The organism is Salinibacterium sp. SWN139 (assembly GCF_015864625.1).
Classification (GTDB): Bacteria; Actinomycetota; Actinomycetes; order Actinomycetales; family Microbacteriaceae; genus Rhodoglobus.
In genome coordinates, this window is sequence record NZ_JADYWV010000003.1 from 1 (window position 1) to 230,686 (window position 230,686).

The window sequence follows — 230,686 nt, forward strand, 5'->3', positions numbered from 1 at the left end:
TACACCTTCACCGGCTGGACCTCCAACGGCACCACCTACAACTTCACCACCCCCGTGACCGAACCAATCACACTCACCGCAACCTGGACCGAAGTGGCCGCGGTCACCGGAGAGCTCGCAGCGACCGGCATCGACCTAATGCCCAGTTTGGGCGCCACAGCGCTACTGCTGCTGATGGGAATCGCTCTCGTTGCATTCCATCGCCGCGGCAACGCTCCTCAGCGGTAACGATCTCCGACGCCCACGCCGCCGCCGGGCGCGCGTTCGCGTATGGGTTTAACCCCTGCAACCCTTACTGCGCGAAGGGATCGCTGAGCTACCTCGGCCAGGGCGACGCGACGATCACGAGTCTCTCGCAGGTCTCCGCAACGAGTTGGGCCAAGACGGCGAACTGCGGCTAGCCGTTTGACAACTCAGCAACCCGAACGTGGCAGCCAGAGATCACGTCGACGTCGGGGTTAGCCAGTAGCTCGGCATAGTCGCCGTACGCTTTCTCGATGCCCCAGGTCTTCGCAAAGTCTTGGGCACGGTCGAGGCTGCGGGATGCCACAGCCACAAGTTTCTGTTCGGTGTGCGACTGCACCGCGGCGGCGAAGGTCGCGGCGATTCCACCGGGAGCCATGATGCCCCAGCGCAGAGCGGGTACGGAGTCGGCGGCAGGAATGATCGGGGCCGGGAATGCGGTGGGGAACACAAACATCCTTCTCGTCGGGGAGGACTGCGGCGGCGCAGGCCACGACGATTCTAGGAGCCGCCCCCAGCGTCATCGCAGTACCTGTGGAAAACATGAGACATGATTCAGGTTTCAGAGTAGGTTGATCTAGACGGACTGACACGTCACCGTGGCAGCCGTTAGCGTCGCGATATTCTCGCGGCGCGCAGTCCGTTCGGGACATCCGCGCAATGACGCTCGGAGCGAAGACCGGATTGCGACGTGCGGAGGTATTCCGAATGTCCACTGTTAAACGCCGGCTCACCATCCCGGCAGTACTCGCCTCTCTCGCCCTGGTCAGCGCCACGTTGGCAGGAGCGCCCCTCGCGGCCCACGCGATCACGTGCCCGCCCGGTTTCGAGATGCTGCCCGGGTGCAGCAACTCGTCGGATCCCGGCGGTTCGGCCGCCGTTCCGGGAACCTGGGCTACCGAAACGGTTGCAGGGATGAGCACTCGCATCTACACACCATCCACTGCCGCCGAACTCCCTGCCGGGCGTGCGCTCATGATCAGCCTTCACGGCTGCGCCCAGAAGGCTAGCGACTTTCAAGCGAACGCCAACTGGGTAGCGGCTGCCGAAGACTATGGAATGGTCGTCGCGCTCCCCGATGCCCCGAACGGTGGCGTCGTCTTCGGATGCTGGGATTACTACGACTCCAATCACTCCCGCAGCAATCCGGCCCGGCACGACGACAACCTGCTGAACCTCGCCACGACCCTAACCGCGCGCGCCAGTCTGGGTATCGACGCCGATCAGGTTTATATCTCCGGGTTGTCATCTGGCGGTGGAGAAACCATGGTGATGGGATGCCTCGCCCCCGACATCTTTGCGGGAATGGGCATCAATGCCGGCCCCACGGTGGGCACCACTTCTGGCCAGATTTCGAGTGTCGCGGTGTCGAAATCGCAGGGAACGAACACCTGCACCAGCTTCGGCAGCGCTAACTCTGCGGCGTTCTCGACCCAGCTCACCTCGGTCATTTATGGCAGCAACGACAGCACCGTGTCGACGGGATACAACACTCTCAACGGCCAAATCATGGCGGGCATTTACGGGGCATCCAGCACGTCAACGTTTAGCTTGAGCGGCTTGGCCGGCAACAACACTGCCGGCTCGGGTACTCTTTACTCGGATGCCACGGGGCCGCGGGTATCGGTAATTCAGAACTCGAACCTCGGCCACAACTGGCCAGCAGGAGCGGGAACCGGAGGAACGTATATCAATGCGAACAGCGTTGACTACCCGGCGTATGTGACGGGGTTCTTCTTCGACAACAACCGCCGCGTTGATCGGACCGGCACCCCCGGACCTGACCCGACTCCGACGCCGACGCCCACCTCTACCCCGACTCCGACGCCGACGCCCGATCCTGTGACGTGCTTCACTGCCACCAACGCGCAGCATGCCGCCGCTGGGCGCGCGTTCGCGTACGGGTTCAACCCCTACAACCCTTACTACGCGAAGGGATCGCTGAGCTACCTCGGTCAGGGCGACGCGACGATCACGAGTCTCTCGCAGGTCTCCGCAACGAGTTGGGCCAAGACGGCGAGCTGCGGCTAACAGTCGGCACGGCACACTAGCGCTCTCGAAGGGCGTCTCCGGGACTCCTGCTGTTCCGGAGACGCTCGACAGCGGCACGCACAGTGAGAAGGCTTGGCGGAGTGGCGCCGCCCCGGCATGCTCGGTTCCTAATTACCACCCTGCGGCGACGCGAAACCACACACACCATAAGTGGGGTCACTCGAGCGCCCAGAGGTGAGCATCGACCTGCTAGCTTCTAGATAACCATTGCGGGATGAACGATGTTCCGAACGATCACCCGGAGATCACTCATGCTGGCACGCCCATTTGTCAAGTCCGCTGCGCTCGCAACCGCGCTGGCCATCCCCTTGGCTCTCGCCGTCGCGGTGCCCGCGACCGCTGCGAGCGTCACCGTAGACAGCTGGAGTGCACTCAAGACTGCGTTCGCAGTCGACGGCGACACCGTCGTGCTCGACGCCGATATCGACTCTGACGGCGGAGACTCGCTTGCGATCGACGATGGTGAGGCAATCACCCTCGACCTGAATGGGTACACGCTCAACATCACCAGCCCAAGTGGCCCTCTGGCCGCAATCGGCGTGCCGAGCACCTCCACACTCATCATCAATGCCACCGGCGGAGGCACCCTCAACGTGACCGGCGGAGACAGCGCTTCCGGGATCGGAGGCCGTGCCGCAGCCGGCGCCCTCGTCGATGCCAGCGATGCCGGAACCATCATCATTAACGCCGGCACCATCACCGCAACCGGCGGCTTATCCGGAGCAGGCATCGGTGGTGTCTCCTTGGGCAGCGGCGGCACCACCACCATCAACGGAGGCACCATCACCGCAACCGGCGGCTACTTCGGAGCCGGCATCGGCGGAGGCCTCTACGGCAGCGGCGGCACCACCACCATCAACGGCGGCACCACAACCGCAACCGGCGGCTATGGCAGCGCCGGCATCGGCGGGGGCTACTACGGCAGCGGCGGCACCACCACCACCAACGGCGGCACCACCACCGCAAACGGCGGCTATGGCAGCGCCGGCATCGGCGGAGGCGAATTCGCTAACGGCGGCATCACCACGATCAACGGAGGCAGCGTCGCCGCAAACGGCGGCTCCGCCGGCGCCGGTATCGGCGGAGGCGATGGCGCCGGTGGCGGCATCACCATGATCAACGGAGGCACCGTCGCCGCAAACGGCGGCGAGCGCGGTGCTGGCATCGGGGGCGGCCCGTTTAGCTCTGGCGCCGAAACGACCACCATCACCGGCGGCACCACGACCGCAACCGGAGGAAGCAACGCCGCTGGCATCGGCGGCGGCGACGACGGGAACCCGGGCACCCTGGATATTCACGGCACCCCGAATACTGGTGCCTCACTCGATGGCGGAGGCCCTAGAGCATCCCTGATAACCAACACGGTCACTCCGACCGGGGTCGGCTACTCGGCTGCAACTTCCTTAGTCGGTGAAGGCGGAAGCATCGCCATCGGGTTCAATTACCTCGTCAGCTTCGATGCGGCCGGCGGCATCAGCGCCCCCGCTGCAGCGATCGTCGCTGGCGACACTGTCACCGCCCCCACCGCCCCCACCCGCGACGGATACACCTTCTCCGGCTGGACCGTCAACGGCACCAGCTACAACTTCGGCTCTCCCGTCACCGCTCCCATCACGCTTGTCGCGACCTGGGCCGCCGTAGTAGCGGCCACCACGGTTACCGCAACTGCAGAACTCGCGGCCACCGGAATCGATCCGACACCTGCCCTGGGCGCCACGGCGTTGCTGCTGTTGTCCGGCCTCGCTCTCATCGCGCTCCGTCGACGCACCAGCGCCCGCCAAGGATAACGATGGCGCGGTGGCCCCAACGGTGGGCACCTCCGCGCGACACCGGCACGCCACGGAGTCTGAGAACGCCGCCGCTGTGTACAACAAAAGTTAGCGAACTGGCCGTGCACCCGGCATGCTTAAGGCGTGACCGATAACAGTGCGCCCGCGATCCTCTCGCTTGAGCGCCTGCGGGCCTCTCTGGCGGATGCCGGGCTGACCCTCGACCTCGACGGCGTTGTAACGCAGCGCGAGGCTGCCGCAGCCGCCGTGCGACAGATCGACGACTACATCCGACCCCGCTTGGCAGACCTCGATGCACCGCTCCTCGCGGTGGTCGGTGGCTCCACCGGCTCAGGCAAGTCGACAATCGTCAATGCTCTGCTCGGTGTCGCGACGACCCGCGCCGGCGTTATTCGCCCCACGACTCGGCAGCCGATTCTGGTGCACGCTCCCGTCGATGCGGGATGGTTCGCGAGCGACCGCATTCTTCCCGGTCTTGCGCGTGTGCGCGGCCGCATCAGCGCTCCCGGAACGCCCGCGTCGAGCGCGGGCGATACGCCTGAAGAATCACGCATCGGTGAACTCATGCTTCTCGAGCACGACAGTGTTCCCCGTTCGCTCGCGATCATCGACGCCCCGGATATTGACTCGGTTGCCGACGAGAACCGGGCGCTTGCCACCCAACTGCTGGCCGCCGCCGACCTGTGGCTGTTCGTCACGACCGCGAATCGCTATGCGGATGCCGTGCCGTGGCGCCTCCTCGAAAGCGCTGCCGCCCGCTCCATCACCGTCGGCATTGTGCTCAACCGGGTGCCGCCGGGCGCTCTTGATGAGATCCTTCCCGACCTCCAGACCATGCTCGCAGACCGCGGCCTCAGCGACGCTCCCGTTTTCTCCATCGAAGAACAGCGTCTTGACGACTTGGGCATGCTGCCCGCCAGCGCCGTCGAACAGCCGCGCGAGTGGCTCTCCGGAATCGCGGGCGACCGGGCCGAACGTTCGCGCATCGCCGCCCGCACTCTCAGCGGCGCCATCAGCGAGCTCGACCGTCAGGTTCTCGTGATTGCGGATGCTCGGCAGCAGCAACTCGACTGGCTCGACGCTGCGCGCGCTGCCGCCGTTGCGCACTACGACGCCGCGCTCGACGCGGTGGACGCCGCCACGCAGAACGGCGCACTCATGCGCGGCGAAGTGCTGGCCCGCTGGCAAGACTTCGTCGGCACCTCCGACTTCTTCAGAAAAGTTGACTCGTGGTTTTCGGCGGCACGCGACCGCGCAACGGCGTGGATCACCGGAGCCCCCAACCCCGTGGTTGAAGTCGAAACCCAGATCGAAACCGGGCTGCAGACCGTGATCGTTGATCAGGCGGGGCGCGCTGCTGCGGCAGCGTGGGCCGGGCTCGAACGCAGCGTGGCCGGCAAGGCCATCGCTGAACGGCATCCGGAACTGGCCAGCGAAAGCCCCGAACTACCCCAGGCCACGACCGCGATGATTCGCGAATGGCAGGGCGCACTCATGCAGCTCATTCACGACAATGCGGGTGATAAGCGCATCCGGGCTCGCATTCTCTCGCTCGGTTTGAACGTCGTGACGGTTGCCCTCATGGTGGTCGTATTCGCTTCGACCGGTGGTCTTACCGGCGGCGAGATTGCGATTGCGGGTGGGTCAGCGGTGCTCGGCCAGAAGCTGCTTGAGACGATCTTTGGTGAGGATGCCGTGCGTCAACTGGCGAGCGAAGCCCGCGAGGATCTGCACGCGCGGGTTCGCGTGTTGTTCGACGCGGAGCTCGCGCGCTTGAGTGTCGCGTTGGAGCCGCTGAGGTTCGGCGCAACACCTGATTCACTGCGGCGCGAATCGCAGGCACTGCTCACCGATGTCGCGCGTGCTGCGGAGGACAACTCGTGAGCGTCGCTAAGCCGAACCTTGACGAGAGAATTGTCGCGCTGCGCACCGTTACTGAGGCGGGCGCCGGACGTATTCCCGCCGACGTACTCGACGATGCCCGTGCCCTGCTGACGCAGACCGAAGCACGCCGCTCCCGCTCCCCCGAACACACCGTGGTCGGCGTCTTTGGCGCTACCGGGTCGGGCAAGTCGAGTCTCGTGAATGCCCTCGTGGGTGACGAGGTGGCGGTCGCGCACGTGCGCCGCCCCACCACATCCGAAGCGCTCGCGGTGACGTGGGAGGCTGCCGGCGCGAGCGAACTGCTCGACTGGCTTGAGGTTCGCGAACGTGTCGAGCGGCCGACGCCCTTTGACGCTCGCGCGAGCAAACTCGTGCTTGTCGACCTGCCCGACGTGGATTCCGTTGAGGCCAGCAACCGTGCTGTTGCCGAGCGTCTTGCCGGGCAAGTGGATGCTCTGATCTGGGTCGTTGACCCGCAAAAGTATGCCGACGATGTGTTGCACGCGCAGTTCATCGCGCCGCACGCCAAGCACGCCGCTGTGACTCTGGTGGTGCTCAATCAGGTTGATCTGTTGAGTGAGGATGATCGTGCCGCCGTGGTGACGTCGCTCCAGACGATCGTTGAACGTGATGGCATTCCCCGCGCCCGAGTGCTGCCCGTGAGTGCCCGCACGGGTGAGGGTATCGACGCGTTGCGCAAGGCGATTGGCGATCTTGCGGCGTCGAAGGCGGTGCGGGATGCGCGGCTCAGCGCTGACGTGCAGACCCTTGCCGCCCGCATCGAGGATCCGGGTTCGCCGCAGAGGGTCAGCCCGAAGAGCGCCGGCCGGCTGCGCGATGAGGTCGGGACCGCTGCGGGCGTCGACATCGTGGCATCCGCTGTTGCTCGTTCGTATCGCAAGCGTTCCGGCCAGGCCACCGGGTGGCCGCTCGTGTCGTGGATTGGTCGTTTGCGCGCTGACCCGCTCACTCGCTTGGGTCTTGGCCCAAAGCGTCGTGGCGATGACCCCGATGTTCACCGGACGAGCATGCCGCTCTTGAGCGCTGGCGCGCAGGCCCGGATGTCGATGGCCGTACGCACGTTCACTGACGACGCCGGGGCCGGAGTTTCTGCCCCGTGGCGAGCTGCCGCGCGCACCACGGCGGAGCACGCCCTCGACGCTCTGCCGGCCACTCTCGATCTTGCTATTGCCCGCACTCCTTTGCCCGCGAAAGGTTCGTGGTGGTGGGTGCTCGTGGGCATCGTGCAGTGGATCGCCACGATCGCCGGATTGGGTGGAGCGCTCTGGTTGGTAGGCACCGCGCTGCTGCCGACCTTCGGCTTGCCGGCGTTCCCGCTCCCCGCGGTGGAGGAAGGTCCGCTCACTGGATGGGCGATACCGACACTGCTGCTGATTGCGGCAGTGCTCGTCGGCATTGTGCTGGGCCTGTTGTCGGCGGCGCTCAGCGCGGTCGCTGCTGGCGGTCGTCGGCGTCGCACCCGCCGCCGTCTTCTCGCCGCGGTCGACGAGGTCGTGCAGCGGGATGTTGTGGCTCCCGTCGCGACGGCGCTCGAGCAGGCGCGGGCGGTGTCGGCCGCGCTGCAGGTTGCGCGGCGCTAGAACCCCACCTGCAGCACGAGTGCCGACTGAGCTAGGCCGCGCTCTCAAGGAAGGTCGCGGAACCGCATTCCGATGTTGTCTCGAGGGCGGCGTTGAGTTCAAAAGTGTCTTCGAGCGCAACGACGAGCCCGGTCCGTTAGCCTGCCGTCGGCAGCGTGTTGAGAATTGTGGTTTCGCCGCTGCGGGTTGTGCCCGACACGACCCCGTCCTACAGGCGTGCTAAATCGCTTTGGGCCAAAGCTGGATCTTCTGTCTGGCACTGATCTCGTTGGCAGACGCAGGGAGGCTTTGACAGAGGTAACAGTCGTCGTGGAATCCGATAGAAACGTTTGTCAGGTCGTCCGAAGGGACGCCGGAAATGTCCTCGCCGATGGCGACGCCGATAACGCGACGACTAACGCGACAGTTCGCGCGAGGTCCTCAAACCAAAAGATATGAGTGAGTAGTGATGCGCGAGCCGATACGTTTCAAGGCTGAGATCGCCGTCGTAGTCCGGTCAGTGCACGGGCCGAGTAATTCAGCTGAGTCCGAGCATAGGAAGACCTCAACGGCAGAAATGCAGCTGGGTTTTGTTCCTCTCCGAAGGGTGGGGTCAGAAGGTCATCCTTGATTGGAGCCCCCGATTGAAGGCGGGATGACCCTTCTTGAAAATGCCCAAGTAGATGTCGTTTAGGGCCCCGATGATTGCAGCGAGGAACCGTTCAACATCGGCCGGCTCTAACGCAACAACCTCGCGAGGATGAACAAGCGAATTACGTGCTCTTATCCCCTCGCGTAAAACGGACCACCAGCCGTAGCTTGAGGGGGTGCTCTTGGAGTATTCGGCGGTCAGAAACGCAATTCTATCTTCGAGGCGATAGAATTTCTCTCTTCCGAGCTCCCATACGCCGCTCTCAATCTTGACGTCCTTTTCAAGCAGGATCGCGTTATGCAGGAGACTAGCCGTGGGGCGGGCAGATAACTCATCAGCAATCCCATTCAGGTGGGATTCAAGGGCGCTGAACCCGACCATCAGAGCCGCGTGAAGATAAGCATCCCGTTCTTCGTCGCTTGCCGCTTGGGCCTTTTCCAGAAAGCGTTTTGCCTCGTCCAGAAGCTGAATGGAGAAACTATCTACCTCGGTGCTCATGACGGCTTCACCTTTTCCGAGGCTCTCGAAACCTCAAGTAACGCCTCTTTCGCGAAAGCTTTTTTAATTGCTAGATCGATCTTCGCACCCGTGATCTGGGAGCCATCCACTGCCTGCAAGTAGAACAGCTCGACGAGGCGGCCGCGCTCCTTCGCATCGGTGCGATACCCGAGGCCACGGTAGTTATCTTGGTCCGTCTTGTGTCGGCCTCTCGCGAGAGCTGGTGCGTTGAGCGGATCCTTGCCCTGGACCGTCCTCAATTCGAAGTGACGCTTCTGGCGCGCCTTGTTTTTACTGAGCACGCCAGCAACGTAAGCCCACGCACTCAGCACTGCATAGTTCATCGCCTTATCAGCCGAATCCGCGGCCCCCGGCTTCAGCTTGCCTGCAGCGGTCAGAAAGCGCGAGCGTTGGGCGTCTATAAGAAGAGCAAACTCCTTCCCTGCAAGAGCCAAGTTTTTGTCCTCCCATATCGTGGGGTTTTGCACCTTGAGAGCGGCCCATTCGTCGACTTCCACACCAGACTTGAGCAGCACCGGGGTGGTTGCTGTCGAATCAAATTTCTTGGGATCCACCTCGCGGCCGCGGAAATAATTCACGATGAAAGTTCGGGCGGCACGAACAGTGATCGGGTTTCCGCGAACCCGTCGATCCGCGAAGTCTTCGCCGGAGTTGAGAAGGCCTGCTTTCTGACACCACTCGCGCAGTTCCGGCCCGGCGAGGGTCTCGGTCATGCGATCAAACAAGTCGGTCGAAACCGCAATGTTCGTATTAGAAATCAACTGGACGTCAAGACGCTGCTCGGTGTCCAGCGCGAAGTAGAGCTTCACCCCATGGTGTTCGTTTACGCCATCTTTGAGGGCCTCTAGAATCGCAGTAAATCGATGTTGGCCGCCGATGATCTTCAGCGGGTGGCCTTCGTCGTACGCTCTCGTGAATTCGCAGACTAAGTTACTGAAGGCGCGGGCACCCTTCGCATCCTCTTTCATCTTGGCAAACGCCACATGATCTTCGACCACGTCGCGGTTCGCGCGGTACTCGGCAGAATCGTCGGGATCCAGGGCGACATCGACAGTGGCAGCAGGAGCCAGCGTGTCGGCCAGAAGATGCACCTCGACAAAGTAAGCCCCGGTAGCGTTGTCCTGCATCACAAGTATCGGCAGCGACTCGACCGGTTTGCACACCTGGACAAAATCCGCGATCAGCGCCTCCACGCCGGGGGCGAGATCTCCCACCAGTCGCGTATCAAGAGTCCCAACTCCGTCGGTCATGTTGCACCTTTGCTCGATCACGCCCGGCCGCAGTCGCAAACCGAGTCCTGAAAGCATATTGGCAGACGAACCGCCTAAAATTGGCAGGCCGGTCGTTATTCGTGGCTACTTTTCAACCAGCGCAAACACGTCCTGCAAATTGTCGCGAGCACGTACAACTCTTAGTCTCCGCTGCCTTCATCGCCAGTGGGGTACAGCACGGAGCCGATCAAGCCCTCGACCGAGATTGCGCTGGGATCTGGTGCGGGCTCGCCCTCCGCAATGTTAAATCGCTCTGCAGCCTTGTAAGCAAGCCGAACTGCCTGAATCACGAGTACTCGTCTGAGACCGGCAGAAACTTCGCCCCGCTCATGAGCGACTGCGGCGAGTCTGGCGAGCGTTTCCGCCCGGCGAGCGATCCGCACATCAGGGTGCCCTCGCTCCTTGCGCGTCTGGTCCGAGATGAGTGTGAATTTAAAGGACTCAGGCAGGTCGATCGGCGGATTCTGAGGGGGGATCTTTTCGTTGAGGATCGCCCCGAACTTGCTATTCTCGATCGCTCGGAGATAAGCCGAGTATTCGTGCGTGTCAAGCATTGTTTGGGCAGCCTCAAATGCAGCCTTGTCGACCCGCTTAGCGGGCGTGCCTTCCAACTGCCAGAGTGGCCAGACCTCGAGCTCGGCTACTTCAAACACATCGAGGATACGCATTGCAACTGCGTCGGTTCTCTGGTTTGTCAAGTGACGATTGAGCCTCTTTGCGAGACTCTCCTTGGTCTGCCCGACGTAGATCGGTTCTCCGTCGTAGTCGTAGAACGCGTAAACACCCCACTTAGCCGATGCAACTCTTCGGCCGCTGTCGTCTACGAACTTCTTTGCGACGTCGAACAGACTCCTAAACTCCCGCACGACTCCAGCAGGCAGCTCCTTCTTCTTTGGCTTTTTCGACGCAGCAGCAGTGCGCGGACGGCTTGTACTCGCCACTAGACAGCCTTAACCGAAAGCGTGGATTGAGCTTTCATCTCACCATTGACCAGCGGCAGCAGGTAATTCTCCGCCAACCAGGCGACCGCGGGCACGGCAACTGCGTCGCCGAAACCGAAGAGTGCTTGGTTATTGCGTGCTGCAGTCAAGTCGTAGTCGCCGGCCCCCATCAGGCGCGCATACTCCCGAGGTGTCATCCAGCGCACCTGCAGGCGTTTGTTTCCCATCCGGACGACGGCTTGCTTGGAGGAACCGCCACGTGCAGTTCGGAGACACCCTGAGATGTCGTCGGCGCGTACTTCCCAGACGGGAACACCATTGCGGGTACGCCTATAAGCAGTCCGGTACTTCACACCGGTACCGCGCTTCATCGTTGCGACGCGGTCAAGCTGGGTTGGCGAGAGCGAAGCCACGAACGACTCGGTGCGATCGGCATCCCACCAGCGCTCGTCATCAAGAGGCATCTGTTCGACCTCATTACCAAAACCCTCAGTCTTGGGTGCCGGCGGCGCGGGAAGTGCAGCTCGGTGTGTTCGAAGGGTCTCGTCGCCGTAAACCCACTGAAGCCAGTCGGGGCGCAGTTCGGAGTTCGGCACTGGCGCGTCGTTGGGCGGGTTTTGCGCGCCGACAAGGAACAGTCGGGGCCGAGACTGAGGAACGAACCGACGAGCATCGATAGATAGCACGTCCACGGAGTAGCCGAGATTATTGAACGCTCGGATGGCAGCGGCAAGATCGTCACCACCATGAGAAGTTGCGAGACCAATCACATTCTCCAGGACTACGACCTCAGGCCGGTCGTCTTTCAACTCGTCGAGCAGTCGAATGAAGTGCCAAAACGTCCCCGATTGTGCGCCAGCTAGCCCAGCCCGGTTGCCCGCCAAAGAGAGATCCGTGCATGGGGAAGAGGCCCACGCGAGAGAAACGTCACGTGGGAGGTCATCGACCACGACCTTACCCACGTCGCCAAGCGCGAAATGCTGAGCATCCGATTCACCGAACTGAGCGTCGTACATCGCCTTTTTGTCAGGCTCGTAGTCGTTGGCCCACGCGACTCGGAATCCTGCGGATTCCAGTCCCATCCTTGCAAGACCAATACCAGCAAAGAACTCCAGCGCCCGCGGCCGGGAAGCATCGATCGACGTTACATTTCCCATGCCCACAAGACTAGCTGTGACCGCTGTCACCTCTTGCCTGCCTCACCGTGCCGAAGTGATTCCCGCGGCACAATGAGCAAAACAAAAGACGTCGGTTCCAACGCCTCAAACGGGCCGCTAAGACACGTGCAGACGCTAGGCAATCGCGGTCCACGTGTTTCAGCGCGCTAGTTCAGAATGCGTCGACGGTGTCGCCAGCGAAGAACGGTTGGAGCGAACCGCACCCGGCCAACGCCGCCACCGCCTCGCGGGCGGTCTGGGCTTCGTCTGTAAGTAGCGGCACCGAACCGCCCAGCGCACGTTCGCTGTAGAGGCGCACCTCGTCGCGCACATACCGCGACGCCAACTCTCTGTCGCGCGACAGGTCAGCTCCGTCACGGCGACCCCTTTGGCGAACCCGATCGGCAATGGTCGTCACGGCCTTAGGAATGCTCATATTGTGCGGAGTCGGTGCCCAGCGCTGCGGTTGTTGCCCACAGCCGTAGCCTCGCTGACGATCGCATCACGCAACTCAGAGCACAACCTGCACACCAATGACAACGCCACAGAGACTGTCTGCGTGCGCACGTGCGCAAAGGGCGCTGGCGCCGCTCGCACACACAGCTTTATGTAATTGCGGTTTTGCGACGCCGCGAGAGCGGGTGCTCATTGATGTGAACGGCACAATCGGCTTTCCGATGCTGGCCGGGACGTGCGTCGCAAGTCTGCCTTCAGCCGGAAGCCGATGGAACAGATAGGCAGGAGCCGAGAGTCACATTCTTCGCTTTGCTACGGCCGCGGGATCGTGGATAGGCACGAGCGCAGGAGGAAGCGCATAGACGGCATCAAGGCCCATGTCTTCAACCTCCTGCGAAATTACAGGACGGATCTTTCGGATGCGACTGTTTAGATCGCCAAGGAGCTTGCCGCTAAGGGCACTTACTGCTCGTACTTCCTCTTCTGACGGGAAAAGATCGACGTGGACGTGGCCTACTCGATCCACACTTCGTCTAGCAAACGACGAGTCGGTTATAAATGCGAGGACAAACGCCTGCTCGTAACCGTTCACGGCATGCGCGGCATGTTTGTCTCGAAGATTGACTAAGTAGTTGTGCCACTCGGAATCACTAGTGTCGAATATCTCCGCGTTCGGCTTTACAGTGCGAACGCTTGATTTAAAGGCTCGCCCGTAGCTAGTGAGCGCTGCGATCCATAAGGCAAGAGAGGGTTCACGCGCATTTTCGACGGATTCGACCCCCATTTGGATGAACGCATTGGCAAACGCCTTCGCCAACTCAACATCCCGACGGCAACTTATTAAGTCACGAAACTCCCTACTCGAGGGTGTATCCACCACCACGGCGCGATAACCGCTTCCCGCATCGATCAAGCCGCCTTGATCGGATGTCTTGTATCCATTCCTGCTGTAGGAAGCATTCTCGCGCTCAGCCACGAGGTAGCCGTCTGGTTTTGCTTGGCGAGCGGGAAACGTCCGGACCGCACCTCGAAGAAGCGCAATGTAGGCATCGCTCGACTGAAGTCAACTCACCAGCAAGAAAGGGCATGCTTGCCAGAAGCCCAAAAAATCTCATTTCGAACACGCCCCGCCCTAACTCTGCTGATTCGGAAGCAAAAGCGCCGTACCGGGCACCGCCCGGCGTCGAACAATTAGCTGCCTATTGATTCTAAGTAAGTGAGCACATTCTGCCCACGCGACGTCACCTTGCTACTAAATAGCCTATTTCGCCCGACTTCACCGCGATCCCACAAACCGACCAGCGCCATCTCTTGAAGTGAGTCGTTCGCTGAGTAGACCGCCACGATCTCGGACCTTTCGCCTCTTGCAACACGCGATTCAAGAAATTCCGCGAACGTTCCAGAAAAATCCCATTCGTACGACGCAAATGCTTCAGGGTCGGCGTTTCGCAGCCATACCCCTGGGCCCGCGAGGATCTTCAACAAACCTACTTCCCGTGTCGTGAGATCAGCAATGACTCTCTCCATTCGTTCACGCTCATCGCGAGGAAGCTGACACCATGGGCCAGCGTTTGCGAGCGCGGCAGCTAGACGCGTTCGTTTACCGTCGTCAGAAGTCTCTTGAGCCACACGAAACAGCCGGTGCGCGCTGGCAAGGAATTCCGGATCAGTAAGATCCGCCACGCCCTCTGTCCACGCTTCCAAGGATGAGATTCGCGCGACCACCATCGCCCAAAAGTTCTCATCGCGCGCCCTTGCTGCCGCTTGAATCGAACCTTGTATCGTCCCGGCCAGTCCCCCGAGTCCCGGAATACCCCCCAACCCACCCAGCGCGGCTGAGACTGCAATCGTTCTTGCGGGACTTTCTTCGTGGAGTGGCATTCACTAAATCTAGGCGACGGGACAATGCAGATGCAGAAAGCTGAAATACCAAAACTCGGGATTGTGCAGAGCCGGCGAGGCAAACGGACTTTAAAGCATCTGGTCGGCCGATCGCCCGACTCGAGGGGGGGGGGGGGGGGGGGGGGATGATGCCGCAAAACAGTCATCACACGGTGGGCCGCCAATGACACTCGGAACAATAAAATAGCATTCCGGGGCGCGCGTAGTTCCTGGCAAGGCCCTATGCCCTACGGCTGATCCGACGCTGTGGTCATCAGCACTTCGGATTATATTCACGCTCGCGTTCAAGCACCCACTTCGCCGGCTCATGGCTTTGGCCTCTGTCGCAATGTTTCGTTCTTCGCTGAACTCAAATAACTACCGCCCAACGGCTACTTTCGCCAAAGTAAGCGGATACCGCTGCCAATTGAGACGCTCGGCCGCGAGGCGCACTGAGTAAGGCTCGTTGAGCGTTACTATCGTCTCCTATGGCCGGAATTCGCTTGACATTGCGTATCGTGGCTGCCGTGCTCGGGTTCGGTGCAATTGTGCTAGGAGCCTTATCGAAGGGCTCAGTTCTACCCGAAGACTCAAAGTTCGAGCCTATTCTTCTAATCGCGGCCGGATCCGCCGCCTTCATCGACGCGATTTCAGGCATTGCTGCATCACGCGCACGCCGAACTGGTCTAGAACTCGAAATCAGCATAGAAAAGACAGTCATAGCTTCCCTAATATCAATCTCCCGAGTGACCGGCACAGACATCATCCTTCTCGGCGGTTGTGTTTTCGAGATACGTCGCAGGCGATGGTGGTCGCGAACAAAAATGCTGAAGCGCCTCGTCCGGAGCCGGCTGTCTGATTCCCCACAGGAAAGTGCCATCACTTGGCGTGCCGGCAAGGGCGCGATTGGCGAGGCGTGGCAGCGAAAGAAGGCCGTTCACCGATCTTGGCTTGCGATCGCCCGAAAACACGGCGAGGGTCAACTTTCACGCGCTGCATTTGATCGACTCCCCGCAAAAACACAGGATGGATTCGAATATGAGGATTTCCAAACTATTGTCGGGAAGTACTCCGAAATCCTCGCTGTCCCGATCCTCAAAAATGGCAGGTGTATCGGAGTTCTGGCGATCGATATCCCTTACGAACCGACCGAGACTCGCCAGCATTTGGACACCAAGGACGTCAAGGAAATTGCTGAGACTTGCGCAAGCGTCCTGTCAAATGTCCTGCGTTGAGTCTAGTCTCAGGCCAAGAGTTGAATGGAGTAAATGATGAGCCCCAACCCTGCCCGCATGACGCCAGATCAAGCTCGCGACCTGTTCTTCGAAACGATTAGAGCCATGCACCCGGACGAAGACCTCTCGCGCGCGATCAACGATGCCGAAGACAAGAGCAAAAAGCATCGCGTAGGCTTTCAACCCAACCCTGAGCCCAAGCACGAACGTTAGTCGAACCCTCTAAGCCCGGGTGTGCCGTCGACGGTCTTCGCTTTGGGCCACGCGCTGGCAACGCCATCGAGATTCGATGTTTGATCTTGCGTCACCTACGCGCGCAGCCGAAGAGCGACTCTCTCAAAGCGGGATATCCCGGAAATTTTGACGAGTATGCAACTTTGGCCCAGCCTCGATAATCGCCGGATCCGGAATCTGGCGTCGCCTGCGCGTTGTGACGGAAACACCGCGAACCAGAAGACGATCGTCGGGCCTGCGTGTAGCGTCGAAACGTCACTTCTCGAGTGAGCGCTAAACGAACCAACATCCCAACCCGCTGATGTCATCGGTTCCATCAATTCGGCAAGGGAAACGATGTGCGTCAGTACAACCGCACCGATCAGGAGCCCAGCGATGGTCATAGCCGACGAGCGCAGGCCACTCCAAAGGTCAAGGCGAACTCGTGATCAGCCTGCCCGAGATTCCGAATGCCTTTTGAAACTCTAGGGGCGTACCCTGCTCAAGGTGACGGCTTAGAAGCGCCTAATCGTGGACGTTACTTTTTCGGGCTGGTCCTCGTACGACCACTGGAGTTCGACTGAATTTCCAGAGTTCGATGCTGCCCCGGCGATAATAGCGGAGAATTTGACCACGTCTCCGTGATCGACCCGCATCGGCAGATCCGGGGGCACGAAAGCATAGACGTTTCCACCCGGTAAGGATTCCAAACCGTTCAAGATCACCGTACGCCCGGAGTTATTCCGGATCAAGTACGAACTTTGCCCACCTTTTCGCTCGGGACTTCCCCATGTAGGTGGAAGCGCTAGACGCTGCGCGTCGAGTGCCTCTTGCGCGATCGAGTTCGCGAGGGAAAGAGAGGCGGCGGCTCCCTGCTGAGCCTCGACCGCCGCGTCGCGCGCCTCTTCGGCAGCCAGCTTACCGCGACCCGCGGCTATGGCCATCGCCCAGGCGACAGCCGCTGCTCCGAGCGTTGCCACTAACAGCGCCGCGTTGACGATAAGGCTTATCGTTTCGAAAGTCGTCATGCAGTCACCGTAGTGGACCGATAGTCTGTGCGTCAGAGGTCGCCCTGTTTCAAAAGTAAGGTCGCCCCCCCTCGCCCTATCCGTTCGAGCCTTGGAGATGACAGTGTTTGGAAACATCCTGAGTGACGCCGAGATCATCCGGTTGCGCGATTCGCACCTGCTCACGCTCGAGCCGTTCGACGTCAAGCGGCTGAAGATTGCCCACTATAAATTGGCACCACGCACCGTGTGGACGCCAGTGACTACGATCGATGGGAAGCCTAGCAAACGTCAAGAACACAACTTCGAAGACGAAGCCCAGTTCGTTTTCCAGCCAAACGCGTACCACCTCTTCGAGGTAGAGGAAACTGTTCTCCTACCTGATGGAGTCGTGGCAAACTTTGTGCCCGTCTCCGAATTTGCTCTTCGTGGGTTCTCGCTCGTTGCTGGCATGCTGGACGCGGGCTATGGAAAGCTCGCGGGGCGCACGCAGAAACTGTTTTTCGGGGTCAAGAATCTTCTCGATGAGAAGAATATGTTCGACCGAAATTTCGGGCTGGCACATATGTCTATCGTCAGCCTGACCGGAGCTTCTCTGCTTCGACAGGAATTGAGTAAAGCCGAATTGGGCCGACTCGCAGGACGAGACCCAGAACGCTGGAGGCGCGCTAATGACGACGGCGTCTTCTACCCGCAGTAGAGCCATCCGCGTCACCGACCTCTGCAACACCGGATAAAAAGATTGCCGAGCGGCTTGCGGCACCTCTGGAACCGGTAGTTGGCTCGCGACCGCAGTGCCAAAGATGCAATATTGAATCTTTCTGCGGCCCGCACAACTGCTGACTTTTGCGAGCGTGGACCTCAATGCGGAGTTCGGAGCCGGCCCACAGAGTTGTGAAACGACGCGCTCGATGTTGGAAATTGCCATCTCAATAGACCTGCAGGAACAGTTGCTCGCCAAACAGCCTAAATTGGGCCGTCAGCGTCAAACTATCGAATCTTGGGGGCCGCCCGCGAACGATAATGTCTTTGCGAAATTCTCGGCTGAAAAATCTATTCTCCTAATGCCCACCACAGAATAGGCGCGCCGACCTTTGCCACCCTGCGATCACTGACCCTGGTTAACCTCGGCAACCGAAACACTGATTTCTTGGCGCCCGACCGCTTGATATGATGGTTACATCAATTCATTAATCTGTGGTGGCTATGCCGCCGAAACCTGAGCGCGACTAAAGCGCCCGCACCGATCAGGAGCACAGCAATGGCCGTTCTCGATGAGCGCAGGCCGCTCTACGAAATCAAGGCGAACCTCTTCAAGGGGCTCGCGCATCCTCACCGCATCCGGGTGCTCGAAATCTTGTCGGCGGCCGACGAAGCCTCTGTCACAGAGATGCTGACCGCGACCGGCCTCGAAGCCTCCCACCTCTCGCAACACCTCGCCGTGCTGCGCCGCTACGGGCTCGTCGTCTCCGAACGTCGCGCCAGCGTCGTCTACTACCGCCTCGCTCACCCCCAAATTTCTGAACTCCTCCGTGTCGCGCGCGTGCTGCTCGGCGAAATCCTTGCCGACACCGACAGCCAACGCGATCTCGTTGCCGGACTACCCACGATTCCGGATGCCCGATGAAACGTTCCTGGAAGGCGCTCCTGCCCAGCGTCAAGGACTACCGTCTCCTCCGCACCAGCTGGCGCGGAGACCTCATCGCCGGCGTGACCGTCGGTATTGTCGCCCTGCCCCTCGCCCTCGCCTTTGGCGTTAGTTCCGGAGTCGGCGCCGAAGCTGGGCTCATCACCGCCATCGTCGCGGGCATCGTTGCCGCAGTCTTCGGTGGCTCCAACGTGCAGGTCTCCGGCCCCACCGGCGCGATGGTCGTCGTGCTCGCTCCCATCGTCGTCAGTCACGGCGTCGAGGCCGTCGCGATCGTCACCCTGCTCGCGGGCATCATCGTCGTCGTCGCGGGCGTGCTGCGCCTCGGCCGCACCGTCAGCTACATCCCCTGGCCCGTCATCGAAGGCTTCACGGTCGGCATCGGCATCATCATCTTCCTGCAACAAGTGCCCTCGGCGCTCGGCACGGAAGGAACTGAACACCCCACCAACTCCGTGCTCGCGGCAGGGGCCTTCATCGCTGCCGCCCAGTGGCCGGCTGCTCTGCTCCCCCTCGGCGTCACTGCGGCTGTGATCGCGATCATGTTGCTACTCACCCGCATCAGCGGTCGCCTTCCCGCCTCCTTCATCGCCATCGTCGTCGTCACGATCGCAGCTCAAGCCCTCAACTTGCCGCTCGCCACCATCGGCGAACTGCCCGCCTCGCTGCCGGCGCCCGCCGTGCCCTCGTTCGACTTCGACCTCACCACGCTGATCGGTCCGGCGTTCGCCGTCGCCGCCCTCGCCGCCATCGAATCCCTGCTCTCCGCCCGCGTCGCCGCCGGCATGGCAGACACCGGGCCCTACAACGCCGACCGCGAACTCGTCGGCCAGGGGCTGGCATCCGTCGCTTCCAGCTTCTTTGGCGGGATGCCGGCCACCGGCGCCATCGCCCGCACCGCCGTAAACGTGCGCTCGGGTGGCCGCACCCGCGTTTCCGCGATCGTGCATGCCCTCGCCCTCCTCACCGTCGTGTACCTCGCAGCGCAGGTCGTCGCAGTCATCCCACTGGCAGCACTCTCGGGCGTTCTCATGGCCACCGCCGCCCGCATGATGTCCCCCACCCTGATCAAGACGATGCTGCACACCGGCAAATCTGAAGCTGCCGTGTTCGTCATCACCGGCATCATTACGGTGAGCTTCGACCTCATCATCGCCGTGGGGATCGGTATCGCTGCCGCCGCCTTCTTCGCCCTGCGCACCATGAGTAAGGCCAGCGGTGTTCACCGCGAAGAACTCCCCGGCTCCCCCGAACCCGGCGACGAACGCATTGCGCTCTTCCGCATCGATGGCTCACTCTTCTTCGGAGCAGCCGAGCGCCTCATCGACCGCATCAACGAACACGACGGTCTCGAAGTCGTGATCGTGCGGCTGTCGCAACTGCACCTCATCGATGCCACCGGCGCCCACACTCTCACCGAGCTCATCACCGCGCTCGAACGACGCGGCGTGACCGTCATCATCAAGGGCATCCGCCCCGAACATCTGGATGTGCTCAAGCGCCTCGGAGTGATCCGATCGCTGCGGCACCCCAACCACCTGTTCGCCGAACTCGAGCCCGCGATCGAACATGCTCGCTCACACATCCGCCGCACGATGGTCGCGAACGAGGCAGCGCGCGACGTCTAGCTCAGCGCCGGCGTCACCTTGTTCTTGGCAACCTCAGAAACCCACAGCCCGCTGTCTTTCACGATGCGTTCTTGAGTGTCGTAGTCGACCCGCACAACGCCGAAGCGCTTCGAATAGCCGTAGCCCCACTCGAAGTTGTCGAGCAGCGACCACACGAGGTACCCCTGCAGGTTCACCCCGCGCTGCACCGCACGGTGCGCGGCCGTGAAGTGCCGGTTGAGGTAGTCGACCCGGTCGGCATCATGCACCCGACCATCCGTGACCTCGTCGTCGAACGCTGCACCGTTCTCGGTGATCATCAACGGCAGGTCAGGGAATCGCTCGCCCAAATCGACCAACAGTTCTTCGAGACCATCGGGCGCGATGTTCCAGTTCATGGCCGTGTACGGGCCGTCTTGCGGCAAGAACTCGACAGTACGGCTACCCGGCCACGCGGAACCGCCCATGTCTTTGTGACCGTCGTTCATCACGCGCTCGCTCACGCCATCCCACATCTTCACCGTGACGGTGGAGTAATAGTTGACGCCCAAAAAATCGAGCGGCTGATGGATGGTCGCCAGATCACCCGCGTGAACGAATGACCAGTCGGTGACCTCGCTCGTGTCGGCAATGAAGTCATCGTCGTAGCGACCGAGCAGCATCGGGCTCGTGAACGCGCGGTTCGCGAGCGCATCGATACGACGCTTGGCTTCGGCATCCTCACCCCGAATCACGTGGAAATTCAGCGTCGCCGACACCTCGGGCGAATTCGTGGCAGCGGAACGAATGCGCGGCACCGCCATTCCGTGAGCCAAATTGAGGTGGTGCACGGCGGCGAGAGCGTCAACATCCCGAGCGCGACCGGGTGCATGAGATGCCGAGCCATAGCCCAAGTATGCCGAACACCACGGCTCGTTGAGGGTCGTCCACGTGTGCACGCGATCGCCCAGGGCAGTGGCCGCGAGCTCGGCGTATTCGGCGAACCACAGAGCGGTATCGCGCTCAGGCCAACCGCCCTCATCCTCGAGTTCCTGCGGCAGATCCCAGTGATAGAGAGTGGCGATGGGGCGGATGCCGCGGCTCAGCAGCCCGTCGACCAGACGCGAGTAGAACGACACTCCCTCGGGGTTGATCGGACCCTGCCCACCCGGCTGAAATCGCGGCCACGAGATGGAGAAGCGGTAGGCGTCGAGACCCAGCTCGGCCATGAGATCGAGGTCGGATTCGAGCCGGTAGTAGTGGTCGTCGGCAACGTCACCGGTGTCGCCGTTCCAGGTCTTGCCCGGGGTGTGACTGAAAGTGTCCCAGATGGATTCGGTGCGGCCGCCATCGCGAGCCGCTCCCTCAATTTGATAGGCCGCCGTCGCAGAACCAACGATGAAGTTCGGCGGAAATACGAGACCAGAATCGCGGTAATCGGAGTTCATCTCACAACCCTAAGACCGGGAGCTTCGGTTTGGCCGAAACTATCCCGAGGTTACGGCGACGGGCGGTTAGCCGGTCAATCAACCGTGCGGCTAGAGCGCCGCTGGGTCTTCCAACAACGCCGCAAAAGCGAGCTCAGCCGCCCCGATCATGAGCAGGTCTGCACCGAGCTGAGCGGGCACGATCTGCACGCCCTCGAAGGAGGCTTCGAGAGACTGGCTGCGCACCCGCTCGATCAAGAATTCGGGATCGAACGCGAAGATGGATGCCAAAAAACCACCCAGCACAATCACTTCAGGATTCAACACATTCACTGCGTTGCGCAGCGAGGTGCCGAGGGAGAGCAACTGTCGATGTACCAGCTCGCTCACCGCAGGATCCGTGGATTCGCGGAGCGCCGCATCCAGCGTCTCGGCATCAACGTTGGTGAGGCCAAGCGTCTGCAGCAGGTCAGCACGATTCACTTCGGTCTCGAGGCTGCCCTCTTCGCGCGTGCCCTTCTCTGCCGCACCGTTTTCCACGCGAACGTGGCCGAACTCTCCCGCATAGCCGGCACGTCCGGTCAGCGGCCGCCCGCCTGCGATGATGCCGCCACCAATACCACTGGCACCACCGTTGAGATAAATGAGGTCATCGATGTCGCGCCCAGCACCGTAGATGTGCTCGCCGAGCGCACCCACGCTCGCGTCATTGGAGGTAGAGACGGGGTAGCCGGTCGCCTCGGCGAGCAGCTCCGTGATTGGTTCATCTCGCCAATGGAGGTGAGGCGCCCAGCGCACGAGGCCGTCTTCGACGCGCACAAGACCGGGCGCGGCAATGCCGATACCGACGATGCGGCCCGTCGATTCGTACTCGCCGCGCACGCTCTCGATGATCAGGCTCGAGATCTTCACGAACTCGGAAACTGTCGGGGGCGTCTCTGTTTCATAGCGGATGCGCTTCAAGAGCGAACCGTCGAGCCCCACGACCCCGACGGTGATGGCGTCGATCTCGGGGTTGACCGCAATGGCAACGGTGCGAGCATCCGCGTTCACCATCGGTGACGGGCGACCTACTTGCCGAGTGGGATCAGGCTCACTTTCGTAGGCCAAACCCAGTTCGGTGAGCTCGGCCACGAGCGCCGCGATCGTTGAGCGGTTAAGGCCCGTCTGTGCGGTCAGCTGCGAGCGGCGCTGAGCCCCACGGTGAAGCAGGGTCAGCACGCGCGACAGATTGTGCCGCCGAGTGCGATCGCCGCGACCACCCGTGCTGCCTGCGCCAGTCGGCGACGACGGCAGCGGCGACGATGGCGGGGTGTTCTGGTTCACGGGCGGTTCCACTCGATTGGCAATAAAACGGTGATGCTAAGACTAGCGACGTCCGGCGCGCCGCTTGCTCATGACGTCGAACGCCACGGCAAGAAGCAGCACGAGCCCCTTGATGGTTTGCTGCCAGGCAGCATCCACCGAGAGGATCGACAGGCCCATGTTGAGCACGCCCATGATGAGCGCACCGATCACAGCACCGATCACCGTTCCGACACCACCGGTGACAGCCGCGCCACCGATGAAGACGGCCGCAATGGCATCGAGTTCAAAGCTCTGACCGGCCGATGCTACGGCACCACCAGCGCGTGCCGTCGTGACGACACCGGCGAGCCCTGCGAGCACACCCATGTTCACGAAGACGAAGAAGTTGATCCACGAGGTCTTCACCCCACTCATCTGTGCGGCGAAAAGGTTGCCACCGATCGCGTACACGTGGCGGCCGAAGACGGTCTGGTTCAACACGAACGTGAACAGCAGAATCAGCACGGCCAAGATGATCAGGATGATCGGGGTTCCGCGGTACGCAGAAAGCTGGAACGTCAGAGCGAGAATGACTACCGCAGCGACACCGTTCTTGATCCAGAACGAAACGCTGCGCTCCACGGGAAGTTCAAGACTGCGTTGCTTGGCGCGACTGCGCACCTGCTGAGTGATCAACATTGCGACAGCCAGAACGCCCAGGACGATCGTGAGAATGTCACGGCTACCGCGACCTTCACCAATCGTGCCAAACAGCTCGGGCAGCCACCCGCCGCCGATCGCGTTGAACTCACCGGGAAGCGCGTTGATCGTTCCGCCCGTGAGGAACACGAGCGTGAGACCGCGGAACAACAGCATGCCCGCGAGCGTGACGATGAAGGCTGGGATGCCCACGAAGGCCACCCAGAACCCCTGCCACGCTCCGACCGCTGCGCCGAGCAGAATCGAAATGATGACGGCGGCCCACCAGGGCAGCCCCCACTGGCTCATGGAGATCGCGGCAACCGCGCCGACCATGGCTACGACGGAGCCCACCGAGAGGTCGATGTGTCCCGCAATAATCACGATGACCATGCCCACGGCGAGAATCAGCACATAGGCGTTCTGCTGGATGAGGTTGTTGAGGTTTCCGGGCAGCAGGAGCCGACCATCCGTCAACACTTGGAACAGGATGACGATGACGGCGAGCGCGGCGAGGATGCCGTACTGACGCAGGTCGACCCGCATCTTGGGCGGTTTACGAGTGGGGGTGGTGGTGCTCATCGGGTTAGTCCTTTCCCGCGGTCATCAAGTGCATGAGTCGTTCTTGGGTAGCGTCGGCGCGATCAATCTCGCCGGTGATGGTGCCTTCGGAGATCGCATAGATGCGGTCGCAGAGTCCGAGAAGCTCCGGTAGTTCTGAGGAAATCACGACGACCGCTTTGCCCTGGCGGGCGAGGTCGTTGATGATTCCGTAGATTTCGTATTTGGCACCGACATCGATGCCGCGGGTGGGTTCGTCGAGAATCAGGATGTCGGGGCCGGAGAACATCCATTTGCTCAAGACGACCTTCTGCTGGTTGCCTCCCGAGAGGTTGCCGGCGAGCACCGACACGTTCGGAGTTTTGATGTTCATTTGGCCGCGGTAGTCCTCGGCGACCTTGTTCTCCGCAAAGCGGTCAACGATGCCGAAGCGTGAGAGCTTCGAGAGCGCTGCCGCTGAGATATTGACGGCGATGCTGCCGATCAGGTTGAGCCCGAAGTGTTTGCGGTCTTCGGTGGCGTAGGCGATGCCGTGGCCGATCGCCTCACTCACGCTCTTGACTGAAATTTCCTTGCCCTCTTTGAAGGCCGTGCCGCTGATGTGGCTGCCATAGGAGCGACCGAAGATGCTCATCGCGAGCTCGGTGCGGCCAGCACCCATGAGTCCGGCGAAACCGACAATCTCGCCCGCCCGCACTGAGAACGAGGCATCATCGACGACCTTGCGCGTGGTGTCGACCGGATGATGCACTGTCCAGTTCTCTACCCGGAACAGCTCATCGCCAATGTCTGGCGTGTGCGGCGGGAACATGCTGTCGAGGTCGCGACCGACCATCGCGCGGATGATGCGTGCTTCGGTGGCATCCGCTTCCTTCATCTCGAAGGTCTCGATGGTCTGGCCATCGCGGATGATGGTGACGGTATCCGCAATCCGGCGAATCTCTTTGAGCTTGTGCGAGATGATGATGCACGTGATGCCCTGGCCGCGAAGGCTATTGATGAGGTCGAGCAAGTGTGCCGAGTCTTCATCGTTGAGGGCCGCGGTTGGCTCATCCAGAATCAACAACTTCACTTGCTTAGAGAGAGCCTTGGCGATCTCTACAAGCTGTTGCTTGCCGACACCGAGTTCAAGCACGGGAGTGCTGGGCAGTTCGTCGAGGCCGACGCGCGCGAGCAACATGGTGGCCTCGCGATTGGTCTTGGGCCAGTCGACGACACCGCGCGTGGCGATCTCGTTTCCGAGGAAGATGTTCTCGGCAATAGAGAGGTAGGGGCTCAACGCGAGCTCCTGGTGAATAATCACGATGCCATCGGCCTCAGAGTCGTTGATCGACTTGTAGGCAGTCTCGTGATTTTCGAAGTTAATGCTGCCGCCATAGCTGCCGACGGGATAGACCCCGCTCAGCACTTTCATGAGGGTCGATTTGCCGGCGCCGTTTTCGCCGCAAATAGCGTGGACGTGGCCGCGTTCCACCTCGAGGCTTACGCCGTCGAGGGCGCGAACGCCGCCGCTAAAGTCTTTGGTGATCTGGTTCATGCTGAGGATGGCAGTCATGAGTGTGCTCCGCTCGCAGTGACTTTCGGGGGACGGCTACTGTGCCGTCCCCCGAAGTCGAATCGTATTACTAGGATCTAGCCGGGGCTAGAGACCTACGTCTGAGGCCTGGATGAAGCCGGAGTCGATGAGCTTCGACTGCACGTCATCCTTCACAACAACCTCGGGCGCAATGAGGAACGCGGGGACAACCTTTTCACCGTTGTCATACGTCTCGGTGTCGTTGATCTCGGGCTCTTCACCGGCCATGATCGCCTCAATGAAGCCGAAGACGACGTTGCCCAGCTCGCGGGTGTCCTTCCAGACCGTCATCGACTGTTCGCCAGCGAGGATGTTGACGACGCTCGCCTTGTCGGCATCCTGACCGGTCAAGAGAGGCCAGTCGGTTCCGGCGGTGTAACCAGCGCTGCGAAGCGAAGCGGCAATACCCTGCGCAAGGCTGTCGTTGGGAGAAAGAACGACGTCGATCTTCTCGCCACCGGTGTAGAACGATCCGAGGCGGTTGTCGAGTTCGGACTGAGCCGAGTCAGACTTCCAGCCGAGGATTCCGATGCTTGCCCAGTCATCGTTGCTCGCCGGAGCCTTACCCGAGGGAACAACCAACTGGCCATTCTCTACATAAGGAAGAAGGACATCCCAGGCGCCGGAGAAGAAGAACTTGGCGTTGTTATCGTCGGGGCTGCCGGCGAACGGCTCGAGGTTGAACGGGCCGGCACCATCGGCAAGTCCGAGTTGTTCTTCGATGAACTCACCCTGAAGCTGACCAACCTTGTAGTTGTCGAACGTAGCGTAGTAGTCGACGTCGGGAGTGCCGTTGATCAGACGGTCGTAAGAAATAACCGCGATGTCTTGAGCCTTCGCGTCGGCGAGCACCGGTGCAAGAAGCTCTCCGTCGATTGCTGCGATAACCAGAACGTCGACGCCGGATGCAATCTGGTTCTGGATTTGACTGATCTGGGTGTCGGCCTTGTCGTCTGCGTACTGCAAGTCTGCTGAGTAGCCGGCATCTTCGAGCTGAGCCTTGAGGCCTTCGCCGTCGTTGATCCAGCGTTCTAGGCTGCGGGTGGGCATCGAGATTCCGACACTGCCTTCACTGCCGCCGCCAGTTCCTGCGGCGTCGCTGCTGCAGGCGGCGAGTCCGATAGTCATCACAGTCGCTGCTGCGACCGCGATTATCTTCTTCATTGACATCGTGTTGTCCCTTTCAAATGTGATTGCCGGGCAAAAGCCAGCCGCACGGGGGTATGACCGGCCGGGGCTTGGCTGCGGTCCTCACGAGAGAGACGAAGAGCACGGGCCGGATTACCAGCGCCGTGGAGCGCTACTTCGTTGTATCGCGAGGGGCAGCGGTAAGCGCCCCGTTTTGTTGATAGAGCGAACTTATATTGCTTTATACGTTGAATGCAACAACTTTCGAAAACTTTCGCCAAATCGATACGGAAAGTCAATAAATATAAGGAATTTGACCCACGGTTCGAGATTGACGTGTGTCAGTTGCCAGAGTATGTTGTTCTCAATTACTTATTGCCACTGCTGCCAACGGAGAACCACAATGTCTTTACAACCCACCCCCGCCGACAAATTTTCCTTCGGCCTGTGGACAATCGGCTGGGAGGGAGTTGACCCGTTCGGCGGAGCAACCCGCGCCCCCCTCGACATCGTTCACGGCGTTGAAAAGCTCGCCGAGCTTGGCGCCTACGGCATCACGTTCCACGACGACGACCTCTTCGCCTTCGGATCGACGGATGCCGAACGCCAGAAACAGATCGACCGCCTGAAGCAAGTACTCAGCGACACCGGCCTCATCGTGCCGATGGTCACCACCAACCTCTTCAGCGCCCCCGTCTTCAAGGACGGTGGATTCACGTCGAACGACCGCAGCGTTCGTCGCTTCGCCATGCGCAAAGCAATGCGTCAGCTCGAACTCGGCGTAGAGCTTGGCGCCAAGACCTTCGTCATGTGGGGCGGCCGTGAAGGTGCCGAGTACGACTCCGCCAAAAATGTGCGCGCAGCACTCGAGCGCTACCGCGAATCGCTCAACCTGTTTGGTGACTATGTCACCGAAAAGGGCTACGACATCCGCTTCGCTATTGAGCCCAAGCCCAACGAGCCCCGTGGTGACATCTTGCTGCCAACCGTCGGTCACGCCATGGCATTTATCGAGACCCTCGAACGCCCCGAGCTGTTCGGTGTAAACCCCGAGACAGGTCACGAACAGATGGCCGGGCTCAACTTCACCTCGGGCATTGCCCAGGCGCTGTACCAGGACAAGCTGTTCCACATTGACCTCAACGGCCAGCGTGGAATCAAGTACGACCAAGACCTCGTCTTCGGTCACGGTGACCTGCACAATGCGTTCTCGCTCGTCGACCTGCTCGAAAACGGTGGCCCCGATGGAGGCCAGACCTACACGGGCCCGCGTCACTTCGACTACAAGCCCAGCCGCACCGAAGACGAAAACGGCGTGTGGGTTTCTGCTGCCGCCAACATGCGCAACTACCTGCTGCTCAAGGAGCGCGCTGCTGCCTTCCGCGCCGACCCTGAGGTGCAAGAAGCTCTCGTCGAAGCGCGCGTCCTCGAACTCTCTGAGAACACTCTCGGCGAGAATGAAAGCTATGACGACCTGCTGGCTGACCGTGCCTCCTACGAAGACTTCGATCACGAGGCCTACTTCAGCGGCAAGGGCTTCGGCTTCGTTCGCCTCCAGCAGCTTGCTGGCGAGCACCTCATGGGCGCCCGCTAAATGACCCTCGTCGCGGGAATCGACTCCTCAACCCAGTCCTGCAAGATCGTGATTGTGGATGCCGCAACCGGTGCGCTCGTGCGCACCGGCCGCGCCTCCCATCCGACCGGCACCGAGGTTGATCCGAACGCCTGGTGGGTGGCCCTCAACGAGGCCATCACCGAGGCGGGCGGATTGGATGACGTCTCCGCGATCTCGGTCGGCGGCCAACAACACGGCATGGTCGTGTTGGATGCCGTCGGCCGGGTCATTCGCCCAGCCCTGCTGTGGAATGACACCCGCTCTGCGGCCGCGGCCGACGCCCTCAGCGCAGAGTTTCCTGACCTCGCGGAGCGCACTGGCTCGAAGCCGGTCGCCTCGTTCACCTCAACGAAGCTGCGCTGGCTGCGCGACGCTGAGCCCGAGAACGCTGCGCTGGTAGCCGCCGTGTGCTTGCCGCACGATTGGCTGACGTGGCGTTTGCGCGGCTTCGGCCCCGAGAATCCTGCGCTGAGCGAGCTGACCACAGACCGCTCGGACGCGAGCGGCACCGGCTACTTCAACGCGGTGACCAATGAGTACGACCTCGACGTTCTGGGTGCGGCGCTGGGTCGTGATGCCTCGGCGATCACACTCCCCCGCATTGTCGCGCCCGGCGAATCCGCCGGAACCGTTGCTGTCTCTACCCTTGCCGCCTCGGTGACAGCGAACGCGGCGATCTCGGTGGCGTGCGGCGCTGGTGATAACGCCGGAGCTGCGCTGGGCCTCGGCGCCCGGACAGGCGATGTCGTCGTCTCGATCGGCACCAGCGGAACCGTCTTCGCTGTTACCGAAATTCAGGTTCCTGACGCCACCGGCACCGTGGCGGGCTTCGCCGATGCGAGCGGCATCTTCCTGCCCCTCGTCGCCACCATGAATGCCGCCCGCGTGCTCGACAGCACCGCCACGCTGCTGGGCGTCACCCACGATGAGCTCGGCATTCTCGCGCTCGAAGCGACCCCCGGCGCTAGCGGACTCGTGCTGCAGCCCTACTTCGAAGGCGAACGAACCCCCAACCTTCCGGATGCCACCGCAACCCTCTTCGGAATGACACTGGCCTCTACGACCCGGCCGTCACTCGCGCGCGCCGCCATCGAGGGACTGCTGTGTGGGCTCGCGGATGGCCTCGACGCTCTCGGCCGCCAAGGAGTTTCCGCCGAGCGCATCCTCCTCATCGGTGGCGCCGCCCAGAACCCCGCCGTGTCGACCATCGCGTCGCAGGTGTTTGCGGTACCGGTCGTGGTTCCCGAGCCCGCAGAGTATGTCGCGCTGGGTGCCGCAGCCCAAGCGGCGTGGGTGCTCGACGGCACACGCCCCGATTGGGCTATCGCTACTGTGGCGGAGCCAGCATCCGACTTCCACCCGGTTATTCGGGAGCAGTACGCCCGCTACGCGGTGTGATTCGGCTCGCCTTCGTGCACGGTCAGCAGCCCACGTAACAGGCTTTCAAACTGGGATCGCTCCCTTGCGCTGAGCGACTCCAATAGGCGTTCTTCGTTCTCAAGGTGGTCGGCGAGCGCTGCTTCGATGGTGCGCGTTCCTTGCCCGGTGAGCGTAACGCGGATGGTGCGACGGTTGTCGGGATCGATATCGCGCGAGATGAGCCCTTTGGCGACGAGCCGATCAAGCCGATTGGTGATCGCTCCCGAGGTGACCATGGCGCTGGCGGAAAGCGCACCCGCGGTGAGGCCGCGTGGTCCGGCATCCGTTCGCAGCAGGGTCGCAAGGATGTCGAACTCCCCTGGTTGCAGACCGTGCGTCTCGAAGACATCACTTTGCGCGCGCTCGAGGAGTCGCGTGAGGCGGGACAGTCGCCCGAGCACGCCCATGGCCGAGACGTTGAGGTCGGGGCGCACCGCGGCCCATTGGGCGAGGATGCGATCGACGCTGTCTGTCATGGTGCCTCAGGATCTCTCAACGTTGAATTGTTTGACGAATCCAGCATAACCCGGCTAGATTCTTTAATGTTCAACTATTCAACGCTAAGGAGTTCTCATGCGGCTGCGCGACACCCTCATCACCGCCATTGCTCCTATCGCGTGGGGCACGACCTACATCGTCACCACCGAGCTGCTGCCGACCGGGCACCCCCTCTTCGCCTCCCTCGTGCGCGCTCTGCCTGCCGGCCTGATCGCCATCGCCATCGCCCGCCAGCTGCCCCGCGGCGCCTGGTGGTGGAAATCCCTCGTGCTCGGCGTTCTCAATATCGGCGCCTTCTTCCCCCTACTGTTCATCGCCGCTTACCGCCTCCCCGGCGGAGTCGCCGCCACCCTGGGTGCCGCGCAACCCCTCATCGTCGCCGTGCTCATCGTCGCCGTCTTTCGTCAAAGCGCTCCCTGGCGACTCGTGATCTGGGGCATCATTGGCGCGCTCGGCGTTGCCCTCGTTGTGTTGCGGGCGAGCGCCCAACTCGACACCCTCGGCCTCATCGCCGGACTCGGCGGCACGGCATCCATGGCGCTCGGAGTGCTTCTCTCGAAGCATTGGGGAAAACCGCCCGAGGTGTCGGCGCTCAGCTATGCCGGCTGGCTTCTCACCGCTGGCGGGCTCTTTCTCCTCCCCATCACATTGCTGGCAGAGGGCATTCCGGCGACGCTCAGCGGGGCCGCTATCACTGGCTATGCGTGGCTAGGAATCGCCGGCGGCATCGTCGCATACACGCTCTGGTTTCGGGGGGTTCGAATCGTGCCGATTTCATCGCTCGCTGTGCTCGGTTTGCTCTCCCCCCTCACAGCGGCTGCGCTCGGCGCGCTTCTCCTTGGCGAACGTTTTAGCGCACTCCAATTGCTCGGGTTTGGGCTGGCTCTTGCGGCAATTGTCGGGGCACAAATTCCCGCTCGCGCACCCGCCTCCATCCCCTCTCGCTGACCCCCGGGGCCGTCGAGACCAGTACCGAATTGGTCTAGATAATTGTCTGACTTCCCAGAAAACACGGCACGTCTTGAGGGGACAGACAGAACGTTCTGGTCAGCATTTATGGGGGCAATTGTTAACGACACCCAAACGGGGGTCTACTACCCCGCTTCGGGGGCTTGCATGCTTCAGTGAGAAAGAACCGCAGAACGAACTCCTGGGGGAGGGATCAGATGGCAGAGCACGTAATCCTGTTTGCCGGGCCAATGGGCGCCGGCAAGACCTCCGCTATTCGCGCCCTCAGCGAGATCGATGTCGTCAGCACGGAGGCCGCAAATAGCGACCGAACCGTTGCCGACAAGCCCACCACCACGGTGGCTCTCGACTACGGCGAAATCGGCATCAACGAGGCCGAGAAAGTTCGCTTGTATGGCGTTCCCGGTCAACGTCGATTCGACTTCATGTGGACGATTCTCGCCGAACGCGCCGAGGGCGTACTGCTGCTGGTGAATGCGGATGCCGACAACCCTGTCGAGACCGCGATCGAATACGTCAAAGAATTCTTCGCCCTCTACGAGCGCGGCGGAATTGTGATCGGTCTCACGCGGGCCGACCTCGTGCCCCGCGCGCTGATCGAGGAATACGCCAACGCTCTTGCCGATGAAATGCCTGACGTGATGATCCCGGTACTAACCGTGGATGCTCGCTCTCAGGAAGAGATGATGACGCTCCTCATGACGCTCATCGCCAACATCGAGCTCAAGCAAGCCGTCGCCGACAGTATCGGCGTCGGTTCCGGTGGACGGAGGGCACGATGACTCTCGCTCCCCACCTCGACTCCAAGTACATCGTCCGAGGCGAACTTGCCTTAGGCGGACTTCGTGATCTAGCACCGTCACTTCGCTACGCATCCCTTCTAACAGAAGACGGATTCAGCGTTGTTTCGGTAGCCGGTAAAGAATTTGACAGCGATCGATTCGCGAGCATGGCCAGTTCCACTCAGGCCCTCGCCGATGCTGTCGCTAGAGAATTGCAACTCGGAGATAACGAGTTTGTGATCGTCGCGGCCGCTCATGGCCACGTCGTGCAAGTGCGAGTCGACGACCACCCGCTGGTACTCGCAGCCCTCTTCACCGACAAAGAAACCATCGGCATATCGTTGACCGCCGCGCGCCGAACCGCGCGAAGGCTCAACACCTTATTGATGGCGAACTAAGAACAAACCGAAAACCCGAAGGCCCCGAACTACCTGCAGAACCCGAACTACTCGCACAACCCGCACACGCAGTACCTGAGCAAGCACTACCCGAAACACCCGCAGTAGGACCAGGAACTACGAACAGAATGCGATCACTCGTCTAACCCGCAGATCACATTCTGACTCGAGGATTTTTACCCCAAGCACGACCGCGATGCACCCTCGGCACCGCACACCAATTCACGCAGGAGGCGTGAAGATGACTACATACACAACCAACATCCCCGCCGGCTGGTACCCCGACCCGCTTGGCCTCCCCCAGCTGCGCTGGTGGGACAACCACACGTGGACTGACCAGATCTCTGGAGCACGCGCACCGCTGGTGCACCAGCTGGTCGATGTCGACTTTGCCGACCCCACCGACGACGAGCGCGAAGATTCCGTTCAGCCCGCCACCGCAACGACGCCGATCACGCGCGAAACGACACCTGAGCCGACGTTGGCCAGCACGCTCCGTCAGCTTGAGGCGCCACTGCCCGAGCAAGCAGTTGACTCCGCAGTCGCCGGCGACCCCACCGTCGGGTTCGTCGGAGAAACAGCCGAAGATGATTTCGACCAGTCAATTCTCGCTTCTGAGTGGGCGCAGGTTGCGGAAGCAATCAAGATTGCGTCCAGCAGCGCGCAGCCGACTGTTTTGTCAATCACCTCATCCAGCTTCCCGATGCTCGTGATCGATGTGAACGAGCGCGCCTACTGGTGGAAGGCTGAAATCACCGACTTCCCGACACATCCCGTGAGCATCAACGTGCGTAGTCACATTCGTGAAGAAGTGATCATGCCAACGGGTGCCGGTTTCGACCTCAACCCGCTGTTGTGGATGATCGGCACCACCGGCTACGCTCACACCCCCGCGCCGTGGCTCACCGATGGCGCGCGCTACCGCCTGCGTCGCTGGCCGAACATCACGAATCTTCCGCACGATGCCGACCAGCTGCGCATGACCTCAATCCTGAGCCACGCACCGCTCTCGGCTAAAGAACTTTCAGCAATTGCTGAAACTCTGCCCCATGAGGCACACTCGCTCCTGGCAGCGCTGAGCCTCATGAACATCCTGCGCATCCTGCCCGGTGCCAGCGAAGACGAAACTGACACTCCGGCACCAAAACCGGCACCTCAGGGCCTCTTCGCCCGCCTCCGCGGACGCCACAAGCGCTAAGAACTTCAGCCGAGAGGGTGGGCATATTGCCCGGCTCACCCCTCGGCTGAATAATCCTTGATTTCGGATGCCGCTGGCTTAGAGTGTCGGCATGACTTCGTTTTCGTCGCCCTCGTCACGTTTCGCGCGGTGGGCTGCCGCCGCCTATCTCAGCGCTGGACTTCTGGGCGCTAATCAGCTTCTCTGGGGCTTTTACGGCCTCGGGGCTCCCGCCGTGCTCGATTTCCCGGTCGCGGTTACCGTGATCGGTGCAGCGGTCGGCGCATTCGCGATCGCGCTGCTCATCTTCGGGATCGTCATGACGTGGTTTTCTATTCGTGCGCGAGCCGCCACTGCCCAGCCCGCTGAGCCACCACACGAAACAGCAACCCACGTCAACGAGACAACCACTCATGAGGTGCTCGGAAACACCACGCTGGACTTCCGAACCCGACTGTTGATCGGCGTAGCTACGGTTGTGGCGATGATTGCCATCGTTGCTATCGGCATCGTAAATATTTACGTGTGGAACCCGCTCGCGAAAGTTCCGGAACTCTCACTTGATGAAATTTATGCAGCAATGGATGCCGCGGGGGAACTCCAAGCCGACGTCTTCTCGTGGATTTGGGCCATCTTCTGGCCCCTCGCGGCAGTGGTGTTCACCGCCATCACGACGTCACGAATATTTGCCAACATTGTTACTCTGCGCGGGATGCTCGTTGCGAGCCTCGCGCTCCTGAGCGCCGCGATCTTCTTCCAGTGGTTCGCTGGCTTCTCCATGGGAATGGGGCTGGCCGACACCTTTGCGATCGGAGGTGGGGATGCGTCAAGCCCCGGCATGCTTCTGGGCATCTTCGGCCAGTTCTGCATCGTCGCCGCGCTCTTCCTCGCCATCACCCCGAAACGCACAAACGCGGGCCGCCTGCCGGAGCAGACGACCCGCGTCGTTACGAACTAGCTAGCTTTCGCTGAGCGTCTTAGCTGTGAACCGCAGCGAGGGTGCGGCGGTCTTCGAGCAGCTGTGGCCAGAGCTTGCGGCGGTCGCGCACGACGAAGCCACGCGCAATGAAGCGGTCTTTGCCATCGAAGCGCGGGGCATACATCGAACGACCGTGCATGGCGCGCAGGTTGTCGAGCATCAACAGGTCGCCCGGCTGCAGCACGTGAGCGTCGCGGTGCTCAATGTAGGTCTCGACGACCTTGCCGAGCAGACGCTGAGCTTCAGCGGTGATGCCGTGCATGAGGTCTTGGTCAACGAGGATGTACGGGTCGTCCTCTGGACCGGTGATGATTGGGAACGGGCCACGAACGGCATCCGGGCGAGGAATGTATGGCTGGAACGACTCGTCGATCGTGGTTGCCCACAGTGGCTGGCGCAGCTTGGCAACCTCTTCAGGAGTCATCTGCGCAACAAGCTTGCGACCCGAGAACGCATACGTCTTCGCGTTCTCGTCACCGCGAAGGGCACCGAGGATCACGTAGTCAGGCTTGAAGTCAGAGAAGCACTGCTCGGTGTGAGCTTCGAGCTCAACCTTCGAGCCCTGCGACTGCTGAGTTACAGCAAGCTTCGGGTTGGGGACCATGTCTTGGATAAGGTGACCATTGCCCTCAGCCTCGTAGGCAACCATGCTGCCGAGGAGGTGAGCAAGCATGCCCATTTCTTTAGCGAAGATGGTGCCGGCGCCCAGGCCGCTCTTGTTGTCGAGCGGGGTGTCCGTGAGGTCTTCGTCGACGTACAGACCACGCACAACCATGATGCCGGCTTCAGAACCGACTTCAGCAAAATTCAAAACAGCCGCACGGACCTCTTCAGGCAAACTGAACGCTGCAGCGAGAGCCTGACGACCGAAGTCATCCGGGTTCTCATTAGGGTGCGCAGTAATGCGCTCGGCAGCGGTACGGATCGCTTCGGCAGTGGCCGAGTCGAGGGTGAACAGGCTCGATTGGAGCTCGTGAACGGTAATGTCGCTCTCCTTGCTTCGTGCGATGCGCTAGCTGTGGCTCACAGGGCTCTTGGAAGGCGCAATCGCGGACGTCGTCTCCATAGGGAAGACACTTCATAAATTACACCCTCCGCCTCCATTAACACGAGGATGGCGGGGCCGACGGGGCCGTGCACAGCAAAGTTGAAGCAATCCCATAGGCGCAAACACAGTCGTCCGAGTCGCGATAAGATTATCCGGCCAGCGGGAGTGGTGAAATTGGTATACACGCAGGATTTAGGTTCCTGTGCTTTCGAGCGTGCGGGTTCAAGTCCCGCCTTCCGCACCAAATAGCGCACTCCGTGTAGTGCTCACTCAGACAGCGACTACCGTCTTGCCGATGGCTCCGCCGGTCTCGACGAGCGCGTGCGCGGCCCGCAGCTGTTCTGCGTTGAGCGGGCTGAACGTGTGCGTGAGGGTGGTGTGGATACGTCCGGCATCCACAAGGTCTGCAACTTCGCCCAGCAGTTCGTGCTGCAGCACCATGTCGGCGGTGTGCTGAGCGGAGCGGGTGAACATGAGTTCCCAGTGCCAGCTGAGGGCCTTGCCCTTGAGCGAGAGCAAGTCGAGACCAGCCTCGTCATCGATGGCGACGATCTCGCCGAACGGCTTGATGAGCTCGACGATCGCGGGCAGGTTCGTGCCGGTCTGCGAGGTGAATACCCAGTCCACGCCCTCGGGGGCAACCGCAGCAACGTTCGCTGCGAGGTCGCCGCGGTGGTCGACGACGGCATCCGCCCCCATCTCGGTCACCCATGCCCGGGTTTCGTCGCGCGATGCTGTCGCGATTACGCGCACACCGGTGAGTTGCTTGGCGAGCTGGATGAGCACCGAGCCCACTCCCCCAGCGGCTCCCAGAACGAGCAGAGTGCCCGTGCTGGCGCTCGTGAGCTTGAGCTTGTGAAAGAGCGCCTCGTAGGCCGTGATGGTCGTGAGCGGCATCGCTGCGGCTTCGGCATGGCTCAGGCTCGACGGTTTGCGGCCGACGATGCGCTCATCAACCAGGTGCATCCGCGAATAGGTTCCGGGGCGAGTGATGTCTCCCGCATACCAAACCTCATCGCCCGGCTGGAACAGTGTCACGTCGGGTCCGACAGCGGAAACAACACCGGAGGCATCCCATCCGAGAACGCGATCAGCTACTTCTCCGCCAGCCCGCACTTTGACATCAACGGGGTTGACCGAAACTGCAGCAACTTCCACGAGGATGTCGTGGCCGGTTGGTGCGTCAACGGTCAGTTCTGAGTCGACCAGGCTTCCCTCGCTCTCAATCGGTCCGCCGGTGCGAGTGATGACGGCGGGGGCTGCTGAGCAGATGCTGAAGGGGGAGAGAGCGGACGAGTTCATGGGGTCCTTTGCGTGATCGCTGGCGTGTGCCACCACGCTAAACCGCTCATAGTGGTGACCCGCAAGGGAGGCAAGTTACCCCGAGGTAAGTGTCTAGACGAGTGCGCGTGCTGCCTCAGTGCGCTGGGCGTGCTCGAGTTGTGACTCGGCCCAGACCCGCAATGCTTCGAGCGGCACTCCTGCATCCTGGCCGAGCGGGGTAAGGGTGTATTCCACGCGGAGCGGAACCTCCGCGAACACTTCGCGCTCAACGATTCCGTAATCTTCGAGTTTGCGCAGCGTGCTCGTGAGCACCTTAGGCGAAATTCCGTCGAGGTGTCGCTGAAGCTCGCCAAAGCGCATCCGTCCGCCTAACAGGGCCCCGATCACGAGGGCTGACCACTTGCTGGCGACGACATCCAACAAATCGCGGCACGGACACGTGGCCGAAAAAACATTGCCCACGTGGAGATGATCGTGATCGGTGCTGTGTTCGAGACTCATGGCGACCCTTCGATAGTTGCTTTCTTAAGGATAGCAGCAGCTCGCGGGTTTCCGCAGAAGCGGGGGTATCCCCCACAGCGAACCCTCTCCAGCACGCGTTACTCTGTGACGTACATCGCTAACGTCGCCGACTACGCGCACCTAGCCGACGATTCTGGAGAAAATCCCTTGGTAGGCACCGCCATCATCCCTTGGCTCGATCCCCAAAACCTGATTACCGGGTTTGGGGCATTCGCGCTGCTGGGCGTGGCATTCATTGTCTTCGCCGAGACCGGGCTGCTCGTCGGATTCTTTCTTCCTGGCGACACGCTGCTTCTCATCACCGGTGTTCTCACCTTTGCCGGCGTCATCGAATACGACATCTGGTGGGTCTGTTTGGCGGTGAGCCTTGCCGCCTTCCTCGGCGGTGAGGTCGGTTATCTCATTGGGCACAAAGTGGGCCCCAAGATCTTTGAACGAAAAGAAACAGGTCTCTTTAGCGTCGAAAACGTCAAACGCACCAACGCTTTCTTCACCCGCTTCGGCGGCCTCGCCGTCATCATGGCGCGCTTCGTGCCGATCGTGCGCACCTTCGCACCGGTCGCGGCGGGCGTTGGCCACATGGACTACCGCAAGTACTCGCTCTACAACGCGATCGGCGCTCTCATCTGGGGCTCCGGGCTCACCTTCGGCGGCTACTTGCTCGGCTACATTCCGTGGCTCAGCGATTTCATCGTCGAGTACATCGACCTGATCCTGCTCGCCGCTGTGACTCTCACGGTGCTACCGACGGCGTACCACTACTTCCGCTCGTCCTACAAAGCGAAAAAGGCGCGCGAAACGGGCCGCGCCGAGGCTCTCGACGATGCCGAAGCAGAAAAGCTAGCCCTGCACCCCAAAGACTTCAACCAAGACTTCGACGACTAGGCCAGCAGTCGCTATTCCTGAGGCGAACGCTTGCGGATGGCGGTCACGGCCTGCTGAGCAGCGCGGCGGACCTCAATGTCTTCGTCTTTCACGAGCTCGGAGATCGCCTCGACGACATCGAGCGAACCGACCGTTCCGAGGGCGCGAGCTGCCGACGCGCGAACGCGGGCAGTGTCGTCCGTCAGGAGCGCCAGAAGCTGCTCGCGAGCGTCGAGTCGTCGAGTAGCAACAACACGCGTTGCCATCTCACGCACCCGCCACGCTTGGTTACTGAGAGCAGCGCGTACGGCATCCGCAGCACTGTCATTCCAGGCGTGCAGTAGCGCGCGCGTTCCCCACAGCTCAGGCCAGTAGAGCACCGGAGCGCCGTCGAGGATGCCCTGAGCATGCTCACCGCCAACAATCAGCAGGAACTCTTTGCCCTCGTTGTTGCCCTCAATGAGAGAGACGGCACGTTCGACAATGACGGCTTCGCCATGGCGTTCGCTCGCGGCCGTAATGCGGGCTGCGATGGGGAGTTCAAGATCTACTGCGTGGGGATCATCATGTTCAGACACGCCTCAACCCTACGTTGTTGCGCTCCACACCGAGACCGCGGTGCAAATACTCGCCGCTGATCGGCAGGCTGCTACTAGTCGCCCAGCAGTTGACGGCGAACGATTGGCATGATCGCGGCGAATGCTTGGGCGCGGTGACTGAGCGCATCCTTCTGGTCAGAAGTAAGGTCTGCGGATGTTCCCGGCTGCCCATCCGGACAGAAAATCGGGTCGTAGCCGAAGCCCTCAGTTCCGCTCCGCTCGGTTGCCACGGTGCCCGGCCAGAGTGCAAGCTCCACGAACTCATGAGATTCGGCTTCGGAGGCACCAGCAGCGACGGCTGTGCCAGCAACACCGGTGGGAACCACAAACGCTGCCGCACAGGCAAACTGGGCGGCGCGGTCATCCCTGCCGACCATGTTTGCCAACAGCAGTTCAAGGTTGTCGACGTCGTTGCGCGTTCCCGCATACCGAGCCGAGTGGATGCCGGGGGCACCACCCAGCGCGTCAACACAGATTCCGGAATCGTCGGCCAACGCCGGCAGCCCAGTGTGGGCAGCGGCGGCCCGCGCTTTGATCAGCGCGTTGGCCTGGAACGTGTCGCCGTCTTCAACCGGTTCGGGCCCGTCGTAGGCGACGAGTTCGAGGCCGTCGAGTGCTGGCCCCAAGATGCGCCGCAGCTCAGCAACTTTGTGGGCGTTGTGGGTGGCGAGAACGATCCGCATTGCTACGCGCCGGTGTGGGTGGTGGCGGTGGTGCGGCCGAGGGTTGCGGCTTGGATCGCCGTGAGCTCTGTGCCACCCGCGAGAGCAAGGTCGAGCAGCGAGTCAAGTTCGCGGCGGTCGAAGGGTGCGCCTTCGGCGGTGCCCTGAACCTCAACGAACAATCCGCGACCGGTAACAACGACGTTCATGTCGGTCTCGGCGCGCACGTCTTCAACATAGGCGAGGTCGAGCATGGGCTCGCCATCGATGATTCCGACGCTCACGGCAGCGAGCGAATCGAAGAGTGCCTTCGAGTTCTTGCCGATGAACTTCTTCTCACGGCCCCACTCGATGGCGTCAGCAAGCGCAATGTAGGCACCAGTGATCGCTGCCGTGCGGGTTCCGCCATCGGCCTGAAGCACGTCGCAGTCGATCACGATCGTGTTTTCGCCGAGGGCCTTCATGTCGACAACAGCGCGCAAGCTGCGACCAATCAGGCGCGAGATTTCGTGGGTTCGTCCGCCTACCTTGCCCTTGACTGCTTCGCGGTCCATACGGCTGTTCGTGCTGCGCGGAAGCATCGAGTACTCGGCAGTAACCCAGCCTTTGCCCTTGCCCGCCATCCAGCGCGGAACACCATTGGTGAAGGATGCCGTGCACAGCACCTTGGTCTTACCGAAGGAAATAAGCGCCGAACCCTCAGCCTGGTCGCTCCATCCGCGCTCAATTGTTACTTCGCGCAGTTCGTTGTTTTCGCGGCCATCGTGACGGGTCATGTCTCTACTCTCTATCGGTCTATCGGTCTATCGGTCTATCGGTGAAATCTGGTGTTCGTGAGGGGGCGCTCGCTACGGGAGCTGCGGCAAGTTAATCGCGCCGGTTTCGAAGGTCTCGACGCGCACGATGTTCGGCCCCATGAAGCGGGAAGCCAGACTAGTGAAGCCCTGCTTGTCTGGGCCGGTCGCCTCGAAGGCGTGGCGCGCGGTTTCCGTGGAATCGCGCAGCAGATTGTGCGCGACCAGAGTGTTGTAGACGTCGTAGGCGGTTTCTTCCGCGCTAGAGACGAGCGTGACATCCCGCCCCATCACGTACTGAATCGCGGCAGAAATGTGCGGGTAGTGGGTGCAGCCCAGCACGAGCGTGTCGATTTCGGCGGCCTTCAGCGGCGCCAAATATTCTTCGGCGACAGCAAGAACTTCGGGCCCGGTTGTGATGCCGGCTTCCACGAACTCCACAAAACGGGGGCAGGACTGCGTGAACAATTCGATGCCGGATGCCGCAGCGAACGCATCTTCGTAAGCACGCGACTTGATGGTGCCCTCGGTGCCAATCACTCCGACGCGACCATTGCGGGTCTGACGCACTGCCGCCCTCGTGGCAGGCTGGATCACTTCGACCACTTCGATGCCGCGCGCCTCGGTGTAGCGCTCGCGGGCATCCCGCAGCATCGCAGCCGAGGCCGTGTTGCAGGCGATCACGAGCAACTTCACGCCATCGTCGACGAGGCGATCCATGATTTCGAGGGAATAGCGGCGCACATCGGCAATCGGCTTCGGGCCATAGGGCGAGTGCAGAGTGTCGCCCACATACAGAATCGATTCGTGCGGCAACTGGTCGATAATCGCTCGGGCTACGGTGAGGCCACCGACTCCGGAGTCGAAAACGCCAATAGGTGCATCAGTCACGTCTTCAATCGTAGTGGTGGATGCTCGAACCCTCCCCGACAACGGTGATGGTCTGTCGCGTACGCTGGTCGGGTGAGTACCGCTCTGCTAACAGACCAATACGAGCTGACGATGCTCGACGCCGCGATCGGCAGTGGCCGCCACGAACGCCAGTGCGTGTTCGAAGTGTTTGCCCGCCGCCTTCCCGACAGCCGCCGCTATGGCGTTGTTGCGGGAACCGGACGCCTGCTCGAACTCATCGAAGAATTCCGCTTTGGCGACGACGAGCTCGGGTTCCTAGCGCGCAATGCCATCGTGAGCCCCACGACCATCGACTGGCTCGCCAACTATCGCTTCACTGGCGATATCAGTGGGTACCGCGAGGGCGACGCGTACTTCCCCGGCTCCCCCGTGCTCACCGTTGAGGGCTCCTTCGCCGAAGCTGTGCTGCTGGAGACACTCGCGCTGAGCGTGTTGAATTACGACTCCGCTGTCGCGTCCGCTGCTGCGCGCATGGTGTCTGCCGCCGACGGGCGACCCATTGCGGAGATGGGATCACGCCGCACCGGCGAACGCTCTGCCGTGGCATCCGCTCGCGCCGCCTACATTGCGGGATTCAGCGCCACGAGCAATCTGGAAGCGGGCCGAAGCTGGGGTGTGCCCACGATGGGAACCGCAGCGCACTCGTTCACGCTGCTGCACGATTCTGAAGAAGAAGCATTCCAGGCACAGGTTGACGCGCTTGGCCCCTCGACCACGCTGCTTGTTGACACCTACGATGTCGAGAATGCGGTCGAGCTGGCCGTGAAGGTCGCCGGCACCGGGTTGGGCGCTGTGCGCATCGACTCTGGTGACCTTGCGATTCAGGTCGCGGCCGTTCGAGCCCAGTTGGATTCACTCGGGGCAACGAAAACCCGCATCACGGTCACCAACGACCTCGACGAGCACGCGATTGCTGCGCTGCGTGCCGCCCCGGTCGATTCATTCGGTGTCGGCACCTCCGTGGTCACCGGTTCAGGTTTCCCCGCCGCAGGGATGGTGTACAAGTTGGTAGCCCATCAGAACGATGCGGGCGAGTGGATTTCTGTCGCCAAGAAGTCGGCGGCGAAAGCCACCATTGGCGGCCACAAGGCGGCGGTGCGCGCGCTCGACAATGGCGTCGCATCCATGGAACTGATTTATCAAGAGTCTGAAGGCCGACCGGATATTGAGGGCCGAGATCTCAACGTTGCGCTCATGACGGGCGGCACAGCCGATCAGCAGTGGATCGGCGATGGCGGCACGCTTGCCGCGCGCGATCACTGTGAAACGGCGATGGCGGAGTTGCCGCAGACCGCGTTCCGCTTGTCGCGCGGCGAACCTGTAGTTCCCACGATTTACCGCTAATTGCGGCCGCCGGCGATCGGTTAGTCCCGAGATCTGAGCGCTGAGCGCTGAGCAATTGGCGCTCGATCGCGAAGAAAAGCGGGAGCGTTAGCCCTTCATCTTTTCGTAGACCTCTTTGCAGGTTGGGCAGATGGGGAACTTTTCGGGGTCGCGACCCGGAGTCCAGAGCTTTCCACACAGCGCACGAATCGGCTTGCCCGAGAGCGCCGATTCCATGATCTTGTTTTTGGGTGCGTAGTGAGAGAAGCGCTCGTGGTCGCCCTCTTCGACCTGCTCTTGGTTGAGCAGTTCTTCGAGTTCGCGGTCGAGAGTGTCGGTTCCGCCGCCAGTGATATCGGTGTCAGCCATGAGTCGATTCTACTTCCGTCGCTGCAAGCCGGTGTCTTTGCTTCCGCAAAGGTGGCTTGGGATGTGCTGGATCAGTTCTGTGAGGAGAGTGCGAGCAGTTCGGGGCCGCGGCGCACCATGATTCGTCCGCCCCAGTAGACGCCGATGACGAGCACGACAAGACCGACGGCCAAGCCGACGATGAAGGCTGCCCACTGTGGTTGCAGATCGGTGAAGGGGTTGAAGAAGACGACTCCCAAGACCGGCAGGCCGAATAGCACCGTGAATGCGAACGTGAACGATTGCACCGTGGCGGCGTTCGAGACGAGCGCTTGAGGTTGGATGAACGCACCGTGCCCTGGCAGTGGCGCCGCATAAGGGAAGGCGGCTGAGCTGACGCTGGAAACGCCGAGACCCGCAAAGAGTAGGCAGAGGCTGAGCCCGATGAGGCCGGGTAGCGATTCACCATTACCAACGATAAGTACCGTGAGGATACTGCCGACGACGGCGAGAGGGATGCCCACGAGCAGGTTGGGAACGATGCGCCCCCAGCGGTCGTCGGAGCCACGCGTGTGAGCCGAGACGTGGGTCCAGAGTGCGGTGTTGTCGTGAGCGACGTCGTTGTGGGCACTCCAGCCGAGGAAAAGGCACATGACGGGCACGGGAATCCACGCGATCACGTCGGCTCCGATGCCGCCGACGAGAAGAGCGGCAACCATGCCGATAGGAATGATGGGGATGGCGGCGAGTGCAACGAAGTAGCGTGCATCCCGAGCCCAGTAGCTGAGGCTTCGTGCCGCGATGGCGCCCAATGGGGTCGAGGGCATGAGACGGAACCAGCCGAGGCCCGAACGGTATGTTGCGACGGCACTGCGCTCAGGGCGAGAGAGCACGTAGCCCAGCAGGAAGTACCAGCACGCAGCGAGAACGATCAAAAAGCCGACCGCAATGGCGAGCTTGCCCAGAACGTCGCTGCTGTCTCCCGCTGCTGCGGAAGCCGGCGCGCTGAAGGCAACACCGAGGGGTGTCCATTCCATTACTGCGGCAACGCGGCGGATGGCCGGCAGGACTTGGGATTGGTAGTCGGCGAGAGCGAGCATGACGGCGATCGGCAGCGAGGCAACCACGAGCGCGATCGCGACGATGCCGAACCCTTCGCGCAAGCGTCTGGTGCTCAAGTAGCGGGCCGCGATGAGGCTGGCTAGGCGGGCTCCGACGATGGCCGTGACGAGAACGATGATTCCGGAGAGCACAGCGATAAGGGCGGATGCTGGATGCGCCGACCACGCGATTACTTGAGCGACGGCGAGCCCGGCAAGCATCACCGTGGGGATGCTTGCCGCTCCGGCGAGCAACAGCAGCAGCGCGAGGCGGATGCGAGTGACGGGCAGGTAGGAGAATCTGCGCGGGTCGAGTGGGTCATCCGCATTCCACCCGAGGGGCATCACGAGAAAGCCGAGCAGCGCTGCGGAGCCGAACACGACGAGCGTGGCGCCCGCAACTTCGGGGGTGGTGTTGCGCAGGTCGGCAACGGCGAGGATGGCCATTACGAACAGGACGGCGCTGTAGATCAGCACCAACCCCATGGCGGAGGCTACGAGCGGTCCTCGGCGAAACGCGTTCGCCAGGATGGTTAGTCTCAGTCGGAGAAACTGCTCAACCACTCGAGCCCTCCCCCACTGGAATTCTTGCCGGTCAACTGCACGAAGCGGTCTTCGAGCGACATTCCATTGCGCACTTCGTCGATGGTGCCGTCGGCGAGCAACCGTCCTTCGACAATGACGGCAACATGGCTGCAAACGCGTTGAACGAGTTCCATGCGGTGGCTGGAGAGTAGTACGGTGCCGCCGGCATCGACGTACTGCTTGAGGATGCGGGTGACCGTTGCCGCCGAAACGGGGTCAACCGATTCGAAGGGTTCGTCGAGTACGAGCAGGCGCGGCGAGTGAATCATTGCTGCGGCGAGAGCGACTTTCTTGAGCATCCCGGACGAGTAGTCGCTTACGAGGCGGCCCATGACGTCATCAAGGCCGAAGGCTGTGGCGAGGTCAGCGGAACGCTTGCGCACTTCGGTGGCGTCGAGTCCGCGCAGCACTCCCGAGTAGTAGAGCAGTTGCGAACCCGTGAGGCGGTCGAAGATGCGCAAGCGGTCGGGCAGCACACCGATGGAGCGTTTGGCGACTTCTGGTGATGCCCAGACGTCGACTCCGTTGACGGTGGCGCTTCCCGAGTCGGGGCGCAGCAGTCCGGTGATCATAGAGAGCGTTGTGGTTTTACCGGCACCGTTGGGGCCAACAATTCCGTAGAACACTCCCGCGCGCACGCTCAAGCGAATGTCATCGACAGCAACGGTGTCGCCGAAGCCCTTCGACAATCCGCTGACTTCCAAAACGACGTCCGTGGATGTCGCCTCGAGCCCGTGACCCACAGTGGCGTCGACCGCAACTAGGGCGTCGCTCGCAGCCACAGGTTCTAGCTCAGACTCTGTTGTGCCTTCGTCGGTGGGTTCCGCCTCGGCGGCTGCCGCGCGTTCCGGCGCGGGAGCCATCGGTGCCGCCACCGCGGTTTCGGACTCAGGTTCTGCGTTGTCGCCCGTGGCGCTCGTGGCTGCCGTGTCATCGGTGTCGGAGTCAGCGTCGACTTCGGCTTCGGCTTCGGCTTCGGCTTCGGCTTCGACTTTGGCTTTGGCTTGCTCAGCGTCAGCGCGATCCGCGTCCGTGATTTGGGCCTCAGGCTCGACATCAGCCTCAACGGACTTCCCTGCTTCAGCGTCCTCAGCATCGTCCGTCTCAGCGTCGCTCGCCGCAGCCTCAGTCTTGTCAAGCGCGGTCGTGACCGCTTCGGCTTCCTCGACTTCCGCCTTGTCAGCAGCGATCTGCTCCGCTTCCAGACGCCCCGCTTCAGCCTTCTCGGCTTCCGCGTTTTCGGCTTCAGCCTTTTCGGCTTCCGCGCGCTCGGCTTCTAGGCGCTCAGACTCAGCACGCTCAACCTCTGCACGTTCCGCTTCGCGTTCGTCTTCTTCGGCTTTCTCAGCCGCAGCCTTTTCGGCAGCAGCCTTCTCTGCCAGAGCCTTTTTCTCTGCTGCTTCTGCCGCGGGCGCAGCGAACTGTGAGGCAAGGGCACGCAGGCGTGCGAGCCCGGCAAGTACGGCATCCGGCTTCTCTGCAGAAACTGCTGCGGCAGGTTCGGCGTCCGCATCCGCATCCGCATCCGCATCCGCATCCGCATCTGCATCTGCATCTGCATCTGCATCAGCATCAGCATCAGCATCAGCATCAGCGGTGTCGATTACAGCATCGGCTCCGATTACAGCAGCGCCCGCAGCGGCGTCATTCTCAGCAGCGTCGCCGTCGATAGCGGCGTCCGCAACAGCCTCAACAGCGCCAATACCAGCGACTGCAGCCTCAGCAGTATCGGATTCATCGGTCGACACGGCATCGACTGCTTTTTCCGCCTCGGGCGTGGCTTCGACGGTCTCGGCGATCACAAGATCGTCAACGAGCGCCTCGACGTTGACCACTTCGACAGCATCCGAGTCGGGCGCAGTCGTCTCGGGCGCAATCGTCTCCGACGCAGTGGGCATCGGCGCAGTTGGCTTGGGTGCGGTGGGTTTTGGCGCGGTCGGCTTCGGCGCCGTCGAGCTTCGAGTCGCTTGGCTCTTCGTCGCGGGAGCCTTAGCGGCACTCGACTTCGCAGCACTGGTTTTCGACGCAGTGGTCTTCGCGGCACTCGACTTCGCGGCACTCGACTTCGCGGCACTCGACTTCGCAGCAGCGCGTTTCGGTGCGGCCGGTGTCGGCTTATCGGAAGTCGACTTGCCTGCGGCACTCTTTACCGTCGTCGGCGACGGTTTCGGAGCAATCGGCGATTCGCCAGTAGACGCATCAACGCCCGTTACAGCACTTGTAGTGCGGGCAGGCGTCTTGCGAGCAGCGGGCTTCTTGGCGGCAGGTTTACGAGTAGCAGGAGTTGCTGGCTTGGCGGTAGACGATTTTGCTTGAGAACCACGGGCCGTTGCCGGCTTCCGGGTGCTGCTCGCGGGCTTCGTTACCGGCGTTTCAACAGACTTCGTGCCCTCGTCGGGTGTTTGGGCGTTTTCCACTGTCCAAACCTACCAATCAGATGCGCAGAGAATGAGCCTGCATCACAAATAGGCAACAACCCTCCAAAATCTATGGAGTTCTCGGCCGACACAGTTAGCCTGACTATCGCACAACGGTGTGTCGTTTTTTCCAATCTCGGGTTAACAGTAGGTAAATCATGAACCTTGAACCCGAGCCCCAGAACTACTGAGGAGACCACCATGACTACACAGGTCGTAATTTTAGCTGCCGGAATGGGCAGCCGTTTGGGCCGCTCGTTGCCGAAGCCGCTTACTGAGCTCAGCGATGGCCGCACCATCATGCAGCAGCAGTTCGACAACATCCGTCACGCTTTCGGCAACAACGCCAAAGTCACGATCGTTGTTGGCTACAAGCTTGAGCACATCATCGAAGCATTCCCTGAGGCATCGTTCGTCTACAACGAGCAGTACGACCAGACCAATACCTCGAAGAGCCTCATGCGTGCACTGCAGGCATCCGCTCCTGGTGGAGTTCTCTGGATGAACGGCGACGTTGTCTTCGACCCGACCGCTCTTGAGCGTGCCGCCGCCATGGTTGCTCGCGACCAGTCGTTCGTTAGCGTCAACACCGCGAAGGTCTCTGACGAAGAAGTCAAGTACACGACCGACGCTGAGGGCTACATCAAGGAACTCTCCAAGACCGTCAAGGGCGGACTGGGCGAGGCCGTTGGCATCAACTACATTTCGCGCGACGCCAAAGCAACGCTGGTACGTCACCTCAAGAAGGTTGGCGACCAGGACTACTTCGAGCGCGGCATTGAGCTCGCTATTGAAGAGGATCGCTTGCTCATCGAACCTGTCGACATTTCTGACCTGTACGCCATCGAGGTGGACTTCGCTGAAGACCTCGAGCGTGCCAACCTCTTCGTCTAGAAAAAGTTCGGCGCTAAGCGCCCGCCACTATGCCCGTCCGCACCTCGTGCGAGGCGGGCATAGTGCGTAAAGAGAGGGAAAATTCCCTCTCAATCGATCGCATGCAGATGTTTCCCAAATTGGCACCTAATATAGGGGCGTGGCGAACACAGCATTGAAACGACCCTCTTGGTCCCCTCTTACCCGATACCGTCGCACTCTCTGGTTGCTCACCGTGCGCGACCTCCGCGTGCGTTACTCAACGTCCGCTCTTGGCTACGTGTGGTCAATTCTTGACCCTCTAGTTATGGCGGGCATCTATTGGTTTGTCTTCACAGAGATTTTTGAACGGACTGTAGGCGAGAAGCCCTACATTGTGTTCTTGCTCTCCGCGATGTTGCCGTGGATGTGGTTCAACGGAGCCGTGGCAGACTCTACGCGCGCCTATCTGCGTGAGTCCAAGCTCATCCGGTCCACCAACATCCCTCGCACCATCTGGGTCGCACGACTCGTGCTCTCAAAGGGGATCGAGTTTCTTGCCAGCATTCCAGTTATTGCCTTCTTTGCCATTGTCAACGGTGCCGAGTTGCATTGGGAAGCCGTGTACTTCGTTCTGGCCATAGTGATTCAGGCAATCCTGACGATGGGTGTCGGGCTGATTGTTGCGCCTCTAGTCGTGTTCTTCCGCGACCTCGAACGCGCGACTAAGCTTGCCCTGAGGTTCCTCTTCTATGCCTCGCCGATCATCTATGGGCTTCCCGATTTGGGGAAACTAGGGCTCGAACGCTTAGCCGCGTTCAACCCTCTCGCCGGAATCTTCTCGCTCTACCGGTCAGCGTTCTTCCCCGATCAGCTCAACTGGTACGCCGTGTTGATCGCTGCGATCATGAGCTGCATCGTCATGGTCATCGGAATACTCGTCTTTGCGCGTACCGAACGCGCCGTGCTGAAGGAAATTTAATGGGTGACAACCACGTAATCCGGGTTGACGATGCCGGCATCCGGTTTCGACTTCACCGACGTTCACGCAGCAATTTTAAGGATCTCTTCGCTGGCCGCAAACGCCGCGCTCGCTCTGACGAGTTCTGGGCGCTGCGAAACGTCAGTTTCAATGTAAAAGCCGGAGAAGCGATCGGAGTCGTTGGCCGCAATGGCCAAGGCAAATCAACACTTCTGAAGCTAGTGGCCGAAGTGATCTTGTCTGATGAAGGCAGCGTGTCCGTCGACAAAGGAGTCGCTCCACTCATCGAAATCACTGGTGGCTTCGTTGGTGATTTGACGGTGCGCGAAAACGTGTATCTGACCGCAGGTCTCCACGGTATGACGAAGCACGAGATTAACGAACGTTTCGACGAAATCATCGACTTCGCTGAAATCGAACTCTTTCTTGACACGCCCTACAAACATCTCTCGAGCGGCATGAAGGTGCGCATCGCATTCGCCGTGATTTCTCGCCTCGAAGAGCCGATCCTTTTGGTAGATGAAGTACTCGCGGTCGGAGATAAAGCCTTCCGCGAAAAATGCTATCGCCGCATTGAGGATCTCCTTGAGAGCGGACGCACGCTATTCTTCGTTTCCCATAACGAACGTGATCTGCGTCGCTTCTGTACTCGCGGTCTCTACCTCGACAAGGGTGAGTTAGTCCTCGACGGCCCCATCGATGATGTGCTCGCTCATTACAACTCGGACTACGGGATTAAAAGTAGAAAACCCTGACAGCCAACGTCACGGTTGCTCAACGGCTGCCCAGCTCCCGGGGTGCCGCCAGAGTTCCTCAGGTACGGTTAAAAGTATGGCTAAGAGCGAAGTGAGCACCTCCCACCCCATGGTGGTGCGCGGAATCGACCGGGTGCTCACCGTGCAGCGTCCCGTCGTATTGGCCCACATCCGCAGCATCCGTCGCAGCAAACTACACGCGACTCCGGATGAGATTATTGCCGTTCTGGAGCGCCGCTACCTAGCCGCCGTCACCACCGGTGGCGCCCTCGTCGGGGCGAGTGCCGCCATCCCCGCCGTCGGCACCGGAACCTCGCTCGCGCTCTCGAGTGTTGAGACCGCCGGGTTTCTTGAGGCCAGCGCGCTCTTTGCTCAATCGGTCACTGAAGTGCACGGCATCGTCGTCGATGACCCCGACCGCGCACGCGCGCTCGTCATGACAATGGTGCTCGGCACCGCCGGCAGCGACCTCGTGAAACAACTGGCCGCTCAAGCCAGCGGCACCGGCGTTGCACGCTCGGCCTATTGGGGCGAAACCCTTGCCAAAGGCCTGCCGACCACGCTCATGGGACCGATAGCGGACCGAATCAAGCACACCTTCCTCAAACGGTATGCAGCCGCCCAAGGAACCAACATCGTGGGTCGCCTCATGCCCTTCGGCATTGGAGCGGTGATCGGCGGTGGCGGGAACAACATTCTGGGCCGCCAGATTATTCGCTCAGCGCGCCAAGGCTTTGGGCCGGCACCGGCAACGCTGCCGTCGTGGCTTGAGCCCGTGATTGCGCTCCCTAAGGCAGCCAAGACGCCGAAGGTGCGCGGCGAACGTAAGAAGCTACCGACGCTACCCAAGTTGCCGCAACTGCCACAGCGACGCAAACGCCAAGGATGGGTTGAGCTCGAGAGCGACGACCAGCCCTAGATCAGCTATTCAACGGACGGAGACTCGTCGTCGTCGTCATCCTCAAAAGGATCTGCTTCGCTCGACGGTCGATCGCCAATGTGCAACTGGGCGTGCCGGTGCCACAGCGCCACCAGCGACTCAACGGCCTCGTGGAAGCGGGCAGTCGCGGCACCAGGAGTGGTGTCACCGAAGTGACGCTCAGCCCAATAGCCGAGGCGTTCCTTCGCCTCAGTGTCGAACTGCACGCGCTCGGCGATCGAGAGGATGTCACCGGCCTGGTCGGCGAGTAACCACTCGCATGCTCCGAGGTAGCCGCCCTCATCGATGTCAGCCTGCTCGGAGAGCGGACGCGTGACGATGAGCGGTTTGCCGGTCGCGAGCCGGTCATAGACCATCGCCGAGACGTCAGTGATGGCGACATCCGCTGCAACCAGCTGCCACCCCATTTCTTTGCCGTCATCGTAAATGTGCTGCACCGATGGGTCAGTCTCGTTAGCCTCGGCAATCGCAGCGATGATCGCGATATTGGCGCGCTTGTATTCAGGGTCTACAACACCACTGCGGGGGTGCGGGCGATAAATCAGGCGGTGCTTGTCGCTCGCGAGAACTGCGTTCGTCAAGGCAACGCCATGACTGGCTACGGAACCGTAGGCGGCAGCGTCGCGATCGCCCTCCCACGTCGGGGCGTAGAGCACGACGGTGCGGTCGTCTGGCGTGTAGGGCAGCTCTCCGGCGAAATGGTCGGCCTGGGGGCGCCCAATCGGGATTGCCTTCTTGGTGACGTCGAAATCCCAGAGTTTGTAGCTCAAACGATCGAGCGCGGCATCCCCGGCCACAAGGCTGAAATCATAGGCCTTGAACTGATTTGTCGTCATGTACATCTTGTCGCTCTCACCGTGGTTGATGAAAACGTGCCACATGTGGCCGTAGCGGAACATCTGGAAGTTTTTGGCGTTCTGGTTGACGTAGAAGATGATCTTCAACGGTTGCTCGGCCACAAACTGCTCAAGCTCAGAAACTCGACGCAAATACGCGGTGGGAACCGGCGCTTCATCCCACAACGCCAGCACTGAACTCGGTGACCGCGAAATAATCGCTACCGGAAAACTCTTCGAGAGCTCGGCTAGCGGGGCATACCACTGCCGCATTTGGTAAAGATTGACCTTGGTATCAGCGAAGTAGACCGCGATGCTCACTGAACCAGGAACGGGCAGCGGATGCTCGTCCATGAGGTTCGCCACACGACGCCGATTACGGCGAGAGCGCAACATTGAGCGCGCCACCTTGCGTGCTGTTATGAAGTCTTTCAGTAGCGCCATGGTCACAATCAAATCATCGGAGGGTCGATACAACGCCTCACCTGCCGCACCGTTATCGAGCCGATGCTGATCCAACGGCAGGTGGTTGGACCGCTGTTTCGATAGTACCTGCCCTCCCCTCGGAGGCTCCTACCCGGCGAGACCGCTGAGAACCGCAGGATTTTGGGGATTATAGAGGTACGATTGATAGAATGACCGATTCTGATTCAACCGCACCGTCTGATACCACCGAGACCGCGATCACTTTCTCCGACCTCGCTCTCAGCGATGCGGTATTGAAAGCGGTTCGTGACATTGGCTACGAGACGCCTTCGGCTATCCAAGCAGCCACTATTCCTACTCTTCTGGAAGGGCGCGACGTAGTCGGCCTGGCCCAGACCGGCACGGGAAAGACCGCAGCCTTCGCGCTGCCGATTCTCTCGCGCCTCGATGTATCCCAGAGCAAGCCACAAGCGCTCGTGCTCTCCCCCACTCGCGAGCTCGCGTTGCAGGTGTGTGAGGCGTTCGAGAAGTACGCCACCCACATGCGTGGCGTGCACGTGCTCCCCGTTTACGGCGGGCAGGCCTACGGCGTTCAGCTGTCGGCCCTGCGCCGCGGCGTTCACGTTGTAGTCGGTACCCCCGGCCGCATCATGGACCACCTCGCCAAGGGCACCCTCGACCTCTCCGAGCTCAAGTACCTGGTTCTCGATGAGGCCGACGAAATGCTCAAGATGGGCTTCGCCGAAGACGTTGAGACGATCCTCGCCGATACCCCTGACGACAAGCAGGTTGCGCTCTTCTCCGCGACGATGCCGGCACAGATCCGCCGCATCTCCAAGAAGTACCTGAACAACGCCGAAGAAATTACGGTCAAGTCACAGACCACCACCTCAGCAAACACGAGCCAGCGATACCTCGTCGTCTCGTACCCGCAAAAGGTCGATGCGCTCACCCGCATCCTTGAGGTCGAAAACTTCGAGGGAATGATCGTCTTCGTTCGCACCAAGAGCGAAACCGAAAACTTGGCTGAGAAGCTGCGCGCCCGTGGGTACTCGGCCGCCGCCATCAGCGGTGACGTGGCTCAGGCTCAGCGCGAGCGCACCGTCAACCAACTCAAGTCCGGCAAGCTCGACATCCTCGTAGCCACCGACGTTGCAGCTCGTGGACTCGACGTTGACCGCATCAGCCACGTCGTGAACTTCGACATCCCCGTCGACACCGAGTCGTACGTGCACCGCATTGGTCGCACGGGCCGCGCCGGTCGCAGCGGTTCGGCTATCAGCTTCGTCACTCCTCGCGAGCGTCGACTGCTGACCGCCATCGAGAAGGCCACGCGCCAGCCGCTCACTCAGATGCAGCTTCCTTCGGTTGAAGACGTCAACTCCACGCGACTCACTCGCTTTGACGACGCCATCACTGAAGCGCTCAACCAGCAGCCGCGCATTTCAGCCTTCCGCGACATCATCGCTCACTACGTTGAACACCACGATATTCCTGAAGCGGATGTTGCAGCCGCTCTTGCCGTTGTAGCCCAGGGCGAGACTCCCCTGTTGCTGTCGGCAGAAGAGGAACGCGCCCAGCGCTTCATCGAACGTGATGACCGCAAGGCACGCACCGATCGCCCCGAGCGTGGCGGAGAACGCGGCGGAGATCGTGGCGACCGCCCCGAGCGTCGCCCCCGTTCGACCAAGCCGATGGCTGCCTACCGCATTGAGGTCGGCAAGCGTCAGCGCGTTGAGCCCCGCCAGATCGTTGGCGCTCTCGCCAACGAGGGTGGTCTCAGCCGCGACGACTTCGGTCACATTCAGATTCGACCGGACTTCTCGCTCGTCGAGTTGCCCGCCGACATGTCGAAAGATGTGTTGGAACGACTGCGCGACACCCGCATCAGCGGCAAGCTGATCGAGATCGCTCCCGACCGCAAGGCAAACGGCGGCGGCGCGCGAGGCGGAGACGGCAAGTACCCCAGCCGCGATCGCTCATTCGAGGGTGGCGCCCGCGCCAACCGCGAACGTGAAGAATCACGCGGCTACAACAACCGCGATTCTGCACCCCGGAACGACGCCGGTCGCGACAACACATCGCGCGACAGTGGCAATCGCTACGAAGACCGTCCGACGCGCAAGCCTCGTACCAAGTACTAAATCCACACCGACGAACGGCGTTCTGCGAAAGCAGGGCGCCGTTCGTGCGTTAACGCGAGCGGGTTGGGTTAGATCACTGGAGGGCGTCCGGCACGCGCCATCCGCGCCACGGTCGCCCAGCCTATGCTTCGGCGGCCGCCGGGGTTCTCTCGCCAACCAGCAAACCAGCCACCCCACCAGGCACGCATGCCCACCGGGTTCTTCGCTGCACGCAGGACCTGAATTGCGGTCCAGCTGGCAACATAGATTGGCACTAACAGCACCGGCAGGTTGCGCTTGGCCAACCAGACCCGGTTGCGGGCATTGAGGCGGTAGTAGTAGCTGTGGCGCGCCGGATCGATTGCCGGATGGTTCGCCACCAAGTTTCCGGCGTACCAAGCGCGTTTACCGGCACCCCACACTCGCCAGGCGAGCTCTATGCCTTCGTGGGCATAGAAGTAGGGATCGCCCCACCCACCGATCTCGTCGAAGAGTGGACGCGGCATCAACACGGCGCCCTCCCAGACGGAAAACACATCACTCGGATGCCGCGGGTCGCCCTTGCGAATGCGCGGAATCCAGCGTCGCGGGTTCTCTTTGCCCTCAGCATCCTCTACGCGCGGCTGCAGCAACCCAATGCTCGGGTCAGCCTGCATGATCTCGACAGCGTCGCTGAGGAACGTCGGTGACGGGATGCTTGCATCGTCGTCGAGGAAGAAAATCCAGTCACCCTGCACGTGCTCGACACCGCGATTGCGGCCCGCGGGAATGCCCAGGTTGGCGTCGAGGTGAAGGCCGCGTACGGCATCCGGAAGCCCCGTTGGGTTCCAGCCATTGCCCACCACGATGATGTCGAGTTCAACGCCCTTCTGCGCCTGCAGCGAGGCAAGGCCGCGCGCGAGGTCGTCGGGGCGCTTTCCTTGAGTTAGAGAAACGACGCCGATGCGGTGAGTCATGAGCGAACGCGTTTGGACGCCATGATGGCCACAAAATGACCGCCGAGCGCGAGAAGTGCGAGCGGCAGCAGAATGAGCAGCACGGTGCGCTCTGCGGCCAATGCAGGTACGAAGAGCGCAATGATGGCCGTTGCGAACGCGATCATTGTGAGCTCAACCGAGTGGTACAAGCGGTGGAACGGAACGAAGCGAGCGAGGCGACGAAGTTTCGCCACGACGCTATGGCTCGGCACCGCCTCACCCTTGCGGTCGCTGAGCTTGTCGAGGCCGGCATTGGCTCGGGCAACGTGCACCATGTCGTTGAGCGCCTTGTTGAGCACAATGATGAGGGCAAGGGCGAAACCGGCAGTGGTCCACGCGAAATCGGCCGGAAAATCGAGGGGCCAGCCGGCGGCGCGGAGGCCCAAGGCAATCGGAATGAGCGCTTCTGTGCTGTAGTGCCCAACCTTGTCGAGGAACACCCCTGCTGGCGAACGTGTATTGCGCCAGCGAGCAACTTCACCATCGCTGCAGTCAACGAGCATCTGTAGTTGCCCCAGGATGAGGGCGAGAGCAGCACCCGTCATGCCGGGGATGAGCAACGCGGCGGCCGTGAGCCAACCGGTGAGGATCATGAGCCCGGTGACGCCGTTGGCGCTGATAGACGTTTTGAGGAGCATCCACGTGAGGTACGGGGAAATATCGCGCAGGTAGAGCGATGCCGTCCAGTGTTCCGCGTTTGCTCGCAGTCGCACCTCTGGGGGTTGCGTCACTTCGCGCAATTGGGCGATGCTTTCGGGGCGCGTAGCGGGCTGCGGTGATGTGTGAGGAGACACGGTCTTACCTTCCCGTATGCGCAGTGATGTTCTTGGTGAGTTTCAGGAATCCGAGAATGAAGCCGCTGCCCCAGCCAAAGTGGATACAGGGAAGCACGATCAGATACCAAAGACCTGATCTTAACCCGTCTTTCGCCCCAGCAACAGCAGCTGCGGCGATAACGAACAGCACATAGACGGCTGGCGCAGCGTACGCGACGGCCAACCAACCGGTGCCCGTAATGCTCGCGAGGATTCCGAGGATAAGGCCGACGACTGTGCCGAGCACCGCCAACGGTGGCACGAAGTATCGCAGCGAGTTTGCCGTGCCGAAACGGCGAGCGAGCTCACCGCGCCAGATACCGGTGGCCACGAACTGACGGATGAGCGTGCGCAGGTTCGACCGCGGCCGGTAGACAACTTCGAGTTCAGGAGTGAACCAGACTGTTCCGCCAGTCGCGCGCAGACGACGGTTCAGCTCCCAGTCCTGGCCACGCTTGATGTCTTCATCGAAGAGGCCGACCTCGACGAGGCGTTCACGCTGGAAAACGCCAAGGTAGGCGGTATCCGCGGGGCCTTCTTTGCCGCCCGTGTGGTGTTGGGTGCCGCCGAGGCCTTCAGGCGAACCGTAGGCGTGAGCGACGGCCCGTTCGAAAGGCGTGCGGCCTTGAGCTTTCATGATGCCGCCAACGTTGTCGGCACCGGTGCGCTCAAGGGTATCGACCGCGACCCGGGTGTAGTTGGTGGGCAATACAGAGTGCGCATCGACCCGAACCACAATCGGATAGGTCGAGGCGCGGATGGCGGCGTTGAGCCCGCCCGGAGTAGAACCAAGTTCGTTGGTGATGTGACGGATGCGCGGATCAACCCGCGCCATTTCGTCGATGACAGCATTGGTACCATCCACGCTCGGCCCCAGCGCGAGCACGATCTCGAAGGGTCCCTCGTAATCTTGCGCGGTGAGGCTGTCGACGGCAGCCTCGATATGTTCAACTTCGTTGAGCACGGGCATCACGTACGACACACCAGTGAGGGCTTGAGCCTTCTTTGCCATGGGTTCCAATACGTCGGGCCGAGTTGTCGATAGAGCTTATCGCGAAGGGCGCGAATTGCGGTGGTTACACACGTATGCGGCGCACGCAGGCTTGAAAGCCTGTGCACGCCGCATACGTGGTTGTTCGGTGTTACTGGAGAGCACCGAGAGTGACGTCGACGGAGTATCCCTTACCGTCACGGACGTAGGTCAAGGGAACGCTTTCACCGGCCGCGTATGCTCGCACCTGGGCGGTGAGGTCGGTCTTGTTGGTGATGGGCAGTCCATCGAAGCCGGTGACGATGTCGCCGATCTGGAGTCCGGCATCCGCTGCTGCTCCACCGTCAGAGATGCCGACGATGCTCGCGCCGACTACTTCAGCGTCGCTCTGGGCGGGGTCGTCGGTGACGTCAGCGACGGATGCTCCGAGGAGGCCGTGCGTTGCCGTTCCGGTTTCGAGGATCTCGTTAGCGACGCGGCTCGCGACGTTCGAGGGAATCGCGAAGCCAACACCGATGCTGCCCTCGTTGCCGCCGGAGGATGCGATGGCCACGTTGATGCCGATGAGTTCTCCATCGGAGTTCAACAGTGCACCACCAGAGTTGCCGGGGTTGATAGCAGCATCCGTCTGGATGACGGCGAGAGCGACCGAGGCCTGCGCTGCTGAGCTTTGGCCGTTGCCTTGACCGTTTTCGCCGAAAAGGTCGAAGTTCCAGAGGTCTTGGTCGCCGCTGTCGCCGGGGGCTTCAGGGCTCGTTTCAGGGTCTTCGGGCAGCGCCGAGGAGGCAATCGTGATACTGCGGTTGAGCGCGCTCACGATTCCGCTGGTGACGGTGCCGGAGAGTCCGAGCGGTGCACCGATCGCTACGGTGCTGTCGCCAACGTTGAGTTCACTCGAGTCGGCGATCGTGATGAAAGGCATGTCGCTGACATCATCGATGTGAATAACCGCGATGTCAGAGATGGCGTCGAAGCCGACGACCGTTGCCGAAAGGAGGCGTCCGTCGCTTGTGGTGACCGTGACGGTGGGGTCAGCAACTTCGCCGTCAAGGGTCACAACGTGAGCGTTGGTGATGACGTTGCCGTCTTCGCTGATGATCACGCCGGATCCGCTTCCGCCAGCGTTCTGCCCGGTTACGTTGATCGTGACGATCGCCGGCGCTGACTTGGCAACCACCGAGGTGACGAGCGTTGCATTACCGGGGTCGTTGACGGTGATGGATGCGGGGCTCGCGGTGCCGCTGACGGCTGACGTGGCTTGATTTCCCAAAGCCCACAGCGTGACGCCTGCACCGGATGCACCGCCGAGGAGCGCGACGATGGCGAATCCGGCGACGAGGCCGAGAGTCATGCGGGGCTTCTTTTTAGGTGCGGCAGATTCCGCGGCTGCTGCCGCTGGAACTGCTGCAGGGCCGAAGCTTGCGCCGGAGTGGGCGTCTGCCGCTACCGCTGCGGCTGCGGCTGGGGCTGCGGCTGCATCCGCCTGCATGGTGGGCACTGTGGGCGCCGATGATGTGACGGGCTCAGCAGGTGCGCTTGGAGCCGCAGCGTTTGCGGCGATCGCGGTGCCTGCAACGGGCGGGGTTTCCACCGGGGCGGCACTGGGTGCGGCTTCGGCGGAGGAAGTCTGGGTGGGCGTGCTGTCGACGCCGGCGGGAGTTTCCGCGGTGTTCGCTGCTGCGGCCGTTTCCGCAGTGTTAGCTGCGACGCGAGACGCTTCACCCTGAGGTGCTGTCTCGGGGGTGCTGGCTGGGGTGCTGTTTTGTTCGGGTGTTACATCTTCGGGTGTTACATCGGGGGTGGGTTCTTCGGGGACCTGAGTCATGGTGTGCTCCTTTCAGCGATGCAAGCTTCCATCGCTAACCTGTGCATTCTATTTAGGTCTGCTGTGGGTGGGCTGCGCGGTGGAAATGAGTTGGCCTAGCCACCGAGCTGGTAGCCCGGTTTCGTGGCGTTTTTGTTCTGCGTTGGGTTGGTGCTCGAGAGGGTTAGCAGCCGATGCCAGCGGGATTGGCGATGCAGTCTTGGTCGACGAGGACTGTGGTGGCGTGCCCCGCAGTTGCCGTCAGGGGCGGTGCGACGATGGTGAGGGTGCCGACGACGTTTTGCCAGCTGCTGCCAGCAACGCGGTATTCGGCCGCGTAGGTGACGGCGAGCGTGATCGTGTAGTTGCCTGATTCTTCGAACACGTGACTGGTGGGGGTTGGATCGAATTCTGCGATCTTGTTTTTGGCCCACGTCTTGCCGGGAGTGCCGAGGCTGGCGGTGGTGCCGTCGCCGTAGTCCCAGCCGTAGGCGATGGGGGTGAAGCGCACTTGCGCGGTGTCGCCAAAGAGAGTGCCGTCAACAGTGTGGGCGGATGTGTTGGCGTAGAAGTTGGTGTCGAGGCCGACGATCATCCACTGGTTGGGTTGCATGCCTGCGGTGGGTGGTTGTGGGCGAAAAGCAGCGATGTCGGTGATGCTGAGCGGCCCGGTGGCGTCTGTCGCCTTCGGAGGCGGCGTGCCGATGACTTTGCAACCTAGCGGCACCCCTTCGCCGCAGCGAAGGTTCACGATGGGTTCGACTGCGCTCTCGTAATACGTCCCCTCGGCGTCACCCGTTCCGCCCTCGGAGCCTCCCGAAGCAGGTTCCTCTCGCGTTGCCCCGAGCTCGACCGTGCTCTCACCGACTTCTGCCTGTGGACAGCCACCCGAGAGCTTTCCAGCAAGCGTGCAATCGGGGGCGGACGTTTGCCAGGGGCCAGCCAGTGCACCAGCAACGAGCAGGAACGCTGCTGGAAGCAACGCAAATTTGGTCAGCAACTATCGCCCCACGGGTCTCGATCCGAGACGAGCAGCGCTCCCAAAGCGACGGAGTAGTCGAAAGTGACCTGCGCAAGTTCAGTTGAAAACGCTTCGTCGGTCACGCGCGAACCGTCCTCATTCACCAGATAAACATCTGACAAGTCTTCGCACACGTACACAACAAGGATCTCGCGAAGCGATCCATCAGTTGAGTAGCGCTGGAGTTTGGTCTGGTCGAACGTCACTTCCCCTACGCTTCGTGTTCCTGCATCCGCAAGTCGAGTATGCGACTCAATCAGACTCGCGAGTTCGGCCCCGGTCGCTACCGTGGCCAGGAGATCTTCATCGACAATGCTGTCGTTGAGATGCGTGTTGATGACGCTCACGTAATCCGCATAGGCAGCCTCGGCCGCGGCGAGCGCTTCTTCGTCGGTCGCGTAGGGGGCAACGAAGGTCGCGGTGGGTTCGGGCGAGGTGATGGCATCGGAGGGCGTGCATCCGCTCAGCACAGCTAAGAGGAGCACGCCAACCGACGCACGTACGAGGTTCGGTAGCCGCATACATCGACGCTAGGCATCCGCCACGATCGGGGCACTCGACTTTCCACAGCCAAAAGCAGAAACAGCCCCCGCAAGTGGTTAGGCTTGCGGAACAATGACAGTCACCGGATCTTGGGAACGCGCCGCCAATGGCGCCATGCTGCTCGGCGCCGACGGGCAGTTGAGCCAAACAATTTTTGCCGAAATGTCGGCCCTCGCCGTCACCAGCGGCGCCATCAACCTGGGTCAAGGTTTTCCAGACGAAGACGGCCCGGCCGAAGTGTTGGATGCCGCCCGCAAAGCAATCAGCGACGGCGCCAACCAGTACCCACCAGGGAACGGCTTTCCGGTGCTGCGCAACGCGATCGCCGAACACCAGGAACGTTTCTACGGAATTGAACTGGACCCTGACACTGAAGTTCTTGCGACAGCGGGCGCCACCGAGGCGCTAGCCGCCACGATCCTTGCCCTCACCAACGAGGGCGACGAGGTCATCACTCTCGAACCGTTCTACGACGCCTACGGCGCCATGATCAACTACGCGCGCGCCACCCACGTGACGGTGCCGCTGCGCTCCCCCGACTTTCAGCCCAACCACGACGACATCCGCGCCGCCTTCAGCGGACGCACTCGCCTCATCATCCTGAACAGCCCACACAACCCCACCGGTGCTGTGCTCGACCGCGAAACCCTCGAACTGATCGTGGAGCTCGCCCACAAGTACGACGCACTCATCGTGACCGACGAAGTGTACGAACACATCACCTTCGGTTACGAACACATCCCCGTCGCAAGCCTGCCGGGTGCGTTCGACCGCACCATCAGCATCTCCAGCGGCGGCAAAACGTTCAACACCACCGGCTGGAAAATCGGGTGGATCACCGCACCCCAGCCGATCCTGCAGGCGATCATGGCGGTGAAGCAATACCTCACCTACGTCAACGGTGCTCCGCTGCAGCACGGCATCGCCGCAGGCCTTGGACTCCCCGATAGCTACTTCGACGAGCTCGCCAGCGGCCTCGCCCGCAAACGCGACACTCTCGGCGCTGGTCTCCGCAACGCAGGCTTCGACGTCAGCACGCCCCAAGCCGGCTACTTCATCATTGCGGATGCCGCACCCCTCGGAGTCACCGACGCTGCCGAGTTCTGCCGCCAGCTGCCTGAACTCGCCGGAGTCGTCGGAATCCCCGTCACCGCGTTCGTGCATCCCGCCAACCACGGCGACTACAACACTCTGATCCGCTTCGCTTACTGCAAGCAAACGGATGTGCTTGACCGGGCTGCAGCTCAGCTCTCAGGAATGAAGCTGCGGCACTAGCCCTCGAGCGGGTGCACGCCATAGCGGCGCAACGACAGCGCGGGGTTGATAGCCCGCACCTCGTCGAGGCGAGCCAGTTCGATGTGGGCGACAGCGACATCCGTGCGCTCACCGATCGTCACAAGCTCGACGCCCATGGGGTCGACGACCATGCTGTTGCCGACACCAATCGGCGGGGCATGATCGGCAGCGGCGACAAAGACCGTGTTCTCGATGGCCCGCGCCGTGAGCAGCGTGCGCCAGTGGTATTCCTTGAGCGGTCCGCGCACCCACTCGGCGGGCACAACGATGAGGTTCGCTCCGGCATCCACCAAACGGCGCGAGACCTCCGGAAAACGGATGTCGTAGCAAGTCTGCAAACCAACGGTGAAGCCCTCCCAGACGAACGTCTGCGGCGCGGCAATCGACCCGGGGATGACCCAGTCTGATTCACGCTGACCGAACGCGTCGTAGAGGTGCTGCTTGCTATAGGTCGCGACGATGGCGCCGGTGGGAGCGATCGCGACCAGCGTGTTCCAGAAACGGTTATCTTCGTCGCTCGACTGCAACATGCCCGCAGCAACATGAATGCGCAACCGTTGTGCGAGCGACGTCAAGGCCTGCACGAAAGGGCCATCGAGCGGCTCTGCGGCGGTGACCCAGTCTTCCCCCATCGTGGCGGTGAAATACGACGAGTACTCCGGAAAAATCACAAAGCTCGCACCGCGTTCGACTGCTCGCTCAGCAAGCGCGGTGATCTGCGCGATGTTCTCATCGCGATCATGGCCAGGAACGAACTGGGCGACAGCAATCGTCGAAGCGGGAGTCATAAGCCCAGCCTACGACCCCACTCCCCCAGCGCCCAGAGGCGATGGTATGAAAACGACTACGCGCCGCCCTCCGCGATCTGCTTGCGATACGGCAGCAGCGCGGCCTTCATGCCAATTCCGAGCACGCCTACGAGACGGCCGTCGCGGTAGTAGCCCACGGCAGCCTGCTCGGTGAGGTCTCCCTCAAGCACGCGGATGTCGTCATCCGACACCAAGCCCAACAGACCGTAGGCCTGCAGCTTGATCTCGAACTGGTTCGACCAGAACGACGGCATCGGAGCGAAAGGCTTAGCCACCACATCGGCGAATGAACCATCATCGGCAAGGTGCGCCGCGAGAACGGCACCCGCACGCTTGCCGGTGTCGGTCGGGATGTTCCAGTGCTCGATGCGACGCGCGACGTCGTCGAACATGGGGTTCGGGAAGCGAGCGATATCGCCCACCACATAGACGTCATCAAGAGCGATTCCATCGGTGGTGACAGCGCGCATCGCGTTGTCGGCGAGCACCCCATCCGAGACGTCGAGGTTCGTTCCCTCAAGCCACTCGATGTTGCAGTGCGAACCGACAGACTCGATCACGACATCGGCCTCAATAACGCGGCCATCGCTCAGCTCAACAGACTCGACCGCCGTCTCGCCGTTGATCGCGGCAACGTTCACACCGGAGAAAATTTCCACGCCCTCGTCGGTGAGACGACGGCGCATTTCCTTGGCAACAAGGTCGCCCAGCGGACGCATCATGGGCTCGGCACTCGGCGTCACAATCGTGACTTCGCAGCCGAGTTTGCGAGCGGTCGCGCTCAGTTCGCAGCCCAAGAAGCCTGAGCCGACAACCACGACGCGGGTGCCCTCGGTGAGCTCGGCGCGCAGAGCCATCGCGTCATCCAGCGAACGGACAACGTGACGACCGGCGATCGGAGCAAAGTCCAAGCGGCGAGCGCGCAGGCCCGTCGCGATAACCAGAGCACGCCACTCCTGCACAGACCCATCGTCGGTGGTGAGATTGTGCGCGTCAAGGTCGACCGCGGTGGCGCGTACCCCGAGCATCCACTCCACATCACCCGTCTCGGCTCGCGACGGAAACGCGACAGCTTCGTGAGTCACGTCAGTGGCCAACACCTCTTTGGAGAGAGGCGGACGGTTATAGGGAGCGTGAAGTTCTTCGCCAACCACGCGAATAGCACCGGTGTAGCCCGAACGACGGAGAGACTCCGCCGCGCGCAGCCCACCCATCGCCGCACCGACAATAACGACCGGTGCGGCGGGGTTAGCCTCAGCCACTATTCGACGATTCGAATGGCCTGCATCGGGCACACATCAACAGCGGCTTCAATGTTGTCGCGCTCCGAGTCGGGCGCTTCAGCCACGTACTCGAGCTTGTCGTCATCGTTGAGCTTGAAGTTGTCGGGTGCCTCAAACACGCACTGGCCGTAGTGCTGGCACTGGTTCATGTCGACTTCGATTTTGATCATCGCTTTTCCTCAATCTTCGATGGGTACAGATCCTTCGACGGGGTTCGAATTCCGCGGAACTCCCAGTCGCCACCCATTGCTGTCGACATTACCTCTTCGCTCTCGGTGGGTTGTGCCCCCACGTCGGTGCGGATGGCAGTCGGGCCCGTAACGATACGGTTCGTCAGCTTGCCCAGGCCTTCAACTTCAACCTCAACAACGTCGCCAGGCTGAACCGGACGCGAGAACGCGGGAGTTCCCGAGAACAGCATGTCTCCGGGGCTCAACGTAATTGTGCGAGCGATATCGGCCACGAGGTAGTTCATGTCCCACTCCATGTTGTCGGTGCTGTCGTCTTGCTTGACCTCACCGTTCACGATGGTGCGCAACTGCTTGCCGCGGAAATCCCAGTCGGTAACTAGACCGGGGCCAACCGGAGCGAGCGTGTCGCTGCCCTTCACTCGAAGCATGGAACCGGCATCCGTATCGCGGAAATCGTGCAGACCGTAGTCGTTACCGATCGAGTAGCCGGCGATGTAGTCGCTGGCCTGGTCGGGCGACACGTTGCGGCAGGTGCGGCCGATCACGATGACGATTTCGCCTTCGAAGTTCAACCACTTGCAGCCTTCGGGGCGCACGACATCACCCTTGTGGGTGTTGAGCGCGGTGACCGGCTTCTGAAAGTAGGTCGGAGCTGCGGGCAGCTTGGTCATGAATTCTTCGGTGCGGCTGGCGTAGTTCAAGTGCACGGCAATGATCTTGCTCGGCTCGGTCGGCGGCAAGTGAATTGCCTCGTCAACACCAACCTCGCGGCCATCGCCGGCGACGAGAACATCGCCGTGGCGCGTTACCTGCGTCGGGTAGCCATCAAGAAGTACTCTGCGGAACTCAGTCACGAGAAAGGACCACATCCTTTGCTGCCGGGAAGCCGCCTTCGGGCTTCGGGAACCAGACGTGCACCTGACCGGTGCCGATCGAATTTTCATACTCGCTGTACATCACGCCGGGGGCGGTGCAGGCTTCTTCGCCGATGGCACCCGCCGTCATGAGCCAGTGACCAAACATGGCCTCGGGGCGAACCTTCTGGAACGCGGGCATGGTTTCCAACACCTGAGCGTGGTCGCCAGCCTTGAACCAGTCGAGACGTTCGTAGTCTGCCTCGCGGGCAGCATCCGAGAAAATGTGGGCCGGATCGGCCATCTCGTGCTTGCGTAGATCGCGCAGCTTATAGAAGGTGTGCGAAAGTGCACCGGAGGCGAGCAGAATGACGCGGCGGTCGCTCTTGGCAATCGCTTCACCAATCGCACGCCCCGCGCGCAAGAAGTCTTCGTCAGTCGCGGTCTGACAAATGGAGACGCTGACCCACTTCTTGTCAGGCAGGCCCTTGCCGAGGTACTCCCACAGGTTGATCGTGGCGTACATGATTGGCAAGTACTCGTCGTCGATCGGGGTGATCCAGGTGCCGTTCTTTTCTGCCTGCTCCCCCATGAGCTTCGCGAGCTCGGGGTCGCCGATAAAGTCGTACGGCACACCGCTCATTCCACGAGGAAGCTCTTCTGACGTGAACTTGCCGTGGCGGCGCTCGTGCGCCGTAACGACGAATTCAACCGTGGTCGCCCAGTGGCTGTCGAGCACGACAACAGTGTCGTAATCGTCATTCTCGAAGTAATCCTTGCGGAGCCGTTCGAGACCTTCCACGAGCGTTGAATCTTTGCCCTCATTGAGTTCCATGCGGATCTCTTTGGGCAACATGATCGTAGGTACGTGGGCAATCAGCCCAGCGCCAACTACTTCTCCCATGACTATTCCTTCCATCCGTTAGGTGCGAACACCGTGTTCTTAACATCTGCGTAGAAATCGAACGACCAGGTGCCGCCCTCACGGCCAACACCTGACTTCTTGGAGCCACCGAACGGTGCGCGCAAGTCGCGCACGAAGAAGCAGTTGACCCAGATCGTGCCGGCGACAAGCTGCTTGGCGATCACGTCGGCGTGCTCGCGGTTGCCTGCGACGAGGATGGCGGCGAGACCGAATTCGGTTCCGTTGGCCATCGCGACGAGTTCTTCGTCGGTCGTGAAGGTTTGCATTGTCAGCACCGGCCCGAAGACCTCCTGAGTGACAATTTCGCTTCCAAGCGCAGGGTTCTTGACGAGCGTTGGCGTGAAGTAGAGGCCGCCGAGTTCAGCGTTTGGCCCACCGCCGAAGAGGATGTCTGCTCCGCCCTCCTTGGCGCGATCGACGAATCCCTTGATCCGCTCGAAGTGCACGCGGTGAACCTGCGGCCCAATGTCGGTCTCGAGGTCACGAGGGTCACCCTGACGCAGGGTCTCGACCTTCGCTTGGAATGCTGCGGCAAAGGCATCCGCAATATTTTCGTGAACGAGGATGCGTGTACCCGAGAGACAGACCTGACCGGCGTTGTCGTACTGCTCAACGGCGAGGGTTGCGGCGAGTTCGAGGTCGGCGTCTTCCATAACAATGCACGGGCTCTTGCCACCGAGCTCAAAGCTGCACGGGGTGAGGTTGTCGGCTGCGGCGCGAGCGATGGACTTTGCGGTCGGAACTGAACCGGTGAACGAGATGCGGCTGAGGTCGGGGTGCTCCACGAGCGAGGCACCCGCTTCTTTTCCGTAGCCCTGCACCACGTTGAAGACTCCGGCGGGAAGGCCAGCTTCAACGGTGATATCCGCGAGAAGTGATGCAGTGAGCGGCGTCCACTCGGCCGGTTTCAACACAACGGTGTCGCCCGCGGCGAGCGCCGGAGCGATCTTCCAGGTGGCGAGCATGAGGGGTGCGTTCCACGGCGTGATAAGCGCAGCAACTCCCGAGGGATCCCACGAGACGTGGTTGTTGTGGCCGCGGGTTTCGAAGTCCGGATGCCCGAGGTCGTTCACAAGGTAGTCAGCGAAGAACCTAAAGTTGTGGGCCACTCGCGGCATGACACCGCGCAGGTGACTGCGCAGGAGCGCACCGTTGTCCATCGTTTCGACGTTGGCGAGGTCACTGACGCGCTCCTCCACGAGGTCGGCGATCTTGTGCATGATTGCTGCACGATCCTGGGGACTGGTGGCAGCCCAGCCGGGGAATGCTGCGCGGGCGGCGGCGACGGCCAAGTCAACTTCGCGTTGACCTCCGCGAGAGATTTCACCGAGTGCACTGGCATCGATCGGTGACACGTTGGTGAAGGTGTCGTCTGAAGCGACGCGTTCTCCGTTGATGAAGTGCCGGGTGTCGACGGTCACTCCTGCTACTTGAACGTTGGTCATAGTGTTCCCGTCTCGAATCGCTCGCCGTTAAGTCATTCGGATGCTAATGACTTACCTTAGCGAGTGATGCGAGCCCAAACAAGCGTTAGAGGGAACCGACCACCAAAAAATCTGGGTTGGCTAGTTTTTGGGCTCCACGCCCGCGGTGATCACGCGCAGCATCTCGGCCAGCTCTTCGCGCTTGCTGGGATCGACGGGGCCAGTGACGGCCTGCTCTTGGAGGTTGAAGGCAGGAAAGAGCTCAACCATGAGCTCGCGACCACGGTCGGTGAGATTCACCACGACGAGACGACCATCGGTGACGCTCCGCTCCCGAACGAGCCAACCGCGACCCTCCAAGGTGGTGAGCACTCCCGTGAGAGTGGCTTTAGAGAAGCCGCCCTCGAGCGCGATCTGGCGCGTCTCGATTGGTTCCCAAATCCAGGTGACCCACAGCACAACAAAGGCCGTCCACGACAGGTTGTGCTCAGAAAGCACTGTGCGCTCAAAGTGATTGCGCACGGCGTTGGCGGCGCGAAAGAGGTTCGATGCTACGGCCATTGCGGAGTAGTCCAGCGGTAGGCCGCCGACTCTCGCCTGTACTTGACGTTCGGTTTCAGTGAGTGTGTGTGGTCCGGCCACGAAGGGTCCCCTTGCTCGCGTTTAGCTGCGGTTACTCTATCTAACCCCCGGCGTTCAGAAAGTTTTTAGGGACATCCCTCACAGAAACGCACCGATGTGGCATATTGTTTGTATCCAAACAACCCACGGAGGATTGAGTTGACTTCAATGGCGAACGTCACCCTGGCAGACCTAGATCTGTTCGAGAACGGCACACCCTGGAACGTGTTCGACAAGCTTCGAGCAGACGCACCCGTGCACTGGTCGGAAGAACCAGCACCCAACCACGGCTTCTGGTCACTCACCCGCTACCACGACATCGTTTCCGTGCTGCGAGACACCGAGACATTCTCCAGCGAACGCGGAACCGTCAACCTCGAAGAACTCGATGCTGACCAAATTGAGGCCCGCAAGTCGATGCTCGAGACCGATGGTGTTCGTCATCGTGCGCTTCGCCGTCTCATGCAGGGCGAATTCACGCCTCGGGCGGTCGCCGGCTACGAGACCTTCCTCCGCGGTCTCACCGCCAGCACCCTTGATGCGGCATTCGCGAACAAGGAATTCGAGTTCGTCGACCAGGTCGCAGCCGACTTCCCCATCCGTGTGCTCGCGAAAATGCTCGACGTGCCTGACACCGACATTTACAAGCTCATTGACTGGGGCAACCGGATGATCGGCAACGACGATCCGGAACACGCTGATGTTTTGGCCACCTCCGCCGAGAGCGAGCAGTACCGGCTCTTGCCCTTCCGCTCCCCTGCGGCACTCGAAGTCTTCGAATATGGCAACGCGCTGGCCAACGAGCGCCGCGGCAAAGATGGCACTGACCTTGTGTCCCGCCTCGTCAATCAGACGCCAATGGATGGCAAAGCACTCAGCGAGCGCGACTTCAACAGCTACTTCTTGCTGCTCGTGGTTGCCGGCAACGAGACAACCCGCCACACCATCACGCACTCCATGAACTACCTCATGGATAACCCCGACCAGCTGGAGCTACTGCAAGAAAAGCCCGAGCTCATCCCGTGGGCCGTCGAAGAGTTCCTGCGCATGGCTAGCCCCGTGTATCACTTCCGCCGCACGGCGACGAAGGACACCGAGATCAACGGTCAAGCCATCAAAGAGGGCCAGAAGGTCGTCACGTGGTTCGCTGCTGGCAACCGCGACCCCGAAGTGTTCGAGAATCCCTACACGATGGATGTCACCCGCAACCCCAACGAACACATGGCGTTCGGTCGCGGTGGCCCTCACATGTGCCTCGGAAACTCTCTGGCACGCCTAGAGATCCGTATTATGTTCGAGGACCTGTTGCCCCGGATCTCCGGGATGACGAAACTCGGCGAACCTGATCGTCTGCGCAGCAACTTCATCAACGGAATCAAACGACTCCCGGTAAGCGTCGAACTAGCAAAGTAGGCACATGAGCGAGGTAGTCACATGAGCGAAGTTCGGCCGCAAGGCAGACCGCACGCAGTATGGGGCGACGAGACTGAAGTAGTACAACTCGCTCTCGACTGGACCGCCAAAAGAATGGTCCGCAAAACTGACCCCCTGTCCACCGCTCGGCCCGCGGCCGAGTTGGCGGCAGAGGTTGGCGAAGCGATCCGTCCCGAAGGCATTGGCGGCGCAGAAGCACTGCGCATTTTTGACGAGATTCTTGAGCCGGCAACTCGTGCTCAAGATGACCCGTTGAACCTCGCTTACATTGCGGCCGCGCCCACTCGCGCAGCAGTCGCGTTTGACCTCGTCACCAGTTCTGCCAATATTTTTGGTGGCCTCTGGGAGTCGGGTGCTGGCGCGATCTTCGCCGAGAACCAGGCCCTGCAGTGGATCATCGGGCTGCTCGGCTGGCCAGAGACCGCCGGCGGCACCTTTGTTTCCGGCGGCACCTCGGGCAACCTCTCGGCGCTCATGACCGCGCGCGAAACTGCCAAGGCTCGTCGTGGCGGTCGCCCGGCTGGGGGTTGGCAACTCGCGTGCAGCACGAACGCGCACTCGTCGATCCAGTCGGCGGCGAAAGCACTCGACGTTGACGTGGTCGATGTTCCCATCGACGATCGTGGGCACCTGACCGGGGCAGCGCTGCGGGCTGTTCTTGAACAGTCACCGAACGTGTTTGCTGTGGTGGCATCCGCTGGCACCACCAACGAAGGCCTCGTTGACGACCTCTCCGACATCGCTGACGTCTGCGAAGAGTTCGGGGTCTGGATGCACGTCGATGGCGCCTATGGCGGTGCGGGTCTTGCCGCCCCGAGCATCCGCCACATCTTCGACGGTGTTGAACGGGCTGACAGCTTTATCGTCGACCCGCACAAGTGGCTCTTTGCCCCCTATGACTGCTGTGCGCTCGTGTATCGCGAGCCCGAGTTGGCTCGCGCCGTGCACTCCCAGCACGCCAGTTATCTGGATGCCATCGACCGCGACGAGTGGAACCCCAGCGAACTCGCGTTGCACCTTTCACGACGCGTGCGTGGACTCCCGCTCTGGTTCAGCCTCGCCACCCACGGCACCGACAAGTATCGGGACGCCATCGAAGCCTCCGTGACAACCGCCCGTGAAGTCGCCCGCGCCATAGAGGCGACCGACTATCTCGAACTCGTGCGCGAGCCAGAGCTCTCGGTGCTGCTGTTCGTGCGCACAGGGTGGACCGCCGAACAGTATTCGGCGTGGTCAAAGCAAGCGGCGCACGACGGCGTCATCCTGTGCGTTCCCACGAGCTGGCGCGGCCAAAGTGTGCTGCGGCTCGCCTTCGTGAACCCCGACACGGAGACCAGCAAGGTGATGGCAGCGCTAGAAACGCTGCGATAACGTGCGCCTGAGGTAGTTTTAGGCCACGGCAATGAAGCCGACCAGTGCACGAAAGGGGTGACGAGATGAACACAGCTGTTTCTTTGACCGAGTTGGCGGCAACAGAACTAGCGAGTGCTGTCGCGTCGGACAATGGGCGAAGCGCTCTGACGATCTGCGGTGGCCGGGACGCGAAGCTGAGGCAGACGTTGATGGCACTGCGCGCCGGCGAGGGCCTCTCCGAGCATTCCAGCCCCGGTGAGGCGACCCTGCAGGTGATCGTCGGCCATATCGCTTTGCGATCCTCGGACGAATCGTGGGAGGGCAAGCCAGGCGACCTGCTCCCCATCCCCACCGAGATTCATGCCGTGGATGCGCTCGAAGACTCCGTGATCTTACTCACAGTCGTGAAAGCGCAGTAGGCCCGCTCGCTAGCCATGTTTGGCAAGCGAATGCAGCTGGCGAGCGCTGGCTAGCCGAGCTTGGCCACGCGGTCGAGGAAGGCATCCACGAGGGCTGCCGTGCGTTCGGCAGCACGGCCCTCTTCGTCGCGGGTTTGAGCGATCATGATCTCGGGGTTCTGCCCGCTCGCGATCACTTCGTTGATGCCGCCCTGATCGAGCCAGCCTTCCAAAATTGCCGAGTTGAGTTCGGGATGAAACTGCACAGCCAAGCTGCGGCCGTAGGTGAATGCTTGAGGTGCGATCGGGTTGCGGGCGATTTCAACGGCGCCTTCGGGCATCGTCCACTGGTCATAGTGAAACTGGAACCAGGGACCGTTGGAGACCAGCGAGGTGTCATCGCTGTAGATCGTTTTCCAACCGATTTCTGATTGGGCGCCACGCGCCACCGTGCCGCCGAGAGCACGTGCGATCAACTGACCACCGAAACAAATGCCCAGCACCGGGATGTCCGCCTCGATGGTGGAGCGCACCCACTCCAGTTCTGGAGTCAACCAGTTGCCAATGCAGCCGTCATCCCACGCGCCCCACGGGGCTCCCATCGGAACGACGAGGTCGTAGCCCGAGACATCCGGAAATTCAAAATTAACGTTCGGGTTCTCGAAATTCTCTTCGGTGACAACCATGATCTCGTCGATTTCAAAGCCGCGTTCCCGCAGGCGGTCGCCCACTGGGCCACTGGCGGTGACGTGATCGTGTTGCACCAAGAGGGCTCTCATCTGTGTACCTTTCCGGTAAATTCTCGCGATGAGTGGACAGCCACACCGCTCTGTGGCTTAGTATCTCACTAATCGTTCAGTGCCGAACGATTTATTTTTCGGAGGAAGAATGACTCTCGACATAGCAGCACTTCAAGCGGACTTGCAGGCAAAAGGGATCGATGTTCTGCGCCTGATTTTCCCGGATGTGCTGGGAATCACCCGTTCAAAAGATCTCCTTGTCAGCCAATTGCACCGGGCGAAGTCTCCCCTGTTCTGCGAAGGCGTCTGGGTGACCACCACCGGCGGCGGGGTGCTCGACGGAAACAACATCATGTCATCCGGCCTCCCCGACCTGCTCACCCAGATCGATCCGAATACCCTCACGATGATGCCGTGGGAACCCGGCGTTGCCCTCGTGATCGGTGACGCGTTCAATCCCGACCACAGCGTCAGCAAGATCGCGCCACGCTCAGTGTTGCAGAACGTCATCGCTGAATACACCGCGCTCGGCCTCACTCCCGTCGTCGGCCCTGAACTCGAGTTCTACATCGCCAACTACGACGAGGAGAACGGCTGGAGCCGCAGCCTCAGCCGCACCGGTCGCGTCTACACGACCGGCGAGCACGTCGACCCCGGTGGGCAGTTCTTGAACCTCATGCGCATGCTCGACGGCATGGATATCGGCGTCTTCGCCGGCAACCACGAGTTCAGCCCGGGGCAATACGAGATCAATCTCTGGCACAGCGAAGCGCTCGATGCCGCTGACCGCACCTTCCTCTTCAAGACCGCCGTGCGTGACATCGTCGCCCGCACCGGCAAGCACGCTCTCTTCGTGGGCAAGCCCTGGGACGACGAGGGCGGCAGTGGATTCCACTTGCATTTCTCGGTCGTTGACAACGACGGCAACAACATCATGTCGGATGGCGGCTCTGGGCTCTCAGAGGTCGCCAACCACATGGTCGGCGGCATCCTCGCCCACGCGGGATCACTCGCAGCGCTCTCGAACCCCACCGTCAACGCCTACAAGCGCCTCGGCCCGGACACCCTCGCTCCCTACCGCGCCAACTGGGGCCACGACAACCGCAGCGCAATGCTGCGGGTGCCGCCTGAGCGCGGCGCGGGCACGCGACTGGAAGTCCGCCTCGGCGACCCGGCAGCGAACCCGTATCTGCTCATCGCATCCACTCTGGCTGCTGGCCTTGATGGCATCAAGCGCAAGCTCACGGCGCCCGCAGCAGTCGCAGGTTGGGCCTACGAAGACGAGTCGGCACCGATCTTGCCGATGACCCTCAGCGCCGCCCTCGACGCTCTCGACGCCGACACTGTGATGCGCGAGACCATGGGCAGCACTGTGATTGATGTCTTCAGCGTGCTCAAGCGCGATGAAGTGATGCGCTACGAAGATTCTGTCGCCGACAAGACGACGCGTGATATCAGCCAGTGGGAGATCGACGAGTACTTCGCCGACTACTAAGCCAGTAACGGTCTACGACACAGAAAAGCCCCGCCGAACGAATCGGCGGGGCTTTTCTGTGTACCGCTGTGAGCGGCGGTGTCGACTGCAGCAGCGAGCGGATGCCGGCTGCCGCAGTCGGGAACTTAGATCGCCTGTGAGCGGTCTTCTACGAGCTCGCCACCGTTGAACGTGACTCCGATCTCGCGGTAGTAACCGCCGAGAATCTCTTGCACGGGCAGGATCGAGTGCAGTTCGTCCCACTGCGAGTCTTCAAGGTGAAGTTCGGCATCGCCCTTCCAGGTCTCACCAATCTCGACGTCGGTGCCGCCCATGGTGATGAGCTGGTCGAGCGACATGCCGGCATCCTTGCTGATGGAGGGCATGAAGCGGCTGTGCAGCATCTTGTGGCCGTTGACGAAGCCGTTGCTTTCGGCGGGCTCGCGCAGCGTGACGACAGCCGAAGCGAGGCGGTGGTCGTAGGCCGCGATCGACGCGCCGAACTGGCCGCCGTTCTCGAGCTTGGGGGTGGCCTTGCCCTTGTTGAAGACTCGCGTAACGGCAATGTTGCCGAGCTTCTTGGGGTAGCCCTGGAACCAGCCACGACCGATTGCGAAGTCTTTGTTGACCCAGATGGCGACGCAGCGGCTGTAGACGATGCCCTTGTGGGAGCAGCGCACCACCATGAACGCTTCGAGGTACTGGGCGCGCACAGGGTCGAGCAGTTCGAGGCCGCCCGTGCTGCAGGACTGCCAGTCGGCCCAAACAATGGCAACGGCGCCAGGTTGCTCGGGGGCGAGGTCAATATCGTCAGGAAGGATCGCGCGTACGTTGGCTGGATCGGTCAAGTACTCGACAGTGAGTAGCGTTCCCGAGTAGTACCAGGGCATCTTCGGCACGAGCGAACTTGACCCTTGCGGAGTGAGTGGAGGAAGGAATCCATTGAGTTCGGTCATGCGCCAGAGTGTAGCCCAAAACGGTTCGTATCCGAATGAATTTCTCAAAACGCTTGACTAAGACACCCTGTCTTCGCCATTGTTGAACGCAACTCGTTCGGATACGGACGACTTGATTTAGAACTCAACGAGGAGTTTCACTATGGCGCTTGACCAAAAATCCCAGGAAAGCCCCGATCGAACCCTGCGCAAAGGGCGACTCGGCGTAATCGGAATCGTCTTCTTTGTCGTGGCTGCGGCCGCGCCACTTCTCGGAATGACCGGCGCCGTTCCCGTCGCTATCGTTCTGGGTAACGGAGCCGCCGCCCCCGGCGCCTACCTCTTCGCCGGCATTGTGCTTCTCTTGTTCAGCGTCGGCTACGCCGCGATGAGCCAACGCGTCACCAACACCGGCGCCTTCTTCGCTTACGTCGGTCGTGGGCTCGGCCGCCACGCCGGAATCGCCTCGTCGTTCGTGTCGATCCTCGCGTACCTCACTATCCAGCTCGCCATCTACGGATTCTTCGGCGGCGTCATGGCCGGGCAAGTCGGGCTCCTCCCTTGGTGGGCCTGGACTCTCCTCGCCTGGATCGCCGTCACCGCACTCTCGCTGTTGCGCGTCGACATCGGCGCCAAGGTGCTCGGTGTGCTGATGATCGCCGAACTCATCGTCCTTGTGATCGCCGCTGTTGCAATCCTTGCCGACGGTGGGCCAGAAGGACTCAACTGGGGTGCATCGTTCTCGCCCGATCTCATCCTTGCCGGTGGTCTTGCCGGTTCCGCCGGTATCGCGTTCGCCTTCGCGTTCGCCTCCTTCATCGGCTTCGAAGCAACCGCTATCTACGGCGAAGAAAGTGTCAACCCGAAGCGTGCCGTACCGCGCGCCACCTACCTCGCTGTCGGCCTCATCACTGTGCTGTTTGCCTTCACCGCTTTCGCCCTCGTTACCGGAATGGGCGCCTCGAACGTTATTGACCAGACGCTCGAACGTTCAGGCGGCCTCGAAGACCCCGCCGCTGTACTCTTCACACTCGCGAGCGAATACGTCGGCCCGTGGCTTGCGACGCTGATGAGCATCCTCGTACTCACGAGCATGTTTGCTGGACTGCTCGCTTTCCAAAACGCTGCAAGCCGCTACCTCTTCGCGCTTGGCCGCGGCGGCGTTCTGGCGAGCTCGGTGGGAACCGTGAACGGTCGCGGAGCCCCCGGTCGCGCATCCATCATCGTGTCGATCATTAGCGGTGTCGTGATTGTGCTGTTCGCTGCATTCCAGCTCGATCCCATCGGCAACATGTTCTTCTGGTTCAGTGGCCTCGCCGTGGTGGCGATCGTGCTGATCGAAGCGCTCGTCTGCGTCGCGATCATCAGCTTCTTCCTCAAGAACAAGGGCACAGAAAACATCTTCGTGACGATGATCGCGCCGGTCTTGGCATTCATCGGTCTCGTGCTCGCCGAGTACCTGCTGATGTCACGCTTCGGCCTCCTCGCCGGTGACCTCACGCTCGCTGAGGGAGTCGATCCGACCGCAACGGCGTTCGGCCTCAATGCCTTCGGCTGGTTCCTCGTACTGTCGCCCTTCATCGCCCTGGTGATCGGCTACGTCGTGTCGATGGTTCGCAAGGACCTCAACGAAGAACTGCTGCAAGATGTGATTTCGTAACACCCCTGATCGAAGGGCCCCAACACCGTGGTGATGTTGGGGCCCTTCGTATTTAAGAGGAGTGAAGCGAGATGCTCCGAGCGGATGCCCCAGCTACGGCGTCGCACCGGTGGCGACGGGACGCTCTGGCTGGTTTGCCCACGCCGACCATGAGCCGGGAAAGAGTGCCGGACGGAAGCCTGCGACAGTCAGCGCGAGAGCGTCGTGAGCCGCCGTGACACCAGAGCCGCAATACACGCCTACTGCACGATCAACATCGACACCGAGCGCCACGTACCGCTCCCGCAGCGCGTCAGAATCGAGGAAATGGCCGGCCTCATCCAAATTGCCGGAGGTCGGTGCGCTGATCGCCCCGGGGATGTGGCCGGCACGCGGATCGATCGGCTCGGTCTCGCCGCGGTAGCGCTCCCCCGCGCGCGCATCGAGCAGCACGCCACTCTCGGGAAGCGAGGCGGCATCATCGGCGTTGAGGACAGGTTCGTGCCCTGCGCTGAGGCTGATCGACCCGGGGGTGGCGTTCGTCATGTCGTCGGTTCCTTCAGTGAGCGGATGCCCGGCCGCAGTCCACGCCGGGAGCGCACCGTCGAGCACCCGCACGTCTGCAGCCCCCATGTAGCGCAGCAGCCACCACGCGCGGCAGGCGGCAAGACTGTTCCAGTTGTCGTAGACAACAACCGTGTCGCCAGCATCGAGGCCCCAGCGGCGGGCAGCGCTCTGAAAGTGCGCGGCAGCAGGCAACGGATGACGCCCCTCCTGCGGTTCGCCGTGGCCGGCAAGCTCGGTATCGAGGTCGACATACACCGCGCCCGGAATATGACCCTCGCTATAGAGAGGTAGCCCGGCGGGGCCGCCGAGGCTCCAGCGCACGTCCAAAACCTTCACCGGCGTGCCACCCGTGGCCGCATTGTCGAGTAGCGCGGCAAGTTCGCTCGCGGTAACGAGGGGGTGTGGCATCCGAGGCTCCGATCATTGGGGTGGTTCCATGATCGCATTCACCGCCGTCGGCGCACACGCACTAGCTGAGCTTCCCGCCGACCGGATGGGTGAGGGCGACGGGAAGCTCGGAGCTAATCTGTTGCGGAACTCGTCTTAGCTGCGGGGCTCGTCCCGACCGTCAGTAGCGAGAAGCTCTTCCTCGACGGCACCGCCGTACCCTTCCTTTTGAGGATCCCCGTGCAGCCCACCGGAGATCGCGTACTCCTCTTCTGGAGAGAGCACGAGGCGCTTGCGACCGTAGAGCCCGAAAATCGCAAGCATTACGATGTAGACCACAGCGATGGCGCCGATCGCCGGACGAGCGGGCTCGTTGATGAAGAAGCCGAAGAAGATCGCCAACGAAAGAACGCCGCCGATAATAGCTCCGGGAACACCCCAGGGGCTGCGGTAGGGGCGATTTGCGTTCGGGTATTTCTTGCGCAGAATCAGGAACGACACCATCTGAAGTACGTAAGCGATAACAGCGCCCCACACCGCGATGTTCAAGACGATTGCACCCGCGACGCCATCGGCGCCGCCGAGGCTGTCAACGAGAACCAACGCGACGTAGCCGATAATCGCACCCACTAGGAGTGCAACAGCGGGAGTCTGGCGCTTACCAGTGAGCGACAAGAATTTCGGATAATAGCCTGCGCGAGACAGCGAGTACATGTTGCGTCCGTAAGCAAACATGATCCCCTGCAACGACGCGAATAGCCCGATGAGTGCAAACAGTGCGAGGGCCGCCGCTGCTTGGTCTCCGACGATCGCACGGAATCCATCGAGTAGTGGCTCGCCCGACGTAGCAATCTCAGCAGCACCAACGATTCCCGTGTTAAGGAAGAGCACCAACAGACCCGTGATGATCAGCGTCGTGCGGGCGATCAAACCGGCCTTGGGGATGTCGCGGACTGGGTTGTGTGCTTCTTCCGCCGCAAGCGGCAGCTCTTCGATTCCCAAGAAGAACCACATGGCATAGGGAAGGGCAAAGAGGATCGGCACGATGCCATGAGGCAAGAAGGATGAATGCCCAGGGTCTGCCTCGATATTGAACAAGTTGTCCCAGCTGAAAAGACCAGAGAATGCTGCCATGACCGAAAAGACGAGCAGGATGGTGATCGAAACAATCGCCACGATGATCGCAAATTTAAATGAAATCGCGGCGCCGGCCGAGTTGAGCCCGATGAAAACGATGTAAAGAATCAGCCACCACACTGGCGCCGGCAGCGAGAAGCCCAACAGCTCGCTCGTAATGAAGTCGGCATAGCCAGCCGAGAAATATACGATGACGGCCGTAGTAGCCACATATTCGATCGTCTCAGCGAGCCCCGTGACGAAACCGCCCCACGGCCCCATTGCTGCGCGAGCGAACGAGTAGGCGCCGCCCGTGTGCGGCATAGCGGATGCCATTTCTCCGATGCTAAAGATCATGCCGTAATACATGAAGATCAGCAGGGCGAAGGCAATCAGCATCCCGCCAAAGCCCGCGAAGCCGATTCCAAAGTTCCAGCCAGAAAAGTCGCCAGAGATGACCGCGGCGACCGCGAGACCCCACAGTCCCCAGATTCCCGCCGTGCGTTTGAGCGTGCGTTTCTCGAAATACCCGGCCGCAGCCGTCGTGTATTTCACCCCGGAGACGTTCAGTGTGTCTTTGGACATCCTGTTTCCTTTGCAGTCTGGTTGCGTGCACCGACGGGTCGATCACACAATGCTGGGAGAATCCTTGCGATGACTATACGGTTTTCAATGGTTGTTGACTAGGCATAATCCACAGAAATTTCCCGCGGCAATGGGGAAGATTTTCGAGCAGCACCGGCGTGGGTGTGTTCTAATGGTCGGAAAGCGCACCATTTGACTTGCTTAATGAGGAGAAGTTAATGTCCCCCAGCTCAGGCAACCTCACGCTCGACGAATTGACCGACGACGTCGCAAGCGGCGCAATCGACACGGTTCTCGTGGCTTTCACCGACATGCAGGGGCGGCTGGTGGGCAAGCGTCTCTCGGCGAGACTCTTCCTTGAGGATGCCGCCGCTCACGGAGCGGAGTGCTGCAACTACCTCTTAGCCGTTGACGTCGACATGAACACCGTCGAGGGCTACGCAATGTCGAGCTGGTCGCGCGGCTACGGCGACATGGTCATGGTGCCCGATTTGGGAACCCTGCGCCGCGCCCCGTGGCTCGTGGCCACCGCGCTCGTCACCGCTGACCTGAAGTGGCACGACGAAACCCCAGTCGCGCCATCCCCTCGCCAGATCCTGAAAGCTCAACTCGAGCGTCTCGCCGAGCGCGGGCTCGACACTTTCGTTGCCACTGAACTCGAATTCATCGTCTTTGACGACAGTTACCGCGAGGCCTGGAAGAAGGGCTACCGCGAACTGTCAGCCGCCACCGACTACAACATCGACTACAACGTTCTGGCCTCTACGCGCATGGAACCGCTGCTTCGCGACATCCGTAACGGCATGGATGGCGCCGGCATGTACTGCGAAGGAGTGAAAGGCGAGTGCAATCCTGGCCAGCAAGAGATCGGCTTCCGCTACGCGTCAGCCCTTGATACGTGCGACAACCACTCGATCTACAAAAATGGTGCGAAGGAAATCGCCGATGCTCACGGCAAGAGCCTCACCTTCATGGCGAAATACAACGAGAAGGAAGGTAATAGCTGCCACATCCACATCAGCCTTCGCGGCACCGATGGCACGGCAGTCTTCGCCGACAAGGATGCCGAACACGGCATGTCAAAGATGTTCCGCCACTTCATTGCGGGCCAGCTTGCGGTGATGCGGGAGCTGACGCTCTTCTCCGCTCCCAACATCAACTCCTACAAGCGTTACGTTCCGGGGAGCTTTGCCCCGACGGCGCTGGCCTGGGGCCTCGACAACCGCACCTGCGCGCTTCGCGTCGTAGGCCAGGGACACGGAATGCGGGTCGAGAATCGCGTTCCTGGCGGCGACGTAAACCAGTATTTGGCCGTCAGTGCCCTCATCGCTGCGGGCCTCTACGGCATCGACAACGAGCTTGAACTCGACGACGCGTTCGAAGGCAATGCGTACACCAGCGATGTTCCACGGGTGCCTGCATCACTGCGGGAAGCTACGGAACTCTTCGCGGCATCCACTTTCGCCCGCGAAGCGTTCGGCGATGAAGTAGTCGACCACTACCTCAACTACGCCGCTATCGAATTGGCTGCCTTTGACTCGGCAGTGACTGACTGGGAAAAGGTGCGCGGCTTTGAGCGACTCTGATCGGCCCCTTATCGGCCTGACCACCTACCTCGAACAAGCGCAGACGGGCGTATGGGATGTTCCGGCGGCGTTTTTGCCGAAGGCCTACTTCGAGGCTGTCACTCGCGCTGGCGGTATCGCGGTGCTTCTTCCGCCGCAGCCGGTAAGCCCAGAAATTGCCCGCCGGGTGCTTCAGGGGCTCGACGGCCTCATCATCACCGGGGGCAAAGACTTCGACCCAGCACGCTATGGCCAAGAACCCCACCCGACAACCGACGAACCTCGACTCGATCGTGATGCGTGGGAAGACGAGCTCATGCACCAAGCACTCGATGCCGACCTGCCATTCCTCGGCGTTTGTCGGGGTGCTCAAGTGCTCAATGTTGCTCTCGGCGGCACCCTGCACCAACACCTCCCTGAAGTGGTCGGCCACAGTGACTATCAACTCGGCGGCGGCAACTTCAGCCACACCCCCGTCGAGATCGAGCCCAACACCCGAATCGATAAGGTGCTCGGCGGACAAACCGAACCACTCGTCGTTCCCCTCTATCACCACCAAGCGATCGATCAGCTGGCCGAGGGGCTCGTCGTCACGGCCCGCACGAGTGACGGCGTGATCGAAGCTATAGAACTGCCTACCGCGACTTTTGCGGTTGCAGTGCAGTGGCATCCCGAGGCAGCGCCAGAAGACATCCGACTATTCGAGGGCTTGGTCGACGCAGCCCGAATCAACCGAAAGGCTCTCGCGTGAGCACCTATACCGTCATCAACCCCGCAACTGAGGCCGAGATCGGCTCTGTCGATCTGCTCGATATCGAAGCGACGGATGCGGCAATCGCCCGCGCCGCCGTCGCCCAGAAGGCGTGGGCTCGCGTCTCCCCCGCCGACAAGGCGCTCCTGTTGCGTCGCTTCGCGCAGACAGTAGACGGCGACCTCGAGAATCTTGCCTCACTGGAGGTCAGCAACTCAGGGCATCCGATCTCTCAGGCTCGGTGGGAAGCCGGCCATGTGCGCGACGTTCTCAACTATTACGCTGCGGCCCCCGAGCGGATGTTCGGCCAGCAGATTCCCGTCGCTGGCGGTATCAACCTCACCTTTCACGAGCCGCTCGGCGTCGTTGGCGTGATTACGCCGTGGAACTTTCCGATGACGATTGCGGCGTGGGGATTCGCTCCGGCCCTCGCTGCGGGCAATGCCGTGGTGCTGAAGCCCGCCGAGTGGACGCCACTCACGAGCATCCGGCTGGGCGAACTCGCGCTCGAAGCTGGACTGCCCGAAGGACTGTTCCAGGTGCTCCCCGGCAAGGGTTCCGTCGTCGGCGAGCGCTTCGTGACCAACCCCACGGTTCGCAAAGTTGTCTTCACCGGATCGACCGCCGTCGGCAAGCAGATCATGGCCGGCTGCGCTGACCAAGTGAAGCGCGTCACGCTCGAGCTCGGCGGCAAGAGTGCCAACATCGTGTTCGCGGATGCCGACCTAGAAAAGGCGGCCGCTGCGGCACCCTACGGAGTCTTTGAAAACGCGGGCCAGGATTGCTGCGCCCGCAGCCGCATCCTCGTCGAACGCAGCGCCTACGACCGCTTCATGGAACTTCTCGAGCCTGCCGTTGCTGGTGTGCGCGTTGGCGACCCCCATGACGAAGCAACTGAAATGGGGCCGCTGGTCTCCGCCAAGCACTTGGCTTCGGTGCAGTCCTACGTTCCGGCGGATGCGCCCGTCGCGTTCCGCGGCAGCGCGCCCGACGGCCCAGGCTTCTGGTTCGCGCCTACCGTGCTGACTCCAGAGTCACGCAGCGACCGTTGCGTGACCGACGAGATTTTCGGGCCGGTAGTGACGGTCCTGCCGTTCGATGACGAGTCCGATGCGCTGCAGTTGGCCAACGATTCTGAGTATGGGCTCTCGGGCTCCATCTGGACGCGCGATGTCAGCCGCGCTATCCGGGTTTCTCGTGGTGTCGAGGCCGGCAACCTGTCGGTCAATTCGCACTCCTCCGTGCGGTACTCGACCCCTTTCGGCGGCTTCAAGCAATCCGGTCTCGGTCGCGAACTCGGCCCGGATGCTCCACTGAACTTCACCGAAACCAAAAATGTTTTCATCGCTGTCGACTGACAAATTCACCCCTTCCTATTCAAGGAGCACCGAATGAGCATCACCCCTATTGACCTCACACAGCGCCTCGCTGGCAAGGTCGCCGTCATCACCGGCGGAGCGAGCGGTATCGGTCTTGCTACCGCACGTCGTTTCGCCGCTGAAGGTGCGACCGTCATCATCGGTGACATGGATGAGACAACGGGGCTCGCTGCCGCTGAGCTCGTGGGCGGCCACTTCATCAAGGTAAATGTGACCGATGAAGCGCAGGTTAACGAACTCTTCGACACCACCGCGAGCACCTACGGCTCGGTCGACATCGCCTTCAACAACGCCGGAATTTCGCCGCCCGAGGACGACTCGATCGTCACCACCGAATTGCCCGCGTGGGAGAAAGTGCAAGACGTCAACCTCAAATCGGTGTACCTCTGCTGCCGCGCCGCGCTTCGCCACATGGTCGCCCAGGGCAAGGGCTCGATCATTAATACGGCATCCTTCGTCGCTATCATGGGATCGGCAACCAGCCAGATTTCATACACGGCATCCAAGGGTGGCGTGCTGGCGATGAGCCGTGAGTTGGGTGTGCAGTTCGCCCGGGAGGGAATTCGAGTCAATGCACTCTGCCCCGGCCCCACGAGCACTCCCCTCCTCCAAGAGCTCTTTGCGAAGGATCCTGAACGTGCCGCTCGCCGCCTCGTCCACATCCCCATGGGACGCTTCGCGGAAGCCGACGAACTCGCCGCTGCCGTTGCATTCCTCGCCAGCGATGACTCGTCATTCATTACCGCTTCGACGTTCATCGTCGATGGCGGAATCAGCTCCGCCTACACAACACCGCTGTAATGGATGAGCCGACCGGTCTCCACGGAGAGTTGCTGCTGCGCCCGGTGCGCGGGGGCAACTCCTTCGAGGAGACCGTTCAGCGACTCCTCCAGACAGTGCGTCTCGGCTTAGTCGCTCCCGGAGAACGATTGCCTGCCGAACGAGAGCTCGCCACGATGCTCTCTGTCAGCCGCGATACGGTTCGGGACGCTATCGCTTCGCTGAGTGACGCTGGCTATCTGGTGTCTCGTCGCGGTCGCTACGGCGGCACGTTTGTCAGCGAAACGCTCCCCACACACACTCCCGGAACCGCCTCGGGCGACCCGGTTGGGGCAGCACGCCAGCTCACGCCCGAACTCATCGAAGACACGCTCACGCTGCGTGAAATCCTCGAGGTCGGTGGTGCACGCGCCGCCGCAGGCCGCGCCCTTACTCCCTCCGAGCGAGAGCTTCTCTGGGAGAGTCTCAGCAATGCCAATGCCGCGAGCGATGAAGAATATCGTCGACTCGATTCCCGCTTTCACCTCATGGTGGGCGAGCTCGCCGGTTCCGCATCCCTCACTCCGCTCATCGCCGATGTGCGGATGCGCGTGAACGAGTTGCTCGACAGCATCCCCTCGCTCGGGCCCAACATTGCGCACTCGAATACTCAACATGAGCAGATTGCGATCGCTATCCTCACTGGGCGTCCGGATGCCGCGGCGCAGGCAATGAGCGAGCACTTGGCCGGCACTGCGCTTCTGCTGCGCGGGTTCCTCGAGTAACAGTTTTCCCACCGGTTTCATTTCTCTGGCATGCCCGCTTCGCAGAAATCGGGCATACGCTGAAGTCATGCTCACTCCACCTGAAGCCGCAAAGGTTCCTACCGAACGCATCCAGCATGGCGACCACTACGTCGACAATTACGAGTGGATGCGTGACAAAGAGAGCCCAGAAACCCTCGCGCATCTCCATGCCGAGAATGCTTTCACTGCGGCGCGCACGAGCCACCTCAGCGTGTTGCAGGAGCAGATCTTTGAAGAGATCAAGGCACGCACTCAGGAGACCGATCTGAGTGTTCCGGTTCGTCGCGGCCAGTGGTGGTATTTCAGCCGCACCGAAGAGGGCAAGCAGTACGCGATCCACTGCCGCGCACCGATCGCAAGTGACGACGACTGGACTCCCCCAACGATTGGCGAGCCTGTGGCTGGTGACGCTGGCGCGGATGCGCCCACTGTCCCCACGACACTCCCCGGCGAGCAGATCCTTCTCGACGACAACGTCGAAGCAGAGGGTCACGAATTCTTCAGCCTCGGTTCGTTCTCGCTCAGCGACGACGGAACCCTGCTGCTTTATGGCGTCGACATCGAGGGCGACGAGCGGTATACGTTGCGCGTGCGCCAGCTCGGTGACGCCGCTGCGGCGAGCGCGGGTTCGAGCGATACCGCAGATGCCACCGATGCTGCCGCTGCTGTCATCCGCTTCAGCTCCGCCGATGACCTTCCTGACGAGATTCCGGGCACCGCGGGCGGCGCGCTTCTGGATGCCACGGGCAAGTACGTCTTCTATACGACGGTGGATGATGCATGGCGGCCCGATACCGTCTGGCGCTACGAGTTGGGCACGGCCGCGGCATCCGCGGTGCAGGTCTTTCATGAGCCCGATGAGAGTTTCTGGGTGGGCGTCGGTCGTTCGCGCAGTGGCAAGTATTTGGCAATCGAAGCGGGCTCGCGCCTGACGAGCGAGACGCGACTGCTCGATACGAGCGACCCGACCGGTGACTTTGAGGTCGTCTGGCCGCGCGAAGTCGGCGTCGAGTACGACGTCGAGCACGTGGTGGTGGGCACGCAAGATCGTCTGCTGATTGTGCACAACAAAGAGGCGATCAACTTCGAGCTCGTGAGTGTTGCGGCGGCGGATCCCCTCGGCGAGCGCCGCGTGATCCTCCCCCATAACGAAGCCGTGCGCCTCGAGGGCGTGGATGCCTTCAAGGACTTTGTGGCCATCGAGTACCGCCGCGAGGGTCTCACCCGCGTGGCGGTGGCGATCGTTCCCAAGCATGGCGGACGCTACGAAGACACTCCCCACGAGCTGAAATTCGACGATGAGCTTTTCACCGTGGGACTCAGCTCCAACCCTGAATGGAACCAGCCGAGCATCCGTCTCAGCTATGGCAGTTTCGTGACCCCGACGATCGTGTACGACTACCTCGTGGATGACAACGAGCTGGTCGTGCGCAAACAGCAGCCGGTGCTCGGCCGCTTTGACCCCGCGCTCTACACCCAGCGTCGGGAGTGGGCCACTGCCTCTGATGGCACTCGCGTGCCGATCTCCCTCGTGTACCGCAACGACCTCGTGGTGCCCGGAACCCCGGCCCCGACCGTGCTCTACGGCTATGGCTCGTACGAGATCAGCATTGACCCGGGCTTTACTGCTGCCCGTTTGAGCTTGCTCGACCGCGGCATGGTGTTCGCTGTCGCCCACGTGCGCGGCGGTGGCGAACTGGGCCGCACCTGGTACGAGGGCGGCAAGAAGCTACACAAGCGCAACACGTTCACCGACTTTGTGGCGTGCGCCCATCACCTTATCGACACCGAGGTCACCTCAAGCGATCGCCTGGTTGCGGAGGGCGGAAGCGCCGGCGGCCTGCTCATGGGCGCCGTCGCGAACCTGGCCCCGCAACTGTTCTCGGGCATCCTCGCGGTCGTCCCCTTCGTCGACCCGCTCACCTCGATCCTCGACCCCTCATTGCCGCTGACCGTCATCGAGTGGGATGAGTGGGGGGACCCCCTGCACAACGAGGAGGTCTACTACTACATGAAGTCGTACTCGCCGCTCGAGAACGTGCACGACACCCACTACCCGCGCATCCTCGCCGTGACCTCGCTCAACGACACTCGCGTGCTGTACGTCGAGCCCGCCAAATGGGTCGCTCGACTGCGAGAGGTGGGGGCGGATGCTCTGCTCAAGACCGAGATGGCGGCGGGCCACGGCGGCGTCTCCGGCCGCTACGACGCGTGGCGCGAGCGTGCCTTCAACTACGCCTGGATGGTGGATGTGACGCGCCCGTCAGCGCACTGATCGAGGGCGTCCACGCAGCACCTTAGCGAGCGTTCGCAAGATTGTGTCTCGCAATCGCAAGCACGATTACCGCTGCCACGGGGATCAGCGTGAGCAGCACCGGAGTACTGAGCCAACTGGTCGTCAAAGCTAGGCTCAGCACGCTCGTCAGCAGCAGTGCATCCGCCTGCCACATCATGACGAGGGCGCCCGATAAGTCGCCCGCTGGAGTCGGAATCGGCGCGAGCAGTTCGAGAGGCATCTGACCCTTGGTGGCATTCATGATGCGAATGATCACGATGAACAGCGCAAACGCCAGGGCCACGATGACGCTCGCCGGTGACGCGCCGACGGCGAGAGCGGTGAGCGCTCCGGCACCCACGAACACGAGCACGCCCACCACCGGCAGCGTTGCGTGCAATGCGATTTCTTTCGCGACGCCAAAGCCATAGAGCGGCAGTGCCACAGCGGTGTCAGCGGCATGGCGAAAGCCGTCGCTCCAGACTCCAAGCGCGAGGAACGCGATGACACCGCCGAGGAGCGCTGGCGCCCAGGCCACCGTTGCGGGAACAGCGCTGATGCTGGCGAGCAAAAATCCTGCAACGGTCAGCGACAACGCTGCCAGGAGCGCGCGTTCCGGAGTGCGCAGAGAGCCGACGATGTCGCGAACGAACATCAGAATGGGCGTTGGTACGACTTGCACCGCTCGCCATTGGCGCCCCACCGTAGGCAACGCGCGAAACTGCTCAAACGCTCCTGCTAAGTCAGCGGATGCAGTGAACGTAGCGGCACTCGTCCAGCGCTGCGCTTGAGCGTTCAGCTCGGAACCACGGATGCCGTCCAAGAGTTTTGGCACCACCAATGAAGCCGCCAAAACCGCGATCGCAAGCCCGGCGAGCGCCAGCCACGGCGCAAGCCCGGAACTCGGGTAGAGCAGCGCGACCCAGCCCCACGGTGTCAGGAGCAACCCGCCCGGGATCACGGCACCGGTGAGCGAGACTGCTGCAAGCGCGGCAGCAATCCGCTGTGACGAGCGCGGCGGCAGACTCTGCCCGCCCAGCCACGCGATCCCGGCCAGAATGCCCACGAGCACCGTCGCCGCCACAAACACGACTACAGACAGCGCTGACGCCGCTCCCGCCACCGCGAGCGCAGCGGAAAGAACAAGGGCAAGCGCAACGAGAACCCCCACGAGTTGAGTTGTCGAGACAAGAAACGGTCGAAGCAGCGTCTGGCGACGAGGCAGATGATTGCTCGCGACGACGGCACTCCGAAACGGATCCACGAGTGCTGGGCCGCGAATGCGCCCGAGCACGACGAGTGCAGCAATCAGCAGCCCCGTCACGGCCGAAAGAACGGCGGGTGCGGCTGTGCTCACCACAAAAGCCACGATCTCGGGCGACGCGAGGCCGAGAATCGCCATCCGGATCACGGGCACACCAACGATCAGCAGCACCATCAGCGCCACGTAAATCGTGTATCTAAGGTCGCTCTCGCTCTGGGCTCGCTGGTCACGACGCAGTTGTCTCAAGCGCCGAAGCGTGGGATCGGATGCCACTATGAGCGCTTCAGAGCCACAGTGCGGTCGCTCACCGCAGCGATCAATTTCGCATTGTGCGAGGCGAACAGTAGCGTCGTGCCGTTAGCCACGAGCCCCCTCAGGATGCTGGCTACTTGGGCTCGGCGTTCTTTGTCGAGTCGCTGTTCCGGCTCATCGAGCAGGAGCACGTCGAAGGGTCGTGCCACTGCGAGCACTAAGGAGAACATTTGTGTTTGGCCCGACGACAGTTCGTGGGCGAAGCGCGTTCGCAGGTGGGTCAGGCCGAAGTCATCGAGCAACGCAGAAGCCCGCTCGCGAGCGCCAGGAACCTCGGCACCCCACGAGACGCCGACCATTGTCAGTTGCTCATCGAGCGTGAGATCGCGGGCGAACGAAGTGTGGCCGATATGACCCGCCACCATTCGTCGAAAAGCCGGGTTTCGCTCATCCACTGGCAGCCCACCAACGTGCGCACTGCCCGCAGTCGGCGGCACCAGACCAGCGAGCACCCGCAGCAGCGTTGTCTTGCCCGCACCGTTCGCGCCGGTTATTGCGACCGCGGTTCCGGCGGGGATATCGAACGAGACAGGTTCGAGCAGAGCGGCACCGTCGATGCTGACAGCGAGGGAATCCACTCGAACCCCAGATGGCCGCTCGACTTCGAGCGCCGCATCCGTGTCGTGAGAATTCCCCATGAAACCTATTCTAGGCAGTCCACCACTCGTCGTACATAGAGACGGGAACGGTGCGCTTGTGACGAGTATTGAGGTACTTCTGCTCGATATCGGCAGCAGCCTCGGCGGGCACGTCGAGCCCCTCCAAGTAGTCGTCGATGTGCTCGTAGGTGACACCGAGGTTGGCTTCGTCCGCTTGGCCTGGTGTGTGGTCGAGCAGGTCTGCGGTCGGCACCTTTTCGTACAGACGCTCGGGAGCATCGAGGTGCTTGAGCAGTTGCTTACCTTGGCGCTTCGTCAGGCCCGTGAGTGGCAGCACGTCGGCACCACCGTCGCCGAATTTGGTAAAGAAGCCTGTGACGGCTTCGGCCGCATGGTCGGTTCCGACCACGAGGTAGCCAAGTTGCCCGGCGATGGCGTACTGCGCCACCATGCGCTCGCGTGCCTTCACGTTGCCCTTGTTGAAGTCAGTGATCGGCTCGCCCACGGCGTCCGCGAACTCGGTGGCAATACCGTCAACGGCCCGCTGGATGTTGAAGGTCACTTCGCGGTCGGCCTCAATAAAGTCGAGCGCCAATTGCGCATCGTCTTCGTCGTGCTGCACCCCGTGCGGCAGCCGGACGGCCACAAACTGCGCCTCGATGCCATCGGCGCGCAATTCAGTAACCGCGAGCTGGCAGACGCGCCCCGCGAGCGAGGAGTCTTGCCCACCGCTAATCCCCAATACGAGCCCCTTGGCGTGTGATGCCTTCAGGTACTCCTTGAGAAATTCGATGCGCCGACGAATCTGGCCAGCGGGATCAATCGTGGGCTGGGTGTTTAAGTCAGCAATGATGCGCGCCTGCAACGAAGTCATGCTTTAAACCTAACCCCGGCATCCGTCATTAGGATTGTTCACTTATCCCTCGCCGCAGACTCTCGGCGGGTTACCCTGAAACTGTTACGCCCACGAAACACAGGAGCCACGGATGATCGATCAACTACTTCGCCCCAAGATCGCGTTCTGGACCGGGCTCGGCCTACTCATCGTGGGATTCGTTCTGGGCAACTTTGTGATTCCGAACCTTTATTGGGCAGCGCAATCGATCGGTTTTCCGCTTGCCTCACAGTTCGCGAGCGGCCTTGCCAGTGGGGTCGAATTTCTCACTCAGATCGCCCGCCTCGTTGGGCCCGTGTTGATCGTCGGCGCACTCGTCATGCTGAAGATTGAGCGCACGTCCACGCCCAACCGCTAAGAAGGGCACCCACACATGCCGACATCCGACTCCCATTTCGATGAACTCGCCAACGAACTTGAGGGTTCGGGCGCCTCCGCTGGCTCCATGTTTGGCAAACGTTCCCTCATGATTCAGGGAAAAGGCTTCGCGTGCCTTAAGGATGATTTTCTGGCATTTCGTCTCGGCGCTGGCAGCGACGCTCACACTGCCGCTCTCGTTCTAGACGGTTCCGAGCTATTCGATCCCTCAGGCAAAGGCCGCCCGTTCAAAGATTGGGTCGCGGTGCCTTCTGCTCACGCCGAGCAGTGGTCGGAGCTCGCCGAGGCCGCGCTGCTGCACATCACCTCTGGCGCGTTCAACACGAAGTAGCAGCTTCAGCCTGCGTACAGAATGAACAGCGTGATCCTTGGGCGAGCAATAGCTAGCTGAGCTCCTGCGCGATCTCCCACGGCAGCCCCGACGGATCGAGAAACACCGCAGTGCGGCGACCCCACGGCCGATCGACGGGCCCGTTGACGAGCTCGACGCCATGCTCGCGCACGGCAGCACACGCGGCATCCACATCGGGGACATTCACTGTCAGCATCACGGATGCCGCTGCTCCCGCTTCTGCGATCGGCTCGGGCGCTATCAACGCTGGGGCTTCGCTTCGCGCTAAGACGTTGATCACAATGGCACCGATTCGCAGTGCGACCGACACCTCGTCTTCAAACAGGATGGGCGCTGCAAAGACTCTCGTGTAAAACTCTCGGGATGCCGGAACATTATCCGAGAACACGGTGATGGCTTCTACGTTGTCTAAGGAACTGGTCATCGGTCTTTCCCTCCGTTTTTCACCAACGAAGCGTCCTGAACGGCACCCGATTGTTTTGATACCGGTGGGTTCTAAATATCCACGGATGGACGTAGAGTGGGTGAATGAGCACCACGTTAACACCCACCGCTGGCCGCCCGCGAGCCTTCGACGAAGAAGCTGTGCTCAATCAACTCACTGCGCTGTTCTGGCAGCAGGGCTACGGTCACACCTCCATGAGCGACATCGTTGAAGCCAGCGGCGTACACAAACCCAGCCTGTACCGCACCTTCGGCAGCAAAGAGGAACTCTTCGCCACCGTGCTGCGGCGCTACCTCGGCGAGCGGATGACGATGCTCACCCGACTGCGGGCCGAATCTGGGCCCGGCGTTGACGGCATCCATACCTTCTTCGACAAGTTCGAAGAATTCGCAGGAACCAACGAAGGCAGCCTCGGATGCCTCATGGTGATGAGCGCGAATGAACTGCGAGGCAGCACCCCGGGCTACGAAGACTTCTCTGTCGACTACGGTCGCGAGCTTCGCCTGCAGATGAGCGCTTTGGCCGCCCACGCTCTCCCTGCAGACACCGAGAACGATTCCCTCACCGCGCAGCGGGCCGAGATCCTGTCGCTGATGTTCCTGGGGCTCCAAGTCACCATCCGCTCGCAGGCTGGCGCCGAGCACATCCGCTCAGCGTTTGCCGCTATCCATGGGCTGATCGACACCTGGCGTTACGCCGCCCACTAAAGCTGCCAGATTCCCACGCCACCCCAACTGGGTAATGAACCGCGCGACCCTTGTCCCGTAGGGTGGTGGTGTGTTGGTCGCACCCGAAGCGACTTCACGCTAAAGGATTCACTGTGAAGTACCCGATTAAGACTGCTTTCGTCGCCGCCCTCGCGACCTCTCTCGTCGCGCTCGTGGCGACTCCGGCATCCGCTGCGACGTATTCGCACGTCTCGGCAGAAGCATCGGGAAACAACATCGCCGGTCGTGCCGCCGCCACCACCCTTCGCGACGCGTGGGGCACCGCCGTTACCGCGCGTGGCGGCACAGTCCCCGCTCCCCTCGTCATTAACGGCACCCAGAACGATCCACTCTCCGGCGTGATTGCAACTACACCGGGCGGCACCACCGTGTCCGTTGAACGCACCATGTACACCCCCGGCGCCACGACCACCCTTGTCGGCGTGAGCCCTAACCCCGGAATCGCCCAGTGCACCGGCAGCGGCAACACCCTTCAAAGCAGCTCACCTCGGCCCTCGCTCCTCGATGGCAACAGCGGCTGCACCAACGGCGCCGGCTTCAGCTACGGAGCATCAGGCGGCAATTCCCAAGAAGCCAACACCCGTGACGCGTTTGAGTTCACGTTTTCGGCTGACGTACTTGCATTTGGCGGCTGGTTTGGCGATCTCGAAACACGCACCGATGGGTTGGGCGTCCCCGCCCTCGTGCGCCTCTACGACACCGACGATCTGCTGATCTCAGAAGAAGAAATTGTGCCGAGCGGCGACCAAAGTCTGTGCGGCACAGATCCCGACGGCTGCGGCAACCGCAGCACGCGCTGGATCGGTTTTACCGCCGATCTCGCCACCCCCGTCTCACGCATGGTGGTCATCGTGGGCGACGAACACGACACAGGAACTGCCGTCACGGAGGGAATGAGCTTCATCGGCCCGTCCGTTGTCGACGGCACGGCAAACCTCACGATCGCGAAGACCGCGACAGCATTGCCCGCCACGGCGAGTCAGGTCGGCGACCTCATCGACTACAGCTTTCTCCTCACCAACACCGGCACACTCGCGCTCAGCAACGTCACCGTGAACGACGCCGGAGCGCAGAACCTCTCGTGCCCCGCAAACACCCTCGCCGCAGGCGCCACCATGACCTGCACCGCCGAGCATGCTGTGACGCAAGACGATATCGACGCTGGCAGCTACACCAACTCCGCCACCGCCTCCGGAGAGACGTGGGGCGAAACCGTCACCTCAGTGGCCGCCACCGCAAGCACCGCCATCAGCCAAGCCTCTGCGCTCGACGTCGCCCAGAGCACCGACGCCACCACCTACACCGCCGTGGGCGACACCGTGACTTTCACCGTTTCGGCACACAACACGGGAAACACCACTCTCGACAACGTTGTTGTCACCAGCACCCTGCCGACGCTGGCGTTCGACTGCTCGGCAATGCCCACAAACCTCGCCCCCGGTGCTACCGGAACCTGCACCGCGATCTTGGTTGTCACGGATGTCGGAGCCGACTTCTCGAGCATCGCCACGGTCGCCTCCGACCAACTCACGCTCGCCTCCGACGCCACCACCGTTCGTTTCGCCGGCGCACTGCTGCCCGCGACCGGCTCGGATGCGACAAACGCGGCTCTAGCTGCCACCTTCCTGCTCCTTGCCGGATCGGCTTTGCTCACGGCCCGTCGCAGCTCAGCGCTGCGACCTCACCAACGCCAGCGCGCACCGCAACCTCGTCACTAAGCTGCCTTTCTCGCTCACGCGAGCAGGAGACCAGGCGACAAGCGCAACCACATTCGCTGTTACCGACGATTCCGCGTACGTTTCATACACACCGGTTTGTCTACCACGGAGGACACTGGAGCATGAGAATCGCGCAGCGCCGACTAAGTCTTCGAGTGCTGATCGTCGCTGCCTGCTCGGCCGGCGCGCTCCTGTTGGCTGTCTCGGCAGCGGTGGGGCCGAACTCCCCCGTGTACGCCGCCACGACGGCAGCGCCCGCACCCAGCACCTCTAGCGAGTTGTCCCGCGGCAGTGCACTGGCCGCTGTCGACGAAGACCCGGCAGCGATCGGCCCGAGCGCTCCGGAAACTTTCGCAGCGACGACCGCTCCTAGCCCCACACCGACGGTCGCCCCGACTCCCAACTCAACGTCGACTCCCAACTCAACGTCGACACCCACCCCAACGTCGACTCCAACTCCGGTTCCCTCCGAGACCATCGCGCCGACGCCGAGCGCCACCCCGACTCCGGTCGAGACTCCGGCAGACGAGGTCGAAGTCGTGCCGCTGCCGGCGACTCCCCCCAGTGTTGCGACATCCACGGTTTCGCTCACGTCATTACTCATCGCTGTTGCCGTCTTGGTCGCGAGCCTGATTGTGCTCTGGCTCGCACTGAGACGGCGCTCACTCACCGCGCACACCGCTGCCCCTGCGGCGCCACTACGCGATAGTGCGACCTCGGCTGGGGTTGTGCTCAATTCCATGGCGGATGTCGGCGAAGCGATGATCGATAGCGGCTACCCGGTCAGCATGGTTCGCTCTGCCGTTCAGGATGTCGCCACGGCAAATGGGTACCCTTCTGCCGAAGTAATTGTGTTTCCGACGGCAATTCTGGTGTCGCTGGATGCCGACGGTTCCGCGCAAACGAGAGCAGTGTCGGCGGGCCGTCGGTCATATCTGCTTTACGCCATTGATGTGATTGACCGCGTCGTCAAGGTGGGACGAGTTCGTGCTGGCTCGAGTGCGTGGGTCACGCGTCAGCTCGCAAAAGTGCGCGCGCTTTCTGCGCCTTTTTCAACCGTTCAACGAGTGTTTGCGTATGCACTCACGTCGGCCGCGATCGCGGTGCTTCTGGGCTCATCATGGCTCGGAGTGCTGTTAGCTGCCGCGCTTGGCCTTGGTGTCGGAACGCTGCTGTTGCTCGGCGAACGTCTGCCTTCCGGATACACCGCACTGGTGATTGTGGGAGCCGCTCTCGGCTCCTCACTGATTGTGTTGCTCGTGACCCGGATATCTGCTGACTCCGGTGTACTGCCCTCGCTCGTAGCACCGCTGGTGATCTTGTTGCCAGGTGGACTGCTCACCACTGCCGTGATCGAACTCTCGACCGGCCACATCATGTCTGGTTCTGCCCGTGCCGCTGCTGGCGCCATGCGACTGCTGCTGCTCGCGGTCGGCATCGTCTCCGCCGGCGCCCTTGTGGGAATTCCCACCATCAACCTCGATGTGTCGAGCGAACCCCTCGGCCCCATCGCGCCGTGGATCGCGGTCGCGGTATTTGGAATCGGAATATCCGTCTATCAGTGCGCACGGCCGGCATCCATTCCGTGGATCATGCTCGTGCTCTACGTTGCCTATGGCGCCCAAGTGATCGGTGATGTGTTGTTCGGCGGCGTGCTGTCGGCTCTCGTCGGTGCCATCGCGATGACTCCCGTCGCGGTGCTCGTCGCGCGACACCGCAGCGGCCCTCCCGCGATCGTCAGCTTCCTCCCTGCGTTCTGGCTGCTCGTACCGGGAGCACTGGGGCTCGTGGGCGTCACCGAGGTCTTAGGGGGCAACACAGGAGCATTCAGCAGCCTCATCACCACGGTCGGCTCGATGATCGCGATCGCCCTGGGAGTTCTCATCGGGCTCGCCGCCTCAAGTTCCCTGCGCGACCAACGGATTCCCCAACTCTTCGACTTCCTTGAGCCGGCCCCTGCGACTGAGCCGATAGCTGTGCCCACCTCTGGCGCTCAGGAGGAAGCTGGATCCTCCGCCGAAAAGTAGCGGGCGACTCGGAACGCTTCTATTCGGCTGCCAGTCTTTCCAATACGTTCCAGAGGGCGCGCTGCCCGGCCGGGTTCGTGAAATGGCCCTGGGTCGCCGCGGTGAGCTGTCCCGTCATTTTCTTCGGCGGTGACGCGAAGAAGGTGCCGGTCACGTCATCCGACATCTCGACCGCACTGAGATACCGAGCAGCGGCCGCCGGAACGCTGTGCGAGACGCCGGGAATGAGTTTCATGAGCGGCAATAGAACCCTGCGCATGATCGCGGGCATCGCCCGTGATGCTTGCGTATCCGGAGTGTTGCCGGGCGACACCGCGTTCACCGTCATCCCTGCGGGAAGTTGGGTGGCGAGCTCTTTCGCCCACCACACCGCAAAGGTCTTCGCCGTCGCATACTGACTGTTGTTGCTGTATTTCACGGGCGGCTCCGCGCGAAGAATCGCCTCAATGGCACGCTCCAGATCACCGTCGAAGGATGCCGCAGCCAGTTCAGCCACGTCAACAATAGTGAACGAGGGAACGTCTCCGCGCGCGGCTTCCGACCCGGCGATGATGATGTGAGCGTGGGCGCTCAACAGCCCACCCCGGAGCAGGTGCTGGGTAAACGCGTGGTGCCCAGTCAGCGTCGCCGCCATGATTTGCTCGATACCAGCCGAGGTGCGGCGCAACTGAGTGGTGGAGGCAACCCCCGCGTTGAGAATGAGGGCGTCGATAGCAGTGCCGTCGGCGATGAGGGCGTCAGCAACCCGGGAAATGGATCCGAAGTCGTCGAGGTCGAGAGTCACCGGCACGAACTGCGCGCCGGGAACTCGTGCGCTGAGCGAAGCCCCAGCCTCTGCGGCTTTCTCGGCAGTGCGCGCCGTGATGATAATGCCGCCGTAGCCTGCCTCGGCAAGCTGCGCTGCGGCTTCCCAACCCACCCCGGAACTTGCGCCCGTGACGAGAGCGGTCATGGTGGCGTGAGAATTCATGGGGAGTCTCTTTCTGCAGGAACACGGCTCAGGAGCTTCGCGGGGTTAACTACCGGCGTCCGGTGCCGCTAAGAATCTCACACCCGCGGGCGGATCACGCATCCAAAGGCACTGCATGAGCCCGTTAACGCAAGCCCGTTAACGCAAAAATCCCGGTCTCAATGAGACCGGGATTCTTTACGTGGTTGCGGGGACAGGATTTGAACCTGCGACCTCTGGGTTATGAGCCCAGCGAGCTACCGAACTGCTCCACCCCGCGGCGTATATAAAGCGTAACACAGGGTGAACGGCACAGAAACCGAACTCAGCGGGCTCACAGTGTGCTGCGGCCCGCTGAGTCAGATTTCACTATTCGGTGGCGGCGATTGCCCGCTCAATTGCGTCGACCATGCGCTGGTCAGCTTCCGCAGCAGCGACGAGGTCGTTGTCTGCATAGGCCGCGTTACGGTCGGCAAGCGCTGACTTGTAGTCGGCGAGTGCACTGTCGAGTGCCGAATTGTCACCGGGAGTGACAACCGGTGCATCCGGGTCTACTGGCGCATCCGGGTCAACGGGAACATCCGGCGTTACCGGAACTTCTCCGTCTCCGGCTTCGGCGCCAGAGTCTCCGCCAAACAGCGTGTCGAGTGCTTCGTCGAGAGTGTCCTCGAAGGCAATCTCGTCACCGAACGACACCAGCACCTTGCGCAGCAGCGGGTACTGGGTTCCGCTGGTCGACTGAACGTAGACCGGCTGAACGTACAGCAGCCCGCCACCGACGGGGAGCGTCAGCAAGTTACCGAGTTTCACCTCGGTGTCGCCCTGCTGGAGAAGTGCCAGCTGGTTGGCCACGATCGTGTCGGTATTGAAGCTGTTCTGCACCTGTCCGGGACCAGGAATAGTGTCCTGCTTCGGCAGCGTCAGCAACGTGAGCTTGCCATAATCAGGTCCCGCATCCGAGTTCGCCGTCAAATAACCGGTAAGAACACTTCGACTGGCGTCCGCTGTTCCCTTAGGAATGAAGGTCGAGTACAGAGTGAACGCGGGGTCTTCTGTTCCCGGAACCTGCATCGTGAGGTAATACGGGGGCTGAAGCGATCCGGTTCCCGAAACCGGATCCTCCGGGGTAACCCACTGGTCATCACTTGAGTAGAACGAGCCAGCATCAGTAACGTGGTACGACCCAAGAATCTCGCGCTGCACCTTGAACAGGTCAGCGGGGTAGCGCACGTGATCCAGCAGCTCAACGCTCATGTCGCTTTGCGGCAACAACGTGTTTGGGAAGATCTTGTCCCACGTTTGCAGAACAGGGTCTTCGTCATCCCACGCGTAGAGCGTCACCGAACCGTCGTAAGCATCAACGGTCGCCTTGACCGAGTTGCGGATGTAGTTGATGTCGTCGAGCGCAAACTGCGGCGCCGGCGTGTAGCTGTCAGCAATCGCGCTGGAGAGCTGCTCGACCTGCGAGTAAGGGTAGTTAGCGCCCGTGGTGTATCCATCGACGATCCACACAATCCGGTCGTCCACAATGGCCGGGTACACGTCACTGTCGAGGGTGAGGTACGGAGCAACCTTCGCTACGCGCTCGAGAGGCTCGCGATCGTAAAGAATTTGCGACTCGTCAGTTACGTCTGAGGAGAGGAAGATCTGCTCGGATTGGAACTTCACTGCGTAGACAAGCTTCTTGAAGATGTTGTCAAGCACAGGCCCGCCGTCACCCTCAAAAGTCGTCGTGGCGTTCTGCTCGCTGTCTTCTCCACCCGACGGGTAGTCGAGCTCAATGTCAGCGGAGCCTTCCGGGGCACCAACGATCGAGTATTCCGGAGAGTCCTCACCGAAGTAAACGCGAGGCTCGTAGTCGCCGAGATCTCCAGAGCTTGGGATGCCCGACTCGAGGAACACTGGCTGACCGTCGGCAGCACGCTGGTTACCGAAAGCGGCAACGACGCCATAGCCGTGGGTGTAGACGACAGCATTGTTGTACCAGGACTGCGCTTCGCCAAGACCGGACTGGTTGAGTTCACGAACGGCAATCACCGTGTCTTGAATCTCACCGTCGATCTCGTAGCGGTCGACATCAAGGTAACTACTGAACTGGTAGTACTGCTTGAACTGTTCGAGCTGGGAAAAGGCCGCCGGGGCGATGGCGGGGTCGAGGATGCGGATGTTCGCGGTCGTCGTGGCGTCGGCGCGCAACGCACCCGACTCAGCGTCGGTCGTTGCGCTGTAGGGAATCTCTTCGACATCGGCGACGCCATAGGCATCACGGGTCGCTTCGATACTTCGATCGATGTATTCCGCTTCGTAGGTACGCGCGTTGGGGTCAACCTGGAAGCGCTGAACGATCCACGGGTAGAGGTTTCCGACAACCAGGCCGCTGATGAGCAGCAGTGCGGTGCCGATCATCGGCAAACGCCAGCGACCGATAATTGCCGTCACGATAAAGAGGATGGCAACGATGGCAGCAATGCCGGCCAGAATGGCGCGGCCAGGAATCGTAGCGTTGGCTTCGGTGTAGCTCGCACCGGTCTGCAGGAAGCCCTGGCTGGACTCGTTCAGCGTCGTGTACTGGTCAAGCCAGATGCTCAGAGCCTGCAGAGCGAAGAAGAGCCCCGCAGTGATCGCGAGCTGAATACGTGCGGAACGCGAAATACGAACTTCGCGGCCGTGGACGCTCAGAGCGCCGTAGAGGTAGCTCGTGGCGAGCGCACCGAGGAACGAGATGATCAGTACTGCCGAAGCAAAGCCGACCACAGCCTGGTACATCGGCAGCTCATAGAAGTAGAACGAGATGTCCAAGCCGAACTGGGGGTCGGTCGTGCCGAACGAGCTGCGGTTCAACCACTGCAGAGCAACGGGCCAGGCGCTTGCCGACGAAACACCACCGAACACGCCGAGCAGAACCGGGATGCCGACCATAGCGAGCTTGCGTAGCGGTTCGACTACCTGCTGGTAGCCCTCAAGCTGTGCGTTGAGCTTGGCGTAGATCGGGCGTGCACGGAAAGCGATCAGCAGGCTGACGCCGACCGGAACCGCCATCGCGACGAAGCCGATCATGAACATCACGGCTGTAGCAATCCACTGGGTAGTGAGAACCTCCAAATACCCGGTCTGGCTATACCAGAGCACATCGGCGTAGAGGTTCGAGAACAAGAAGAAGGCGATAACAATGACGGCGAGAATTATCGCCGTAATCGTAAACGCAGACCTCGTCTTGCTCGTCGGGGCTGATTGGGTTTGGCTCGACACAGTACTTTGCTCCTGAAATTGGGGGCTTAGAGCTATCTTAAAGGTCTTTCATGGGCGCGCGGTTGGTGATCGCTCTCAGCGTTACACAAGCTCCACGCAATGTTCTTCACAGGGAGGTGCGCTTGGTAGGCGCACGGAAAGGTTCATCGCAGAAATTGAGGGGTGAAGCGGCATCCATTGGGCGCCTAGTTGGCGCTCAACGGGCACTCATTTAGCTGGCGTTGCAGGTGGGAAGTCCGGCGCCGCTCAAACCTCCGCGGATGCTGGCCAGCGCTACGAGCGCATCGTTCAAATCGTCGACGGCATAGACCGTGAGGCCCTTGGGAGTGTTCTCTGCAACCTCATCACAGTTCTCCACGGGAGCGAGGAAGAAGTCAGCACCAGCTGCCTGCGCGCCATACATCTTCTGCTGGATGCCGCCGATCGGCCCGACATCGCCGGTGGCGGTGATCGTTCCCGTGCCCGCAACTTCGGTGCCGCCGTTGATTGCACCGGGCGTGAGCTTGTCGATGATTCCGAGGGCAAACATCATTCCGGCGCTCGGACCACCAACGTTCTCCAGCTGGATCTTGACGTCGACCGGGAAATTATAGGCACTACCGACCACAACGCCGATGATCGGGATAGCGTCGTCGCCTTCGCTCATTGTGGGAGTGATCTCGACGGTCAATTCTTCGTCTTCGCGCTCGAAGACAACCTCGGCAGGAGTTGTGGTTCCGTTTGCTGCGATTTCGTCGCGCAGTCCAGCTACGTCGGCAAAAGTCTCACCGTTCACGCTCCGGATGATGTCGCCCGCTTCGAGCACGCCTTCTGACGGCCCACCGGCGGAGGTTTCAGCAACGGTCAGCGTGGCATCGAATTCGTAACCCAGATCAGAGAGCGCTGCGGCAATCGCTTCCTGCTGCGACGTCTCCATCTGGATTGCACCCGCCTCGGTGGATTCCTCGACCGTCACGCCAACGGGATAAACAGCTTCGACAGGAACGATTGCTTTACTGCGATCGAAATATGCGGCGCCGACCTCAAACCAGCTGAGCGGTGAATCGGGGTTTCCCAATACGTTAACCGTCAGCATGTCGAGCGCACCCTCGGTGGGGTAGGTCGTCTCGACCGGAATCTGAATGAGCGGCACGAGTGCGCCCTCAATCTCCACGTCACCCAAAGTGTCGTACACCGGGCCAGGTTGCTCGATGATGTACGGCGAAGGGACGAGTGTTGCCAGCAGGGTTCCTACAAGCGCGACGCTCAGAACCAACCATCCGAGCCAGCCACTGCGGGCGCGGCTCGATGAAGGTTCGGGTCGATTATCAGTAAACAGGGCCACCTAAGTCCTTACGGGGTGGGAGCGGTGTTCGCCACAGGCGCACGGTAAGAGTCACTAGCCTAGGTCAAAACTCAGCCGCGCACGGCATCGAGCGGCTAGCGTTAAAGCATGGCTGACGATGCTGAGAACAATTCCGAAGACGAGTTCCGCGACATGATGCGCGACTTTCTCTCGGGCGAGGGCGAAATCGATCCGGCGAAATTGGCTGGGGCGGCAGGGTTGCCCAACGATCCGGCGATGATTCAGCAACTGCTGAGCCAGCTCCAAAACGCGCTTGGCAAGAGCGGCGATGGCATCAACTGGGACATTGCTCTTGAGCAGGCTAAGAACCTCGCGTCGCAAAGCACCGTGGTGTCTTTACCCGCCGAACGTACCAAACTCGAGCAGGCTCTCCATGTGGCTGCGCTCTGGCTCGATGAGGTCACCGATATCTCCGAACTCACCGTGGAACCCAAGCTGCTCAGCCGCAGCGAATGGGTCACCATCACGATGCCCATCTGGACTCAGCTTGCTGAACCAGTGGCCAACTCGATCGCCAATTCCCTTACGGACGTTCTCAAGCAGAACGCGCCGGAGGAAATGGACGAGATGCTCAGCGGCGCAAGCAAAGTCATGCGCAACATCGGCGGCACCCTCTTCGCCATGCAGCTCGGCCAAGTTGTCGGTCAGTTGGCGAGCGAAGTGGTGTCGGGTGGCGACATTGGCATCCCTCTCTTCGATGAACAACAAGCTGTACTCGTTCCACAGAGCGTCTTCGCGTTCGGCAACGGTCTCGACCTGCCCGACAGCGAGATTCACCTCTACTTGGCGGTGCGCGAGCTCGCACACGCCCGACTCTTCCGCCACGCAAAGTGGCTGCGTCTGCAGTTCATGACGTCTGTTACCGCCTATGCCCACGACATCCACATTGATTCGGATGCCATTGCTGAGTTGGCGAGCGACTTTGACCCCAGCAATCCTGAAGAGCTTCGCGACGCGATGACGAACGGTTCGCTCATTCCGCCGAAGAGCGAAGAGCAGCGTGAGGCGCTTGAGCGCCTCGAGACCGTTTTGGCGCTTGTTGAAGGTTGGGTGGATGTGGTCACGGCCGCGGCCACCTCACGACTTCCTGCGCGCGGCGCCATCGCGGAGACGGTGCGACGCCGTCGCGCGTCCGGTGGCCCTGCTGAGTCGGCTTTTGCCACTCTCGTGGGTCTTGAGTTGCGCCCGCGTCGCCTGCGTGAAGCAGCAGCGATGTGGCAGCACGTCACCGACGAGCTCGGTGCCGACCAACGCGACGCGCTGTGGTCGCACCCCGACCTCATGCCGACGGCCGCCGATATCGACGACCCGGCCGCTCTGGTCGCACGATTGCGCGACGGTGGCAGCACTCTCGACGACGTTGATCAGGCCATTAATGACCTCTTGAACGACGAGTCAGGAGACCGCCCTCACGAGGGCGAGGAGTCCTAGCCCGCACTGAGGAAAGTGCTGGGCACGATGAGAGTCGCGCGCGCAACAGGTTTTTGTCGCCGATAGTTCATCTTCAGGCTGTGGAATCTTCACACTGACCAATCGGACAGTTGTGCACAATGGGCACATGATGCTGCGTGTAGACCCCCGACTACCGCTCGTGTGGCGATCCCCTACGAGTGCTCAGTTCGGCATTGACCCACCCGTCGTTGTATTGCCGCGCGTCACCGAGAACCAGGAGAAGATCCTCTCTGCTCTCGTGGCCGGCATTAGTCGTAGTGGCCTCGGAATGCTGGCGAAGTCTCATCCTGCTGAGTGCAACGACCTGCTCGATGCCCTGTCTCGAGTCTTAGTCGCGACTCCCCCACAGCCGCCAAATGCTCGGGTCGCGGTTCTCGGCTCTGGTGTGCTTGTGGAGTCCATCGCACGCATTCTCGCCGCCAGCGGAGTGAGCGTTGATGTCGCCGAAACTCCCGATGAACTTGCCCATCCCGACCCGGATCTCGCAATCGTTGTCGGCCATTTCGTCATTCCACCCTCGGTACACTCGCACTGGCTTCGCCGTGACGTGCCCCATATGCCCGTCGTCATCACCGATTCTGCTGCCGAAGTTGGCCCGGTCGTTACTCCCGGAATCACCGGATGCCTACTGTGCATTGATCTTCACCGCCGCGATGCTGACCCATCCTGGCCTGCCATCGCGACTCAGCTCATGGGGCGCACCTCGCTCGCACAAACCCCCACGCTCATCGCTGAAGCCGCCGGCGAGGCCAGCCGTATGGCCCTGCATCGTCTGGGTCGCAGCGGGTACACCGTCTTCGATCAGACACCGGCCGACGCTACTGCGTCGGTGCGCATCGACCACGCCACCGGGCGCCGCGATGAAAGCTTGCGATTTCGGCATCCTGAATGCGGCTGCCAACAAGTGACGCAGATTACAAGCTCTGCGTCCGGTCCCGAACGTCGTCAAGGAAACGGCTGGGGGCACGACGCGCACCCCGGCCTGTTTGTGCGCTAGCCGACCACGACATCCCCAGTGACCGGCGGGCACGCGTAATACCCACATACAGCAGACGACGTTCTTCGTCGATCGCTTCGGGCGTGCGGGCGTAGCTGATGGGCAGGAGGCCTTCGTTGAGGCCGATGAGGTGCACACACTCCCATTCCAGGCCCTTGGCCGAGTGCAAGGTCGCGAGGTTCACAGCGGAACGCAACGGTTCGTTGTTGCTGCTTTGGCGGTCGACAAGGTCGGCCACGAATTCGCGCAGGGTCATCTCCGCAGCGGCATCCTCGGCGAGACGCATGATCACGTTGAGCGACTCCCACCGTTCGCGAACGGCGCCGGCAGTCTCGGGTGGTTCTTGCGACCAACCAATGGAGCGAAGGATGTCGCTGACCGACTTGAACAACGGTTCGGTCGCCGTGGTGATGGAGGCACCGCGCAACAGCATGATGGCTTCTTTGACTTCGCGCTGGTCGAAGAAACGCGTCGCGCCGCGGACCAGGAAGGGCACTCCTGCAGCCGTGAGCGCGGCCTCGATGGGTTGGGACTGCGCATTGATGCGGTACAGCACCGCGATTTCCTCAGGACTGACTCCCCCGGCGATTTGGGCGGCAATTGTTGCCGCGATCGCCGTGGCCTCGGCGTTGTCGTCGTCGTAGCCGGTGACCTGCGGGGTCGGAGAGTGATCGGTTGTTGCCGCCTGCAGAGTCAGCGCGCCCTTCTGGTTCGTCATCAACTTATTTGCGGCGTGCACGATCTCCGGAGTGGATCGGTAATTGCGTTCCAAACGAAGCACCGCAGCGTTGTCGTGCTGCGAGGCGAAGCGAAGTAAAAACTCAGGGCTTGCTCCCGCGAACGAGTAAATGGTCTGGCTGACGTCGCCGACCACACAGAGGTCGTCACGATCCCCCACCCATAGCCGCAGCAGTTCGTGCTGCAGCGGTGAAACGTCCTGATACTCATCGACAACAAAGAAACGGTATTGCTCGCGAACCTGCTGCGCGATGCGGGGCTCGGCCTCGATCATGCCGGCGGCCGCCAGGAGCACATCTTCAAAGTCGATCTGGCGCCGGGCATCCTTTATCGACTCGTAGGCGGACTGAAGTTCGACCATCTTGTCGATAGTGAGTGCCGCTGGCACGGTGCGGCCAGCGTTTCCGTATTGCTCGACCGACATCCGCGACGTCTTTCGCCACTCGATTTCGGCAGCGACATCCCGCAACGTTGCGGTATCGAGCTTGAGTTTGATCGAGTCTGCGGCGTGCGCAATCATGCGCGCTTTGCCCTCCAACAAGCGCGGCATGGTGCCGCCGATTGTCTGAGGCCAAAAGGCGTTCAGCTGCGAGAGAGCCGAGGCATGGAACGTTCGTGCGGCAACACCTTCTGCGCCAAGGCTACGAAGCCGTCCGCGCAATTCACCGGCGGCGCGGTTCGTGAAGGTCAGAGCCATGACTCGGCCGGGAGGGTACACACCGGTCGCAACCCCATAGGCGATGCGATGGGTGATGGCGCGAGTCTTTCCTGTGCCGGCACCCGCGAGAAGGCACACCGGTCCGAGGAGAGTTTCAGCGGCCTGACGCTGGCCCTCGTCTAGCGCGTCGAGTAATTCGTTTGCGTCAAGCGTCACGGTTGTTCGTCAATCGGTTGGCCGTACCAGTGCTCGATGATGGCGCGAGCGATCGACGAATGGCCGGGCAGGCGGATTTCATTGAGAGAGTTTGCGAGTTCCTCGCGGCTAAACCAGCGCAGATCGAGGATCTCGGTGCCATCCGGGGTGCCGGGGCCTGTGAAGCCAGGAGCAACGGATGCCATAAAGCCGAGCATGAGCGACGCCGGAAATGGCCAGGGTTGGCTGCCCAAATAGACGGGATCGACTACGGGAACACCCGACTCTTCGAAAATTTCGCGCTGCACGGCAGACTCCAGCGACTCCCCCGGTTCCACGAACCCGGCGAGCAAGGAATAGCGATTCGACTCCCACAGCGCATTCGACCCCAGAAGCAGACGATCATCGTTGTCGGTGACCCCCACAATGATCGCGGGGTCGGTGCGAGGAAACACTTCAAGCTTGGACGCGACATCGCGGCGAACCCACCCGGCTTTCTCCACAACGGTCGGCTCCCCCGTGCGCGGCGAGAACAAGTGTGAGGAGTGCCAGTTCAAAATCGCGAGCGCTTCAGTGAAAAGCCCCGCATCCCGGTCGCTCAACTGCGGTGCAATGCTGCGCAAGTTGCCCCACTCGGCCTCGGCAAAGTGACCGGCATCCTCGAGTTCAACCGTCACGATGGGCGTGCCAACCGGTTCGGGACTCGTTGTCGACATCGAGCGCCCCAAATAGACGCTCGTGTGACCGCGCTCGATCGCATCCGGGTGCAAGAGCGCCAAAGAACCATCGGCAGCCAGCAGGGCCGAGCCATCAAAAATCGGCAGCACACGAGTTGCCGATTCGCGCCACAAGCGGTCGAGAAGACGCGGATCTTCCCGAGCTAAGTGGTCACGATCGATCTCATATCGCGACAATGGCAGTCGCGAAAGAAAAGCCTGTGACATGTATCGACCCCGTCCCAAGTGCGTGGCGTGCGGCAAATGCACGTCAGAGCAACCTACCCTGAGTGTTATGGCCAGATCACATCTCACTCTAGCCGCGCTGGCGACCTCTGCTGTCGAGGGACTCGAAGTTGCCGCAGCCGCCCCGTTCGGCACCGGCAACGGAAACGACTTCGATTCGGCGCTCATCACTGACCGCGCCGGCAAACACTGGATTATTCGGGTGCCACGAAACGCTGCGGCCGAGAACGTACAGTCCGCCGACCTCGTCGCCCTGCGCGCCTTGAGTGCCGGTGTGCGCACCCGTCTCCCCTTCAATGTCACGAGCTACGCGGGGCAAGTTCCTGTCGGCCAAACTCGCGGCATCGTCTACGAATTTGTGTATGGCAGCAAAGTTCCGATGCGCTCCTACACGACCGGTGCTGGGTCGCTCGCGGCATCCATTGGTTCCGCCATCGCCGCGATTCACGCCCTTCCCACCAGCTTCGTTGCGGATGCCGGACTCCCTGTGCAGACCGCCGGCGAGTGCCTACGCTCCTGCATTTCGATCATCGACCGTGCCGCCGCCACCAAGCTGGTGCCTGCTGCGCTGCTCGAACGCTGGCGCAAGGCAGCCGAAGACTCCAAGCTGTGGCAGTTCCAGCCCAGCGTCGTCAACGGTTCCCTCGTCTCCGATTCGTTCTTGAGCGTCGACAACGCTGTGACCGGCGTACTCGGGTGGCAAGACATCAAGGTCGGCGACCCGGCCACCGATCTGCAGTGGCTGCTTGGTCCGCGCAATGACGCGATCATCGACACAGCCTTCGGCGCCTACGCGGATGCTCGGGGAGCCGGTGACCGCCAGCTCAAACAACGCGCCACCTTCTACGCCGAGCTTTCGGTCGCGAAATGGTTGCTGCACGGTACCGAAGTGCGAAGTACCGAAATTGTGGACGACGCCGGTGAGATGCTCACCACGTTGCTCGACGACATCCGTGACGACGTCATGAACCCCATCAGCGCCAACACGATGCCCACAATGGCCGTCGATGAAGTTGAAGCGATGCTGCGCAAAGATAACCGCGCAGGTTAGTTTCCTCTGCTGACCGCGCCTGCTCGCTACTTGCGTTCCCGGCGTCTCTTCGCTGACGAGCGCAGCAAGGACGAGCGCAGCTTTCGCAATCGCATTCCGCGCGGTGCCGGTTGCATTGCTGAGGCATCCACGATGGTGATGGGCTCGGTGATCGCGCGCGACTGATGCTTCGGCACGATGGCCACCCACCGACCGGCTCGGCGCGGTGCCACTTTTACCGTGAGGCGACCGGAGCGCGCGAGCACGATGGCAATACCGATCGCTACTGCGGCGGGCACGCCACCGGCGATAACGAAGGCAAGCTTGGCGCCCCAGAGTTCCGCGATGGTTCCCATGAGCGGACCGCCGACAGCCTGACCGCCGAGAATCACCATGACCCAGAAGGCCATAACGCGGCCGCGGATCACGAGATTGGATGACAGTTGCACCATTGTTTCAGCGGCTGTCATGAGCAGGAGTCGGCTGAGGCCGATACCGATCAGCACCCCCAAGAACATGCCATAAATGGGCACGACGCCGGCGAGCATCATCATGGCACCGTAGAGCACCGCGCCAAAGATGATCGTGCGCAAGCGGAGACTCGCGCGACGAGCAGAGGCAAGGGCTCCAAGCAAGGCACCGATCGCGGCCAATGAGTTGTACAGGCCGTAGCCGCTGGCGCCGGTGTCGTAGACGGTGTTGGCCATGGCAGCGAGGAGCGTGGGCATCGGCATCCCGAACACGGCAACAACGAAGACCATCACCATCGTCCAGAACAGCGTAGGTTTAGCCCGAATGTAGCGAATCGCTTCGCGAATCTGGCCCTTCGATTCGGGTGCGCGAGGGGCGATCAGTAGTTCGTTCTTGCGCATGGACGCCAAGATGATCACGCCGATTACAACCGCAACAGCGTTGATACCGATTGCCCAGCCCGAGCCGGCGGCGACGATCAGCGCGCCGCTCAGGGCAGGCCCGAGAAACGCGCCCGAGTGGAAAATCGACGCGTTGAGGCTGATGGCATTGCGCAAATGGCGCGGTCCGACGAGTTCGTTGACGAACACCGCACGAGCGGGGTTGTCGAAGACTTGAATGATGCCCATCAGCAGCACGAGCAGATACACGAGCCAGAGCTGGGCCACTCCCATGATCGTGACGATGGCCAACGCAAGACTGAGCGTGCCGATGATGGACTGCGCGACCATCAGCGTGGCCCGCTTGTCGAAGCGGTCGGCGATAACCCCCGCATAGGCGCCGAGGATGATGGTCGGCGTGAACTGGATGGCGATCGTCAGGCCAACGAGCGCGACGTTGCCGGTGAGTTCCAGAACGAGCCAGTCGACGGCGATGCGCTGCACCCACGCCGCTGTGTACGCAATGAACTGCGCGATGACATAGAGACGGTAGTTGTGCAGCCGAAGAGAACTGAAGGTATCGCGCCAGAGCGGCCGCTGCATGACCGCCGAGATAGGCACTGTCGCCGGCGACGTCTCAGATGGCATACTCACACGCTCAAGCGTATTGTCTCGTCACTCATTTCACGGCATAATCAACGCTATAAATTCGATTACGTTTCGTAATGAGGCATTGTGTTTGATCCTGTCGTCCTGAAATCTTTCGTCGCTGTCGCAGACACCCGCAGTTTCACGGAGGCCGCCCGCACCCTTGAGCTCAGCCAGCCGACGATTAGCCAACACATCCGCAAGCTCGAAGCTGCGGCAGGCCGCATACTCGTGCTGCGCGACACTCGCACCGTCTCGCTCACCGACAACGGCGAAGCGATGCTCGGGTTTGCGCGAGCAATTCTTGCGGCAGAAGACCAAGCAGTGAAGTACTTCACCGGCTCTGCGATGCGCGGGCGGCTTCGGTTCGGATCAGCAGATGACCTTGCCCTTACCCAGTTGCCGCGCATCCTGCGTGACTTTCGGCAGCTCTACCCGCACATCAATCTCGAACTCACCGTGAGCCAGAGCGGCAATCTCGTGCGCCGCCTTCAGGCGGGCCAACTCGATCTGGTTTTCGTCAAACAAGACGCCGGTGCCGAAGGTGGGCGCTTGGTGCGCCGAGACCGGATGGTGTGGCTGGGCCATAAAAGCATGACCGTTGAATCGGGGGCGCCGGTTCCGCTCATCGCCTACCAAGCTCCGAGTCTGGGCCGCGCGTACGCGATGCGTGCGCTTGAGGCTGTCGGACGAACCTGGCGCATCACGTGCAACGTGAAGGAAGTGAATGGCGCTCTTGCCGCGGTGCGCGCAGGGATCGGTATCGCGGTGTTTCCGCAGTCGCTCATCCCGCCCGATTTGGCCCAGGTTCCCGCATCATTCGACTTGCCCGAGCTAGGCGATGTCGACTTCGTGTTGCTCGACAATCCGATGGCGGCGCGCGAACCAATCGAGGCGCTCAGCACAGCCATTCTTAGCCGGCCGGTGCAGCGGCGGGCTTAGCCACTGGCGCACTTAGACACTGACTGGCTCAGCTGGCGGCGGGCTTAGCCGCCGAAACTGGGTGCGGCACCAACGGACTTGGCCCAGACGTCGCGCAATTCGGCTTCGCTCGAGATGTGTTTCGGACGAATCACGGTGTCGTCAGCGACGAAGTAGAACGCCGCATCGATGTTCTCGGGCGGCACACCCTTCCACTGCGCATAGGCGAGCCGGTACAGGGCGAGCTGCAGTTGCTTCGCTTCGAGGTCGGCCGCATCGCGTGGGGCTCGCCCCGTTTTCCAGTCGACAATCTCGAAGCGATCGCCATCGGTATATACGGCGTCGATCTTGCAGATAACGACGCGGTCGCCGAAGGGGACGTGGATCTCGATCTCCACGTCGACGGGCTTGCGCGTGGCCCACGCCGAACGCTCGAAGGTCGCTTGCAGCTCGGCGAGCTTTTCGACATCCGCCGCATTCTCACCATCGAAGCCATCAAAGTCGGTGCCGTCGATCTCGAGGGCGAAAGCGTCAAGTGTTTCGGTGGATGACGTAGAGCCGAAACGTGATTCGACCCATTCGTGAAACTGGGTGCCGAGGCGCGTCGCTCGGTAGGGCTTCTCGGGCATCGGTCGACGGAGCGAGAGCGCGACGGCTTCGGGGTCGGCGATGTAGTCCTTGAAACGGGAGGCGGGGATGCGCTGCGGCAGTGGAGTGCGGCGGGCTTCGCTCGCGGCACGACTGCGCTCGGCGAGCAGCAGGTCGATTTCGTGTGACCAGAGACCATCAGCCCCCGGATCAGCGGTGGCAACGAGGTGGGCCGCTGTTTCAACGCTCGTGCGGCGGTTGCCGAGGGGGTCGAACGGCCAGAGCGGGTCGACGACATCGTTGAGAGTGGGGTTCTCGTCGTTGACCGGGTCAGCGGGAAGTTCTTCGATGAGCCCGCGCTCTTCAAGTTCTTGCAAGAAAATACTGGGCGCTTGGGGCTTGCTGCGGCTCGACCAGAATGAGCCGGTCAGCAATAGATTGTCGCGAGCACGAGTAATCGCCACATAGCCAAGGCGTCGTTCTTCGGCCTGGTGCCGCTCAGCGAGGGCTGTCTTGAATTCTTTGAGGGAACCATCGAACTCGGATTGATAGTGCGCGTTCTCCCATTCGAGTTCGGGGAGCTCTCCAGCATCACCGCGGAACGCGAAGGGCAGCTTGCCAAAGCTAACCCACCCTTTGCCCTCGCGTGAGGTCGCCGGCACTTCGCCGTCTACGAGGCGGGGCACCGCTACCAGATCCCATTCCAAGCCCTTGGACGCGTGAATCGTGAGCAATTGCACTGTGCCGGCTTCGGCATCGTCGCTGCGCGGGCCCATCATGTCTTGCTGCGTGGCTCGGCGCAGCCACGACAAGAAACTACCGAGGTTCGCTTGGTCATCGCTGGCCAAGAAGCCCGCAAGCTCATCGTGGAAGGCATACAGGTTCGCCATCCCGTGGGCTTGCGGACGGCTCGCCACCACTTCAATGTCGAGGAGCAGTTCTTGCTCAAGCAAGCGCACGAGGTCGCCAAGCTCAAGCCCGACTCGGGAACGGAAGAACGCCAACTGCTTGGCGGCATCCTTGAGCCGAGACAGGCCTTCTTCGCTGAAACCCTTGAGCTGCGAATGACTTGCGGGAGCCTCGCCCACGAAGTCGAGAGCATCCACAATGGATGCCGAATCGTCGACGGCGACGGAGTCTCGCATCCGCTGGCGCACTTCGGCGCTCAGCTCCTGCTGCGTGACTGAGCGGCTCAGCAACCAGCGCGAGAGTGATGCGAGCTCTTGAAGATCGCGCGGGCCGATGGACCAGCGCGCGCCCGACAGCAGCCGAATGAGTTCAGAGCCGGCGGTGGGGTCGTGGATCACGGTGAGCGCGCTCACGAGGTCAACGATTTCGGGGGTCGAGAGCAGTCCGCCGATGCCGAGCACGTGGTACGGAACGTCTTCTGCGCCGAGGGCGGTGGCGAAACGCTCCATGTCGCTGCGACGGCGGAACAGGATGGCGGCGGTCGGCGGGGTGGGAGCCTCAGCGTCAGGATCGGGGTTGTAACGGTTCCACGCCTGCGGCGCCAGGGCACGGGCAAACCACTTCGCGACGCCGTGAGCTTCTTCATCAATGTGTTCGAAATAAAACGTATCGACCGATCCAGCGGGGGCGGCGGGCCGAGCACCGAGCGATTCGACGCGCACGGGTGAGCGTGCGCTGAGCGGTTCGACGATCACGTTGGCGGCGTCGAGCACGGTCGTGGCATTGCGCCAACTCGTAGACAGCGCGAAATATTGCGCATCAGCGTTGTCGGTGAAGTCGCGGCTGAAGCGCGCGAGGTTAGCTGCGCTGGCTCCACGCCAGCCATAAATTGACTGGTGTGGGTCGCCGACCGCCATGACCGAATGGTTACCAAAGAGGCGTGCAAGCAGCCGGGTTTGAACGACACTGGTGTCTTGGTATTCGTCGAGCAGAACGACCCGGTAGCGGTCTTGATAGTGCGCGACAACATCGCTCGAGCGCTCGGCTACTTCGAGGGCGAGGGCAACTTGGTCGCTGAACTCGAGGAGCCCCTGCGCCCGCTTCTGCTGAGCATACTGAACGGCCAGAGTGAGCAACGGCGCGAGCGAACCGACCTCTTTCACCGCATCGATAACCGAGGCGTAGGGGGTTTTCTTGCGGGCGGTCTCGGCGTAGGGAAGCTCGGAAATCTGAGTGAAGCGTTGCGCGTAGGCAGCAACATCTTCGGCGCTAGCCACGTTGTCACTGAGCGCATGGCTGAGGTCGAGAACGGCTTCTGTGAGCGCGTTGATCGACTTTTCGAGGCCGATGAGCCGTTCATCCGTGCTCGACACCACAAGCTTGCGGGCCAGTTGCCACGATGATGGATCGTTGAGGAGAGTCGATTCGGGTTCGCGACCGATGAGGAGCGCGTTCTCGGTGAAGAGTGCGCTGGCAAAGGAGTTGTAGGTCGAGATGGTGGGTTGATCGAACTCGATTGATGCCGTTTCGGGGGTCGCCACAAAGCGTTCGGGATGGGCACTTTGCACGTCGCGCAGGATCGCAATTCGTTCGCTCACGCGCTTGCTGAGCGAACCCGCGGCTTTTCGTGTGAAGGTGAGCCCGAGAATTTGGTCGGGGCTCACCAAGTTGTTGGCGACGAGCCACACGACGCGGCTGGCCATCGTATCGGTCTTGCCGCTGCCCGCGCCGGCGACGACGAGGGCGGGGCTCAGCGGCGCCTCGATCACGATACGTTGCTGTTCGGTGGGAGCGTGGATGCCCATGAGACCGGCGAGGTCGACAGAAGAGATCATCGGGCACTCACCGCCGGCACAACGTGGATGCGGCAGTTGCCGAAGCTCCACGGATCGGTGCAGTGGCTGCTGACCCTGGCTACGAATACGCTGCCGGCCATTCCGCGGGCATCCTCAATTACGCGCTGTCGGAACAGTTCGAGCTCCTCGTCGTTCATCGGTTGTTGCTTGGGGGCGTCATAGTCGCGGGTCTTGGCCGACGGCGAGAGCACCACGAGCTTCGCTCCCCCATTGACGAGGCCTTCGGGCACACCCTCAATGGCGCCAGAAGCGAAGGCAAGTTGATAGGCGGCGAGCTGCGGATGATCGGCAACAGCCTTGTCGCTGGATGGCTCGTTCTTGCCGGTCTTGAGGTCGACGATCACGGCGGTGGTGCCGCCATACATTTCGACGCGGTCAATTTTTCCGCTCAGTCTGGCCTGTTCGAGGGGAAGCACGAAGCCCATCTCGTTGCTGATGAGTTCTCCCCCGTCAGCGGCGAAGTCGCGCAAGTAGGCGGCTAAGTGTTGAGTCAGTGTGCGGGCGCGCAGCTTCTCAGCCTCCGATTGCCACGAGGCCTCGAAGGTCATCTCGCCCCAGCGTTCCTCCACCGCCTTGTAGAGCGCATCGGCGCTGAAATCAGTGGCCGTTTCAGCAACACCGTGGATGAGCGAACCAAGGTTGGAAGCCACATTGGTCGTGGAGCCACCCAGCTGGTCGATCGCCCAGTGCAGGGGGCAGGTCTCGAACGATTCCATGCGCGAGGGAGATACCCGCACTTCGGCATCCGGTTCGGTGAGGTCGACAAGCGGCGCGGTGGTGCTTGGTGCGCGGAGCCCGTACCAGGAGCGCGGATCGGCACCGGGAACGCTCTCGCCGGCGAGGCGTGCCAGCGACGCTGCGGCGGCCTCCGGCTGAGCGCCCGTGGTCAGCTCGCGGCGCAGCACGCCCACGAGACCGCGCAGGCTGAGCGGCGGGCGCGAACGCACGGGCTCATCCGGCTCAGGAATGAGCGTCAAGAATGGGGACGGCATGTTGTCATCACCGGCCACGGCAGTCACAATTACTTCGCTCGTTGCCCGCGACACGGCTTGGGCGAACATCCGCAATTCGTCGTGGAGCACTTCGCGGCGACGGTCGGCAACCGCGAGCTTCTCCCCCGCCAGCACACGGGGCAGGTCGTGGGCACCGAGCAGCGAGCCGCGCACGCGGAGGTTCGGCCACACGTTCTCTTGCATACCGGCAACCACCACGACATCGAACTCTTGGCCGATGACGGATGCGGGCGTTCCGACCGTGACCGAGTCAACAATCGAGCGCGCGGCGAGGGTGTCTTCCGCGACGTCGGCCGAGAGCCATTCGTTGAGAAAAACGTTGGCGGGGGCATCCGGTCGACGTTCCACAAAACGCTTGGCCGAGGAGAACAGGGCAACCACGGCATCGAGGTGACGGTTGGCTTCCTCGGCGACAACGCCGGCTCCGAGAGCTTGCTCGAACCAGCGCTCGGCAAGCCCGCTGCGCTGCCACGCGCCCCACAGCAGTTCTTCGATGGTGTCGCCTGCGGCCCCCGCAGCAGCGGTTTCGTGAAGGTTCTTGGCGACCGCTGCGGCCTGCCGGGCGACGCGATTATCGATCGTGACGAACCCTGCCGGGGCGGCCAGCGCTTGCGCAATGAGTTCGTCGGCCGAGTCGTAAATTTCGGCACCGAGCGCTTCGTGGCGCAGCGCAGCCTTGAGGCGCCGCAGCGAGACGGTGTCGAAACCGCCAACGGAACTACACAGCAGCTCGACGGCTGCTGCGGCATCCAACGGGCGACGTTTCAACGCCAGCTCCAGCAAGACGATCAAACCGTTGACACTGAATTCGTCGCGCACTGCACTGCGCGCACTCGACACACTCGTCACAACTTCGAGGGTGCGCAACTGCCGGGCCAGCGATGGAATCAGCGAACCGGTGCGCACAATGACGGCCATGCGCGACCACGGCACCGACTCGAGCACATGCTTCTCGCGTAAATGGCGCGCAATGAACGCAACCTCTTCGGCCGGTGTCGACAGCTGAAAACTGTGGATGCTCGACGGTGCCGTAGCGACTGCCGACGACTTGCGCTGCTCGATGAGCCCCGCAACACCGATGCGCTGGGTGAGGTTGGTCACCGTCTGACGCAGCTCAGCACTGTGCCGATGCACCGACGACAAAAACAACGATTCGCAGTTCTCCAGCCCGAGCCGCGTCGCCCACTGCGACAGCACGGCAGGCTGCGCGCCCCGGAACGACCCCGTGGTGAGGTCGGGGTCGCCAAAACCGATGATCGTAATGCCGCGACTGGCGAGTGCCCGCACGAGAGAAATGGTGGCCTCGGTGAGCTCGTGGGCGTCGTCGACCACGACCAACCGCAGCCGATCGATCGCCGCATAGTGCCCACCCGCAATCAGCCCAGCGGCCTCAGCCAGCAGCTCACTCGCATCAAAATGCCGATCGCGATAGCTGGCCTTCACTTGGTCATACACCGCAATGAAGGCGGATGCCGCCACCCATTCCGGCCGATCGGTGCGTTCGCCGAGCGCCGCTAAGTCAGCGGGAGTGACCCCAAACTCGACACAGCGCATCATGAGATCTCGCAACTCCGTGCGGAACCCTCGCAGGCGGCGAACCTCCGGATCGAGGTGGGCCGGCCACGGCGCGCCCGTGCCGTCAGCGATTTCGCCCGCCAGTAGGTCAGAAATGATTTGGTCTTGCTCAGCGCCTGTGAGCAGTGTTGGCGGGCCTTCTCCGGCAACAGCAGCGGCCTCGCGGATCACTTCGAACGCAAGAGAGTTCGCGGTTCGCGCCATCGGCCCCAGCGTGGGCGCATCAATGCGTGCTGCCAAACGATCACGCAGCGCCGTCGCACTCTGACGGGTTGCCGAGAGCACCACAATCTGCTCGGGCGACCAGCCGCGGGCGTGCACACGCTCAGCCACGAGTTCCACGAGAGTTGCGGTTTTGCCCGAGCCTGGTGCTCCAACAACAACCGCGCTCATGCCGTCGGCGAGGTCGACAACAGCGCGCTGAGAATCGTCGAGCGTATGCGGTGCGTTAGCCGCGGCATCCGCACGCTCAGAGGGCAAGGTGACCATGCGTCAACGCTATCGGGATGCGCTGACAGTGAACGTGATATTCATCGCGCCCCGTTGTGTCGTAATCTTGGGTCGTGGACATTAGCATCGGTATCAACAACAGCCCCCGTGAGATCAACTTCGAGTCGGCACAGTCGTCGAGCGAGGTCGAGACCATCATCGCCGAGGCATTGAACTCGGATGCCAAGTACGTCAGCCTGCGTGACGCCAAGGGCAAGCTTTACATCGTTCCTACCGCGTCAGTCTCCTACGTCGAACTCGGCGAAGAAGAGTCGCGCCGCATCGGATTCGTGGCCTAACAGTGGAACTGCTGTTCGTCACCGTCATCGGAGCGTCGCTCGCAACCATCATCCGCTACCTGCTGCCGTCGCGCGGCATGTACGGTGCGGCGCTGCTGCCCGCTGTCGGTGCTGCGGTTACCGCAACGGTGTGGGTCGCCCTCGTGTGGGTCGGTTTGACCTTTGACGGCGGCTGGATCTGGGTTGCAAGCCTGCTTGCCGGCATTGCCGTGGCTCTGGTCGTCGCCATCCGCCTGCCGCGCCACCGCGAAGCCGCCGACGTGCGTTCTTTCGAAACGCTCTCACGCGGCTAACTGAACGCAGCTCGCTAGGCGGTGAGGCCGAGCGCATCCATGCGGCGCGTGTGCGCCGCGATAAGTTCGGTGAATACCGGCTCAACCTGCGCCTCGGTGGTGCGAGTGTGGTCGGGAAAGACGAGCGCCGATCGCGCCAACAGCATCATGTCGCCCATGAGACGACGGCCCCACATGGCGAGCCGTGAATCGAGGCGAGGGTTTGCGTCGATCGCTGCCTGCAAGTACTCCGCGAGAACTTTCTCGCCGGATTCTCCGCGGAAAATCGCGACCAGGCGGGAGTGGGATTCTGACGGCAGTCCGGCCGCAAGCAGCGCATAGAAGTCGTCAAAGAATCCGGCACTCAGATAGGCCGTAATGAGTGCTTCATACCAATCGGCGCCGCGAGAGATGCGCTCGAAGTTGTCGACCGACTCAGTAAAGGGGTCCATCACTTCCGCTGGTGAGCCGCCGGCCTTGGTGATTTCGTCTACCAGCTGACGGTGCTTCGACAGCGACAGCTCTGCGGCCTTACCGATCGCGGTCTTCGCCGCCGTCGTCGGGGCGTTAGCGATGACGCGCGAAAGGTTCTCAAAGATCTTGAGCTGCACATACGCTGCGCGCCCCAAGAAGGCGAGAATGTCGGGAGTGAACTCCGCGAGGGCTACTTTTTCGGTCGCTGCAACATCAGACCGTGACCGAAGGCGAGGCACTTCGATGCGACCTGGCTTGCGCGAAAACCACTTAACCACGGAGCCAGCTTAGAGCGTGTGAGAGACCTGCGCAGGTGCAACAACCCGCCTCGCCGCCTCAATTCACGGCCTCGACCCAGCAGAACCCGCTAAACTGCGGGCATCCCCCCGACTCAGGAGGGGGTCCGGCGCCCCAGGTCAAAAAGGGCGCATCGCACCTAGACGGGCTTCATACGTGACTTTTTCAGAACTTAATATCGATCAGGACATGGTCGATGCTCTTGCCACCAAGGGCATCATCGAACCGTTCCCGATCCAAACCCAAACCATTCCTATGGGCCTCGCAGGCCAGGACATCATCGGTCAGGCTAAGACCGGTACCGGTAAAACTCTCGGCTTCGGGCTTCCCGTACTGCAGTCGCTCGGCAAAGATCCCGAGCCCGGAGTAAAGGCACTCATCGTGGTGCCGACTCGCGAACTGTGTGTTCAGGTAGCTGAAGACCTCGTGCTCGCGGCATCCAACCGCTCGACCAAGATCGCCGCTATTTACGGCGGCAAGGCGTACGAAGGTCAGGTCGAACAGATCAAGGCCGGCGCCCAAGTTATCGTCGGCACGCCCGGTCGTTTGCTCGACCTCGCCAGCCAGCGCATGCTCTCGCTCAAGGACATCAAGGTCATGGTTCTGGATGAGGCTGACAAGATGCTCGACCTCGGCTTCCTTGCCGACATCGAGAAATTGTTTGCTCAGACTCCTCCTACCCGCCACACGATGCTGTTCTCGGCAACGATGCCCGGCCCGATCGTGGCTCTCGCTCGTCGCTTCATGAACAAGCCGATCCACATCCGCGCCACTGACCCCGACGAGGGCCTGACGCAGAAGAACATCAAGCACGTCGTCTACCGCGCTCACAATCTCGACAAAGACGAAGTTATTGCGCGCATCCTGCAGTCTGAGGGTCGAGGCAAGACGGTTGTCTTCACGCGCACCAAGCGTGCCGCTGCCAAGCTCGTTGAAGAGCTGAACGACCGTGGCTTCAACGCTGCCGCCGTGCACGGTGACCTCAACCAAGAGCAGCGCGAGCGCGCCATGGCAGCGTTCAAGGCGGGCAAGAAAGACATTCTCATTGCGACGGATGTTGCGGCACGAGGCATCGACGTCAACGACGTCACGCACGTGATCAACCACACCATCCCCGACGACCACGACACGTACCTGCACCGCGCCGGCCGCACGGGCCGCGCCGGCAAGACCGGTGTTGCTGTCACATTCGTGGACTGGGCAGACATGCTCAAGTGGACGCACATCAACAAGGCGCTCGAAATGGGCATCCCCGAGCCAACCGAGACCTACTCGTCGAGCCCGCACCTTTTCACTGACCTCGACATCCCTGAGGGCACCAAGGGCCGTCTCCCCGGATCGCACGCCCCGGCAGTGCGCGCCAGCGGTGCTGCTTCAGGTTCCGGATCGGGATCGGGATCGGGCGGCGGTCGTGGATCGCAGCGTTCAACCGATTCCTCACGCCCTCCCCGCAACCGCACGCGGTCGGGATCGGGATCGGGTTCTGGCTCCACCACCAGTGCACGATCGAGCGAAGGCAGCTCGGTAGCCAGCGCCCGCGCCACCGACGACAGCAACCGCCCCGAAGGTGGCGGCACCCACGACGGAGGAGCACCCGCCCGTCGCAAGCGCACGCGTCGTCGTCGTGGCGGAAACGAAGGCGCACCGACTGCGCCTCCGACCGCATAGCGCACGCCGCTCGTCCGATTCATTAGAAAGCCCCACCTCGCGTGGGGCTTTCTTCGTTGTGCGCGGCGCCGCCTGCCGCTGCCCATAAACGCTCTCAATGCGGTGCGCGCCAGCTCTGGTTTTATCGCCAGAACAGGCGCACAATAGAAAAAATGTTCCTCAGCGCGCGGTAGCCAAGGAGGAGATCAATGCCGGTGCAACAGAAGAACTCATCACCAGATTTCATGCCCGTTCTCGCGGCTGGACGCCATCGCACTCCCCGCCGAGGCGGCTGCTTCATGGAGTTCGCCTCTTACCTCGCGGGCGAAAAGTGGAGCGACCATCCCTCGTGCACTCATCCGGCACTCGCCGTTCTGGCGCGTCTCGTCAATGACTGCACCCCCGACCAGCACCGCTCAGAGCTGGTCGAGCTCATCCCCTCCGTCATCGGGCTGACGAGCGACGACCCGCGCCTAGAACTTCGTATCGCACTGCGCGCGGCAACCGCCGCGCTACCGATCGCCAGCGAAGGACGGCAACGGGCTCTCGCTGTCGGCATCATTGCTACGCAATCACAGCTGGCGATTATCGAGCCTCACACCGACGACGATCTGGCTGATCTTGTCACTGCGGCGTTCGCTCAGGCACCAGCGTCCGAATTCTGGGCGCGCAAATTCAGTGCGGATTGCCCCGACAACGGTCGAGGTCGTCGACCTCGGGACGTGACGCGAATGACCCAGTCGATCATCCGCAGCTCAGTGATTGGTATCGCCTGCGCGTGCTCGCCCGGCGCCGACCAACGACTGAAAGCGCTGCTTCAGAGCGCTATCGACGATTGCCGGATGCTCGTCGAAAACGACACCACCGACATCCGCTCCACCTCGGCAGAAGTCGCGACAATGGCTGCGACATCGAGGCCGAAGTCGCTGCTAGCAACACTTCTACGGTCGTAACGAGTCAGCAACACCACGCAGTGTTGTCGCGGACTCGGTAAGGAGGCGGAGCTCCGTCTCGCTGAAGGTGGTTTCTTTGATCGGTACTGCGCCGGAGGCACTCACGATGCAGGGTACCGACAGCGCGACACCGCTGATTCCATGGAAGTCAGTGAGCACGGGAGCAACTGGCATAACGGAGTGCTTGTCACCGAGGATCGCCTCCACGATGTGGGCAGTCGACAACCCGATCGCATAGTTCGTCGCGCCCTTGCCCTCGATAACTTTGTAGGCGGCGTTGCGGACGCCGTCGGCGATGTCATCGAGCTCTGCTTCTGTCATGCGGGGGTGGCCGTCGCGTTGCCATTCCAGAATCGGAACCCCACCGATGGTGGCGCGTGACCACAGCGGAAACTCGGAGTCGCCGTGCTCGCCAATGATCGACGCGTGAACGCTAGAAGGTGAGACGCCGGCGCGCTCGGCAAGCTTCCAGCGCAGCCGCGAGGTATCGAGCACGGTGCCGGACGCAAAGATACGCTCGGGCGGAAGCCCCGACTGCTCGTGAGCGAGCACCGTGAGCACATCACAGGGGTTGGTCACAATGATGTAGATCGCGTCAGGCGCGACTTCCATGAGCTGCGGCATCATCGAACCGATAATGCGGGCGTTGACATCAGCAAGTTCGATGCGGGATTGGCCGGGGTTCTGCTTCGCGCCAGCCGTGATCACTACGACGTGCGATCCCTTCACGACCGAGATATCGCTACCGCCCATAATTTGGCTCGACCCCGTGAACTGAGTGCCGTGGGAAAGGTCGAGAACTTCGGCATCCACCTTTTTCGTCGCGATGTCATACAGGGCTATTTGGCGGGCCGACCCTCTGATCAGGGCAGCATAGGCGGCGCTCGCCCCCACACTTCCGGCTCCAACAATGGTCAGCTTTGAGTTCTCGACAAGGCTCATGCGATTAGTGTCCCACGGCCGTGCTTTTCTCGGCCAGAGGCGTTCTGCGTTTAGGGCGACTAGGCCGTCATCGCCGCAGCGAGCTGCGCAATGATTCGCTCCAGAATGGGGCGCGACGTTGCGAGGTTCATACGAATGTGGCCGGCCCCGACAGCGCCGTAGCCGACACCGCCATTGACTCGGATGCCCGCCTTCTCTGCCAACATCTCGGAGAGTTCTGGCTCGTCCGAGTAGGCGCGCAAGTCAAGCCAGGACAGGTAAGTGCCCTGCATCGGAGCCATGCGAGCCTCCGGCAGCAGCTCGGCGAGCGCCGCCCGCGCATACTCGATGTTGCCTTCGATGTACTCACGCACTTCGCCAAGCCACGGCTCGCCACCGAGGTACGCGGCGGTGTTGAGGCGCATGCCGGGCGTGCTGGCACCGTGGGACGCCATCCAGCCGATTGTTTCCCACAGCGTGCGGTCGGCGTCGTTGCTCAGGATAATTTGCGCACACTTGAGCCCGGGCAGGTTGAAGGCCTTCGACGTGCTGGTTGCGGTGATCGCAACGCGTGCTCCGGCATCCGAAACACTCGCCAACGGCACGTGCTTGTTGCCGAAGAGAGTGAGCGGCGAGTGGATCTCGTCACTGAAAATGCGAGCACCGTGGGCGTCAGCGACATCGGCGAGCGCCGACAACTCAGCGGCGGTGAAGACTTTGCCTGTCGGGTTGCCGGGGTTGGCGAGCACGAAGAGGTTCGCACCAGCGGCGAAGTGCTGAGCGATGTCGTCAAGGTCCAGCGAGAAGCTGCCGTCGTCGCCGCGCAGCATGGGCGACTCGATGACCTCGCGGCCAAAACTCTTCGGCAACATCAAAAACGGCATGTAAGCGGGGGTCGGCACGATTACCGGCGCACCAGGCTTACTGAACTCGAGGATGGCGAGCTCGAGCCCCTTGAGAACGTCAGGGAGCGGGTGAACGTCGGCGGCATCCACGTTCCAGCCGTACTGCTCGCGGTGCCATTTCGCTGTCGCCGCGTTCATCTCGAGGGCCACGGATTCTGCGGGGTAACCGAACTCGAGGCGCTCAGCGATCGCGGCCCACTCGTCAAGCACGGCGGGGGCGGTGCCGTAATCCATTTCGGCGACGCCAGCGCAGAGCAGTTCACCTTCGGGCGCCGTCCATTTGTTGCTTCCACGGCTGCGCAAAAGTTCGGGGGTGAGGGCGTTCCACTGTTCGGCATTGCTAGTCATGCTGTCTCCTACTCGGCGGGGTGCTGCGGGTGCGCGGCCTCTCAGGCCACGCGGTCGTTACGGTGTGGGGTTCGCGATGAACGGCTGTGAGCCGGTCGCGCGGGCGATGATTTTCTCAAGCACTTCAGGGTCCGTGGTGTTTTCGGCAAGACGGTTGGGTTTGCCTTCGCCGTGATAGTCACTCGACCCGGTAATTTCGAGCCCGAATTTCTTGACGACCGTCAGCAGCCAGGCTTTGCCCTCTTCGGTGTTGTCGCGGTGGTGAACCTCAAGCCCGAACAGGCCGTTGTCGACGAGTTCACGAATGACTGAGTCATCCATCGATCGATACTTTCCATGGGCGGCCGGATGCGCGAGCACGGGCACTCCCCCGGCAGCGACGATCATCTTCACTCCCTCGAGCGGGCTGGGCGCGTAGTACTTCTCGTAGTAGCCGCCCTGCCAGTGCAGGATGCTTTCAAACGCGGCACTGCGGTTGGCGACGTGCCCTTTGCGCACGAGCGCGTCGGCAATGTGGGGGCGCCCCAGCGTGGTGCCGTCGGACGATTCGGCGAGCACATCATCCCAGGTCAGGTCGTAGTCGAGGGCAATCTTTTCGACGATTCGTTCGGCGCGACGAAGCCGACCATCACGGATGCGCGCCGTTTCGGTCACAATGGTGCGATTGAGCGGGTCGAAGAGGTAAGCGAGCACATGAACGCTCGCTGGCCCGAAGTTGGTGCTCAATTCCATGCCCGGAATCACATTGATCCCTGACGCGGATGCCGCAGAAATGGCCTCGTGCCAGCCAGCGGTGGAGTCGTGGTCGGTGAGCGCTACCGTTCCCAATCCAGCGCGGGCGGCGGAGCGCACCAGCTGGGTAGGGGTTTCGGTACCGTCAGACACGGCACTATGAGTGTGCAGGTCGATCGGGGTGTTGAGCATTATGCAAGCCTATTGCTCTAGGCTCAGGTCGCTATGATTCAACGCTTTCTTGCGGCGATCTTTATACTCGCCACCGCTGCCGCCCTTATTGTCGCGGCCTGGCCTCAGCTGTTCTCTCTGGAACAGACGGTTGGTGCTGCCCAGGTGGTATCGATGCGCGGGCTCAGCGCTGCTGCCGCTTTCGTGGCCGTACTGGCGTTGACACTCATTGCTCTGTTATCGGCGCGGATGCACCGCTTCGCGGCATCGCTAGCGGTGGTGGCGCTCGCGTTTAGCGCGCTCACTCTCGTGGTGTTGGCCACGCGTGGTTTCGGAAGCCCAGGCTTTGAGACGAAAGCTGAGGGCGATGTAACGGTGCTGTCGTGGAACACGCTCGGCGACGCTCCCGGCGCTCAAGCGATTGCTGATCTTGCGCTCGAGAACGACGCCGACATTGTGAGCCTTCCGGAGAGCACCCGAGAGTTGGGCTTCGAAGTTGCCCAGCTGATGGCGGCAGCAGACCGACCAATGTGGGTTCACACTCTCGCCTACGACCAGATTTCGAAGTCACGATCGACAACAGTGCTCATCAGCGTTGCCCTCGGCGAATATGACGTTGACCTGCAAGCGCGAACCACCTCGACTCTGCCGAGTGTCGTAGCGATTCCTCAAGACCCCGCCAATCCCACGATTGTGGCCGTGCACGCCGTCGCCCCCGTGCGAGGTGAGATGACGAATTGGCGCACCGACCTCGATTGGTTGGCCGAACAGTGTCGCGGCAGCAATGTCATCCTCGCTGGGGATTTCAATTCGACCCTCGACCACTATGCCTCCCTCACCGATGGGGCGGATTTTGCTCTCGGCAGTTGCACGGATGCCGCGTCCGCGACCGATAACGCCGCGATCGGCACGTGGCCGACCCAGTTGCCTTCGCTCTTGGGCGCCCCCATTGACCATGTGATGTCCACAAGCGAGTGGACCACGACGGGGATGCGCGTGATCGAGTCGCACGACGGCTTCGGCAGCGACCACCGCCCGATTCTTGCGACGCTGTCACGCACTCAGTAGCCACCCAGCCTGAGCGCCGACTACCGCGCAATCAGGCGAACCCTGAGGGTCCCTCTCGATAGTGCTTTTTGCAGCCTAACGAGAGACACTAGAGGTATGGCAGATACTTCGGCACCCAGCCCCCGCGCGACCTCTAACCGTTCTACGACTCCGCAGTCTTCGGGCTTCGCTGAGTACATCTCTTCGGGGTGGGCTGAGCGCGTTGACGCCGAGGTCACTCCCCGCGAGCAGTCTGCTTTTGCCGCTGCGCGCCGTGAGCGCCTCTCACAGCTTCATGTCGGCCAGCGCCTCATCATTCCGGCAGGCGCCGCCAAGGTTCGCTCTAACGACACCGACTACCCATTCCGCGCTCACTCCACCTTTGCGCACGTCACCGGGTGGGGTTCGGATGTTGTTGCCGGCAGTGTTCTCGTAATGGAGCCCACCGCTACTGGCCACTCGGCCACCCTGTACTTCCGTCCGGCTGCCGGCCGCGATACGAGCGAGTTCTATGCCAACCCGGATGTCGGAGAATTCTGGACCGGACCGCGCCCCTCGCTGGAGAACGTTGCTACCGATCTCGGCCTGGCAACTCTGCCGCTGGTCGAGTTTGAGGCCGTGCTCGACAGCGTCGACGCCTCAACGCTGATCGTGCGCGACGCCGACCGCGATGTCACTGACCAGGTTGATGGCCGCCGCCTGCTCGTTGCCGACTCTGAGGCTCTTGAGCACGATGGCGACGACGAGCTGAGCCGCGACCTGAGCGAGCTACGCCTCGTCAAGGATTCCTACGAGATCACTGAAATGCGCGCGGCTGTTGACGCCACGCAGCTGGGCTTCAACGACGTCATCGCTGACCTGCCCAACATCGTGCAGCACACCCGCGGCGAGCGCCTCGTGGAGGGCACCTTCAACCGTCGCGCCCGCGCCGAGGGCAACACTGTCGGTTACGACACCATTGCCGCGTCAGGCCCGCACGCGTGCGTCTTGCACTGGACTCGCAACGATGGGCCGGTCAATGCCGGCGACCTCATCCTCATCGACGCCGGCATTGAGCTCGACAGCTACTACACGGCCGACATCACTCGCACCCTGCCCATCAGCGGCACCTTCACCGAGGTGCAGCGTCGCGTGTACAACGCGGTGCTGGAAGCGGCGGATGCGGCGTTCGCTATCGTGCGCCCCGGAATCAAGTTCCGCGACATCCACGCCGAAGCAATGCGTGTCATCGCTGAGAAGACCGCTGAGTGGGGTTTCCTGCCCGTCTCGGCCGAAGAGTCGTTGGAGGCTGACAAGCAGTTCCACCGCCGCTACATGGTGCACGGCACGAGCCACCACCTCGGCATTGACGTGCACGACTGCGCTGCAGCCCGTCGCGACATGTACCTTGATGGCGTGCTGGAGCCCGGCATGGTCTTCACGATCGAGCCCGGCCTCTACTTCCAGCCTGATGACCTCACTGTTCCCGAGGAATACCGCGGCATCGGCGTGCGCATCGAAGACGACATTGTCGTCACCGAAGACGGCGCTGAGAACCTGTCGGTGAACATCCCGAGAACAGCGGATGCCGTCGAAGCGTGGATCGCCCGCTCCTAGTTGTGGAGGCGCGCGTCAGCCCAGTGCGGCGCGCGCCATATCGGCACCGCTACTGAGCGGTGCTTGGCCGCTATTTGGCGGCGTCGTCTGAGCGTGCGCTGTCGGCGCTATCGGCATCCGATCCGACGGTATCGCTGCTCCCGACAGTTTCTGTCGAGGTGGGAGCTTCAGTCGGGGTAGGTACGTGCGGTGCTGAATGCACGCCCTGCGCGCTGGCAGCCGTGCCGAGGATTGTGTGAGCCTTGGCGGTGAGGCCGGGCGCGATGATGATGTCGTAGTGATCAGCCAGCAGTTGTGAGGTTGCCGCGTAGTCGCGACGCTTGCGCATGATCGAGTAGTTGACGACGCCGAAGATCATTCCGATTCCGGCACCGGCCACGATGGCGGCAAAGAAGATGCCGATCTGTTGCGTGGTGAAGGGCGAAATGATCGTCGAGATCAGTCCGAAGAAGAGTCCAAGCCAGGCACCGCTGGTGGCGCCGGAGAGTGCGGCACGGCCATAACTGAGGCGCGCGGTAACCACTTCTACCGTCGTGAGCTCGCGACCGACGATCGCGACGCCTTTGATATCGAATTCTGCTTTGGCCAGTTGGTTGATTACGGCTTGGGCGTCGGTATAGCTGGCATACCTGCCAAGCACGTCTCCGCGGGGCACGCTCGACTGAAGCGGTGCGCGGCGGGAAAATCCAGTGAAGTTACTCATCGGTTCATTCTCCCATGCAGGGGTAGGGTTTTACTTGTGAGCACCTCAAGAGTATTCGTTGCCCGGTTGGTGGGCTGCTCAATTTTCGACCCCAACGGCGACCGTGTGGGCAAGGTTCGCGACGTGCTGGTTGTTGAGCGTGGTGATGCGAGCCCTCGCGTGGTCGGAATGATCGCTGAGGTTCCCGGTAAACGCCATGTTTTCTTGTCTATTGGTCGCGTCACGAGCATTGGCTCCGGGCAGATCATCACCACGGGGCTTTTGAACTTGCGCCGCTTCGAACAGCGCGGAGGCGAGATCCGTGTCATGGCTGAGCTCTTGGGTCGGCGCGTGTCGATGCGCGATGGCTCTGGCGAAGCTCAAATCGAAGACGTGTCGATCGAAGAGGTCGACATTGGCGAGTGGGAGATCAGCCAGCTCTTCTTGCGTCGCCCGAAGGCTAGCGGTTCGCCGCTCTTCGCGAAGGGCCCCACCGACTTTGCCGAGTGGGATGAACTGAAGCACAACACGCACGAGGGCGAGGCCCAATCGGCGACTCAGCTCGTTGCGAGCTTCTCTGATCTTTTGCCTGCCGACCTCGCCAATGCGATGCTCGAACTTCCCGAGCAGCGCATGATGGAAGTGGCTGAAGAACTTTCTGACGACCGCCTCGCTGATGTGCTCGAAGAGATGCCCGAAAACGAACAGGTCGCGCTGCTCAATAAGCTCGACGATGATCGTGCCGCCGACGTGCTCGACGAGATGCAGCCGGATGACGCTGCCGACCTCATCGCCCACCTCAGCGATGAGCGCGGCGAGATACTGCTCGACCTCATGGAGCCCGAAGAAGCCGAAGATGTGCGCTTCTTGCTCAGCTACGCTCCCGACACGGCAGGTGGACTCATGACCACCGAGCCCATCATTGTGTCTGCCGACGCCACTGTTGCTGAGGGTCTGGCCCTCATTCGTCGTCACGACCTTGCCCCGGCACTCGGTGCCGCCATTTGCGTCACGCTGCCGCCGTATGAGCCGCCGACCGGCCGCCTGCTCGGCATGGTGCACTTTCAACGGATGCTGCGCTACCCACCCAATGAACGCCTGGGTGCCCTGATCGACCAATCGCTTGAACCGGTACGCTCGTCCACGACTGCCGCAGAAGTGTCGCGCATTCTGGCGAGTTATGACCTCGTGTCAGTGCCCGTGGTCGATGACAACCATCGTTTGCTCGGGGTGGTGACCATTGACGACGTGCTTGACCATCTGCTTCCCGATGACTGGCGAAGTACCACCGACGAGTCGGCGAGCTTCGACGACACCTCTACGAGACCTCTAACCATCGTTCAGCAGAAAGAAATTCGCGCAGGGAGGGCACCCCGTGGCACTAGCTAAGCGGTCACTTCGATCACAGCGCAATGACATGCGCCTCGACACCCCCAAGGGTTTGCGCAGCGGGTTCGGCATGTTCCAGAGTCGCGACCGTATGGGCCGCTACTCAGAGGCTTTCGCTCGCGGCATGGGAACCCCGTGGTTCCTGGTCGGTCTTTCCGCCTTCGTGGGCGTCTGGTTGATCTACAACACAAGCGCGCCTCTGGATGCACAGTTTGACCCGCGCTCCACCAACTTCACCCTGCTCACGCTCATCCTGTCGTTGCAGGCCTCCTACGCTGCGCCCATGATTCTGCTCGCCCAGAACCGTCAAGATGACCGCGACCGCGTGCAGATTGAACAAGACCGGCAGCGCGCAGAACGCAACCTCAACGACACCGAGTACTTGGCCCGCGAGGTCGTGGCACTGCGCCTCGCCATGACTGACCTCGCCAGCAAGGACTTCATCCGCGCGGAGCTTCGTGGCCTGCTCGAAGAGCTTGAGAAAGACGCCGAAGCCGACACGGAGAACCGTGAACGCTGAGCTCGAAGCCGCGGTACTCTCCTCCCTCGCCTCGGTGATTGACCCCGAGATTCGGCGACCAGTGACAGAGCTCGACATGATCTCTGGGGTATCTGTCGATGACGCGGGTGCGGCATCCGTGGGCCTAACTTTGACGATTGTCGGATGCCCGGCCGCAACCTCGATCGAACGCGACGTGCGCGAGGCTACCGAGCGTGTGGCCGGCATCACGGCGGTGACCGTCGACGTGTCGATCATGTCGCCGGCGCAGCGCACTGCTCTCACCGAAAAGCTGCGCAAGGGCAAGCCCAAGACGATGCAATTCGGGCCGGAGTCGCTGACCCAGATCGTGGCCGTGACAAGTGGCAAGGGCGGGGTCGGCAAGTCGACACTCACCGCGAACCTCGCGGTCTCACTTGCTCAGAGCGGTCTGCGCGTCGGCGTAATCGATGCCGATGTGTTCGGCTTCTCGATTCCCGGCCTGCTCGGTTTGCATGGCGCCAAGCCCACCCAGGTGGGCGAGATGATTCTGCCGCCCGTCGCCTATGACGTAAAAGTCATCTCGATTGGCATGTTCGTCGAAGACAACACTGCTGTCTCGTGGCGTGGACCGATGTTGCACCGTACGATTCAGCAATTCTTGACCGATGTCTTCTTCGGCGACCTCGACGTGCTGCTGCTCGACCTTCCGCCCGGCACGGGTGACGTCGCGATCTCCCTCGGGCAACTGCTGCCGCACTCCGATGTCGTGGTTGTCACGACTCCGCAGTCGGCCGCCGCCGATGTTGCGGAACGTAGCGGGCTTGTCGCTCGCCAAACCGGTCAGCGGGTCATCGGCGTCATCGAAAACATGGCCGGTCTCCCCCAGCCCGACGGCAGCGTGCTCGAACTTTTTGGTTCTGGTGGTGGGGCGGATGCCGCGGCCAAGCTCTCCACGCCAGACGAACCAGTCTCGGTGCTCGCGTCCATTCCGCTCAGTATCGCCCTGCGCGAAGGTGGCGATTCCGGGGTTCCCGTGGTGATCGCGGCTCCCGCGGATCCGGCAGCTCAGGCCATCACGGCTCTTGCCACGACTCTCCGTTCGCTCAAGCGCAGCGTTGCCGGCCGCAAGCTCGGCCTCAGCCCGCGCTAGCACTGCTGTTCTGCACTGCGGCATCTGGACGCCTACGCAGCACGGCATCCCGAAAGCAGGCTATTGACTTTCGATAGATATGCATCGATTATCGATGCATGGAAGTTTCTCCACCCCGGCCTTCTCTTGGCGCAGCAATAGCGACGTGGATTGCGCTCGGCCTGCTCGCGATCGCTGTATTAGCGAGTTGCATCGCCCTAGTGCCGCTATCGCAGCTGGCCGCAACCGAGTATCCAGAGTTCAACGACCTGCGGGTCCCGCTGCTCACCTTAGGGCTCGCTTTTGGGCTCTGCGTTGAGGTGATTCTCGCGTCCACAGCCGTTCTGGTCGGCTTTATTCGGCAAGACGAGATCTTCAATCCTGATGCAGCACGCTTAGTAAACCTGCTCGCCACCAGCGTTGCGGTTGCCACCGTTTTAGCGGGAGCAACGCTCGCTTTCATCCCAGGCCCACCGCTGCTGGCCTTCGCGGTTATCGCGAGCGTTCTGGTCGGTGTGACACTCTTCCTCGTTCTCCTCGTGCTGAGATCTCTGCTGCAGCGAGCGGTGCTGATGAGAACCGAACTTGATGAGGTGGTGTAATGGCGATACGCATCCTCATCGACCGTCTTCTCCTCGAGCGCGGAATGTTAGTGGGAGAGTTTGCCGAGGCCGTAGGAATAACCCCCGCCAACGTCGCCGTGCTCAAGAACGGGCGAGCTCGGGCCGTGCGGTTTTCAACTCTGGATTCGATCTGTCGAGTCCTGGATTGCCAGCCCGGCGACATCCTCGTGTGGGATGACGAAGAGCAGTAGTCGCCGCCAGCTCGTTCGCCCCGTTAACGCAAAAACACCACAGCAGTAATTGCTGTGGTGTTGCGTAAACCGGCTGGCGGTTGGCTACGGCATGGTGTTGTAGCGACGGGTGGGCACGCGACGGTATCCGTCGGTTGCAACGGCACGCAGGGTTGCGGCGATGCCGGTTGCAGCAAGTGCCGCGATGATGATTAGTTCGAAGTTCATGTCTATATTCTGACGTTCGGAAACCTTTTAGAACAAGATGATCTTTCTTAGCTAACCTTGTAGGCTAACTACATGGAGATACGGCGTCTGGAACTGCTGCGGGAGTTGGCTGACCGCGGCAGCATTACGGCAGTCGCTAAGGCAACGATGCGCACGCCCTCGGCCGTCTCTCAGCAGCTCAAAATTCTGGAACGCGAGGCCGGAATCCCTCTCACCGAGCGCGTAGGTCGCGGCATCGTCTTGACGTCGGCCGGCCGGGCGCTCGCCCACACCGCGGCCGATGTGGCTACCGCAATCGAGAAAGCCGAAGCGCTGTGGAACGACTTTCGAGAGTCCCCCCGCGGTGACGTCACCATGACCATCTTCCCCACCGGCGGCGAGATGTTGTTGCCGGGGCTCTTTCACGCCGTGAATCGCCAGCAGGGGCTCACTCTGAGCTGCCACGACCAAGACTCTGTGCTCGAAGATGTCGCCAACCTCACCGCCGACTACGACGTTGTCGTCTCCGACTCGCCGCACGTTCTGCCCGCCTGGACCGAGCGGGGGCTCGCTGTGGTTCCGCTCATGCGTGAGTCTCTGGATGTCGCTCTGCCCGAAGATCATCCGCTCGGCCGCAAGGCGGCACTGACCCCCGCTGACCTTCTCGACGAAACGTGGATCGGCGTGCCGACCGGGTTGCCCTTCGACCGCATCCTTCGCCGCATCGAGGCCGCGAATGGCGCGCCAGCCAAAGTCGCGCAACGTCTCACCGACAACAGCATCGTTGAAGCCGTCGTGGCAGCCGGCCACGGCATCGCTATCCTGCCGCGCTTCACGACCCGAGACCGCGAGAACGGCCTCATCACACGCCCCCTCAAAGGTGTGCCGTCGTCGAGGCTCATCTCGGCGCTGCTGCGCCCCGACCGCGCCGAACGTCCCTCCGTGCGCGCCGTCGTGAAAGCCCTCGTCGATGAGGCGACGCGCTTCGAACGGGAGCACACGGTCTAGCGCCGCCGCGCATCCGCCCGCTTAGAATCACGGAGTGGAATACTCGCTACGCCCCAGCACCGCGCACGACCTCGACTGGTTACTCGACCTGCGCGCTATCGAACTACGAGCCGATCTTGAACGGCACGGCCTCTTCGATCCCGTGCGGGTGCGCACCTGGATGAGCGATGCCTTCGCACCCGAGAACACCCAGATCATTCGGGTCGCTGGCAACGATGTCGGCTCGATTAGCGTGCGCCACGAACCGGATGCCCGCTGGATCGAACACTTCTACCTGCCCGCACGTCTGCAGGGGCACGGCATCGGAAGTCAGGTTCTCGCCGAAGTGCTCGCCCGGCCAGACCACCGCCCCTTTCGCCTCATGGTGCTTCAGGGCAGCGCCGCGCTGCGGCTCTACGAACGACACGGCTTCACGCCGTACGACGAAGACGACCACGACGTGTGGCTGACGCGACCCGCCTCCGTCTCGTAACGCTCGAAGCGACGGCGCCCTACTCGGTCGGCTCGATCAGTCGCGCGAGCAACTCGATAAGCAGGCGTTCGGTGAGCGGTGCGGGCATCGCGGCGATGAGGGCCAACAGTGGCGCCATCCGCTCGGGAAGGCCGTGGTCGCCAGCACCGATGCCGAGCGCGCCGAGGAGGCCCGCTGCGGTCGCGGAATCGAGGGGGGCGGCATCCAGGTTCCCCAACGCTGCGAGCGCCTCAGCCGGCAACGTGGCCAGTACAGCTTCTGCGGAGACGGCGGGCACGCCGCGCACTTCGTCAGCCGCCATCCGCAGCGCCGCGCTCAAGTCATCGAGCACGTTCGCGGTCACGGGAGTCACAGTGAGGTGGGTCGTGGCGGGCAACATCGTTCCGTCACTCTGCACGAGCGAGGGCTGCAGTTGCAGCAAGAAGCCATGCTCGCGTGTTTGGTCGGCCCAGTGGTGCGGGTCAACGCGGCGGTCAACAGCAACCGAGTCATCGGATGCGATAGCTAACAGCGGCCCGACGGGATTGCCCACAACGCGGAGGCCTTCAATCTCGCCGATGACGTCGCGCAGGGCCTGAGTGGACCGCGCACACGACTCAGAGAGCTCGGCGAGCCCACTCGTGCCGAGTGCCTGAATAATCGCCCACGCAGCCGCGAGTGGCCCTGCAGACTTCGAGCCCAAGATGGTGGGGTTGACGATCGGGTAGCCCGGCCAGCGCGTCGTCGCGAAGTATTGTGTGCGTTGGCGGTCACGACCGCGCTGCAGGAGCACCGAGGCACCCTTGGGCGAGTAGCCAAACTTGTGCAGGTCGGCGCTGATGCTCGTGACGCCCGGCACTTCAAAGTTCCAGGGGGCGACGCCCTCCCAGAACGGAAGCACCCAGCCGCCGATGCAGGCATCAACGTGACAGGCGATTCCGCGCTCGGCTGCTGCGGCCGCGACCTCGACGATGGGGTCCATTGCCGCGTGCGCATAGCTCGGAGCCGACACCACGACGAGAGCGACATCGTCGCCCATGTGTGCAATGAGATCGCTCGCGGCGACATCGCCACCCGGGCCCACCGGCACGAGATCCAGTTCGAGCCCGAAGTAGTGTGCCGCTTTCTGGAACGCCGCATGCACCGTCACGGGAGCCAGCAACCGGGGCATTCCTGTGCGCGCCGAGGCGCCGGTTCCCCGCCACACGTCGCGCGCCGTCTTGACGGCCAGTAGACAACTTTCGGTACCGCCGGTCGTGACGGTGCCGACGACATCCTCGTCGCCACCGAGCATGTCGCGGGCAAAGCCAAGAACCTCGCGTTCCATGACGGCAACCGAGGTGAAGGTGGTCGGGTCGAGGCCGTTGACGGGCTGCACGGCACGAATGGCTTGCGCTGCGAGCTCGTCGAGCTCCGCGAGGCCGGAGTCGTAGACATACGACAGCACATGGCCGCCGTGGGTGGGAGCATCCGCTTCGCGTAGCGCGTTAAGGCGCTCAAGAATGTCGGCGGGCTGGTGGTCGAACTTCATCGGGTCTCCTGATCGTTCGAAGTGGTGGTTGGGCCACTTGTGGGGTGTGGTTCAGCATCGGCATGGTCAATGTCGCTGCGGCGCAACGGGTAGCGCCTAAAGGTCAGCAGCGAGAGGCCGATGATCACGGCGGGCACGATGCTGAAGCTGATGATGATTCCGGCGATGGCCGAATCGGGTTGGGTCACGGTCTGGTTGGCCACTGATTCGAGGTAACCGGATGCCGCGAGCACGGTCGTGAGCACGGTGGCTCCGAGTGCCATGCCGGTGGTTTCCCCCGCAGTCCAGACTCCTCCGAAGGTGCCGGCCGAGGCGATGCGGTGCCGGCGGGAGTCGTGGGAGATCACGTCGGGCAGCATCGACATGGGCAGTGCTTGCATTCCGGCGTAGCCAGCTCCGGCGAGCGCCACAGGAGCGTAGATCCACGCGCCGGGGGCCCACAGTTGCGGCACGATCAGCAGGGCGCCAAGGCCATAGCAGGCGGAGGCCCACACGAAGGCGCGCTCTTTGCCGATGCGGCGGGAGATGGCAGCCCAGACCGGAGCGAAGAGCAGCGCTGGCCCGATGAGCGACACGAACAGGATCGCTACCCCGGTGCCCAGCACCCACGTCGCGACGTATTGCGCCCCCGCGAGCATGACGCCCGTGGCGAGCCCTTGCAGCAGGAAGGTCAGCAGCAGGGCGCGGAACGGCTGGCTCCGCTTGAGCGCGGCGATTCCCGACTTATAGGTGTCAACGATCGACACGGTCGGCGTCAGCGAGACGGTGCCGGTGCGAGCCGAGAACGACGAAATTACGAGCGAGACGCCCATGAGCGCGGCGGCCGAAACGGCCATCACGAGATAGCCGAGCCGTTCATCCGCAAAGGCATCACGAATTTCTGGTGCGCCAGCACCGAACAGCAGAATCGCTACCGTGAGCACGACTACGCGCACCGCGAGCAACCGAGTGCGTTCGTCATAGCTGCGGGTGAGTTCGGCAGGCAAGGCGATATACGGCACTTGGAACATACTGAACGCGGTTGCCGTGGCAACGAAGGCGATAAACACCCAGATGCCCGACGCAAGCGGGCCAATGCCGGCCGGCACCGCAAACGTGAGAACAAACAAGATCGGCAACAGGATGGCACCAAGAAGCATCACCGGTCGCCGAGTGCCATGGTGCGCCAGGCTGCGGTCGCTACGCGCACCAATCACAGGATCGATGATCACGTCCCACACTTTGGCTGCGGTCACGAGGATGCCGGCGGCAAGCGCCGCAATCCCCAGCGTGTCGGTCAGGTAGTACACGAGCACGAGCCCAGGCAGGGCACCAAAACCGCCGGTGCCAAGAGAACCGATGGCATAGGTGGCGATGGAGCTTCGGGAAAGAGCTCGCGGCGCTGCGGTCGTCATCTTCGTGAGCCTAGCGCTTTGCTCAGCCGAAATTGTGGCGCACGGTCGTAGTGTTGAGTTATGTCGCCTCACACAGTCGTTTCACTGATCGGGTCGCGTCGTCGCGACACTCTCGTCGCCCAGCTGCGGTGCACCACCTCCGACACGGCCACCGTGATTGCTCCCTTCACGGGCAAGGCCCTGCATGAGTTACCGCAGAGTTCGACCCGCGATGTTCGGGATGCCGCGACAGCCGCCCGGCGAGCGCAGCGCGCCTGGCAGTCCGCCGGCTTTGCCTACCGTCGCCGCGTGCTGCTGCGCGCCCATGATCTGCTGCTGGAACGCAAGGATGAGCTGCTCGACCTGCTGCAAACCGAGTCGGGCAAGACGCGTGGTCAAGCGTTCGAAGAGATCTTTCAGGCCGCGACGATCACGCGCTACTACGCCGTTTCTGCCGAGCGGGTGTTGGCCACCAAGCGTCGCCGGGCGGGCATTCCGCTGCTGATGTCGACGCACGTGAGCTACTCCCCCAAGCAACTCATCGGAGTCGTCACGCCGTGGAACTATCCGATCGCACTCGGGGCAATGGATATCGTTCCCGCCCTCGCTGCCGGCAGTGCCGTCATCCAGAAGATCGACAATCAGGGCGCGCTGTCGATGCTCGCCACTCGCGAGGCCTACATTGATGCGGGCGTGCCTGCTGCCGTCTGGCCAATTATGGCGGGCCCCGGCGACCAGGTCGGCAATGCCGTTGTCGATAACAGCGACTACATCTGTTTCACCGGCTCGACGCCGACGGGCACCAAAGTCGGTAAGCGCGCGGCCGGGCGTCTGATCGGCGCTTCGCTCGAGCTCGGCGGCAAGAACCCTCTGCTCGTGCTGGGCGATGCAGATCCAGTGCAGGCCGCTGAGGATGCCGTCTACGCCTGCTTCGCCTCAATGGGTCAGTTGTGCGTTTCGATCGAACGCATCTACGTGCACAAGTCGATCGCTGCGGAGTTCTCTCGCGCCTTCGCCGAACGCGTGAAGGCTCTCTCCCAGACCTCAGCCCTCGACTACTCGGGCGACGTGGGATCTCTCACGTCGAAGGCCCAACTCGAACGCGTACAAGCACATGTCGAGGATGCCGTCACCAAGGGTGCCACTGTGCTCGCTGGAGGAATCCCCCGCCCCGATCTCGGCCCCTACTTTTACGCTCCGACCGTGCTGACGGATGTCACCGCCGAGATGGAGTGCTTTGCCAACGAGACGTTTGGCCCGGTGGTCGCGATCACGAGTGTCGAGAGTGACACCGACGCGATCAACCGCGCTAACGACACCGAGTTCGGCCTCAATGCCTCCATCTTCAGCGGTTCGATCGCTCACGCTCGTCGCTTGGCCGATCGACTGGATGCGGGCAGCGTCAACATCAACGAGGGTTACCGTGGCAGCTTCTCGAGCGTCGATGCGCCGATGGGCGGCATGAAGCACTCAGGCTTAGGGCGCCGCAACGGGCCAGAAGGCATCCTGCGTTTCGTGCAATCGCGCACCGTCTCGCAGTCGAACGGAATTTTGCAGCTCCCTCGCTCGGGGGCCGAATTTGCGGCGATGGCTGGCCTCATGGTGACGCTGTTGGGTGTGCTGAAGCTGCTGCGCCGCCGCTAACCGCGGCTGGTCGTGAGGAAGATGGGGAGCTAAGTAGCTTCGTTATCGAAGGGCGCGACTTCGCCGGCCTTCAGTTCAGCTTTGAGTTGCGATTGGCGTTCAGCGAGCGCTGCTTGCCGTTCGGCATACGCGGCTGAGCGTGGAGGCCGCACCTTGACGGGCGGCGTCTCATCTTCAAGAAGAGCATCGCGGATGATGCGGCGAGGGTCGTACTGGCGCGGATCAAGCTGCTTCCAGTCGATGTCGTCGAAGTCGGGGCCCATCTCTTCACGCATGCGATCTTTAGCGCCGTTGGCCATGTCACGCAGCGAGCGGACGAGGCGTGCAAGTTGAGATGCGTAGTAGGGCAAACGGTCGGGGCCAAGCAAAAAGACAGCGATGATCCCGATGATCAGCAGTTTGTCGAATGTGAGACCGAAGGACACCCGTTTAGCTTACCGCTGCCTTCGCGCGCTGCGTCTACAGTTGACCACAGCGATAGGAGCAATGTGTCAGACAAGCAGTTGAGTTGGAAGTACGCCGAGGAGTTCGTCGTCGAACCCCCAGAGATCGCTGCGGCGCGCGTACATTCCAGCGAGCTAGGAATCGAAGCGGTGAGCCCCGCGGTCGGTGCTCAGCTGGCCCTGCTCGCTGCCGCTACGGGCGCCAAGAGCATCATCGAAGTCGGCACTGGTGTTGGCATTAGTGGGCTGTGGATGCTCGCAGGCAGCCCCGGCGCTTTGCTCACCACTATCGACTCCGAGATTGACCACCAGCAGGTGGCCCGTTCCGTGTTCGCTGAGGCTGGCATTCAAGCGAATCGCGTGCGTCAGATCGGTGGAAAAGCAGCCGAGGTTCTTCCTCGCATGAACGAGTCGAGCTACGACCTCGTCTTCATCGACGCCGACCCGCACTCTGTTATCGAGTATGTCGAACACGGCCTGCGCTTGGTTCGTCCCGGTGGTGTTGTGGCCGTCGCGCACGCTCTCTGGCGTGACCGCGTGCCGGATCCCGCGCAGCGCGATGCCACTGTCTCAAACTTCCGTTCGCTGCTCAAAGAGATTTCCCAATCGACCGCTGTGATCAGTTCGCTGATTCCCGTGGGCGACGGGCTCCTTCAACTCACCAAGCTCAGCGACTAACGCGCTCAGCGAACGCTCACCCGGCACTCAGCATCGTGTCCGTACTGTGGTTCAACTACCGCCACCCTGTACGCACACGACAGAGCGCGCGCTGCCGAGGAACTTGGAATCTCCGCACGCCGTGAGAACGGAGCATCCATGAATAGCAATGATCGTGACGGCTGGGTTCGCGTTCGAGGGGCCCGCGAAAACAACCTCGCCAACATCGACCTCGATGTGCCGCGAGATTGCATGGTGGCTTTCACTGGCATCTCCGGTTCCGGAAAGTCTTCTCTCGCCTTTGGCACCCTCTACGCCGAAGCCCAACGGCGCTACTTCGAGTCGGTCGCCCCCTACGCTCGGCGCCTGCTCAACCAGGTCGGCGCGCCCGACGTCACCGACATCACCGGCCTCCCACCCGCTGTCGCCCTCCAACAGCGTCGCGGAGCGCCAAGCTCGCGCTCGAGCGTCGGCACGATCACTACGCTCTCCAATCTGCTGCGCATGTTGTATTCCCGCGCCGGCACATACCCCGCTGGCGTCAGCCATTTGTCGGCCGAAGCCTTCTCGCCGAACACCGCGACCGGAGCTTGCCCGCGCTGTCACGGCCTCGGTGTCGTGCACGATGTGACCGAAGATCTGCTCGTTCCCGACCCCACGCTCTCGATTCGCGACGGCGCGATCGCCGCTTGGCCCGGAGCGTGGCAGGGCGCCAACCTCAAGAGCATCGTCAACGGCCTTGGGATCGATACTCGAGCACCGTGGAACACTCTCAGCCGCAAGGATCGCGACTGGCTGCTCTACACCGAAGAACAGCCTTCCGTCTTCATCCAGCCCGAAGAGGGCCGCGTCGACCACGGCTACAACGGCAAGTTCTGGAGTGCTCGCAAGCACACCATGAACGTGCTCTCGCAGTCTCAGAGCGAGCGGATGCGCGAGCGAGCGCTCCGCTTCGTGCAGAGCATGGCGTGCCCCGAGTGTGGTGGTAGCGGCCTGCAGGCAAATGCGCTGTCCGTCACCTTCGCTGGGCTCAGCATCGCCGAGCTGAATGCCGTGCCGCTGACTGATCTTGCCAACCGTCTCCGCGACGGCATGGGCTCCCGCGAAAGCGATGGTTCGGCCGATGCCTCCGACGGTAACGAGGTCGCGCGCCGGATCGGCGACGACGTTATTGCCCGCGTTGAGGTGCTCCTCGACCTCGGTCTCGGCTACCTCAGCCTCGGCCGCAACTCCACAACGCTCTCCCCCGGCGAAGCACAACGCCTGCGCATCGCCACCCAACTGCGCTCCGGCCTCTTCGGCGTCGTCTATGTGCTCGACGAGCCCTCCGCGGGATTGCACCCCGCGGATGCGGCACCGCTACTGAAAGTGCTCGACCGTTTGACGGCATCCGGCAACTCCCTGTTTGTCGTAGAGCACGATCTCGATGTGATTCGACGAGCCGACTGGATCGTCGACATCGGCCCCGGCGCTGGCGAAGGCGGCGGGCAGCTCGTCTACTCCGGCCCCGTTGACGGCCTCAAAGATGTGCCCGAATCGATCACCGCCCGCTATCTCTTTCCGCAGCAAGCGCAGCCGCTGCGCGAGGTGCGCACCCCGGAGTCGTGGGTGCGCCTCGACAAGGCATCGCTGCACAACATCCGCGATCTCACCGTCGACTTCCCGCTTGGCGTGATGACCGCCGTCACGGGCGTGTCAGGTTCGGGCAAGTCAACGCTCGTGACCCAGATACTCGCGCAGGCGGTGCGCTCTCATCTCGGTACTGCTCCGGATGACACGGCCGAAGCTGATGACCAGCCCCATGACCTGACGCTCGAAGACACCACCGGGCTCGACTCTTTCGACCGTCTCGTGCTTGTCGACCAGCGCCCCATCGGACGCACCCCACGCTCGAACCTCGCGACCTACACCGGAATGTTCGATGTCGTTCGCAAGCTCTTCGCAGCAACCGACGAAGCGCAGGCACGCGGCTACACCGCGAGCAGGTTCTCCTTCAACGTCGCCGGCGGACGCTGCGAAACCTGCCAGGGCGAAGGCTTCGTCTCAGTCGAGCTGCTGTTCCTGCCCGGAACGTACGCTCCCTGTCACACGTGCCACGGTGCCCGCTACAACGACGACACACTTGAGGTCACCTACCTCGGCAAGAACATCGCCGAAGTACTGGGCATGACCGTCAACACCGCCGCAGACTTCTTCGCCGGATCCACCTCGGCGCTGCGCAGCCTCGATACCCTGCGCGATGTTGGCCTCGGCTACCTGCGTCTCGGCCAGCCAGCCACAGAACTCAGCGGTGGAGAAGCGCAGCGCATCAAGCTCGCGACCGAGCTGCAGCGCGCGCGTCGCGGCCATGCGCTCTACCTGCTCGACGAACCTACATCGGGGCTGCATCCGTCGGATACTGAGCTCTTGCTGGCGCAGCTTCAACGACTCGTGGATGCCGGCAACACTGTCGTGCTCGTCGAGCACGACCTCGCCACGATTGCTGCCAGCGACTGGGTGATCGACTTGGGCCCCAGCGGCGGAGACAAGGGCGGCACTATCGTCGCCACAGGAACTCCCCGCGAGGTTGCCGCGGGCACCGGCGCAACAGCGCAGTATCTCAGCGAGTGGATCGATACCCGCGCAGCGGGCTAACCGCCCGTGCCGTTGGCTATCCACAAACATCGGGCGTTAACCACAAAACACCGAACACGAAGTGATCGTGTTCGGTGCTGTGTTTCGACTAGCCTTACGCGCTAAGCGTGGGCCGCCGATTAAAGCTGAGAAGAAAAGCTAAGCGGGAGTGACAACGCCCGCGAGAGCGTCGTGCAATTCTTTTGCTTCGTCGTCGTTTACAGAAACAACGAGACGACCGCCGCCTTCGAGAGGTACACGCACGACAATGAGTCGGCCCTCTTTGACAGCCTCCATCGGCCCGTCACCGGTCCTCGGCTTCATGGCTGCCATAGATAGTCCCCTTTCATCGGTACTGCACTCTATTATCCAGCAAAGACCGCCGATACTGAAACTCTGTCGATTCATTCACCCTCAGGACACCTATTTAGGGTGGAGTCCAGTCATAAGCGTCGACCCACCAGGCCAGATGGATCCATGCCCACTGTCCGGCAATGCACGCCGCGAGCAGTAAAGCGCGATACACACGCGACGGCGGTAGCGCGAGGGCGCCCGCCAGCGGGAACATCGGCATGAGCAGTCGGAACGTGCTCGACTGCGGGAAGAAAACGGCCAGCAAATACAGCGCATAGCTGGCGACCCACAAGCGCAGATCCACCCCCAGCCGTCGCGCGGGCGTGGTGAAAAGAAAAACAAAGAACGCGAGAACACCAGCGACGAGCATCACGAGCAAGAGCCACAGCGGCATCTGCCACCACTGAGCCCAAAATTCGGCCCCTTGGATCCACGCCGCGAACGGCACCAATTCGCCGTAACCGACGTAGGGCGCCCGCCACGCGAGCTCAGTGTCGGTGTAGGCGGAGAGAGACCCCGTGGCCACTGCCGCGATCAAGAGCCAGGCAAACCCCATAACAAGGCTGAACAGAGTCGCCGAGACCGCCGCAATGCGCTCCCGCAGCGGAAACTCCTCACGGCGGCGAATCCACCAGCGATAAACCACATGCAGCCCGAGCGCGAGCGCAAAGGCTAAGCCGCTCGGACGCGTCAGGGACATGACCGCGATCACCGGCAACAGCATCCAGTACTGGCGTTTCATCAGCCAGTAGAGCGACAAGGTGAGCAAGAAGAGATACATCGACTCGGCGTAGGAGACCTGCAGGATGGCCGACACTGGCGCGAAGCAGAAGATAGCGACCGAGAACAGGGCTGTGCCGGCGGGCAACACGAGGTGCATCACGCGGTAGAACAACAGCGCGGCCCCCAGCGAGAACGCGACGGAGACGATGACGCCAGCCACGGCGAAATCGAGCGTTGTCAGCGTCATGACGAACCGCACTACCGCGGGATAGCCGGGCATGAACGCCCACGCATTCTCGGCAACGTGACCGGCTTCGGTCAGCGGTAGCTCCGAGGGATACCCGGTCAGCGCGATGATGTAATACCAGTGCCCGTCCCAGATTTTGGCGAACGAGAAGTAGTCGGGCGCGGGGCCCGTCCACGGGTTTTGCCCTTGGACGGATGCGAACCACAACAGCAGAGACGTCGTCACGACCCGCGAGGCCGCAAAGATCGCGATAACGACGATCCACCAGCGCTCGGGAGCAAGAATCGCCGTTGTTGCGCGGCGCACCGTGGAGGCAAACGAGCCGGTGGGGGCTAGCGAGCCGTCAGCCACGCCCGCAGTCCCTGCTCGCACGCCACGATCTCGCTAGTGGCGACGCGCTCGTCGTCGGCGTGCGCGCGCAGCGGGTTGCCTGGGCCATAGTTCACGGCGGGAACGCCGAGTTCAGCGAAGCGTGCCACATCGGTCCAGCCATATTTGGGGGCTGCCGTGCCACCGACCGCGGCGAGGAAATTACGGGCGAGCGGAGCATCCAGTCCGGGGCGTGCGCCGCCAGCGAGGTCAGTGACTTCGAACTCGAAGCCGGCGAAGATCTCACGCAAGTGTTGGATCGCTTGCTCGGTACTGCGGTCGGGGGCGAACCTAAAGTTCACGGTCACGGTCGCGGCATCCGGAATAACGTTGCCGGCAACTCCGCCCGTGATGCCCACGGCGTTGAGACCCTCGCGGTAGACGAGGCCATCGACCTCGTGCTGCTCAGGCTCGTAGGCGGCCAGAATCGCGAGCACCGGCGCGGCAGCATGGATCGCGTTCTCGCCCATCCAAGCGCGCGCTGAGTGAGCGCGCAGCCCTGTGAGCGAGATATCGATGCGGGCGGTGCCATTGCAGCCGCCCTCCACCGTGGCGTTCGACGGCTCGCCAATGATCGCGAAATCGCCAGCCATCAGGTCAGGGCGGTTGCGAGCAATGCGACCAAGCCCGTTGAGGTCAGCGGCGACTTCTTCGTGGTCGTAGAAAATCCAGGTCACATCGACGGCGGGGTCGGTGAGTTCTGCCGCCAGTTTGAGGGCGATCGCGACGCCGCCCTTCATATCGACCGTTCCTCGGCCGACGAGGTGTTCCTCCCCCTCGATCATCTCGAGTGTCGTCGGCAGGTTCTCGTTCACCGGAACCGTATCGAGGTGGCCGGCAATCACCACGCGCTGCGCCTTGCCGCCGTTCGTGCGGGCGACAACGGCGTCCGCATCCCGAATCACCTCAAGGTGGCTAAACGCGCTCAGAGCGGTTTCTACGGCATCCGCGATGCGCTTCTCGTTACCGGAGACCGACTCGATATCGCAGATCTGGCGGGTCAGGTCGGGGCTTGAGGCGCCCAAATCGAGCACGGGAATGGTGAGATCGGTCGCAGGCATGCACCCAGTGTAAGTAACCTTGATGCATGACTTCGCGCACAGCATGGGGATACGGACTCGCAACAATCGCCAGCGATGGAACAACACTTGATGTGTGGTTCCCCGCTCCGCACCTGGGATCAATCCCCGAGGGCACCGACCCGCACTACACCCCCGCCGACCTCGAAGAGCACTTGGGGGCGGACGAACGCCGTCGCGTGCGCACCGAATTCGTGACCGTCGAGATCGATTTGGATGCCGCGCCGCAGAACGTCGCCGATGCTTACCTGCGCCTGCACTTGCTCAGCCACTTGCTCGTAAAGCCCAACAGCATCAACCTCGACGGCCTCTTTGGCGCTCTGCCGATCGTCGTCTGGACCAACGCCGGAGCGGTGCACCCCGACGACTTCCGCGAGGTTCGCGTCTCGCTCAAGCGTCACGGCATCGTCGTGACTGGCATCGACAAGTTCCCGCGGATGCTCGACTACGTGTTGCCCGAACGCGTCCGCATTGCCGACGCCTCGCGCGTTCGTCTCGGCGCCTACCTCTCCCCCGGAACCACCGTCATGCACGAGGGCTTTGTCAACTTCAACGCCGGCACGCTCGGCAGCTCGATGGTCGAGGGCCGCATCTCTCAGGGCGTCGTCGTGGGTGACGGTGCCGACATCGGTGGTGGAGCATCCATCATGGGTACGCTCAGCGGTGGCGGAACCGAACGTGTCTCCATCGGCGAGCGCGCACTGCTCGGCGCCAATTCCGGAATTGGCATCGCCATCGGCGACGACACGGTTGTTGAAGCCGGGCTCTATGTCACGGCAGGCACGAAGGTCACCATCATTGACGGTTCGGCAACGCCGCGCCGCGTCAAGGCCGTCGAGCTCAGTGGGGTCAACGGCTTGCTGTTCCGCCGCAACTCTGTCACGGGCGCCGTCGAGGTGCTGCCTCGCAGCGGCAGCGGCGTCGAGCTCAACACGGCCTTGCACGCCTAAGCACACCACCGCCGGGGGCTAAGGAGCTTGATATGAAGACCTTCACCGTTTCCCGGTTTGGCACCACACTGCGGCTGCGCCGGTATCGCGCCGCCGCAGTCGTTGCCGCAGCCACGTTTGCCCTCACGGCGTGCACCGGAGCTGACCAGGCACTTACTCCTGAGCTCTCCCCCGCCCCGGCAATAGCGAGCAACAGCGCCACGCTCACTTGGGGAATGGATGCCACTGCCCCCGACGAATCGTGGCAGAAGCCGGCGCTGGGCAGCGTGGAAACTGATCCCGTCTATGGCACGACGATCCAGCGCGTCACCTCGGCCGATGGCACCCGCTTCGATCGCAACAGCTACAGTCGCCGCCAGGCAGAGAACGCCGACGGCTCGCTGTTCTTCACCTACCACGGTGATGCCGAATATCACGTGTACTCCACCGCTGATGCCTCCCTGGTGAGCGCCCTTGACATCCACCCGGATGCCGAACCTCAGTGGCACCCCACCGATCCACACCTGATCCGCTATCTGGAGGGGCCTAACTCCTCCGAAGGCGACCTCATCCTTCATGAACTCGACGTGACATCGGGACAATCGACGGTCATTGCTGACCTCCGAGAGCCCCTTTCGAGTGCGTTCCCGGACGCTGACTACATGAAAGACCGGAGTGAGGGATCTCCGAGCAGCGACGGCACCATCTACGCTTGGATCGTCTACAACGCCGACGAACAGCCTCTGGGAATGGTCAGCTACGACCTTGCCTCCGATACAGTCCTCGGCACTAGCGAGCTGCCCGCTGACACGGACTGGGTGAGCGCCTCCCCCACGGGCACCTACGTGGTGGCTTCCGCTGAGTCCGGCACCTACGTCTACGACGCCGACCTCAGCAACCAACGCCTGCTAACCGAGGCGAGCGAGCACAGCGACATCGCCCTCTCCGCCGATGGCCGGGATGCGTACGTTTACATCGATTTCGACTCCGCGAGCGAAACAGCAGGCTTTCTGACCTCCGTCGACATGGACTCGCTAGAGCGCACCACGCTCTTCGACGCTTACGACGATGCCAACACCTCGATGCACATCTCTGGAAAAGGGTATGACAAGCCAGGGTGGGTCGTGGTGTCCACCTACAACTGCAACGCCGAGGGCGCCTGGACCTGCGAGAAGGTGATGGCCATTGAACTCGACGGCGGCCGCATCCTCAACCTCGCCCACACCTACAACTGCGGTGAGGACTACTGGACCGAGACCCACGCCGTGGTCAACCGATCATTCACCCACGTCTACTTCAATTCCGACGGTGGTTCGTGCGGCATGGATGCCGAGGTGTATCGCCTCGACGTCCCGGTTTTCGACTAGCCGCCGCGTTCCGCTGCCAGCGCCGTGTGGCAAGCGCTGTGAGGTCCGCACGGTTAGGGCCGCGCTGTAGCGACGCGCACACGACGCGAAACGGCCGATTCCCCGAGGGGAACCGGCCGTTCGTCGTAAAGCTGCTGCTGCGCTAGCGCTGCGGCCAGTCACGAGCTGCAGGGCCCGTGTAGAGCTGCTGCGGGCGACCAATTTTGGTCTTGGGGTCTTGGTTCATCTCGCGCCAATTTGCGATCCAGCCCGGCAAGCGGCCGATAGCGAAGAGCACCGTGAACATGCGCGGCGGGAAACCCATCGCCTTGTAGATAACCCCGGTATAGAAGTCGACGTTGGGATACAGCTTGCGCTCGATGAAGTAGTCATCGCCGAGGGCGACTTCTTCGAGTTCGCGAGCGATGTCGAGCAGCGGGTCGCTGACGCCCAGATTGGCGAGCACCTCATCCGCGCTCTCTTTGACAAGACGTGCACGCGGGTCAAAGCTCTTGTACACGCGGTGGCCGAAGCCCATCAGGCGCACGCCGTCTTCTTTGCGCTTCACGCGATCAACAAACTTCTGAACGCCTTCGCCCGATTCTTGGATCTCGCCAAGCATCTTGAGGACGGCTTCGTTGGCGCCACCGTGAAGCGGACCATAGAGAGCATTGATACCGGCGGAGATCGAAGCGAAAATGTTGGCTTCGGTCGAGCCGACCAGGCGCACCGTAGAGGTGGACGCGTTCTGCTCGTGGTCTTCGTGCAAAATCAGCAGGCGGTCGAGCGCCTTGCTCAGCACGGGGTTGACCTCGTACTCCTCGGCCATGTTGCCGAAGTTGAGCTTCAAGAAGTTGTCGACAAAACTCATCGAGTTGTCGGGGTACAGCAGTGCCTGACCGAGTGACTTCTTGTGAGCGTAGGCCGCAATGACGGGCAACTTTGCCAGCAAACGGATGGTCGAGATCTCGACCTGCTCGGGGTCACGCACGTCGTGCGAGTCTTCGTAATACGTCGACAGAGCCGACACCGCGCTGGAGAGCACCGACATGGGGTGCGCGCTCGGCGGAAGGGCGTCGAAGAAGCGACGGAGGTCTTCGTGCAGCAGCGTGTGTCGACGGATCTTTTCATCGAACTCTTCGAGCTGGGACTTCGACGGCAGTTCACCGTAAATCAGCAGCCACGCTACTTCGAGGTAGGTGGAGTTGGCCGCGACATCTTCGATCGCGTACCCGCGGTAACGCAGGATTCCACGGTCTCCATCGATGTACGTGATCTCACTGCGGGTTGACGCAGTGTTCACGAACCCTTGATCAAGCGCCGTGTAACCGGTCTGCTTCATGAAGGTGGAGATATCGATGCTGTTGTGACCATCGACCCCACGGATAATGGGAAATTCTGCAGCACCGCCCGGAAAGTGGAGGGTGGCCTTCTCTGGGTCTTGAGGGGCTTCATTCACCGCTACAGCCTACAAGGGTTGAATGGCCACTGTCACACCAACCAACCAAACCAGACCGGTTTTAGAGGTCAACGACAAGGCCTTCGCCGGTTAGTGCACTTAAGCGAGCAAATCGAGGCGAGCGACCGCATCCGCAATGGTGTCGTCACTCGCGGTGAGTGCGATGCGCACGTGCCGGGCAGGGGTTTCGCCGTAGAACGAGCCCGGAACCACGAGGATGCCAGACTGCGCCAAATCGCCAACCGTCTGCCACGAGTCTTCGTTCTTTGTTGCCCACAAGTAGAGGCCCGCAACGCTGTCATCCACGAAGAATCCCGCCCGCTTCAAAGCGGGCAGCAGCTTGGCGCGACGTGCACGATAAAGCTCGCGCTGGGCCGCAACGTGCGCGTCATCCTGAAGGGCGGTGACCATCGCGGCTTGCACGGGGCCGGGCACGAGAAGTCCGACGTGTTTGCGCACGGTGAGTAGTTCTGAGATGAGTCCCGAGCATCCGGCCACAAAAGCGGCACGGTAACCGGCCAAATTCGACTGCTTGCTGAGCGAATACACCGCAAGAACTGACGACCGGTCGCTGCCAATAACCTCGGGATCGAGAATGGAAGGCGTGGGGTCGGGGCCGTTCCAGTTGAGTTCGGCGTAGCACTCGTCTGAGGCGATGACTGCACCCAATTCGCGAGCGCGGGCAACAGCAGCGCGCAACTGCTCAACGTCAGCGACGCGACCATCAGGGTTACCTGGGCTATTCAGCCAGACGAGAGCAGTGTTCTCGGGCCACGATGCAGGGTCGTCAGATGCCACGGCAGTAGCGCCAACCATGGCCGCCCCAATGGCATACGTCGGGTACGCGACCGAGGGATGCACGACGACGTCATCTTTGCCGAGCCCCAGCAGCAGCGGCAGCAGTGCCACCAACTCTTTGGAACCGACGGTCGGCAGAATATTGTTGACGGTGAGCCCGGGCACACCACGGCGGCGCTCAAACCAGTCGACGATGGCCTCACGCAGCTGAACTGTGCCCGTGGCGGTGGGGTAGGCGTGAGCATCCGTGGCCGTCGCCAAACTTTCGCGGATAACCGTGGGGGTGGGGTCTACCGGTGAACCGACTGACAGGTCAACGAAGCCATCGGGGTGAGTGCGCGCAATCGTGCCGTACGGCACAAGCGAATCCCACGGAAAATCGGGGAGAGCCAACGGCGTGCGCGCCATTAGTCTGAGGACCCGCCACCCTCAGGCAGGGCCGCGATGAGGGCGTGATCCTTGGGAATCACTCCGACCTTTGCTGCTCCACCGGGTGAGCTCACCTCGAGGAGATCAAAGAATTCGACGTTGGCCTTGTAGTAATCGGCCCACTTATCGGGCAGGTCATCTTCGTAATAGATGGCCTCAACTGGACACACCGGCTCGCACGCTCCGCAGTCAACACACTCATCCGGGTGGATGTAGAGCATGCGGTCGCCTTCATAAATGCAGTCGACTGGGCATTCATCTACACACGCGCGATCTTTGAGATCGACACAGGGCTGAGCGATGACGTAGGTCAAGAGATATCCGCACCTTTCACGGGAGAGTTCAACTCAATGTTAGCGCGGCTCGCCGACGAAACCTGACGGTTCACCCGAGGCCACCCCACCACAATGAGCACCACAAGCACGGGCGCAAAAGTCCACACGTAGCCCGCAACATTCGCCGGGATCAAAATCGTTCCGCCGGGCATCGCCGCAGCCAAGACTGCCGACATCGCTAGAACCCCCAGCGAGGCAAAACCTGCCGCGACTCGGGTGTCATAAATCAATCGCAGGCCCAGAATGAGCGCCGTTACGAGCGTGACAGACACCACAATTCCCCACGGGACACGAACATCACCGATCGTGAACGTTGACTGGTGCACGGCGGTGAGAACGAGGCCGACCAAGGCCCCCAACGCGAGAGAAACCAGAGCCAAGATGCTGCGCTCCACACGACTGCGTTCGCCGATGACCAGTTCGCGGCGACGCAAGCGACGCAAATACTCCGGCGGTGTCGAAACGCTCTCTCCCACCGGAACTTCATTGCGATAAATCTCTGTCGCCCGACGCTTAAACGCTAGCGCTGTTGCCGACGAGACCGCCACCCCACGATCAACAGGAACAGCGGATGCCGTATAGAAAGGCACCCCAGCAAGTTCAGTAGCCAATACTGTGGCTTCGTGCACGAGCAGCGCCTCAGCGCCGCGCGCCGTTCCGCTGGACTCCTTGGCGTAGCTGACGACGACATCCGGCTTCAACGAGGTGATTGCTGCCGCAAGGTCGGAGGCGAGAGCGCGGGCGTCAAGCATGTTGAACTGGCGACCATTGTCTTCGCGCAAGATGTGGTGAGAGGTAATGCCGAGGATTTCGCGCACGACCTCGTCGACGGACACCGCCGCACGTTCGCCGGTGCCGGTGCCGGTGTCGGCGTCGGCATTGGCTTCAGCGTCAGCAACTGCAATATTCGTTTCTGCACTGCCGCCCGCAGTGACGCTTGTGGCCACGGCACTCGGCACCGTGGCGCCGTGTGAAACAGTCTCGGGTGCGCTGCCGGTCGAGGGCGATGCCGCTATTGCGGCGGTCGCGTTGTTGCTGCAACTGAGCACGATGAGCTCAGTGCCGCGCTGAACCAGAGTGGCAATGGTGGCGCCGAAGACGTACGCCTCGTCTTCTGGGCGTGCGGCAACAACCAATACCCGTTGTGCTCGATCTTTCACGGCCGTTCCTCCACCATTTGTTCTGCAGTAAACAGAATAAGCACAGGTAGCCGAATTACGGTTGCTTAGGTTAGGCTTACCAACCTGTCCAGAACTCAACTGACAAGAGAGTCCAGTGCTCGCAAACTTCCTGATCGGACTACGAGAAGGCCTCGAAGCCGCGCTTGTGGTTGGCATTCTTATTGCCTACGTTCGCAAAATCGATCGTACCGATGTACTCCCCCGCATTTGGCTCGGAGTCGCTATCGCCATCGTGTTGTCGCTGGGCCTCGGCGCGAGTCTCACCTTCGGCACCTACGGCTTGTCGTTTCAGGCTCAAGAGCTCATTGGCGGCATCCTCTCGATTGTTGCTACCGCCTTTGTCACGTGGATGATTTTCTGGATGCTCCGCGCCGCCCGCGGTCTCGGTCGCGAACTGCGCAGCGAAGTCGACTCGCACCTCACGGGTGCCGGCTGGGGCCTCGTTCTTGTCGCGTTCCTCGCGGTCGGCCGCGAAGGCATCGAAACCGCCCTCTTTATTTGGGCAGCAGTGCAGGCGAGCGGATCGACCGCACTCCCCCTCACTGGCGCAGCGCTCGGCATTGCTGCCGCGATTGTGCTCGGCTACCTCATCTACCGCGGCGTCGTGAGCATCAACCTCACTCGCTTCTTTACGTGGACCGGCGCAATCCTTATCATCGTTGCCGCCGGAGTGCTCTCCTATGGCGTGCATGACCTGCAAGAGGCCGGCGTTCTGCCGGGCCTCCACGCACTCGCCTTTGACGTCAGCGCGGCTATCCCGCCCGACAGCTGGTACGGCACATTGCTTAAGGGCACTCTCAACTTCTCCCCCGCGACCACGTGGCTCGAAGCCGGTGTGTGGCTTGCTTATGTCGGGGCTGTCATGACGATTTTTATCCGCACTGTTCGCGGTAACAAGCGTGCTGATAAGCCGCTGGTGCCCGAAGCACGCCTCAGCACTCAAGGAGCCTGATGACCACCCGCCCTACCCGCTACGGATTCGCCGCGGCGGCAACTGTCGCTGCGCTCGCTCTTACCGGCTGCGTTGCCAACAGCACCGAAGCCACCGCCGACAACACGATCACTGTCGACAGCAACGCCACAGATTGCGCCGTGAGCGCCAGCGAAGCGCCGAGCGGCACCCTCGTATTCTCCGTCACGAACTCCGGTGACCAGGTCACTGAGTTCTACCTGCTGGCGGATGACGGACTGCGCATCGTCGGTGAGGTCGAGAACATTGGCCCCGGCATCAGTCGCGATCTCGTCGTATTGGCTCAACCGGGTGACTACTTCACGGTCTGCAAGCCGGGAATGATCGGTGAGGGAGTTGGCACGGCAGCGTTTACGGTTACCGATTCCGGTACAGATTTGTCGTTCAGCGGTGACACTGCCGCGCAAGTCGCCGCGGCAAACGCCAACTACAAGAGTTACGTCAAGGACCAGATCGAAAACCTTGTCGTTGGCACGGAAGACTTCGCTGCCGCGTACATCGCTGGCGACGATGACGCTGCCCGCGCTCTCTACGCCCCCACACGCGTCTTCTGGGAGCGCGTTGAGACTGTCGCCGAGTCGTTCGGTGACCTCGACCCCCGCATGGATCTGCGGGAAGCGGACCTCGAAGACGGTCAAGAGTGGACCGGCTGGCACGCCATGGAGAAAGATCTGTGGCCCGCCGAGGCCGAAGCCGGCTTCGAACCCTACGACCAGTCGAAGCGTGAAGCGCTTGCCTCGCAGCTTGTCGAAGACACCACTACTCTCTACAACAACGTGCAAGATCTCGAGTTCACTCTTGATCAGCAGACCAACGGCGCCATTGGCCTTCTCGATGAGGTTGCCAGCGGCAAGGTGACCGGAGAAGAAGAGTTCTGGTCGCACACCGACCTGTGGGATTTCCAAGCGAACATCGATGGCGCTCGGGTGCTCTACGACGGTGTTCGCGACATCCTGGTCACGAAAGATGCCGATCTCGCGGCCACCCTCGACATGGAATTCGATGAGCTGCAAACGTTGCTCGACGCGCAGAAGGAAGGCGACGGCTTCCGCCTCTACACTGAGCTGTCCACGAGCGAGATTCGCGCATTCTCCGATCAGGTGAACGCGCTCGCCGAGCCCCTCTCTCGCCTCACCGCAGTGTTGGTTCTCTAACTCCACTCCCCCGTCTCCGGCCGTTGCAGACAGCAGCCGCCTACCGCCCCACACCGAAAGAACAGCAATGCCAACAGATGACACCAAGGGTCTCTCCCGCCGCGGCCTCCTCGGGCTCGCTGGGGCTGGCGTTGTGGGTGCCGGACTCGGCGTTGGCGGAGCTTTCGCGTTCGGCGGCGGCGGCGGCTCGTCGACGACGGGCAACGATGTCGCCGCGACCTACCCGTTCTTCGGCGATCACCAATCGGGCATCATCACGCCGGCTCAAGATCGACTCCACTTCGCCGCCTTCGACGTCAATGACATCCCTCGCGACGAGCTCATCGAATTGCTCCAGGACTGGAGCTACGCCGCCGCGCGCATGACGACCGGCGAAGCCGCAGGCGACTATGGTCCCGCGAGCGGACCCTACGATGCGCCACCGGATGACACGGGCGAAGCCCTCGATCTGCCACCGGGTGGTCTCACGATCACCTTCGGCTTCGGCCCTACGCTGTTCGATGATCGCTTCGGCCTCGCCAGCAAGCGACCATCGGCCCTCATCGACCTCCCGAAGTTCCCCAGCGACGCTCTGCTGCCCGAACTCGTGGGGGGCGACCTCTGCATCCAAGCGTGCAGCGACGACCCGCAGGTCGCCGTTCACGCCATCCGCAACCTCTCGCGTATCGCCTTTGGCCGCGCAACGCTTCGCTGGTCTCAACTCGGCTTCGGCCGCACTTCATCGACGACGCAAGCGCAGAAGACACCGCGCAACCTCTTCGGCTTCAAAGATGGCACCGCGAACCTGCGAGCTGAAGAAACCGACGCAGTCAACGACTACGTCTGGGCAACATCCGGAGACGGAGCTGCCTGGATGGCCGGCGGCTCCTATCTCGTGAGCCGCAAGATTCGCATGACCATCGAAACCTGGGACCGCACCTCACTGCGTGAACAAGAGACGATCTTCGGGCGCACCAAGGGTGAAGGCGCACCGCTCAGCGGCGGCTCCGAATTCACCGACCCCGACTTCGAGCAGGCCGGTCGCGATGATGCGCCGCTGATTGACGACAATTCGCACATGAAGCTCGCCCACCCCGACACCCACGGTGGCGCGCAGATTCTGCGACGCGGCTACAACTTCGTGGATGGCAACGACGAGCTCGGCCGACTCAACGCCGGCCTGTTCTTCATCAGCTTTCAGCGCGATCCTGAAAACCAGTTCGTACCCATCCAGCTCGCGCTCTCGCGCAACGACCTCATGAACGAATACGTGCGCTACGTCGGCTCAGCAATCTTCGCTGTTCCTCCCGGAGCACAGTCAGGGAGCTTTATCGGCGCGGGGATGTTCGACCTCGCCTAAACGGGTTTGCCTCAGCATTGCGCCAAGAGCTCAGTTGGCGATCTGCTCGCCCATCGAAGCGGGCGCGACCGTGTAGTTCGCGGTGTAGCCATCATCGGTCTGCGCGACAAGTACGACGACATTCCACGAATCGTTGGAGAAGAGAACCGAACCGGCACCATCAGCACCGCTGGCTTGCACTTGCGACTCGTAACCGGCATCCGCAAATTGCGTTTCGATGGCGTCGAGGGGCGATTCAGCGCCCGTCAAGATGGTGATGTTGTAGCCGCGATTGTCTCCGTCGCCGGCAGCGATGCCAAACTGCACTTCGCCGTCGGCCAGTGGCACTGCACTGGGGAAGCCCTCCGGAACCTCATCGCCGCCGAGGCTCACTTTGCCGCCGGTAGCCTGTTCCACAATTCCGCCGATGGGGTTTTCGCCGAAACAGCCCGAAAGCGCTGGCGTAATGGCCAAGGCCAGAACGAGGGCAACGGACGCGCTAACACTGCGGCGGGCGCTCAACATGACTAACTCCAGAAGTGACGCGGTGGTGCGACTGAATACGCCGTTAACCAACGATGCAGCCACGATCAGGATGACCGTAGCTGCATCGTACTCCGCGCAGATTGCCGACTCATGTGAGCCCGCTGCGAGAAGAAAGGTTAGGCGTTTTGCTTCTTCATGCGCGACGTGCTGCGTGCGCGAGCGTTGGCATCGAGCTCGACCTTACGGATTCGCACGAACTCCGGAGTTACCTCTACGCACTCGTCTTCGCGAGCGAATTCGAGGCACTCTTCCAACGTGAGCTTGCGCGACGGAGTCATACGCTCGAACGAGTCCGAGGTCGACTGGCGCATGTTGGTGAGCTGCTTTTCCTTGGTGATGTTGACGTCCATGTCGTCGGCGCGCGAGTTCTCGCCGACAACCATGCCTTCGTAGACCTCCTGCGTGGGCTCGACGAAGAACGACATGCGCTCCTGCAGAGCAACCATCGCGAACGGAGTAGCCGCACCGGCACGGTCAGCAACGATCGAACCGTTCACGCGCGTGACGATTTCGCCAGCCCAAGACTCGTAACCGTGCGAGACGGCGTTCGCGATACCAGCACCGCGGGTGATGGTCATGAATTCGGTGCGGAAACCGATGAGGCCACGCGACGGAACGATGAATTCCATACGAACCCAGCCGGTGCCGTGGTTGCTCATTCCCTCCATGCGGCCCTTACGAGCAGCAAGGAGCTGAGTGATCGCACCGAGGTATTCCTCAGGAGCATCGATCGTGAGGTGCTCGAACGGTTCGTGAACCTTGCCGTCGACCTTCTTGATAACTACCTGAGGCTTACCGACGGTGAGCTCAAAGCCTTCGCGACGCATCTGCTCAACGAGAATGGCGAGAGCAAGCTCTCCACGACCCTGAACTTCCCAGGCATCCGGACGACCGATGTCGACAAGCTTGAGCGAGACGTTACCGACGAGTTCGCGGTCGAGACGGTCCTTGACCATGCGAGCGGTGAGCTTGTGGCCCTTGACCTTGCCGATGACCGGCGAGGTGTTGGTTCCGATGGTCATCGAGATTGCGGGGTCGTCGACCGTGATGGTCGGCAACGGACGAACATCGTTGGGGTCACAGAGAGTTTCACCAATGAAGATGTCCTCGAAGCCTGCAACAGCAACGATGTCACCGGGGCCGGCGCTTTCGGCCGGGTAACGGTCGAGAGCCTTTGTGATCATGAGCTCGGTGACGCGCACGTTGGCAACGCTTCCATCGTGCTTGACCCAGGCAACAGTCTGGCCCTTCTTGATGGTTCCGTTGAAGACACGCAGAAGAGCAAGACGGCCAAGGAACGGCGAGGAGTCAAGGTTGGTAACCCAGGCCTGCAGGGGGTGCTCGTCGTCATACGACGGTGCGGGAACGTGCTTGAGGATGGCGTCGAACAGCGGCTCGAGGTCATCGTTGTCAGGAAGGGTGCCGTTTTCGGGCTTGTTCCAGCTTGCAGCACCGGCACGGCCCGAAGCGTAAACGATCGGGACGTCAAGGATGGCGTCCAAGTCGAGGTCGGGAACGTCGTCTGCCATGTCGCTCGCGAGGCCGAGGAGCAGGTCCTGGCTTTCGGCAACAACTTCGTCAATGCGCGCATCCGGACGGTCGGTCTTGTTGACCAGCAGGATCACGGGAAGCTTGGCTTCAAGAGCCTTACGGAGAACGAAGCGAGTCTGCGGAAGCGGGCCCTCACTGGCGTCAACGAGCAGTACAACGCCGTCGACCATGCTGAGTCCACGCTCAACCTCGCCACCGAAGTCGGCGTGGCCGGGGGTGTCGATCACGTTGATCGTGATGGGGCCATCGGTGGCGTACTTGCCGTTGTACGAAATCGCGGTGTTCTTCGCGAGGATCGTGATGCCCTTTTCGCGCTCGAGCTCGTTCGAGTCCATCGCGCGTTCTTCGAGGTGCGCGTGCGCCTCGAAGGAGTTCGTCTGGCGAAGCATCGCGTCAACGAGGGTTGTCTTTCCGTGGTCAACGTGGGCAACGATCGCTACGTTGCGCAAATCGCTGCGAGTGGCCATAGCCATAGCAATATTCCTTAATTCATTGGAGGCTGTGCGGTCTTTCACCGCAGACGCTGCGCAGAAATTCTCGGCAGCAGATCGGCGGCCTGATGCCACCGGGTAAAGATCTTGGGAGGTCGCAGAAGATCATTCAGAGTATCCTGCTCCACCAGTTTACCCTGTTTGACAAGATTTATCGCAGCCGCCCCATCAGGGGGACGAAAATGCTAGGGCTTCCACTCCCACACGTTCCACCATACGCCCGGATTCAGCGATGACAACGAGACGTTAGTGACCCGGTCTTGGTCGTATGCGACTGTGGCGGGGTATTGGAATAACGGCATTCCATAGGATGCACTCCAGAGCGCAGCATCCGCCGCCTTCAGGGCGTTGGTTCGTCCCTCAGCGTCCACGCTCGGGTCAGTCGCATCGGCTATCAACGAATCAAACGTGGAATCAGAGAAGTAGTTGAGGTTGGCATAACCGCCGGTGCCGTAGATCGCCGCCGAAAGCCCTACGCCAGGGCGAGGATTCTGCCAGCTGAACAACGCAGCGTCGTAGGCACCGGGGGTGCCGAGTTGGTCACGCCAGTCGTCACTCGAGCAATCACTCACTACGAACCCCGCCGCCTTGGCCGACTCGGCGATGGAGGTGTATTCGGCGGCACGCATGTCGTCAGAGGCGTCATAGAGGATGCACACGCCAGGCTTCGAGACGCCCGCTTCGGCAAGAAGCTCTTTGGCGCCAGCAATGTCCGGCTCGGCGAAGTCGGCAGAGCCATTAGCGGCACGCGCACTGCGATAGCCCTCATCGCCGGGAGCGAAGAGGAATGAGTCGCGCGGGGTTGCCCGACGATACAGCTCGCCTAGCGCAGTCTGAACAACTGCGGCGCGCGGCACCGTTTTGAGGAACGCTTGACGCACGAGCGGATCATCGAAGACGCCACTCTTTGACTCCGCGAATTGCAAGTCAAGGTGTTCAAACCTATCGGTGGTGCCATCGATGACCGTGGCGTTCATCGTGGCAAGAGCATTGCGCACATCTTGATTCATTGTCGGCTCTGCTACTTGTACAGCACCAACAAGCAAGGCCTGTGCTTGCGCTAGCGGATCGCTCATGAACCGAACGCGAATCTCTTGAAAAGTCGGCTCGCGCATGCCGCTGTAGTCCTCATTGGCCCTCAGAGTCACGTACTGATTCGCGACGAAGTCAGAAACTACGTAAGGTCCGTTCGAGACGACAAGGCTCTTATTCGCGGGCATGCCCTCGAAGTTGAAGACCGTATTCCAGGTGCGCGCGATCGCGGCAAGGTCGCTCTCATTACCCTCGCTAATAGCGGAGAAAACGCGCTCTTTGGCCTCGATCGAGTCGTCACTGGCGAAGGCCATCATGCCGACGACGTGGGCAGGCTTGGCCGCAGAATCTGCGCCGAAGAACGCAGATTGCCACTGAGCGGTTGGCTCGTCAAACACGAGGGTGAGCGACATCCGATCGTCACTCATTTGCGGCATCTCTGTGACGAGGCCGATTCCGGTATCTCCTGTGGCGCTGGCGTCGAACAACACGCGGTCATCCGAACGATCGATCGGCGCGCCCGTCTCGGAGTCCACCGTGCTGGCGGCATCCGCATCGGGAGTATTGAGAGCACTGGATGTCGCAGCCCACTCCAAGAGCAGATCAACAGCATCAACGGCGGAACCATCTGACCAGCGCACGCCGTCAGCGACCGTATAGGTCACTGCGAGGGGGTCATCGGACACCTTCTCGAAGTGGCCGAAAGATTCATCGCGCACGAGCGCAGACTTGTCGTCGAAGTAGGTGAAACCGGAGCCTGTTGCATAAGCAATGGTGGCGTTCGTGTCACTCGCACCAAAAGAAGTCGACGGGTTGCCCGAGGTGTAGGGCTGAGTGACCGCGACGGTAAGCTCTGAGCCTTCGATGGTGGGCGATTGCTGAGGAACACAGCCTGCCAACACCAATACTGCGGCGGCGGCAACAGCAAGGCTCGCCGTAATTCTTGTGGCGCTCACGAAACCCCTCCTGCACACGGACACACAGCGCGCGGTGGCACGCTAGAAACGAGTCTAAGTCAGAAGGGCCGCTCCCCGAGTGGGGAACGGCCCTTCTGCACTAAGAAACTAGGCGCCGAGTGTGATGTTGGCGCCGGGGATCGCTTCAAGCAATTCCTGCGTGTAGGGATTGCTGGAGTTCTCAAAGACCTCGTCTGTCGACGCGGCTTCTACGATGCGGCCACCCTGCATGACGCACACGTTATCTGCCACCAGTCGCACGACAGCGAGGTCGTGCGTGATGAACAGATACGTGAGCTCAAGCTCGGTCTGCAACTCGGTGAGGAGATTCAGCACTTGCCCCTGAACCAGCACGTCAAGAGCCGAGACCGCTTCGTCGAGCACGAGCACCTCTGGCTTGAGTGCCAAGGCACGAGCAATAGCAACACGTTGACGCTGGCCACCGGAAAGTTCGCCGGGGTAGCGGTGACGTGCTGCCTGCGGCAGCGAGACCTGATCGAGCAGTTCGCTCACCCGGTTGTAGCGTTCCTTCGCAGTGCCGAGCTTGTGAGCAAGCAGCGGTTCTGCGATGGTGTTTCCCACGCTGTACTGCGGGTCGAGTGACCCATACGGGTCTTGGAAAACGGGCTGAACGCGGCGACGGAACTCGAGGAGTTCCTGTCCCTTGATTCCCGCGAGGTTCTTGCCATCGAATTCGATGTTTCCGCTCGTGAGCGATTCGAGCTGAAGAATCAGCTTGGCGACCGTCGACTTGCCAGAACCGGACTCCCCGACCAGCGCGGTCGTGGTGCCCTTCTTGACGCCAAAGGAAATGTCGTTGACGGCAAGAAGCTTGTCTTTGCGGAAGCCCTGCTTGCGAATCTCGTAGACCTTGGTGATATTGCTCACCTTGATCAGGTCCTCATCCGCTGATGCTTCTCGGGTTGCGGCACGAGCGATGAGAGCTTCATCGAGCGAGCCTTCACCGAAGATGCGCACGCTGTCGTCAGTCGACTTCGCCGATTTGATCGACTGGATGCGACGCGAGGCGAGGCTCGGTGCCGCAGCGACGAGACGCTGAGTGTACGGATGCTGTGGGTTCTCAAGAATCGCACGCGACGGTCCCGATTCCACAACCTTGCCCTTGTACATCACCACGAGTTGTTCAGCACGCTCAGCAGCCAGGCCGAGGTCGTGAGTGATAAAGAGCACGGAGGTGCCGTAATCACGCGTGAGTGTTTGCAGGTGGTCGAGGATCTGGCGCTGCACAGTGACATCGAGCGCCGACGTTGGCTCGTCGGCGATCAGGAGCTTCGGGCGAGCCGAGAGTCCGATACCGATGAGAACACGCTGGCGCATTCCGCCAGAGAACTGATGAGGGAACTGCTTGAGTCGCTCGCTGGCATCGCTGAGGCCGGCTTCTTGCAGTACTTCGATGGTGCGCTGGCGCGCTTCTTTGCCCTGAGCGATTCCGTTGGCCTTGATCGCTTCCTCTACCTGGAAGCCAATGCTCCAGACGGGGTTGAGGTTCGACATCGGGTCCTGGGGAACGTAGCCGATCTGGCTACCGCGCACCTCAGCAAACTGAGCATCCGAGAATTGGGTGAGGTCGTGGCCTTCGAACTCGATCGAGCCGCCCGACACCTTGCCTGCACCCGGGAGGAGCCCGATAACTGCTTGCGCAGTCGTGGACTTGCCCGATCCGGATTCACCGACGATCGCGAGCGTCTGCCCCTGATACAGCGTCAGGTCGACGCCGCGGACGGCGGGCACAAGACCACGCTGAGTCTCGAAGCCAACTTCGAGGTTGCGAATCTTGAGCAGCGGTGTTTCTTCGTTCGAGGAGTCAGACGACACGGAAACTGTTTCTGGATTGGTCATCGGCGTGCTCTCGCTTCCGGGTCAAGGGCATCGCGAACTACGTCGCCGAACATCAGGAAGGCAAGCACGGTAATCGAAAGCGCAGCCGAAGGCAGCAAAAGCGTCTGCGGGTGCGTACGAACCGTTACTTGAGCCTGGTTGATCTCGTTACCCCACGACATGACGGTGGGCGGCAAACCAATTCCGAGGAATCCGAGAGTCGCTTCCGCAACGATGAAGATACCGAGCGACACCGTGGCCACCACAATTACGGGAGCAATCGAGTTGGGGATCACGTGGCGAACCAGAGTCTTGAATCGCGAGACACCGAGGGCGGCCGAAGCCGTGACGTAATCCGAGTTTCGAGCCGACAAGACTGCGCCACGCATGATGCGCGCAATCTGGGGCCACGCAAACAAGGAGAGCACGAGCGACACGGTGAGTGCGTCACGAACAGAGATTACCGAGAACAGAACGATTGCTCCGAGAACGGTGGGGATAGCGAAGAAGACGTCACCGACGCGCGAAACGAAGGAGTCGAGGAACCCGCCGTAGAAGCCCGCAAGAGCCCCGATCACGCCACCGAAAAGGGTCACGATCACCGTGGTCAGCAGACCGATGGTCACCGATGCCTGAGTTCCGAAGATGATTCGCGAGTAGACGTCACAGCCCTGGCGGTTAAACCCGAGAGGGTGACCGGCCTGAGGGTCTCCGTTACTGAACTTGAGGTAGCACTCTCGGGGGTCAGCGCTAGCGAAAAGCCCCGGGAACACCGCCACAACTACGATCACGAAGATCAAGCTGGCTGAGACCCAGAACATCGGACGACGACGCATGGCTTCCCAAGCGTCTGTCCAGGTGCTGCGGGCCTTACCGGTTTCATCAACCTGATCGATCTCAGCGACCGGAGTCTCTGCGAGAGAGGCGATGAAATGTTCTTGGCCGGGACGATGCCGACCAGTGTTGCTACTTGGCATAACGGATCCTTGGGTCAAGCGCGGCGTAGAGCAGGTCAACAAGCAGGTTGGCTAGCACAAAGATGATGACCATCACTGCGACGAAGGAAACCACAGTGGGACCCTCCCCTAGCCGGATTGCTCGATAGACGGTTCCACCGACACCGTTGATGTTGAAGATTCCCTCGGTCACAATCGCACCGACCATGAGCGAACCGATATCGACTCCCAGGTAGGTGACGACTGGAACAAGCGAGTTACGAAGAACGTGCACGGTGACAACTCGACGCCGCGAGAGTCCCTTAGCAGTGGCCGTGCGGACGAAGTCTGCGCCGAGGTTGTCTGCCACGCTCGCACGGGTAAGCCGCACAATATAGGCGAACGAAACCGAGGCGAGAACGATCGCCGGCAAAATGAGTTCGCCCCACGGCGCCGCACCGCTGACGGTGGTTCTTGCCCACCCCAGTTGGATGCCGAAGACGTATTGAAGCACAAAACCGACAACGAACGTCGGAACCGAAATCAGCAGAAGGCTGATCACGAGGGCGGAAGCGTCGAACAGCTTTCCCTTGCGGAGACCAGCAACGAGGCCGACGATGATGCCGAAAAAGGCCTCAATCGCGAGAGCAAGCAGCGCTAGTCGAGCGGTGATCGGAAAGGCCTGAGCCATAACGTCGATGACCGGTCGGCCGGAGAACGTCGTTCCCAGATCGCCTTGGAAGAGCCCACCGATGTACAGCAGATACTGAACGATGAAGGGTTTGTCGAGGTTGTACTCCGCTCGAACCGCTTCAATCACTCCGGGAGCTGGCGGGTGGTCGCCGTAAAGCGCAGCGATTGGATCGCCGGGAACCGCGAACACCATGAAATAGATCAAGAATGTCGCGCCGAAAAACACGGGGATCATCTGGAGGAAGCGCTTGCCTGCATACCAAAGCATCAGATGGTTCCCTCGAAGGAACGGATAAGCATAAGAGTCACAATCACTGAATGAGGGTACTCAGTGTAATGCCCGGGGCCTAAAGCTAGCCCCGGGCATTACACCTTGAGAGTGGAAACTGGGTAAAACTAAGAGCTAATTAGCCCTTGGTTACCTCGTTGTACAGCGGGACAGAGTCCCAACCGAATACAACATTGTCAACGGTGTCAGAGTAGACACCGGTGACGTTCGAGTACCACAGCGGGATCGAAGGAAGGTCGACCAGGAGAACTTCCTGAGCTTCCTGGTACTTCGCCGTTGCCTCTTCTACGGACGATGCGCTAGCACCCTCAGCAAGGATCTTCTCGAACTCGGGGCTCGAGTAGCCTTCCTTGTTCGAGCCGGCTCCATCAACGTAGAGCGGTCCGAGGAAGTTGTACAGCGACGGGTAGTCAGCCTGCCATCCGGCACGCGTTCCACCGGTGAGCGCGTTAGCGTCACGGTCGTTGAGCGCGTCTGCGAATGTCGGGTACGCCTTGCCCACAGCTTCAATGCCAAGCGTATTGCTGATGCTGTTAGCTACAGCGTCAACCCATGCCTGGTGTCCACCATCAGCGTTGTACGCGAGGTCGAAGACGGTGTCTCCGTAAGGTGCGATTGCGTCAGCTTCAGCCCACAGCTTTACAGCCTCATCCGGGTTGAAGTCGAGGACTTCAGCGCCAGCAAGGTTGTCAGAGTGACCAGCGATTACCGGCGACGTGAAGTCGGTTGCCGGCGTACGAGTGCCCTGGAAGATGACATCAGTGATTTCGGCGCGGTCGATCGACATCGAGATAGCTGCACGACGCAGCTTGCCCTCTTCGCCCGACCAGTGCTCGAGGTAGTACGGCATGTTGAACGCCTGGAAGATTGCTGCAGGCTGGTTCACCGAACGACCCGGGAAGTCCGACTCGTAGGTTGCGAATGCCGAGTCAGGGACAGCGTCGAGGATGTCGAGGTTGCCACCGAGAGCGTCAGCGTATGCCGCATCTTGACTCGTGTAGAAGATGATCGTCACGCCGCCGTTGACAGCCTTGCGTACACCGTCGTAGTCAGGGTTGGTGACGAGGTCGATCTGGACATCGTGCTGCCATCCGTCTTCAGCAACCATGTACGGACCGTTACCGACAGGGTTCTCACCGAATGCGTCAAGGTCTTCCCAAGCCGACTCGGGCAGCGGCATGAATGCCGAGTAGCCGAGACGCAGCGGGAAGTCTGCCTCAGGGTTGATCAGGGTGACGGTGAACTCGGTGTCGCTGACAACGTCAAGACCCGTGAGCTCTGATTCCTCGTCGTAGCTGAAGCCCTCGATGTTGTCGAAGAAGTACGAGGAGCTTTGCGCGTTGCTGAGCAGTGCGCCGTACTGCCATGCCTTGACGAAGGAGTCAGACGTTACAGCTTCACCGTTGGTGAAGGTCCAGCCGTCGTTGAGCGTGACGTTCCACACCTGTCCGTCTTCGGATTCGATCGACTGAGCTACTTCGTTGACTACATCGCCATCAGCGGTGTAGGAAACGAGACCAGCGAAAATCGAGGTGACGATCTTGCCGCCACCAGTTTCGGTGGTGTTGGTCGGAATGAGCGACTGCTGTGGCTCGCTACCGTTTGTGGTGATGATCGCGGCGGTGTCGCTTTCGGCGGGCGCCTCGCTGGCCGAGCAACCCGCAAGTGCGAGTGCTGAGGCTGACAGCAGTGCGATTGCACTGATGCCCATGCGTGATCTCTTCAATGTTTCCTCCTGTGCAGAATTGCGCTAACGGCACGGAATTTTTGGCGCCGCACCGCGCTTGATAGTTCACACCCTAAAACGGGGGGATGCCCCAATCAAAACTGTAAAGCCAAACGTTACACAGCGGTAACGCTCGTGAAGATTATGTGCATACTTTGCAGAATTCCCGCGCACGATCGCTGCCATTCACTACAAAACTGCGCAAACCTCTCCAGAGCGACGCCCAGCAACGTGAGTTAACATCTTTCCATGTCGCAATCGAGCCCGGCTTCCCGCGCGCCCCAGACCATACTGATCTTCGACGGTGACTGCGCCTTTTGCACCCTCTGGGTCAATCGTTTGCAGGCAATTCTTCCGGTGTTCCCCGAGAGCACTCCCTGGCAATGGATCGATCTCGACGACTACGCCCTCACTCAGGACGACGTTGAAAAAGCGGCCTGGTTCGTGACTCCTACTCGACAGTTCGCCGGCCACATGGCGTTCTCAGCCCTTCTGAGAATTCAGCCAAATTTCGGATGGCGCTTCCTTGGGCATCTCATTGCCACCGAGCCCTTCAGCACGATCGCCTCCCTCGGCTACCGTTTCGTCGCGCGCTTCCGGCACCGTCTGCCCGGCGGAACTCCAGCCTGCGCCATGCGCCCCTCCGAGTGAGCTCAGCACCAGCGCTTCCTCAGTCGCGCGGCCGGCTCTGGACAGAGATCTCGATCGTTCTTGCGCTCTCGCTCGGGGCATCCGCGATCTATTCGATCGTCTCGATCACGAACAGACTGACGCGTACCGAATCGCTGTCGCAGCAAACCGCAACGCTGAATTCGTCGCTCAGCACACGGCCAACCTTCGACCTGATCTATCAGCTGCTCGGTATCACTTTTGATCTCGCGCCCGTCGCGCTCGTCGCGTTCCTGTTGTGGAGTGCGACCACGCCGCGACTATCGAGACTGGGAATCGACTTCACACGCCCGACTCGCGATGGGCTCACCGGAATCGCTCTCGCCCTTGCGATTGGCATCCCCGGAATCGCGGTCTACCTCGCCGGGCGTGCCCTCGGCATCACCGTCAATGTTGTCCCCGCTGCACTCGACCAATACTGGTGGACCGTGCCCGTGCTGCTGCTCTCGGCGCTGCGTGCCGGTATTACCGAAGAAGTCATCGTGATCGGCTACCTTTACGCCCGACTCGGCGACCTTGGCTGGAGCCGCTGGCAGATCATTATCTCGACTGCGATCCTGCGCGGCACCTATCACCTCTACCAGGGCATTGGCGCGTTTGTCGGCAACGTCGCCATGGGATTGCTTTTCGGCTGGCTCTACACGCGCTACCGTCGAGTGCTGCCCCTTGTCATTGCCCACACCCTTATCGACGCTGCCATCTTTATCGGCTACGGCTGGGCTCTAGGAGCGTTTCCCGCGCTCTTCGGCGCCACGGAATAGTTCTCCACAACCAGTACCGTTCGCTACACCCGAGGCGTAGAGTGTGGCGCATGTCGTCGGAAATCACTATTGAAACAGTGCCAAGCCACGTCGTTGCCGGCATCGAGTTCTCGACAACGATGCAAACTCTGCCTGCCGACATGAGCGGCGCAATCGGCACCCTGCTCACCGAGACTGCCGACCCCGCCATCACCGTCGCGGGGCCCGTGATGGCCGTGTACACCGAAGAGATGCGCACCGATGGGCCATGGAAGTGCGAAGTCTGCGTTCCAGTCGCGAATGGGCTCATCGACCATCCAGTGCTCGCGACACACGAACTCGCTGGCGGCCGCGTTGCTACGGTCACACATCACGGTGCCTACAGCGGCCTCAAGGCCACCTACAACGACGTTTTTGATTGGTTTAGCGAACACGGCCACACCTACGCCGGAGCACCCCGCGAAATATACCTCAACACCCCTGGCGAGGTTGTCGAAGCAGAGCTCCTCACCCGCCTCGAATTTCCCGTGGTTCCCGCCGCCGAATAGCTCCAGAGAGGAAACAACCATGAAAACGAACCCCTACCTGAGCTTTAGAGACAATGCTCGCGAAGCTCTTGCCTACTACCAGTCCGTGTTCGGCGGCACCACCGAAATTCATACCTTCGCCGATTTCAACGCCAGTGAAGATCCCGAAGAACAAGAGTGGGTCATGCACGGCCAGCTGGAATCCCCGGCCGGAATCACGCTGATGCTGGCCGACACCCCCAAAACCATGGACTACAGCCCTGGCGGATCGATGTCGATCTCGATTGCGGGCTACCTGAGCGAAAAAGCCGCCATCGAGGGCTACTGGGAAAAGCTGTGCGACGGTGGTCGAATCGACATGCCGCTCGAGCGCGCCGAATGGGGCGGGATCTTCGGAATGGTGCTCGACCGCTACTCCGTGAACTGGATCGTCAGCATCAGCGACGACAACGAGACGCGTTAGCGCCGCACTGCAGCGGTCTGCGTCGCCGCAGCGCTGACCCCCTCGAGCGGGCATCCTCAGGATGCTCCGCTTCGAGAGTCAGCGAGCCGCGGCCTGAGCGACTACGTGCAGTTCGGACGACAGGACCGCTGGCTGAGGGCATCCACGAGCACCTTGCCGAGGTCTTCTGGCACGGCAGCGGAATACGCTGCACCACCCGTGGACTGCGCAATTTCCGTCATCGACTCCAAGTCAGTGTCCGGACCGAAACCGATCAAGATCACTGGAACGGGCTCATTCGGATCGTCGAGCGCTTTCAAGTTTTTGAGAAGCGCCGACAGGCTGATGCCGTTGTCGTCTTCGTTGTAGCCATCAGTGATGAGCAGAACCGAGTTGATCTTCGACGGGTCGTAGTCTTCCTTGACCTCCTTGACCGCAGCCAAGATGGTGTCATAGAGCCCCGTGTAGCCATAAATGCGATCTGGCAACGATGCGACGACGTCATTGATTTGAGCCACATGGTCGGGATCAGATAGCGGTGCAATCGGCGACAGCGGTTCCCAGTCCTGAGTGCCGATACGGTTCTGCGAGAAGGCCCACACGCCCAGCTCGGCTTCGCCCGAGAACTTTGACAGCGCCTCACTAGCAGCGAGCTGGAACACGTCGATTCGTCGCAGGCCATTATTCGCCGGATCCAGCATGGAACCTGAAGTGTCAATGACAACGAGGAGTCGCGAACGAAGCGTAAGAACACTCCACGAACGAAGAATCTCGATCTGTACTGCAGCATCTGCCGTCGGCTTCGCTTCAGTGGCTGTCTCGGGAACTCCCGTCACCCGCAAGTCGCCGCCACCATCAGCATCGCGGAAACCCTCCTTGGCCAATACTTCAGCCGACGAGCGCGTTGCCGCCGCCAGCGCCGTAAGAAGTCGTTGCGGAGCATCGGCAGCGACTATTTCACTCGCTACTGCAGCGGAAGCGCCTGTGGACGTAGAGGTCGCTGAAGTGGACGTCTCAGCTTCTTCATCCCCACCGACGACCTCAACAAAGGGGTAGGTCAATTCGACCGTTCCGTCCGTCGGATATAGCGCGATCATGGGCGAGGACTCAGACCCGCTGTTGTAGGTGGCAACTTCGCGCTCCGTTGTCACGACAACGGTGGGCAGAGTTGCGTCAGTCGCGAGCCCGAAAGCCTCTTCGGAAGTCTGGGGAATTGTTTTTCCCATGGCGATCATGGCACCCGCGAACTGGCGCGGATCTTCAGCAGACGAGACCGACTGCAGCTGCGCAAGGCCAGCAAGGCTCGCGGTATTCGCCTCGGGGTCAGGAACCAGGGTCACCACAGTGCCGCTGAGTAGTGATTCCCACGACAGCGGCGTATCGCCGAGGTCAGCGACTTGCGATGCGGATGTAGCCAGCACTACCGGGGTGCTCGCCACGTAGTCGGTGATCTCGAGCTCGGGGGCAGTGCGCCCCAACGAGTCGGCCATCGATGTGACGCGATCGAGCCAAGCCGCCGAGTCCGGAACCCACGCGTCGAGATCGCCGGCAGCACCTGAAGCGAAGAGAGCAGCGGTGTCTGCCGAAACGAGCGAACGGACTTCGGTTTCCGTGCAGTTGCCGTCGGCCTCATCGAACTCCGCCGCGACGATAGTGAGGGCAGGAGCAATCGACGGGTCAGCGGCGATTACGACAGGGCGAGTCTCTGTGCAGCCGCCCGCTAACGGCGCAACAGCATCCGAAATCCATCCAATTGCACCCAGTTGGATGCCAGCGAGAGAGAGTGCTGCAATGGCAACCAGTGCCACCGGCGCCAGCCACCAACGCTTCTTCCACCGTTGCCAAAAAGTTTTACGGTGTCGATGCCGTCGGGTGGTCACGAAGCTCTCCAGTCGGTGAGAAAGCGATTTGGGGTCGTCGGGTCGACCACTCGCTGTACACCAAACGCACATTACAACACCTGAAGAGAGAAAATCCAGCTAAAGTGAAGAATTTTACCCACGGCAGATGCCGATGCCAGACGAATGCTGGTGTCCCACATTCGGGGGACACAATTATGGCGCGTGCAGAACCGAACTGGATCGGTTTCGCACGCGCCATTTTCCGTTACTCAAGCAACGAAATTTAGGGCATTTCGCTAGTGCGCAAACGCCTCAATCGGCGGGCACGAGCAGACCAAATTGCGGTCGCCATACGCGTTGTCAACACGGCGTACCGGCGGCCAGTACTTGCCTGAAACGAGAGAGCTCAACGGATACACCGCTTGCTCACGCGAATACGAGTGATCCCAGTCGCCGGCGATCACCGAATGCGCCGTGTGCGGAGCGTTGATGAGGGGATTGTCGTCGGCTGGCCACGTTCCGGCCGCCACGGCATCCGCTTCTTCCTTGATGGCAATCATCGCGTGGATGAAGCGATCGAGCTCGGCGAGGTCTTCGCTCTCGGTAGGTTCAACCATGAGCGTGCCCGATACCGGGAACGACATCGTCGGAGCGTGGAAACCGTAGTCAATGAGGCGCTTGGCGACATCGTTGTTGTCGATGCCGGTCGCTTCCTTGAGGGGACGCAGATCGAGGATGCACTCGTGAGCAACGAGGCCGTTGTCTCCCGCGTACAGCACCGGGAAGTGCTCGCGTAGGCGCACCGCAATGTAGTTGGCCGAAAGCACAGCGGCACCGGTCGCGGCTTTGAGGCCAGCCGATCCCATCATGCGCACGTAGGCCCACGTGATCGGCAGAATGCTCGGGCTTCCGTACGGTGCAGCACTGACCGCTCCCCCGGCGTGAACATACGGGCCGGCAGCACCGGTCTGCATGTCGAAAGCCGGATGATGCTGGCTCTGCGCCATGGGGTGTCCAGGCAAGAACTTAGCCAAGTGCGCTTTCGCCACAACCGGACCAACGCCGGGACCGCCACCACCGTGAGGGATGCAGAAGGTCTTGTGCAGGTTGAGGTGGCTGACATCGCCGCCAAAGTCACCGAACCGCGCGTAACCGAGCAGAGCGTTGAGGTTGGCGCCATCGACGTACACCTGTCCGCCAGCATCGTGCACGGCCTGCGTGATTTCACGCACTTCGTGCTCGTAAACACCGTGGGTGGAGGGGTAGGTGATCATGAGGGCGGCGATTTCACTCGCGTGCTCGGCGATCTTGGCGCGCAGGTCGTCGAGGTCGACGTTGCCGAGATCATCGCAAGCCACCACAACGACACGCATTCCGGCGAGCATGGCGCTGGCGGCGTTCGTGCCGTGCGCACTCGACGGAATGAGGCAAATCGTGCGTTCCGGGTTGCCATTCGCGCGGTGATAGCCACGAATCGCGAGGAGCCCCGCGAGTTCGCCCTGGCTTCCGGCGTTTGGCTGCAACGACGCGGTGTCGTAACCGGTGACCTCAGTGAGCCACGACTCGAGGTGCGAAATCATGACGAGATAGCCCGACACATCTTCGGCCGGAGCGAAGGGATGGATGCCCGCAAATTCCGGCCAGCTCACCGCTTCCATCTCGGTCGCTGCGTTGAGCTTCATCGTGCACGAGCCCAGCGGGATCATGCCGCGGTCGAGCGCGTAATCCTTGTCGGCGAGGTACTTGAGGTAGCGCATCATGCTCGTCTCCGAGCGGTGCGTGTTGAACACCGGGTGCGTGAGGTACTCGCTCGTGCGGTTGAGATCCTTGGGGATTGTGGTGTCGTCGGGCGAGTAGCTGAAGAAGCCGCCCTCGAGCCCAAAGGCTTCCGCGAGATCATTCTCTTGCGCTGCGAGCATTCCGCCGTAAGGCTGCGTCGAGACTTCGTCGAAGCTCAAACGAACAGTGTCAGCATCCACAACATAAAGCAGGATGTCGCTCTCGAGCGCCTTGGTGGCTATCGCTTGCGCCTGGCCCTTTTTCGTCACCGACAGGGTGTCGAAGAAGGTCTCGTTCTCGACCGTGTAGCCGGCAGCGGTCAAGCGTGCTGCGAACTTCGCGGTGTCGTGGTGGATGCGCTGAGCGATTCGCTTGAGGCCCTGCGGTCCGTGATAAACGGCATACATGGATGCCATAACAGCGAGCAAAACCTGCGCGGTACAGATGTTGGAGGTCGCTTTCTCGCGGCGGATGTGCTGCTCCCGCGCCTGCAACGAAAGACGGTAGGCGGGGTCGCCAGCGGCATCCTGAGATACGCCGACGAGGCGGCCGGGCAACTGGCGTTCGAGGCCCTTGCGCACCGACATGTAGCCGGCGTGCGGTCCGCCGAAGCCCATCGGAACGCCGAAGCGTTGCGTGGTGCCGACGGCAACATCTGCGCCGAGTTCACCTGGCGACTTGAGAATCGTCAACGCAAGCAGATCAGCGGCAACAACGGCGAGTCCGCCGTGAGCTTTCACCGCAGCGATAACCTCGCTGGAATCCCACACGCGACCGGTTGCACCCGGGTATTGGATGAGCGCGCCGAAGCACTCCGGCAGCTCAGGGTTCGCACCGAGCGTTGCCAGGTCGATCTCAACAAGCTCAATTCCGAGAGCCTCCGCGCGGTTCGCCAGCAGAGCCTTGGTCTGCGGAAAAGTATCGGCATCCACGATGAACACGGGCGACTCCACGCGAGCCGCACGGCGCGCAAGGAGCATCCCCTCAACAGCGGCGGTGCCCTCATCGAGCATCGACGCGTTCGTCGTGGTCATTCCAGCAAGGTCAGCAACCATCGTCTGGAAGTTGAGGAGAGCCTCAAGGCGACCCTGGGAAATCTCCGGCTGGTACGGCGTGTACGCCGTGTACCAGCTCGGGTTTTCGAGCACGTTGCGCTTGATCACCGCGGGTGTGATGGTGTCGTAATAACCGAGACCGATCATGCTGCGACGAATCTTGTTTGCGCCAGCGAGAGCACGCAGTTCGGCGAGCGCTTCACGCTCGGAAGCAGGAGCCGGGATCGTGGAATTCACAATCGGAGTCTGGTGAATCGCCGGCGGAACCGCGGCATCCACGAGCGATTCAAGGCTGTCGTAGCCGACAGCGGCCAACATGCTGGCCTGGGCTGCGTCATCCGTGCCGATGTGGCGGTCAGCAAACGTGCCGCTGATGAAAGGGTTGGGCATTATTCGCCTGTCAATGCGGTGTATTCGTCGAGGCTGAGCATCGACGGGAGTTCAGTAAATTCGATCTTCACGAGCCAGCCTTCACCGAAGGGGTCACTGTTGACGAGTTCTGGGCTGTCGGCGACAGCATCGTTGGATTCGACGACGGTTCCCGCAACGGGAGCGAAGAGTTCGCCCACCGACTTGGTCGACTCAATCTCGCCGACGATCTTGCCCTCAGCGACGGTGGCGCCGACCTTGGGCAGATCAACGAAAACGATGTCGCCCAGCTTGCCTGCGGCGAAGTCGGTGATTCCGACCGTCGCGACATTGCCGTCAACCAACACCCACTCGTGCTCGGCGGTGTACTGCAATTCGCTCTTCTCAGCCATGATCAGGCCTCTCTTTTGTAGAAGGGTAGGGAAACAACGGATGCAGCAATGCGACTGCCCCGCACATCAATGTGAAGCTCGGTGCCGACTTCGCTCACGGCGGGGTCGACATAAGCCATCGCGATGGGGTGGCCCAGGGTCGGCGAGAGCGCACCCGAGGTAATGACGCCAACTTCTTTATCACCGTGAAAGAGCAGGTAGTCGGCGCGACCGGCGCGACGACCTTCAGCGGCGAGGCCGACGAGCACGCGGGCACCAGCATCCGGCCCGGCTTCGATCGCACTGCGACCGACGAAGTCGCCCTCCTTGCTGAGCGCAACAACGCGGCCGAGGCCCGCCTGCACGGGGAAGGTGCTGAGGTTGAGTTCGTGACCGTACAGCGGCATGCCCGCTTCGAGGCGGAGAGTGTCTCGGCACGCGAGACCGGCGGGCACGAGGCCGAGCGGTTCGCCGGCGACGGTGAGCGCTGCCCAGAGGTCGGCCGCGGCATCCACATGAATGTACAACTCAAAGCCGTCTTCGCCCGTGTAGCCAGTGCGACCGATAATGAGGTCGGTGCCATTGAAAGTGGCCGCGGTTTCGCGGTAGTACTTCAGTTCATCGAGCGGCGTAGCGAAGTCGCCGAGACCGGTGGTCGCTTCGAGGATGGCGCGCGAGACCGGACCCTGCACGGCGATGAGCGCGTAGTCGTCGCTCTCGTCGGTGACCACTACGTCAAAGTCGGCAGCGCGCTCGGTGAGAGCAGTTGCGGCAGCGAAACGGTTGCCTGCGTTCGCCACGACGAGGAAATGGTCGTCGGCAAGGCGATAGGTCACGAGGTCATCGATGATGCCGCCCGCCTCATTGAGCAACAGGCTGTACTTGGCTTGCGCCAAGGCAATACCCGAGAGCTTGCCCGCGAGTGCGTAGTCGAGGTACGCGCCAGCGTCAGCGCCGCGCACGTGAATCTCTGCCATGTGCGAGATGTCGAAAATGCCGGCAGCGGTGCGCACGGCATGGTGCTCGGCGAGGTCGGAGCTATACCGCACCGGCATCATCCACCCAGCGAAATCGGTGAACGCAGCACCGAGTTGCTCATGGATGCTGTGCAACGGCGAATACCTCACCGCGGTGGGCGAAGATTCAGCGGATGAAGCTTCAGAACTTGATACATCGGTCACGGAGTTCTCCTGGCGCATGGGCTAGTGAATAGAACTCCCCCTCTGTGATGAGCCTGAGAGCTTCACACGCTAAACGCTAGCGAGCTTTCACCGTCGGCGGAACCTCAGGGTGATGCGAGGTTCTCTTTCCAGAGTGGCCAGTGCGGTGCGGTACGTGAACCTGAGAGATTGGCGGGGAGGCTTGCTCCTTCGGTGCCGGCCTGGCGCTTGCCAATTTCAGTTGACTAGCGCTGGGTGCCCGGCTCTCCCGCATCGTGTTGCGGCCCGATGTTCAGTTGTGAGTTCAGCATAGCAATGTGGGGAGGGCAATCGCGTTACAGGAGCGCTGAACTGAGCAACAAACTGGTCTCGCTGTTCACGACACCTTCCACATTTCGCATGCGGGCCAGCACCCGGTCGAAGTTGCTGAGGCTGTCGGTGCGGATGTCTGCCACCAGATCCCAGGCGCCGTTGGTGGTGTGAAGTTCATGGATCTCGGGCAGGCCTCGCAACTGGCTGATCACAGAGTCCGTCGATCGCCCTTCTACCTCCACAAAGGCAATCGCCCGAATAAACGAGGGGTCGCGATCTTCCCGAATACGAATCGAGAAACCGAGCACTGTGCCGTTGCTCACGAGGCGATCGATACGGCTCGTGACGGTCGCGCGGGTGACGTTAAGGCGACGCGAGAGGCTCGCCACGGACTCGCGCGCATCGGCTCGAAGCGCGGCGAGGAGGCGACGATCGAGGTCATCTAAGTCAGACATACACAAAGTGTATAATTTAGCATTGCATTATGCCTAGTTATTGGCCGGAAATAGCGTCGACTGGGAGTTGTAGCTACATAGTGCACATTCGTAACGTAGGAAGCACGATTACCGCAACGAAAGGAGTGACCATGGTTCACTACGTAGACGTCAACAACATGCGCCGCTGGATTGCCGACACCGGCATCGAGCCAATCATTATGGGCATCGTGGGTTACCTCGAACAGGATTATGCCAAGTGGCCCCAGTTCGACAAGTCACCTCGCGTTGCCGCCCACTCCCCCGAAGGCGTCATCGAATTGATGCCGACGAGCGATGGCGAAACGTACGGCTTTAAGTATGTCAATGGCCACCCATCCAACCCTGCACTGGGCTTCCAGACCGTGACTGCGCTCGGCATGCTTGCCCGCGTCGACAACGGCTACCCCACCTTCTTCTCGGAGATGACCCTACTTACGGCGTTGCGCACCTCTGCGACCTCCGTCATGGCCGCGCGCGCTTTGGCTCGCCCCGACTCCAGTGTTCTCGCCCTCATCGGCACCGGCACTCAGTCTGAGTTCCAGGCACTCGGCTTCCGCGCCGGCCTCGGCATCACGAGCCTGCGCGTCTGGGACACCGACCCCGCCGCGATGGACAAGTTCATCCGCAACGTTGAGCCACTCGGTTTCGACATCGTGCGCGCAACCTCAGCAGCAGACGCTGTTGCGGGCGCCGACATCGTCACCACGTGCACCGCCGACAAGAAGAACGCGACGATTCTCACCGCCGACATGATTGAACCCGGCATGCACCTCAACGCCATTGGCGGCGACTGCCCGGGCAAGACAGAACTCGAAGAGGCCATCGTGCGCAACTCGACCGTGTTCGTCGAGTTTCCCGAGCAAACCCGCATCGAGGGCGAAATTCAGCAGGTTGAAGCGGACTCCCCCATCACCGAGCTGTGGGAAGTTCTCGCCGGAACCGCGACGGGCCGCAGCTCCGCTGAGGAAGTGACACTCTTCGACTCCGTTGGCTTCGCGATCGAAGACTTCTCGGCACTGCGCTACGTCTTCGACGCTGTTCGCGACACCGACTATGCAACGAACCTTGACCTGATTGCCGACCCTGCTGACCCCAAGGATCTGTTCTCGCTCGTGTCGCGCGTTCCTGTACTGACCGCGTAGGCCACCGATGAGCGTTCAGGCCCCTTCGGCCGCTGTTCTCATCCGCCCGCACCGTTTCACACCGAATAGCCAAACTGCGGGCGACAATGCCTTCCAGTCGACTGACCCCAGCCGCACTCCGGATGAGATTGCTCGCGCCGCGTACGACGAGTCCACCCAGGTGGCCGAGACGTTGCGTGACGCGGGCGTCAACATCCACGTGTTTGAGGATGAGGAGAGCACTCGGCCCGACAGTGTGTTCCCGAACAACTGGTTCTCGACGCACAGTGGTGGCCGCGTTGCGGTGTATCCGATGTTTGCTCCAAACCGGCGCACCGAGCGACGCACCGATGTCATTGAAATGTTGAAGCATGACTTTCGGGTGCAGGATGTCGTGGACTATTCCGGATTAGAGCACGACGGCATCTACCTTGAGGGCACCGGCGCGATGGTCATCGACCACACCAACCGGGTCGCGTATGCGGCAGAATCGCACCGCGCCAACCCGCTCGCGCTCGAACGGTTCTGCGCATCCTTCGGCTATGAGCCAATGATGTTTGAGGCCCGCGACAGCCACGGTGTGCCGATTTATCACACCAACGTCATGATGTGCATTGCGACCGACTTCGCCATGATCGGGCTCGATCTGATTACGTCGGGAGATCGCCGCATGGAAATGGCCGAGCGCCTGACCGCCCCCGGTCGCACGCTGATCGACCTCACGGCTGAGCAGATTGCTAACTTTGCGGGAAATGCTCTCGAGCTGAGGACTCCGAACGGCCGCATCTTGGCCCTCTCAAACCGCGCACTCGCGAGTCTCACTCGCGCTCAGCGCTCGGTGATCGAAGCCAGCTGCGAGATCGTGCCGCTCGACATTCCGACGATCGAGTTGGCCGGTGGCTCAGTGCGCTGCATGGTGGCCGGCATCCATTTGGATCGTCGTTCACGCATGGCCGCGGATGTTGCCGCCGGCGTTCCTGCTGCCGACGCTGCCGAAGCAGCCCCGACAGCAGGCGCCTAGCCAATCTGTGGTGGAAGCGGGTCCCTCCGCCTTCGCCACAGACCTCAGCGACCTGCGCCACCAGTGGTGTCGCAGGGTGCTGGGCGTTCGCTAACTGCAGTTCGGGCGGCAGTCGCGCTGTGACAACGCCTCAAGCATCACGTTACTGAGCTCAGTGGGGTTGTTTGCTTGGTAGGCCGTTCCACCGGTGACCTGGGCGATCTTTCGCATCGCTTCGACGTCGGTGTCTGGGCCAATTCCGACGAGAACCACGGGAACGGGCTCATCTGTGTTGACATCGATCATTGCGTTCAGCTCGTCAACCAGCGTCTCCAAGGAAATGCCGTTGTCGTCTTCGTTGCGACCATCGGTGATCAGAACCACTGAGTTGACTTTGTCGGGATCAAAGTCGTCTCGCACATGGGTGACCGCAGCGAGCACGGTGTCATTGAGGCCGGTGTAGCCGTTGATGCGCGACGGTAGAGTGTCGATGATTTCCTGAAGACTCTCAACATGCTCCGGGTCATTCATCGATCGGATGCCTGCAACGTCTTCCCAGTCTTCCTCGCCAACACGCTCCTTCGAGAAGAGCCACATGCCCAGCTCATCATCCTCTGAAAGCGTGCTGAAGGCATCCTCAGCCGAGTTCTGGAACATCTCGATGCGGCGCTGACCATCCCACGCTCGTTCCAGCATGGAACCTGACACATCAACAACCGTGAGGATGCGTGAGCGCAGGTTGAGAGAGTTCCAGTTGCGCAGGATACTGACGAGTTCGTCGGTGTCTCCCACCGACTTGGTGGCTACGGGCGCGGCGATAACACCGGAAGCGAGGATCTCACCTTCACCAGCGTTATCGCGGAAGCCCTCGGCGTTCAATACCTGCGAAGAGCCGCGAACAAGATCAGCGAACTCCTCAAGCAGCTTCGTGCGCGCCGTTTCGATCTCAGCGAGCTCCGTTTGTTCTTCTTCGGTGAGGCGCGAGGCTTCAACTTCGCTCAGAGTGGAGTTCTCCACGACCACGAACGGATAGGTCAGCGCAACAGTTCCTTCGGACGGGTAGAGCGCCACCAGAGGCTCGTCAGGGCTCGACGCGTTGTGCTCCACGATCTCTCGTTCCGTCGCGAGAGCAACCGTTCGTGAGTCAGAGATCTGAAGCTCAGCGAACGCCGCCTTTGTCGAATCGGGAATCGAGCGCCCGAGATTCATCAGCACACGATCAAAGTCTTCAGCATCGCCATCCGCAGCAAGATCATTGAGAGTCGCGAGCGCGATCATGCTGGACGATGACGACTCGGGGTCGGGCAGAAGCGTGCGGTACCGACCGTCGAGGATCGCACCCCAGCCCACCTCCGACGCTTCGAATTCAGCGACCTTCACGGCCGGGGTTGCCAGCACAAGCGGGCTCGATGCGATCGAATCCCACTCCTGCGTCTTGGGGATTTCGCGTCCGAGAGCGGTCGCGGTGCTTTCCACTCGGTTCAACCAAATCGGCGAATCAGGAATCCAGGCGTCAGCACCAGTGGAGGTGCCGGATGCCAGCAATGCCGCGGTATCCGCGGAGCGCTGCGTCACGATTGTGGCCGAGAGGCACTGACCAACGTGCTCCGCATTGAAAGCATTCGCGACGGTTTGGACGGTCGACGAAATGGTGGGATCGGTGACGACGACAAGTTCGGTGGCATTCGGGCATCCGAAAGTCTGGGCCACAAAATCGTCGAGCTTGTTCTGGGCAGCAAGCGCTACGAGAGCGCCACCACCGGCGAGGGACAGGGTGAGCAGGGTTGCGAGGACGGGTGTACTAGCGCGGAGGAACCAGGATTTAATTGTTCTGGAACGGTGGCGGGGTCGGGACACAGGGGGACTCCATCGATCACGGGTGCACTTGATTTCGGGGGAACCAAGAGTTGACCCCCTTTCGGGGGCCTACACAATAGTGACACAATTTCGCTTCAATAAAACGGCCTTACACAGGTTATTCTCAGTATCGTTGCGTGAAACCAACGAATATCCCGGTGAGACGCCTGACTTTCTCTCCTCGCGCAAGATCTTTGCATGGGGATAAAGTGCTTACTGGCCTCTAACGCCGTTCATTGCCGCAACGGTAGTTTCCCGTCGCCCGCGCCACAACCTGCTGATCAGAGGCTGCACTCGTTCCTCAAATGATGCGAACCTACGCGCGCAACTCGATCGCAACGGATTGCCCTGCAGTGCCGCGAAGCTTCTGCGCGAGACGGATTGCGGTGTACTTGGCACCGTACTTTTTCTTGAGAGCCGCATCCATGGCATCCAAAGTCTCGGCATCATGATGAACACTCGCTGTCGCCGGCACCGTGGCTGCACCCTCGGTGATCGTGCCACGCATGTCGCACGCGGTCAGTTCGACGCGATCAGTATGAGCGATGCGCTTCACCTTGCCCGAATGGGGCGCCGTCGTGACAAACATGCGATCGCCATCCGCAACAATCCACACCGGGGTGGAGACTGCATCCCCCGACTTGCGGAAAGTAGTGAGCGACACATAAGGCTCGGTGGCCAGAGCGGAGAATTCAGGAGAAGTCATCTCCCCATTATCGCCGCCTGCGCCACTACGCCTTGAAGTTGACGAGTTTGTGAGTTCCATCACAAAACGGCTTGATGTCTGAGACTCCACAGCGGCAGAGCGCGACGGTGCGCCGTGATTGAGGAATGGGCTCGCCGTCTGACGATCGCAAATTAATTGTGCCTCGAACCAGAAGCGGTCCGTCGGCACAAGCAACCACTTCGACATCGTCAGAGCCGCGCGCCTCAGGGGAATTGTGAGACTGCTTGTTCATCGTGCCGCCACCTCTCCGATCGGGTTGGAATCGTTCGCGAAGTCGCCGGTCGTCAGCGCCGCGAGAGGCTTTCGAAGCGACGAACGCCCGGCCTCGAACGACTCCAGCATGTGCTTCGCCACCCACTCGTCAAGGAGGAGGCACGCACCCGCGCCAAAGAAAATCTCGCTCAGCAACGCTGGCTCGCTCTCCGCCAAACCGCCAGCCAAGTCGCGCGCCGCAATCTGTTCATGAACCGCATCGGCTTCCACATGCTCATCGAAGTACTCGGTGACATCGTCTCCGTAACCGAGGCGGCGGAAGCCACGCGCATACAGCTTGTTGGGGATCGATGACGTCATTTCGAATGCCGCCAGGTGACCGACGATGGCCCCGCGAAGTCGGCGATGGAGCCCAAACATCGACATCATGTTGAACGACGCCAGCGTGATTGCTGGCGCGTAGTTGAGGTACGCGCCATACCGCGAATCGAGCCCCACACCGCGCATGGTGCGAGCATAAATTTCGGAGTGCATCCGATCTCGGCGCCCGGCGCCATACTCATCGGACTGAATCTCGACCAGCGCCGCCTTGGCCCGACCGCGAAGGCGCGGAATTGCCCAGGAGTGCGGGTCAGCTTCCTTCAACGTATAGATCGAGCGCTGCACCAAGTACTCGTGGGCTTGATCCGCCGTGAGTTTCTTTGCCACATAGCGAGAGAGACTCGGGCCGGAGTCTGCGCTGGTGAACTCAAAAAGGGCGGCAGCGACATCCTCGTCCGCAGCGTTCGGCAACTCCGGAATGGTCACCACCGCACGGAGCTGCGCCTCGAACGCCTGCTCAAGATCGAGGCGCGCCGCGATAGTGCCCAGATCCCACTCCCAGCGATCGCCATTTTCCACCACGGCCCCGTAGTAGAGGCCATAGAGCAGGAACAGCGACAATTGCACGTCTTCATCGCGAATGAAATCCCGGCCGCTTTCGACAGCGGACGCTACAGCTTCAGGCAATCCCACAATCTCTTGCGGTTTGCTCTGCTGTGAAAAGGCGTCAAGCAGCAGCTCGCTAATCGGGCCACGGGCCTCGATCTCTTCATTGCACCATTTGTCGTACTCTGCCGAATTTCCGGGAAGAGAGTTCTCGCTTGTGGCCATAATGACCTCTCCTTTTCATCTGAAAGTGGGGATTGAATCGTTGTACGATCTCCGCCGATCGTTCAGCTTTACTCATGGAATCTTTGACGGTCGGGCTGGAAGATTGCTGCGCGATTCTTGGGACTTTGCCGGTTTTTTGACCGCAGCGGAGTGTTAGGTTGGTGGCGTCCCCACGGGAGCCCTAATGCAGGGGCTGAGAGGGAGCTGACGCAGCTTCGACCGTCGAACCTACCGGGTAATGCCGGCGAAGGAAGTACGGCTCATGCGCCCCACACATTCGATCTCCGCTGTTCCGTCTGCCTCCCCTGCGGCTCCGTTAGCTACACGTCGCGCTGTGCGCGGCGGGATCTTCGGCAACTATGTCGACCAGTTCGACATCTTCTTGCCGGTCATTGCGCTGGCTCCCGCATCCGCTCAGTTGTTTGGCTCGGACAATCTGGTCGAAAACGCCGGCCTGATCTTTGTCGCAACCCTGCTTGGCCGACCGATCGGGGCGGCGATTTTCGGGTCCGTTTCCGACCGAATCGGGCGAACGGCAACCACGAAGGTCGCTCTACTCGGTGTCGCGCTCACGACACTGCTGATCGCGTTCGTGCCCGACCACACCGTGCTCGGCGGCGGCACGTTGGCGGCAATTCTGCTGCTGCGGTTTATCGGCGGCATCTTCCTTGGCGGCGAATACACCTCCGCCATCCCCCTCGCGATGGAATGGTCGCGGCCCGAACGGCGCGGCCTCGTCAGCGGCCTCATCATGTGGATGTCACCCTGGGCCAACGCCTCGATCGCGGGCATGGTGTTTGTGCTGCAGAGCGTGCTCGACGCCGCCGCTTATAACCAGTGGGGTTGGCGAACGCTCTTCGTGCTTGGATCACTGCTCGCGTTCACGATGCTGTTCTACTACCGTGCGCGCGTCGAAGAGTCGCCGCAATGGAAGCGACCGGTGCAGCGCGCGAACCCGCTGAAAGAGATTCTGGTGGGTCGCCACCGTCGTGCGCTTTGGCAGGTGTTCATCATGATGAGCGGGCTCTGGTTGCTCACGAATATGGCGATTCCGGTGCTGGCTGGGCAGCTTGGCTCCGGCGCGGGGGCGCTGGGTGCGACGGGGACATTGGATGGTCGAACCCTGTCGTTCACGATGATGATCGGCACCGCGGCATCCGCTCTCACGATGGCAGCCTGCGGTCACCTCTCGACGTTCACGGGGCGGCGACGCTTCTTTATCGGCTTCGGGATGCTGACGGCGGCTGCGGGGCCACTCGCCTTTCTCGCGGTCTTCGCGGCACCCAGCCTGGGCCAGCTCGTGCTCGGAGTGGTCGTGCTGCAAGTCGTGACGGTCTCGGCCTACGGACCGGTCGGGGCGTACCTCGTGGAGCGGTTCCCCACTTCGGTGCGCGCGAGCGGCTACGGGGTCGGGTACAGCCTGTCGATCGTGATCCCGGCGCTCTACCCGTACTACCTGCCCGCGCTGCAGAGCGTGCTCGGGCAGCAGGGCGCCGTGGCTGCGCTACTCGCGCTCGGCGGGGTGCTGATCGCCGTGGGGGCGTTCCTCGGGCCCGAGACGGCGCGGGTCGACCTCGACGCTGGTGAGTCAGCACCGCTCGCTTAGTTAGCGGAGCCAGTCCGTCCAGCTGGCAACCCCTCAGCTAGTCAGTCGCGAGTGAGAGGGCGACGCCATCGAGGATGTCGTGCTCGCTGGTCGTGACCCACTCGAGCGGGTGGCCTGCTGCAGCCGCGGCATCCGCCACTCGACGCAGCACCGTGGCCCAGATGACGGCCCCCGAGGCGATCACGTCGACACGGCCGGGGTGCATGTAGGGAAGCGCTTCGCGTTCGGCGCGGGGCATGAGGGTGAGCGCTTCGCAAGATCGGAGCACCGCTGCGAGGGGCAACCGGCTGCCGCTGATCGCGACGGGGTCGTAGCTGGTGAGCTCGAGGGCGTGCGCGGTGATCGTGGTGACGGTGCCGGCGACACCGATGACTTCGGTTGCTTTCGAGAGATCGACCGTCGCCGTGGCGATATCCAAGGCCGCGCTGACGTCGTTACGGATGTTGGCGAGCTCCGGTTCGGAGGGCGGATCGGTGGTGATGTTGCGTTCCGCCAGTCGCACGCAGCCGACATCCATCGAATATGCCGCTTCGGGGATGTCGCCACCGATCACGAGCTCAGTGGAGCCGCCGCCGAGGTCGACGACGAGGTGTTGGGGTGCTGGCGCGGGGTTTGTTGTGGAGTCGGTTGTGGCGTCAGACCCGGATGCCGGCAACGCCGTGAGCGCTCCGCGGAAGGACAGCGCGGCTTCTTCGGTGCCAGGAATCACTTCGACCGGCACACCAAGAATCGCGACGACCGCGTCGGTGAACTCAGCACGATTGCTCGCATCCCGCGTGGCAGAGGTCGCAACGAACCGTATGCGCTCGGCGCCGTGCTCGCTGCACAGTTCGGCATAGCGTCGCACCGCCGCGAGGGTGCGATCGAGGGCACCTTGGCTGAACCGCCCGGTGCGGTCGACGCCTTCCCCGAGGCGCACGACTTCAAGCGTGCGCACGACGTCGGTGAGTCCGCCGTGGCCATCGAGGTCGGCTATAAGGAGGCGAATCGAGTTGGTTCCACAATCGATGGCAGCGACGCGAGTCATGGGTTCTCCTGAAGTGCGGTGGGCGGGGCCGGCTGGTGCGGCTAGCGGGCGCGATCTAGCGGGTGGGGCTAGCGAACGACGACGAGAGCTTCGTTTCGCTTCAAGAATCCGGGCTTCCACGGCGGGTCATAGCGGGCGAAATACACGGCACCTTGGGGTGCAACACAGTCACGGTTGAGGGCGGCGAGCAGAGCATCCGCATTCTGTTGGTATTTCTCTTCGTTGGAGCCGCCGCTGAATCGGCGAGCGGCCACCCGCTGTTCGGGGACATCGGTGGTGCGCACGGTGGCATCGCGAGGCGCGGGAACACTCGTCGCACCCGCCGGCATGACGAAGCTCACGGTGTACTTTTTCGATTCGCCCGGCGCTTGAATGACTGGTGCCGTCATCGAAATATTGGAGGAACTGATGTAGCGGATGAGCGGACGAAAGCCCTGGTTGCCGGCCTCGAAAAACGAACCATCAGCCTCAACCTGCGCCAAAATGTGCGCGGGATACAACCGCACTTCGTAACCATCATGCTCAGAAATCACGGTGTACGGCTGCTTTTCGGTCATGCCGTCACCCTACGCCTGTGGCCTCGGATGAGCCTGACGGTTAGAGAGTCCGCTCGCTGGGGCGGGATCCCGGGTCGTACGGGGCAAGCCCCTAGTAGGAGAGCTTTTCGAAGACCATCGTTGCCTGAATACGGTCACCACCACCGAGACCCTTGCTCCCCGATGACGCGGTAGTGATGGTATGCAGCCGATAACCAAGTGCCGCCTGAGCGTTTACAGCCTGCTCGAGTTCGGTGAGGTTCCCGGATCCAGTGCCCAAGAATTTTTCTTTAAGAATGACTTGAAGCACAATGTAAGTCGCGCCGGTCGCTGCTGGTCGAGGCTGAGCACCTGCCGCGGCCTCTGCTTCGATCCTGTGGATGACGCCACCGAGTCCGCCCTCCAGAGGCTCTTGGTCCTGGAATTTATCTGTCCAGACTTGACCATCCCACCAACGCTGTCGGTCAGATCCATCGTCATACCAGCCTGCCGCAGGTAGCACCATTAGTTCCTCATCTCGACTCGACTCTGTGACGTCGCCATACTATGCCGTCGCGGAATTTTGCGAGATCGATCGAGGTCGTCGCCCCTAACTTAGGCCTTTTTGACGACGCTCGACTTGAGCTGCATCTGGCCGAAGCCATCGACCTTGCAGTCGATGTCGTGGTCGCCAACACCATCGACGAGGCGGATGTTGCGCACCTTCGTTCCGACCTTGATCGACGTGGGGCTGCCCTTGACCTTGAGGTCTTTGATGATGCTCACCGTGTCGCCATCGGCGAGTGGCGTGCCGAACGCGTCCTTGATGACGGATGCGTTCTGCTCGGCTTCGGCAGCGGCATCCGCTTCGCTCGGCGACCACTCGTGGCCGCACATCGGGCACACCAACAGTGCGCCCATTTCATAGGCGAGGTCGCTGGAGCAGTTCGGGCAGAGAGGCAGGGCGTCAGACATAAGGCACTTTCGGCTAGGCGCCAATCGGGCTGACGCAGCGCTGAACTAGTCGCTGATCGTCAATTTTACCTGATTCCACCGTCGTAGATTGGCTCGCAATCTCGGAATAGCTTCAACCACAGCGCTGTTGCACCCAGCGACATCGCAGATCGACTCTGTTCAGCTTCCGAAAGGCCCTCTTCATGACCGTGCTTCACGACCGTCTCGCCCCGACCGACTCCCCCATCCTCGATGTGCTCGCCGCGCGGTGGAGCCCTCGCCACTTCGACGCCACCGCACCCCTGGATGAGGCGGCACTGCAGAACGCTCTCGAAGCTGCTCGTTGGGCACCGTCGGCGTACAACAGCCAGCCGTGGCGCGTCATTATCGCCCGCCGTGGTACCGCCCAGCACGACGCCATCGTCGCCACTCTCAGCGGCTTCAACCAGACTTGGGCTCCGGCGGCATCCGCTCTGGTCGTGTTCGTTGCCGAGCACCACAGTGCAGAGGGCCGCGAGCAGGCCATGGCGTCGTACGACCTGGGCCAGGCCGTTGCCTACTTCACGATCCAGGCTCAGAGCCACGGACTGTTCAGCCACCAGATGTCAGGATTCGACCCGGATGCCGCGGCCGCAGCCCTCGAGATCGACCCCCGCTTCACCCCCACCACCGTCATGGCTGTGGGCACACTGGGCGACCCCGCCGAGATGACGGATGTCATCCGCGAGCGCGAGACCGCACCGCGCGCACGTCGTGCCGCTGCCGAATCGGTGCTCATCAACGCCTAACGTTCGATGCGGTGCGGGGCCTGCTCATTCAATACGCATGCCCCACATCGTGCGTTCGCAGGGCTTGCGCGCGAGCTGCCCGATGGCAGGAACCCTCCCTACGGCGTGATGTCGCCCGCGATAAGTTCGCGCATAGCGGTCAGGATGCCATCCTTCACGTCGGCTGATAGGTGCGAGACGAGAACGTGCGCTACACCGGGTTCGGTGATGATCGCCTTGGCCTGCTCGTCGAGCTTGATCGCGGCCGGATCAATCGCGCTCCGCAACGATACGATCGGCTCTTCCATGAGGTCGCACGAACGAACAGCGATTTCGGTAACCACGATGCCGTACACCCCGGCGAAGGTCTTATCGAGCGACGCAAACGCAATCGTCTCGCCATCACCGAGGCCAACCTTCGGGCCAAACTTCTTGAGCATCTTCGCGAGACGCGGGTCATCCGCCAGCATCACTTCACTCCGGATGCCGAGCTCGGCCAGTCGTGGAACCAACTCCGCGGCGGTCGACTTCTCCTCTTCCTCGTCGGCGCCTGGTGCGCCGGCAACAGCAAGACCGAGCGCTTGCGAGAGTTGCACGACGCTCGTGACCGCATCCGCCAACAGCTGAGTGAGCCGAAACTCTGGCGAGTGACCTTCCGCCGACTCACCGCCGAAGAGTTTTACGAGATCTGACCAGTCATAGGCGCTGGCCACCGAGGAGGTCAGCGCGTGGCTCGCGGCGCCCGGGTCTGCAGACGTAAGAGGCAGCATCCGGTAGTTCGGCAGTTCCCGGCCGAAGACTCCCCCGAAGTTTTCTTGAACGATAAGCCGCTGGTCGGTCACCAGAAAACCCATCGTTTGACGCTTGCGAGTAAAGCGATTCATGGCGTGGTAGCCGACGAACAGCAGCGGCACCTCGTGGGGTCGCGGCGCATCCGCCAGCAGCAGCTGCTCGACGGCATCCTCGAACACTTGGGCGGCATCGTCGAAAACGGGGTGATTCGCATGCTTATGGCGAAACACCACCTGCTGCAGTTCGGCGTCAAGGTCGGCGGTCCACAGCGACAGTCTGGCCGCAATGGTGTCGGTCGCCGCACGATGGTCAGCGGGGATGTCACGGAAGTAGTCGTCTACTGCGGTCACGAATCGGGTCCTTTTCGAAGGCGTCGGGTGGTGTAGCGACGGGCGAAACAGCGCGCTATTCGCGGCCGTCTTCGAGCGGGATGAGCATGGTGCGGAATTCGCCTTCTGCGGCGTGGATGTCCCAGATGCGTGACGCGACGTCGTCGATGCCGTTGGGCAGCTGAAGCTTGGGGATGCCGCCGGGGATGACGAGCTGACGAATGCGGATCCCCTCGCTTTCGAGCGCCTCGTGCAGCATCTCCCCGTACGCGCTCTCGGCGGGGAACGCGAGCGACGTTCCCGCGAAACCGGCACGCGACTTCACCGAGGTGCCGCCATTGATCAGGATGATGCTGCCGTGACCTGCCTCACGCATGGCGGGCAGCACCGTGCGTACGGTGTGGATGAGGCCGAGGGCAGAGAACTGCAGCGCTTCTTGTGCCAGTTCGGGAGTGAGGTCGAGCACTGGCTTCAAGTACTCGCGCGATGGGAGCGGGCTGTACTGCACAGCCGTGATCGGCCCAAGCGCGGTCGCGGCACTGCTGAGAGCAGCTTCCAGCTGGGCGGGCTCGCGCACGTCGGCGGCAAAACCGCGGGCGGTCACACCATCCGCCTCGAGCTCAGCGGCGAGAGCGTCGAGTTTCGACTGATCCCGCGAGATGAGGGCGACTGCGAAGCCTTCGCGCCCGAACCTGCGGGCGACTGCTGCGCCGAGTCCTGGGCCTGCTCCGATGATGGCGATAACGGGCATGAAGTTCCTTCGATCGAAGTGTGTGGCAACGAGTGTCGATCGCCAGAGTATCAAGACACGGCCAAGGTCACGGACGGTTCGAACACGCGATCATGCGGCACTTAATAAACGGGACTCTACAATCAGCGAAAGTGGAATCGGTACTCTGGAGTAATCGGGGCCGTTGTCGGTGCCTGTACGAACCGAGGGAATCCTTATATGACCGTGAACTCAAAACCCGACGAGGATGCCGCTCCAGCAACTTCACGTCTTTCGGCACAACTGAACCTCGCGACCCACGCAAGGCCGGTCATCGCCAATATGCTTGGCAGCGGTAAATCACTGATCGATCCTGCTACGACGATATGGACCAGCAAGGTGGCTGACGACCTCAGGTCCAGAGTCGGCGACAACCCCATATCAGGCAGCGATCAAGACCAGTGGGAAAAGCTCGACCAACAACTGGCTGGCGCGTCCAAGGCAGTCGTTCTTCTCGCCGCCGAAATCGTATTCCTGCGTGGGCACGTCGTGTCAAGCGCGCTGCCAGGGTCTCGGAGGAAGAACGTCGAGGGCATTCTCGCTCATCTTGATCGACCAATCGCTATTCCTGAAGAAATGTCTATTGCGTTGGCACGACAAGCCCGCGTGGCAGGTTTTGATCCAGGGCGACAGTACAACGGGTCACTTTGGCGTCACGTTATCTGGGTTTCGGCTTTCATCTCTCACTGGGGAGAACTCTCGGAGGTCGAACGTGATGCTGCGCGCTCCGATCCTTGGGCTCTGCGGCAGGTCATGATCGACTTGGGCAGTGATCAGCCTGATATTCGAAACGCGCTACAGTTCCTCGCGCACCCAGAGTATTTTGAATTGATCTCTTCAGACCCGACGAAGCAGCGAATTCGGGACGCCTTGGCGGAGATCATCGGTGGCGGTACTGAATCTGTTGATCGCGACCTTCTCGAGATCAGGACGCTTCTCGCAAACGAGATGCCGGGTGAGTTCGACTTTTGGACCCCCGGGATAATCGAACGCTGGAACCCGGAGGCTGCTTCGTCTGCACCGGAACCACGGCAACGACGCACCTGGATCTATTCGCCTGGCCAATCAGCCTCTGAATGGCCAGAATGTTCGACCAACGCAATCATGACGATAGGTTGGGATCAGCTCGGAGACTACGCCCAGTATTCAAGCCGAGAAGAGGTTCGCCAGAAGCTGGACACTGAGAACACCGGCTCTTCCTTCAAAAACGATGTCCTTGCAGTTTGGCAGTTCCAACACGACATGGCAGTCGGCGACGTCGTATTCGCCAAGAGGGGAAGTAAGGAGATTATCGGGCGCGGCATCGTCGAGTCAGCTGCGCGGTTTGAGCCGGAGCGTGCATCCTTCCGTGAAGTACGCTCCGTAACATGGACGCATGTTGGCTCCTGGGCGCATCCGGGTAATGCAGTTCTCAAAACGCTCACCGACATCACGCCACATCACGGCTACGTCGAGACGTTAGAGGAATTGGTTACCGGAGTCGTTGACCCAGACCCGACCCCCCTGCCGACGCCACTGCCGACCTATGACCGTGCTTCATTCCTCAACGAGGTCTACTTCTCAGACGCGCAATATAGCCGAGTCAGCGGACTGTTGGCACGCAAGAAGAACGTGATCTTGGCAGGTCCGCCTGGCGTCGGAAAGACGTTCGCGGCAAAGCGACTCGCGTACTCGATCATGGGGGCTAAGGACCCGAGTCGTGTCCAGATGGTTCAATTTCATCAGAGCTACTCGTACGAAGATTTCATGATGGGATTTCGCCCCACCGAAGACGGTGGCTTTTCACTTTCCGAAGGGCCGTTCTATCGGTTTTGCGAGGAAGCTCGCATTGACGACAGCGAGCGCCCTTACTTCTTCATAATTGATGAGATAAACCGCGGAAACATCTCCAAAATATTTGGAGAACTACTCATGCTCATCGAAGCGGACAAACGCGGACAAGAGTTGCGCTTGCTCTACAAGGACGAATCGTTTTCGGTTCCCGCAAACGTTCACATCATCGGCATGATGAACACTGCTGACCGCAGCCTCGCCGTTCTCGATTACGCGCTTCGGCGGCGCTTTGGATTCTTTGAGATGGAACCCGGTTTCAGTTCAGCAGGGTTCGTCCGCTGGCAAGAACAAGCTGGACTTCCCGCCTTTGAACGCCTAACAACAGCGGTGGCGGCCCTGAACGACGCTATCGCCGATGACCCGGCATTGGGCCGAGGCTTCGCCATCGGCCATAGTTACCTCTCTCGCCCCCTTGACGGTGAAGCTGACGAGACTTGGCTGCAGTCGGTGGTCGAAGATGAACTCATTCCACTACTAGACGAGTATTGGTTCGACGAACTTTCCAAAGCAACTGAGTGGGCGCACAAGCTCAGGAGCGCGCTGGAATGACCGCCGAATCGATCGGTATCCGCAACATCTACGTGATGATGGCCTATGCGTTTCGCACGGTTGACAGCAGTGACACTGCCCCCGTGCTCAGCGAGGAATTCGATCACCTGCACGACTTGCTCGCGCACATTCTAGAACGCGGAGTAGCCACCCAAATAAAACGCGGCCTCCACCGTGACTACCAGTCCCAGATCGAGGAGGTCGCGGGAGTGCGGGGTCGAATCGACATGGCTCAGACCGTTTCTACGCGCTCCATGACCCGCGGCCGGTTAGTGTGCCGATTCGACGAGTACGACGCCGACACTCTTCACAATCAGGCGCTGAAGTCGGTGCTCCTTTTGCTTGCCAGACATAGCGAGGTCTCGCCTGATCGCAGGAAAGCCATCCGCAGGCTCCTGCCACACTTGGCAGAAGTCACCGACGTTGCACCACAGTCCATCCGTTGGAACTCACTCAACTTCCATCGCGCGAACGCCCCATATCGGCTTCTCCTAGGAGTGTGTGAGCTAATTGTGCACGGGTTGCTCCTCACCGAGCACGCTGGTGAAACAAAACTTGCTACTTGGTTCAGCACTGAGGAGATGAGCAGCCTCTACGAACGATTCCTCCGTGAGTACTTCCTTGTGCACCACCCAGAATTGTCACCAAGCGCGCCACACATTAGTTGGGATTACGCCGATGTTGACGCCATAGGGACGGACCAACTTCCCAGAATGAAGACCGATCTCACACTAGAACGCGATGGCCACACGCTAATCGTTGATGCGAAGTTCTACGACAATACGATGCAAGTGGCGTGGAAGAGCAACAAACCAAAAGTCCATTCAGGCCATCTCTACCAAATCCTCGCCTACGCAAAAAACCAAGACGTCAAACAGGACGGCTCGGTGAGCGCCCTACTGCTGTACGCCCGAACTGCTGCCGTCCTGCAACCCGATCTCGATGTCTTGATCCAAAAAACCCGAATCAGCGCACGAACACTCGACCTCAGCCTGCCGTGGGAACAGGTGCGCGAACAGCTCGAGGCAGTTGCTGCAAGAGTGTAGGCCGAAAGCGTCTGCTCCAGACGGACGATACCGTGACCAGCGTCGATGAATCTGCGATTCTCACGCAAACGCAATGACGGCCAGGCCTGCCGAAGCAGACGGCGGCCGTCTCTGCCGTCCAGCGCTCACTCCCTACTCCTCATAAATAGCTAGTTATTGAAGCGGAACTCCACCGCGTGCCGTGGCCGACTAACCTCGGTGTGCTGTCCAGATGACCAGCACCGGCTCCGTGCAACGACAATAGAATTGCCGGAGCCCAACGAAGGAGACTTATGTGCCGCGTCCTCGCCTACCTCGGTCCTGAGACACCACTGGAGAACCTCCTACTCAAGCCAGAGAACAGCCTGATCAACCAGGCACTCGACCCCGAACGGCACCCCGAGCTGCAGTTGGCCGGATGGGGATTCGGGATCTGGGGCGAGCACCTGCTGAAGCCCGAAGAACCCTTCATTTACCGTCGCCCCATGGCGGCCTTTTACGACGACAACGCAAGCCGGATTATCCCCAGCCTTCAGGCCAGCACGATGTTGGCGCATGTGCGAGCCGCAGCGTACGACTCCAAGGTCGTGATGGTCGACGAGAACTGCCACCCCTTTTCCTTTGAGCAGACCCCGTGGATCGTCGCCCAAAATGGCTACCTGCCCAACTGGCAGCTTCTGCAGCGCGAGCTGCTGCAGCACTGCGAGGATCGGTATCTCACACAGATGCGCGGGAACACGGACACCGAGTTCATCTACGTGCTACTCCTCTCGCTGCTCGAGGGTGACAGCAACGAGGACGTCCAACGAGCGATCGAGAAGCTCATCGAGCTGATCGCCCAGGCGATGAAGAACCTCGACCTCGGCGCTCTGACCAAGCTGAAGATGGCGCTCGTGTCGGACGGCCGCATCATCGGTGTCAACGTCGGCCTCGGTCACCACGGTGAGACCAACCCCGCTGGTGACTGGAAGGAGCTGCGGAAGTCAGCTCCCGACAGCGACGACTTCGCGCTCTCGATGCTCCTCGAACCGATGTACCTGCTGATGGGGCGCAACTTCGAGGACGACGCAACGACCTACGACTTCGAGGAGAGCAGCGAGGACGACGCGACCGGTGTCGTATTCGCCTCCGAGCCCTTGACCGAGGGTGACGACTGGTCGCAGCTCAGGTTCGGCGAGATCGTCTTCCTCGAGAAAGACGGAGAGCGCATCACCAAAACCGTCAACACGCTGAAGATCTGAGCGCGCTAGGGGTTCTTCTCACGGAGGTAGTGATCAGCCCGGTGTGCCGGAAGACGAACACACCTACGCCCGGATCAGAAAACCCCTAGTTATTGAAGCGGAACTCCACGACGTCGCCATCCTGCATGACGTATTCCTTGCCCTCAACGCGAGCCTTGCCCTTGGAGCGAGCCTCCGCGATCGAGCCGGTCTCAACGAGGTCGTCGAAGCCGATGACCTCAGCCTTAATGAAGCCCTTTTCGAAGTCAGTATGGATGACGCCGGCAGCCTGAGGCGCCTTGGCGCCCTTCGGGATCGTCCAGGCGCGAGTCTCTTTCGGGCCAGCTGTGAGGTAGGTCTGCAGACCAAGAGTGTCGAAGCCGATGCGGGCGAGCTGGTCGAGACCGCTCTCCTCCTGGCCAGTGCTCGCGAGAAGTTCTGCGGCATCCTCGTCGTCGAGGTCGATGAGCTCGGCCTCCAACTTGGCGTCGAGGAAGATCGCCTTCGCGGGGGCAACCAGAGCCGCCAATTCGGCGAGCTTGTCTGAGTTACCCAGCACCGCTTCATCCACGTTGAAAACGTAAATGAACGGCTTGGAGGTGAGCAGACCGAGTTCCTGAATCAGCTCCAGTTCAATCTTGGTGGCCTCGGAGAGGGGCTTGCCCTCGTTGAGGAACGCCTGCGCAGCGAGCGCGGCCTCGAGAACGGCGGGCTCAACGCGCTTGGTCTTGAGTTCCTTCTCATACCGAGCAACAGCCTTTTCGAGCGTCTGCAGGTCGGCGAGAATCAGCTCGGTGTTGATGGTCTCCATGTCGGATGCCGCATCAACCTTGCCGTCGACGTGAATAACATCCGGGTCGCTAAAGCCGCGCACGACCTGAGCGATGGCGTCAGCCTCGCGGATGTTCGCCAAGAACTTGTTGCCCAGGCCTTCGCCCTCGCTGGCGCCCTGCACAATGCCGGCGATGTCAACGAAGGAGACCGGAGCGGGCAGGATGCGCTCACTGCCGAAGATTCCGGCCAGCACCTTAAGGCGCGGGTCGGGCAGGTTGACGATGCCCACGTTAGGTTCGATGGTCGCGAACGGATAGTTCGCGGCGAGCACCGAGTTCTTGGTCAGAGCGTTGAAGAGGGTGGACTTGCCGACATTCGGGAGTCCAACGATTGCAATAGTGAGAGCCACGGGAGTCAATCCTACCGGCGATGGCGGCCCCGAGGAACGGGACCGCCATCGCGAGGGTAAAGCGAACTACCTATTAGGCGTCGTTTTGCGGGAAGCCGAGGTTGATTCCACCGTGGCTGGGGTCGAGCCAGCGGCTGGTGACAGCCTTCTGACGCGTGAAGAAGCGGATGGCATCGGGGCCATAGGCCTTCGTGTCACCGAACGCGGAGTCTTTCCACCCGCCGAAGGAGAAGTACGCCACCGGAACGGGGATCGGAACGTTGATGCCGACCATGCCGACCTCAACTTCGCGCTGGAAGCGACGAGCCGCTCCCCCATCGTTCGTGAAGATCGCGGTGCCGTTTCCGTACTGCGAGGAGTTGATCAGTTCGAGACCCTCTTCGTAGGTGGCGACGCGAATGACGCTCAGCACTGGTCCGAAGATCTCGTGCTTGTAGACGTCGGAGTCGGTGGAGACGTTGTCGATGAGCGTCGGGCCGAGCCAGAAGCCGTTAGCGTCGCCATCGATCTCGATGCCGCGACCGTCAACCACAACCGTCGCGCCGTCGGTCTTCGCAATCTCGATGTAGCTGGCAACCTTGTCGCGGTGCTGGGCCGTGATGAGCGGGCCCATGTCACAGCCGCGCGTGCCGTCACCGGTACGCAGCGTCGCCATGCGCTCGCTGACCTTGGCAATGAGTTCGTCAGCAACAGGCTCAACAGCAACGACAACCGAGACGGCCATGCAACGCTCGCCAGCGGAACCGAAACCAGCGTTGACGGCAGAGTCAGCAACGAGGTCGAGGTCGGCATCCGGAAGCACCAGCATGTGGTTCTTGGCGCCACCGAGAGCCTGGACGCGCTTGCCGTGGTGAGCAGCGGTTTCGTAGATGTACTTAGCGATCGGGGTGGAACCAACGAACGAGACGCTGGCAACATCCGGGTGCTCAAGAAGAGTGTCAACGGCGACCTTGTCACCGTGAACCACGTTGAAGACACCATCGGGAAGGCCGGCCTCGGTGAAGAGTTCTGCCATCCAGAGCGATGCGGACGGGTCCTTCTCGCTGGGCTTCAACACAACAGTGTTACCGGCGGCGACCGCCATCGGGAAGAACCACATCGGTACCATGGCCGGGAAGTTGAAGGGGCTGATGATCGAGACAACACCGAGCGGCTGCTGCAACGAGTACACGTCAACACCGGTCGAGACGTTCTCGCTGTACTCGCCCTTGCTGAGTTGAGCGATACCGCAGGCGAAGTCGAGAACTTCGAGGCCACGAGCGATCTCGCCAGCAGCATCCGAAAGAACCTTGCCGTGCTCGGCGGTGATGATGGCAGCGAGCTCATCCTTGCGAGCGTTGAACAGCTCACGGAAAGCGAACATCACGGCGGTGCGCTTAGCGAGCGACGTGGCGCCCCAGGCGGGGAAGGCAGCCTTGGCAGCGGCAACACCAGCGTTGACGTCAGCGACGGATGCGAGAGGAACGGTGCGAGCGACAGCGCCCGTTGCGGGGTTGAAGACGTCGCCACGGTTGGGCGAATCGCCCTCGGTAGCGGAGCCGTTGATCCAGTGCGGAATCGTGGAGTACATGGGCCTACTTTCGTTCGGAGGTGTGCCCAGTCTGCAACCCATTGGATCTGCAATCAAGGCCTATTAGTGCACGAGCAATCTGCAGAAACGCACACGGTGGCATGAGGCGCTAGTTGAAGGGCAATAGCTCTGAGCCGCGACGCGCAACCTCGCGATGCAACGCCGCTCGCACCAGCTGAACTGCCTCAACATCCGCGGCTTCTTTACGCACCGAAAGCGCGAACTCCAAGCGGAAACTGACCTCATCGGGCAGCACCGCAACCAGGCCCGGCTCGGGCTCCGCCATGAAGGCGTGCAGCAGTCCAATGCCCGCTCCCTGACGCGTGGCCTCGAGTTGCGCAAACACACTCGTGGAACCGAATCCGACGCGCATGCCGCCGAGTACCGGGGCGAGGTCGAGCTCGCGAACCGTGAGCAGGGCATCCACATAAAAGACCAGCGGATGGCTGTCGAGGTCGGCAACGGAAAGAATCGGCGGATGCGAGGCCACGTAGCCGGGCGAGGCGTAGAGGCGCAGAGCGTAGGCGGCGAGTGGTTCGGACGCGAGGCGGGAGGTCGCGGTGGTGCCGATAGTGATCGCCAGGTCGAAGCCAGCACCACGCAGGCTGAGGGGGCGGGTAGAGGTCACCAGTTCGACCGTGATGGCCGGATGCTCCGCCTGCACTGCCGCGAGCGCTGCCGTCACAAAGGTGGCCCCGAATCCATCGGGCGCGACGATGCGCACGGTGCCGCGCACTTCGTCTGCTCCCCCGCTGGTAGCCCCCACAACGTTCTCGACAATGTTCTCGAGCCCTGCGGCGCGGGTAGCGACTTCGCGGCCGATGGCGGTGAGTTCCCAGCCATCGGCGCCGCGGTCGAGGAGACGCACCCCGAGGGCTGCTTCAAGCCGGTCGATGCGGCGACGCACGGTGGTGTGGTCGACGCCGAGCAATGTAGCTGCCGACACCATTCGGCCGGCGCGGGCCACAGCAATGAGGTAGCGCAGATCGTCGGTGCTCACATCGAGCGGATGCACGGAGTCGCTGGCCATGCCCTCAACCCTAGGGGCGCTTCGGGACAACTGCCGCAGGGCATCCCGCAATGTCGTCGCCGGCTGGCACACTGGCGGAATGGATCCCCTCGTCGCCCTCATCGTTGGTCTACTCGTGGGTGCCGTCCTCGGCGTCGTGATTGGCCTGCTCATTGCCCGTGTTCGCGCGACCGCGCCAACGGGCCGCGTTGACCCCGAAGTGCTGGAGGCTCGCCATCAGGCGGCGATCGCGAATGTGACTGCCGCCGAGCGCGAACAGCAGTCTCGGCTGGCAGCGGAGCTGGCATCCATCACAGCACGGTCTGAAGCGCTGAGCGAGCAAGTGGCGTCACTGCAAGTGCAGTACCGCGAGACCCTCGATCGTCAGCGTGATGAGGCGGCAGCGCTCGTTGAGCGCGAGCGCCGCGAATCTAAGGTTCTGCAGGCGCTCACCCCGGTGCAAGAGACGCTACGCACGATGCAGAACAAGGTCACCGAGTTGGAGTCGCAGCGCAGCTTGCAGCACGGCGAACTGAGCCAGCAGCTCAAGTCGGCCACCGAATCCGAAGAACGTTTGCGCAGCACAGCCGAATCTTTGGCATCGGCCCTGCGCAACAACTCCACGCGTGGCGTCTGGGGCGAGACCCAGCTGCGCAACGTCGTGCAAGCCGCTGGACTCATCGAACGGGTCGACTTCGACCTGCAATCGAGCATCAACTCGGATGCCGGTGCCGGCCGCCCTGACATGGTCGTGCACCTTCCCGGCGGCAAGAACATCGCGGTCGACGCCAAGGTGCCGTTCACCGCTTTCTTGGAGGCGAGCCAAATCTCCGTCACCGCGACAGGAGAAGAAGGCGCCCGTCGCGAAGCGCTCATCAAACAGCACGTCAAGGTCATGCGCGGCCACATCGACACCCTCGCGAGCAAGGCCTACTGGGCCGGCCTCGATGCCTCCCCCGAGCTCGTCATTGCGTTCATCCCGAGTGAATCGCTCGTCTCGTCGGCGATGGAGGCTGACCCGTCGATCATGGATTACGCCTTCAACAAGCGCGTCGCCCTCGCCTCCCCCGTGACCCTGTGGTCAGTGTTGAAGACGGTGGCGTTCTCCTGGCAGCAAGACGTGCTCACCGACCAGGCGAAGACCCTGTTTGATCTCAGCAAGGAGCTCTACCAGCGCCTCGCCACACTTGCCGAGCACGCCGACAAACTGCGTCGCTCGATCGACACCACCGTGAACAGTTACAACCAGTTCGCGAACTCGCTCGAAAGCCGCGTGCTCGTTACCGCCCGCAAGCTCAATGCTCTCGACGAGTCGAAAGTCATCGGCGAAACTCAGCTGGTCGAGGGCACGCCGAAACACATCACGGCGGCCGAATTAGAGCTCGAACTGCCCACCGACAGCGACGGCCGTTAACGAGAACTGGCGCGCTCTCCGAGACGGAGAACGCGCCAGCTGAGGGCTGTCTTTAGTGGTCGAGCCACTTCTCGGCGAGGTGATCAGCCGAAATGCGGCGAATCGTTCCCGAGTGTGAGCGCAAGACGATCGACTCGGTGCGGATGATGGGGCCGTAGCGGCGCACACCCTTCACGAGCCCGCCATCCGTGACGCCGGTCGCAACAAAGAACGTGTTATCGCTGGAAACCATCTCGTTGGCCGTGTAAACATGATCGAACTTGAGCCCGGCATCCATTCCGCGCTGACGTTCGTCGTCAGTTTGCGGGTACAAGATCGTCTGGATTTCACCGCCGAGTGCCTTGATGGCACACGCCGTGGCCACACCTTCAGGGCTGCCGCCGATGCCGACACACATGTCAATGCGTGTGCCGTACAGCGCGGCGTTGATTCCGCCAGCAACGTCACCGTCGAGCATGAGACGTGTACCCGCACCAGCTTCGCGGATGTCGTCAATGAGTTGAGCGTGACGGGGACGGTCGAGCACTGCAACCACGATGTCTTCGGGACGCTTGCCCTTGGCCTTCGCCAGAGCACGAATGTTGTCGCCGATGGGACGGTGGATATCGATGATGCCGATACCTTCAGCACCCGTGACGATCTTGTCCATATAGAAGACAGAGGAGGCGTCGAGCATCGTGCCGCGGTCAGACACCGCAATCATCGAGATAGCGTTCTGTCGCCCGGCCGCCGTCAGCGAGGTGCCGTCAATCGGGTCAACCGCGATGTCGCAGGCGGGCCCACGACCGGTGCCCACGTGCTCACCGTTGAAGAGCATGGGGGCGTTGTCTTTTTCGCCCTCACCGATAACGACGAGGCCGTCGAAGTCGACGGTGCCCAAGAACTTGCGCATGGCATCAACCGCGGCACCATCAGCGCCAAGCTTGTCGCCCTTACCGATGAAGGGAACGGCGCGAATCGCCGCCGCTTCGGTTGCCCGCACAAGCTCAAGAGCGAGGTTGCGATCGGGATGGAGGAATAGCGTGCCGGTTTCTGTACTCACCTAGAAGCATCCTTCGTTGAAATTGGTCGACTGGGGACGCGCCGGTGGTGGTCAGCGCTTAGTCAGTCTAACGGAGCGGAGCGAACTCGACGCTGATCAAACGTTGTCGGTTACCTCATGAGACATCGCGCCCTGCAACAGTTCGCGCCGCCCAGAAGGGGTGGCTAGAATCGAGGCGAGCCGGACCAGAGCGGTAATCGGTACCGTACGAGGAGAGACAACAATGCCCGTCGCAACCCCAGATCAGTACGCAGAAATGCTCGACAAGGCGAAGAAGAACTCCTTCGCCTACCCCGCCATCAACGTATCGTCGTCGTCCACCATCAACGGTGTGCTTCAGGGACTCAGCGACGCTGGTTCCGACGGCATCATTCAGGTCACGACCGGTGGCGCAGATTACTTCGCTGGCCAGTCAGTCAAGGCTCGCGCTTCCGGAGCTCTCGCTTTCGCCGCGTTTGTCACCGAGGTTGCCAAGAACTACCCGGTCACCGTTGCACTGCACACCGATCACTGCCCCAAGAACGCTCTCGATGACTTCGTCTACCCGCTCATTGCGGCATCCGAAGCTGAGGTCAAGGCCGGCCGCAACCCGATCTTCCAGTCGCACATGTGGGACGGCTCGGCTGTTCCTCTTGCCGAGAACCTTGAGATCGCCAAAGAGATCCTGCCTCGCATGAAGGCCATCAACTCGATTCTCGAAGTTGAGATCGGCGTTGTCGGCGGAGAAGAAGATGGTGTCAGCCACGACATCAACGACAGCCTCTACACGACGCTGGATGACGTCATCGCTACCGTCGACGCGCTCGGCCTTGGTGAGCAGGGTCGCTACATCGCAGCCCTCACCTTCGGCAACGTGCACGGTGTCTACAAGCCAGGCAACGTGAAGCTTCGCCCTGAACTGCTCGGCGAAATTCAGGCCGGTATCGCTGCAAAGTACGGCACGGGCGCTAACCCGCTCGACCTCGTCTTCCATGGTGGATCAGGCTCGACAGATGAAGAAATCGCGACCGCTGTCGCCAACGGTGTTATCAAGATGAACATCGACACCGACACCCAGTACGCCTACAGCCGCTCCGTCGCTGACAGCGTGCTGCGCAACTACGACGGCTTCCTCAAGGTTGACGGCGAAGTCGGAAACAAGAAGGTTTACGACCCCCGCGCCTGGGGCAAGGCCGCAGAATCCGCTCTCGCACTGCGTGTTGTCGAAGCAACGAAGCAGCTCGGTTCGGCTGGATTCTCCGGCAAGTAACGCTCTCAACGAATAGGGGCTGGCCTTCGGGGCAGCCCCTATTTGTCGTTAACGGCAGCTGATGCGATTACTGCAGGCTCTCGACGTAAGCAATGAACCCGGGATCGCTGAGCACGGCAACGAAGATCGCGACCATGAGCGCTATCCCGGCGATGCTCGCCCCGATGATGGGAATCCAGAAGGCGATTCGTTTGCGCTGAATTTGCAGCAACGCGAAGATAATCGTGAGCACGAGGGCGGCTACGCGAACGATGTTGGCTACGCCTCCGGCGTCGCTCGCGAGGGCGTCTGACGTGAAGTCGCCCATGCCCTGAGCGGCGAGGCCCTCCCGCAATACTGGGCCAAGGTTCGCCACCGTGCCGAACGTGTTGATGATGTCCACGACGCCAAAGAGCAACAGGGTTGCGGTGAGAAAGACGTCCCACAGGCGATATTTGCGCTCGGGGGCTGCGGTGGATGTGCCGTGACCGGTAAGACCGGCCGCTGCACCGCGCTGATACTGCGCGTTCAGCGAAGAATCGGGCATGATCGGCGGCAACGTCGCGCCCGGACCAGCCGGTGATTCGACCGTAGGTTCCTCACTCGTGCCTTCGGGTGCTGCAGGAGGCAACGGTGCATACTCGCCGTATTGGGGGCGTGGGCGCGGGTCAGTCATGAACTCTATTGCCAATCAAGTTTGCGATTGCGGCCACCGAGGCCGCGCTCATCGGGGTTGCCTGCAGCGTCGGTGCGCAGTTCTTTGGGCAGCGAAAACATGAGGTCTTCCTCGGCGGTGACGACGGTGGAGACATCGCCGTAGCCTGCTTCTGCGAGGTCAGCCAGCACTTCTTGAACCAAAACTTCGGGAACGGATGCTCCGCTCGTGACGCCAACAGTGGCGACACCGTCCAGCCACTCTTGCTTGATTTCGCTCGCGTAATCGACCCGGTATGCAGCCTTGGCGCCGTACTCAAGAGCGACATCCACAAGGCGGACCGTGTTGGAGCTGTTGGCGCTGCCAACCACAATCACGAGTTCAGCGTCTTCGGCGACCTTCTTGATGGCAACCTGACGGTTCTGCGTGGCGTAACAAATGTCGTCGCTCGGCGGGTCTTGCAGAGTGGGGAAACGTTCGCGCAGCAGGCGAACCGTCTCCATCGTTTCGTCGACACTCAATGTGGTCTGCGAAAGCCAGACGAGGTTGTCGGTGTTTTTCACCACGATGTTGGGCACATCGGCGGGGCTGTTGACGAGGATGGTGCGCTCGGGCGCGTGGCCCATCGTGCCTTCAACCTCTTCGTGGCCATCGTGGCCGATGAGCAAGATTTGGTAGTTGTCGCGGGCGAAGCGAGTCGCTTCGCGGTGAACTTTGGTAACGAGGGGGCAGGTGGCGTCGATCGCGTGCAGCTCGCGGTCGGAGGCTCCTTTAACAACAGCCGGCGAGACACCGTGGGCCGAAAAGACAACGGTTGATCCCTCGGGGATCTCGTCGACCCCATCCACAAAGATTGCTCCCTGTGCTTCGAGCGTTGTTACAACATGAATGTTGTGAACGATCTGCTTGCGGACATAGACCGGAGCGCCGTAGTTAGCGAGCGCCTTTTCGACAGCAATGACAGCGCGGTCGACTCCCGCGCAATAGCCACGCGGGGCCGCCAAGACGACGCGTTTTGCGCCCGCGACCGGCAAATTTTTCAATTGCTCTCGGCGTGCGGGCATCGGGGGCATCGCTAGCGCTTGGGCGCTTCCGTTAGAAATGGTGCTCACTTGGGTGATTCTACCGAACACCGCTGCACGAACGCCGAACGGAGAGCAGTATCAGCGGCATCCTCTACCCTGTAATCAGAAGCTTGAGGAGGCTAGGTGACGATCACAGAGGCACCGCCCACCGTCGATACTCCGTGGCCAGTGTCGGTGCTGTCGCACAAGATCCGCGGCTGGATCGAGCGGCTCGGCACAGCGTGGGTCGAAGGCGAAATTACCCAGTGGGGTGGTTCGGGCGGCAACATCTACGGCAAGCTCAAAGACCTTGAAGTGGATGCCACCATCTCGTTCACCATTTGGTCGTCGGTGCGCACCAAACTGCCCACCGATCTCAAGCAGGGCGATCGCGTTGTCGCGCTCGTCAAACCCAACTACTGGGTCAAGGGTGGCACCCTCACGATGCAGGTGCTCGAGATGCGCCACGTCGGGCTCGGCGACTTACTCGAAAAACTTGAACTGCTGCGCCAGAAATTGCGCGCCGAGGGTCTCTTCGAGCACAAAAAGCCCCTCCCCTTCTTGCCGAACTGCATCGGGCTTGTCACGGCGAAAGACAGCGACGCTGAAAAGGATGTCATTCGCAACGCTCAGTTGCGCTGGCCCGCCGTGAAGTTCCGTACGGCCCACGCCGCAGTGCAGGGTGAGCGCGCCGTCTCTGAGGTTTCGCAGGGCATCCGAGAATTGGACGCCGATCCCGAGGTCGATGTCATCATCGTCGCCCGCGGTGGTGGCGATTTTCAGAATCTGCTCGTGTTCAGCGATGAATCCTTAGTGCGAACCGCAGCGGCCTGCGTTACTCCGCTGGTGTCGGCGATTGGGCACGAGAACGATCGACCGCTGCTTGACGAGGTTGCTGATTTGCGGGCATCCACCCCCACCGATGCGGCAAAGCGAGTCGTTCCGGATGTCGCTGAAGAGTTGAGTCGAGTGCAGCAGGCACGCTCCGGCATGCGGCTGCGCATCACCCAGCGGCTCAGTTATGAGGGCGATCGTTTAGAAGCGCTCCGCACCCGCCCGGTGCTAGCGAACCCGGTGTCGCTTGTCGACGCGCACGCCGATGAGCTTTCGCGTTACGTCTCGCGCAGCAACGAGCTGGTGGAGCGCGCGATTGAGAAAGCGCACGCCGGGGTCACCGAGCTGACGGGCCACTTGCGAGCTCTCTCCCCTCAACGCACGCTGCAGCGCGGCTATGCCATCGCGCAGCTGCCAGATGGCACTGCCGTGCGTTCCACTTCTGATGCCCCCGACGGCACCGAGCTCCTGCTCACCGTTGCCGACGGCAAGATTTCCACCACCGTCACCGGCCAGCCGTCTGACAACTAGAGAACAGTAGAATTACATCGTGGCTACCCCCAACGAAACCCCCGTCAGCGAGCTCAGTTATGAAGAAGCTCGGGATGAGCTCATTGCTGTAGTCAACGAGCTCGAGCAGGGCTCGGCAACGCTCGAACAATCGTTGGCGTTCTGGGAACGCGGCGAAGCTCTCGCCCAGCGTTGCGAAGAGTGGCTTATCGGCGCCCGCGCCCGCCTCGATGCTGCCCGCAGCGGCGGCACTGCTGATGGCGCTGCTGACGCGAGCACCGACCACTAATGGCTAAGAGCACCGAACCGCGCATCGTCGCCGAGCTGGGTCGCCCCGAAACTCCCGAAGAGACTTTCGCGCGCAAGGCAGAGAACTCGCGCAAGCACCGCGCCAACCAGACGCTCCTCAATTTGGTCGGCGCCACTGTGGCATCCCTCGTTGTCGTGTTGTTTCTTGTGCTTGTTGTTGTTCGCCCTAGCGAAGAAACCCCTGTGGTCGCCGATTACCAGACGATCGCCGCAGATGCCCAGACCGATGCGAGCGAACCACTTCTTGCTCCCTCCCTGCCGGAGTCCTGGTACGCCAACTCGGCGCGATTGGGAACCACATCATCGGTGCAGACCTGGTACATCGGACTCGTTACGCCATCCACTGACACTTCGGGGGCACAGTTCATCGCACTTGAACAGGGCATCGAAGCGAACCCCACCTGGGTCGGAATCGTGACGGATGGCGCGCTCGCTACCGGCACGATCGTGATCGACGGCATCGAATGGACGGTTTACGATCGCCGCTCTGATTCCGACACCGGAAACTATGCCTACGCGCTCTCGGCGGAGCTCGCGGGCAGCACTGTTGTTTTGCATGGAACCGCCGCAGATTCCGAGTTTGAACTACTTGCGGCGTCCATCGCCGCCGATGTGGAGACACCATGACGAATCCCCCCAAAACACCTGCCCAGGTCTGGAACGAAATGTCGCGCGGCAATGAACGATTCGTTGCTGGCGCACCGGCGCATCCCCGTCAAGATGTCGAACGTCGCACCGAACTGGCCAATGCTCAAGCCCCGCACGCCGCGCTGTTCGGCTGCAGCGACTCCCGCCTCGCGGCTGAAATCATTTTCGACAAAGGCCTCGGAGATCTCTTCGTCGTTCGAAACGCGGGTCAGGTCATCTCCAGCTCCGTCGTGGGCTCCCTCGAATATGCGGTGAGCGTGCTCAACGTGCCGCTGATTCTCGTTCTCGGCCACGACGAGTGCGGTGCTGTTGCTGCTGCTATCGAATCCCAGACAGCGGATGCTCCCGCGCTGCCCCCACACATCCAATCGTTGATTTCAAAAATTGTGCCCGCCGTTCGTCGCGTTGCGGGCAGCGAATCAGGCACGGTAACGATTGATGAGATCAACGCCTACGACGTTGGACGCATTCATTTGCGCGCCACCATTCTTGAACTCATGAATGCGTCAGAACTCATCAGTGATGCGGTCGCCGCAGGTACCCTTGCAGTAGTAGGCGCGAACTACCGTTTGCTTGAGGGTCGGGCTGTCCCCGACCTCGTTATCGGCACGGTTTAGCGCCCTCCACCACGTCTCACCCAATTCGCTCGCAAACAAAGGATTACAACGCTGTGACGAGTTCCACCGAATACCGCATCGAACACGACACCATGGGCGAGGTTCGCGTGCCCAAGGATGCCCTCTACGGCGCTCAGACACAGCGCGCAGTAGAGAACTTTCCCATCTCGGGCACTGGCCTCGAGCCCGCACAGATCGTCGCTCTCGCCCGCGTCAAGCGTGCCGCCGCAATCGCCAACAGCGAACTCGGCAAGCTCGACCCCGCCATCGCGGATGCCATTGTGGGCGCTGCAGACCAGATCATCGATGGTCAGTTCCACAATCAGTTCCCGGTAGACACGTACCAGACCGGCAGCGGCACCTCCTCGAACATGAACATGAACGAAGTTCTTGCTCGACTCGCCACCGACTCGCTCGGCAGTGCCGTTCACCCCAATGACCACGTGAACGCATCACAGTCGTCGAATGACGTGTTCCCTACCTCGGTGCACCTTGCCGTGACCGGTGCGCTCATCGGTGACCTCATCCCGTCGCTTGAACACCTCGCTGCAGCCCTCGATGTGAAGGCCGAACTGTGGAAGGGTGCTGTCAAGGCTGGCCGCACCCACCTCATGGATGCCACTCCCGTGACCCTTGGCCAAGAATTTGCCGGCTACGCCCGCCAGATTCGTCTCGGCATCGCCCGCATCCAGTCGGCAATCCCCCGCGTCGCAGAGGTTCCCCTCGGCGGCACCGCCGTGGGCACCGGAATCAACACTCCGCTCGGCTTCCCGCAGCGCGTGATCGAGATCCTCGCCGAGAACTCCGGCCTGCCGATCACCGAAGCCGAAGACCACTTCGAAGCTCAAGGTGCTCGCGATTCGCTTGTTGAAGCGTCTGGGGCACTTCGCGTTATCGCAGTCTCCGTCACTAAGATTTGCAACGACCTCCGTTGGATGGGCTCCGGCCCCAACACCGGCCTCGGCGAACTGCAGATTCCCGACCTCCAGCCCGGCTCCTCGATCATGCCCGGCAAAGTCAACCCCGTCATCCCTGAAGCCGTGCTCATGGTGTGCGCTCGCGTTATCGGCAACGATGCGACCATCGCCTGGGGCGGAGCATCCGGAGCCTTCGAACTCAACGTTGCAATCCCCGTCATGGGAACGTCGCTGCTCGAGTCGAGCCGCCTGCTCTCGAACTCGTTGCGCGCCCTCGCCGACAAGACCGTTGACGGTCTCGAAGCGAACCTCGAGCGTGCTCTGGCTCTCGCAGAATCATCGCCGTCGATCGTGACGCCGCTGAACAAGATCATCGGGTACGAAGCAGCTTCCAAAATCGCCAAGCACGCTGTTGCACAGTCAATCACCGTGCGTGAATCCGTGATTGACCTCGGCTTTGTCGAGCGTGGCGAAGTCACGCTCGAACAGTTGGATGCCGCCCTCGACGTTCTGTCGATGACGACGCCTGGCTAACTACCTGTTTGCACCAGCGTGAGGGGCGTTCCGTCGAGACTTTCGACGGAACGCTCTCCTATTACGTCCTTCAACGTGATCGGAATGAGAACTGAGCCGGTGAGGTCTTCACCGAGCGGGCATGCTTCAGCGTTGTCAGGCTTTGACCCATCGCTCGGCGTGGGCAAGCCGTACTGAACAGCGATTTGCACGCTCTCGGGCCCCTCAACAACGACAACCCGACGAGGAACGCACAGCAGCGGGCCACGCACATGAATCAAGACATCAGCTCGACCAATCGTCGAATCTGTATCGTCGGGCTCACTGCCGATGTAGCCCGGAATATTCGTGGTACCGAGCCGCGAAAATGGTTCGAGGTCGAGCAAATACAGCGGCGCCGCCTCATCGTCGTTCACCGGGAGATAATTCTCGATCGGCACTTCAACGAGGGTAGAATCAGGCGACTTCGCGGGTTGGAACGTGCGGTACACAAACAACGGTGCTGGCGACCCCCACGTCTGTTCGAGAACGCTGACATGCGCGGCTTCTTGCGGGGTGCGTGAGGTAGTAGCGATCACGGCGAACACCACTATGAGCAGGGCGAGCCCGAGCGCAATGCCAGCGATGAGTTGGCGGGAGGCATAGGCGGCCCCACCTGGTTCTGAGGAGTGGGCATTAGCTACCGACCACGAAAAAAGACTCCGCCATTGGTTTCGGGGTGCGAGTATCGCCCACACCGCGGCAACCCCAAGGGGAACTGCCAAAAACCACCACACCGAGCCCACGAGAAAACCCTACGTTGTCTGAGCACGGCCCGCTGACGCTCACGCGGCGTGCTCAGACTTTGTCAGCCAATCGTCAGACGAGCTAAGCCGTAAGGCGACCTTGTTCGTTAGGCGATGTCGTTACCTTCCAAAAGCTCGGTGACAAGAGCGGCGATAGCGGAACGTTCCGAGCGCGTGAGTGTGATGTGCCCAAAGAGGGAATGGCCCTTGAGGGTTTCAATCACCGAAGCGACGCCATCGTGACGTCCGACGCGGAGGTTGTCGCGCTGCGCCACATCGTGAGTTAACACGACACGCGAGTTCTGACCGATGCGACTAAGCACTGTCAACAAGACATTTCGTTCAAGCGACTGCGCCTCATCCACGATCACAAACGCATCGTGAAGCGAACGACCACGGATGTGAGTGAGCGGAAGCACCTCGAGCAGTCCCCGATCAAGCACTTCCTCAAGAACATTTTCCGAGACAACGGAGCCGAGAGTGTCGAACACTGCCTGCGCCCACGGGTTCATCTTCTCGGCCGCATCGCCGGGAAGATAGCCCAACTCCTGGCCACCGACGGCGTAGAGCGGACGAAACACCATGATCTTGCGGTGCTGCTGTTTCTCCAGCACCGCTTCGAGACCGGCGCAGAGGGCAAGGGCAGACTTTCCTGTACCGGCACTTCCCCCGAGCGAGACGATGCCCAGTTCGGGATCGAGAAGCATCTCGATAGCCAGTCGCTGCTCGGCGCTGCGGCCATGCAATCCGAAGATTTCTCGATCACCACGAACGAGCGACATCGTGCCGCGGGCTGTTACTCGCGCCAAGGCCGAACCTCGTTCGGAAGTGACCACAAGCCCGGTGTTGATGGGCAGATCTCCCACCGCACGCGTCTGCAAACGCTCCTTGTCGTAGAGCTCGGCGACTTGATCGCCGCTGAGTTCAATCTCAGCTTGACCAGTCCAGCCCGAGTCCACCGCGAGCTCAGCGCGGTACTCCTCGGCCGCGAGACCGATGGATGCCGCCTTCACCCGCAGGGGAAGATCTTTCGAGACCACCGTGACATCCAGCCCCTCGTTGGCGAGGTTGAGCGCAACAGCGAGGATTCGCGAATCGTTATCGCCCAACTGCAGCCCGGAAGGAAGCACCGACATGTTGGAGTGGTTGAGCTCGACACGCAGCGTGCCGCCGTCATCGCCCACCGAGATGGGAAAGTCGAGGCGCTCATGCTTGACGCGCATCTCGTCAAGACTGCGCAGCGCTTGCCTGGCGAAGTACCCAATCTCGGGGTCGTTGCGCTTGGCTTCGAGTTCGGTGATGACCACGACGGGCAGAACAACATTGTGTTCAGCGAACCGCTTGATCGAGCTCGGGTCGGAGAGCAAAACAGAAGTATCGAGCACGTACGTGCGCTCGGCTTGTCGTGGGGCCCGCCCTCCCGCCTTCGACGTGGTGATCGTGGTCTTGGGGGTTGCTAGGTCGGCCAACGTGCACTCCATCCCCGAGTGCGAGCACTCGGATCCAGTCTGCGAAGACGGCCAGTACTTTACGAAAACGAACTTACGTGGCCGTCTCGATCAGGCGCCATACCTGATGGATTGAACGCTAAACCCGTCACGCAATCTGGGCGCAGCGACACGCCACAAGACACCATCGCGTCACATTTCGTTCGTGGCTAGGCGCCGAAGCGGCGGTTACGCCGCGAGAAATCACGAAGGGCGCGCAAGAAATCGACCTCGCGAAGATCGGGGCCCAACGCTTCCATGAAGTACAGCTCGCTGTGGGCAGATTGCCACAGCATGAAGTCGCTAATGCGCTGCTCCCCCGAGGTACGGATGACGAGGTCGGGGTCTGGCTGGCCCTTGGTGTAAAGGTGCTCACCAATGAGCTCCGGGGTGAGAAGCTCAGCGAGAGCGTCAAGGCTGTGGCCCTCATCGCTGTGGTTGCGCACGATACGGCGCATGGCTTCAGCGATTTCGTGGCGTCCGCCGTAGCCGATGGCGAGGTTCACGTGCAGGCCGGTGTTGTCTGCGGTGCGCTCGTGAGCGCCCTTGAGTTGGGCTTTGAGCTGCTCGGGAAGGCCAGCATCCGATCCCACATGTTGAACGCGCCAGTCACGAAAGTGCGACAGATCTTCGGCAAGATCGCCAATGATCGTGAACAGCTCGTTCAACTCTTCGGGAGATCGACTGGTGAGATTGTCGGTCGAGAGCAGGTAGAGCGTCGCCACTGAAATATCGAGGTCGTCGCACCAGACCAGAAACTCTCGATACTTGGCCGCGCCGGCGCGATGACCGTGGGCTGCCGTCTCAAGATCCTTCAATTTGGCCCAACGCCGGTTGCCATCGATAATCATGGCTACGTGGCGCGGCAATTGCTGGCCCTCTAGCTGGCGCCGCAGTTTTTTCTGGTAAAGACCGTAAAGAAAACCGCGACCTAATGCAGACTGTCGCTTACTCACGGGACTACGTTAGACCACTGCGGCACTGAACAAGTGAATCTACGTCAGGCGTAAACTGTGAGCATGAACCAAGATGCCGCCGATCTCGCTGCTGCAGCGGCCGTTGAGAAGGAAGACGCATCGCGCCTTCCCGAGCTTCCGTTCGTCGATGATGTGATGACGAGCGACCCGGCCGACAAGAAACCGACGTGGCGCGGTTGGATCCACGCCGGCACGTTCCCGCTGGCAATCGTGCTCGGCGTCATCCTGCTGATCATGGCCGATGGCACCGCTGCCAAGGTCAGCTCAGCGGTCTTCGTAGCGTCGTCGCTCATGCTGTTCGGTATTTCTGCCCTGTACCACCGCTTCAACTGGAGCGAGAAGACGCGGATGATGCTGAAGCGCTTCGATCACTCCAACATCTTCTTGCTGATTGCCGGTTCGTATACCCCGATCACGGTTCTGGCGCTTCCGCCCGAGAAGGCCACCATTCTGCTCTGGATCGTGTGGAGCGGTGCCGCTCTCGGCATTGGCTTCCGTATCTTCTGGGTGGGGGCCCCGCGCTGGCTCTACGTTCCCCTGTATGTGTTGCTTGGCTGGGGCGCGATGATGTTCATCGTCGACTTCTTCCAAGCCAACTGGATCATGATGACCCTCATTTTGGCTGGCGGATTGTTCTACACCGTTGGCGCTGTTATCTACGGTCTCAAGCGACCGAATCCCGTGCCCGGAGTGTTCGGGTTCCACGAGATCTTTCACACGCTGACGCTACTGGCGTTCCTCTGCCACTGGGTCGGCATCTTCCTCGTGGCGACTAATCCGCCCGTTGTGTAGGCGCAGCATCATCAGCATCGCCAGCATCAGCGGCACCATCGGCGTCAACATCGGTGAGACCATCGGTCTCGCCGGCGGCCGCAGCCTGCTCGGCCTGAATCGTTTCTTGGGCGAGCGCGCGGTAGCGAACGCGACGCACGCGACGGTTCATGTCCATGACGATCAACAACGTGGCCACCGCGACGAACAGGATGCCAATAAAGCCGAGCACGCCGGGAGTGACCAAGTTGGGGTCGCCCTCGTAGGCCGGGTACAGGGTCGGTTCGGGGCTGGGAGTAGCCGTCCAGAGAATCGCGCTGGTTGCGAGCGAAGTGAAAGAAATCAACTGTTGTCCTCTGGGATGTTCACTCCATGATTTCATCATGCGAGTTTGCGAATAACCTTGCAGTAATAAGAATACCGTCGCGAGAAGGAGCACCGCGTGCCCGAAGCCCCCAGTAACGCCACTGGCACCGCTGACAGCGCCGCATCCGGCACCGTTGCAGCCACTGATTTGGATGCCCGCTATGGCCGCAGCCCGAAAGCGAAGCGCAACAATCGGATGATTGTGGTCGCCGTGGCCGTAGCCTTCGTTGCGGTCTTCACAGCCTGGCTCGTCTGGGGTGGCCTGCTGGAATCGCCCGCCCAGTTCGAGGCGAAAGACACCGGCTACGAGCTCATTGATGACACTGCGGTCGAAGTGCGGTGGCAACTCAACGTTGCCGAGAACCAAGATGCTCGCTGTGCAGTGCAGGCCCTCAACTCCACTTTTGCCATCATCGGCTGGAAAGTCGTCGACGTTCCCGGGGGCGATCAGCGCAATCGGGAGTTGAGCACCACTGTTCGCACCACCGAACAAGCAGTGTCAGGCTTGATCTACCGGTGCTGGCTCACCTAGGCTGTAGCAAATCATCTCGAAACCGGTCGTCTTCGGCCGGTTTCTCTTTTGTATAGGGAGAAGCACAGTGGCTGCACAAAACGATGTCACGTGGTTGACCCAGGAGGCGTTCGATCGTCGCACCGCCGAACTGGAACAACTTACGGGCGAAGCACGGTACGAAATTGCCAAGAAGATTGAGGCTGCGCGGGAAGAAGGCGACCTCAAAGAGAACGGTGGCTACCACGCTGCCAAGGAGGAGCAGGGCAAGATTGAGGCCCGCATCCGCGTTCTCACCCAGCTTCTTCGCCATGCCGTAGTCGGCGATGTTCAAGACGACGACGGTGTTGTTGAGCCCGGCATTCTTGTTACCGCCAACATTATGGGCGACGAGAGCGTATTTCTGCTCGGCAGCCGCGAGATCGTCGCCGACGATAGCGACCTCGATGTCTACAGCGAGAAAAGCCCGCTCGGTATGGCGATCAACGGTCTCAAAGTCGGCGAATCGACCACCTACACGGCACCCAACGGCAAGTCGATCACGGTAGAGGTCACCAAGATCGCTACCTACTCGGGCTAAGCCTTTCTGGCTGGGCCTTTCGGGCTCGGGCTTTCGGGCTGGGGCCTGCTGGCACCAGCCAACTTCGGTTTAGAAGTCGACCTGAGGGTCAAATCCTTCGTCTCTGAGCCGCGCGAGCACTGACTCCGCGTGCTCAGGGCCACGGGTTTCGATGTGCAGTTCGAGTTGAACCTGACTGAACTGCACTTTGTTGTTGTGTCTGCTGTGCAGCACCTCAACAACGTTGGCGTTCGCTTCGGCAACGAGCGCCGAGATGCGCGCCAATTGACCGGGGCGGTCAGGCAGCGGGATCCGCAAACGCAAATAGCGTTCGGATGCCGAGAGGCCGTGACTGATGATGCGTTCCATCATCATGGGGTCGATGTTGCCACCGCTCAGCAACACCACGGTGTTGCCGCTTGGTGAGATCTTGCCTGCCAAGATAGCGGCGACTCCAACGGCACCAGCCGGCTCGACGACCTGTTTGGCACGCTCGAGAAGAACGAGCACCGCATACGCGATTTGGTCGTCGGAAACGGTGACAACCTCATCCACCAGATCGCGGACCATGGTGAAGTTGAGCACACCGGGGCGACTGACGGCGATGCCGTCAGCGATCGTGGGAGTGGTGCGCACTTCGACGATTTCACCCTTCGCGAGCGATGGAGTGTACGCAGAGGCATTGGCTGCCTGAACCCCGATGACGCGTACGTTGCGGCCTTCGAGCCGGGCACGCTGCTTGATCGCGCCGGCAACACCGGAGACGAGTCCACCGCCACCGATGGGAACAATAATCGTGTCGACCTGGGGCACCTGATCGAACACTTCGAGAGCGAGAGTGCCTTGACCGGCCACCACATCTTCATGATCGAAGGGATGAATGAGCACGGCACCGGTCTCTTCTGAGAAACGGGCGGCCGCACGCAACGGCTCTTCGACCGTGTGACCGCGCAGCACGACCTCGGCACCGTAATCTCGCGTGGCCTGCAGTTTCGGCAGGGGCACGCCTACGGGCATGAAAATGGTCGACTTGATGCCCAGCTCGCGGGCGGCGAAAGCGACGCCCTGGGCGTGGTTTCCGGCCGAGGCGGCCACGACTCCGCGCGCCTTCTCCTCCTCGGAGAGCCCCGCGAGACGGTTGTAGGCGCCACGCAGCTTGAAGGAGCCAGTGCGCTGAAGGTTTTCACACTTCAGAAAGACGGGTGATCCCAAAATTTCCGCGAGAAAACGCGAGGTCTGCATGGGGGTGACATCGGCAACTTCTGCGACCCGTTCACGTGCTGCTTCGTAGTCAGCGAGCGTGGGGCCGGGCATCCGGTTATTTACCATTACCGAGCACGTCCGTGATCGTGGGCCGACCATTGAGACGCCAATCGCCGCTGGCTATGTATTTGGTCATGACATTGACGACCGCGACCAGCGGCACGGCAAACAGTGCGCCGGGGATGCCTGCCACGAATGAGCCAGCGGCTACCGCGAACACGACGGCGAGGGGATGAACCTTCACGGCCGTGCCCATCACGAGCGGCTGGAGAATATGACCTTCAAGCTGTTGAACAAGCAAAACGATTCCCAACATGATCACGGCAGGGAGCGGACCCAAGAAGACGAGGGCGATGAACACCGCGAGCGCCCCCGTTACGAGTGCACCCACGACGGGGATAAACGAACCTAAGAACACGGCGACAGCGATGGGGATGACGAGCGGGAAACCACCGTAGAACAAACCGAGGATCCACGCACCGACGCCGATGCCGATCGCATCCACTGCAGCCACAAAAATTTGCACCTTCACGAAAGTGGTGAGGGTGAGCCAACCAGCAACACCGGCACCGTCAACCGCGCTGCGGGCTTTGCGCGGGAAGAGCCGAACCGTCCACGCCCAGATGCTCTTTCCGTCGACGAGCACGAAGATGGTGGCGAACAGGCTCAACAACGCCCCGGTGAGCACGTGACCGGCGGTGGACCCGACCGAGAGGATGCCCGAGACGAGAGCTTGTGAGTCGCGTTGAACCACGTCGATTATCTCGGTGAGATAGCCGTCGAGGTCTTGGTCGCTGAGCTGCAGCGGGGAGTTGCGCAGAAACTCGCGGAGGTTGTCGTAGGCGGTGGCCGACTGCGTTTGAAGAGCGGGAAGCCCGGAACGGACTTGGCCTACAACGACCACAACCAGACCACTGACGACGGCAAAGAATCCGATCAGAACTACGGTGACGGCAAGCCAGCGCGGCCACTTGATGCGAACCAAGAAACCAACGACGGGGACGAGTAGCGCTCCGATAAGAATCGCGATCAGGAACGGAATCACGATGTACTTGAGCGTGATGACTAAATAAATGAGAACTGCAACCACGGCGAGCACAACGAGCATGCGCCACGAATAGGCAGCAGCTATCGAAAGCCCGGCGGGAACCTCAGCCGCGTCTGTTGTACTGGCGCGTGACGGGATCCGACTGTCTGGGTTATTACGTCGACCGAATATCACGTGCCTATCTTAGTTGTGCCAGAGTGCGCGCTTGCTGCGCCTCGAAGTGGTCGCGCGTGGCCGCTACTTCTTCACCTTGGGAGGCAGCGCGCTCACGGGTGCACCCTTAAGACGCACCGTAACGGCCTCACCGGGCAGAGGATGCCGCTCCACCTCATGCTGAATAGCGACGACCGTGTCGTCGAAGAGTCGTACGCGCGTGCGGCGCAAGGAGCCCAAGAAGCTCGACGAGATAACCGTGCCGGCGATGCCGTCGGCGGTCAGGGCGATGTCCTCCGGGCGAACGAGCGCGATGACGGGACCATCGGGCATGGGGTCGCCGAGAAGGTTGAGGCTGCAGCCGTGGAGCGTGACTTGGCCGTCGACGAGTTCGGCGGGCATCCGGTTGCTGAGGCCGACAAAGTCGGCGACGAAGGCATTGGCGGGGGTTGCGTAGAGCTCTTCTGGCGTGCCAATTTGCTCGATACGACCGTCACGCATGACGGCAACACGGTCGGCGACAGCGAGCGCCTCTTCTTGGTCGTGAGTCACGAAGACGGTCGTGATGCCGAGTTCGGTTTGCAGGCGACGAATCTCTTCGCGCAGCTGCACCCGCACCTTGGCATCGAGCGCGCTGAGCGGCTCATCAAGCAGAAGAACGCGGGGGCGGGTGACAAGCGCGCGGGCTAGGGCGACACGTTGCTGTTGGCCGCCCGAGAGCTGGTGGGCGAAACGGTCCTGATGCTTCGTGAGGCCGACCATATCGAGCGTTTCGAGAGCGCGTTCGCGGCGACGAGCTGCGGCAACCTTGCGCATCTTGAGGCCGAACTCCACGTTCTCGAGCACTGTCATGTGCGGGAACAGCGAGTAAGCCTGAAAGACCATCCCGATGTCGCGCTTATTCGTGGGAGTGTCGGCGACATCCACACCATCGATCACGATGCGACCGCTATCGATGCTCTCAAGCCCGGAGATGCTGCGGAGCGCGGTGGTCTTGCCGCAACCCGAAGGCCCGAGCAGCGCAACGAGTTCGCCGGGGGCAACTTCGAGGTCGATGCTGTTGAGCGCAGTGTGCCCGGCGAACGCTTTGACGACGGCACTGAGCTGAACTGTTGCTCCTGCGGTCGGCGTGTGGGTGGCGGTGGGGCCCGTCATAGTAAACGTGGCGGTCATGATTTTCTCCTAGAAGGCGTTGCTGATCCGAGGCGGCCAATGATCAGCAGCAAGATGAAAGCGAGGGCAAGGGCGGCGAGCGCAAAGATCACAGCAACCCAGGGGTCAGATTGCGAGACCTGAAGCAGCGCGGTTTGCAGGTTGCGACGATTGAGCAGGCTCGCAATGGTGAACTCGCCAAGCACGACCGCGATCGAGATAAAGGATGCCGCGAGCACTCCCCGGCGCAGGTTCGGCAGCAGGATCGTCCACAGCACTGTCAGCCAGCCTGCGCCGAGCGTGCTGGCCGCTTCGCTGAGGGTCTTCACGGGGATCGCATCGAGGTTGCCCTGAATGGCGCGATAGGCATACGGCAACACCGTGATGCCGTAAGCGAAGGCGAGAGTCCAGGTGGAGCCGCCGAGCACTTGCACGACCACCGAATAGACCGGGGCGAGACCCACGACCAGCACAATGGCGGGCACCGTGATGGGAATGATGCAGATGAATTCGAGGGTGCGCTTGAGGCGCGGAAACTGCATGTGCACGAGCACCATCGTGGGCAACAGCAGCACAAGCACGATGCCGACGGTGACGGCAGCAAGAACGAGTGAGTTCTCAATTGCTTCGTAGAGACCGCGATAGGTGCGGGCACTGTCTTCGCTGAAGAGACCCGTCCAGTGGCTCGTCGTGTAATCGCCCGCAAGACCGTTACGGAAGGTGAACTCGATCATCGCGATGACCGGGATGAGGAAGATCGCGCCGATGATGCCCAGGATGAGACGGCGGGTGAGGGCGCTCGGTTCGGCCCCAATGCGCACGGCCTGATTCGCGGTCACTTTTGCCACCGCGAGGTGCGGGACTGCAGCACGGAGTACGCCCACATGACGACGACCATGACCACGATCATCCCGAGCGCAAGGGCGCCCGCCATGTTTTCGCGGCCGAGAACGGTCTCGCTGACGAGCGCGGCGCGGATCTGCAGCGGCACGATTTGCGAACCCTGGCTGATGAGCGCGGCGGCCGTGGCGAACGAGGAGAAGGCATTGGCGAAGAGCAGCAGCAGCGAGCCGAGGAACGCCGGCGCAAGCACGGGAGCCGCGATGTAGCGCCAGTAGGCGAAGCGGGTGCCGCCAAGCGTGGCACTGGCTTCGGCCCATTGCGGGCGAAGCGCCGTGAGCGCGGGCAAGAACGTGATCACCATGAGGGGAACCTGAAAGTAGACGTAGGGAAGGATGAGGCCTGGCACCTGGTAGAGCCAGACGCCATCCGCATAAATGTCGACGCCGAAGGTGTCGCGCAGGATGACGGTGATGAGCCCCTGCACACCGATCGTGGCGATGAACGCGAAGGCAAGCATCACGCCACCGAACTGGGCGAGCACGCTGGCTGCCGATTCGATGATGGTGCGCAGCAGACCGCCGACCTTGGTGCCGAGCATCGCGTAGCAAATGAGAGCACCGACGACGGCACCGATGACGGCCGAGACTCCGGAGAGCCAGAAGGAACTACCGAAGGTGGCGAGGATGGTCGGGGTGAACAGCCCGGTGACGTTATCGAGCGTCAGCGAGCCGTCGTCGGAGAAGAAGCCCGTGACCACCGCGAGGATGGTCGGCAGGGCGAGGAAGATCAGAACGTAGGCCGCGAACGGCGTTAGCCCCGCATAAGCGAGGCGACGACGCCGGTTCGACGGCTTGACCAGGACCACCCGGGGATGGTGCCGAGCGGACTGCTCGACACCATCCTGTGCGGGCGCTGGCGCGGTGGCTAGCGACACGATGTATTACGAAGCGGAAAGGGCGTTAGCCGATTGCCGCGGTCCACTTCTCGGCCAGGATGCCAGCGTTCAGCTCTGCCTGCTCGGGGGTGGGGGTGACGAGCTCGCCTTCGAGAGCACCGAGGGCGTCGAGTGCTGCGGTGTCGACGGTTCCGGCATCCTGCAGTGCCTGAATCGTGACGGGGTACGCGCCACCAACGATGAAGAGGTTCTGCGCTTCAGGGCTGTAGAGGAATTCTTGCCAGAGACGAGCAGCCGCGGGGTGCGGAGCATCGATGCTGATGGCCTGGTTGTAGAAGCTCGTGTAGACAGCACCGGGAAGAGTCGTGACCTTCCAGCCGTCAACTGTTGCTGCCGCAGCGAGGTTGTTGTAGCTCCAGTCGAAGGCAACCTTGGTCTCGCCGGCAGCAATGGTTGCTCCCGTGACGTTGACCGGGATGAAGTTGCCCGCGTCGTTGAGTTCTTCGAAGAACTCGATTCCGGGGGTGAAGTCATCGAGGGTTCCACCACTGTGAACCGTGGCGAGTCCGACAGCAGCGAAAGCGGCTCCGGCCTGCGTGGGGTCACCGTTCAGCGCAACAGCGCCGCGGTAGTCAGCGCTGAGCAGGTCATCGAGGCTCGTGGGCTCGGGAACCGAGTTGGAGTCATAGCCGATCGACATGCTGCCGGTGTAGTCGTTGACCCAGAGGCCGGTTGCTTCCTTGTTGCCCTCGGGAATTTCATCCCAGTTAGCAACCATGTAGGGAGCAAAGTAGTCGAGGCTGTCGAGCGTGACAGCGGTTCCGAGGTCGAAGACGTCAGGAGCGGTGTCCTGGCCTTTGAGGTTGTCAGCAGCGGCGATTTCTTCGGCGCTAGAAACGTCGGGGTCAGCCGAGTTGACGATGATGTCGTACTTCTCTTCAAAGAGAGCCTTGATCTCGCCGTAGTTTGCCCAGTTGTCGGGAAGGGCGATCACGTTGAGCTCTCCTTCAGCCTGCGCGGCTGCGATAAGAGCGTCCATTCCACCAAAGTCTTCGGCGGTGGTGGCGGTCGATGCGTCAACATCGCCAGCAGGGGTCTCAGCGGTGCTGCAGGCACTGAGTGAGATCGCCGATGCTGCAACGAGTGCAACAGCGGCGAGGGTGCGCTTAGTGAACAAGACTTCCTCCAACGACCGTCGCAGCCGCCCGCGCTGTAAACGGGCAGAGGGTACCGAAACGATCCGGAGTTGACGGTACGCAGCCTGATGCGGCGTTCCCTTTCATCGTGGTAAACGAACGATGAACGACACAAACACAATTGCTCGGTGGAGCTGTTCGCCGCCCTAGCGAGTGGATGTCGCCGCCGCTCGGTAGAGTCGAGCCGTGGTCGATTCCCTCTCTGCAGCGCAAGCGCGCCGAGTGCTGCTCGCTGCCCAAGGGTTCGGGCGCGGCACCGCGACTGCGGCCAGCCCCGCGGGAACGCGACAGCTCAACCTGCTGTTTGACCGCATCCGGCTGCTGCAACTCGACTCGGTCAACGTGTTCGAGCGCAGTCACTACCAGCCGGTGTTCGCCCGTCTGGGGCACTACGACAAAGCAGCGCTCGATGCCCTGACGTTCCGTAAGCCCACACCGCGCAGCCCCGGCCGCTACGTCGAATACTGGGCGCACGAAGCCGCGCTCATTCCGCTCGAATCGTGGCCGCTGTGGCGCTGGAAGATGGAGTCGCTGCGCGAACGCGATGCCCAGCGCTACGAATGGGTGCGTGACAACCAGCCCATGCTGGAGTGGCTCCGCGAAGAACTCGCCACCACCGGCCCCGTCACTGCCCGCGAGATCGATCACGACGCCAACCGCCGCACCGGACCGTGGTGGGGCTGGTCCGACGTCAAGCAAGGCCTCGAGATGTTGTTCCGCTGGGGCGAAGTCGTCAGCGCCGGCCGCTCCCGCTTCGAGCGCACCTACGCGCTGACCGAGCACCTTATTCCCGCCGAGCTGCGCGAGCGCGAAGTGCCCCGCGCCGACGCGCATCGCGCCCTGGTTGCTGAGTCAGCACGGGCGCTGGGAGTCGGCACGGCATCCGACCTCGCCGACTACTTTCGGCTCAAAGGTGTCGACGTGCTCCCGGCCATCGCTGAGCTAGCGGATGCCGGCGAGCTGGTTCCCGTGACCGTGCGCGGTTGGGAGCAGCCCGCCTGGCTGCACCGGGATGCCCGCATCCCTCGCCGCATCGACCACGTCGCGCTGCTCTCGCCCTTCGACCCCGTGGTCTGGGACCGCAAGCGTGCCGAGCGCATGTTCGGCTTCCACTACCGCATCGAGATTTACACGCCCGAACCGAAACGTCAGTTCGGCTACTACTCACTGCCCGTGCTCGTGGATGACGCCCTCGTCGGCCGCATCGACCTCAAGACCGACCGCCAAGCGGGTGTGCTGCGCGTGCAATCCGCGTGGCACGAAGCCGGGCTCGACGCTCTGCCCGGCGGCACCGGTGCTCTCGCCGAACGCATCGTGCCGACCCTGCGCGAGATAGCCCACTGGCAAGGTATGGGTGAGATCGCCGTCACTGGCCGCGGCACCCTCTCCCCCGCTATCGAGGCAGAGTTGCAGCGCTAGAAGGTCGAACCGATTTCACCAAGGCGCTTCACGCGATCCGCAATCGGCGGGTGCGTGCTGAACATGCGGTCCATGATGCCCGGCTTCGTCGGATCCGAAATCCACATGTGGGCCATCGTCGAATTCTGCTTCACCATCGGCCGGCTGTAGTCGCCCAATTTCTGCAACGCGCTCGCTAGAGCATCCGGATGACGCGTCGTGAGCGCACCCGTTGCATCGGCCAAGTATTCGCGTTGACGCGAAATCGACGCCTGCACGGCCGCCGCGACAAGCGGCGAAATCACAAGCGCCGCAAGACCAACGATGATCATGATCGGGTTGCTGTTCTGGTTATTGCCGCGACCACCAAAGAGGGTGAAACGCAGTGCAATGTCCGAGATGAAACCGACCGCAACCACAAGGCCAAACACGATCATCGAAACGCGGATGTCGTAGTTGCGCACGTGACCGAGCTCGTGCGCCATGACGCCCTCGAGCTCGGCATCTGTCATGATGTCGAGCAAACCCGTCGTCGCAGCCACGATGGCGTGTTCTGGATCGCGCCCGGTAGCAAACGCGTTGGGTGCTGGATCATTGACGATGTAGACCTTCGGCATCGGCGTGCCGGTAGTGATCGCGAGGTTTTCGACAATGCGGTAAAGGCGCGGGTTGTCGGCCTTCTGAATCTGCACCGCGCCGCTCATCGCCACAGCCTCGCCGCTGGCAGCAAAGTACTGAATCAGCGTGAACACACCGGCACCAATGATCGTGCCGATCGTGATCGTCATCGGGTCGCCCCCCATCAGGAAGCTCAGCGCGTAGCCAAGAAAACCAATGATGATGACGAACAAGATGATGATCAGAACGGTGTTGCGCTTATTTTTCGCTATGGCGCGATACATCTAGAACATCCTGGTCACGCGGTTAGAAAGACGAAGAATTAGAACTGCACGCGCGGCGGCTCAGCGATGGATGCGGCATCCGCAACCTCGAAGAACTCACGCTCGTGGAAACCAAGGTTGCGCGCGAACAACGTGTTCGGGAAGATCTTGATCTTGGTGTTGAGCTCGCGCACCCCACCGTTGTAGAAGCGACGGCTGGCCTGAATCTTGTCTTCAGTGTCAACAAGTTCGCCCTGGAGCTGAAGGTAGTTCTGGCTGGCCTGCAGCTGCGGGTACGCCTCAGCGACGGCGAAGATGCTCTTGAGGGCAGACTGCATGTGGTTCTCGGCAGCAGCCGCATCGACGGGACCCTGAGCGTTCAACGACTCGGCGCGGGCCTTCGTGACGGCCTCAAAGACGCCCTTCTCGTGCGCGGCATACCCCTTGACCGTCTCGATAAGGTTCGGCAGCAGGTCAGCACGACGCTTGAGCTGCACCGTGATGTCGCTCCACGCTTCATCAACGCGCACGTTGAGCGTGACCAGCGAGTTATACGTCGACCACAGGTAGATGCCAACGATGACTGCGAGCAGGACGATTACGCCGATTACGATCAGGAATTCCATGCTTCAACTATAGAACGCGCTCCTGTGCCTCCACCGAGAAACTGAGCTGCTTGCGACCCCCAATAAAGGGCCGACACACCGCTCTACTCCGCCTATCTAAAGGTCTTCGTTCCCGTGATCGTGGAGGTGACAAACTTGCCAATCACCGGCGCTGTCAGCAGGGCGAGGCCCGCGCGGCGCTTCCAAAATTGAAACACGGTGTGCGGCAGAAAACCGTTCGCCGCCCGACGGCCAGCGGCCTGCTTATCGGCGACTACCGGCATCCATTCTTCTTCGTATTCGGCGAAGGATGCGCTGAGTTCTCGATCGCTCGAAATCTTCTCGGCTAAGAGCAATCCACCAGCGATCGCCAACGACGCTCCCTGCCCAGCAAGCAGCGAAACCGCTTGGCACGCATCGCCGGCGAAGACGACGCGGCCACGGCTCCACACGGGAAGCTCGATTTGGGCAACCTGGTCGTAGTAAATCTTGTCGGGCTCCGGGCACTTCTCGAGCGCCTCAGCAACGTCATCGCCCATCCCCGCGTAGGCAGAGCGAATGGCCGCACGCGTATCGGCCGGAAGCACCGTGTCATCCACGCGGTGGGCAGCGAAAAGCGCAACCTTGCCATCACGCAAACCGTAGAGGCCGACCATGCGATCCAACTCATCTGTCGACACGAGTGCGTCGCCGAGCTTGGCGTGAAGCCGCGGAGAGTCGAACGTGTATGCGCAGGTGTGCATGCCCAGCTGGCGATCGAACGCCGCCGAGTCACCAAAAAGATCATGCCGAACAGCCGAATGGATACCATCCGCCGCCACCACAATGTCTCCCGAAATGCGCGACCCATCGGCGAGCACGGCGGTGACGTAATCGGTGCGGTCTTCGACCGCCACCACGGCACTGCCGAGCCGCAGTTCAACGCTCTCGGGCAGAACGTCGAAAAGAGTTTGTTCGAGGTCTTGGCGCATCAGGCTCATCAACTTGCCGCCCTCATTGGCCGCCACAAGCTCATAATCAATTGCTTGGCTGCGACCGTTGGGGCGCACAAAGCGGGCCTCACTAATCGGATAGCGCAGTTCGCGCAGGCGCTCCAGAATGCCCATCTTCTCGGCGGCGTCATAGCCGGGCCCAAAGAAGTCGATCATGTAGCCCTGCGTGCGGCGCTCGGGAGCAGCCTCCAGGAGCACAACCTCCCACCCGCGTTCGGCCAGCTGACCGGCGACCGTGAGCCCAGCGATTCCTGCTCCACACACAATGGCTTTGATAATCGCGCCCTTTCTCGTACTGCTCGACTCGTGTCTTAAAGCGTGAGCCGCTACCGCCCCAACACTTGGCGCAGGTAGTCGTTCGCAAACACGCGACCAGGATCAAGCCGGTCGCGAATGCTCAAGAACTCATTGAAACCCGGATACGTCGCCGCGAGTGATTCGGCTTGCCGGTTATGCAATTTTCCCCAGTGAGGTCGCCCGTCGTGAGCCATCATGATCGCCTCCACCTCCCGAAAATACTCGGCCGGGTCTTCACGCCAATACCGGTGCACCGCGACATAGCCGGTGGCCCGCCCCGACGCGGTCGACAGCAGCAATGAGTCAGCAGCCGCCGAACGCACCTCGATCGGAAAGGAGACTTTCCACCGGCGATCAGCGATCAGCTTCTGGATGGCACGCACGGCATCCGGCACCGCCTCGATGGGCAGGGCATATTCCATTTCGCGAAAGCGTACGGTGCGATTGGTGACGAACACGCTGCTCGAGACATCGGCGAACTCGCGATTGCCCGAGAGTTTCACGGCAAGACGGTTGACCGGCGGAATGATCGCTGGCGCGGCCTTGCCCACCGCGCAGATTGTGCGGTACACCCCGTTGGCCATGAACTCGTCGTCGAACCAGTGCGAAAACTTCGTGAGTGGATACCGCGGCGCATCACCCGGTAGGCGCGTGTTGCTCTTGGTGAGAGCTGTGGTGGTGTGCGGCCAGACGTAGAACTCAAAGTGGTCAGTTTCGGCGCTGCGCTGCAGCCACTCATGCAGGACGGTGGCAGCGGGTTCTGGGCGCTCCACCGCGTGCAGCAAAAAGGTCGGCACGCACTCGATCGTGACATCGACGAGGATGCCGAGGGCGCCAAGCCCGAGGGCCGCAGCCGGGAGCAGCTCGGGGTTTTCGGTCGCGTTCACGCGCAGTAGGTCGCCCGCCGCGGTCACGAGGGTGATGCCGCGCACCTGAGTGGCGATGCCGCCAAAGCGCGCTCCGGTGCCGTGGGTGCCGGTGGAGATCGCGCCGGCGATCGTCTGGCGATCGATGTCGCCCATGTTGGCGAGGGCGAGCCCGAGCGGTTCGAGCAGAGCCGGAAGCTTGAAGAGATATGTGCCGGCACCGAGCGTGACGTGGGTGCCGTCCACCGCCATCACGCCGGCGAGTGCACCGACGTCGAGATGAACACCCTCGGTGGCCGCAATCGACGTGAAGCTATGGCCGGCACCCCAGGCCTTGATGGTTAGCCCGTTCTCGCGGGCGAAATTCACTGCCGCAGTGACCTCGTCGACGCTCTCCGGGCGAGCCGCGAACTCGGGACGCGAACGCTCAGAACGACCCCAATTGCGCCACTCGGAACCGGGACTCAGGGATGCCGGGGTTGGGCTCGAGGCGCGGCGCTCCGCTGGCGGCATCCACTCGGGAGTTGTCACAGGAACGCTTTGCCCTCGCCGCGGTAGGTCGGAACGGTATCCACGATGCGACCGTCAGCGACGACCGCGAACTCGTTGAGATGCTCAGACAGCTCGCCCGCTTTCGTATGGCGGAACCACACGCGGTCTCCGATCTGAAGGTGTTCGGCAGCGGGGCCCGTGAGCGGTGACTGCACTTCGCCGGCCCCCTCGCGCGGCACATACTTGAGACCTTCGGGCCACGTGGGCTGGGGCATCCGGTCGACGCCCGCTTCGCCCGAGGCAATCCAACCGCCACCGTGCACTGTCGCAATATCGAGGGAGTATTTGCGGTCGACCGCGAGCGCGAACGCTGCGGCCGGCGCCGGGGTGAAGTGGCTGTAGTTGTCGAAAAGGTGCGGGCCGAAGAGTCCGCTGCCCGCCGCGATTTCAGTGACCGCGGTGTCTTCGGCTGTGGACTCAAGCGAGCCTGTGCCGCCACCGTTCACGAATTCGAGTTCGGCAATCTCGCTGATCGAGGCGACAATCTCGCCCCGACGTTCGCGCAGCTCCTTGGCGGATGCCGTCTGCATGACATCGAGCAGGCGACCATAGGCGGCCTTATGCGGTGGGCGATTGCCGACTCCCGCAATCTGCGCTTCGTAGGCCATGATCCCGACGAGCGTGAAGCCGGGACGGTCGACGACCGTGCTGGCGAGCGTACGCGCTTGCGCCGCCGAGCGCACGGGAGAGCGGTGAGCACCGACGTGACCGAGCAGGGGCGACCGGAACGAGGCATCCACATCGATGCAGACGCGGATCGTTTCGCGGTGCTGCGGAGACACGACTGAATCAACGAAATCGAGGTGCTCAACCGAGTCGATCATGAGCGTGACGCGTTCGGCGAGCGCCGGGCTTGTTCCAAGCGCTGCGATGGCCGCGCGATCGACGGAGGGGTAGCCGACAACGACATCATCGATGGTCTCGGCCAGCCAGAGCGCCTCGGTGAGGGTGTACGCCAGAACGCCCCGGAATTCATCGAGTTCGAGCACAGCATCCATGACTTCACGGACCCGGATGGACTTGCTCGCGACCCGAATCGGCACTCCGGATGCTCGACGGATCATGTCGGCGGCATTGTGCGACAGCGCCTCGAGCGAGAGCACCCCATAGGGAGCATCGAGCGACAGCGTCGCATCGGAGAGCGACTGCCAATAGTCCTCGGGCGTGTGCCAGGGCGTTGCGGGGGTGCTGAGCAGCTTCACGGATTCCTTTGGGCCACGGCGGCGAGTATCACTGCACAGCGCGACCGGGGTGGGCAGCGGCACCGTGGTGGATCAACTTTCCCAGAACCGGGCGCGCAGCACAACGGGCCGCGCTGGGTTACCGTTCTCACCCTGCGCAAGTCCGCCGACCTCAGCGTCAGCCCGTCGATGGCTGCTTGACCGTCGCGCGCCAGTGGCGTTGAGTGGAGCCATGACTTTCGTAAACGTAGGCACCCTCGGAGTGAAGCCCGGCCACCGCGATGAGGTTGTCGCCATTCTCACGCGACGCAGCACCGATCTGGATAGCGCCGGATGCCTCAGCTACGAGGTCGGCGTGAGCGACGAGCATCCCGACACCGTGTTTGTCTCCGAGCTGTGGGAGTCGGCAGAAGCCCACCAACTTTCCCTGCAACTCGCGAGCGTGCAGGCCGCGATCAAGGAGGCAATGCCCCTGCTGAGTGGCGAGATGGGCGGGCACCGTTTCGAAGTCGTAGGTTCACCGCTGCGCGACTAAGAATTACGGTTCGCTCGACTACGTTTTCCGGCGTTCCACCAGAACACCCATGCAATGAGCCCAAAATAGGGAATCGCGAGCAGCACGACCGCCCACACGAGCAGGAAGAACATCGACAGGGTCGTCTCGCGGGCGGTGACGATAATTGCCCAGACGCTCGCAGCGTAGGGCAAGATCAGCGTCGCGACGATGACGAGGTGCCACACATTGAAGTTGTCGATCATCGTGACCCCATCACCATAAATTGAGAATCTATCTGCTTGAGGTTACGCGATTCGACGCTCGGGGAACACCCACCGCACGAGGCCGAAACCGACGGCCGCACCAAGGAGTTGGGCCGCGATAAAGCCGGGGGCTGAGCCCGGGGCGATGCCAGCGAAAGTGTCGCTGAACATCCGACCGATGGTGATGGCGGGGTTGGCGAAACTCGTGGAGCTCGTGAAGAAGTACGCGCCGCCGATGTACGCGCCCACAGCGATCGGCGCGAGGTTTGCGCGCCCCGTGCGCACGAGAGCGAAGATCACGACGATGAGTCCGGCGGTGGCGACGACTTCACTGAGAAAGTGTGCCGGGGTCAGGCGCACAGTGGTGCTGAACGTGACGGCGGCCTGCGCAAACATGAGGTTGGCGAGGATCGCACCGACGATACACCCGACAACCTGAGCGGGAATGTAGAACGCGGTATCGCGCCACGACCGCAGCCCGCTGAGCGAGTCCACGATGGAGACGACGGGGTTGAAGTGCGCCCCACTGACCGTCATGAAGACAAGGATGAGCACGCCAAGGCCAAGGGCAGTCGCGAGGGCATTCTCGAGCAACTGCAGCCCGGCGTCTCCCGGCGAGAGCTGTTGAGCAGCGATACCGGAACCGATGACGACCGCGGAAAGCCCGGCGCTTCCGACAAATTCTGCGGTCAGGCGGCGGGCAAGAGCGAAGGTGCGAGGCGTGGTCATTCGGCGATCATACCGAAACATTGATGACTGTCTATGAATCGCGCATCCTCGTTTAGACTGATTGCCATGCCCGCGACCGAGTCATCCGCCCCCGAAAGCGAACGCGCGGTAGCCGAACGCATCGCCCAGAGCATGCGAGCGATCGCTGACCCCACCCGAGTGCAAATTCTTCGCCTCATCATGGATGCCCCCGACGGCCGCCGCGGAGTCACCGACCTTGCCGCTCGTCTCGGCCTCACCCAGCCCACCGTGAGCCATCACGTGCGCATCATGGCCGACGACGGCATTCTGCAGAGCACTCAAGAAGGCCGTCAGGTTTGGTACTCGCTCGTGCCGTCGCGTCTTGCCGACGTGTTTGATTTTGTGCAGCACTCCCCCTCCGACGCCAGCCCCTCCGTAGTGGACCCCGCGATTCTCGCGCGCATCACCGATGACCTCACGCTGCGCTTCACCGGAGTCTTCTCCCGTGAGACCGTGGCCGAGTACGTCGCAAGCAGCTACGACCTCCTGCGCCAGGGCGCTCCGCGCGACCGCCATTTGTCGTCGCACACCTCCCGGTTCGCCGCCGACCGTCTGGGGTCGCTTGCGCTTGCTGACTCCGAAGGAGTGACGGATGCCGCGGCATCCGGTGCGCCAACCGACGTGCTGTTTGTGTGCGTGCAGAATGCGGGTCGCTCGCAAATGGCATCCGCAATTCTGAGGTCGCTTGCTGGCGATCGCGTGCGCGTGCTCACCGCCGGATCAGAGCCCACCGAGACCATCAATCCAAAGATCGTGGCGGCCCTCGACGAGATTGGCGTTTCGGTTGCGGGCGAGTACCCGAAGCCGCTCACCGATGAAGTCGTGCGGGGTGCGGATGTCGTGATCACGATGGGCTGCGGCGATGCGTGCCCCATCTACCCCGGCCGTCGCTACCTCGATTGGGAACTCCCTGACCCCGCCACCATGTCTATGGATGGCGTGCGAGCCGTGCGCGACGACATCGATGGCCGAGTCCGAGAATTGCTTCGCTCGCTGCCTCCGGTGAACGCTGCGTGAACTATCGCGTTCCTGCACCCGCAGCGCTCGCGCAAAACATAGACAATCATCTATGCTTTGCCTATGACTACCGAGACTGCCCCCGCCACTAAGCCCGTCGTTCTGTTCGTCTGCATCCACAATGCGGGCCGTTCCCAGATGGCCGCCGGCTACATGACGGCGCTCTCGAACGGCGCCGTCGAGGTTCGCTCGGGCGGCTCGGAGCCCGGCAACGAAATCAACCCCATCGCGATTCAGGCCATGGCCGAAGAGGGCATCGACATCTCGAAGGCAGTCCCCCAGCTCATGACAACCGACCAGGTGCAGGCCTCGGATGTTGTCATCACGATGGGCTGCGGCGACGTCTGCCCGATCTTCCCCGGCAAGCGCTACGAAGACTGGGAACTGGTCGACCCTCGTGGCAAGGGCATCGAAGAGGTTCGCCCGATCCGTGATGACATCAAGGCGCGCATCCAGAAGCTGCTCGCGGAGATCCTTCCCGCCTGAGCACCCCGTTAATCGACGGAAGGCGGCCGCGTTGCGACCGCCTTCAGTTCGTTAACAACACAGTGCCCCGACAGGGACTCGAACCCTGACTGTGATGATTTTAAGTCATCTGCCTCTGCCAATTGGGCTATCGGGGCACGCCCCACACTTTCGCGTGGAGCATGCAGTCACGCTACTTGGGGCGTGAAGCGAATTCTTCGAATGCGCGGCGCGGTTCTACGCGTGCCTCGAGCGAAATGGTGTCGCGACCCCAGAAGAAGTTCGTGATCCAGTTGCTGAAGACGCGAGCCTTGCGCTCGAACATTGGCATCGCCATGCCGTGGTAGCCACGGTGCATGAACCACGCCGGGAAACCCTTGACCGCGATCTTGCCCGACTGGAAAACGCCGTGGTAGAGACCGAGACCGGCAACGGCACCCTGGTTCTTGTGGAAGTAGTCCTTGGTCTCTTCGCCGCGAAGCGAAGCCACAATGTTCTTGGCCATGAGCTTGGCCTGGCGAACAGCGTGCTGAGCGTTCGGAACGCAGAAGCCGCCAACGCCACCACCGGTGAGGTCGGGAACAGCACACACGTCGCCGGCACCCCAGGCACCCTCGACGACACCGTCATCGTTGATGACACGGAGGTCTGCCTGCACACGGATGCGTCCACGCTCTTCGATGGGAAGGTCAGTGCTGCGCACGACCGGGTTGGCCATAACGCCAGCGGTCCACACGATGGTGTCTGACTCGAAGCTTTCGCCGGTCGACAGCTCAACCACGCCACCCACCGCTGACTTCAGCTGGGTGTCGAGGTGAATCTGTGCGCCGCGGTCGGCGAGGTTCTTGATAACCCACTTGCTCGTCTCGAGCGAAACCTCGGGCATGATGCGGCCCATAGCTTCAATGAGGTGGAAGTGAGTGTCTTCGAAGTTAATGCTCGGGTAGAGCGGCAGCAGCGATGAAGCCAGGCTGCGCATCTCACCGAAGGCTTCGATACCGGCGAAGCCGCCACCGACAACAACGAATGTCAGCAAGCGGTCGCGCTCAGGGCCTGCAGGCAGGTTGGATGCCTTGTCGAAGTTAGTGAGAAGACGGTCGCGAACGGCAACAGCCTCTTCGATCGTCTTCATGCCAATCGCTTCGTCAGCGACGCCCGGGATCGGGAAGGTGCGCGAAACGGCGCCAGCGGTAACGACAACGAGGTCGTAGTCGATCTCCCACGAGTCACCCACTTCAGGCTGAATCGTTGCAGTCTTCGCCTCGTGGTTGATTCCGGTGACCTTCGCTGTGACGACCTTGGTGGTCTTCAAGTGGCGACGGTGCGGAACAACCGCGTGGCGAGGCTCAATGGAGCCTGCTGCAACCTCAGGCAAGAAAGGCTGGTACGTCATGTAGGGAAGAGGGTCCACCATGGTGACCTCAGCTTCGCCGCGACGCAGCCACTTTTCGAGCTTACGGGCAGTGTAAAAACCGGCGTAACCGCCGCCGACAATCAAGATTTTTGGCACGAGTTAGAGTCTCCTAAAAGGGAAGTTCGCCACCAAACTTACTCTGTCTCGCGCAGACTCCTAAACCGACGCCAAGCGAAGACGCCCGAACCGGCCAAAATCATCAAAAAAATCGCGTAAATGGCAAGAGGTACGCCCACATTGCGAAGCATGCTCACGGTTGGCAGCACTGTTCCGAGCGGACTGACGGGCCCCGCAACATCCGGCACTGTTTCCGGAACCGGCGTCGGGGTCGGGCTGAAGCTCGGCACAGGGATCGGCGTGGATTCCGCACGGCGGTAAACGGTGATCCACTCCGCGAGACTCCCCATCGGGTTCTCGTCAACGAGCGGAACATTTGCCGTCACCGCTGCTTCAGCATCGATGAGCCCGAAGCCATAAATCGCATCTGCGCCTGGAGCACCCGTGTCGTGCGCCGTGGAGACAATGCGATTGATCACGTTGTTAGCATCCAGCTCAGGATGAGCGGCACGCACGAGCGCCACGATGCCGGCGACGATCGGGGTCGCCCCACTGGTGCCGTTCCACAGCACATGCGAACCACCGGGAGCAACGCCCACTAAATCCTCGCTGGGCGCAGCAACACCGATCGTGATGCCCTGGGTGGATGCGTTGAAGCTCGCGACGCCGTTAACGTCGACACCCGCAACAGTCAAAACGCCGGGCATCGTCGCGGGCGCACCCACGGAGGCAGTTCCGCTGCCACGGTTTCCCGCCGCCGCCACAACAACAACGTCGTTGTCCATCGCGTAAAGGAATGCGCTGTCCCAGCTCAGCGGCCAGTCGAGAGTCTCACGGGTGAGCGACAAATTAATGACGTCGGCCCCCTGATCGACTGCATAGCGAACCGCCAAGGCAATCTGATCATCCGAACTGATCGCCCCACCGGTGAAGCCGATAGAGATCGCCATAATGTTCGCCGCTGGAGCCGCACCGATCACGCCAGCGTCCGTATCGGTGCCGCGCCCTGCCGCGAGCGACGCGACGAGCGTGCCGTGCGCTGGGTTATCGTCGCCGACCGGTGTCTGGCCGTTTGCCGAGCCTTGGCCTGAGAAATCTGTTCCGCCCGTGACAACACCAACAAGCTCGTCCACCGAGCCATCAACACCGGTGTCGATCACCGCAATAGTCACGCCTGCGCCCTTGGTGGTCTCCCACGCGGCTTCGATGCCGTACTCCTGAAGCCAATATTCTTGGTCACGCACCGCATCCGCGTGGGCAGGGGTCGCCACCAATAGCGACGCAAGGCTCGCCATCAGTATCGCGCCAGCAGCCCACCGCTTCACTGTTGTGTCGCCCCTGTCACCGTCGCTGGGGCAGCAGTGGGCGCCGAGACAGCATCGGCTGCCGAGGCGCGGTCGCTAGTTGCTTCGGTGTAGTCGGGGCACTGGCACACGGCCGGGCTCCACGAGGCACGCTCAAGAGCGATATCGCCGATGGGGTTAACTCCGGGGCCTGCGGCGAGTGAATGGCCAACCAGCGCGTGCAGGCACTTCACGCGGGTGGGCATGCCGCCGGCTGAAACGCCGGCCAGCTCGGGAACGATCTCAATGCCATCCCGGTCGGCAATGTAGGCCTCGTGGGCGGCCTGATACTGCGCACCAATCTCGCCCTCGAGCATTGCCGCGAGCTCCGGCATCTGGCCCTCAGCTTCAAGCGTGGACACGGATGCCGTTGCGGCCGGGTGGCACAGGTAATAGATCGTGGGGAACGGCGTTCCATCGCTCAGGCGGGGTTTGGTCGACACCACGGTCGGAGCGCCGCACACGCAGCGCGCGGCGATACCGATCACATCGCGAGCGGGGCGCCCGAGTTGAAGCGACACAATGCGCACATCTTCATCGCTGACGGTGTCAAACGGTGGGGTGGTCATTACTGAGGTCCTTCAATTACGGGGGCGGTGAGCTCGTCGGGGGCATCTTCCGTGAGACCAGCGGTGTAAATGGACGACACGAGAGTTTGCACCCAATCAATTTGGGTGGTTTGGATGGTCGCGCTCACCGGCACACCATCTGAGGTCGTGACATCGGCCGCTTCGCCGGTAACCAAGTAGCTCACTTCGCCCGGATACACGTAGTAGAGCCGGTCGCGCGCCTGGGACTCGATGTAGGCACGGTCATCCCAGCGGGCAACATTTTCAGTGAGGCTATCGACAGACTCTTGAGCCTCTTCAACCTCAGATTGCAGTTGCGCAATCGTCTGCTGCTGCTCGATAAAAATGCGCAAGTTTGGCGCAAGAACGATGACGGCGAGTATGAGCAAACTAAGCATGAGCACGGTGAAGCCCGAGAAGCGGATCGTGCGCAGCCAGTGTTCGGGCGCGCTCTCCTCGGGCAGCGACACCGCTACCTTTTTTGCTCGTACTCGCCTAGCCATGCGTTCGATGCTAGACGACGCTAGTGAGTGCTAGCCGTTGAACCGCGGGAAGGCGGTGCGACCAGCGTAAACAGCGGCATCGCCGAGCTCTTCTTCGATGCGCAGCAGCTGGTTGTACTTTGCTACGCGCTCGGAGCGAGCCGGTGCGCCGGTCTTGATCTGGCCCGTGTTGAGCGCTACCGCGAGGTCAGCGATCGTGGTGTCTTCGGTCTCGCCTGAACGGTGCGAGATAACCGCCGTGTAGCCGGCACGCTGCGCCATTGCGACAGCGTCGAGGGTCTCGGTGAGCGAACCAATCTGGTTGACCTTGACGAGGATCGAGTTTGCCGTGGCGAGCTCGATGCCCTTGGCGAGACGCTTCGGGTTGGTGACGAACAGGTCGTCTCCGACGATCTGAGTCTTCGAACCGATTTCGGCGTTGAGCTGAGCCCAGCCTTCCCAGTCGTCTTCGTCCAGCGGGTCTTCGATCGACACGAGGGGGTACGCGGCAACAAGCTCGGCGTAGTACGCGCTCATGTCGCCAGCTGACTTCGAGGCGCCCTCGAACGTGTAGGCACCGTCCTTGTAGAACTCAGTAGCGGCAACATCGAGTCCAACGGCGATGTCCTTGCCCGGCGTGAAGCCAGCCTTCTCGATTGCTTCCATGAGGAGGTCGAGTGCAGCGCGGTTGCTGGAGAGGTCGGGGGCGAAGCCACCCTCGTCGCCGAGGCCAGTGCTGAGGCCCTTGCTCTTGAGCAGTCCCTTAAGCACGTGGTACGTCTCAACACCCCAGCGAAGGCCTTCGCTGAACGTCTCGGCGCCGTGCGGGAGGATCATGAACTCTTGGATGTCGACGTTGCTGTCGGCGTGCGATCCGCCGTTGATGACGTTCATCATCGGCACGGGAAGCACGTGAGCGTTCGGTCCGCCGAGGTAGCGGAAGAGGGGCAGGTCTGCCGAGTCAGCAGCAGCCTTCGCCACGGCGAGCGACACACCGAGGATCGAATTAGCACCGAGGTTCTTCTTGTTCTCGGAACCATCGACGGCGATGAGCTCAGCATCAATGAGGCGCTGGTCGGAGGCGTCAAGGCCTTCGATGGCGGGGCCGAGGTCGTCAATAACCGCGTCAACGGCCTTCTGAACGCCCTTGCCGAGGTAGCGGTTCTTGTCGCCATCGCGAAGCTCGTAAGCCTCGAATGCGCCAGTGGATGCTCCCGAAGGAACTGCGGCGCGAGAAACTACGCCGTCGTCGAGCAAAACCTCAACCTCGACCGTGGGGTTACCACGGGAATCAAGAATTTCGCGGGCGCCAACTGCTTCGATCAAAGCCACAGGGTGTCTCCTTAAAGAAAGTTTGTTTGGACTGACAGTGGTGGATGTCCGTGTGAAAGCCTACTCCGAGCCAACGACCGGCGCTGACTCATTACGGCTAACAGTGGGTGACGAGGCTGGCGAACGAAACTGGCCAGTGGCTAGCAGCACGATCACCAGAACGAGCGGCACGAGCCATCCCGTCCAGCCCAAAATGCTTGCCTGAAGGGGGTCGAAAGATTCGCCAACCATGATGAAAATGATCGAGAACCCGGCAGCTGCGTTGAAGGCACCGTGAGCTAGGGCGGCAGGCCACACCGACGCCGAACGGATGCGCAGCCACGCGAACACGCCGCCAACGACGATCGTCATGCCGACCATGGCGGTGAGGGCGAGCCAGCCGGGAGCACCAGGGTAGTTGTAGCCGAGCAGGATGAGCGGGGCATGCCACAGGCCCCAGATCACTCCCGAGATAAGGATGGCCGGAACGATGCCGAGGGGCAGCAGCTTGGGCAACAGCCAGCCGCGCCAGCCGAGTTCTTCACCGAACGCGGGAATCGTATTGATGACCGCACCGATCAACACGTTCACGAACTGCAGCGCGACCAACAGGCCAATCGGGACAGGCAGCGGTTCTTCACCAATCGCCGCCAACTGGCTATCGACCATCGCCTGGAAGCCGGAGAAGTTCACAAAGTCGGCGGGGTAGACCCCCACTACGGCACCGACAACGAGCGCAGCCAGAATCAAGACGGGCGGAACGACGAGCGCCAACGCCAAGTAGCGCAGGAACCGGCCGACGGGGCGCACCGAACCAAGCCCCAGCGCCGCGCGTCGCGAGCGAGCATCCGGATGCTTCTCGACAAAGAAGACGACCACGAGCGCCGCGATCGCCGGCGTAAACATCATCGCGAGCGCAAACACTGTGAAGAACGGATTCTCGAGACCACCCGTGAACCAGAGAGGAAGGGCGAAGAGCCACGCGAGCCCAAAACTGACGCCCACAAAAACAAGAATCGGTGTTGCTTTGACGTTCACGACTTCTCCCTCGAAGGCTGCGTTCCGCTAGCCACCCAGCGGCTTGAACTCAAGGCTATCAATACTCATGTTTTCGGCACGAACCGTTGCGAAACTGGTGAAACCGGCATCCTTCAACTGATCGAGAAGCTGGGGCATCTTCTTCGGTCGAGCCTCAAGTCGCACGCGTTTGCCGTCACGAATCAACGCTGCTTGCAACCGCACGAGCGTCGCCGCATCGACATCGGTGTCATAAATCAACGCAAGCTGGTCATCATTGGCTGCATCGCCGAGCTCAACGAGATCGACAAGACGTTCGAAGCCGAGCGAGAATCCCACA

The 230,686-nt window shown here is 61.6% G+C and carries 215 protein-coding genes, 3 tRNA genes and 2 riboswitches (1 of these 220 cut by a window edge); of the genes, 93 read left to right on the forward strand and 125 right to left on the reverse strand.

Annotated elements, in window-relative coordinates:
* On the forward strand, positions 1-228 hold a 228-nt coding region (locus I6E74_RS09995), incomplete at its 5' end, for a hypothetical protein (protein WP_197125327.1).
* 169 nt (positions 229-397) lie between these two features.
* Here the strand turns inward: I6E74_RS09995 and I6E74_RS10000 are convergent.
* Positions 398-694, reverse strand: coding sequence for a Gfo/Idh/MocA family oxidoreductase (locus I6E74_RS10000; RefSeq protein ID WP_307784449.1), 297 nt, complete (start codon positions 692-694; stop codon positions 398-400).
* A 257-nt stretch (positions 695-951) separates the two neighbouring features.
* On the opposite strand from I6E74_RS10000, the gene I6E74_RS10005 reads away from it, so the two are divergent.
* The 4 genes from I6E74_RS10005 to I6E74_RS10020 all read left to right on the forward strand — a co-directional run bounded on the left by I6E74_RS10005 (position 952) and on the right by I6E74_RS10020 (position 7,570).
* Positions 952-2,274: a PHB depolymerase family esterase gene (locus I6E74_RS10005; protein WP_231604981.1), complete on the forward strand. Its 1,323-nt coding sequence runs from the start codon at positions 952-954 to the stop codon at positions 2,272-2,274.
* A gap of 272 nt (positions 2,275-2,546) precedes the next feature.
* Complete coding sequence (locus tag I6E74_RS14600; RefSeq protein WP_197125336.1) at positions 2,547-4,082, forward strand: InlB B-repeat-containing protein; 1,536 nt, start codon at positions 2,547-2,549, stop codon at positions 4,080-4,082.
* 126 nt (positions 4,083-4,208) lie between these two features.
* Positions 4,209-5,969 carry a dynamin family protein gene (locus tag I6E74_RS10015; RefSeq protein ID WP_197125338.1) on the forward strand — a complete coding sequence of 587 codons (1,761 nt, stop codon included), beginning with the start codon at positions 4,209-4,211 and terminating at the stop codon, positions 5,967-5,969.
* The gene (locus tag I6E74_RS10020) at positions 5,966-7,570 is read left to right on the forward strand and encodes a GTPase (protein ID WP_197125345.1); all 1,605 of its coding nucleotides are present in this window, start codon (positions 5,966-5,968) and stop codon (positions 7,568-7,570) included. The genes I6E74_RS10015 and I6E74_RS10020 overlap by 4 nt, the downstream gene beginning before the upstream one ends.
* 592 nt (positions 7,571-8,162) lie before the next feature.
* Here I6E74_RS10020 and I6E74_RS10025 read toward each other — a convergent pair.
* The 7 genes from I6E74_RS10025 to I6E74_RS10055 form a co-directional block, all read right to left on the reverse strand.
* Positions 8,163-8,699 carry a hypothetical protein gene (locus I6E74_RS10025; RefSeq protein WP_197125347.1) on the reverse strand — a complete coding sequence of 179 codons (537 nt, stop codon included), beginning with the start codon at positions 8,697-8,699 and terminating at the stop codon, positions 8,163-8,165.
* Complete coding sequence (locus I6E74_RS10030; RefSeq protein ID WP_197125349.1) at positions 8,696-9,970, reverse strand: hypothetical protein; 1,275 nt, start codon at positions 9,968-9,970, stop codon at positions 8,696-8,698. Before I6E74_RS10030 ends, I6E74_RS10025 begins: the two co-directional genes overlap by 4 nt.
* 161 nt (positions 9,971-10,131) lie before the next feature.
* Positions 10,132-10,932, reverse strand: a complete 801-nt coding sequence (locus I6E74_RS10035) for a GIY-YIG nuclease family protein (protein WP_307784450.1) — start codon at positions 10,930-10,932, stop codon at positions 10,132-10,134.
* Complete coding sequence (locus I6E74_RS10040; RefSeq protein ID WP_197125351.1) at positions 10,932-12,089, reverse strand: DNA cytosine methyltransferase; 1,158 nt, start codon at positions 12,087-12,089, stop codon at positions 10,932-10,934. The genes I6E74_RS10035 and I6E74_RS10040 overlap by 1 nt, the downstream gene beginning before the upstream one ends.
* A 172-nt stretch (positions 12,090-12,261) precedes the next feature.
* Entirely contained in the window at positions 12,262-12,525 is a 264-nt protein-coding gene (locus I6E74_RS10045; protein ID WP_197125353.1) for a hypothetical protein, read from the reverse strand.
* Positions 12,526-12,840: 315 nt separating this feature from the next.
* A complete protein-coding gene (locus tag I6E74_RS10050) occupies positions 12,841-13,521 on the reverse strand; it encodes a hypothetical protein (RefSeq protein ID WP_197125355.1) in 681 nt (226 codons plus the stop codon).
* Positions 13,522-13,736: 215 nt separating this feature from the next.
* Positions 13,737-14,426: a hypothetical protein gene (locus I6E74_RS10055; RefSeq protein ID WP_197125357.1), complete on the reverse strand. Its 690-nt coding sequence runs from the start codon at positions 14,424-14,426 to the stop codon at positions 13,737-13,739.
* 488 nt (positions 14,427-14,914) lie between these two features.
* Here I6E74_RS10055 and I6E74_RS10060 point away from each other — a divergent pair, with 488 nt between their 5' ends.
* Together I6E74_RS10060 and I6E74_RS10065 are read left to right on the forward strand one after the other, a co-directional pair.
* A complete protein-coding gene (locus I6E74_RS10060; RefSeq protein WP_197125359.1) occupies positions 14,915-15,661 on the forward strand; it encodes a hypothetical protein in 747 nt (248 codons plus the stop codon).
* Between the two features lie 33 nt (positions 15,662-15,694).
* A complete protein-coding gene (locus I6E74_RS10065) occupies positions 15,695-15,874 on the forward strand; it encodes a hypothetical protein (RefSeq protein ID WP_197125361.1) in 180 nt (59 codons plus the stop codon).
* Positions 15,875-16,389: 515 nt separating this feature from the next.
* Here the strand turns inward: I6E74_RS10065 and I6E74_RS10070 are convergent.
* On the reverse strand, positions 16,390-16,902 hold the full coding sequence (locus I6E74_RS10070) for a hypothetical protein (protein ID WP_197125363.1): 513 nt from the start codon (positions 16,900-16,902) through the stop codon (positions 16,390-16,392).
* A 103-nt stretch (positions 16,903-17,005) separates the two neighbouring features.
* Here I6E74_RS10070 and I6E74_RS10075 point away from each other — a divergent pair, with 103 nt between their 5' ends.
* From I6E74_RS10075 to I6E74_RS10085, 3 genes are all read left to right on the forward strand, one after another.
* Positions 17,006-17,581, forward strand: a complete 576-nt coding sequence (locus I6E74_RS10075) for a hypothetical protein (protein ID WP_197125365.1) — start codon at positions 17,006-17,008, stop codon at positions 17,579-17,581.
* A gap of 561 nt (positions 17,582-18,142) precedes the next feature.
* A complete protein-coding gene (locus I6E74_RS10080; protein WP_197125367.1) occupies positions 18,143-18,508 on the forward strand; it encodes a metalloregulator ArsR/SmtB family transcription factor in 366 nt (121 codons plus the stop codon).
* Entirely contained in the window at positions 18,505-20,157 is a 1,653-nt protein-coding gene (locus tag I6E74_RS10085; protein ID WP_197125369.1) for a SulP family inorganic anion transporter, read from the forward strand. The genes I6E74_RS10080 and I6E74_RS10085 overlap by 4 nt, the downstream gene beginning before the upstream one ends.
* Here the strand turns inward: I6E74_RS10085 and I6E74_RS10090 are convergent.
* The 5 genes from I6E74_RS10090 to chvE form a co-directional block, all read right to left on the reverse strand.
* Positions 20,154-21,563 carry a GH1 family beta-glucosidase gene (locus tag I6E74_RS10090; RefSeq protein ID WP_197125371.1) on the reverse strand — a complete coding sequence of 470 codons (1,410 nt, stop codon included), beginning with the start codon at positions 21,561-21,563 and terminating at the stop codon, positions 20,154-20,156. The genes I6E74_RS10085 and I6E74_RS10090 overlap by 4 nt on opposite strands.
* Positions 21,564-21,653: 90 nt before the next feature.
* Positions 21,654-22,868 (reverse strand): ROK family protein, encoded by a 1,215-nt coding sequence (locus I6E74_RS10095; RefSeq protein ID WP_307784451.1) that lies wholly within the window; start codon positions 22,866-22,868, stop codon positions 21,654-21,656.
* 42 nt (positions 22,869-22,910) lie between these two features.
* A complete protein-coding gene (gene mmsB, locus I6E74_RS10100; protein WP_197125372.1) occupies positions 22,911-24,110 on the reverse strand; it encodes a multiple monosaccharide ABC transporter permease in 1,200 nt (399 codons plus the stop codon).
* Between the two features lie 4 nt (positions 24,111-24,114).
* Complete coding sequence (gene mmsA, locus I6E74_RS10105) at positions 24,115-25,644, reverse strand: multiple monosaccharide ABC transporter ATP-binding protein (RefSeq protein ID WP_197125317.1); 1,530 nt, start codon at positions 25,642-25,644, stop codon at positions 24,115-24,117.
* Positions 25,645-25,731: 87 nt separating this feature from the next.
* A complete protein-coding gene (chvE, locus tag I6E74_RS10110) occupies positions 25,732-26,835 on the reverse strand; it encodes a multiple monosaccharide ABC transporter substrate-binding protein (protein ID WP_304610983.1) in 1,104 nt (367 codons plus the stop codon).
* Positions 26,836-27,196: 361 nt separating this feature from the next.
* Here chvE and xylA point away from each other — a divergent pair, with 361 nt between their 5' ends.
* On the forward strand, positions 27,197-28,387 hold the full coding sequence (gene xylA, locus I6E74_RS10115) for a xylose isomerase (RefSeq protein WP_197125378.1): 1,191 nt from the start codon (positions 27,197-27,199) through the stop codon (positions 28,385-28,387).
* The gene (gene xylB, locus I6E74_RS10120; protein WP_197125379.1) at positions 28,388-29,806 is read left to right on the forward strand and encodes a xylulokinase; all 1,419 of its coding nucleotides are present in this window, start codon (positions 28,388-28,390) and stop codon (positions 29,804-29,806) included.
* Here the strand turns inward: xylB and I6E74_RS10125 are convergent.
* Positions 29,794-30,303: a MarR family winged helix-turn-helix transcriptional regulator gene (locus tag I6E74_RS10125; protein ID WP_197125380.1), complete on the reverse strand. Its 510-nt coding sequence runs from the start codon at positions 30,301-30,303 to the stop codon at positions 29,794-29,796. The genes xylB and I6E74_RS10125 overlap by 13 nt on opposite strands.
* A 97-nt stretch (positions 30,304-30,400) precedes the next feature.
* On the opposite strand from I6E74_RS10125, the gene I6E74_RS10130 reads away from it, so the two are divergent.
* From I6E74_RS10130 to I6E74_RS10150, 5 genes are all read left to right on the forward strand, one after another.
* On the forward strand, positions 30,401-31,273 hold the full coding sequence (locus I6E74_RS10130; RefSeq protein WP_197125381.1) for an EamA family transporter: 873 nt from the start codon (positions 30,401-30,403) through the stop codon (positions 31,271-31,273).
* A 218-nt stretch (positions 31,274-31,491) separates the two neighbouring features.
* A complete protein-coding gene (locus tag I6E74_RS10135; RefSeq protein WP_197125382.1) occupies positions 31,492-32,076 on the forward strand; it encodes an ATP/GTP-binding protein in 585 nt (194 codons plus the stop codon).
* Entirely contained in the window at positions 32,073-32,474 is a 402-nt protein-coding gene (locus tag I6E74_RS10140) for a roadblock/LC7 domain-containing protein (protein WP_197125384.1), read from the forward strand. The genes I6E74_RS10135 and I6E74_RS10140 overlap by 4 nt, the downstream gene beginning before the upstream one ends.
* A 241-nt stretch (positions 32,475-32,715) precedes the next feature.
* A complete protein-coding gene (locus tag I6E74_RS10145; protein ID WP_197125386.1) occupies positions 32,716-33,672 on the forward strand; it encodes a DUF2510 domain-containing protein in 957 nt (318 codons plus the stop codon).
* Between the two features lie 91 nt (positions 33,673-33,763).
* Positions 33,764-34,609 (forward strand): hypothetical protein, encoded by an 846-nt coding sequence (locus I6E74_RS10150; protein ID WP_197125388.1) that lies wholly within the window; start codon positions 33,764-33,766, stop codon positions 34,607-34,609.
* Between the two features lie 19 nt (positions 34,610-34,628).
* On the opposite strand, the gene I6E74_RS10155 is transcribed toward I6E74_RS10150, so the two are convergent.
* Entirely contained in the window at positions 34,629-35,468 is an 840-nt protein-coding gene (locus tag I6E74_RS10155) for a TauD/TfdA family dioxygenase (RefSeq protein WP_197125391.1), read from the reverse strand.
* Positions 35,469-35,837: 369 nt separating this feature from the next.
* On the opposite strand from I6E74_RS10155, the gene I6E74_RS10160 reads away from it, so the two are divergent.
* A tRNA-Leu gene (locus tag I6E74_RS10160) sits at positions 35,838-35,922 on the forward strand.
* 26 nt (positions 35,923-35,948) lie between these two features.
* Here the strand turns inward: I6E74_RS10160 and I6E74_RS10165 are convergent.
* A complete protein-coding gene (locus I6E74_RS10165; protein WP_197125393.1) occupies positions 35,949-36,980 on the reverse strand; it encodes a zinc-binding alcohol dehydrogenase family protein in 1,032 nt (343 codons plus the stop codon).
* A 93-nt stretch (positions 36,981-37,073) separates the two neighbouring features.
* Positions 37,074-37,463, reverse strand: coding sequence for a helix-turn-helix domain-containing protein (locus I6E74_RS10170; protein ID WP_197125395.1), 390 nt, complete (start codon positions 37,461-37,463; stop codon positions 37,074-37,076).
* Between the two features lie 168 nt (positions 37,464-37,631).
* Here I6E74_RS10170 and I6E74_RS10175 point away from each other — a divergent pair, with 168 nt between their 5' ends.
* Positions 37,632-38,369 (forward strand): DedA family protein, encoded by a 738-nt coding sequence (locus I6E74_RS10175; RefSeq protein ID WP_197126341.1) that lies wholly within the window; start codon positions 37,632-37,634, stop codon positions 38,367-38,369.
* An 11-nt stretch (positions 38,370-38,380) separates the two neighbouring features.
* On the opposite strand, the gene I6E74_RS14740 is transcribed toward I6E74_RS10175, so the two are convergent.
* The 4 genes from I6E74_RS14740 to murI form a co-directional block, all read right to left on the reverse strand.
* On the reverse strand, positions 38,381-38,926 hold the full coding sequence (locus I6E74_RS14740; protein ID WP_197125397.1) for a HEAT repeat domain-containing protein: 546 nt from the start codon (positions 38,924-38,926) through the stop codon (positions 38,381-38,383).
* 74 nt (positions 38,927-39,000) lie between these two features.
* The gene (gene rdgB, locus I6E74_RS10185) at positions 39,001-39,630 is read right to left on the reverse strand and encodes an RdgB/HAM1 family non-canonical purine NTP pyrophosphatase (RefSeq protein ID WP_197125399.1); all 630 of its coding nucleotides are present in this window, start codon (positions 39,628-39,630) and stop codon (positions 39,001-39,003) included.
* A gap of 2 nt (positions 39,631-39,632) precedes the next feature.
* Positions 39,633-40,385: a ribonuclease PH gene (gene rph, locus I6E74_RS10190; RefSeq protein ID WP_197125400.1), complete on the reverse strand. Its 753-nt coding sequence runs from the start codon at positions 40,383-40,385 to the stop codon at positions 39,633-39,635.
* Between the two features lie 72 nt (positions 40,386-40,457).
* A complete protein-coding gene (gene murI / locus I6E74_RS10195) occupies positions 40,458-41,294 on the reverse strand; it encodes a glutamate racemase (RefSeq protein ID WP_197125401.1) in 837 nt (278 codons plus the stop codon).
* Between the two features lie 72 nt (positions 41,295-41,366).
* Here murI and I6E74_RS10200 point away from each other — a divergent pair, with 72 nt between their 5' ends.
* Entirely contained in the window at positions 41,367-42,659 is a 1,293-nt protein-coding gene (locus tag I6E74_RS10200; protein ID WP_307784452.1) for a nicotinate phosphoribosyltransferase, read from the forward strand.
* 87 nt (positions 42,660-42,746) lie between these two features.
* Here I6E74_RS10200 and I6E74_RS10205 read toward each other — a convergent pair whose 3' ends face one another.
* From I6E74_RS10205 to I6E74_RS14430, 3 genes are all read right to left on the reverse strand, one after another.
* Positions 42,747-43,007 carry a DUF3039 domain-containing protein gene (locus I6E74_RS10205; RefSeq protein WP_197125402.1) on the reverse strand — a complete coding sequence of 87 codons (261 nt, stop codon included), beginning with the start codon at positions 43,005-43,007 and terminating at the stop codon, positions 42,747-42,749.
* A 71-nt stretch (positions 43,008-43,078) separates the two neighbouring features.
* Positions 43,079-44,572 (reverse strand): hypothetical protein, encoded by a 1,494-nt coding sequence (locus I6E74_RS10210; protein WP_197125403.1) that lies wholly within the window; start codon positions 44,570-44,572, stop codon positions 43,079-43,081.
* 53 nt (positions 44,573-44,625) lie between these two features.
* Positions 44,626-46,569, reverse strand: a complete 1,944-nt coding sequence (locus tag I6E74_RS14430) for an ABC transporter ATP-binding protein (RefSeq protein ID WP_231604982.1) — start codon at positions 46,567-46,569, stop codon at positions 44,626-44,628.
* Here I6E74_RS14430 and I6E74_RS10220 point away from each other — a divergent pair.
* The 5 genes from I6E74_RS10220 (at position 46,562) to I6E74_RS10240 (ending at position 50,596) form a co-directional block, all read left to right on the forward strand.
* The gene (locus I6E74_RS10220) at positions 46,562-46,987 is read left to right on the forward strand and encodes a hypothetical protein (protein WP_197125404.1); all 426 of its coding nucleotides are present in this window, start codon (positions 46,562-46,564) and stop codon (positions 46,985-46,987) included. The genes I6E74_RS14430 and I6E74_RS10220 overlap by 8 nt on opposite strands.
* A gap of 302 nt (positions 46,988-47,289) precedes the next feature.
* Positions 47,290-47,982, forward strand: coding sequence for an NTP transferase domain-containing protein (locus I6E74_RS10225; RefSeq protein ID WP_197107291.1), 693 nt, complete (start codon positions 47,290-47,292; stop codon positions 47,980-47,982).
* A 139-nt stretch (positions 47,983-48,121) separates the two neighbouring features.
* Positions 48,122-48,922, forward strand: coding sequence for an ABC transporter permease (locus tag I6E74_RS10230; RefSeq protein WP_307784453.1), 801 nt, complete (start codon positions 48,122-48,124; stop codon positions 48,920-48,922).
* Positions 48,922-49,677 carry an ABC transporter ATP-binding protein gene (locus tag I6E74_RS10235; RefSeq protein WP_197125405.1) on the forward strand — a complete coding sequence of 252 codons (756 nt, stop codon included), beginning with the start codon at positions 48,922-48,924 and terminating at the stop codon, positions 49,675-49,677. Before I6E74_RS10230 ends, I6E74_RS10235 begins: the two co-directional genes overlap by 1 nt.
* Positions 49,678-49,753: 76 nt before the next feature.
* On the forward strand, positions 49,754-50,596 hold the full coding sequence (locus tag I6E74_RS10240; protein WP_231601537.1) for a hypothetical protein: 843 nt from the start codon (positions 49,754-49,756) through the stop codon (positions 50,594-50,596).
* Between the two features lie 5 nt (positions 50,597-50,601).
* Here I6E74_RS10240 and I6E74_RS10245 read toward each other — a convergent pair whose 3' ends face one another.
* Positions 50,602-51,897: a CDP-glycerol glycerophosphotransferase family protein gene (locus I6E74_RS10245; RefSeq protein ID WP_197125406.1), complete on the reverse strand. Its 1,296-nt coding sequence runs from the start codon at positions 51,895-51,897 to the stop codon at positions 50,602-50,604.
* A 191-nt stretch (positions 51,898-52,088) separates the two neighbouring features.
* Here I6E74_RS10245 and I6E74_RS10250 point away from each other — a divergent pair, with 191 nt between their 5' ends.
* Positions 52,089-54,023 (forward strand): DEAD/DEAH box helicase, encoded by a 1,935-nt coding sequence (locus I6E74_RS10250; protein ID WP_197125408.1) that lies wholly within the window; start codon positions 52,089-52,091, stop codon positions 54,021-54,023.
* 68 nt (positions 54,024-54,091) lie between these two features.
* Here the strand turns inward: I6E74_RS10250 and I6E74_RS10255 are convergent, their stop codons facing one another.
* From I6E74_RS10255 to I6E74_RS10280, 6 genes are all read right to left on the reverse strand, one after another.
* Complete coding sequence (locus tag I6E74_RS10255; protein ID WP_197125410.1) at positions 54,092-54,958, reverse strand: glycosyltransferase family 2 protein; 867 nt, start codon at positions 54,956-54,958, stop codon at positions 54,092-54,094.
* The gene (locus I6E74_RS10260; RefSeq protein ID WP_197125412.1) at positions 54,955-55,773 is read right to left on the reverse strand and encodes a CDP-alcohol phosphatidyltransferase family protein; all 819 of its coding nucleotides are present in this window, start codon (positions 55,771-55,773) and stop codon (positions 54,955-54,957) included. Before I6E74_RS10260 ends, I6E74_RS10255 begins: the two co-directional genes overlap by 4 nt.
* Before the next feature lie 4 nt (positions 55,774-55,777).
* Entirely contained in the window at positions 55,778-56,806 is a 1,029-nt protein-coding gene (locus I6E74_RS10265) for a glycosyltransferase family 2 protein (protein ID WP_197125414.1), read from the reverse strand.
* 130 nt (positions 56,807-56,936) lie between these two features.
* Positions 56,937-58,610, reverse strand: a complete 1,674-nt coding sequence (locus tag I6E74_RS10270) for a S1C family serine protease (protein WP_197125415.1) — start codon at positions 58,608-58,610, stop codon at positions 56,937-56,939.
* Positions 58,611-58,773: 163 nt separating this feature from the next.
* Positions 58,774-59,589: a PKD domain-containing protein gene (locus I6E74_RS14435; protein ID WP_231604983.1), complete on the reverse strand. Its 816-nt coding sequence runs from the start codon at positions 59,587-59,589 to the stop codon at positions 58,774-58,776.
* Entirely contained in the window at positions 59,583-60,131 is a 549-nt protein-coding gene (locus I6E74_RS10280) for a hypothetical protein (RefSeq protein ID WP_197125416.1), read from the reverse strand. Before I6E74_RS10280 ends, I6E74_RS14435 begins: the two co-directional genes overlap by 7 nt.
* Before the next feature lie 94 nt (positions 60,132-60,225).
* Between I6E74_RS10280 and I6E74_RS10285 the strand changes: the two genes are divergently transcribed.
* Positions 60,226-61,428 (forward strand): aminotransferase class I/II-fold pyridoxal phosphate-dependent enzyme, encoded by a 1,203-nt coding sequence (locus I6E74_RS10285; protein WP_197125417.1) that lies wholly within the window; start codon positions 60,226-60,228, stop codon positions 61,426-61,428.
* On the opposite strand, the gene I6E74_RS10290 is transcribed toward I6E74_RS10285, so the two are convergent.
* From I6E74_RS10290 to I6E74_RS10320, 7 genes are all read right to left on the reverse strand, one after another.
* On the reverse strand, positions 61,425-62,237 hold the full coding sequence (locus I6E74_RS10290) for a carbon-nitrogen hydrolase family protein (protein ID WP_197125419.1): 813 nt from the start codon (positions 62,235-62,237) through the stop codon (positions 61,425-61,427). The two genes, I6E74_RS10285 and I6E74_RS10290, sit on opposite strands and share 4 nt — an antisense overlap.
* Positions 62,238-62,293: 56 nt before the next feature.
* Entirely contained in the window at positions 62,294-63,520 is a 1,227-nt protein-coding gene (locus tag I6E74_RS10295; protein WP_197125421.1) for an NAD(P)/FAD-dependent oxidoreductase, read from the reverse strand.
* The gene (locus tag I6E74_RS10300; RefSeq protein WP_009774276.1) at positions 63,520-63,711 is read right to left on the reverse strand and encodes a ferredoxin; all 192 of its coding nucleotides are present in this window, start codon (positions 63,709-63,711) and stop codon (positions 63,520-63,522) included. The genes I6E74_RS10295 and I6E74_RS10300 overlap by 1 nt, the downstream gene beginning before the upstream one ends.
* Positions 63,708-64,586, reverse strand: a complete 879-nt coding sequence (locus I6E74_RS10305; RefSeq protein ID WP_197125422.1) for a fumarylacetoacetate hydrolase family protein — start codon at positions 64,584-64,586, stop codon at positions 63,708-63,710. The genes I6E74_RS10300 and I6E74_RS10305 overlap by 4 nt, the downstream gene beginning before the upstream one ends.
* Positions 64,579-65,490 carry a catechol 1,2-dioxygenase gene (locus I6E74_RS10310; RefSeq protein ID WP_100389797.1) on the reverse strand — a complete coding sequence of 304 codons (912 nt, stop codon included), beginning with the start codon at positions 65,488-65,490 and terminating at the stop codon, positions 64,579-64,581. Before I6E74_RS10310 ends, I6E74_RS10305 begins: the two co-directional genes overlap by 8 nt.
* Before the next feature lie 2 nt (positions 65,491-65,492).
* Positions 65,493-66,956: an aldehyde dehydrogenase gene (locus I6E74_RS10315; RefSeq protein WP_197125424.1), complete on the reverse strand. Its 1,464-nt coding sequence runs from the start codon at positions 66,954-66,956 to the stop codon at positions 65,493-65,495.
* Between the two features lie 120 nt (positions 66,957-67,076).
* Positions 67,077-67,577 (reverse strand): MarR family winged helix-turn-helix transcriptional regulator, encoded by a 501-nt coding sequence (locus I6E74_RS10320; protein WP_197125426.1) that lies wholly within the window; start codon positions 67,575-67,577, stop codon positions 67,077-67,079.
* A 147-nt stretch (positions 67,578-67,724) separates the two neighbouring features.
* Here I6E74_RS10320 and I6E74_RS10325 point away from each other — a divergent pair, with 147 nt between their 5' ends.
* The 3 genes from I6E74_RS10325 (at position 67,725) to I6E74_RS10335 (ending at position 70,762) form a co-directional block, all read left to right on the forward strand.
* Positions 67,725-68,969 carry a cytochrome P450 gene (locus I6E74_RS10325; protein ID WP_197125428.1) on the forward strand — a complete coding sequence of 415 codons (1,245 nt, stop codon included), beginning with the start codon at positions 67,725-67,727 and terminating at the stop codon, positions 68,967-68,969.
* A 21-nt stretch (positions 68,970-68,990) separates the two neighbouring features.
* Positions 68,991-70,361, forward strand: coding sequence for an aminotransferase class V-fold PLP-dependent enzyme (locus I6E74_RS10330; protein ID WP_231601534.1), 1,371 nt, complete (start codon positions 68,991-68,993; stop codon positions 70,359-70,361).
* A 65-nt stretch (positions 70,362-70,426) separates the two neighbouring features.
* Positions 70,427-70,762: a cupin domain-containing protein gene (locus tag I6E74_RS10335; protein WP_197125430.1), complete on the forward strand. Its 336-nt coding sequence runs from the start codon at positions 70,427-70,429 to the stop codon at positions 70,760-70,762.
* Positions 70,763-70,812: 50 nt separating this feature from the next.
* On the opposite strand, the gene I6E74_RS10340 is transcribed toward I6E74_RS10335, so the two are convergent.
* Positions 70,813-71,520 carry a type 1 glutamine amidotransferase gene (locus I6E74_RS10340; RefSeq protein WP_197125432.1) on the reverse strand — a complete coding sequence of 236 codons (708 nt, stop codon included), beginning with the start codon at positions 71,518-71,520 and terminating at the stop codon, positions 70,813-70,815.
* Between the two features lie 109 nt (positions 71,521-71,629).
* Between I6E74_RS10340 and I6E74_RS10345 the strand changes: the two genes are divergently transcribed.
* Positions 71,630-72,976 (forward strand): glutamine synthetase family protein, encoded by a 1,347-nt coding sequence (locus I6E74_RS10345; protein WP_197125434.1) that lies wholly within the window; start codon positions 71,630-71,632, stop codon positions 72,974-72,976.
* Positions 72,977-73,101: 125 nt separating this feature from the next.
* Here the strand turns inward: I6E74_RS10345 and I6E74_RS10350 are convergent, their stop codons facing one another.
* On the reverse strand, positions 73,102-73,911 hold the full coding sequence (locus tag I6E74_RS10350; RefSeq protein WP_197125435.1) for an acetoacetate decarboxylase family protein: 810 nt from the start codon (positions 73,909-73,911) through the stop codon (positions 73,102-73,104).
* A gap of 142 nt (positions 73,912-74,053) precedes the next feature.
* On the opposite strand from I6E74_RS10350, the gene I6E74_RS10355 reads away from it, so the two are divergent.
* Positions 74,054-75,550: an APC family permease gene (locus I6E74_RS10355; protein ID WP_197125437.1), complete on the forward strand. Its 1,497-nt coding sequence runs from the start codon at positions 74,054-74,056 to the stop codon at positions 75,548-75,550.
* A 93-nt stretch (positions 75,551-75,643) separates the two neighbouring features.
* Here I6E74_RS10355 and I6E74_RS10360 read toward each other — a convergent pair whose 3' ends face one another.
* Positions 75,644-76,504 carry a sulfurtransferase gene (locus I6E74_RS10360; protein ID WP_197125439.1) on the reverse strand — a complete coding sequence of 287 codons (861 nt, stop codon included), beginning with the start codon at positions 76,502-76,504 and terminating at the stop codon, positions 75,644-75,646.
* Positions 76,505-76,639: 135 nt separating this feature from the next.
* Positions 76,640-78,184 (reverse strand): amino acid permease, encoded by a 1,545-nt coding sequence (locus I6E74_RS10365; protein ID WP_197125441.1) that lies wholly within the window; start codon positions 78,182-78,184, stop codon positions 76,640-76,642.
* A 218-nt stretch (positions 78,185-78,402) separates the two neighbouring features.
* On the opposite strand from I6E74_RS10365, the gene I6E74_RS10370 reads away from it, so the two are divergent.
* The 6 genes from I6E74_RS10370 (at position 78,403) to I6E74_RS10395 (ending at position 85,719) form a co-directional block, all read left to right on the forward strand.
* Positions 78,403-79,770, forward strand: coding sequence for a glutamine synthetase family protein (locus tag I6E74_RS10370; protein ID WP_197125443.1), 1,368 nt, complete (start codon positions 78,403-78,405; stop codon positions 79,768-79,770).
* The gene (locus I6E74_RS10375; RefSeq protein WP_197125450.1) at positions 79,757-80,500 is read left to right on the forward strand and encodes a gamma-glutamyl-gamma-aminobutyrate hydrolase family protein; all 744 of its coding nucleotides are present in this window, start codon (positions 79,757-79,759) and stop codon (positions 80,498-80,500) included. Before I6E74_RS10370 ends, I6E74_RS10375 begins: the two co-directional genes overlap by 14 nt.
* A complete protein-coding gene (locus tag I6E74_RS10380; protein WP_197125452.1) occupies positions 80,497-81,858 on the forward strand; it encodes an aldehyde dehydrogenase in 1,362 nt (453 codons plus the stop codon). Before I6E74_RS10375 ends, I6E74_RS10380 begins: the two co-directional genes overlap by 4 nt.
* 33 nt (positions 81,859-81,891) lie before the next feature.
* The gene (locus I6E74_RS10385; RefSeq protein ID WP_197125454.1) at positions 81,892-82,680 is read left to right on the forward strand and encodes a 3-oxoacyl-ACP reductase; all 789 of its coding nucleotides are present in this window, start codon (positions 81,892-81,894) and stop codon (positions 82,678-82,680) included.
* A complete protein-coding gene (locus tag I6E74_RS10390) occupies positions 82,680-83,423 on the forward strand; it encodes a FadR/GntR family transcriptional regulator (RefSeq protein WP_197125456.1) in 744 nt (247 codons plus the stop codon). The genes I6E74_RS10385 and I6E74_RS10390 overlap by 1 nt, the downstream gene beginning before the upstream one ends.
* 67 nt (positions 83,424-83,490) lie before the next feature.
* Complete coding sequence (locus tag I6E74_RS10395; protein WP_197125457.1) at positions 83,491-85,719, forward strand: S9 family peptidase; 2,229 nt, start codon at positions 83,491-83,493, stop codon at positions 85,717-85,719.
* A gap of 22 nt (positions 85,720-85,741) precedes the next feature.
* On the opposite strand, the gene I6E74_RS10400 is transcribed toward I6E74_RS10395, so the two are convergent.
* Genes I6E74_RS10400 through nadE form a run of 3 tightly spaced genes read right to left on the reverse strand, consistent with a single transcriptional unit; the run spans position 85,742 to position 88,768 of the window.
* Positions 85,742-87,256, reverse strand: coding sequence for a hypothetical protein (locus tag I6E74_RS10400; protein WP_197125459.1), 1,515 nt, complete (start codon positions 87,254-87,256; stop codon positions 85,742-85,744).
* Positions 87,256-87,933, reverse strand: coding sequence for an ABC transporter ATP-binding protein (locus I6E74_RS10405; RefSeq protein ID WP_197125460.1), 678 nt, complete (start codon positions 87,931-87,933; stop codon positions 87,256-87,258). Before I6E74_RS10405 ends, I6E74_RS10400 begins: the two co-directional genes overlap by 1 nt.
* A 10-nt stretch (positions 87,934-87,943) precedes the next feature.
* On the reverse strand, positions 87,944-88,768 hold the full coding sequence (gene nadE / locus I6E74_RS10410; RefSeq protein ID WP_197125463.1) for an ammonia-dependent NAD(+) synthetase: 825 nt from the start codon (positions 88,766-88,768) through the stop codon (positions 87,944-87,946).
* Between the two features lie 112 nt (positions 88,769-88,880).
* On the opposite strand from nadE, the gene I6E74_RS10415 reads away from it, so the two are divergent.
* Complete coding sequence (locus I6E74_RS10415; RefSeq protein WP_197125465.1) at positions 88,881-89,147, forward strand: hypothetical protein; 267 nt, start codon at positions 88,881-88,883, stop codon at positions 89,145-89,147.
* Positions 89,148-89,162: 15 nt separating this feature from the next.
* Positions 89,163-89,498, forward strand: a complete 336-nt coding sequence (locus I6E74_RS10420) for a hypothetical protein (protein ID WP_197125467.1) — start codon at positions 89,163-89,165, stop codon at positions 89,496-89,498.
* Between the two features lie 52 nt (positions 89,499-89,550).
* On the opposite strand, the gene I6E74_RS10425 is transcribed toward I6E74_RS10420, so the two are convergent.
* Complete coding sequence (locus tag I6E74_RS10425; RefSeq protein ID WP_197125470.1) at positions 89,551-89,943, reverse strand: VOC family protein; 393 nt, start codon at positions 89,941-89,943, stop codon at positions 89,551-89,553.
* 104 nt (positions 89,944-90,047) lie between these two features.
* On the opposite strand from I6E74_RS10425, the gene I6E74_RS10430 reads away from it, so the two are divergent.
* The 3 genes from I6E74_RS10430 (at position 90,048) to I6E74_RS10440 (ending at position 94,437) form a co-directional block, all read left to right on the forward strand.
* The gene (locus I6E74_RS10430; protein WP_197125471.1) at positions 90,048-90,671 is read left to right on the forward strand and encodes a TetR/AcrR family transcriptional regulator; all 624 of its coding nucleotides are present in this window, start codon (positions 90,048-90,050) and stop codon (positions 90,669-90,671) included.
* Positions 90,672-90,784: 113 nt separating this feature from the next.
* Positions 90,785-92,410 carry an LPXTG cell wall anchor domain-containing protein gene (locus I6E74_RS14745; protein ID WP_197125473.1) on the forward strand — a complete coding sequence of 542 codons (1,626 nt, stop codon included), beginning with the start codon at positions 90,785-90,787 and terminating at the stop codon, positions 92,408-92,410.
* A 122-nt stretch (positions 92,411-92,532) separates the two neighbouring features.
* Positions 92,533-94,437, forward strand: a complete 1,905-nt coding sequence (locus tag I6E74_RS10440) for a threonine/serine exporter ThrE family protein (protein WP_197125475.1) — start codon at positions 92,533-92,535, stop codon at positions 94,435-94,437.
* A gap of 19 nt (positions 94,438-94,456) precedes the next feature.
* Here I6E74_RS10440 and I6E74_RS10445 read toward each other — a convergent pair whose 3' ends face one another.
* The 4 genes from I6E74_RS10445 to I6E74_RS10460 form a co-directional block, all read right to left on the reverse strand.
* Entirely contained in the window at positions 94,457-95,407 is a 951-nt protein-coding gene (locus I6E74_RS10445) for an SDR family NAD(P)-dependent oxidoreductase (RefSeq protein ID WP_197125478.1), read from the reverse strand.
* A 182-nt stretch (positions 95,408-95,589) separates the two neighbouring features.
* Positions 95,590-95,666, reverse strand: a tRNA-Met gene (locus I6E74_RS10450).
* 89 nt (positions 95,667-95,755) lie between these two features.
* Positions 95,756-98,635 (reverse strand): UPF0182 family protein, encoded by a 2,880-nt coding sequence (locus I6E74_RS10455; protein ID WP_197125480.1) that lies wholly within the window; start codon positions 98,633-98,635, stop codon positions 95,756-95,758.
* A 211-nt stretch (positions 98,636-98,846) separates the two neighbouring features.
* On the reverse strand, positions 98,847-99,959 hold the full coding sequence (locus I6E74_RS10460; protein ID WP_197125482.1) for a S16 family serine protease: 1,113 nt from the start codon (positions 99,957-99,959) through the stop codon (positions 98,847-98,849).
* A gap of 108 nt (positions 99,960-100,067) precedes the next feature.
* Here I6E74_RS10460 and I6E74_RS10465 point away from each other — a divergent pair, with 108 nt between their 5' ends.
* Both I6E74_RS10465 and I6E74_RS10470 read left to right on the forward strand, forming a co-directional pair.
* The gene (locus I6E74_RS10465; protein WP_197125484.1) at positions 100,068-101,411 is read left to right on the forward strand and encodes a zinc-dependent metalloprotease; all 1,344 of its coding nucleotides are present in this window, start codon (positions 100,068-100,070) and stop codon (positions 101,409-101,411) included.
* A gap of 127 nt (positions 101,412-101,538) precedes the next feature.
* Positions 101,539-102,429: a hypothetical protein gene (locus tag I6E74_RS10470; RefSeq protein ID WP_197125486.1), complete on the forward strand. Its 891-nt coding sequence runs from the start codon at positions 101,539-101,541 to the stop codon at positions 102,427-102,429.
* On the opposite strand, the gene I6E74_RS14750 is transcribed toward I6E74_RS10470, so the two are convergent.
* On the reverse strand, positions 102,347-104,041 hold the full coding sequence (locus I6E74_RS14750; protein ID WP_197125488.1) for an ATP-dependent helicase: 1,695 nt from the start codon (positions 104,039-104,041) through the stop codon (positions 102,347-102,349). The genes I6E74_RS10470 and I6E74_RS14750 overlap by 83 nt on opposite strands.
* Positions 104,038-104,964 (reverse strand): NAD(+) diphosphatase, encoded by a 927-nt coding sequence (gene nudC / locus I6E74_RS10480; protein ID WP_197125490.1) that lies wholly within the window; start codon positions 104,962-104,964, stop codon positions 104,038-104,040. The genes I6E74_RS14750 and nudC overlap by 4 nt, the downstream gene beginning before the upstream one ends.
* A gap of 67 nt (positions 104,965-105,031) precedes the next feature.
* Between nudC and I6E74_RS10485 the strand changes: the two genes are divergently transcribed.
* Positions 105,032-106,033, forward strand: a complete 1,002-nt coding sequence (locus I6E74_RS10485) for a phosphotransferase (RefSeq protein WP_197125492.1) — start codon at positions 105,032-105,034, stop codon at positions 106,031-106,033.
* Positions 106,034-106,059: 26 nt separating this feature from the next.
* Here the strand turns inward: I6E74_RS10485 and I6E74_RS10490 are convergent, their stop codons facing one another.
* Positions 106,060-107,511 carry an MFS transporter gene (locus I6E74_RS10490; RefSeq protein WP_197125494.1) on the reverse strand — a complete coding sequence of 484 codons (1,452 nt, stop codon included), beginning with the start codon at positions 107,509-107,511 and terminating at the stop codon, positions 106,060-106,062.
* Positions 107,512-107,598: 87 nt separating this feature from the next.
* Here I6E74_RS10490 and I6E74_RS10495 point away from each other — a divergent pair, with 87 nt between their 5' ends.
* Positions 107,599-108,453, forward strand: coding sequence for a LysR family transcriptional regulator (locus I6E74_RS10495; protein ID WP_197125496.1), 855 nt, complete (start codon positions 107,599-107,601; stop codon positions 108,451-108,453).
* Between the two features lie 44 nt (positions 108,454-108,497).
* On the opposite strand, the gene I6E74_RS10500 is transcribed toward I6E74_RS10495, so the two are convergent.
* Complete coding sequence (locus tag I6E74_RS10500; RefSeq protein ID WP_197125498.1) at positions 108,498-111,764, reverse strand: ATP-dependent DNA helicase; 3,267 nt, start codon at positions 111,762-111,764, stop codon at positions 108,498-108,500.
* The gene (locus I6E74_RS10505) at positions 111,761-114,862 is read right to left on the reverse strand and encodes an ATP-dependent DNA helicase (protein WP_197125500.1); all 3,102 of its coding nucleotides are present in this window, start codon (positions 114,860-114,862) and stop codon (positions 111,761-111,763) included. Before I6E74_RS10505 ends, I6E74_RS10500 begins: the two co-directional genes overlap by 4 nt.
* 74 nt (positions 114,863-114,936) lie before the next feature.
* On the opposite strand from I6E74_RS10505, the gene I6E74_RS10510 reads away from it, so the two are divergent.
* Together I6E74_RS10510 and I6E74_RS10515 are read left to right on the forward strand one after the other, a co-directional pair.
* A complete protein-coding gene (locus I6E74_RS10510; protein ID WP_129073342.1) occupies positions 114,937-115,161 on the forward strand; it encodes a DUF3107 domain-containing protein in 225 nt (74 codons plus the stop codon).
* 2 nt (positions 115,162-115,163) lie between these two features.
* Positions 115,164-115,454, forward strand: coding sequence for a hypothetical protein (locus I6E74_RS10515; RefSeq protein ID WP_197125501.1), 291 nt, complete (start codon positions 115,164-115,166; stop codon positions 115,452-115,454).
* A 14-nt stretch (positions 115,455-115,468) separates the two neighbouring features.
* On the opposite strand, the gene I6E74_RS10520 is transcribed toward I6E74_RS10515, so the two are convergent.
* Complete coding sequence (locus I6E74_RS10520; protein WP_197125502.1) at positions 115,469-116,185, reverse strand: ferritin-like fold-containing protein; 717 nt, start codon at positions 116,183-116,185, stop codon at positions 115,469-115,471.
* Positions 116,186-116,360: 175 nt separating this feature from the next.
* On the opposite strand from I6E74_RS10520, the gene I6E74_RS10525 reads away from it, so the two are divergent.
* Both I6E74_RS10525 and I6E74_RS10530 read left to right on the forward strand, forming a co-directional pair.
* Positions 116,361-117,872, forward strand: coding sequence for a DEAD/DEAH box helicase (locus I6E74_RS10525; RefSeq protein ID WP_197125503.1), 1,512 nt, complete (start codon positions 116,361-116,363; stop codon positions 117,870-117,872).
* A gap of 188 nt (positions 117,873-118,060) precedes the next feature.
* Entirely contained in the window at positions 118,061-118,804 is a 744-nt protein-coding gene (locus tag I6E74_RS10530; protein ID WP_197125504.1) for a hypothetical protein, read from the forward strand.
* Here the strand turns inward: I6E74_RS10530 and I6E74_RS10535 are convergent.
* From I6E74_RS10535 to I6E74_RS10545, 3 genes are read right to left on the reverse strand one after another with little or no spacing between them, the layout of a single operon-like run.
* Positions 118,793-119,746, reverse strand: coding sequence for an L-lactate dehydrogenase (locus tag I6E74_RS10535; protein WP_197125505.1), 954 nt, complete (start codon positions 119,744-119,746; stop codon positions 118,793-118,795). The two genes, I6E74_RS10530 and I6E74_RS10535, sit on opposite strands and share 12 nt — an antisense overlap.
* A gap of 59 nt (positions 119,747-119,805) precedes the next feature.
* Positions 119,806-120,978, reverse strand: a complete 1,173-nt coding sequence (locus I6E74_RS10540; protein WP_197125507.1) for a MalY/PatB family protein — start codon at positions 120,976-120,978, stop codon at positions 119,806-119,808.
* 57 nt (positions 120,979-121,035) lie between these two features.
* Positions 121,036-121,902, reverse strand: a complete 867-nt coding sequence (locus I6E74_RS10545) for a PHP domain-containing protein (protein ID WP_197125509.1) — start codon at positions 121,900-121,902, stop codon at positions 121,036-121,038.
* 33 nt (positions 121,903-121,935) lie between these two features.
* Here I6E74_RS10545 and I6E74_RS10550 point away from each other — a divergent pair, with 33 nt between their 5' ends.
* Together I6E74_RS10550 and I6E74_RS10555 are read left to right on the forward strand one after the other, a co-directional pair.
* Entirely contained in the window at positions 121,936-122,949 is a 1,014-nt protein-coding gene (locus I6E74_RS10550) for an endonuclease/exonuclease/phosphatase family protein (protein ID WP_197125510.1), read from the forward strand.
* A gap of 96 nt (positions 122,950-123,045) precedes the next feature.
* Positions 123,046-124,524: an aminopeptidase P family protein gene (locus tag I6E74_RS10555; protein WP_197125511.1), complete on the forward strand. Its 1,479-nt coding sequence runs from the start codon at positions 123,046-123,048 to the stop codon at positions 124,522-124,524.
* 70 nt (positions 124,525-124,594) lie between these two features.
* On the opposite strand, the gene I6E74_RS10560 is transcribed toward I6E74_RS10555, so the two are convergent.
* The gene (locus I6E74_RS10560) at positions 124,595-125,227 is read right to left on the reverse strand and encodes a general stress protein (protein WP_197125515.1); all 633 of its coding nucleotides are present in this window, start codon (positions 125,225-125,227) and stop codon (positions 124,595-124,597) included.
* 36 nt (positions 125,228-125,263) lie between these two features.
* Here I6E74_RS10560 and I6E74_RS10565 point away from each other — a divergent pair, with 36 nt between their 5' ends.
* From I6E74_RS10565 to I6E74_RS10585, 5 genes are all read left to right on the forward strand, one after another.
* Positions 125,264-126,595: a magnesium transporter MgtE N-terminal domain-containing protein gene (locus tag I6E74_RS10565; protein WP_197125517.1), complete on the forward strand. Its 1,332-nt coding sequence runs from the start codon at positions 125,264-125,266 to the stop codon at positions 126,593-126,595.
* Positions 126,596-126,623: 28 nt separating this feature from the next.
* Positions 126,624-127,115, forward strand: coding sequence for a DUF1003 domain-containing protein (locus I6E74_RS10570; RefSeq protein ID WP_197126352.1), 492 nt, complete (start codon positions 126,624-126,626; stop codon positions 127,113-127,115).
* A complete protein-coding gene (locus tag I6E74_RS10575) occupies positions 127,105-128,226 on the forward strand; it encodes a P-loop NTPase (protein ID WP_197125519.1) in 1,122 nt (373 codons plus the stop codon). Before I6E74_RS10570 ends, I6E74_RS10575 begins: the two co-directional genes overlap by 11 nt.
* Before the next feature lie 98 nt (positions 128,227-128,324).
* A complete protein-coding gene (locus I6E74_RS10580; protein WP_197125521.1) occupies positions 128,325-128,807 on the forward strand; it encodes a DUF2975 domain-containing protein in 483 nt (160 codons plus the stop codon).
* Positions 128,807-129,019 (forward strand): helix-turn-helix transcriptional regulator, encoded by a 213-nt coding sequence (locus I6E74_RS10585; RefSeq protein WP_197125523.1) that lies wholly within the window; start codon positions 128,807-128,809, stop codon positions 129,017-129,019. Before I6E74_RS10580 ends, I6E74_RS10585 begins: the two co-directional genes overlap by 1 nt.
* An 84-nt stretch (positions 129,020-129,103) precedes the next feature.
* Here the strand turns inward: I6E74_RS10585 and I6E74_RS14610 are convergent, their stop codons facing one another.
* Positions 129,104-129,226, reverse strand: a complete 123-nt coding sequence (locus tag I6E74_RS14610) for a hypothetical protein (protein ID WP_255529165.1) — start codon at positions 129,224-129,226, stop codon at positions 129,104-129,106.
* A gap of 72 nt (positions 129,227-129,298) precedes the next feature.
* Between I6E74_RS14610 and I6E74_RS10590 the strand changes: the two genes are divergently transcribed.
* Together I6E74_RS10590 and I6E74_RS10595 are read left to right on the forward strand one after the other, a co-directional pair.
* Entirely contained in the window at positions 129,299-130,213 is a 915-nt protein-coding gene (locus I6E74_RS10590) for a LysR family transcriptional regulator (protein ID WP_197125525.1), read from the forward strand.
* 34 nt (positions 130,214-130,247) lie between these two features.
* Complete coding sequence (locus tag I6E74_RS10595; protein ID WP_197125527.1) at positions 130,248-130,685, forward strand: GNAT family N-acetyltransferase; 438 nt, start codon at positions 130,248-130,250, stop codon at positions 130,683-130,685.
* A gap of 19 nt (positions 130,686-130,704) precedes the next feature.
* Here I6E74_RS10595 and I6E74_RS10600 read toward each other — a convergent pair whose 3' ends face one another.
* Entirely contained in the window at positions 130,705-132,195 is a 1,491-nt protein-coding gene (locus I6E74_RS10600) for an aminotransferase class V-fold PLP-dependent enzyme (RefSeq protein WP_197125529.1), read from the reverse strand.
* Positions 132,192-133,589: an MFS transporter gene (locus tag I6E74_RS10605; protein WP_197125531.1), complete on the reverse strand. Its 1,398-nt coding sequence runs from the start codon at positions 133,587-133,589 to the stop codon at positions 132,192-132,194. The genes I6E74_RS10600 and I6E74_RS10605 overlap by 4 nt, the downstream gene beginning before the upstream one ends.
* Positions 133,590-133,649: 60 nt before the next feature.
* Here I6E74_RS10605 and I6E74_RS10610 point away from each other — a divergent pair, with 60 nt between their 5' ends.
* Complete coding sequence (locus tag I6E74_RS10610; RefSeq protein WP_197125534.1) at positions 133,650-135,212, forward strand: succinic semialdehyde dehydrogenase; 1,563 nt, start codon at positions 133,650-133,652, stop codon at positions 135,210-135,212.
* A gap of 29 nt (positions 135,213-135,241) precedes the next feature.
* On the opposite strand, the gene I6E74_RS10615 is transcribed toward I6E74_RS10610, so the two are convergent.
* Positions 135,242-135,637 (reverse strand): sec-independent translocase, encoded by a 396-nt coding sequence (locus I6E74_RS10615; RefSeq protein WP_197107371.1) that lies wholly within the window; start codon positions 135,635-135,637, stop codon positions 135,242-135,244.
* A gap of 63 nt (positions 135,638-135,700) precedes the next feature.
* Between I6E74_RS10615 and I6E74_RS10620 the strand changes: the two genes are divergently transcribed.
* Positions 135,701-136,333 (forward strand): O-methyltransferase, encoded by a 633-nt coding sequence (locus I6E74_RS10620; RefSeq protein ID WP_197125536.1) that lies wholly within the window; start codon positions 135,701-135,703, stop codon positions 136,331-136,333.
* A gap of 138 nt (positions 136,334-136,471) precedes the next feature.
* Complete coding sequence (gene uvrA, locus I6E74_RS10625; protein WP_197125538.1) at positions 136,472-138,946, forward strand: excinuclease ABC subunit UvrA; 2,475 nt, start codon at positions 136,472-136,474, stop codon at positions 138,944-138,946.
* Positions 138,947-139,084: 138 nt separating this feature from the next.
* Here the strand turns inward: uvrA and I6E74_RS10630 are convergent, their stop codons facing one another.
* The 3 genes from I6E74_RS10630 to dapE all read right to left on the reverse strand — a co-directional run bounded on the left by I6E74_RS10630 (position 139,085) and on the right by dapE (position 141,679).
* Positions 139,085-139,258, reverse strand: coding sequence for a DUF3117 domain-containing protein (locus tag I6E74_RS10630; RefSeq protein ID WP_197107374.1), 174 nt, complete (start codon positions 139,256-139,258; stop codon positions 139,085-139,087).
* 94 nt (positions 139,259-139,352) lie between these two features.
* Positions 139,353-140,600 (reverse strand): hypothetical protein, encoded by a 1,248-nt coding sequence (locus tag I6E74_RS10635; RefSeq protein WP_307784455.1) that lies wholly within the window; start codon positions 140,598-140,600, stop codon positions 139,353-139,355.
* A complete protein-coding gene (gene dapE, locus I6E74_RS10640; RefSeq protein ID WP_197125540.1) occupies positions 140,582-141,679 on the reverse strand; it encodes a succinyl-diaminopimelate desuccinylase in 1,098 nt (365 codons plus the stop codon). The genes I6E74_RS10635 and dapE overlap by 19 nt, the downstream gene beginning before the upstream one ends.
* Positions 141,680-141,705: 26 nt before the next feature.
* Between dapE and dapD the strand changes: the two genes are divergently transcribed.
* A complete protein-coding gene (gene dapD / locus I6E74_RS10645) occupies positions 141,706-142,647 on the forward strand; it encodes a 2,3,4,5-tetrahydropyridine-2,6-dicarboxylate N-succinyltransferase (RefSeq protein WP_197125542.1) in 942 nt (313 codons plus the stop codon).
* A gap of 32 nt (positions 142,648-142,679) precedes the next feature.
* Positions 142,680-143,993 carry a hypothetical protein gene (locus I6E74_RS10650; protein ID WP_197125544.1) on the forward strand — a complete coding sequence of 438 codons (1,314 nt, stop codon included), beginning with the start codon at positions 142,680-142,682 and terminating at the stop codon, positions 143,991-143,993.
* A 142-nt stretch (positions 143,994-144,135) separates the two neighbouring features.
* Here the strand turns inward: I6E74_RS10650 and I6E74_RS10655 are convergent, their stop codons facing one another.
* The 4 genes from I6E74_RS10655 to I6E74_RS10670 all read right to left on the reverse strand — a co-directional run bounded on the left by I6E74_RS10655 (position 144,136) and on the right by I6E74_RS10670 (position 148,153).
* A complete protein-coding gene (locus I6E74_RS10655) occupies positions 144,136-145,431 on the reverse strand; it encodes a citrate synthase (RefSeq protein ID WP_197125549.1) in 1,296 nt (431 codons plus the stop codon).
* Positions 145,432-145,530: 99 nt separating this feature from the next.
* A complete protein-coding gene (dapC, locus tag I6E74_RS10660; RefSeq protein ID WP_197125550.1) occupies positions 145,531-146,637 on the reverse strand; it encodes a succinyldiaminopimelate transaminase in 1,107 nt (368 codons plus the stop codon).
* Complete coding sequence (gene fdxA / locus I6E74_RS10665) at positions 146,637-146,972, reverse strand: ferredoxin (RefSeq protein ID WP_197107380.1); 336 nt, start codon at positions 146,970-146,972, stop codon at positions 146,637-146,639. Before fdxA ends, dapC begins: the two co-directional genes overlap by 1 nt.
* Positions 146,969-148,153, reverse strand: coding sequence for a PIG-L family deacetylase (locus I6E74_RS10670; RefSeq protein ID WP_197125551.1), 1,185 nt, complete (start codon positions 148,151-148,153; stop codon positions 146,969-146,971). The genes fdxA and I6E74_RS10670 overlap by 4 nt, the downstream gene beginning before the upstream one ends.
* 115 nt (positions 148,154-148,268) lie before the next feature.
* Here I6E74_RS10670 and efeU point away from each other — a divergent pair, with 115 nt between their 5' ends.
* The 3 genes from efeU to efeB all read left to right on the forward strand — a co-directional run bounded on the left by efeU (position 148,269) and on the right by efeB (position 151,637).
* Entirely contained in the window at positions 148,269-149,126 is an 858-nt protein-coding gene (efeU, locus tag I6E74_RS10675) for an iron uptake transporter permease EfeU (protein WP_197125553.1), read from the forward strand.
* Positions 149,126-150,298, forward strand: coding sequence for an iron uptake system protein EfeO (gene efeO / locus I6E74_RS10680; protein ID WP_197125555.1), 1,173 nt, complete (start codon positions 149,126-149,128; stop codon positions 150,296-150,298). The genes efeU and efeO overlap by 1 nt, the downstream gene beginning before the upstream one ends.
* A 67-nt stretch (positions 150,299-150,365) precedes the next feature.
* Complete coding sequence (efeB, locus tag I6E74_RS10685; protein ID WP_197125557.1) at positions 150,366-151,637, forward strand: iron uptake transporter deferrochelatase/peroxidase subunit; 1,272 nt, start codon at positions 150,366-150,368, stop codon at positions 151,635-151,637.
* A 30-nt stretch (positions 151,638-151,667) separates the two neighbouring features.
* Here the strand turns inward: efeB and I6E74_RS10690 are convergent, their stop codons facing one another.
* The 7 genes from I6E74_RS10690 to I6E74_RS10720 all read right to left on the reverse strand — a co-directional run bounded on the left by I6E74_RS10690 (position 151,668) and on the right by I6E74_RS10720 (position 161,659).
* Positions 151,668-152,204 (reverse strand): hypothetical protein, encoded by a 537-nt coding sequence (locus I6E74_RS10690; RefSeq protein ID WP_307784456.1) that lies wholly within the window; start codon positions 152,202-152,204, stop codon positions 151,668-151,670.
* 74 nt (positions 152,205-152,278) lie between these two features.
* The gene (gene typA, locus I6E74_RS10695; protein ID WP_197125559.1) at positions 152,279-154,186 is read right to left on the reverse strand and encodes a translational GTPase TypA; all 1,908 of its coding nucleotides are present in this window, start codon (positions 154,184-154,186) and stop codon (positions 152,279-152,281) included.
* A 203-nt stretch (positions 154,187-154,389) separates the two neighbouring features.
* Complete coding sequence (locus tag I6E74_RS10700; RefSeq protein ID WP_307784457.1) at positions 154,390-156,192, reverse strand: ABC transporter family substrate-binding protein; 1,803 nt, start codon at positions 156,190-156,192, stop codon at positions 154,390-154,392.
* A gap of 108 nt (positions 156,193-156,300) precedes the next feature.
* A complete protein-coding gene (locus I6E74_RS10705) occupies positions 156,301-158,052 on the reverse strand; it encodes an ABC transporter ATP-binding protein (RefSeq protein WP_197125561.1) in 1,752 nt (583 codons plus the stop codon).
* Positions 158,049-159,008: an ABC transporter permease gene (locus I6E74_RS10710; protein ID WP_197125563.1), complete on the reverse strand. Its 960-nt coding sequence runs from the start codon at positions 159,006-159,008 to the stop codon at positions 158,049-158,051. Before I6E74_RS10710 ends, I6E74_RS10705 begins: the two co-directional genes overlap by 4 nt.
* Positions 158,998-159,927 carry an ABC transporter permease gene (locus tag I6E74_RS10715; protein WP_197125564.1) on the reverse strand — a complete coding sequence of 310 codons (930 nt, stop codon included), beginning with the start codon at positions 159,925-159,927 and terminating at the stop codon, positions 158,998-159,000. The genes I6E74_RS10710 and I6E74_RS10715 overlap by 11 nt, the downstream gene beginning before the upstream one ends.
* A gap of 139 nt (positions 159,928-160,066) precedes the next feature.
* Entirely contained in the window at positions 160,067-161,659 is a 1,593-nt protein-coding gene (locus tag I6E74_RS10720) for an ABC transporter substrate-binding protein (protein WP_231601532.1), read from the reverse strand.
* Positions 161,660-161,923: 264 nt separating this feature from the next.
* Here I6E74_RS10720 and I6E74_RS10725 point away from each other — a divergent pair, with 264 nt between their 5' ends.
* The 4 genes from I6E74_RS10725 to I6E74_RS10740 are packed head-to-tail and all read left to right on the forward strand — an operon-like array spanning position 161,924 to position 164,073.
* Positions 161,924-162,325, forward strand: a complete 402-nt coding sequence (locus I6E74_RS10725; RefSeq protein WP_197125566.1) for a thiol-disulfide oxidoreductase DCC family protein — start codon at positions 161,924-161,926, stop codon at positions 162,323-162,325.
* Complete coding sequence (locus I6E74_RS10730) at positions 162,322-163,104, forward strand: CPBP family intramembrane glutamic endopeptidase (protein WP_197125567.1); 783 nt, start codon at positions 162,322-162,324, stop codon at positions 163,102-163,104. The genes I6E74_RS10725 and I6E74_RS10730 overlap by 4 nt, the downstream gene beginning before the upstream one ends.
* A 50-nt stretch (positions 163,105-163,154) precedes the next feature.
* The gene (locus I6E74_RS10735; protein ID WP_197125568.1) at positions 163,155-163,631 is read left to right on the forward strand and encodes a GyrI-like domain-containing protein; all 477 of its coding nucleotides are present in this window, start codon (positions 163,155-163,157) and stop codon (positions 163,629-163,631) included.
* A 19-nt stretch (positions 163,632-163,650) separates the two neighbouring features.
* The gene (locus I6E74_RS10740; RefSeq protein ID WP_197125569.1) at positions 163,651-164,073 is read left to right on the forward strand and encodes a VOC family protein; all 423 of its coding nucleotides are present in this window, start codon (positions 163,651-163,653) and stop codon (positions 164,071-164,073) included.
* Positions 164,074-164,174: 101 nt separating this feature from the next.
* Here I6E74_RS10740 and I6E74_RS10745 read toward each other — a convergent pair whose 3' ends face one another.
* The 5 genes from I6E74_RS10745 to I6E74_RS10765 all read right to left on the reverse strand — a co-directional run bounded on the left by I6E74_RS10745 (position 164,175) and on the right by I6E74_RS10765 (position 171,394).
* Positions 164,175-165,860, reverse strand: a complete 1,686-nt coding sequence (locus tag I6E74_RS10745; RefSeq protein ID WP_197125570.1) for a VWA domain-containing protein — start codon at positions 165,858-165,860, stop codon at positions 164,175-164,177.
* 329 nt (positions 165,861-166,189) lie between these two features.
* A complete protein-coding gene (gcvP, locus tag I6E74_RS10750; protein WP_197125572.1) occupies positions 166,190-169,117 on the reverse strand; it encodes an aminomethyl-transferring glycine dehydrogenase in 2,928 nt (975 codons plus the stop codon).
* Complete coding sequence (gene gcvH, locus I6E74_RS10755; protein ID WP_197125574.1) at positions 169,117-169,488, reverse strand: glycine cleavage system protein GcvH; 372 nt, start codon at positions 169,486-169,488, stop codon at positions 169,117-169,119. The genes gcvP and gcvH overlap by 1 nt, the downstream gene beginning before the upstream one ends.
* Before the next feature lie 2 nt (positions 169,489-169,490).
* The gene (gene gcvT, locus I6E74_RS10760) at positions 169,491-170,648 is read right to left on the reverse strand and encodes a glycine cleavage system aminomethyltransferase GcvT (RefSeq protein ID WP_197125576.1); all 1,158 of its coding nucleotides are present in this window, start codon (positions 170,646-170,648) and stop codon (positions 169,491-169,493) included.
* Positions 170,649-170,786: 138 nt separating this feature from the next.
* Positions 170,787-170,908, reverse strand: a riboswitch (glycine riboswitch).
* Between the two features lie 54 nt (positions 170,909-170,962).
* Positions 170,963-171,394, reverse strand: coding sequence for an Lrp/AsnC family transcriptional regulator (locus I6E74_RS10765; RefSeq protein ID WP_197107398.1), 432 nt, complete (start codon positions 171,392-171,394; stop codon positions 170,963-170,965).
* A 131-nt stretch (positions 171,395-171,525) separates the two neighbouring features.
* Between I6E74_RS10765 and I6E74_RS10770 the strand changes: the two genes are divergently transcribed.
* The gene (locus I6E74_RS10770) at positions 171,526-172,557 is read left to right on the forward strand and encodes an ornithine cyclodeaminase (RefSeq protein WP_197125578.1); all 1,032 of its coding nucleotides are present in this window, start codon (positions 171,526-171,528) and stop codon (positions 172,555-172,557) included.
* Between the two features lie 7 nt (positions 172,558-172,564).
* Positions 172,565-173,557: a citrulline utilization hydrolase CtlX gene (gene ctlX, locus I6E74_RS10775; RefSeq protein ID WP_197125580.1), complete on the forward strand. Its 993-nt coding sequence runs from the start codon at positions 172,565-172,567 to the stop codon at positions 173,555-173,557.
* A gap of 90 nt (positions 173,558-173,647) precedes the next feature.
* On the opposite strand, the gene I6E74_RS10780 is transcribed toward ctlX, so the two are convergent.
* The 4 genes from I6E74_RS10780 to I6E74_RS10795 all read right to left on the reverse strand — a co-directional run bounded on the left by I6E74_RS10780 (position 173,648) and on the right by I6E74_RS10795 (position 177,485).
* Entirely contained in the window at positions 173,648-175,393 is a 1,746-nt protein-coding gene (locus I6E74_RS10780; RefSeq protein WP_197125582.1) for a VWA domain-containing protein, read from the reverse strand.
* A gap of 316 nt (positions 175,394-175,709) precedes the next feature.
* Positions 175,710-176,099 carry a PPOX class F420-dependent oxidoreductase gene (locus I6E74_RS10785; RefSeq protein ID WP_197125584.1) on the reverse strand — a complete coding sequence of 130 codons (390 nt, stop codon included), beginning with the start codon at positions 176,097-176,099 and terminating at the stop codon, positions 175,710-175,712.
* A gap of 25 nt (positions 176,100-176,124) precedes the next feature.
* Positions 176,125-176,352, reverse strand: a complete 228-nt coding sequence (locus I6E74_RS10790) for a CDGSH iron-sulfur domain-containing protein (protein WP_197125586.1) — start codon at positions 176,350-176,352, stop codon at positions 176,125-176,127.
* Entirely contained in the window at positions 176,349-177,485 is a 1,137-nt protein-coding gene (locus tag I6E74_RS10795) for an iron-containing redox enzyme family protein (protein WP_197125588.1), read from the reverse strand. Before I6E74_RS10795 ends, I6E74_RS10790 begins: the two co-directional genes overlap by 4 nt.
* A gap of 162 nt (positions 177,486-177,647) precedes the next feature.
* Positions 177,648-177,757: riboswitch (TPP riboswitch) on the forward strand.
* Here I6E74_RS10795 and I6E74_RS10800 point away from each other — a divergent pair.
* On the forward strand, positions 177,748-179,091 hold the full coding sequence (locus I6E74_RS10800; RefSeq protein WP_197125590.1) for an MFS transporter: 1,344 nt from the start codon (positions 177,748-177,750) through the stop codon (positions 179,089-179,091). (Overlaps the previous riboswitch by 10 nt.)
* 37 nt (positions 179,092-179,128) lie before the next feature.
* Here the strand turns inward: I6E74_RS10800 and I6E74_RS10805 are convergent, their stop codons facing one another.
* The 4 genes from I6E74_RS10805 to I6E74_RS10820 form a co-directional block, all read right to left on the reverse strand.
* Entirely contained in the window at positions 179,129-180,118 is a 990-nt protein-coding gene (locus I6E74_RS10805; protein ID WP_197125592.1) for a Ppx/GppA phosphatase family protein, read from the reverse strand.
* 68 nt (positions 180,119-180,186) lie between these two features.
* Positions 180,187-180,675, reverse strand: a complete 489-nt coding sequence (locus I6E74_RS10810) for a heme-binding protein (protein WP_197125594.1) — start codon at positions 180,673-180,675, stop codon at positions 180,187-180,189.
* Between the two features lie 91 nt (positions 180,676-180,766).
* A complete protein-coding gene (locus tag I6E74_RS10815) occupies positions 180,767-181,159 on the reverse strand; it encodes a DUF2510 domain-containing protein (protein ID WP_197125596.1) in 393 nt (130 codons plus the stop codon).
* 89 nt (positions 181,160-181,248) lie between these two features.
* Positions 181,249-181,608: a zinc ribbon domain-containing protein YjdM gene (locus tag I6E74_RS10820; protein WP_197125598.1), complete on the reverse strand. Its 360-nt coding sequence runs from the start codon at positions 181,606-181,608 to the stop codon at positions 181,249-181,251.
* A 182-nt stretch (positions 181,609-181,790) separates the two neighbouring features.
* On the opposite strand from I6E74_RS10820, the gene I6E74_RS10825 reads away from it, so the two are divergent.
* Positions 181,791-182,375, forward strand: a complete 585-nt coding sequence (locus tag I6E74_RS10825; RefSeq protein ID WP_197125600.1) for a nitroreductase family protein — start codon at positions 181,791-181,793, stop codon at positions 182,373-182,375.
* A gap of 98 nt (positions 182,376-182,473) precedes the next feature.
* Here I6E74_RS10825 and I6E74_RS10830 read toward each other — a convergent pair whose 3' ends face one another.
* Together I6E74_RS10830 and I6E74_RS10835 are read right to left on the reverse strand one after the other, a co-directional pair.
* Positions 182,474-183,496: a hypothetical protein gene (locus tag I6E74_RS10830; protein WP_197125602.1), complete on the reverse strand. Its 1,023-nt coding sequence runs from the start codon at positions 183,494-183,496 to the stop codon at positions 182,474-182,476.
* Positions 183,497-183,551: 55 nt separating this feature from the next.
* Positions 183,552-184,226, reverse strand: coding sequence for an SDR family oxidoreductase (locus I6E74_RS10835; protein ID WP_197125604.1), 675 nt, complete (start codon positions 184,224-184,226; stop codon positions 183,552-183,554).
* A 198-nt stretch (positions 184,227-184,424) separates the two neighbouring features.
* Between I6E74_RS10835 and I6E74_RS10840 the strand changes: the two genes are divergently transcribed.
* The 3 genes from I6E74_RS10840 (at position 184,425) to I6E74_RS10850 (ending at position 188,892) form a co-directional block, all read left to right on the forward strand.
* Positions 184,425-186,626, forward strand: coding sequence for an AAA family ATPase (locus I6E74_RS10840; protein WP_231604984.1), 2,202 nt, complete (start codon positions 184,425-184,427; stop codon positions 186,624-186,626).
* Positions 186,623-187,672 carry a 5-methylcytosine-specific restriction endonuclease system specificity protein McrC gene (gene mcrC / locus I6E74_RS10845; protein ID WP_197125606.1) on the forward strand — a complete coding sequence of 350 codons (1,050 nt, stop codon included), beginning with the start codon at positions 186,623-186,625 and terminating at the stop codon, positions 187,670-187,672. The genes I6E74_RS10840 and mcrC overlap by 4 nt, the downstream gene beginning before the upstream one ends.
* A 272-nt stretch (positions 187,673-187,944) precedes the next feature.
* A complete protein-coding gene (locus tag I6E74_RS10850) occupies positions 187,945-188,892 on the forward strand; it encodes a class II glutamine amidotransferase (RefSeq protein WP_197125608.1) in 948 nt (315 codons plus the stop codon).
* An 85-nt stretch (positions 188,893-188,977) separates the two neighbouring features.
* Here I6E74_RS10850 and ychF read toward each other — a convergent pair whose 3' ends face one another.
* The 3 genes from ychF to I6E74_RS10865 form a co-directional block, all read right to left on the reverse strand.
* Positions 188,978-190,054, reverse strand: coding sequence for a redox-regulated ATPase YchF (gene ychF, locus I6E74_RS10855; RefSeq protein WP_197125610.1), 1,077 nt, complete (start codon positions 190,052-190,054; stop codon positions 188,978-188,980).
* Between the two features lie 73 nt (positions 190,055-190,127).
* Positions 190,128-191,624 carry a CoA-acylating methylmalonate-semialdehyde dehydrogenase gene (locus tag I6E74_RS10860; RefSeq protein ID WP_197125612.1) on the reverse strand — a complete coding sequence of 499 codons (1,497 nt, stop codon included), beginning with the start codon at positions 191,622-191,624 and terminating at the stop codon, positions 190,128-190,130.
* Between the two features lie 109 nt (positions 191,625-191,733).
* A complete protein-coding gene (locus tag I6E74_RS10865) occupies positions 191,734-192,654 on the reverse strand; it encodes a LysR family transcriptional regulator (RefSeq protein ID WP_197125614.1) in 921 nt (306 codons plus the stop codon).
* Between I6E74_RS10865 and rmuC the strand changes: the two genes are divergently transcribed.
* Positions 192,653-194,047, forward strand: a complete 1,395-nt coding sequence (rmuC, locus tag I6E74_RS10870) for a DNA recombination protein RmuC (protein WP_307784458.1) — start codon at positions 192,653-192,655, stop codon at positions 194,045-194,047. The genes I6E74_RS10865 and rmuC overlap by 2 nt on opposite strands.
* A 52-nt stretch (positions 194,048-194,099) precedes the next feature.
* Here rmuC and glpX read toward each other — a convergent pair whose 3' ends face one another.
* A complete protein-coding gene (glpX, locus tag I6E74_RS10875; protein ID WP_197125616.1) occupies positions 194,100-195,089 on the reverse strand; it encodes a class II fructose-bisphosphatase in 990 nt (329 codons plus the stop codon).
* A gap of 223 nt (positions 195,090-195,312) precedes the next feature.
* Here glpX and fbaA point away from each other — a divergent pair, with 223 nt between their 5' ends.
* Positions 195,313-196,338, forward strand: coding sequence for a class II fructose-bisphosphate aldolase (fbaA, locus tag I6E74_RS10880; RefSeq protein ID WP_197125618.1), 1,026 nt, complete (start codon positions 195,313-195,315; stop codon positions 196,336-196,338).
* 67 nt (positions 196,339-196,405) lie between these two features.
* Here the strand turns inward: fbaA and I6E74_RS10885 are convergent, their stop codons facing one another.
* Positions 196,406-196,993, reverse strand: coding sequence for a DUF6264 family protein (locus tag I6E74_RS10885; RefSeq protein ID WP_197125620.1), 588 nt, complete (start codon positions 196,991-196,993; stop codon positions 196,406-196,408).
* Positions 196,994-196,998: 5 nt separating this feature from the next.
* The gene (locus I6E74_RS10890; protein ID WP_197126363.1) at positions 196,999-198,045 is read right to left on the reverse strand and encodes a 4-hydroxy-3-methylbut-2-enyl diphosphate reductase; all 1,047 of its coding nucleotides are present in this window, start codon (positions 198,043-198,045) and stop codon (positions 196,999-197,001) included.
* A gap of 135 nt (positions 198,046-198,180) precedes the next feature.
* Here I6E74_RS10890 and xseA point away from each other — a divergent pair, with 135 nt between their 5' ends.
* Genes xseA through I6E74_RS10915 form a run of 5 tightly spaced genes read left to right on the forward strand, consistent with a single transcriptional unit; the run spans position 198,181 to position 202,405 of the window.
* Positions 198,181-199,401: an exodeoxyribonuclease VII large subunit gene (gene xseA, locus I6E74_RS10895; protein ID WP_197125622.1), complete on the forward strand. Its 1,221-nt coding sequence runs from the start codon at positions 198,181-198,183 to the stop codon at positions 199,399-199,401.
* Between the two features lie 19 nt (positions 199,402-199,420).
* Positions 199,421-199,669, forward strand: a complete 249-nt coding sequence (locus I6E74_RS10900; RefSeq protein ID WP_197125623.1) for an exodeoxyribonuclease VII small subunit — start codon at positions 199,421-199,423, stop codon at positions 199,667-199,669.
* The gene (locus tag I6E74_RS10905) at positions 199,669-200,316 is read left to right on the forward strand and encodes a DUF4245 domain-containing protein (RefSeq protein ID WP_197125625.1); all 648 of its coding nucleotides are present in this window, start codon (positions 199,669-199,671) and stop codon (positions 200,314-200,316) included. The genes I6E74_RS10900 and I6E74_RS10905 overlap by 1 nt, the downstream gene beginning before the upstream one ends.
* Complete coding sequence (locus I6E74_RS10910; RefSeq protein WP_197125627.1) at positions 200,313-200,954, forward strand: carbonic anhydrase; 642 nt, start codon at positions 200,313-200,315, stop codon at positions 200,952-200,954. The genes I6E74_RS10905 and I6E74_RS10910 overlap by 4 nt, the downstream gene beginning before the upstream one ends.
* Before the next feature lie 53 nt (positions 200,955-201,007).
* On the forward strand, positions 201,008-202,405 hold the full coding sequence (locus tag I6E74_RS10915; protein ID WP_197125629.1) for a class II fumarate hydratase: 1,398 nt from the start codon (positions 201,008-201,010) through the stop codon (positions 202,403-202,405).
* On the opposite strand, the gene I6E74_RS10920 is transcribed toward I6E74_RS10915, so the two are convergent.
* From I6E74_RS10920 to I6E74_RS10930, 3 genes are all read right to left on the reverse strand, one after another.
* Positions 202,402-203,169 (reverse strand): fumarate hydratase, encoded by a 768-nt coding sequence (locus I6E74_RS10920; protein WP_197125630.1) that lies wholly within the window; start codon positions 203,167-203,169, stop codon positions 202,402-202,404. The genes I6E74_RS10915 and I6E74_RS10920 overlap by 4 nt on opposite strands.
* A gap of 107 nt (positions 203,170-203,276) precedes the next feature.
* A complete protein-coding gene (locus tag I6E74_RS10925) occupies positions 203,277-204,650 on the reverse strand; it encodes a PhoH family protein (protein WP_374189223.1) in 1,374 nt (457 codons plus the stop codon).
* A 176-nt stretch (positions 204,651-204,826) separates the two neighbouring features.
* The gene (locus I6E74_RS10930; RefSeq protein WP_197125634.1) at positions 204,827-205,612 is read right to left on the reverse strand and encodes an isoprenyl transferase; all 786 of its coding nucleotides are present in this window, start codon (positions 205,610-205,612) and stop codon (positions 204,827-204,829) included.
* Between the two features lie 63 nt (positions 205,613-205,675).
* Between I6E74_RS10930 and I6E74_RS10935 the strand changes: the two genes are divergently transcribed.
* Positions 205,676-206,425, forward strand: a complete 750-nt coding sequence (locus tag I6E74_RS10935; RefSeq protein WP_197125636.1) for a hemolysin III family protein — start codon at positions 205,676-205,678, stop codon at positions 206,423-206,425.
* Here the strand turns inward: I6E74_RS10935 and I6E74_RS10940 are convergent.
* On the reverse strand, positions 206,406-206,750 hold the full coding sequence (locus I6E74_RS10940) for a hypothetical protein (protein WP_197125638.1): 345 nt from the start codon (positions 206,748-206,750) through the stop codon (positions 206,406-206,408). The two genes, I6E74_RS10935 and I6E74_RS10940, sit on opposite strands and share 20 nt — an antisense overlap.
* 96 nt (positions 206,751-206,846) lie before the next feature.
* On the opposite strand from I6E74_RS10940, the gene I6E74_RS10945 reads away from it, so the two are divergent.
* Together I6E74_RS10945 and greA are read left to right on the forward strand one after the other, a co-directional pair.
* The gene (locus I6E74_RS10945; RefSeq protein ID WP_307784459.1) at positions 206,847-207,302 is read left to right on the forward strand and encodes a DUF4307 domain-containing protein; all 456 of its coding nucleotides are present in this window, start codon (positions 206,847-206,849) and stop codon (positions 207,300-207,302) included.
* A 67-nt stretch (positions 207,303-207,369) separates the two neighbouring features.
* On the forward strand, positions 207,370-207,861 hold the full coding sequence (gene greA, locus I6E74_RS10950) for a transcription elongation factor GreA (protein ID WP_197125640.1): 492 nt from the start codon (positions 207,370-207,372) through the stop codon (positions 207,859-207,861).
* Positions 207,862-207,930: 69 nt separating this feature from the next.
* On the opposite strand, the gene ilvA is transcribed toward greA, so the two are convergent.
* The 6 genes from ilvA to I6E74_RS10980 form a co-directional block, all read right to left on the reverse strand.
* Positions 207,931-209,169, reverse strand: a complete 1,239-nt coding sequence (gene ilvA, locus I6E74_RS10955) for a threonine ammonia-lyase (RefSeq protein ID WP_374189222.1) — start codon at positions 209,167-209,169, stop codon at positions 207,931-207,933.
* Positions 209,159-210,325 (reverse strand): AI-2E family transporter, encoded by a 1,167-nt coding sequence (locus I6E74_RS10960; RefSeq protein WP_307784460.1) that lies wholly within the window; start codon positions 210,323-210,325, stop codon positions 209,159-209,161. The genes ilvA and I6E74_RS10960 overlap by 11 nt, the downstream gene beginning before the upstream one ends.
* Before the next feature lie 63 nt (positions 210,326-210,388).
* Positions 210,389-211,477, reverse strand: a complete 1,089-nt coding sequence (locus I6E74_RS10965; RefSeq protein WP_197125642.1) for an ABC transporter ATP-binding protein — start codon at positions 211,475-211,477, stop codon at positions 210,389-210,391.
* A complete protein-coding gene (locus I6E74_RS10970) occupies positions 211,474-212,295 on the reverse strand; it encodes an ABC transporter permease subunit (protein ID WP_307784461.1) in 822 nt (273 codons plus the stop codon). The genes I6E74_RS10965 and I6E74_RS10970 overlap by 4 nt, the downstream gene beginning before the upstream one ends.
* A complete protein-coding gene (locus tag I6E74_RS10975; RefSeq protein ID WP_307784462.1) occupies positions 212,292-213,164 on the reverse strand; it encodes an ABC transporter permease in 873 nt (290 codons plus the stop codon). Before I6E74_RS10975 ends, I6E74_RS10970 begins: the two co-directional genes overlap by 4 nt.
* 94 nt (positions 213,165-213,258) lie before the next feature.
* Positions 213,259-214,371: an ABC transporter substrate-binding protein gene (locus tag I6E74_RS10980; RefSeq protein ID WP_197125644.1), complete on the reverse strand. Its 1,113-nt coding sequence runs from the start codon at positions 214,369-214,371 to the stop codon at positions 213,259-213,261.
* 205 nt (positions 214,372-214,576) lie between these two features.
* Here I6E74_RS10980 and I6E74_RS10985 point away from each other — a divergent pair, with 205 nt between their 5' ends.
* Positions 214,577-215,809, forward strand: coding sequence for a winged helix-turn-helix domain-containing protein (locus tag I6E74_RS10985; RefSeq protein ID WP_197125645.1), 1,233 nt, complete (start codon positions 214,577-214,579; stop codon positions 215,807-215,809).
* Here the strand turns inward: I6E74_RS10985 and I6E74_RS10990 are convergent.
* The 5 genes from I6E74_RS10990 to I6E74_RS11010 all read right to left on the reverse strand — a co-directional run bounded on the left by I6E74_RS10990 (position 215,806) and on the right by I6E74_RS11010 (position 221,183).
* Positions 215,806-216,690, reverse strand: coding sequence for a M48 family metalloprotease (locus I6E74_RS10990; protein ID WP_197125646.1), 885 nt, complete (start codon positions 216,688-216,690; stop codon positions 215,806-215,808). The two genes, I6E74_RS10985 and I6E74_RS10990, sit on opposite strands and share 4 nt — an antisense overlap.
* Positions 216,691-216,728: 38 nt before the next feature.
* Complete coding sequence (locus tag I6E74_RS10995; RefSeq protein ID WP_197107474.1) at positions 216,729-217,295, reverse strand: LemA family protein; 567 nt, start codon at positions 217,293-217,295, stop codon at positions 216,729-216,731.
* Between the two features lie 92 nt (positions 217,296-217,387).
* Positions 217,388-218,530 carry an FAD-dependent monooxygenase gene (locus I6E74_RS11000; protein ID WP_197125647.1) on the reverse strand — a complete coding sequence of 381 codons (1,143 nt, stop codon included), beginning with the start codon at positions 218,528-218,530 and terminating at the stop codon, positions 217,388-217,390.
* Between the two features lie 62 nt (positions 218,531-218,592).
* Positions 218,593-219,960 carry a D-arabinono-1,4-lactone oxidase gene (locus I6E74_RS11005; RefSeq protein ID WP_374221059.1) on the reverse strand — a complete coding sequence of 456 codons (1,368 nt, stop codon included), beginning with the start codon at positions 219,958-219,960 and terminating at the stop codon, positions 218,593-218,595.
* A complete protein-coding gene (locus I6E74_RS11010) occupies positions 219,957-221,183 on the reverse strand; it encodes an amino acid deaminase/aldolase (RefSeq protein WP_197125649.1) in 1,227 nt (408 codons plus the stop codon). Before I6E74_RS11010 ends, I6E74_RS11005 begins: the two co-directional genes overlap by 4 nt.
* Positions 221,184-221,394: 211 nt before the next feature.
* Between I6E74_RS11010 and I6E74_RS11015 the strand changes: the two genes are divergently transcribed.
* Positions 221,395-221,697, forward strand: coding sequence for a putative quinol monooxygenase (locus I6E74_RS11015; RefSeq protein WP_197125651.1), 303 nt, complete (start codon positions 221,395-221,397; stop codon positions 221,695-221,697).
* Here I6E74_RS11015 and I6E74_RS11020 read toward each other — a convergent pair.
* Positions 221,694-221,921, reverse strand: a complete 228-nt coding sequence (locus tag I6E74_RS11020) for a hypothetical protein (protein ID WP_197125653.1) — start codon at positions 221,919-221,921, stop codon at positions 221,694-221,696. The two genes, I6E74_RS11015 and I6E74_RS11020, sit on opposite strands and share 4 nt — an antisense overlap.
* 42 nt (positions 221,922-221,963) lie before the next feature.
* Complete coding sequence (locus I6E74_RS11025) at positions 221,964-222,650, reverse strand: MIP/aquaporin family protein (RefSeq protein WP_231604986.1); 687 nt, start codon at positions 222,648-222,650, stop codon at positions 221,964-221,966.
* Between the two features lie 66 nt (positions 222,651-222,716).
* Here I6E74_RS11025 and I6E74_RS11030 point away from each other — a divergent pair, with 66 nt between their 5' ends.
* Both I6E74_RS11030 and I6E74_RS11035 read left to right on the forward strand, forming a co-directional pair.
* Positions 222,717-223,688, forward strand: coding sequence for a metalloregulator ArsR/SmtB family transcription factor (locus tag I6E74_RS11030; protein WP_197125657.1), 972 nt, complete (start codon positions 222,717-222,719; stop codon positions 223,686-223,688).
* A gap of 63 nt (positions 223,689-223,751) precedes the next feature.
* Entirely contained in the window at positions 223,752-224,174 is a 423-nt protein-coding gene (locus I6E74_RS11035) for an arsenate reductase ArsC (protein ID WP_197125659.1), read from the forward strand.
* 63 nt (positions 224,175-224,237) lie between these two features.
* On the opposite strand, the gene I6E74_RS11040 is transcribed toward I6E74_RS11035, so the two are convergent.
* The 8 genes from I6E74_RS11040 to hisS form a co-directional block, all read right to left on the reverse strand.
* Positions 224,238-224,311 (reverse strand) — tRNA-Leu (locus I6E74_RS11040).
* 35 nt (positions 224,312-224,346) lie between these two features.
* Entirely contained in the window at positions 224,347-225,663 is a 1,317-nt protein-coding gene (locus tag I6E74_RS11045) for an NAD(P)/FAD-dependent oxidoreductase (protein WP_197125661.1), read from the reverse strand.
* 38 nt (positions 225,664-225,701) lie between these two features.
* Positions 225,702-226,949, reverse strand: coding sequence for a S8 family serine peptidase (locus I6E74_RS11050; protein WP_197125663.1), 1,248 nt, complete (start codon positions 226,947-226,949; stop codon positions 225,702-225,704).
* Positions 226,946-227,536 (reverse strand): DUF501 domain-containing protein, encoded by a 591-nt coding sequence (locus I6E74_RS11055; protein ID WP_197125665.1) that lies wholly within the window; start codon positions 227,534-227,536, stop codon positions 226,946-226,948. The genes I6E74_RS11050 and I6E74_RS11055 overlap by 4 nt, the downstream gene beginning before the upstream one ends.
* Positions 227,536-228,039, reverse strand: coding sequence for a septum formation initiator family protein (locus tag I6E74_RS11060; protein ID WP_231604987.1), 504 nt, complete (start codon positions 228,037-228,039; stop codon positions 227,536-227,538). Before I6E74_RS11060 ends, I6E74_RS11055 begins: the two co-directional genes overlap by 1 nt.
* Before the next feature lie 30 nt (positions 228,040-228,069).
* Positions 228,070-229,350, reverse strand: a complete 1,281-nt coding sequence (eno, locus tag I6E74_RS11065; RefSeq protein ID WP_197125666.1) for a phosphopyruvate hydratase — start codon at positions 229,348-229,350, stop codon at positions 228,070-228,072.
* Between the two features lie 60 nt (positions 229,351-229,410).
* A complete protein-coding gene (locus tag I6E74_RS14755; RefSeq protein WP_307784463.1) occupies positions 229,411-230,367 on the reverse strand; it encodes a CPBP family intramembrane glutamic endopeptidase in 957 nt (318 codons plus the stop codon).
* Positions 230,368-230,394: 27 nt separating this feature from the next.
* A protein-coding gene (hisS, locus tag I6E74_RS11075) for a histidine--tRNA ligase (RefSeq protein ID WP_197125667.1) crosses the window boundary here: on the reverse strand, positions 230,395-230,686 show its 3' portion. The gene runs 998 nt beyond the window's last position; 292 of the gene's 1,290 nt are visible here — the last part of the coding sequence; its start codon lies off the right edge, out of view; its stop codon occupies positions 230,395-230,397.

Bases quoted from the DNA above. Each gene is read 5' to 3' on its own strand.
- I6E74_RS10005 (WP_231604981.1), top strand. From the start codon at position 952: ATGTCCACTGTTAAACGCCGGCTCACCATCCCGGCAGTACTCGCCTCT.
- I6E74_RS14600 (WP_197125336.1), top strand. From the start codon at position 2,547: ATGCTGGCACGCCCATTTGTCAAGTCCGCTGCGCTCGCAACCGCGCTG.
- I6E74_RS10025 (WP_197125347.1), bottom strand. From the start codon at position 8,699: ATGAGCACCGAGGTAGATAGTTTCTCCATTCAGCTTCTGGACGAGGCA.
- I6E74_RS10030 (WP_197125349.1), bottom strand. From the start codon at position 9,970: ATGACCGACGGAGTTGGGACTCTTGATACGCGACTGGTGGGAGATCTC.
- I6E74_RS10040 (WP_197125351.1), bottom strand. From the start codon at position 12,089: ATGGGAAATGTAACGTCGATCGATGCTTCCCGGCCGCGGGCGCTGGAG.
- I6E74_RS10045 (WP_197125353.1), bottom strand. From the start codon at position 12,525: ATGAGCATTCCTAAGGCCGTGACGACCATTGCCGATCGGGTTCGCCAA.
- I6E74_RS10055 (WP_197125357.1), bottom strand. From the start codon at position 14,426: ATGCCACTCCACGAAGAAAGTCCCGCAAGAACGATTGCAGTCTCAGCC.
- I6E74_RS10060 (WP_197125359.1), top strand. From the start codon at position 14,915: ATGGCCGGAATTCGCTTGACATTGCGTATCGTGGCTGCCGTGCTCGGG.
- I6E74_RS10065 (WP_197125361.1), top strand. From the start codon at position 15,695: ATGATGAGCCCCAACCCTGCCCGCATGACGCCAGATCAAGCTCGCGAC.
- I6E74_RS10070 (WP_197125363.1), bottom strand. From the start codon at position 16,902: ATGACGACTTTCGAAACGATAAGCCTTATCGTCAACGCGGCGCTGTTA.
- I6E74_RS10080 (WP_197125367.1), top strand. From the start codon at position 18,143: ATGGCCGTTCTCGATGAGCGCAGGCCGCTCTACGAAATCAAGGCGAAC.
- I6E74_RS10085 (WP_197125369.1), top strand. From the start codon at position 18,505: ATGAAACGTTCCTGGAAGGCGCTCCTGCCCAGCGTCAAGGACTACCGT.
- I6E74_RS10090 (WP_197125371.1), bottom strand. From the start codon at position 21,563: ATGAACTCCGATTACCGCGATTCTGGTCTCGTATTTCCGCCGAACTTC.
- mmsB (WP_197125372.1), bottom strand. From the start codon at position 24,110: ATGAGCACCACCACCCCCACTCGTAAACCGCCCAAGATGCGGGTCGAC.
- mmsA (WP_197125317.1), bottom strand. From the start codon at position 25,644: ATGACTGCCATCCTCAGCATGAACCAGATCACCAAAGACTTTAGCGGC.
- chvE (WP_304610983.1), bottom strand. From the start codon at position 26,835: ATGTCAATGAAGAAGATAATCGCGGTCGCAGCAGCGACTGTGATGACT.
- xylA (WP_197125378.1), top strand. From the start codon at position 27,197: ATGTCTTTACAACCCACCCCCGCCGACAAATTTTCCTTCGGCCTGTGG.
- xylB (WP_197125379.1), top strand. From the start codon at position 28,388: ATGACCCTCGTCGCGGGAATCGACTCCTCAACCCAGTCCTGCAAGATC.
- I6E74_RS10125 (WP_197125380.1), bottom strand. From the start codon at position 30,303: ATGACAGACAGCGTCGATCGCATCCTCGCCCAATGGGCCGCGGTGCGC.
- I6E74_RS10130 (WP_197125381.1), top strand. From the start codon at position 30,401: ATGCGGCTGCGCGACACCCTCATCACCGCCATTGCTCCTATCGCGTGG.
- I6E74_RS10135 (WP_197125382.1), top strand. From the start codon at position 31,492: ATGGCAGAGCACGTAATCCTGTTTGCCGGGCCAATGGGCGCCGGCAAG.
- I6E74_RS10140 (WP_197125384.1), top strand. From the start codon at position 32,073: ATGACTCTCGCTCCCCACCTCGACTCCAAGTACATCGTCCGAGGCGAA.
- I6E74_RS10145 (WP_197125386.1), top strand. From the start codon at position 32,716: ATGACTACATACACAACCAACATCCCCGCCGGCTGGTACCCCGACCCG.
- I6E74_RS10150 (WP_197125388.1), top strand. From the start codon at position 33,764: ATGACTTCGTTTTCGTCGCCCTCGTCACGTTTCGCGCGGTGGGCTGCC.
- I6E74_RS10165 (WP_197125393.1), bottom strand. From the start codon at position 36,980: ATGAACTCGTCCGCTCTCTCCCCCTTCAGCATCTGCTCAGCAGCCCCC.
- I6E74_RS10170 (WP_197125395.1), bottom strand. From the start codon at position 37,463: ATGAGTCTCGAACACAGCACCGATCACGATCATCTCCACGTGGGCAAT.
- rdgB (WP_197125399.1), bottom strand. From the start codon at position 39,630: ATGCGGATCGTTCTCGCCACCCACAACGCCCACAAAGTTGCTGAGCTG.
- rph (WP_197125400.1), bottom strand. From the start codon at position 40,385: ATGACCCGTCACGATGGCCGCGAAAACAACGAACTGCGCGAAGTAACA.
- I6E74_RS10205 (WP_197125402.1), bottom strand. From the start codon at position 43,007: ATGGCTGACACCGATATCACTGGCGGCGGAACCGACACTCTCGACCGC.
- I6E74_RS10210 (WP_197125403.1), bottom strand. From the start codon at position 44,572: ATGGGGTTGGTGCTGATCTACAGCGCCGTCCTGTTCGTAATGGCCATC.
- I6E74_RS14430 (WP_231604982.1), bottom strand. From the start codon at position 46,569: ATGCCCACTGCGTCGGAGACGATTGCGCCCGAGACGACTGCGCCCGAC.
- I6E74_RS10225 (WP_197107291.1), top strand. From the start codon at position 47,290: ATGACTACACAGGTCGTAATTTTAGCTGCCGGAATGGGCAGCCGTTTG.
- I6E74_RS10235 (WP_197125405.1), top strand. From the start codon at position 48,922: ATGGGTGACAACCACGTAATCCGGGTTGACGATGCCGGCATCCGGTTT.
- I6E74_RS10240 (WP_231601537.1), top strand. From the start codon at position 49,754: ATGGCTAAGAGCGAAGTGAGCACCTCCCACCCCATGGTGGTGCGCGGA.
- I6E74_RS10245 (WP_197125406.1), bottom strand. From the start codon at position 51,897: ATGGCGCTACTGAAAGACTTCATAACAGCACGCAAGGTGGCGCGCTCA.
- I6E74_RS10250 (WP_197125408.1), top strand. From the start codon at position 52,089: ATGACCGATTCTGATTCAACCGCACCGTCTGATACCACCGAGACCGCG.
- I6E74_RS10255 (WP_197125410.1), bottom strand. From the start codon at position 54,958: ATGACTCACCGCATCGGCGTCGTTTCTCTAACTCAAGGAAAGCGCCCC.
- I6E74_RS10265 (WP_197125414.1), bottom strand. From the start codon at position 56,806: ATGGCAAAGAAGGCTCAAGCCCTCACTGGTGTGTCGTACGTGATGCCC.
- I6E74_RS10270 (WP_197125415.1), bottom strand. From the start codon at position 58,610: ATGACTCAGGTCCCCGAAGAACCCACCCCCGATGTAACACCCGAAGAT.
- I6E74_RS10280 (WP_197125416.1), bottom strand. From the start codon at position 60,131: ATGCGGCTACCGAACCTCGTACGTGCGTCGGTTGGCGTGCTCCTCTTA.
- I6E74_RS10285 (WP_197125417.1), top strand. From the start codon at position 60,226: ATGACAGTCACCGGATCTTGGGAACGCGCCGCCAATGGCGCCATGCTG.
- I6E74_RS10290 (WP_197125419.1), bottom strand. From the start codon at position 62,237: ATGACTCCCGCTTCGACGATTGCTGTCGCCCAGTTCGTTCCTGGCCAT.
- I6E74_RS10300 (WP_009774276.1), bottom strand. From the start codon at position 63,711: ATGATCAAAATCGAAGTCGACATGAACCAGTGCCAGCACTACGGCCAG.
- I6E74_RS10310 (WP_100389797.1), bottom strand. From the start codon at position 65,490: ATGGGAGAAGTAGTTGGCGCTGGGCTGATTGCCCACGTACCTACGATC.
- I6E74_RS10315 (WP_197125424.1), bottom strand. From the start codon at position 66,956: ATGACCAACGTTCAAGTAGCAGGAGTGACCGTCGACACCCGGCACTTC.
- I6E74_RS10325 (WP_197125428.1), top strand. From the start codon at position 67,725: ATGGCGAACGTCACCCTGGCAGACCTAGATCTGTTCGAGAACGGCACA.
- I6E74_RS10330 (WP_231601534.1), top strand. From the start codon at position 68,991: ATGAGCGAAGTTCGGCCGCAAGGCAGACCGCACGCAGTATGGGGCGAC.
- I6E74_RS10335 (WP_197125430.1), top strand. From the start codon at position 70,427: ATGAACACAGCTGTTTCTTTGACCGAGTTGGCGGCAACAGAACTAGCG.
- I6E74_RS10340 (WP_197125432.1), bottom strand. From the start codon at position 71,520: ATGAGAGCCCTCTTGGTGCAACACGATCACGTCACCGCCAGTGGCCCA.
- I6E74_RS10345 (WP_197125434.1), top strand. From the start codon at position 71,630: ATGACTCTCGACATAGCAGCACTTCAAGCGGACTTGCAGGCAAAAGGG.
- I6E74_RS10350 (WP_197125435.1), bottom strand. From the start codon at position 73,911: ATGACCGAACTCAATGGATTCCTTCCTCCACTCACTCCGCAAGGGTCA.
- I6E74_RS10355 (WP_197125437.1), top strand. From the start codon at position 74,054: ATGGCGCTTGACCAAAAATCCCAGGAAAGCCCCGATCGAACCCTGCGC.
- I6E74_RS10360 (WP_197125439.1), bottom strand. From the start codon at position 76,504: ATGCCACACCCCCTCGTTACCGCGAGCGAACTTGCCGCGCTACTCGAC.
- I6E74_RS10365 (WP_197125441.1), bottom strand. From the start codon at position 78,184: ATGTCCAAAGACACACTGAACGTCTCCGGGGTGAAATACACGACGGCT.
- I6E74_RS10370 (WP_197125443.1), top strand. From the start codon at position 78,403: ATGTCCCCCAGCTCAGGCAACCTCACGCTCGACGAATTGACCGACGAC.
- I6E74_RS10385 (WP_197125454.1), top strand. From the start codon at position 81,892: ATGAGCATCACCCCTATTGACCTCACACAGCGCCTCGCTGGCAAGGTC.
- I6E74_RS10390 (WP_197125456.1), top strand. From the start codon at position 82,680: ATGGATGAGCCGACCGGTCTCCACGGAGAGTTGCTGCTGCGCCCGGTG.
- I6E74_RS10395 (WP_197125457.1), top strand. From the start codon at position 83,491: ATGCTCACTCCACCTGAAGCCGCAAAGGTTCCTACCGAACGCATCCAG.
- I6E74_RS10405 (WP_197125460.1), bottom strand. From the start codon at position 87,933: ATGGGGAATTCTCACGACACGGATGCGGCGCTCGAAGTCGAGCGGCCA.
- nadE (WP_197125463.1), bottom strand. From the start codon at position 88,768: ATGACTTCGTTGCAGGCGCGCATCATTGCTGACTTAAACACCCAGCCC.
- I6E74_RS10415 (WP_197125465.1), top strand. From the start codon at position 88,881: ATGATCGATCAACTACTTCGCCCCAAGATCGCGTTCTGGACCGGGCTC.
- I6E74_RS10420 (WP_197125467.1), top strand. From the start codon at position 89,163: ATGCCGACATCCGACTCCCATTTCGATGAACTCGCCAACGAACTTGAG.
- I6E74_RS10425 (WP_197125470.1), bottom strand. From the start codon at position 89,943: ATGACCAGTTCCTTAGACAACGTAGAAGCCATCACCGTGTTCTCGGAT.
- I6E74_RS10430 (WP_197125471.1), top strand. From the start codon at position 90,048: ATGAGCACCACGTTAACACCCACCGCTGGCCGCCCGCGAGCCTTCGAC.
- I6E74_RS10440 (WP_197125475.1), top strand. From the start codon at position 92,533: ATGAGAATCGCGCAGCGCCGACTAAGTCTTCGAGTGCTGATCGTCGCT.
- I6E74_RS10445 (WP_197125478.1), bottom strand. From the start codon at position 95,407: ATGAATTCTCACGCCACCATGACCGCTCTCGTCACGGGCGCAAGTTCC.
- I6E74_RS10465 (WP_197125484.1), top strand. From the start codon at position 100,068: ATGGCTGACGATGCTGAGAACAATTCCGAAGACGAGTTCCGCGACATG.
- I6E74_RS10470 (WP_197125486.1), top strand. From the start codon at position 101,539: ATGATGCTGCGTGTAGACCCCCGACTACCGCTCGTGTGGCGATCCCCT.
- nudC (WP_197125490.1), bottom strand. From the start codon at position 104,964: ATGTCACAGGCTTTTCTTTCGCGACTGCCATTGTCGCGATATGAGATC.
- I6E74_RS10485 (WP_197125492.1), top strand. From the start codon at position 105,032: ATGGCCAGATCACATCTCACTCTAGCCGCGCTGGCGACCTCTGCTGTC.
- I6E74_RS10490 (WP_197125494.1), bottom strand. From the start codon at position 107,511: ATGCCATCTGAGACGTCGCCGGCGACAGTGCCTATCTCGGCGGTCATG.
- I6E74_RS10500 (WP_197125498.1), bottom strand. From the start codon at position 111,764: ATGATCTCTTCTGTCGACCTCGCCGGTCTCATGGGCATCCACGCTCCC.
- I6E74_RS10505 (WP_197125500.1), bottom strand. From the start codon at position 114,862: ATGGTCACCTTGCCCTCTGAGCGTGCGGATGCCGCGGCTAACGCACCG.
- I6E74_RS10530 (WP_197125504.1), top strand. From the start codon at position 118,061: ATGCCGGTGCAACAGAAGAACTCATCACCAGATTTCATGCCCGTTCTC.
- I6E74_RS10535 (WP_197125505.1), bottom strand. From the start codon at position 119,746: ATGAGCCTTGTCGAGAACTCAAAGCTGACCATTGTTGGAGCCGGAAGT.
- I6E74_RS10540 (WP_197125507.1), bottom strand. From the start codon at position 120,978: ATGACTAGCAATGCCGAACAGTGGAACGCCCTCACCCCCGAACTTTTG.
- I6E74_RS10545 (WP_197125509.1), bottom strand. From the start codon at position 121,902: ATGCTCAACACCCCGATCGACCTGCACACTCATAGTGCCGTGTCTGAC.
- I6E74_RS10550 (WP_197125510.1), top strand. From the start codon at position 121,936: ATGATTCAACGCTTTCTTGCGGCGATCTTTATACTCGCCACCGCTGCC.
- I6E74_RS10555 (WP_197125511.1), top strand. From the start codon at position 123,046: ATGGCAGATACTTCGGCACCCAGCCCCCGCGCGACCTCTAACCGTTCT.
- I6E74_RS10560 (WP_197125515.1), bottom strand. From the start codon at position 125,227: ATGAGTAACTTCACTGGATTTTCCCGCCGCGCACCGCTTCAGTCGAGC.
- I6E74_RS10570 (WP_197126352.1), top strand. From the start codon at position 126,624: ATGCGCCTCGACACCCCCAAGGGTTTGCGCAGCGGGTTCGGCATGTTC.
- I6E74_RS10580 (WP_197125521.1), top strand. From the start codon at position 128,325: ATGGAAGTTTCTCCACCCCGGCCTTCTCTTGGCGCAGCAATAGCGACG.
- I6E74_RS10585 (WP_197125523.1), top strand. From the start codon at position 128,807: ATGGCGATACGCATCCTCATCGACCGTCTTCTCCTCGAGCGCGGAATG.
- I6E74_RS14610 (WP_255529165.1), bottom strand. From the start codon at position 129,226: ATGAACTTCGAACTAATCATCATCGCGGCACTTGCTGCAACCGGCATC.
- I6E74_RS10590 (WP_197125525.1), top strand. From the start codon at position 129,299: ATGGAGATACGGCGTCTGGAACTGCTGCGGGAGTTGGCTGACCGCGGC.
- I6E74_RS10600 (WP_197125529.1), bottom strand. From the start codon at position 132,195: ATGAAGTTCGACCACCAGCCCGCCGACATTCTTGAGCGCCTTAACGCG.
- I6E74_RS10605 (WP_197125531.1), bottom strand. From the start codon at position 133,589: ATGACGACCGCAGCGCCGCGAGCTCTTTCCCGAAGCTCCATCGCCACC.
- I6E74_RS10610 (WP_197125534.1), top strand. From the start codon at position 133,650: ATGTCGCCTCACACAGTCGTTTCACTGATCGGGTCGCGTCGTCGCGAC.
- uvrA (WP_197125538.1), top strand. From the start codon at position 136,472: ATGAATAGCAATGATCGTGACGGCTGGGTTCGCGTTCGAGGGGCCCGC.
- I6E74_RS10630 (WP_197107374.1), bottom strand. From the start codon at position 139,258: ATGGCAGCCATGAAGCCGAGGACCGGTGACGGGCCGATGGAGGCTGTC.
- dapE (WP_197125540.1), bottom strand. From the start codon at position 141,679: ATGCCTGCGACCGATCTCACCATTCCCGTGCTCGATTTGGGCGCCTCA.
- dapD (WP_197125542.1), top strand. From the start codon at position 141,706: ATGACTTCGCGCACAGCATGGGGATACGGACTCGCAACAATCGCCAGC.
- I6E74_RS10650 (WP_197125544.1), top strand. From the start codon at position 142,680: ATGAAGACCTTCACCGTTTCCCGGTTTGGCACCACACTGCGGCTGCGC.
- dapC (WP_197125550.1), bottom strand. From the start codon at position 146,637: ATGGCGCGCACGCCGTTGGCTCTCCCCGATTTTCCGTGGGATTCGCTT.
- efeO (WP_197125555.1), top strand. From the start codon at position 149,126: ATGACCACCCGCCCTACCCGCTACGGATTCGCCGCGGCGGCAACTGTC.
- efeB (WP_197125557.1), top strand. From the start codon at position 150,366: ATGCCAACAGATGACACCAAGGGTCTCTCCCGCCGCGGCCTCCTCGGG.
- typA (WP_197125559.1), bottom strand. From the start codon at position 154,186: ATGGCTATGGCCACTCGCAGCGATTTGCGCAACGTAGCGATCGTTGCC.
- I6E74_RS10705 (WP_197125561.1), bottom strand. From the start codon at position 158,052: ATGACCAATCCAGAAACAGTTTCCGTGTCGTCTGACTCCTCGAACGAA.
- I6E74_RS10710 (WP_197125563.1), bottom strand. From the start codon at position 159,008: ATGCCAAGTAGCAACACTGGTCGGCATCGTCCCGGCCAAGAACATTTC.
- I6E74_RS10715 (WP_197125564.1), bottom strand. From the start codon at position 159,927: ATGCTTTGGTATGCAGGCAAGCGCTTCCTCCAGATGATCCCCGTGTTT.
- I6E74_RS10720 (WP_231601532.1), bottom strand. From the start codon at position 161,659: ATGGGCATCAGTGCAATCGCACTGCTGTCAGCCTCAGCACTCGCACTT.
- I6E74_RS10725 (WP_197125566.1), top strand. From the start codon at position 161,924: ATGTCGCAATCGAGCCCGGCTTCCCGCGCGCCCCAGACCATACTGATC.
- I6E74_RS10735 (WP_197125568.1), top strand. From the start codon at position 163,155: ATGTCGTCGGAAATCACTATTGAAACAGTGCCAAGCCACGTCGTTGCC.
- I6E74_RS10740 (WP_197125569.1), top strand. From the start codon at position 163,651: ATGAAAACGAACCCCTACCTGAGCTTTAGAGACAATGCTCGCGAAGCT.
- gcvP (WP_197125572.1), bottom strand. From the start codon at position 169,117: ATGCCCAACCCTTTCATCAGCGGCACGTTTGCTGACCGCCACATCGGC.
- gcvH (WP_197125574.1), bottom strand. From the start codon at position 169,488: ATGGCTGAGAAGAGCGAATTGCAGTACACCGCCGAGCACGAGTGGGTG.
- I6E74_RS10765 (WP_197107398.1), bottom strand. From the start codon at position 171,394: ATGTCTGACTTAGATGACCTCGATCGTCGCCTCCTCGCCGCGCTTCGA.
- I6E74_RS10770 (WP_197125578.1), top strand. From the start codon at position 171,526: ATGGTTCACTACGTAGACGTCAACAACATGCGCCGCTGGATTGCCGAC.
- ctlX (WP_197125580.1), top strand. From the start codon at position 172,565: ATGAGCGTTCAGGCCCCTTCGGCCGCTGTTCTCATCCGCCCGCACCGT.
- I6E74_RS10785 (WP_197125584.1), bottom strand. From the start codon at position 176,099: ATGACTTCTCCTGAATTCTCCGCTCTGGCCACCGAGCCTTATGTGTCG.
- I6E74_RS10790 (WP_197125586.1), bottom strand. From the start codon at position 176,352: ATGAACAAGCAGTCTCACAATTCCCCTGAGGCGCGCGGCTCTGACGAT.
- I6E74_RS10795 (WP_197125588.1), bottom strand. From the start codon at position 177,485: ATGGCCACAAGCGAGAACTCTCTTCCCGGAAATTCGGCAGAGTACGAC.
- I6E74_RS10800 (WP_197125590.1), top strand. From the start codon at position 177,748: ATGCGCCCCACACATTCGATCTCCGCTGTTCCGTCTGCCTCCCCTGCG.
- I6E74_RS10805 (WP_197125592.1), bottom strand. From the start codon at position 180,118: ATGACTCGCGTCGCTGCCATCGATTGTGGAACCAACTCGATTCGCCTC.
- I6E74_RS10810 (WP_197125594.1), bottom strand. From the start codon at position 180,675: ATGACCGAAAAGCAGCCGTACACCGTGATTTCTGAGCATGATGGTTAC.
- I6E74_RS10815 (WP_197125596.1), bottom strand. From the start codon at position 181,159: ATGGTGCTACCTGCGGCAGGCTGGTATGACGATGGATCTGACCGACAG.
- I6E74_RS10820 (WP_197125598.1), bottom strand. From the start codon at position 181,608: ATGTCTGACGCCCTGCCTCTCTGCCCGAACTGCTCCAGCGACCTCGCC.
- I6E74_RS10825 (WP_197125600.1), top strand. From the start codon at position 181,791: ATGACCGTGCTTCACGACCGTCTCGCCCCGACCGACTCCCCCATCCTC.
- I6E74_RS10835 (WP_197125604.1), bottom strand. From the start codon at position 184,226: ATGCCCGTTATCGCCATCATCGGAGCAGGCCCAGGACTCGGCGCAGCA.
- I6E74_RS10840 (WP_231604984.1), top strand. From the start codon at position 184,425: ATGACCGTGAACTCAAAACCCGACGAGGATGCCGCTCCAGCAACTTCA.
- mcrC (WP_197125606.1), top strand. From the start codon at position 186,623: ATGACCGCCGAATCGATCGGTATCCGCAACATCTACGTGATGATGGCC.
- I6E74_RS10850 (WP_197125608.1), top strand. From the start codon at position 187,945: ATGTGCCGCGTCCTCGCCTACCTCGGTCCTGAGACACCACTGGAGAAC.
- I6E74_RS10860 (WP_197125612.1), bottom strand. From the start codon at position 191,624: ATGTACTCCACGATTCCGCACTGGATCAACGGCTCCGCTACCGAGGGC.
- rmuC (WP_307784458.1), top strand. From the start codon at position 192,653: ATGCCCTCAACCCTAGGGGCGCTTCGGGACAACTGCCGCAGGGCATCC.
- I6E74_RS10865 (WP_197125614.1), bottom strand. From the start codon at position 192,654: ATGGCCAGCGACTCCGTGCATCCGCTCGATGTGAGCACCGACGATCTG.
- fbaA (WP_197125618.1), top strand. From the start codon at position 195,313: ATGCCCGTCGCAACCCCAGATCAGTACGCAGAAATGCTCGACAAGGCG.
- I6E74_RS10885 (WP_197125620.1), bottom strand. From the start codon at position 196,993: ATGACTGACCCGCGCCCACGCCCCCAATACGGCGAGTATGCACCGTTG.
- I6E74_RS10890 (WP_197126363.1), bottom strand. From the start codon at position 198,045: ATGCCCCCGATGCCCGCACGCCGAGAGCAATTGAAAAATTTGCCGGTC.
- I6E74_RS10905 (WP_197125625.1), top strand. From the start codon at position 199,669: ATGGCTAAGAGCACCGAACCGCGCATCGTCGCCGAGCTGGGTCGCCCC.
- I6E74_RS10910 (WP_197125627.1), top strand. From the start codon at position 200,313: ATGACGAATCCCCCCAAAACACCTGCCCAGGTCTGGAACGAAATGTCG.
- I6E74_RS10925 (WP_374189223.1), bottom strand. From the start codon at position 204,650: ATGGAGTGCACGTTGGCCGACCTAGCAACCCCCAAGACCACGATCACC.
- I6E74_RS10935 (WP_197125636.1), top strand. From the start codon at position 205,676: ATGAACCAAGATGCCGCCGATCTCGCTGCTGCAGCGGCCGTTGAGAAG.
- ilvA (WP_374189222.1), bottom strand. From the start codon at position 209,169: ATGGTAAATAACCGGATGCCCGGCCCCACGCTCGCTGACTACGAAGCA.
- I6E74_RS10965 (WP_197125642.1), bottom strand. From the start codon at position 211,477: ATGACCGCCACGTTTACTATGACGGGCCCCACCGCCACCCACACGCCG.
- I6E74_RS10990 (WP_197125646.1), bottom strand. From the start codon at position 216,690: ATGTATCGCGCCATAGCGAAAAATAAGCGCAACACCGTTCTGATCATC.
- I6E74_RS10995 (WP_197107474.1), bottom strand. From the start codon at position 217,295: ATGGAATTCCTGATCGTAATCGGCGTAATCGTCCTGCTCGCAGTCATC.
- I6E74_RS11015 (WP_197125651.1), top strand. From the start codon at position 221,395: ATGACTTTCGTAAACGTAGGCACCCTCGGAGTGAAGCCCGGCCACCGC.
- I6E74_RS11020 (WP_197125653.1), bottom strand. From the start codon at position 221,921: ATGATCGACAACTTCAATGTGTGGCACCTCGTCATCGTCGCGACGCTG.
- I6E74_RS11025 (WP_231604986.1), bottom strand. From the start codon at position 222,650: ATGACCACGCCTCGCACCTTCGCTCTTGCCCGCCGCCTGACCGCAGAA.
- I6E74_RS11030 (WP_197125657.1), top strand. From the start codon at position 222,717: ATGCCCGCGACCGAGTCATCCGCCCCCGAAAGCGAACGCGCGGTAGCC.
- I6E74_RS11035 (WP_197125659.1), top strand. From the start codon at position 223,752: ATGACTACCGAGACTGCCCCCGCCACTAAGCCCGTCGTTCTGTTCGTC.
- I6E74_RS11055 (WP_197125665.1), bottom strand. From the start codon at position 227,536: ATGACCACCCCACCGTTTGACACCGTCAGCGATGAAGATGTGCGCATT.
- I6E74_RS11060 (WP_231604987.1), bottom strand. From the start codon at position 228,039: ATGGCTAGGCGAGTACGAGCAAAAAAGGTAGCGGTGTCGCTGCCCGAG.